At 48.9% G+C, this 230,686-nt stretch carries 203 protein-coding genes, 6 tRNA genes, 10 pseudogenes and 1 riboswitch (2 of these 220 only partly in view); of the genes and pseudogenes, 117 read left to right on the forward strand and 102 right to left on the reverse strand.

Features of this window, described 5'->3' with window-relative positions:
• Positions 1 to 386: the final stretch of a DUF3626 domain-containing protein gene (locus DB847_RS11655; RefSeq protein WP_108650834.1), read on the forward strand. 451 nt of this gene lie to the left of the window's left edge; only the last 386 of its 837 coding nucleotides appear in the window; the start codon falls outside the window, past its left edge; the stop codon is at positions 384 to 386.
• Between the two features lie 103 nt (positions 387 to 489).
• Here DB847_RS11655 and DB847_RS26660 read toward each other — a convergent pair whose 3' ends face one another.
• Entirely contained in the window at positions 490 to 756 is a 267-nt protein-coding gene (locus tag DB847_RS26660) for a YdeI/OmpD-associated family protein (protein WP_407644447.1), read from the reverse strand.
• A gap of 297 nt (positions 757 to 1,053) precedes the next feature.
• Here DB847_RS26660 and DB847_RS11665 point away from each other — a divergent pair, with 297 nt between their 5' ends.
• From DB847_RS11665 to DB847_RS11675, 3 genes are all read left to right on the forward strand, one after another.
• A complete protein-coding gene (locus DB847_RS11665) occupies positions 1,054 to 1,620 on the forward strand; it encodes a response regulator (RefSeq protein WP_159084560.1) in 567 nt (188 codons plus the stop codon).
• A gap of 951 nt (positions 1,621 to 2,571) precedes the next feature.
• Positions 2,572 to 3,000 (forward strand): hypothetical protein, encoded by a 429-nt coding sequence (locus DB847_RS11670; protein ID WP_108650836.1) that lies wholly within the window; start codon positions 2,572 to 2,574, stop codon positions 2,998 to 3,000.
• Entirely contained in the window at positions 2,972 to 3,439 is a 468-nt protein-coding gene (locus tag DB847_RS11675; protein ID WP_108650837.1) for a hypothetical protein, read from the forward strand. Before DB847_RS11670 ends, DB847_RS11675 begins: the two co-directional genes overlap by 29 nt.
• 241 nt (positions 3,440 to 3,680) lie before the next feature.
• Here the strand turns inward: DB847_RS11675 and DB847_RS11680 are convergent, their stop codons facing one another.
• The gene (locus tag DB847_RS11680; protein WP_159084561.1) at positions 3,681 to 4,130 is read right to left on the reverse strand and encodes a hypothetical protein; all 450 of its coding nucleotides are present in this window, start codon (positions 4,128 to 4,130) and stop codon (positions 3,681 to 3,683) included.
• Positions 4,131 to 4,285: 155 nt separating this feature from the next.
• Between DB847_RS11680 and DB847_RS11685 the strand changes: the two genes are divergently transcribed.
• Positions 4,286 to 5,455: an NAD(P)/FAD-dependent oxidoreductase gene (locus DB847_RS11685; protein ID WP_108650839.1), complete on the forward strand. Its 1,170-nt coding sequence runs from the start codon at positions 4,286 to 4,288 to the stop codon at positions 5,453 to 5,455.
• A 378-nt stretch (positions 5,456 to 5,833) separates the two neighbouring features.
• The gene (locus DB847_RS11690; RefSeq protein ID WP_108652963.1) at positions 5,834 to 7,138 is read left to right on the forward strand and encodes an ISNCY family transposase; all 1,305 of its coding nucleotides are present in this window, start codon (positions 5,834 to 5,836) and stop codon (positions 7,136 to 7,138) included.
• A gap of 170 nt (positions 7,139 to 7,308) precedes the next feature.
• Here DB847_RS11690 and DB847_RS11695 read toward each other — a convergent pair whose 3' ends face one another.
• The 3 genes from DB847_RS11695 to DB847_RS11705 all read right to left on the reverse strand — a co-directional run bounded on the left by DB847_RS11695 (position 7,309) and on the right by DB847_RS11705 (position 9,853).
• Positions 7,309 to 7,620: an AtuA-related protein gene (locus DB847_RS11695; RefSeq protein ID WP_108650840.1), complete on the reverse strand. Its 312-nt coding sequence runs from the start codon at positions 7,618 to 7,620 to the stop codon at positions 7,309 to 7,311.
• A gap of 2 nt (positions 7,621 to 7,622) precedes the next feature.
• A complete protein-coding gene (locus DB847_RS11700; RefSeq protein WP_108650841.1) occupies positions 7,623 to 8,966 on the reverse strand; it encodes an acyclic terpene utilization AtuA family protein in 1,344 nt (447 codons plus the stop codon).
• A gap of 269 nt (positions 8,967 to 9,235) precedes the next feature.
• Entirely contained in the window at positions 9,236 to 9,853 is a 618-nt protein-coding gene (locus DB847_RS11705; RefSeq protein WP_159084562.1) for an outer membrane protein, read from the reverse strand.
• Between the two features lie 814 nt (positions 9,854 to 10,667).
• On the opposite strand from DB847_RS11705, the gene DB847_RS11710 reads away from it, so the two are divergent.
• The gene (locus DB847_RS11710) at positions 10,668 to 11,594 is read left to right on the forward strand and encodes a LysR family transcriptional regulator (RefSeq protein WP_108650843.1); all 927 of its coding nucleotides are present in this window, start codon (positions 10,668 to 10,670) and stop codon (positions 11,592 to 11,594) included.
• Between the two features lie 496 nt (positions 11,595 to 12,090).
• On the opposite strand, the gene DB847_RS11715 is transcribed toward DB847_RS11710, so the two are convergent.
• The 3 genes from DB847_RS11715 to DB847_RS11725 form a co-directional block, all read right to left on the reverse strand.
• Complete coding sequence (locus DB847_RS11715; protein ID WP_108650844.1) at positions 12,091 to 12,594, reverse strand: hypothetical protein; 504 nt, start codon at positions 12,592 to 12,594, stop codon at positions 12,091 to 12,093.
• A gap of 36 nt (positions 12,595 to 12,630) precedes the next feature.
• Entirely contained in the window at positions 12,631 to 13,227 is a 597-nt protein-coding gene (locus tag DB847_RS24375) for a hypothetical protein (RefSeq protein WP_159084563.1), read from the reverse strand.
• A gap of 128 nt (positions 13,228 to 13,355) precedes the next feature.
• A complete protein-coding gene (locus DB847_RS11725; protein WP_108650846.1) occupies positions 13,356 to 14,138 on the reverse strand; it encodes a phage/plasmid replication protein, II/X family in 783 nt (260 codons plus the stop codon).
• A gap of 65 nt (positions 14,139 to 14,203) precedes the next feature.
• On the opposite strand from DB847_RS11725, the gene DB847_RS11730 reads away from it, so the two are divergent.
• The 5 genes from DB847_RS11730 to DB847_RS11745 all read left to right on the forward strand — a co-directional run bounded on the left by DB847_RS11730 (position 14,204) and on the right by DB847_RS11745 (position 17,773).
• Positions 14,204 to 14,461 (forward strand): hypothetical protein, encoded by a 258-nt coding sequence (locus tag DB847_RS11730; RefSeq protein ID WP_234418566.1) that lies wholly within the window; start codon positions 14,204 to 14,206, stop codon positions 14,459 to 14,461.
• 187 nt (positions 14,462 to 14,648) lie between these two features.
• Positions 14,649 to 14,939, forward strand: a complete 291-nt coding sequence (locus tag DB847_RS11735; RefSeq protein ID WP_159084565.1) for a hypothetical protein — start codon at positions 14,649 to 14,651, stop codon at positions 14,937 to 14,939.
• A gap of 444 nt (positions 14,940 to 15,383) precedes the next feature.
• The gene (locus DB847_RS24380; RefSeq protein WP_159084566.1) at positions 15,384 to 15,767 is read left to right on the forward strand and encodes a hypothetical protein; all 384 of its coding nucleotides are present in this window, start codon (positions 15,384 to 15,386) and stop codon (positions 15,765 to 15,767) included.
• 413 nt (positions 15,768 to 16,180) lie between these two features.
• Positions 16,181 to 16,702 carry an AAA family ATPase gene (locus DB847_RS11740; protein ID WP_108650851.1) on the forward strand — a complete coding sequence of 174 codons (522 nt, stop codon included), beginning with the start codon at positions 16,181 to 16,183 and terminating at the stop codon, positions 16,700 to 16,702.
• 420 nt (positions 16,703 to 17,122) lie between these two features.
• Positions 17,123 to 17,773: an HAD-IA family hydrolase gene (locus tag DB847_RS11745; RefSeq protein ID WP_108650852.1), complete on the forward strand. Its 651-nt coding sequence runs from the start codon at positions 17,123 to 17,125 to the stop codon at positions 17,771 to 17,773.
• 205 nt (positions 17,774 to 17,978) lie between these two features.
• Here the strand turns inward: DB847_RS11745 and DB847_RS11750 are convergent, their stop codons facing one another.
• A complete protein-coding gene (locus DB847_RS11750; RefSeq protein WP_108650853.1) occupies positions 17,979 to 18,167 on the reverse strand; it encodes a Lar family restriction alleviation protein in 189 nt (62 codons plus the stop codon).
• A gap of 515 nt (positions 18,168 to 18,682) precedes the next feature.
• Here DB847_RS11750 and DB847_RS11755 point away from each other — a divergent pair.
• From DB847_RS11755 to DB847_RS11790, 8 genes and pseudogenes are all read left to right on the forward strand, one after another.
• Positions 18,683 to 20,947: pseudogene (locus tag DB847_RS11755) on the forward strand (formate C-acetyltransferase).
• A complete protein-coding gene (locus tag DB847_RS11760) occupies positions 20,937 to 21,797 on the forward strand; it encodes a [formate-C-acetyltransferase]-activating enzyme (RefSeq protein ID WP_199911809.1) in 861 nt (286 codons plus the stop codon). The pseudogene DB847_RS11755 and the gene DB847_RS11760 overlap by 11 nt, the downstream one beginning before the upstream one ends.
• Positions 21,798 to 21,866: 69 nt before the next feature.
• Complete coding sequence (locus tag DB847_RS11765) at positions 21,867 to 22,463, forward strand: transaldolase family protein (RefSeq protein WP_199911810.1); 597 nt, start codon at positions 21,867 to 21,869, stop codon at positions 22,461 to 22,463.
• A 278-nt stretch (positions 22,464 to 22,741) separates the two neighbouring features.
• On the forward strand, positions 22,742 to 23,272 hold the full coding sequence (locus DB847_RS11770; RefSeq protein WP_108650855.1) for a substrate-binding periplasmic protein: 531 nt from the start codon (positions 22,742 to 22,744) through the stop codon (positions 23,270 to 23,272).
• Positions 23,260 to 23,514 carry a type 2 periplasmic-binding domain-containing protein gene (locus DB847_RS11775; protein ID WP_108650856.1) on the forward strand — a complete coding sequence of 85 codons (255 nt, stop codon included), beginning with the start codon at positions 23,260 to 23,262 and terminating at the stop codon, positions 23,512 to 23,514. The genes DB847_RS11770 and DB847_RS11775 overlap by 13 nt, the downstream gene beginning before the upstream one ends.
• A gap of 197 nt (positions 23,515 to 23,711) precedes the next feature.
• Positions 23,712 to 24,098: a hemerythrin domain-containing protein gene (locus tag DB847_RS11780; protein ID WP_108650857.1), complete on the forward strand. Its 387-nt coding sequence runs from the start codon at positions 23,712 to 23,714 to the stop codon at positions 24,096 to 24,098.
• Positions 24,099 to 24,287: 189 nt separating this feature from the next.
• Entirely contained in the window at positions 24,288 to 25,028 is a 741-nt protein-coding gene (locus DB847_RS11785; RefSeq protein WP_108650859.1) for a substrate-binding periplasmic protein, read from the forward strand.
• Positions 25,029 to 25,362: 334 nt separating this feature from the next.
• Positions 25,363 to 25,953 (forward strand): hypothetical protein, encoded by a 591-nt coding sequence (locus tag DB847_RS11790; RefSeq protein WP_159084567.1) that lies wholly within the window; start codon positions 25,363 to 25,365, stop codon positions 25,951 to 25,953.
• A 240-nt stretch (positions 25,954 to 26,193) separates the two neighbouring features.
• On the opposite strand, the gene DB847_RS11795 is transcribed toward DB847_RS11790, so the two are convergent.
• Positions 26,194 to 26,868: a UDP-3-O-(3-hydroxymyristoyl)glucosamine N-acyltransferase gene (locus DB847_RS11795; protein ID WP_234418567.1), complete on the reverse strand. Its 675-nt coding sequence runs from the start codon at positions 26,866 to 26,868 to the stop codon at positions 26,194 to 26,196.
• A gap of 68 nt (positions 26,869 to 26,936) precedes the next feature.
• Positions 26,937 to 27,191, reverse strand: coding sequence for an LpxD N-terminal domain-containing protein (locus DB847_RS24965; protein ID WP_199911811.1), 255 nt, complete (start codon positions 27,189 to 27,191; stop codon positions 26,937 to 26,939).
• 474 nt (positions 27,192 to 27,665) lie between these two features.
• Here DB847_RS24965 and DB847_RS11800 point away from each other — a divergent pair, with 474 nt between their 5' ends.
• Positions 27,666 to 28,577 carry a LysR family transcriptional regulator gene (locus DB847_RS11800; RefSeq protein ID WP_108650863.1) on the forward strand — a complete coding sequence of 304 codons (912 nt, stop codon included), beginning with the start codon at positions 27,666 to 27,668 and terminating at the stop codon, positions 28,575 to 28,577.
• 12 nt (positions 28,578 to 28,589) lie between these two features.
• Here the strand turns inward: DB847_RS11800 and DB847_RS11805 are convergent, their stop codons facing one another.
• Positions 28,590 to 29,471, reverse strand: a complete 882-nt coding sequence (locus DB847_RS11805) for a YjjW family glycine radical enzyme activase (protein WP_108650865.1) — start codon at positions 29,469 to 29,471, stop codon at positions 28,590 to 28,592.
• A gap of 36 nt (positions 29,472 to 29,507) precedes the next feature.
• A pseudogene (locus DB847_RS26380) lies at positions 29,508 to 30,997 on the reverse strand (YjjI family glycine radical enzyme).
• Between the two features lie 446 nt (positions 30,998 to 31,443).
• On the opposite strand from DB847_RS26380, the gene DB847_RS11815 reads away from it, so the two are divergent.
• Complete coding sequence (locus DB847_RS11815; protein WP_108650866.1) at positions 31,444 to 31,641, forward strand: hypothetical protein; 198 nt, start codon at positions 31,444 to 31,446, stop codon at positions 31,639 to 31,641.
• A gap of 113 nt (positions 31,642 to 31,754) precedes the next feature.
• Here the strand turns inward: DB847_RS11815 and DB847_RS11820 are convergent, their stop codons facing one another.
• Positions 31,755 to 32,117, reverse strand: coding sequence for an NUDIX domain-containing protein (locus tag DB847_RS11820; RefSeq protein WP_199911812.1), 363 nt, complete (start codon positions 32,115 to 32,117; stop codon positions 31,755 to 31,757).
• 85 nt (positions 32,118 to 32,202) lie between these two features.
• Here DB847_RS11820 and DB847_RS11825 point away from each other — a divergent pair, with 85 nt between their 5' ends.
• Positions 32,203 to 32,433, forward strand: a complete 231-nt coding sequence (locus DB847_RS11825; RefSeq protein WP_108650867.1) for a DUF2789 domain-containing protein — start codon at positions 32,203 to 32,205, stop codon at positions 32,431 to 32,433.
• Here DB847_RS11825 and DB847_RS11830 read toward each other — a convergent pair.
• From DB847_RS11830 to DB847_RS11845, 4 genes are all read right to left on the reverse strand, one after another.
• Complete coding sequence (locus DB847_RS11830; protein ID WP_108650869.1) at positions 32,430 to 33,182, reverse strand: nitroreductase family protein; 753 nt, start codon at positions 33,180 to 33,182, stop codon at positions 32,430 to 32,432. The genes DB847_RS11825 and DB847_RS11830 overlap by 4 nt on opposite strands.
• On the reverse strand, positions 33,065 to 33,889 hold the full coding sequence (locus tag DB847_RS11835) for a SagB/ThcOx family dehydrogenase (protein WP_108650871.1): 825 nt from the start codon (positions 33,887 to 33,889) through the stop codon (positions 33,065 to 33,067). Before DB847_RS11835 ends, DB847_RS11830 begins: the two co-directional genes overlap by 118 nt.
• A gap of 5 nt (positions 33,890 to 33,894) precedes the next feature.
• Entirely contained in the window at positions 33,895 to 34,143 is a 249-nt protein-coding gene (locus DB847_RS11840) for a hypothetical protein (protein WP_108650873.1), read from the reverse strand.
• Between the two features lie 99 nt (positions 34,144 to 34,242).
• Positions 34,243 to 35,010 carry a substrate-binding periplasmic protein gene (locus DB847_RS11845; RefSeq protein ID WP_108650874.1) on the reverse strand — a complete coding sequence of 256 codons (768 nt, stop codon included), beginning with the start codon at positions 35,008 to 35,010 and terminating at the stop codon, positions 34,243 to 34,245.
• A gap of 168 nt (positions 35,011 to 35,178) precedes the next feature.
• On the opposite strand from DB847_RS11845, the gene DB847_RS11850 reads away from it, so the two are divergent.
• From DB847_RS11850 to DB847_RS11880, 7 genes are all read left to right on the forward strand, one after another.
• A complete protein-coding gene (locus DB847_RS11850; protein WP_108650876.1) occupies positions 35,179 to 35,562 on the forward strand; it encodes a hypothetical protein in 384 nt (127 codons plus the stop codon).
• A gap of 255 nt (positions 35,563 to 35,817) precedes the next feature.
• Positions 35,818 to 36,678 (forward strand): flagellar motor stator protein MotA, encoded by an 861-nt coding sequence (motA, locus tag DB847_RS11855; RefSeq protein WP_234418570.1) that lies wholly within the window; start codon positions 35,818 to 35,820, stop codon positions 36,676 to 36,678.
• Entirely contained in the window at positions 36,675 to 37,472 is a 798-nt protein-coding gene (locus DB847_RS11860; protein WP_108650879.1) for an OmpA family protein, read from the forward strand. Before motA ends, DB847_RS11860 begins: the two co-directional genes overlap by 4 nt.
• Positions 37,473 to 37,753: 281 nt before the next feature.
• Positions 37,754 to 38,404 (forward strand): substrate-binding periplasmic protein, encoded by a 651-nt coding sequence (locus DB847_RS11865; RefSeq protein ID WP_159084569.1) that lies wholly within the window; start codon positions 37,754 to 37,756, stop codon positions 38,402 to 38,404.
• A 29-nt stretch (positions 38,405 to 38,433) separates the two neighbouring features.
• Positions 38,434 to 39,417 (forward strand): ABC transporter substrate-binding protein, encoded by a 984-nt coding sequence (locus tag DB847_RS11870; RefSeq protein ID WP_159084570.1) that lies wholly within the window; start codon positions 38,434 to 38,436, stop codon positions 39,415 to 39,417.
• A 96-nt stretch (positions 39,418 to 39,513) separates the two neighbouring features.
• On the forward strand, positions 39,514 to 39,960 hold the full coding sequence (gene parS / locus DB847_RS11875; protein WP_108650883.1) for a type II RES/Xre toxin-antitoxin system antitoxin: 447 nt from the start codon (positions 39,514 to 39,516) through the stop codon (positions 39,958 to 39,960).
• Positions 39,957 to 40,421 carry an RES family NAD+ phosphorylase gene (locus DB847_RS11880; RefSeq protein WP_108650885.1) on the forward strand — a complete coding sequence of 155 codons (465 nt, stop codon included), beginning with the start codon at positions 39,957 to 39,959 and terminating at the stop codon, positions 40,419 to 40,421. The genes parS and DB847_RS11880 overlap by 4 nt, the downstream gene beginning before the upstream one ends.
• A gap of 12 nt (positions 40,422 to 40,433) precedes the next feature.
• Here DB847_RS11880 and DB847_RS11885 read toward each other — a convergent pair whose 3' ends face one another.
• The 4 genes from DB847_RS11885 to DB847_RS11900 all read right to left on the reverse strand — a co-directional run bounded on the left by DB847_RS11885 (position 40,434) and on the right by DB847_RS11900 (position 43,659).
• On the reverse strand, positions 40,434 to 40,766 hold the full coding sequence (locus DB847_RS11885) for a DUF2158 domain-containing protein (protein WP_108650887.1): 333 nt from the start codon (positions 40,764 to 40,766) through the stop codon (positions 40,434 to 40,436).
• A gap of 372 nt (positions 40,767 to 41,138) precedes the next feature.
• The gene (locus tag DB847_RS11890; protein WP_108650889.1) at positions 41,139 to 41,984 is read right to left on the reverse strand and encodes a CVNH domain-containing protein; all 846 of its coding nucleotides are present in this window, start codon (positions 41,982 to 41,984) and stop codon (positions 41,139 to 41,141) included.
• A 621-nt stretch (positions 41,985 to 42,605) separates the two neighbouring features.
• Entirely contained in the window at positions 42,606 to 43,265 is a 660-nt protein-coding gene (locus DB847_RS11895; protein WP_159084571.1) for an RES family NAD+ phosphorylase, read from the reverse strand.
• Positions 43,266 to 43,281: 16 nt separating this feature from the next.
• Positions 43,282 to 43,659, reverse strand: coding sequence for an MbcA/ParS/Xre antitoxin family protein (locus tag DB847_RS11900; RefSeq protein ID WP_199911813.1), 378 nt, complete (start codon positions 43,657 to 43,659; stop codon positions 43,282 to 43,284).
• A 452-nt stretch (positions 43,660 to 44,111) separates the two neighbouring features.
• Between DB847_RS11900 and DB847_RS11905 the strand changes: the two genes are divergently transcribed.
• The 7 genes and pseudogenes from DB847_RS11905 to rsmF all read left to right on the forward strand — a co-directional run bounded on the left by DB847_RS11905 (position 44,112) and on the right by rsmF (position 51,055).
• A complete protein-coding gene (locus tag DB847_RS11905) occupies positions 44,112 to 44,396 on the forward strand; it encodes a hypothetical protein (RefSeq protein WP_108650892.1) in 285 nt (94 codons plus the stop codon).
• A gap of 363 nt (positions 44,397 to 44,759) precedes the next feature.
• Complete coding sequence (locus DB847_RS11910; RefSeq protein ID WP_108650894.1) at positions 44,760 to 46,724, forward strand: AAA family ATPase; 1,965 nt, start codon at positions 44,760 to 44,762, stop codon at positions 46,722 to 46,724.
• Between the two features lie 86 nt (positions 46,725 to 46,810).
• The gene (gene fabA, locus DB847_RS11915) at positions 46,811 to 47,353 is read left to right on the forward strand and encodes a bifunctional 3-hydroxydecanoyl-ACP dehydratase/trans-2-decenoyl-ACP isomerase (protein WP_108650895.1); all 543 of its coding nucleotides are present in this window, start codon (positions 46,811 to 46,813) and stop codon (positions 47,351 to 47,353) included.
• A 135-nt stretch (positions 47,354 to 47,488) separates the two neighbouring features.
• Positions 47,489 to 47,839, forward strand: a complete 351-nt coding sequence (locus DB847_RS11920; RefSeq protein ID WP_234418571.1) for a CidA/LrgA family protein — start codon at positions 47,489 to 47,491, stop codon at positions 47,837 to 47,839.
• Positions 47,836 to 48,521 (forward strand): annotated as a pseudogene (locus DB847_RS11925) (LrgB family protein). Before DB847_RS11920 ends, DB847_RS11925 begins: the two are co-directional and overlap by 4 nt.
• 129 nt (positions 48,522 to 48,650) lie before the next feature.
• Positions 48,651 to 49,532 carry a cytidine deaminase gene (cdd, locus tag DB847_RS11930; protein ID WP_108650900.1) on the forward strand — a complete coding sequence of 294 codons (882 nt, stop codon included), beginning with the start codon at positions 48,651 to 48,653 and terminating at the stop codon, positions 49,530 to 49,532.
• A gap of 95 nt (positions 49,533 to 49,627) precedes the next feature.
• Positions 49,628 to 51,055 carry a 16S rRNA (cytosine(1407)-C(5))-methyltransferase RsmF gene (gene rsmF / locus DB847_RS11935; protein WP_108650903.1) on the forward strand — a complete coding sequence of 476 codons (1,428 nt, stop codon included), beginning with the start codon at positions 49,628 to 49,630 and terminating at the stop codon, positions 51,053 to 51,055.
• A 164-nt stretch (positions 51,056 to 51,219) separates the two neighbouring features.
• Here the strand turns inward: rsmF and DB847_RS11940 are convergent, their stop codons facing one another.
• The 4 genes from DB847_RS11940 to DB847_RS11955 all read right to left on the reverse strand — a co-directional run bounded on the left by DB847_RS11940 (position 51,220) and on the right by DB847_RS11955 (position 53,727).
• Complete coding sequence (locus tag DB847_RS11940) at positions 51,220 to 51,489, reverse strand: hypothetical protein (protein WP_108650906.1); 270 nt, start codon at positions 51,487 to 51,489, stop codon at positions 51,220 to 51,222.
• 11 nt (positions 51,490 to 51,500) lie between these two features.
• Positions 51,501 to 52,328, reverse strand: coding sequence for a site-specific integrase (locus tag DB847_RS11945; RefSeq protein ID WP_234418572.1), 828 nt, complete (start codon positions 52,326 to 52,328; stop codon positions 51,501 to 51,503).
• 424 nt (positions 52,329 to 52,752) lie between these two features.
• Entirely contained in the window at positions 52,753 to 53,160 is a 408-nt protein-coding gene (locus DB847_RS11950) for a hypothetical protein (RefSeq protein WP_108650910.1), read from the reverse strand.
• Between the two features lie 84 nt (positions 53,161 to 53,244).
• Complete coding sequence (locus DB847_RS11955; RefSeq protein WP_108650912.1) at positions 53,245 to 53,727, reverse strand: hypothetical protein; 483 nt, start codon at positions 53,725 to 53,727, stop codon at positions 53,245 to 53,247.
• Positions 53,728 to 53,877: 150 nt separating this feature from the next.
• Here DB847_RS11955 and gloA point away from each other — a divergent pair, with 150 nt between their 5' ends.
• Positions 53,878 to 54,285: a lactoylglutathione lyase gene (gene gloA / locus DB847_RS11960; protein WP_108650915.1), complete on the forward strand. Its 408-nt coding sequence runs from the start codon at positions 53,878 to 53,880 to the stop codon at positions 54,283 to 54,285.
• Positions 54,286 to 54,368: 83 nt separating this feature from the next.
• Here gloA and DB847_RS11965 read toward each other — a convergent pair whose 3' ends face one another.
• Complete coding sequence (locus tag DB847_RS11965) at positions 54,369 to 55,250, reverse strand: flagellar protein MotY (RefSeq protein WP_234418573.1); 882 nt, start codon at positions 55,248 to 55,250, stop codon at positions 54,369 to 54,371.
• 135 nt (positions 55,251 to 55,385) lie between these two features.
• Here DB847_RS11965 and rnt point away from each other — a divergent pair, with 135 nt between their 5' ends.
• Positions 55,386 to 56,036 (forward strand): ribonuclease T, encoded by a 651-nt coding sequence (gene rnt, locus DB847_RS11970; protein ID WP_199911814.1) that lies wholly within the window; start codon positions 55,386 to 55,388, stop codon positions 56,034 to 56,036.
• A 166-nt stretch (positions 56,037 to 56,202) separates the two neighbouring features.
• On the opposite strand, the gene DB847_RS11975 is transcribed toward rnt, so the two are convergent.
• On the reverse strand, positions 56,203 to 56,535 hold the full coding sequence (locus DB847_RS11975; RefSeq protein WP_108650918.1) for a Grx4 family monothiol glutaredoxin: 333 nt from the start codon (positions 56,533 to 56,535) through the stop codon (positions 56,203 to 56,205).
• Positions 56,536 to 56,751: 216 nt separating this feature from the next.
• Between DB847_RS11975 and sodB the strand changes: the two genes are divergently transcribed.
• Positions 56,752 to 57,333, forward strand: a complete 582-nt coding sequence (gene sodB / locus DB847_RS11980) for a superoxide dismutase [Fe] (RefSeq protein WP_108650920.1) — start codon at positions 56,752 to 56,754, stop codon at positions 57,331 to 57,333.
• Between the two features lie 225 nt (positions 57,334 to 57,558).
• Here the strand turns inward: sodB and DB847_RS11985 are convergent, their stop codons facing one another.
• The 5 genes from DB847_RS11985 to DB847_RS12005 all read right to left on the reverse strand — a co-directional run bounded on the left by DB847_RS11985 (position 57,559) and on the right by DB847_RS12005 (position 62,198).
• Positions 57,559 to 58,956 carry an MATE family efflux transporter gene (locus DB847_RS11985; protein ID WP_108650922.1) on the reverse strand — a complete coding sequence of 466 codons (1,398 nt, stop codon included), beginning with the start codon at positions 58,954 to 58,956 and terminating at the stop codon, positions 57,559 to 57,561.
• A complete protein-coding gene (locus tag DB847_RS11990; RefSeq protein WP_108650923.1) occupies positions 58,946 to 59,488 on the reverse strand; it encodes a PadR family transcriptional regulator in 543 nt (180 codons plus the stop codon). Before DB847_RS11990 ends, DB847_RS11985 begins: the two co-directional genes overlap by 11 nt.
• Positions 59,489 to 59,819: 331 nt before the next feature.
• Positions 59,820 to 60,608: a substrate-binding periplasmic protein gene (locus DB847_RS11995; RefSeq protein WP_199911815.1), complete on the reverse strand. Its 789-nt coding sequence runs from the start codon at positions 60,606 to 60,608 to the stop codon at positions 59,820 to 59,822.
• Between the two features lie 39 nt (positions 60,609 to 60,647).
• A complete protein-coding gene (locus DB847_RS12000) occupies positions 60,648 to 61,406 on the reverse strand; it encodes a substrate-binding periplasmic protein (RefSeq protein WP_108650925.1) in 759 nt (252 codons plus the stop codon).
• A gap of 18 nt (positions 61,407 to 61,424) precedes the next feature.
• A complete protein-coding gene (locus DB847_RS12005; protein WP_159084572.1) occupies positions 61,425 to 62,198 on the reverse strand; it encodes a substrate-binding periplasmic protein in 774 nt (257 codons plus the stop codon).
• Between the two features lie 940 nt (positions 62,199 to 63,138).
• Between DB847_RS12005 and DB847_RS12010 the strand changes: the two genes are divergently transcribed.
• Complete coding sequence (locus tag DB847_RS12010) at positions 63,139 to 65,160, forward strand: alpha-glucosidase (protein ID WP_108650927.1); 2,022 nt, start codon at positions 63,139 to 63,141, stop codon at positions 65,158 to 65,160.
• Between the two features lie 126 nt (positions 65,161 to 65,286).
• A complete protein-coding gene (locus DB847_RS12015; protein WP_108650928.1) occupies positions 65,287 to 65,721 on the forward strand; it encodes a GNAT family N-acetyltransferase in 435 nt (144 codons plus the stop codon).
• Positions 65,722 to 65,951: 230 nt separating this feature from the next.
• Here DB847_RS12015 and rplT read toward each other — a convergent pair whose 3' ends face one another.
• From rplT to DB847_RS12040, 5 genes are all read right to left on the reverse strand, one after another.
• Positions 65,952 to 66,311: a 50S ribosomal protein L20 gene (rplT, locus tag DB847_RS12020; RefSeq protein ID WP_108650929.1), complete on the reverse strand. Its 360-nt coding sequence runs from the start codon at positions 66,309 to 66,311 to the stop codon at positions 65,952 to 65,954.
• An 18-nt stretch (positions 66,312 to 66,329) separates the two neighbouring features.
• Complete coding sequence (rpmI, locus tag DB847_RS12025) at positions 66,330 to 66,527, reverse strand: 50S ribosomal protein L35 (RefSeq protein ID WP_108650930.1); 198 nt, start codon at positions 66,525 to 66,527, stop codon at positions 66,330 to 66,332.
• Positions 66,528 to 66,615: 88 nt separating this feature from the next.
• The gene (gene infC / locus DB847_RS12030; RefSeq protein WP_456073093.1) at positions 66,616 to 67,161 is read right to left on the reverse strand and encodes a translation initiation factor IF-3; all 546 of its coding nucleotides are present in this window, start codon (positions 67,159 to 67,161) and stop codon (positions 66,616 to 66,618) included.
• Positions 67,162 to 69,090: a threonine--tRNA ligase gene (gene thrS, locus DB847_RS12035; protein WP_108650932.1), complete on the reverse strand. Its 1,929-nt coding sequence runs from the start codon at positions 69,088 to 69,090 to the stop codon at positions 67,162 to 67,164.
• A gap of 177 nt (positions 69,091 to 69,267) precedes the next feature.
• Positions 69,268 to 69,999 (reverse strand): TGS domain-containing protein, encoded by a 732-nt coding sequence (locus DB847_RS12040; RefSeq protein ID WP_108650933.1) that lies wholly within the window; start codon positions 69,997 to 69,999, stop codon positions 69,268 to 69,270.
• 707 nt (positions 70,000 to 70,706) lie between these two features.
• Between DB847_RS12040 and ltrA the strand changes: the two genes are divergently transcribed.
• The 4 genes from ltrA to DB847_RS12065 all read left to right on the forward strand — a co-directional run bounded on the left by ltrA (position 70,707) and on the right by DB847_RS12065 (position 73,435).
• Complete coding sequence (gene ltrA / locus DB847_RS12050) at positions 70,707 to 71,960, forward strand: group II intron reverse transcriptase/maturase (protein ID WP_108650934.1); 1,254 nt, start codon at positions 70,707 to 70,709, stop codon at positions 71,958 to 71,960.
• A 147-nt stretch (positions 71,961 to 72,107) separates the two neighbouring features.
• Positions 72,108 to 72,629, forward strand: coding sequence for a DUF4922 domain-containing protein (locus tag DB847_RS12055; protein ID WP_108650935.1), 522 nt, complete (start codon positions 72,108 to 72,110; stop codon positions 72,627 to 72,629).
• On the forward strand, positions 72,626 to 72,922 hold the full coding sequence (locus tag DB847_RS12060; protein WP_159084573.1) for an ATP adenylyltransferase family protein: 297 nt from the start codon (positions 72,626 to 72,628) through the stop codon (positions 72,920 to 72,922). Before DB847_RS12055 ends, DB847_RS12060 begins: the two co-directional genes overlap by 4 nt.
• A gap of 129 nt (positions 72,923 to 73,051) precedes the next feature.
• Positions 73,052 to 73,435 (forward strand): nuclear transport factor 2 family protein, encoded by a 384-nt coding sequence (locus DB847_RS12065; RefSeq protein WP_108650937.1) that lies wholly within the window; start codon positions 73,052 to 73,054, stop codon positions 73,433 to 73,435.
• A 432-nt stretch (positions 73,436 to 73,867) separates the two neighbouring features.
• Here DB847_RS12065 and DB847_RS12070 read toward each other — a convergent pair whose 3' ends face one another.
• Entirely contained in the window at positions 73,868 to 76,261 is a 2,394-nt protein-coding gene (locus tag DB847_RS12070; RefSeq protein WP_108650938.1) for a hypothetical protein, read from the reverse strand.
• Between the two features lie 789 nt (positions 76,262 to 77,050).
• Between DB847_RS12070 and DB847_RS12075 the strand changes: the two genes are divergently transcribed.
• A tRNA-Val gene (locus DB847_RS12075) sits at positions 77,051 to 77,127 on the forward strand.
• Between the two features lie 10 nt (positions 77,128 to 77,137).
• Positions 77,138 to 77,214, forward strand: a tRNA-Val gene (locus tag DB847_RS12080).
• 1,098 nt (positions 77,215 to 78,312) lie between these two features.
• Here the strand turns inward: DB847_RS12080 and DB847_RS12085 are convergent.
• Positions 78,313 to 79,131, reverse strand: a complete 819-nt coding sequence (locus DB847_RS12085; RefSeq protein WP_108650939.1) for a substrate-binding periplasmic protein — start codon at positions 79,129 to 79,131, stop codon at positions 78,313 to 78,315.
• A 115-nt stretch (positions 79,132 to 79,246) separates the two neighbouring features.
• A complete protein-coding gene (locus DB847_RS12090; RefSeq protein ID WP_199911816.1) occupies positions 79,247 to 79,864 on the reverse strand; it encodes a recombinase family protein in 618 nt (205 codons plus the stop codon).
• A 148-nt stretch (positions 79,865 to 80,012) separates the two neighbouring features.
• Here DB847_RS12090 and DB847_RS12095 point away from each other — a divergent pair, with 148 nt between their 5' ends.
• Together DB847_RS12095 and DB847_RS12100 are read left to right on the forward strand one after the other, a co-directional pair.
• Entirely contained in the window at positions 80,013 to 83,024 is a 3,012-nt protein-coding gene (locus DB847_RS12095; RefSeq protein WP_108650941.1) for a Tn3 family transposase, read from the forward strand.
• A 42-nt stretch (positions 83,025 to 83,066) separates the two neighbouring features.
• Positions 83,067 to 83,948, forward strand: coding sequence for a glycoside hydrolase family 18 protein (locus DB847_RS12100; RefSeq protein ID WP_108650942.1), 882 nt, complete (start codon positions 83,067 to 83,069; stop codon positions 83,946 to 83,948).
• A 64-nt stretch (positions 83,949 to 84,012) separates the two neighbouring features.
• Here DB847_RS12100 and DB847_RS12105 read toward each other — a convergent pair whose 3' ends face one another.
• Positions 84,013 to 85,653: a methyl-accepting chemotaxis protein gene (locus DB847_RS12105; protein WP_108650943.1), complete on the reverse strand. Its 1,641-nt coding sequence runs from the start codon at positions 85,651 to 85,653 to the stop codon at positions 84,013 to 84,015.
• Between the two features lie 135 nt (positions 85,654 to 85,788).
• Positions 85,789 to 86,646, reverse strand: a complete 858-nt coding sequence (locus DB847_RS12110) for an SIS domain-containing protein (RefSeq protein ID WP_159084575.1) — start codon at positions 86,644 to 86,646, stop codon at positions 85,789 to 85,791.
• Between the two features lie 157 nt (positions 86,647 to 86,803).
• On the opposite strand from DB847_RS12110, the gene murQ reads away from it, so the two are divergent.
• Both murQ and murP read left to right on the forward strand, forming a co-directional pair.
• On the forward strand, positions 86,804 to 87,700 hold the full coding sequence (gene murQ, locus DB847_RS12115; RefSeq protein ID WP_108650945.1) for an N-acetylmuramic acid 6-phosphate etherase: 897 nt from the start codon (positions 86,804 to 86,806) through the stop codon (positions 87,698 to 87,700).
• Positions 87,701 to 87,730: 30 nt separating this feature from the next.
• The gene (gene murP / locus DB847_RS12120) at positions 87,731 to 89,185 is read left to right on the forward strand and encodes a PTS N-acetylmuramic acid transporter subunit IIBC (RefSeq protein ID WP_108650946.1); all 1,455 of its coding nucleotides are present in this window, start codon (positions 87,731 to 87,733) and stop codon (positions 89,183 to 89,185) included.
• A gap of 59 nt (positions 89,186 to 89,244) precedes the next feature.
• On the opposite strand, the gene DB847_RS12125 is transcribed toward murP, so the two are convergent.
• The 3 genes and pseudogenes from DB847_RS12125 to DB847_RS12135 form a co-directional block, all read right to left on the reverse strand.
• On the reverse strand, positions 89,245 to 90,666 hold the full coding sequence (locus DB847_RS12125) for an anion permease (protein WP_108650947.1): 1,422 nt from the start codon (positions 90,664 to 90,666) through the stop codon (positions 89,245 to 89,247).
• 381 nt (positions 90,667 to 91,047) lie between these two features.
• Positions 91,048 to 91,980 carry an AEC family transporter gene (locus DB847_RS12130; RefSeq protein ID WP_108650948.1) on the reverse strand — a complete coding sequence of 311 codons (933 nt, stop codon included), beginning with the start codon at positions 91,978 to 91,980 and terminating at the stop codon, positions 91,048 to 91,050.
• Positions 91,981 to 92,060: 80 nt separating this feature from the next.
• Positions 92,061 to 93,747: pseudogene (locus tag DB847_RS12135) on the reverse strand (NAD-dependent malic enzyme).
• Between the two features lie 937 nt (positions 93,748 to 94,684).
• Here DB847_RS12135 and DB847_RS12140 point away from each other — a divergent pair.
• Positions 94,685 to 95,830 (forward strand): iron-containing alcohol dehydrogenase, encoded by a 1,146-nt coding sequence (locus DB847_RS12140; protein WP_108650949.1) that lies wholly within the window; start codon positions 94,685 to 94,687, stop codon positions 95,828 to 95,830.
• Between the two features lie 206 nt (positions 95,831 to 96,036).
• Here the strand turns inward: DB847_RS12140 and DB847_RS12145 are convergent, their stop codons facing one another.
• The 5 genes from DB847_RS12145 to apbC all read right to left on the reverse strand — a co-directional run bounded on the left by DB847_RS12145 (position 96,037) and on the right by apbC (position 100,845).
• The gene (locus DB847_RS12145; RefSeq protein ID WP_108650950.1) at positions 96,037 to 96,228 is read right to left on the reverse strand and encodes a hypothetical protein; all 192 of its coding nucleotides are present in this window, start codon (positions 96,226 to 96,228) and stop codon (positions 96,037 to 96,039) included.
• Between the two features lie 177 nt (positions 96,229 to 96,405).
• On the reverse strand, positions 96,406 to 98,358 hold the full coding sequence (locus DB847_RS12150; protein ID WP_108650951.1) for an AsmA family protein: 1,953 nt from the start codon (positions 98,356 to 98,358) through the stop codon (positions 96,406 to 96,408).
• Positions 98,359 to 98,380: 22 nt separating this feature from the next.
• Positions 98,381 to 98,962 carry a dCTP deaminase gene (dcd, locus tag DB847_RS12155; RefSeq protein ID WP_108650952.1) on the reverse strand — a complete coding sequence of 194 codons (582 nt, stop codon included), beginning with the start codon at positions 98,960 to 98,962 and terminating at the stop codon, positions 98,381 to 98,383.
• A gap of 51 nt (positions 98,963 to 99,013) precedes the next feature.
• The gene (gene udk / locus DB847_RS12160) at positions 99,014 to 99,658 is read right to left on the reverse strand and encodes a uridine kinase (RefSeq protein ID WP_108650953.1); all 645 of its coding nucleotides are present in this window, start codon (positions 99,656 to 99,658) and stop codon (positions 99,014 to 99,016) included.
• 95 nt (positions 99,659 to 99,753) lie between these two features.
• A complete protein-coding gene (gene apbC, locus DB847_RS12165; protein WP_234418378.1) occupies positions 99,754 to 100,845 on the reverse strand; it encodes an iron-sulfur cluster carrier protein ApbC in 1,092 nt (363 codons plus the stop codon).
• A gap of 166 nt (positions 100,846 to 101,011) precedes the next feature.
• Between apbC and metG the strand changes: the two genes are divergently transcribed.
• Positions 101,012 to 103,048: a methionine--tRNA ligase gene (gene metG / locus DB847_RS12170; protein WP_108650954.1), complete on the forward strand. Its 2,037-nt coding sequence runs from the start codon at positions 101,012 to 101,014 to the stop codon at positions 103,046 to 103,048.
• A gap of 844 nt (positions 103,049 to 103,892) precedes the next feature.
• Here the strand turns inward: metG and DB847_RS24385 are convergent.
• The 3 genes from DB847_RS24385 to DB847_RS12180 form a co-directional block, all read right to left on the reverse strand.
• Positions 103,893 to 104,039, reverse strand: coding sequence for a hypothetical protein (locus tag DB847_RS24385; protein WP_159084576.1), 147 nt, complete (start codon positions 104,037 to 104,039; stop codon positions 103,893 to 103,895).
• A 200-nt stretch (positions 104,040 to 104,239) separates the two neighbouring features.
• Positions 104,240 to 104,518 (reverse strand): hypothetical protein, encoded by a 279-nt coding sequence (locus DB847_RS12175; RefSeq protein ID WP_159084577.1) that lies wholly within the window; start codon positions 104,516 to 104,518, stop codon positions 104,240 to 104,242.
• Between the two features lie 90 nt (positions 104,519 to 104,608).
• The gene (locus tag DB847_RS12180; protein ID WP_108650956.1) at positions 104,609 to 104,806 is read right to left on the reverse strand and encodes a hypothetical protein; all 198 of its coding nucleotides are present in this window, start codon (positions 104,804 to 104,806) and stop codon (positions 104,609 to 104,611) included.
• Between the two features lie 180 nt (positions 104,807 to 104,986).
• On the opposite strand from DB847_RS12180, the pseudogene DB847_RS25590 reads away from it, so the two are divergent.
• From DB847_RS25590 to DB847_RS12195, 4 genes and pseudogenes are all read left to right on the forward strand, one after another.
• A pseudogene (locus DB847_RS25590) lies at positions 104,987 to 105,924 on the forward strand (LysR family transcriptional regulator).
• A 208-nt stretch (positions 105,925 to 106,132) separates the two neighbouring features.
• Positions 106,133 to 106,474 carry a Rossmann-fold NAD(P)-binding domain-containing protein gene (locus DB847_RS24980; RefSeq protein ID WP_199911547.1) on the forward strand — a complete coding sequence of 114 codons (342 nt, stop codon included), beginning with the start codon at positions 106,133 to 106,135 and terminating at the stop codon, positions 106,472 to 106,474.
• On the forward strand, positions 106,435 to 107,244 hold the full coding sequence (locus tag DB847_RS12190) for an NAD/NADP octopine/nopaline dehydrogenase family protein (protein WP_199911548.1): 810 nt from the start codon (positions 106,435 to 106,437) through the stop codon (positions 107,242 to 107,244). Before DB847_RS24980 ends, DB847_RS12190 begins: the two co-directional genes overlap by 40 nt.
• A 51-nt stretch (positions 107,245 to 107,295) precedes the next feature.
• Positions 107,296 to 108,698: pseudogene (locus tag DB847_RS12195) on the forward strand (YfcC family protein).
• A 185-nt stretch (positions 108,699 to 108,883) separates the two neighbouring features.
• Here DB847_RS12195 and DB847_RS12200 read toward each other — a convergent pair.
• On the reverse strand, positions 108,884 to 109,069 hold the full coding sequence (locus DB847_RS12200; protein WP_407644417.1) for an acylphosphatase: 186 nt from the start codon (positions 109,067 to 109,069) through the stop codon (positions 108,884 to 108,886).
• Positions 109,070 to 109,159: 90 nt separating this feature from the next.
• On the opposite strand from DB847_RS12200, the gene DB847_RS12205 reads away from it, so the two are divergent.
• The 12 genes from DB847_RS12205 (at position 109,160) to DB847_RS12255 (ending at position 118,809) form a co-directional block, all read left to right on the forward strand.
• Positions 109,160 to 110,353 carry a class I SAM-dependent methyltransferase gene (locus tag DB847_RS12205; protein ID WP_108650957.1) on the forward strand — a complete coding sequence of 398 codons (1,194 nt, stop codon included), beginning with the start codon at positions 109,160 to 109,162 and terminating at the stop codon, positions 110,351 to 110,353.
• A gap of 302 nt (positions 110,354 to 110,655) precedes the next feature.
• Positions 110,656 to 112,155: a V-type ATPase 116kDa subunit family protein gene (locus DB847_RS12210; RefSeq protein ID WP_108650958.1), complete on the forward strand. Its 1,500-nt coding sequence runs from the start codon at positions 110,656 to 110,658 to the stop codon at positions 112,153 to 112,155.
• 20 nt (positions 112,156 to 112,175) lie between these two features.
• Complete coding sequence (locus DB847_RS12215) at positions 112,176 to 112,529, forward strand: ATP synthase subunit C (protein ID WP_108650959.1); 354 nt, start codon at positions 112,176 to 112,178, stop codon at positions 112,527 to 112,529.
• Position 112,530: 1 nt separating this feature from the next.
• Positions 112,531 to 112,770 (forward strand): hypothetical protein, encoded by a 240-nt coding sequence (locus tag DB847_RS12220; RefSeq protein ID WP_108650960.1) that lies wholly within the window; start codon positions 112,531 to 112,533, stop codon positions 112,768 to 112,770.
• Positions 112,767 to 113,417, forward strand: coding sequence for a hypothetical protein (locus DB847_RS12225; RefSeq protein ID WP_108650961.1), 651 nt, complete (start codon positions 112,767 to 112,769; stop codon positions 113,415 to 113,417). Before DB847_RS12220 ends, DB847_RS12225 begins: the two co-directional genes overlap by 4 nt.
• The gene (locus DB847_RS12230) at positions 113,404 to 115,104 is read left to right on the forward strand and encodes a V-type ATP synthase subunit A (protein WP_199911549.1); all 1,701 of its coding nucleotides are present in this window, start codon (positions 113,404 to 113,406) and stop codon (positions 115,102 to 115,104) included. The genes DB847_RS12225 and DB847_RS12230 overlap by 14 nt, the downstream gene beginning before the upstream one ends.
• Positions 115,101 to 116,174 (forward strand): V-type ATP synthase subunit B, encoded by a 1,074-nt coding sequence (locus DB847_RS12235; protein WP_234418379.1) that lies wholly within the window; start codon positions 115,101 to 115,103, stop codon positions 116,172 to 116,174. The genes DB847_RS12230 and DB847_RS12235 overlap by 4 nt, the downstream gene beginning before the upstream one ends.
• A 50-nt stretch (positions 116,175 to 116,224) precedes the next feature.
• Positions 116,225 to 116,512: an ATP synthase beta subunit C-terminal domain-containing protein gene (locus DB847_RS25595; RefSeq protein WP_407644418.1), complete on the forward strand. Its 288-nt coding sequence runs from the start codon at positions 116,225 to 116,227 to the stop codon at positions 116,510 to 116,512.
• Between the two features lie 58 nt (positions 116,513 to 116,570).
• Positions 116,571 to 117,191, forward strand: coding sequence for a V-type ATP synthase subunit D (locus DB847_RS12240; protein ID WP_108650963.1), 621 nt, complete (start codon positions 116,571 to 116,573; stop codon positions 117,189 to 117,191).
• Positions 117,188 to 117,514, forward strand: coding sequence for a hypothetical protein (locus DB847_RS12245; RefSeq protein ID WP_108650964.1), 327 nt, complete (start codon positions 117,188 to 117,190; stop codon positions 117,512 to 117,514). Before DB847_RS12240 ends, DB847_RS12245 begins: the two co-directional genes overlap by 4 nt.
• Complete coding sequence (locus tag DB847_RS12250; RefSeq protein ID WP_108650965.1) at positions 117,511 to 117,969, forward strand: hypothetical protein; 459 nt, start codon at positions 117,511 to 117,513, stop codon at positions 117,967 to 117,969. Before DB847_RS12245 ends, DB847_RS12250 begins: the two co-directional genes overlap by 4 nt.
• A 156-nt stretch (positions 117,970 to 118,125) precedes the next feature.
• The gene (locus DB847_RS12255; protein ID WP_108650966.1) at positions 118,126 to 118,809 is read left to right on the forward strand and encodes a hypothetical protein; all 684 of its coding nucleotides are present in this window, start codon (positions 118,126 to 118,128) and stop codon (positions 118,807 to 118,809) included.
• A gap of 535 nt (positions 118,810 to 119,344) precedes the next feature.
• Here the strand turns inward: DB847_RS12255 and DB847_RS12265 are convergent.
• Positions 119,345 to 119,923: an NAD(P)H-dependent oxidoreductase gene (locus DB847_RS12265; RefSeq protein WP_108650968.1), complete on the reverse strand. Its 579-nt coding sequence runs from the start codon at positions 119,921 to 119,923 to the stop codon at positions 119,345 to 119,347.
• Between the two features lie 127 nt (positions 119,924 to 120,050).
• Here DB847_RS12265 and DB847_RS12270 point away from each other — a divergent pair, with 127 nt between their 5' ends.
• A complete protein-coding gene (locus DB847_RS12270; RefSeq protein WP_108650969.1) occupies positions 120,051 to 120,956 on the forward strand; it encodes a LysR family transcriptional regulator in 906 nt (301 codons plus the stop codon).
• 69 nt (positions 120,957 to 121,025) lie between these two features.
• On the opposite strand, the gene DB847_RS12275 is transcribed toward DB847_RS12270, so the two are convergent.
• The 3 genes from DB847_RS12275 to DB847_RS24990 all read right to left on the reverse strand — a co-directional run bounded on the left by DB847_RS12275 (position 121,026) and on the right by DB847_RS24990 (position 122,665).
• On the reverse strand, positions 121,026 to 121,640 hold the full coding sequence (locus tag DB847_RS12275) for a LysE family translocator (protein WP_108650970.1): 615 nt from the start codon (positions 121,638 to 121,640) through the stop codon (positions 121,026 to 121,028).
• An 84-nt stretch (positions 121,641 to 121,724) separates the two neighbouring features.
• On the reverse strand, positions 121,725 to 122,198 hold the full coding sequence (locus DB847_RS24985) for a LysR substrate-binding domain-containing protein (protein ID WP_199911550.1): 474 nt from the start codon (positions 122,196 to 122,198) through the stop codon (positions 121,725 to 121,727).
• A gap of 74 nt (positions 122,199 to 122,272) precedes the next feature.
• Positions 122,273 to 122,665: a LysR family transcriptional regulator gene (locus tag DB847_RS24990; protein WP_199911551.1), complete on the reverse strand. Its 393-nt coding sequence runs from the start codon at positions 122,663 to 122,665 to the stop codon at positions 122,273 to 122,275.
• A 173-nt stretch (positions 122,666 to 122,838) separates the two neighbouring features.
• Between DB847_RS24990 and DB847_RS12285 the strand changes: the two genes are divergently transcribed.
• Positions 122,839 to 123,834 (forward strand): asparaginase, encoded by a 996-nt coding sequence (locus DB847_RS12285; RefSeq protein ID WP_159084578.1) that lies wholly within the window; start codon positions 122,839 to 122,841, stop codon positions 123,832 to 123,834.
• A gap of 43 nt (positions 123,835 to 123,877) precedes the next feature.
• Here DB847_RS12285 and DB847_RS12290 read toward each other — a convergent pair whose 3' ends face one another.
• Positions 123,878 to 124,765 (reverse strand): AEC family transporter, encoded by an 888-nt coding sequence (locus DB847_RS12290; RefSeq protein ID WP_159084579.1) that lies wholly within the window; start codon positions 124,763 to 124,765, stop codon positions 123,878 to 123,880.
• Positions 124,766 to 124,929: 164 nt separating this feature from the next.
• Here DB847_RS12290 and DB847_RS12295 point away from each other — a divergent pair, with 164 nt between their 5' ends.
• Positions 124,930 to 125,838: a DNA replication terminus site-binding protein gene (locus DB847_RS12295; RefSeq protein WP_108650973.1), complete on the forward strand. Its 909-nt coding sequence runs from the start codon at positions 124,930 to 124,932 to the stop codon at positions 125,836 to 125,838.
• Between the two features lie 164 nt (positions 125,839 to 126,002).
• Positions 126,003 to 126,275 carry a hypothetical protein gene (locus DB847_RS12300; protein WP_108650974.1) on the forward strand — a complete coding sequence of 91 codons (273 nt, stop codon included), beginning with the start codon at positions 126,003 to 126,005 and terminating at the stop codon, positions 126,273 to 126,275.
• Positions 126,276 to 126,586: 311 nt separating this feature from the next.
• Here DB847_RS12300 and DB847_RS12305 read toward each other — a convergent pair whose 3' ends face one another.
• Both DB847_RS12305 and DB847_RS12310 read right to left on the reverse strand, forming a co-directional pair.
• Positions 126,587 to 128,275, reverse strand: a complete 1,689-nt coding sequence (locus tag DB847_RS12305; RefSeq protein ID WP_234418381.1) for a glycoside hydrolase family 19 protein — start codon at positions 128,273 to 128,275, stop codon at positions 126,587 to 126,589.
• Between the two features lie 783 nt (positions 128,276 to 129,058).
• Positions 129,059 to 129,856, reverse strand: coding sequence for an inositol monophosphatase family protein (locus tag DB847_RS12310; RefSeq protein ID WP_159084580.1), 798 nt, complete (start codon positions 129,854 to 129,856; stop codon positions 129,059 to 129,061).
• A gap of 330 nt (positions 129,857 to 130,186) precedes the next feature.
• On the opposite strand from DB847_RS12310, the gene DB847_RS12315 reads away from it, so the two are divergent.
• The 4 genes and pseudogenes from DB847_RS12315 to DB847_RS12330 all read left to right on the forward strand — a co-directional run bounded on the left by DB847_RS12315 (position 130,187) and on the right by DB847_RS12330 (position 134,382).
• Complete coding sequence (locus tag DB847_RS12315) at positions 130,187 to 130,843, forward strand: potassium channel family protein (protein WP_108650976.1); 657 nt, start codon at positions 130,187 to 130,189, stop codon at positions 130,841 to 130,843.
• Positions 130,844 to 130,859: 16 nt separating this feature from the next.
• Positions 130,860 to 132,251, forward strand: coding sequence for a TrkH family potassium uptake protein (locus tag DB847_RS12320; protein WP_108650977.1), 1,392 nt, complete (start codon positions 130,860 to 130,862; stop codon positions 132,249 to 132,251).
• A gap of 216 nt (positions 132,252 to 132,467) precedes the next feature.
• The gene (locus tag DB847_RS12325; RefSeq protein WP_199911552.1) at positions 132,468 to 133,181 is read left to right on the forward strand and encodes a response regulator; all 714 of its coding nucleotides are present in this window, start codon (positions 132,468 to 132,470) and stop codon (positions 133,179 to 133,181) included.
• Positions 133,175 to 134,382, forward strand: a pseudogene (locus tag DB847_RS12330) (Bcr/CflA family multidrug efflux MFS transporter). Before DB847_RS12325 ends, DB847_RS12330 begins: the two are co-directional and overlap by 7 nt.
• A gap of 215 nt (positions 134,383 to 134,597) precedes the next feature.
• Here DB847_RS12330 and DB847_RS12335 read toward each other — a convergent pair.
• The 9 genes from DB847_RS12335 to DB847_RS12375 all read right to left on the reverse strand — a co-directional run bounded on the left by DB847_RS12335 (position 134,598) and on the right by DB847_RS12375 (position 145,517).
• On the reverse strand, positions 134,598 to 134,789 hold the full coding sequence (locus DB847_RS12335; protein ID WP_108650979.1) for a hypothetical protein: 192 nt from the start codon (positions 134,787 to 134,789) through the stop codon (positions 134,598 to 134,600).
• 558 nt (positions 134,790 to 135,347) lie between these two features.
• Positions 135,348 to 137,531: a putative bifunctional diguanylate cyclase/phosphodiesterase gene (locus DB847_RS12340; RefSeq protein WP_108650980.1), complete on the reverse strand. Its 2,184-nt coding sequence runs from the start codon at positions 137,529 to 137,531 to the stop codon at positions 135,348 to 135,350.
• On the reverse strand, positions 137,512 to 138,048 hold the full coding sequence (locus DB847_RS12345; RefSeq protein WP_108650981.1) for an Hpt domain-containing protein: 537 nt from the start codon (positions 138,046 to 138,048) through the stop codon (positions 137,512 to 137,514). The genes DB847_RS12340 and DB847_RS12345 overlap by 20 nt, the downstream gene beginning before the upstream one ends.
• Positions 138,045 to 138,305, reverse strand: coding sequence for a response regulator (locus DB847_RS12350; protein WP_159084581.1), 261 nt, complete (start codon positions 138,303 to 138,305; stop codon positions 138,045 to 138,047). Before DB847_RS12350 ends, DB847_RS12345 begins: the two co-directional genes overlap by 4 nt.
• On the reverse strand, positions 138,200 to 139,138 hold the full coding sequence (locus DB847_RS12355) for an ATP-binding protein (protein WP_234418382.1): 939 nt from the start codon (positions 139,136 to 139,138) through the stop codon (positions 138,200 to 138,202). The genes DB847_RS12350 and DB847_RS12355 overlap by 106 nt, the downstream gene beginning before the upstream one ends.
• A gap of 32 nt (positions 139,139 to 139,170) precedes the next feature.
• Entirely contained in the window at positions 139,171 to 141,057 is a 1,887-nt protein-coding gene (locus DB847_RS12360) for a histidine kinase dimerization/phospho-acceptor domain-containing protein (protein WP_108650984.1), read from the reverse strand.
• 32 nt (positions 141,058 to 141,089) lie between these two features.
• On the reverse strand, positions 141,090 to 142,079 hold the full coding sequence (locus tag DB847_RS12365) for an ABC transporter substrate-binding protein (protein ID WP_108650985.1): 990 nt from the start codon (positions 142,077 to 142,079) through the stop codon (positions 141,090 to 141,092).
• A gap of 60 nt (positions 142,080 to 142,139) precedes the next feature.
• Positions 142,140 to 143,075, reverse strand: coding sequence for an AEC family transporter (locus DB847_RS12370; protein ID WP_108650986.1), 936 nt, complete (start codon positions 143,073 to 143,075; stop codon positions 142,140 to 142,142).
• A gap of 178 nt (positions 143,076 to 143,253) precedes the next feature.
• Positions 143,254 to 143,341, reverse strand: a riboswitch (cyclic di-GMP riboswitch).
• A gap of 601 nt (positions 143,342 to 143,942) precedes the next feature.
• The gene (locus DB847_RS12375; protein ID WP_108650987.1) at positions 143,943 to 145,517 is read right to left on the reverse strand and encodes an SgrR family transcriptional regulator; all 1,575 of its coding nucleotides are present in this window, start codon (positions 145,515 to 145,517) and stop codon (positions 143,943 to 143,945) included.
• A 115-nt stretch (positions 145,518 to 145,632) separates the two neighbouring features.
• On the opposite strand from DB847_RS12375, the gene sgrT reads away from it, so the two are divergent.
• The gene (sgrT, locus tag DB847_RS24390; protein WP_159084582.1) at positions 145,633 to 145,785 is read left to right on the forward strand and encodes a glucose uptake inhibitor SgrT; all 153 of its coding nucleotides are present in this window, start codon (positions 145,633 to 145,635) and stop codon (positions 145,783 to 145,785) included.
• A gap of 10 nt (positions 145,786 to 145,795) precedes the next feature.
• On the forward strand, positions 145,796 to 146,188 hold the full coding sequence (locus tag DB847_RS12380; protein WP_108650988.1) for a VOC family protein: 393 nt from the start codon (positions 145,796 to 145,798) through the stop codon (positions 146,186 to 146,188).
• Between the two features lie 164 nt (positions 146,189 to 146,352).
• On the opposite strand, the gene DB847_RS12385 is transcribed toward DB847_RS12380, so the two are convergent.
• The 3 genes from DB847_RS12385 to DB847_RS12395 form a co-directional block, all read right to left on the reverse strand.
• Positions 146,353 to 153,450 carry an inverse autotransporter beta domain-containing protein gene (locus DB847_RS12385; RefSeq protein ID WP_159084583.1) on the reverse strand — a complete coding sequence of 2,366 codons (7,098 nt, stop codon included), beginning with the start codon at positions 153,448 to 153,450 and terminating at the stop codon, positions 146,353 to 146,355.
• Positions 153,451 to 153,661: 211 nt separating this feature from the next.
• On the reverse strand, positions 153,662 to 154,279 hold the full coding sequence (locus tag DB847_RS12390) for a response regulator (protein ID WP_108650990.1): 618 nt from the start codon (positions 154,277 to 154,279) through the stop codon (positions 153,662 to 153,664).
• Positions 154,280 to 154,576: 297 nt separating this feature from the next.
• On the reverse strand, positions 154,577 to 156,844 hold the full coding sequence (locus DB847_RS12395) for an ATP-binding protein (RefSeq protein ID WP_159084584.1): 2,268 nt from the start codon (positions 156,842 to 156,844) through the stop codon (positions 154,577 to 154,579).
• Between the two features lie 1,009 nt (positions 156,845 to 157,853).
• Between DB847_RS12395 and DB847_RS12400 the strand changes: the two genes are divergently transcribed.
• Positions 157,854 to 158,201 (forward strand): hypothetical protein, encoded by a 348-nt coding sequence (locus DB847_RS12400; RefSeq protein WP_159084585.1) that lies wholly within the window; start codon positions 157,854 to 157,856, stop codon positions 158,199 to 158,201.
• A gap of 291 nt (positions 158,202 to 158,492) precedes the next feature.
• On the opposite strand, the gene DB847_RS12405 is transcribed toward DB847_RS12400, so the two are convergent.
• Positions 158,493 to 159,722 (reverse strand): amino acid permease, encoded by a 1,230-nt coding sequence (locus DB847_RS12405; RefSeq protein ID WP_108650993.1) that lies wholly within the window; start codon positions 159,720 to 159,722, stop codon positions 158,493 to 158,495.
• A 283-nt stretch (positions 159,723 to 160,005) separates the two neighbouring features.
• Between DB847_RS12405 and DB847_RS12410 the strand changes: the two genes are divergently transcribed.
• On the forward strand, positions 160,006 to 160,776 hold the full coding sequence (locus DB847_RS12410; protein ID WP_199911553.1) for a substrate-binding periplasmic protein: 771 nt from the start codon (positions 160,006 to 160,008) through the stop codon (positions 160,774 to 160,776).
• 11 nt (positions 160,777 to 160,787) lie between these two features.
• Here the strand turns inward: DB847_RS12410 and DB847_RS12415 are convergent, their stop codons facing one another.
• Positions 160,788 to 161,978 carry an amino acid aminotransferase gene (locus tag DB847_RS12415; protein WP_108650994.1) on the reverse strand — a complete coding sequence of 397 codons (1,191 nt, stop codon included), beginning with the start codon at positions 161,976 to 161,978 and terminating at the stop codon, positions 160,788 to 160,790.
• Between the two features lie 279 nt (positions 161,979 to 162,257).
• On the opposite strand from DB847_RS12415, the gene sbcB reads away from it, so the two are divergent.
• A complete protein-coding gene (sbcB, locus tag DB847_RS12420; RefSeq protein WP_108650995.1) occupies positions 162,258 to 163,688 on the forward strand; it encodes an exodeoxyribonuclease I in 1,431 nt (476 codons plus the stop codon).
• 88 nt (positions 163,689 to 163,776) lie between these two features.
• On the opposite strand, the gene rmf is transcribed toward sbcB, so the two are convergent.
• The 5 genes and pseudogenes from rmf to DB847_RS12445 all read right to left on the reverse strand — a co-directional run bounded on the left by rmf (position 163,777) and on the right by DB847_RS12445 (position 170,967).
• Positions 163,777 to 163,953 carry a ribosome modulation factor gene (gene rmf / locus DB847_RS12425; protein ID WP_108650996.1) on the reverse strand — a complete coding sequence of 59 codons (177 nt, stop codon included), beginning with the start codon at positions 163,951 to 163,953 and terminating at the stop codon, positions 163,777 to 163,779.
• A gap of 150 nt (positions 163,954 to 164,103) precedes the next feature.
• Positions 164,104 to 165,861 carry a DUF3466 family protein gene (locus tag DB847_RS12430; protein WP_159084586.1) on the reverse strand — a complete coding sequence of 586 codons (1,758 nt, stop codon included), beginning with the start codon at positions 165,859 to 165,861 and terminating at the stop codon, positions 164,104 to 164,106.
• An 8-nt stretch (positions 165,862 to 165,869) separates the two neighbouring features.
• Positions 165,870 to 167,794: pseudogene (gene uup / locus DB847_RS12435) on the reverse strand (ATP-binding cassette ATPase Uup).
• Between the two features lies 1 nt (position 167,795).
• Positions 167,796 to 169,899, reverse strand: a pseudogene (gene rlmKL, locus DB847_RS12440) (bifunctional 23S rRNA (guanine(2069)-N(7))-methyltransferase RlmK/23S rRNA (guanine(2445)-N(2))-methyltransferase RlmL).
• 243 nt (positions 169,900 to 170,142) lie between these two features.
• Entirely contained in the window at positions 170,143 to 170,967 is an 825-nt protein-coding gene (locus DB847_RS12445) for an outer membrane protein OmpK (protein WP_108650998.1), read from the reverse strand.
• Positions 170,968 to 171,727: 760 nt separating this feature from the next.
• Between DB847_RS12445 and DB847_RS12455 the strand changes: the two genes are divergently transcribed.
• The 7 genes from DB847_RS12455 (at position 171,728) to DB847_RS12485 (ending at position 175,246) form a co-directional block, all read left to right on the forward strand.
• Complete coding sequence (locus DB847_RS12455) at positions 171,728 to 172,087, forward strand: hypothetical protein (RefSeq protein WP_108651000.1); 360 nt, start codon at positions 171,728 to 171,730, stop codon at positions 172,085 to 172,087.
• Positions 172,088 to 172,289: 202 nt separating this feature from the next.
• Positions 172,290 to 172,366: transfer RNA gene (locus tag DB847_RS12460), tRNA-Met, on the forward strand.
• Between the two features lie 65 nt (positions 172,367 to 172,431).
• Positions 172,432 to 172,508 (forward strand) — tRNA-Met (locus DB847_RS12465).
• A gap of 61 nt (positions 172,509 to 172,569) precedes the next feature.
• Positions 172,570 to 172,646 (forward strand) — tRNA-Met (locus DB847_RS12470).
• Positions 172,647 to 172,708: 62 nt separating this feature from the next.
• Positions 172,709 to 172,785: transfer RNA gene (locus tag DB847_RS12475), tRNA-Met, on the forward strand.
• Positions 172,786 to 173,717: 932 nt separating this feature from the next.
• Positions 173,718 to 174,953: a GGDEF domain-containing protein gene (locus DB847_RS12480; protein ID WP_108651001.1), complete on the forward strand. Its 1,236-nt coding sequence runs from the start codon at positions 173,718 to 173,720 to the stop codon at positions 174,951 to 174,953.
• Positions 174,950 to 175,246: a DUF1496 domain-containing protein gene (locus DB847_RS12485; protein ID WP_108651002.1), complete on the forward strand. Its 297-nt coding sequence runs from the start codon at positions 174,950 to 174,952 to the stop codon at positions 175,244 to 175,246. Before DB847_RS12480 ends, DB847_RS12485 begins: the two co-directional genes overlap by 4 nt.
• Positions 175,247 to 175,336: 90 nt before the next feature.
• On the opposite strand, the gene DB847_RS12490 is transcribed toward DB847_RS12485, so the two are convergent.
• Complete coding sequence (locus DB847_RS12490) at positions 175,337 to 175,987, reverse strand: MarC family protein (protein WP_108651003.1); 651 nt, start codon at positions 175,985 to 175,987, stop codon at positions 175,337 to 175,339.
• A 415-nt stretch (positions 175,988 to 176,402) separates the two neighbouring features.
• On the reverse strand, positions 176,403 to 177,176 hold the full coding sequence (locus DB847_RS12495) for a methyltransferase domain-containing protein (protein WP_108651004.1): 774 nt from the start codon (positions 177,174 to 177,176) through the stop codon (positions 176,403 to 176,405).
• Between the two features lie 82 nt (positions 177,177 to 177,258).
• Between DB847_RS12495 and elyC the strand changes: the two genes are divergently transcribed.
• The 5 genes from elyC to DB847_RS12520 all read left to right on the forward strand — a co-directional run bounded on the left by elyC (position 177,259) and on the right by DB847_RS12520 (position 181,829).
• The gene (elyC, locus tag DB847_RS12500; RefSeq protein ID WP_108651005.1) at positions 177,259 to 178,065 is read left to right on the forward strand and encodes an envelope biogenesis factor ElyC; all 807 of its coding nucleotides are present in this window, start codon (positions 177,259 to 177,261) and stop codon (positions 178,063 to 178,065) included.
• Between the two features lie 58 nt (positions 178,066 to 178,123).
• The gene (tpiA, locus tag DB847_RS12505; protein WP_108651006.1) at positions 178,124 to 178,876 is read left to right on the forward strand and encodes a triose-phosphate isomerase; all 753 of its coding nucleotides are present in this window, start codon (positions 178,124 to 178,126) and stop codon (positions 178,874 to 178,876) included.
• A 347-nt stretch (positions 178,877 to 179,223) separates the two neighbouring features.
• Entirely contained in the window at positions 179,224 to 180,186 is a 963-nt protein-coding gene (gene pfkA / locus DB847_RS12510; protein ID WP_108651007.1) for a 6-phosphofructokinase, read from the forward strand.
• A gap of 127 nt (positions 180,187 to 180,313) precedes the next feature.
• The gene (locus DB847_RS12515; RefSeq protein WP_108651008.1) at positions 180,314 to 181,030 is read left to right on the forward strand and encodes a sulfite exporter TauE/SafE family protein; all 717 of its coding nucleotides are present in this window, start codon (positions 180,314 to 180,316) and stop codon (positions 181,028 to 181,030) included.
• Between the two features lie 97 nt (positions 181,031 to 181,127).
• Positions 181,128 to 181,829 carry a glutamine amidotransferase-related protein gene (locus tag DB847_RS12520; protein ID WP_108651009.1) on the forward strand — a complete coding sequence of 234 codons (702 nt, stop codon included), beginning with the start codon at positions 181,128 to 181,130 and terminating at the stop codon, positions 181,827 to 181,829.
• A gap of 734 nt (positions 181,830 to 182,563) precedes the next feature.
• Here the strand turns inward: DB847_RS12520 and uvrB are convergent.
• From uvrB to DB847_RS12535, 3 genes and pseudogenes are all read right to left on the reverse strand, one after another.
• Positions 182,564 to 184,569, reverse strand: a pseudogene (gene uvrB, locus DB847_RS12525) (excinuclease ABC subunit UvrB).
• A gap of 113 nt (positions 184,570 to 184,682) precedes the next feature.
• Positions 184,683 to 185,486 carry a sulfite exporter TauE/SafE family protein gene (locus tag DB847_RS12530; RefSeq protein ID WP_159084587.1) on the reverse strand — a complete coding sequence of 268 codons (804 nt, stop codon included), beginning with the start codon at positions 185,484 to 185,486 and terminating at the stop codon, positions 184,683 to 184,685.
• Positions 185,487 to 185,777: 291 nt separating this feature from the next.
• The gene (locus DB847_RS12535; protein ID WP_159084588.1) at positions 185,778 to 185,981 is read right to left on the reverse strand and encodes a hypothetical protein; all 204 of its coding nucleotides are present in this window, start codon (positions 185,979 to 185,981) and stop codon (positions 185,778 to 185,780) included.
• Positions 185,982 to 186,446: 465 nt separating this feature from the next.
• Here DB847_RS12535 and DB847_RS12540 point away from each other — a divergent pair, with 465 nt between their 5' ends.
• The 5 genes from DB847_RS12540 to DB847_RS12555 all read left to right on the forward strand — a co-directional run bounded on the left by DB847_RS12540 (position 186,447) and on the right by DB847_RS12555 (position 192,185).
• Entirely contained in the window at positions 186,447 to 187,196 is a 750-nt protein-coding gene (locus DB847_RS12540) for a hypothetical protein (RefSeq protein WP_159084589.1), read from the forward strand.
• 54 nt (positions 187,197 to 187,250) lie between these two features.
• On the forward strand, positions 187,251 to 187,880 hold the full coding sequence (locus DB847_RS24395) for a hypothetical protein (protein ID WP_159084590.1): 630 nt from the start codon (positions 187,251 to 187,253) through the stop codon (positions 187,878 to 187,880).
• A gap of 497 nt (positions 187,881 to 188,377) precedes the next feature.
• Positions 188,378 to 189,433: a TcfC E-set like domain-containing protein gene (locus tag DB847_RS12545; protein WP_159084591.1), complete on the forward strand. Its 1,056-nt coding sequence runs from the start codon at positions 188,378 to 188,380 to the stop codon at positions 189,431 to 189,433.
• Complete coding sequence (locus tag DB847_RS12550; RefSeq protein ID WP_108651014.1) at positions 189,427 to 190,779, forward strand: CS1-pili formation C-terminal domain-containing protein; 1,353 nt, start codon at positions 189,427 to 189,429, stop codon at positions 190,777 to 190,779. Before DB847_RS12545 ends, DB847_RS12550 begins: the two co-directional genes overlap by 7 nt.
• On the forward strand, positions 190,776 to 192,185 hold the full coding sequence (locus DB847_RS12555; RefSeq protein ID WP_108651015.1) for a hypothetical protein: 1,410 nt from the start codon (positions 190,776 to 190,778) through the stop codon (positions 192,183 to 192,185). Before DB847_RS12550 ends, DB847_RS12555 begins: the two co-directional genes overlap by 4 nt.
• Before the next feature lie 156 nt (positions 192,186 to 192,341).
• On the opposite strand, the gene mrdA is transcribed toward DB847_RS12555, so the two are convergent.
• The 3 genes from mrdA to DB847_RS12570 all read right to left on the reverse strand — a co-directional run bounded on the left by mrdA (position 192,342) and on the right by DB847_RS12570 (position 195,952).
• Positions 192,342 to 194,231, reverse strand: a complete 1,890-nt coding sequence (gene mrdA / locus DB847_RS12560; RefSeq protein WP_108651016.1) for a penicillin-binding protein 2 — start codon at positions 194,229 to 194,231, stop codon at positions 192,342 to 192,344.
• A gap of 66 nt (positions 194,232 to 194,297) precedes the next feature.
• Positions 194,298 to 195,224, reverse strand: coding sequence for an SH3 domain-containing C40 family peptidase (locus DB847_RS12565; protein WP_108651017.1), 927 nt, complete (start codon positions 195,222 to 195,224; stop codon positions 194,298 to 194,300).
• A gap of 410 nt (positions 195,225 to 195,634) precedes the next feature.
• Positions 195,635 to 195,952 carry a DUF496 family protein gene (locus DB847_RS12570; RefSeq protein ID WP_199911554.1) on the reverse strand — a complete coding sequence of 106 codons (318 nt, stop codon included), beginning with the start codon at positions 195,950 to 195,952 and terminating at the stop codon, positions 195,635 to 195,637.
• A 239-nt stretch (positions 195,953 to 196,191) separates the two neighbouring features.
• Here DB847_RS12570 and DB847_RS12575 point away from each other — a divergent pair, with 239 nt between their 5' ends.
• The gene (locus DB847_RS12575; protein ID WP_108651018.1) at positions 196,192 to 196,422 is read left to right on the forward strand and encodes a DUF3820 family protein; all 231 of its coding nucleotides are present in this window, start codon (positions 196,192 to 196,194) and stop codon (positions 196,420 to 196,422) included.
• A 13-nt stretch (positions 196,423 to 196,435) separates the two neighbouring features.
• A complete protein-coding gene (locus tag DB847_RS12580; RefSeq protein ID WP_108651019.1) occupies positions 196,436 to 197,098 on the forward strand; it encodes an SDR family NAD(P)-dependent oxidoreductase in 663 nt (220 codons plus the stop codon).
• Here DB847_RS12580 and DB847_RS12585 read toward each other — a convergent pair.
• The gene (locus DB847_RS12585) at positions 197,095 to 198,516 is read right to left on the reverse strand and encodes a glycoside hydrolase family 32 protein (protein ID WP_108651020.1); all 1,422 of its coding nucleotides are present in this window, start codon (positions 198,514 to 198,516) and stop codon (positions 197,095 to 197,097) included. The genes DB847_RS12580 and DB847_RS12585 overlap by 4 nt on opposite strands.
• 208 nt (positions 198,517 to 198,724) lie before the next feature.
• On the opposite strand from DB847_RS12585, the gene DB847_RS12590 reads away from it, so the two are divergent.
• The 3 genes from DB847_RS12590 to DB847_RS12600 all read left to right on the forward strand — a co-directional run bounded on the left by DB847_RS12590 (position 198,725) and on the right by DB847_RS12600 (position 201,188).
• Positions 198,725 to 200,080: a metal-dependent hydrolase family protein gene (locus tag DB847_RS12590; protein ID WP_199911555.1), complete on the forward strand. Its 1,356-nt coding sequence runs from the start codon at positions 198,725 to 198,727 to the stop codon at positions 200,078 to 200,080.
• A gap of 62 nt (positions 200,081 to 200,142) precedes the next feature.
• Positions 200,143 to 200,748, forward strand: coding sequence for a MarC family protein (locus DB847_RS12595; RefSeq protein WP_108651021.1), 606 nt, complete (start codon positions 200,143 to 200,145; stop codon positions 200,746 to 200,748).
• A gap of 116 nt (positions 200,749 to 200,864) precedes the next feature.
• Positions 200,865 to 201,188 carry a MarR family winged helix-turn-helix transcriptional regulator gene (locus DB847_RS12600; protein ID WP_159084592.1) on the forward strand — a complete coding sequence of 108 codons (324 nt, stop codon included), beginning with the start codon at positions 200,865 to 200,867 and terminating at the stop codon, positions 201,186 to 201,188.
• A 62-nt stretch (positions 201,189 to 201,250) separates the two neighbouring features.
• Here the strand turns inward: DB847_RS12600 and DB847_RS12605 are convergent, their stop codons facing one another.
• From DB847_RS12605 to nhaC, 5 genes are all read right to left on the reverse strand, one after another.
• Positions 201,251 to 202,852 (reverse strand): ATP-binding cassette domain-containing protein, encoded by a 1,602-nt coding sequence (locus DB847_RS12605; protein ID WP_108651023.1) that lies wholly within the window; start codon positions 202,850 to 202,852, stop codon positions 201,251 to 201,253.
• Positions 202,853 to 203,204: 352 nt separating this feature from the next.
• A complete protein-coding gene (locus DB847_RS12610) occupies positions 203,205 to 203,708 on the reverse strand; it encodes a GNAT family N-acetyltransferase (protein WP_199911556.1) in 504 nt (167 codons plus the stop codon).
• Between the two features lie 39 nt (positions 203,709 to 203,747).
• The gene (locus DB847_RS12615; protein ID WP_108651025.1) at positions 203,748 to 204,341 is read right to left on the reverse strand and encodes a LysE family translocator; all 594 of its coding nucleotides are present in this window, start codon (positions 204,339 to 204,341) and stop codon (positions 203,748 to 203,750) included.
• 112 nt (positions 204,342 to 204,453) lie between these two features.
• Positions 204,454 to 205,125 (reverse strand): hypothetical protein, encoded by a 672-nt coding sequence (locus tag DB847_RS12620; protein ID WP_108651026.1) that lies wholly within the window; start codon positions 205,123 to 205,125, stop codon positions 204,454 to 204,456.
• Positions 205,126 to 205,412: 287 nt separating this feature from the next.
• On the reverse strand, positions 205,413 to 206,858 hold the full coding sequence (nhaC, locus tag DB847_RS12625; RefSeq protein WP_108651027.1) for a Na+/H+ antiporter NhaC: 1,446 nt from the start codon (positions 206,856 to 206,858) through the stop codon (positions 205,413 to 205,415).
• A gap of 215 nt (positions 206,859 to 207,073) precedes the next feature.
• Here nhaC and DB847_RS12630 point away from each other — a divergent pair, with 215 nt between their 5' ends.
• The 4 genes from DB847_RS12630 to DB847_RS12650 all read left to right on the forward strand — a co-directional run bounded on the left by DB847_RS12630 (position 207,074) and on the right by DB847_RS12650 (position 211,609).
• A complete protein-coding gene (locus DB847_RS12630) occupies positions 207,074 to 207,841 on the forward strand; it encodes a substrate-binding periplasmic protein (RefSeq protein ID WP_108651028.1) in 768 nt (255 codons plus the stop codon).
• Between the two features lie 488 nt (positions 207,842 to 208,329).
• Positions 208,330 to 209,388 (forward strand): FUSC family protein, encoded by a 1,059-nt coding sequence (locus DB847_RS12635; protein ID WP_108651029.1) that lies wholly within the window; start codon positions 208,330 to 208,332, stop codon positions 209,386 to 209,388.
• A 320-nt stretch (positions 209,389 to 209,708) separates the two neighbouring features.
• A complete protein-coding gene (locus DB847_RS12645) occupies positions 209,709 to 210,242 on the forward strand; it encodes a YbaK/EbsC family protein (protein WP_108651031.1) in 534 nt (177 codons plus the stop codon).
• A gap of 623 nt (positions 210,243 to 210,865) precedes the next feature.
• Positions 210,866 to 211,609, forward strand: coding sequence for a helix-turn-helix transcriptional regulator (locus DB847_RS12650; RefSeq protein ID WP_159084593.1), 744 nt, complete (start codon positions 210,866 to 210,868; stop codon positions 211,607 to 211,609).
• Positions 211,610 to 211,740: 131 nt separating this feature from the next.
• On the opposite strand, the gene DB847_RS12655 is transcribed toward DB847_RS12650, so the two are convergent.
• Positions 211,741 to 212,382 (reverse strand): DUF1349 domain-containing protein, encoded by a 642-nt coding sequence (locus DB847_RS12655; RefSeq protein ID WP_108651033.1) that lies wholly within the window; start codon positions 212,380 to 212,382, stop codon positions 211,741 to 211,743.
• Positions 212,383 to 214,185: 1,803 nt separating this feature from the next.
• Here DB847_RS12655 and istA point away from each other — a divergent pair.
• The 7 genes from istA (at position 214,186) to DB847_RS12695 (ending at position 222,060) form a co-directional block, all read left to right on the forward strand.
• The gene (gene istA, locus DB847_RS12665; RefSeq protein ID WP_108649425.1) at positions 214,186 to 215,733 is read left to right on the forward strand and encodes an IS21 family transposase; all 1,548 of its coding nucleotides are present in this window, start codon (positions 214,186 to 214,188) and stop codon (positions 215,731 to 215,733) included.
• Between the two features lie 9 nt (positions 215,734 to 215,742).
• Positions 215,743 to 216,498: an IS21-like element helper ATPase IstB gene (gene istB / locus DB847_RS12670; protein WP_108649424.1), complete on the forward strand. Its 756-nt coding sequence runs from the start codon at positions 215,743 to 215,745 to the stop codon at positions 216,496 to 216,498.
• A 742-nt stretch (positions 216,499 to 217,240) separates the two neighbouring features.
• Positions 217,241 to 218,497 (forward strand): class-III pyridoxal-phosphate-dependent aminotransferase, encoded by a 1,257-nt coding sequence (locus tag DB847_RS12675; RefSeq protein WP_108651035.1) that lies wholly within the window; start codon positions 217,241 to 217,243, stop codon positions 218,495 to 218,497.
• On the forward strand, positions 218,497 to 219,558 hold the full coding sequence (locus DB847_RS12680) for a zinc-dependent alcohol dehydrogenase (protein WP_108651036.1): 1,062 nt from the start codon (positions 218,497 to 218,499) through the stop codon (positions 219,556 to 219,558). The genes DB847_RS12675 and DB847_RS12680 overlap by 1 nt, the downstream gene beginning before the upstream one ends.
• Positions 219,559 to 219,569: 11 nt before the next feature.
• Positions 219,570 to 220,202 (forward strand): HAD family hydrolase, encoded by a 633-nt coding sequence (locus tag DB847_RS12685; protein WP_234418383.1) that lies wholly within the window; start codon positions 219,570 to 219,572, stop codon positions 220,200 to 220,202.
• Positions 220,203 to 220,253: 51 nt separating this feature from the next.
• On the forward strand, positions 220,254 to 221,414 hold the full coding sequence (locus DB847_RS12690) for an MFS transporter (protein ID WP_234418384.1): 1,161 nt from the start codon (positions 220,254 to 220,256) through the stop codon (positions 221,412 to 221,414).
• Between the two features lie 67 nt (positions 221,415 to 221,481).
• Positions 221,482 to 222,060, forward strand: a complete 579-nt coding sequence (locus tag DB847_RS12695) for a DUF1349 domain-containing protein (RefSeq protein ID WP_108651038.1) — start codon at positions 221,482 to 221,484, stop codon at positions 222,058 to 222,060.
• Between the two features lie 58 nt (positions 222,061 to 222,118).
• Here DB847_RS12695 and DB847_RS12700 read toward each other — a convergent pair whose 3' ends face one another.
• From DB847_RS12700 to DB847_RS12710, 3 genes are all read right to left on the reverse strand, one after another.
• Positions 222,119 to 222,499 (reverse strand): YgiW/YdeI family stress tolerance OB fold protein, encoded by a 381-nt coding sequence (locus tag DB847_RS12700; RefSeq protein ID WP_108651039.1) that lies wholly within the window; start codon positions 222,497 to 222,499, stop codon positions 222,119 to 222,121.
• Between the two features lie 108 nt (positions 222,500 to 222,607).
• Entirely contained in the window at positions 222,608 to 222,961 is a 354-nt protein-coding gene (locus DB847_RS12705) for a NirD/YgiW/YdeI family stress tolerance protein (RefSeq protein WP_108651040.1), read from the reverse strand.
• A 162-nt stretch (positions 222,962 to 223,123) separates the two neighbouring features.
• Positions 223,124 to 224,530 carry an ATP-binding protein gene (locus DB847_RS12710; RefSeq protein WP_108651041.1) on the reverse strand — a complete coding sequence of 469 codons (1,407 nt, stop codon included), beginning with the start codon at positions 224,528 to 224,530 and terminating at the stop codon, positions 223,124 to 223,126.
• A 209-nt stretch (positions 224,531 to 224,739) separates the two neighbouring features.
• Here DB847_RS12710 and DB847_RS12715 point away from each other — a divergent pair, with 209 nt between their 5' ends.
• Positions 224,740 to 225,549: a substrate-binding periplasmic protein gene (locus tag DB847_RS12715; RefSeq protein WP_108651042.1), complete on the forward strand. Its 810-nt coding sequence runs from the start codon at positions 224,740 to 224,742 to the stop codon at positions 225,547 to 225,549.
• Between the two features lie 377 nt (positions 225,550 to 225,926).
• Here DB847_RS12715 and DB847_RS12720 read toward each other — a convergent pair whose 3' ends face one another.
• The 3 genes in view from DB847_RS12720 to DB847_RS12730 are tightly spaced (at most 2 nt apart) and all read right to left on the reverse strand, a layout consistent with a single transcriptional unit that may run on beyond the window.
• Positions 225,927 to 226,370 (reverse strand): DUF7919 family protein, encoded by a 444-nt coding sequence (locus DB847_RS12720; RefSeq protein ID WP_108651043.1) that lies wholly within the window; start codon positions 226,368 to 226,370, stop codon positions 225,927 to 225,929.
• A 2-nt stretch (positions 226,371 to 226,372) separates the two neighbouring features.
• Positions 226,373 to 226,969, reverse strand: coding sequence for a putative adhesin (locus DB847_RS12725; RefSeq protein WP_108651044.1), 597 nt, complete (start codon positions 226,967 to 226,969; stop codon positions 226,373 to 226,375).
• 2 nt (positions 226,970 to 226,971) lie between these two features.
• On the reverse strand, positions 226,972 to 230,686 hold the 3' portion of the coding sequence (locus tag DB847_RS12730; RefSeq protein WP_108651045.1) for a DUF6531 domain-containing protein. 503 nt of this gene lie beyond the right edge of the window; the window shows 3,715 of its 4,218 coding nt (coding positions 504-4,218); its start codon lies off the right edge, out of view; its stop codon occupies positions 226,972 to 226,974.

The following is a 230,686-nucleotide window of genomic DNA, read 5'->3' on the forward strand; positions in this document are numbered from 1 at the left end:
ATCTAATGGATAAAGCATGTTCATCTAATAATGATCTACTCGATGATTATATAGAAGCTCATATACATGGGGTGATATCGCTAGATGACGACATAGAGTGTTTGGTATTGGACCCTATTTACCGCTCTAGCTTGGTTGAGGAGCAAGCGCATAAATTAGGTGTGCCTATTAAATGGCATAGGGGTTACGAGCTTAGTATTCAAGAGATGAGCCTTTATCCAGATTATAGAGGCCAACAGTATATTGAGTTAGCTAAAGGGTTATCGCAAAACGATAAAATTAATGCTAAATTGCTGGGGTTGGCTGTAACTGAGCAAGGCCACAATGAGCAAGATATCAAAAAAATATGGCACTACTTAGCTAGATTCGGGTACTTATCAGTATGAGCAGAGATTGGAATATCTGGTTTAAGGGGAGGGAGTTGCTTTGGGGACCTACCCGGCGAAGGGTGACATTGTTTAGACATTTCATGTTTTTAGAACATTCACTTCACTTTGCCGAGGATGGGTGGTCCATATTCATGTAAACACCTCCCTTCTCAAGCTCATTTAGCATCTGGTTAAGCCTTTTCAGCTTTGTCTCTTGCCGTTTAGCCTGAGAAATCCACCCAAGATAGTCATTTTGTTGATATGCAGGTCTGTGCCTGTACTCTTCCATGAGCCCTCGTTCTAGCAAGGCATTTTCTATCCAATTGGGCATAGGGTGCCGGTTGCGTCTTAGCTTGGAAAAATCTACGTTCATTTTTGAATTCACCATGTGCGATGATTTTAATAAGCCTTACACTGCATTTTTATATTATCAAGCTGAAATTATTTTTATGGTCGTCAAGCCATGCAAGCGTCCAACGATAGCTCAAACCATGTGACATTCTATACTCAGCCACCCCTGTGACTCTCTTACAAAACATCTTGCGCGGATGGCCGCTCCCATGACCTAATTCGAGTATAGGCAAGGCCAGCTCTACGGACCCATAAGGATATACTATATATTAATACATAGCTTTTATGGGGGAGCAGATGCATGCTAAGGACTAACCTTCCATACAGGATTCTGGTGGTTGATGATGAGCCTTGTGTACTGAGCTCCTTACGAATTTTACTCCGCTCTCTTGAGTGTGAAGTATTGACCGCCAACAGCGGTGAGGAGGCGCTCGATATCTTTCGGAATCAAAGTGTTGATTTTATCATGAGCGATCACCGCATGCCGGGGATGACGGGGGTTGAATTTCTCCGAGAGGTCCATAAACTCTCTCCGCAGACGCGACGATTTATTATGACAGCTTACGCCGATTTTGAAAGTGTCATTAGCGGATTCAATGACGGTATCATCGAGAAGCTGATCAGCAAACCATGGGAGAATAATCAATTAATTCAGCTGATCGAAAACTGCATCCAACAATCACGTAATCGCCCAAATGCTAACAAATCTCCCTTGCTTAGAAATGCATTTAAGAAATATAGTTCTAACGAATTTCATCAGCATTACTACTATGTAAAATCACTGTGTCGTATCGATTGGGAGCTTCCGATTTGGCTTTGGTCAGAGTTATATTGGGAGCGATATGAAATCGAAAACACTCTCCAAGAGTACGATATGCCATTAACCCTGAGCCCATATTAATATGGACTTTTCGGAAATAACAATGTTTCAAGCATATTGAAATTTACGGTTGTGGAGAAAAACAGGAATATCCTGTTTAGAGGGGTAGGGATTAGTTTGGGGCCGTACCCGGAATATCGGTGAGGATAAAAAGACAGAATAGAAAAGGTTATGGACCTGAACCCTTCAAATGATGTACAGGAGCATTATCGAAATAGCTATAATAAGTAGCGCTCCAACAATAGCACCGATCACAGAACAACGACGACACCACTTGTCTTCACCATTCCCGTTACCCATAACATCACTCCGCTATAATTTGTGTAAATTATAGCTAATTTGGGGCGTAACCGGCTTAATTTGAGAGCTATCTCAGTGGAGGAAGGAACGTTCGGTTTTTTATGACTTTTTCTCTGCATCCAGCCACCCCAGTGACTCTTTTTGCAGAGATCATGCGCTGAAGACAAGGTTGTCGACATGCGAGCCAGCTATATTCGCTACTCTCTGCGTATCACTTGAAGGGGCGTTATCTCTCACAGCCTGTTCAGAGAACCTTTCCGATCTGGCAGTATCCATTGAGGGTTCTGCTCCTGTTACTCCTAAAACTAACCGGTCATCACAGGTCAATCATCTCAAAAAGAAAAGATCTACCATGTAACGGATAACGGATAACGGATAGAGCACAGGAGAGCCTTGGCTAACAGTTGTGTTGAATTGTCGCTCTTAAACCTTTTTGCGAGATAGCTATCGGTTAGGCGATTAAGCTCTAGCCATAGAGGGTTTCATCTGGTACCGTAATTTACTTTCAAAAATAAGTTACAAATATCACTTTTACACCTTGCACCTAAGGTGGTAGTAAGTGGGAGGGTAGATATAGGAAAGTCACAAAAGGCCTGACTTAACAAAACATAGGTTTGTATTTTTATGAATCATTTTGTTTAGTCGGAATCATCATGGATGGAGGGAGGATAGATGATAAAATATACAGCCCCGTTGCTTTTTCTATTTTTTAGCTTAAATTCATACGCAGGATACACCTTAAAAGTTCTTTGCCGCACTTATGATCCTGATACGGGTACACTAATTAATACCCCATGTAATACAGGGACAAATCCAAACTCAGATATCAAGAAAATTAAGGTCCATCAGACCTGTCGTTACATTTTCGACATTTACAAGCATACAGATACATACCTAACACCTGTAGTTGGTAGATCTGGTGCGTATGACTCAGCCAATAAGTGCCCTAACCACTACACGTTCAAGAGTAATGAAGTCACGATTACACTAGAAAATGGGAAGGTGATAAATCTTGGCGAAGAAAAGAAAAGGCAGGAAATCGTAGGGCTACATTATGAAAATGGAGGTTGGAATGTCACAAAGACTGCTGAAATTAGCTAGCTTTGGTCTTGCTGCTTTATGTATTTTTTCATCTACAAAAGCATCTGCAACTGTAGATGCCAGGACAATCACTTTAAATTGTGGTGTTATTTACCATAAGGAAAAATCCTATCAATTTTTTCCATGCTCCCGTTCAGAAAGTGATGCGGTGTTCACCGGCGGCTATATTCGACAGACATGTAATAATTCTGAGGGCAATGTAACCCACGCCCAGGTTGATTTTGTTCCAACGCAAGCAAACCATCAAGTACTGATCATGCCACGCTGCCACTCTGGCGGATGGACCAAAAATGAGGTGGTGCTAACGATGGCTGACGGAAAGAATGTCAGCCTTGGCACAGAAGACTGGAATGAGCAATCGGTGACGATTATTTGGAGATCTCTTCAGCATAAATGGCTCCTCGGAGATATAGCTAATTCAAATCCTGCTACGTTTTAAATCAGGGCTAGATGGCGTGTGGAACACATGCCATTTTAGAAGCTGGTTCATGCAGGTGTTGTTTTACTTGAAGGAGTAGGGGGTTGGGTTGGGGACATACCCGGCGGAGTGCAGGATTTGGCAAAGGCAGAGGCTTCGCTCTGTATTATATCTATATTAATGGATATACCACTTATTGTGGGCACTTATAAAATAGTACTGTTCAAAGTCCTTTGTTTTGCGTAGTTTACTTAGCCCCTGATTAAATACATCTATTAATTCTTGCTAGAACTAGCCCTAGTCGTTTGTTTTCAACAGTAGCTCCCTGATCTATCTTATCCAGCTTATCAAAAGCTTTAAAGGGTAGGGGATCACCACAGTATTTTGCGTCAATCGTTCCGTCAGGATAGTCATAAACCAAGATATGTTTGCCGATGAGGGCTTCTGTTTTTGGGTTGGGGTCAACCAAGTAGCGCACCTTGTCATATTGAAAAGTAAGCGCTTTGGATAGCTTACGTTTTACCTGCCAGGAAAAGATATCATCTAGTTCTGAAGAACTTTCTCTGAGTGGTTGGTGTAGATCCTTGCTGTACTTGGCAGGCTTAGCAAACCGGCGGTTATGCTCAGATAAGAAGGTTGGTACCCAATCATTGGCTTCCTCGATATTGTTGATTCCTGCTAGTCGCATCTCTTTGATTAACCGATCCTGCATGGTTCGATTGGTTCGCCTATCGCGACCTTTAGAATGTCACAGGGTTCTCCAAGATAGAAAAGTCTCATGATTGATGTAAGTCAAAAATTTGGATCATATCGCATATCTAAAGCATACTGACATCCTTCCATTAAAATTGTGATGAGAGGTTTATCATGAGCAAGAGATTACTGATAGTTGGTGGAGGGTTCGCAGGTGTCGCCGCAGCTATGGCAGCGGCCCGTTATCGGCATTTACTGGGATGCCAGAGTGATCTAGAAATTCAACTAATAAACCCATCTTCAGCGCATGGGATCCGTGTTCGTTATTATGAAAAAAATCTTGCAGAAACCCAAGTAGATTTACTCCGAGTACTAGAGCCACTGAATATAACCCTCATTGTATCGGAAGTTACAAATATTGATCCTCACGTTGGACAAGTTACCCTTGATACAGGCCAGTTAAAAAGTTTTGATTCTTTGGTATTAGCAAGTGGGAGTCAGCTTGTACTACCCGAATTACCTGGTTTAAAGCAGCTGGGTTTTAATGTTGATAGTTATCCTGAGGCCTGTAGGCTTCGTGAGAAACTAGAAGCCTTTGGGGAAAAGGCAAACGTAGTGATCGTAGGTGCTGGATTTACTGGTTTAGAGCTAGCTTGCGAGCTAGCCATTGACTACCCAGAGGCATCAATCACATTAATTGATCGAGGAAATGTTGGATCTGCACTAGGCGATAACCCCAGGAGTTATATAGAAGAACGACTGAAAAAATTAAAAATACGATGCGTTAGTCAGCAGCAATTGACAGGCGTACATCAAGATATTGTTGTACTGAAAGGGGATATTAAAATTCCATGTAACACTTTGATATGGTGCGGAGGAGTGCGAGCGAACCCTTTAACTTCCTGTTTTAATGCCAAAAAAAACAATCAAGGTAGGTTGATCCTTAATAAAGTTCTAAGCATTCCTGGATACACCAACTGCTTTGCTGCCGGGGATGTTGGAGTGGCAAAAGTTGACGGGAATCACGATTCACTCATGACTTGTCAACATGGCAGACCACAAGGTCGAATTGCTGGTCATAATGCAGTGGCCTTTCTGTATAAGAAAAATATGTTGGATTATCAGCAACCAGATTATGTGAATATTCTTGATTTGGGAGGAGAGGATGCTCTTTATATGGAAGGGTGGAAGCGTACAGTTGTAAGGCAGGGTGAAAGTGCCAAAAAAACAAAGAAAGAAATAAACTGTCAGAGAATTTACCCTCCATTAAATGGCAATATTTCAGAGCTTTTTGATGCTGGAACTCCGGTTATACAAACACAACCAAGCAAATATGATGACTAAAAATATGGAGCTATTTTCATGGTAATGCTGCAATAGTTGTAAGTTTTGCGACACGATCCTGACCCCAGTAATAACAAGGGCTCCAAGTGTCGCATAAGTAACCGACATTTGTACTTTGATTTTAGGCGACACTTTAAAATTGCACTAATAATGGAACGCCAGATAAAGCATTTTATGTTAAATAAGGATTATTGTTAAATTCATCAGAGAAGAAGGTAGGATAATATCATATTTAACATAATATACATTATGCGAAATTGGACTATTAAGGCATTTTTCAAATGTCCGCTATAATGTAGATAGAAATGTCCGGTTTTCAAGCTGTCACCGGCCTCGATAAACTAACGGATCAGGATGGTGACACGGATGCTGCTAACCATGAGTGATAGAGAATTAAATCGTTTAGATGTGATCCGGGATGTCAGCGAGCGCAAGATGCGGCAGACCGATGCAGCGGAGCTGTTAAACCTATGCGTTCGACAAGTTCGGCGGCTTATGAATCGATTTCGTGAGCATGGTCCTGAGGGCTTGATAAATCGCAATCGAGGCCGCCCTGGCAACCATCGGTTAAGTGACTCTCTGCGGATCACTGCACTGGATATAATCCGGGAACGTTACGCCGATTTTGGGCCCACACTCGCCACTGAAAAGCTCTCAGAGATTCATGGAATTGAGGTTTCTAAAGAGACAATACGGCAATGGATGATTGCTGATGGCCTTTGGAAGCCCTATAAGCAGCGCTCTCCAAGAGTTTACCAACCTCGCTATCGTCGAGATTGCCTGGGTGAATTGATCCAAATAGACGGCTCTGATCATGACTGGTTTGAAGGTCGCAGCCCTAAGTGCTGTTTGCTCGTTTTTGTAGATGATGCAACAAGTAAGTTAATGCAGATCCACTTCTGTGATACCGAATCGACCTTCTCCTATATGAACGCGACTCGTAAATATCTTCAAGATCATGGTAAGCCGGTCTCCTTTTACAGTGATAAATACAGCGTTTTCCGGGTCAATAAACGTGATGCACTGCATACAGAGATGATGACCCAGTTTGGCCGAGCCCTTCATGATCTCAACATTGATCTGATCTGTGCCAACAGCTCACAAGCCAAAGGCCGGGTTGAGCGAGCGAATCGTACCCTGCAGGATCGGCTGATCAAGGAGATGCGACTTGCTGGGATCAATACCATCGAGGAAGCCAATGCCTGGCTGCCAGTATTTATGGCTGATTACAATCGACGCTTTGCTAAGCCAGCCAAGTACAGCAAGGATCTTCACCGGCCACTCAGAGAGGAGCCTGCTGAGCTCGATGATATCTTTTCCTGGCAAGAAAAGCGCAAGCTGTCCAAGGCACTCACTTTCCAGTACGACAAGGTGCGCTACATCGTCGATCCGACTCCCAAAACCGAGGCGCTGATCGGCAAAAACATCCTGATCTACGACTATCCGGACGGTACCATTGATGCCAAATACTGTGGCGATTCCCTGCCCTTTAAAGCCTTTGATAAGCTGGACAAGGTGGATCAAGGTGCCATTGTCGAAAACAAACGCCTGGGATCAGTTCTGGCATTTGCCCAGGAGGAACAGGAGAGGTTAGAGACCGAAGGTAAGAGGGAAAGAAGCGGACATGCCCCTAAACGTCGAGAACAGCAGAGAGCCAGGAAGATTAATCCAGTAATCCACTGACTCGACATTTGTGGCAGGAGGTTAGCTCCCCTGCCCTCGTATAATGGTTGCTATCTGACGAAAGCGGTCATCCTATTAATATTAAGGCAATATCAGTATGTGACAGAAGCGAATATCTCTTTGACTTTATGACAGTATTAATATGCAGCATGAATAAGTTCGCAAAATGACTATGGCAACTTATTTAATGATAACTCTAATAATGATGAGCTCAGGCTTTTACCATGAATGTCTAAATTCAATGAGCGAGTCACCCCTCCAGCAAGTGCATCATGTAGAACAAATTTTAACGCCCCCATTTTGGGAAGCTCATAGCGCTCAACTTTACCTTTAACAATATCGTAAAAGTGGTTTTTAACTCGGTCTGCAGTTATATATTTCTTTATATATTCATAGTCTTCTAGATTATATGCAATAACTGAAATATCTGAAATATTTCCTTTATCACCTGTGCGTGAATGTGCGATCTGGTGTAATTTCATATTTAGGCCTCATGATAATTAATTTCGGTTTTAACTTCTGAGCGTTTTACGAGAGTAGATCGGATAGCAACGACTTCATTGGCTATTTTTGTTGCACCACCACCACCGGCAGGGCCATTCAGCCACAAAGCTGATACTTCATGCCCAATTTTTCTAGCATCCCTGAGGGATTTTGTTCGTGCAGCAACACGAATACGTATTTCCGCTGGCTCAGGAGCCTGCTCTACAGAAGCACCGCGGAGAGTTGAGTTGACACCAATAATTTCGAAGCGTATTTCTTCTGTCTCTAGCTTTGAATCCTTCAACCGCTGCCGTACCATATCGAGAGCCAACTCTCCACGGGCTAACGCATTAGGGCCACAATATGATATTTGTCCTTCACCAATATAGCTGTCTACATAGCCTACTGATACTTTATAGCTATCGGTTTTGGCTGTACCGCTTGCCCCAATGACACGTACACGATCAAGTCCCTCCTCGATAAACTCGACTTGAGAGAAATCTGCAACACAATCTGCGGTAATGTATAGTGCTGGATCGTGAATTTCATAAAGAGCCTGCTCAATACAAGTTTTGCGGCATACCTGCCCACCTGTACCAGGAATTTTGGTAACAACAAAGCTACCATCATCTTCAACTTCTGCGATAGGAAACCCTATATTAGCGGGATCTGGAACATCTTTAACACCAGGATCAATGAAATATCCTCCAGAAACTTGAGATGAACACTCAAGCAAGTGCCCAACTAAAACACCTTTACCAAGCATCGCCCAATCATTAGTCTTCCAGTTGAACTCATATATTAAAGGTGCAAGAAAGAGTGATGGATCTGCAATTCGACCTGTGATGACAATATCAGCACCTTCTCGTAGAGCTTCAACAACGGGCTCAGAACCAATGTATGCATTAGCTGATACTATTTGTTTAGTTATATTAGAAATAGAGTTGTCAAGCTCAAGAATCATATCATCGTTATTCTGGACTAATTGAGTTACATCATCACCGGTAACGACTGCCACTTTTAACCCTTTAATGTTTAACCTCTGTGCAATCTCTATAATTTTTTTTCCTGCAGCAGGAGGATTTGCAGCACCCATGCTTGTAATAATCTTAATGCCACGCCTAGAGCAGGCTGGAAGAACAGCCTCAAAACGATCTTCCAAATACTCGTTATAACCCTGCAATGGATCATGTAGCTTTTCCAATTGAGCAAGAGCAACTGTTCTTTCGGATAAACACTCGAAAACTAAGTAATTAATATCTCCACGCTCAGCCAAGTCTTTAGCTGGTAGAATTCGATCATCTGAAAAACCCGCCCCAGAGCCAATTTTTACTACTTTTTTCATGAAACACTCCTAATCTTGGAATATAGATGCCATTTTATTGCCAATTCATTTCAGTGATAAGCTATTTATTTTTAGCATGCTAAGTGATTAATATATAATTTACACTGTGACAAGCAGCTATAGGCGATGTGATAAATTATTTAGCATGAGTCTACTTCATACTTGGATAGGAAGGCCTTTTCCACAATCAACTATTTGTGAATTCTGGCAGCCAAAATTCACGATTGGTGAACCTATTTTGGCTGCATATCTTAACTCAAAAATCAGGGTTAAAAAGAGTAATTAACACCAAGCGTCATCATATTTACCGAGGCAACCTTATTGTAATCATCTTTACTTGAGTCTTCCGTATGGAACTGAGAAGGCTTGTCACCAAAAATGTAGCTATATGCAAAATCAATACTCCAACGTGAATTGAGTCGATAACCAACGCCTAACCCTATTTTTGGTAAAATTTTATTTCTACTTTCGTTAAACGAAGAGTTCCCAGTTGTTTCCTGGTGCACATATGCTACACCACCTTTACCAAAAACACTCCAGCTGGATGAAAGATCATATTTCAACACTCCCATTAAATCAATATTATGACCATCATAACTAAGAGATTCGCCATTCTCTGAGTAATGATTTTTTGGGTATTGATAGTAGCCTAACTCAGCCCCATAATTAAATTTCCCTCTTCCCCAAAGATAACCTGAATTGACTCCAATCGCAGCACTATGGTGACTGTTATTCCCTTTCAAAAAATTAATATTAGGAGTAAGCATGCCTCCAGTTCCGATGTTCACTCCAACATAAGGATGTCCCTGAGCAAAGGCGCTTCCACCAAACAAAAAAGAACCACTAAAAAGAATAACTCCAGCAATCGAAACTACTTTTTTTTTCATAATTAACCTCATAGCTATTGATAAATGTACAAAGTGCTAACTCTTCAAAGTTTCAAAAACATTCCGATAGTAAATATTCGGCTCTGTGTTAATTCTAATATTCATAAGACGCTAGTCACTTTACTCAGTTTATCTGCATAGCATAACCAGAAAGATCACATTTGTATTATGATTAATGCGTATTTATTTATAACTTTTTGGTATAGAACGCCCTAGCACATCACCTCAGAGCATTTGACCTATGTTGCTCAACGATCGCTTCATGGGTGTCTGAAATATCATTTAATCCTGTTGCCAGCATGGATGCTGGCGTCGAGCATACACGGAAGTATTCACTGCATGACCTCAACAGGCAGCGACAAACCAATTGAAACGTTCTAGGCTCCATAATTAACACTTGCATTTCATTTTTATTGATAATAATTTTAAATATTGACATCTTGGTCGTCGATTGATTTGATTCTAATCGAGCCATGTCTTCAAGCGGCAAGCTCTAAAAGTAAGATCCTCTCCCACTTTCTTTGTAATGGCCTTTGGTATCTTATTTCAAAGTGATAGCTGACCGTGATGTAAGTTGCATAGGCTAGGTGCCTTCAACTTCGACGAGTAATGATGTCATGACGTAAATTACGTTGAGAATATCCTCCCTATGTAGAATAGTATTTATCGGGAATTATCTATTGCACCAAATACACTGTAGGTGCTACATTTCAACCATGAGTACTCTAATACCATGCAAATATCTATTGAAAAAAGGACTCATAAAGCTCTTGTCGAAAATGCTTGAATTAAAAACCCTTATGAGTGAATTTATATGCGATTAACACTGAATCAACTCCGTGCATTCCTGAATCTTGTTGAGGGGGGTAGCTTCATTGAAGGAGCCCGCCGGCAATCTATTTCACAACCAGCATTAAGCAGGCTTATCCGACAGATGGAAGTAGAAATAGGAGCCAGATTATTCGACCGAGATACTCGAAATACATCTCTGACTCCCATAGGGCGGGAATTAGAAGTTATTACACGAAGATTGATAACACATATTGACGAAGAGTTCGATCGAATCAGTCACTTAAGTAACGGTAATTCAGGTACAATTCATATAGCGGCCTTGCCAACTATGTCGTCTTACTTTCTACCATCAACCATTGCTTCCTACGGGAATGCTCATCCGGGTATCAAGATTATTGTAAATGAAGCGGCTGCAGAGCAGGTTATCACTTCAGTATTATCAGGTGCGGCTGATTTTGGACTAATTGCTGGTCCCCTGTTGGATGAACGCTTTACATGGCATGAGCTGTTTTGCGATAGGTTTGGTCTAGTGTGCCGAAATGACAATCAAATTTTAGAGAATGATGAGTGTATCTGGTCAATCTTTGAGAATTCCCCTTTCATTTCTATGGCTAAAGGTACAAGCGTTCGGAAGATAACAGACTTAACATTTAAGGCCACCAGAATTAAGGCTTCTACAAGAACTCAGTGCTCTCAGTTGGGGTCAGTAGGTCAATTAATTAGTGAGGGAGTTGGCATTACTGCTCTTCCCGAGTTGAGCATGCCATTTATAGGTAAAAGAAATTTGGCGTGGCGTTTACTTTCCTCTCCAATTATTGATCGAAAACTTGGGATTATCACTCGAGCTCACATCACACACTCCAAAGCCACCCAAAAGTTCATTAAGCAGCTTATTAAAAATGCTCAACAGAAAAGGACTGAGTCTGAAGGTGACTGGATTTCAGTCTAGGAAGGATAATTCAATATGGTCATTTGTTAATGTATCTTCTAAGAATGCCATAATAATTCGAGACATAAATAATCATTAGAACGGTTATGCAATTTTAATGTCTGCTCCTAGGAAGTTTTATTTCATAAGTAGTCGTATATTTAGACATTTAATACACTCTAAAGCAATACCTGATTTCAGCATAAATTGATCCCAGCTTCCATTCTTAGCGATGCTCACTGAGACGACACAGCGATGTCAGATATCACTCGAAAGCGATACCAAGTATTACTCAAAGCTGTGTTCGTTAAGGCGACAAAGCGATGCCTGGAGTGCCTAACATCGGTGTAGCAGATCCTACTCTTGAATCTGCTACATTGTAGCGTTATCAATTCTCGCCGGGTACGGCCCCAAAACACCACCCTACCCTTTATGTGTTTCCTCAACAAGCCAGACATTTCTACTCAGCCAAACAACCAGACTTATCTAAATGGTTGCAACATAGACTTATATGATGCTAGCTGTTAGTGTTCTCGCTTGATTTAATTCCAAAGCAAAGAGCAATCCCTTTGTTTTCATTGGCTTTTTCAGTAATTAGCATTTGAGTACCATTACTTCTGATGTTGAAAACTTTTTCGACACCTGCATTCATAAGAACATAATCCTCATCTGCTAGAGAGCTAAGCCCAACTGGTTGTGGCTTATGACTCCATGAAAACGTGATATCAGTTAAATCAGCAGAACGCCATGTATCAGCTCCAGGATATTTGATCGTATTTAGGTCAGAACAAATTTCTGAAAGCTGTTGTTTATCTATAAATGGATATATGTGGCTTGGACTATCACCTATTTTTTTCCAACCATAGTTGTACTGGGAAACACTGTCGTAATTATTAGCCAGAAACAAAAATGTAAAATAACTTGGTGGTTCAATAACTTCTGAGTTGCTAGCAGTCGAGTTTTTAGATACAACCGCAAGTATAATAAAAAATAACATACTGAATATTTTTCTGTCTGTCATAATTTCACTTCCTATTTTATTATAATATAGTTAACTCTATGATCGTCTATGAGTATTTTTTGTAATAAATGCACCTAGAGCATCAGAGTAATCATGATAATGCCATTGAATACTCATCTCTCCTAAAATTTCATTTAAGTAATAAGATTTATTCCCATAAAACGCATCCATACATGATTCAATCATTATTGCTTGGGAAGTATCATAACATTGACTTAGCCATTTAGTATATTTAACACCGTAAGCCCACCCGTCATCATTAAATTCTGGTGCAGAGCTACCATATTCGCTTTCGCTAAACTTTACTCCCTCATATTTTGAGCTAATAGTTTCCCCTGTTGCTGGGATGCTCAACTCACAATTAATTTCATATTTACCAGCTTCGCCTGGCATAAGACTTTCTAGTGAAAATCTTTTTACATGAGAGGGCAATGTTGTATCAGTAGTGGGGTTGTAAGGACTGTACTCATTTAATCCTTGCTTTGATTTGCATGATACAGAAAATCCTAACTCTCTATTATCCGGTTCTGTTAAAAAATCAAGAGAGCTGGAAAATACATTACCAGAAAATAGCGAAGCTCCAATAATAAATATCGGAGCACTAGTGTTAATTAATCCCTTCTTTAAAATCATATTATCAACCTTCCTATATAAATAATGAGCCTCATACGAATCCGTTAAGGCGCCATTAAGGTTAATAAATGAACACAATTTGTCAACCAAAAACTATCAAAACTTCGCGCATATACAAAAAACGGTCATCAGGATGGACGAGCCACAATGTTAGAAACACTGTTTCTCCGGTCCACGGCGTAGCGAGGCGCTTGCATGGCCAGATCTTTTGAGGGCTCCATGCCCAGCTTGGCCCGCTGGTCGTTCGGAATATCGCGCTTGGCTTTCTTTTGCAGTTCGTCGATCTGGTTCATCACCTCGAAAAACTTGAGATAGACCTTGAGCTGCTTATGACGGCCAACCTGATTGCCTTTTACCGCTTTATTGAAGTTCACGGTCGTTTCGTGATCTCCAGAGTTGGATCGACGCATGTGACCGTGGGAGATATTTTTCAGATGGGTGATCACCTGCTTGGCGATCTCATCATTGGAAACCTTGGCGTGGTAGGTACAATCAATCCAGTCAACCTGCACACTTTCAAAATCCAGCATCGAGCAAAATTCGGGACGTGCGTTCAGCAACACCTGAATCAGCTCCATCGCACACAGACTAATATCGGTCGGTCCGTAAACATTGTGGAACTGGAGGAGCTTGGCCGGTGATGCCTTGAGGATCACATGGGGTGGCACCTTGTCATTGCCCTGATAGATCTTCACTGCCAGCGAACCAAACGAAGATGGCAGCGCTTCGAACGGGTGACGCAGGTCGTGAATCTCCTGATCACCATCAACACTGAACACCACATTTTTGCTCTCGATCTTCATGCCGTTTAATCCGCATTGCTCCAGCTCTAAAAATTGCCGTCCGGATTGTTCGCTATTCAACAAGCACTCATCCAAGAACGGAACATGCAGCTTGAGAAGGTCAATCATACTGGGCTCAAAGGGTGCTTGAAAGAGAGAACTTGAGTGTACGGTCGTTGGCAAAGATGACCAATATGTCACCCAAGACGATCTATCAGATCACCTCGGACAACGCTGAACCTCGGTTATCAACGATTAAACCCCTGATTGTTCAGTTAGGCTGCACGGCTGATGAGATCATTTTTGACGACGACGAACTGAAACTCCCGACAGAGTTGCAGATGATCCTGAAAAACATCACGCAATTGCCGGATGAGAAGCAGGAGATCGTCAAAGAGATGCTCAAAGGCTGGGTGACCTACCAGCTCACGCAAGAGATGAACAAGAAGTAACCTTGCAGGGTTTCAATCAGAGCCGAAACGGGTCAAAATGACACAAAAGTACACTATTAAAGTATGTGTACTTCGAAAACCGGTCACCAAAATTGCCGGTGAGGAGGGAGCAGGTCCCCTGCTCCTGACGAGCTGGCCAACAAGCGAAGCGCGTTAGCAAAAACAGGGGCGTAATGAGCTGGGATATTTGCCGCAGAGCTTTTTTATCGACAAAAGAAGAACGGAGAATCAGAAGCTATTAGCTATGGATATCAACGCTGATATTTTTCATGGTCAGATTGTTCAGTTTGAGCATGGGTATAACCCTCAAACAGGTGAGATCACTCATCTTCTTGATACCGCCAGCAGGCGAGGAGATAAAACCGCAGTCCAACACCTGGGGCTTGGAATTGGCGATAGAGTTCAATTCAGGAGAAATCAAATTTGGGGAGTTAAAGCCGAAAGCTCCACCCAGCAAGTTGTGCCGAGTGAAGCTTAAACAATCAATGTTATAAAGGCTGCCAGCCAATTCCAGCTAGATAATTCAATGCCTCAAACATTTCGTACAGAGTCTCAAAAGAAATCGTGAGTGCCAGTACTGATAGAGCTGAAAAAGATGACGTATTCATATTCGCCTCCCGTAAGCTCTCCGCTTACTTTATTAGATTTTTTTTGCTCATTTATCAGTGCCCACAGCGAACTTCGAACAAAGTGATTGTACGTTTTTTGAACAGAAATGGGTATTGATGCAGATCAAAGAGACAAACGAAACCCAAGAGAAGAGGCTAATTTCGATAGTAAAAGATACAAAGCCTTTTCCTGTAACTATGAGGTGGTAGGGCTTTGACCCTTGAGCCAAGCCTGTAAGATCTGGCAGCTTACATGACGGTGACGTATAATTTACAATTACGTTACATTTATGCCTGCCATTAGGTTCAATAACATGAAGAAATATGCTGCACTCGTAATGCTTTCTCCACTACTAGCTGAAGCAAATACAGGAGCCACGGTAGTATTAAATAATCAACATGAAGTTCAATGTAATCAGAATGGATGGACTGGCAGTGAATTTTACCGAACAGCTTGGACTGGTTATTGCTCTAAAGTCTCAGCAAAAATAAAGAATACTGTACAAACACTTGATGGTATAAGTTGTCAAGCAGGGGAGATTCCAGAGGACGCTGTAGGTGAAACATATGCAACATATGCAATAGTTAATAATAAATTAGTCTCTTTAGGGTGTCAGACTCAATATCGAGTTAAAATTAACGTGCATAATTGCTTTTTTAGTCCTATACAATGCCAGTTACCATATGATTATAAATAATTGAACATTAAATTCCGCATAATGCTAATTATGTTACGGGGAGCTTCCCTCCCCCTGACGACTGCCTCATGCTTCGGCATCACGTAAGGGAGAGCCGCTCCCGGTCGGTGCTGCGCATGATACCGACCGGCACCCTCAACATAATTGTGTGTACATTATGCAACATTGTGTTGTTCGCTCAAAACGTAGCTGCACAGCGCCGAAGTTCTGGTCAACATAGGCCTGGGCCGCCACGGTAATATCAAACTCCAGAGTCCACCAACCCTGCTAGCGCTGGGAGTGTCTGGACGAACTGTTCCGAATATTGGCTCTCCTACCTTTGCGTAATGGTTTCTATGTGACAGAAACAATAAATCAGTGTGTGATATGATTCATCCTGAGGTCGACGGTATTGTTAATTGGTAGGTGCATATATGGATAACATGGGTGTTCTGATATTTTTTTGTGGGAAAATGGGCTCAGGAAAGTCTACTTTAGCAAAGACGTTGGCATCAGAAAGGAACGCTGTACTTTTATCTGAAGATGAGTGGTTATCTTCTCTATACCCCAACCAAATAACCACGCTTTCTGATTACTTGAAATTATCTGATTTAATCAAGCCTCTTATTTATGAACTTGTACAAAATATCCTGAAAACGGGTTCTAATGTCGTTATGGATTTCCCCGCTAACACGATATCTCAACGGGAATGGTTTAATAGGTTATGTAGTGAGATTGGATCTGAGCATGAGATGTTTTATTTAAATGTCAGCAACAAAGTATGCTTAGATAGGTTGCATAAGCGAAGAACTGAACAGCCCGAACGGGCTAAATATGACAATGAGGGTGTATTCAATCAGGTTACCCAATATTTTGAGTCTCCGAGTCCTAATGAGGAAATGAATATCGTAGAATTCTCGAGACCTCTCCCTCAGGGTGATATTGATGTTCGCTAAGGCAGCAAAGCGCTTTTTGGACTGGTGAGTCTATTCGGGAAAATCTGATCTGGATTCTGCTATAACGCAGTGTTATCAACTTTTGCCGGGTACGGCCCCAAACCAACCCCTACCCTTAAGCCAGACATTTCAACATCCCTGGATCATGTTGCATATGAGACTCGGCTCCCAAATGTAGTATTTTGTGTTCTCAAAACTGCGAACATCAGAATGAGGAATACCACGAGTTCGATCAATTAAAGCTAGAGTATTCTGTAAGTCCCCTCGCCCTTTAATGATCCACCCTGTTAAGCAGTAAGAATCTTAATGCTGAATATGAGATCCATGATATAGACAAAAAGAGATCCACATGCCATCCTGATTTACTAAGATAAATATCACCTGTTGATCATTAAAAAAAGCTGTAGTCGAGGAGTGATTTTGAGAAGTTTAATAAAGTGCCAGGGATTCATATTTGATGTTGATGCCACATTAGTCGATACGACAACCGTAATAAATAATATATGGAAATCCTGGGCCACCAAGAAGAACATTGGCTTTGAGCTCGTTTATCCACATATTCATGGTAGAAAAGTAAATGAAACCTTAAAGGCGATTGACCCGAGATATGAAAATATTTGTGAAGAGACAGAGATTAAAATCATTGCTAGAGAACAGATGAGCTCAGCTCGCGCTATCGATGGAGCTCTGGATTTTGTAAGTAGCATTCCGCTCTCAAAGTGGGCTATTGCAACAAGTGGCCCTAGAGCGATCGCAACAACCAGCTTAAAAGCCTCGGGATTTCCTGCCCCATCTAATATGATTTGTGGCGAAGACGTTTGCAAAGGCAAGCCGGATCCCGAACCATTTACACGAGCAGCAGATCTTTTGGGAGTTAGCCCTAAGGAGTGCGTTGCATTTGAAGATTCTCCCGCTGGCGTAAAGTCTGCCAAATCAGCAGGTTGCTTTACTATTGCACTAAAAACAAGCCATGAAACCGATGCACTTGCTGAGGCAGACCTGCTGGTTGATACCTTTGAAAATATATCAATTCATAAAGAGTCCGATGGGTTTATATTGACGGAAATATAACGGAGTAGCGGGACTAAGACTATATTTCAGAGGCTATGTGCTAAACATGGTGGTAAGCCTGCTCCGGGGCAAGCTGGTAATCGAGCGGATGGCTCCAATTGACTTACAATCGTAGTTTGCGTGTGGCCTTTTGCTTGAGTCAGACCAGCATAGACAGTCCAGCTAACTCAAATCAGAGTTAGCAATGGCTGGACGAGATATCGGCTTAGCGGTTTTCTGCTTGCTTAGGGACAGTGACATCCTCACGGCTGTTCCACATCTCGATCGGATCTTCTTCTGTCATTGCTGGCGTACCTATATGGCAAAAAGCACATCGAACCTTGAGTGAGTCATGCCCACCCTCAATGACTTCGGCATCTCCACCACAGAATGGACAGGGCTTGAGTTCATCCATAGTTAGCTCCGGGAATTGACTTTCTCAACCTCAATTTAAGATGCAAAAGGACGGTCGTCAACCAGATGTAACCAGTTAAATATATCGCGGCTAAGATCTAAACTTTCGACCTTTCAACCCAGGTAATGAGAACTGTCATTATTCTACCCGGGCTATTAGTTTCGTGACTCAAAGCCCATTGCTGAGGATATAGGTTTGCCCGGAGTTTTAGTGATCGGTTATGTTGCGTCCTGGCTCAACTCAAAGGATCGAACTGTGCTTCAGTTTTAATTGAGACAATACATAAAGGGCACGCCAGGGAACAGGGCTAAAACCTTCCACGGTTATTTCATCTTTCAAGCTGCAAGCACCCAGCTCGTATGAGTCGAGAGCTCCCAGGCGTCCCCTCCTCCGTTATCACAAGGCACTTTTGAAGACCAGCCACTTAGTCATCCCCGATTACAGATAAACAAAAGGACAATTATTCACAGGAGTCCAATATGAGTACCCCAAGAATTGAGCGTTTGAAAAATGCCATGTTTGAATCGCAGCGACAGATCTCTTTAGAGCGTGCGCAGCTTTATCTTGAGAGCCACAAACACACTGAACATGAACCAAAGCTCATTCGCCGCGCCAAAGCAACGGCTCATATTCTTGATAAGGTCCAGATCTCTATTCGCGCAGATGAGCTGATTGCTGGTAACCGAACTCTGTAACCCCGGGCCGGGATCGCATCCCCTGAGATGGATCCATACTGGATAGATAAAGAGCTCGATAGCTTTGAATCCCGGGCCCAGGATAAATTTTATATCTCGCAACAAGATAAAGATCTGTATCGGACCAAACTTTTGCCCTATTGGTCCGGGCGCTCGATGAAAGACTTCATCAAGGAGCAGTTCCCCGACAATGTCCGGGAGGCAGTGGCGCAGAAAATTTTCAGCATAAACCAGACTGATAAGGGACAGGGTCATATCATCATCGACTTTCAGCGCCTGCTGGAGCATGGCTTAGCCAGCTTACTTGATGAGATGCACACCTTGAGTCATGCACAACCACAAAATAGCTTTTACCAGGCGGTGGCGATCCTGCTATCCGCCTCGATTCGCCATATTCAACGTTATGCCCGGCTAGCCGCCCGGGATGCGGATAAGGAGCAAGACCCTCAAAGGCGCCGGGAGCTAGAGACGATAGCAACAATCTCGGAAAAAGTGGCGACCGATAAGCCCGAAAGCTTCTACGAAGCCTGCCAGCTGTTTTGGTATATGAATATCATTTTGCAGTATGAGTCGAATGCCAGCTCACTCTCTCTTGGGCGTTTTGATCAATACATGCTTCCGTTTTATCAACGCTCTGTTGAACAGGGTGAGTCGGTCCAGTTCTTGCGCGAACTGCTGGAAAGTTTATGGATCAAAACCAATGATATAGTGCTGCTACGCTCATCGGGCAGTGCCAAGTTTTTTGCAGGGTTCCCGACGGGATACACCATACTACTTGGTGGCCTGAGTGAAACCGGTCAAAGTGCGGTCAACCCACTTTCAACCCTGTGTTTGGACGCTTATCAGAGTGTTCAGCTGCCCCAGCCAAACCTTGGGGTACGGGTGAATGAGTTTATCGACCGGGCTTTTCTGATGAAAACCGCCGAGACCATACGGCTTGGAACCGGGATCCCACAGATCTTTAACGACGAGGTGGTGGTGCCCGCGTTTTTAAACCGTGGAGTCGCACTAGAGGATGCGCGTGACTATGCGGTGGTCGGCTGCGTCGAGCTCTCCATCCCGGGAAAAACTTATGGCCTGCATGATATTGCCATGTTTAACCTGCTCAAGGTGATGGAGCTGGTCATGCAGCGACACGCTGACACTGCCGATATCAGCTTTGATGATCTGCTCGAATCTATCCGCCGCGATATTCGCCACTACATCCAGCTGATGGTTGAGGGCTCTAACATCTGTGATATCGGTCACCGGGATTGGGCGCCGGTCCCCCTGCTCTCCTCCTTTGTCAGTGACTGTGTCAAACAGGGTAAAGATATCACCTATGGAGGAAGTCGCTATAACTTCTCCGGAGTACAGGGGATCGGTATTGCGAATTTGTCGGATTCTCTTTACGCACTGAAGCAATATGTATTTGAGGAGCAAAGGTGCAGCTTCAAAGAGTTTGTCACCACCCTGAGCCGTAACTTTCAGGTAGAGGATGGTGAGAAGATTCGCACCCGCCTGATCAACAAGTATCAAAAATATGGTAATGACAGCGACGCGGTGGATCGACTCGGATCTGAGCTACTTCGATTTTTCTGTAAAGAGGTCGAACGCTATCAAAACCCTCGAGGTGGCGGGTTTACACCAGGTTCATATACGGTATCAGCACATGTGCCGCTTGGAGCCGTGGTCGGTGCAACTGCAGATGGCCGGCTGGCCGGTGAACAACTGGCGGATGGGGGTTTGTCCCCCATGCTGGGGAAGGATCAACTCGGGCCAACCGCGATACTTAAATCCGTGAGCAAGCTAGATAACTATTTGCTGTCAAATGGCAGCCTGCTGAATGTGAAGTTCACCCCGGCCACACTGCAGGGGCAGCAGGGCCTGAGTAAGTTAGCAGATTTTATTCGTGGCTTCATGAAGCTCAAGCTACAACATATCCAGTTCAACGTATTGAATGCGCAAACCCTGAAAAAAGCTCAGTTAAACCCCCAGGATTATACCGGGCTGGTGGTTCGTGTCGCAGGATACAGTGCCTTTTTTGTTGAGCTATCCAAAGAGATCCAGGATGACATTATTCGAAGAACCGCTCATGAACTGTGAAAACCTGACGGCACGGGAACAAAGGGTACTCATAGGGCGGATCTTTAATATTCAACGCTACTCTCTGCACGATGGCACAGGGATCCGCACCCTGGTGTTTTTTAAGGGGTGTCCACTTCGGTGCCCCTGGTGTGCAAATCCTGAATCCCGCTCGAACCGCATTCAATATGTTCGTAAACCTCAAAAGTGTATCCACTGCGATGAGTGTGCGATGGATAGCCAGGAGTGCCCTAGTGGAGCCTGGGAGCAGGTTGGAACTGAGATGACAGTAGAGGATGTGATGGCCGAGATCGCCAAAGATGACATCTTTTTTGATGCCTCAAATGGCGGAGTCACCCTCTCGGGAGGTGAAGTGCTTAGCCAGCCCCATTTTGCGATTGCGCTGCTGACACAACTAAAAATGCTCGGCTATCGAACCACCATCGAAACCTCGGGGCATGGCAACAAAAAGCAGCTTCTGCAAATGGGTCAGTTGTGTGACGAGGTATTGTTTGATTTCAAAATCATGGACTCACACAAGGCAAAACAGCATCTCGGCCTTAACCTTGAGAGGGTCCTGAGCAATTTCACAGAGCTTGTGCAGCAGGGATGCAAGGTGATCCCGCGTTTACCCCTTATCCCGGGGTTTACCCTCGATATCATTAACCTGGAACAGATCCTGAGATTCCTGGGGCAGTTTGATATTCAAGAGATCCACTTACTGCCCTTTCATCAATATGGGGCAAACAAGTACCAGAACCAGGGCATGGAGTATCAACTCAAAGATCTTCGGGTGCCGAGCCCGTCAGAAATCCAGGGGATCCGCCAGCATATCGAAGCGAGCGACTATCGCCTAGCCGTCGGAGGCTAACACAACCCAGAGCAGGATTTGCCAAGTTCAGGCGATTTAAGCATTCACAAAACATTAAGGAAAATCACAATGATCTACATGCTAGACACCGCAGACTTAAACGCGATCACCCAGGCAGTTGACTTGTATCCAATCGCCGGGGTCACAACGAACCCATCGATCATTGCCAAGGAGAACCGTCCCTTTAAGGCGATCCTGCTGGATATTCGGGAGGTCATCGGTCGTGAGCGGATGCTTCATGCCCAGGTGATGGGTAAAGATGCCCGGACTATGTTAAAAGAGGCCCAGGCGTTACGGGAGCTGGACCCGCAAATTATCGTGAAGGTTCCTGTGACGACCCAGGGGCTCAAGGCGATGAAGCTTATCCATGCCCAGGGGATCCGGATCACGGCCACCGCGATTTTAACCCCACAGCAGGCATTGATGGCAGCGGTTGCCGGCGCAGAGTTTTTAGCACCTTATGTGAACCGGTTGGACAACATCTGTGGTGATGGCACGGCTGTGGCCGCCGACATGGTACAACTTATTGAGAACTATCAACTCGATGCGAAGGTGCTGGCGGCTTCGTTTAAGAATATACAGCAGGTTCATAAAGTCGCTTTGGCGGGCGTTCAGTCTGTGACCATTGCTCCCGATCTCATGGAGCAGCTGCTTGTCCACCCCTGACAGACTCAGGTGTGGCAGGCTTTGTCTCTGACTGGGAGAGCATCTATGGTGAAGGCTCAACCCTGTTGGATGTTATCTAGGTTGAGCCCTCCTGACTCGCCCCGGGGCTCAACTATCATTGAAAACAGGGCGGGCAACCCGGATCTGACCTCCCCCTTTGCTCTCAAGATTCTGTTTAAGCAAGAGAGCAAACAGCTCGCCTTCAAGTCGGTATGCAGTTTGCGAAATATTAGGCATCCCCACATACTCAGGTTGTCTGAGCCTGCAAGGATGTAGAGATGCCCCGCTATTACTTTTTCCTGGTGTTATGCATCTGCATATCTGGGCCCGCAATCGCAAGCACCACTTCGAGTCAACCCTTTACACTGCGGATCATTACCGAAGAGTGGGCTCCCTATAACTACATGGAGAAAGGTGTACTTAAGGGCTTTTCTGTTGAGATCGTCCGGGCTGTCATGAAGCAGCTTGGAGAGGAGCATAAAATCGAGTTACTGCCGGGCGCCAGAGGTGAGCGATTACTCGATTATGAGCCAAACGTAATGAACTTCTCTTTGTTTCGCACCAGGGAGCGCGAGCCTCGCTATAAGTGGATCGGCCCCATCTCAGAGGAGTCGATCTATTTTTATAAGCTGGCCGACAATCATAAAACATACGGAGATATCCAACAGATTAAGAAGATTGCTATCGCCTCCCCCACAAGGGGCTGGTTTTTTCTCGGCTTGAGCAACTCGGATTCAGCCACCTGCGTAAAGCGGTTGACTGGGAGCAGCGATTTAAACTGCTGTTGGCCGCAAAGGTGGAGCTTTTAGTCAGCTACACTCCCCTGGGAACCCGTTACTATTTCGAAAAGCTCGATATCCCACAAGGCAGAGTGATTCAAACCGACATTCGTTTACTCCAGTTTCCTCTGTATATCGCCTGCTCAAAGCAGATCCCGGATCGGGTGATCAATCGTTGGCAGCAGGCACTCGATGCCGTGAAATCCTCAGGAGAGTATCAAAAAATTTATCAGAAATATCTTAATCCAAAGCGAACTCCAGCCTCCCTCTAAAAACTCAACAATGCTGCTGTAGCGGCTCACTGTAGAGTATGGATTTCCTGATTCAGGTGGGAGTTGCAAGGTTTGACAGTGCGGATGCTCAGGGGCACACCTAAACTTAAGCATACCCGTGAGCTCTGTGGAGACCTTAACCACAAAGGTTGTGGGATAGAGAGTGGCGGGATTCTCCATAAGCACGGGGCCTTGCGATGGACTTGCAGAAATTACAGATAGAGTGGGATGAGTCTATGGAGACGGGAGTCAATCTCGTCGATCAGCAGCATCGACAGATCATCGAGTCACTCAATACAATCCTAACCTCCGAGCACAGAGTTGAGTTTCAGGAGTATCAAAAGCTGCTGAAGCGCTTTTCTATTACCCTGATGTCACACCATGAGGATGAAGAGCGGATCATAAACTCAATTGACCCTGAAAATCTCGACGCACACAAAAGAAAGCATCAAATCCTCCTCAAGGATATCATTGCACATATTCAATGCATCAGGCATGCGGAGTCGGCATTTTCATTCTTTGATTTGAGAAACGATGTTTTGAAACACCTGCAGCAGGATATCGATTTTTTCAAATCTCAGTGAACCCCGTTATTTTGATACCCAATCAGAAGCGGCCTCCCCCGAGGTGAGGCTTTCAACAGCAACTCAGATTGGCTCAACCAGAATATCATCACCTTAGTAGAACAAAGCTCCTCTCCCGCAATTGCGACTGCTGTTTCCAGCGGTACTATACTGAACAGCAGGACGGGAAAAGTATGATAGGGAGAGGTTATGCGTAACCATCTGATTTTTATTGCAATTATGATCGCCTCTACTCCTGTGATTGGTAAATCACTTGAGCTTGTGTCACTTGAGTATCCTCCCTATATTTTTCAGGAAAAAGGGAAAGTCAAAGGGATAGCGGTTGATCTTGTTTTAGAAGCATTGAAGAGATCTGGCCACAGTGCAACCATAAAGATTCATCCCTGGGTTCGCTCACTTAAGCAGGTGGAATCAGGCAGTGCAGATGCAATTTTCACCATCTATAAGAATCCGGACAGAGAAAAATTCGCTGACTTCTCAAATGAGGTGCTAATACCTCAAACGGTATCTTTTTTTTCAAAAAAAGATTCAAACTTTAAATATAATGGTAACCTTGAATCCGTTTCTAAATATAAGATAGGGGTTGTTAGAGGAGTAAGCTATGGCAAGATTTTTGACGATGCAGTCAAAAGTGGTCAGTTAAAATCCATAGATGAGAGTAATAATGCGAATGCAAACTTTAAGAAGCTCTTAAAGGGTCGATTTGATCTTTTGGTGAGTAACAAATATGGAGCTCTTTTCATCTCTAAAAAAACCAACAGCTCAAATCTTATAAAAGAGATAAGTCCACCGCTACAAACTGTTCCAAGCTATATTGCCTTCTCAAAGAAAAGGGGGCTATCTCATATCAGAGATGAGTTCGACTCAGCCTTGCGTAGCATGAAGAGTGATGGAAAATATAAAGAGATTATAGACAGCTACACCAAATAATCGAGGATTAAACTGCCTTCATGCCCGGCTTGCAAGCCCCTGTGTTTCGAACGGGGGCCTGCCTCCAAATGACTTGTCTGGGCGCTCAGAGATCTCAGAGCAGCAAGCCATGTGATACGGTTATCAGCTAGCTGTATAATTGCCGCACACCGCAAGGGTCCGTGTGTTCGCTAATGCTCCCCTCCCTGCCGTTCAACCGGACACAAGGCGTACTCACCCGGCAAACCCTGAACCATTTTAGCTGTTAGGCACTGGAAGATGTGCGATGCTCCCCCGACTTTCGCTGCGTTTTTATACTAGAGTTTAACTATCGGTAGATAGTGAGGTGGATGCTATGGATAGCGTTACCTACTTGAATATTATTTTATGCATAGCAGTTATAGTCATGACCGGGACAGTCATATCATTTAACTTTGTCAAAACTGAGCTCAAGTCCATCAGAGAGGAGTCCGCCTTAAGTGAGCAGATATCCAACTATCTTGAGTACATAAAGGTGCTTCAGTTCATGATCAAGAAGAGATGGAAATCTATCTCGGTCATATCCGAGAAAAACCTTGAGAATGACTCTATGGTATTTATTAATCAATTTCTGTTTGATGATTACCATGAAGTAAAGTTGATGAAGCTATCCACAGAGATCACCTATTTGTGTGGATTATTCAGAGATCTCTTCGATGCTACCAAGCTATATACTGATTTTCATAAGCGAAGAGTTGCACGAGGCGGGAATAACCTGAAAGATGAAAACTGGTTAAATTTTTCGGTATCTTTAATTCAGGCTCATGATAAAAAATTGAAGTTCTGCTATGAGTTTTGCTCTTTTATCATCCGTAGTGAGGTTGATCTTTTTGAGGATGGCAATGAGGATTTATTAAAGTTCATTGATTTTTATGAGACATTGAAGAGAAATGGAACATTAAAGTAGCCAATAGAAATCAGCCGTGGGCTCGACTTTAATGATTACAGGTTGTTGATATTAATGTTCTTGTCGGCTGGGAAAAACCAAGCGATATATCCCATAGTTCCTTGGTTTAATATATCTTCTCTTTGATACCTTCCGTAAATCGATAAGTAACAACCATCATTTTTTAAATTTCCCAACCGATATCTTTGATCCGATTACTCATCACTACTCTCTATATTCATTGTGTTAATTTGCTGGTGCCTAGCAATTTTTGTATAGTATATTTATATGCCGATGCATATCTTCAAGATTAAGGATCAGTCCCTGAGTCATAAGGCTATCTTGATGCTCCTGAGCCGGAATGCCGGATCTATAATCACCGGGGTGAGTAATCGGACTCATAACCATAGCCATTTTCGAAATATTCACATGATCACAAATATCAATATGCCCATTGAGGGTTGAACCATCATCAACATTACAATGGGAGCCCAGACTTAAACTGCCAGCCATACCAACGCCATTAGAGACCGCAGTGTTGTTTCCAATCTGAACATTATGAGCGATCTGGCACTGATTACCAATGATCACATCGTGAGCCACTTTTGTATCTTCAATTGCTCCTCGATCAATTGTCGTACAGGAGCCTATTCTTACTCTATCACCGATGTTAACACTTCCGGATTGGATTATTTTGATCCATTCACCACGCTCATTAGCATTGCCAAATCCGTCGGTTCCAATGACAGTTCCTGAATTAACCATCGCACACTCACCAATGATTACATCATGATAAACGGTAACATTAGAATCAAGAACTGTATGTGAGCCTATACTTGAACCTGAACCAATATAACAACCGGGGCCGATTGATACATTATCAGAGATAGTTACTCCTGACTCAATCACAACATGGGCAGCAATGGTAACATTCAAGCCTAATGTTGAAGTATGATCTATGATGGCAGTTTCATGAACAGAGCATCCGCTTCCTAAGCTTTTATTTAAAATCTTAGAGAATGGTAAGGATTAGGAACCACAATCGCATTTGTATTGCAATAGCTTAAATCATCCGGCCTTAGTAAGACTGCTGATGCTTCAGTATTCGATAAATAATGATAGTGTTTTTTATGAGAGATAAAAGATAAAAATCCACTTTTAGCATTATTTAAACCGGCTGTGTCATTAATTCCCACATTGCCATCACCATAAAACTGAGCACCTAGTTCACTTGATAACTCGGACAGTGTCATTTTCATGAGGCGTCATCACCATAAACAGCTCCGATAAAAACAATAGTAGAGTTATAATTATATCGACAGCTAAATATAATTTTTCTCGGGGTTATCAATAAATCCATTCTGATGCTCCGTATATTAATATCATCATTTCCTGATGAAGTTGTTAATCCTTGCACCTAGAACAAGTCTCAACGATCTTTATTAAGCATCTTAGGTCGCTATAATGAAGGAATGGATTGCAAGTGAAAACCACGACTTCAATCACCCCACACTACGCTAAGCTGCTGTGATAATCCACTACTCATTGGTTTTTATGATGGGGATCAGTTATTTCTTGAAGGCCCTTTAGGCTTGGCTAATCGGAGTCAATGGGTCTAAATCTGACTAAAAAAAACTATTTCTTAACGACAAATGCTTACGTAAGCAGATGAGTGGTTTAGCAGGTAGTAATTAAACGCTATACTGGCCGGACAGCAATAATAGAGCGCATTGATGGACTATAGTCAACTCTCCCGGATCAGCCTCAAGCACCTGACCACACTACACCTGATGTTAAGCACCCACAGTGTCACCAAAACAGCCGAGCAGCTTTTCCTGAGCCCATCGACGGTGAGCAAGACCCTGAACCAGCTTAGGGATCTATTGAAAGACGAGCTCTTCTACCGGGATGGCTCCCGGCTGATCCCAACTCCTTTTGCCCTCAAAGCGGGCCAATCCATCCACCCTATCCTGTCGAGTATGAATGGTTTGCTCCACCAACAAGCCTTTGATCCTATAAGCTACACTGGAGTATTTCGTCTCTCGATGCGTGAGAGTACCTTTGAGATTTTCGCGCCACTCATAGGTGAGATCATCTCTTCCAGAGCGCCTCATGCCAGGATGATGATCTATGGGAAGGATCAGTTCGGAATCGAGGCACTGGTGAGCGGTCAGACCGATTTTGTACTTCTGCCACACGATCTCAGCCAGCCACCGACTCGCCATCAGGATCTGATCTGGGAGTCGATTATCGATGATGAGATGGTCTGCCTGATGAGTGCGGATCACCCACTTGCGGCTAGCCCACTGACCATCGAAGCCTATCTGGAGTACAGCCATATAGGCATTTTGGACAAAGAGCTTCAGCAACCCTATTTTGAGCAGATCCTGGCCCAGCAATATCAACCCAGGCAGACGGTATTAAGTGTGGCTGATTTTGGCCAGGCCGCACTGCTTTGCCAACACAGCGAGCTTCTTTTTACCTGCTCAAAACTTTGGGCGATGAAGGCTCAGCAGGCCCGTGGACTGATGGTGAAGGAGCTGCCTTTTGACTATGGAAAGGTTGCCTATAGCCTGGTTTGGAATAAGCCTATGCTCAATGATCAGGCGATGAAGTGGTTCTATGAACAGCTAAGAGATTCCTGAGAGCTCCCTCTCTCAGGAAAAGAGACTAGGCCTGATGATCTCACGACCGAGCACCGCCTCTAAACGTTGGCTGAAAACGTCTGCCTGCTCCCGGGTACACTCAGCCCAGTGGCTGGCCTCCCCTACCACACCATGCCGGCGGAACCCGTTGACCCGAATGGCGATCCGCTCTGGTAACTCTCTTAGATAACTCCCCAGGGCTTCCACCTCCTGCAACAGGTCGGTTTTGCCCGGGATATAGAGCAAACGGACCTCATGGAGCTTTTGGGTCCTGGCAAGAAGCTTTATGCTTTGAAACACCCTGTGATTACCGCGTCCAACCAGCCAGCGGTGAGTCTGCTCCTGCCAGGCTTTGAGATCGATCATGGCACCATCAAGCTCAGGCATCAGCCGCTGCCAGCCTTGTACCGACAAACTGCCATTACTGTCTACAAAGCAGGTTAAGTGGGATAGCTCGGGGGCGATTTTGATCGCCCTGAAAAGCGCCCGGATAAAGGGAAGCTGCAGGGTCGCCTCACCACCTGAGAGGGTAATACCACTGATAAAAAAGCGATTATCCCGGATAATCTCCAGGATCTGCGAGACGGTGTAATGGGTGATCTTTGGGTTTGAGTGGTGGTCACAGGCTTCTAAACAGCGATCGCATTGGGTACAGAGAGCGGGGTCCCAGACGATCTTGCCTTCGGGGCTTTGGATCAACGCATCGCTCGGACAAACCTTCAGGCAGTCCCCACAGTGATTACAGGGATTGATGGTGTGGGGGTTATGACAATTGAGGCAATTGTAGTTACACCCCTGTAAAAAGATCACCAAACGGTTGCCGGGCCCGTCGACACAGGAGAAGGTCAGAATACGACTGACCTTCGCCTCCTCAGAGAAATTCACCTCACTCATGAGAGCCCTGATATACCGGGGTCATTTCATGACTGATCACTCTGGGCTTGCGCTCCAGAATACCGGTTTTTCTGGCCGCTTCTGCCCCAGAAAGGTGGTATTACTGCGTGAACCTTCAGCGTCATAGCGAGCAATATCGGAGAGCTTGATCATGTAACCGGTCACCCTGATCAGATCGTTTGAGTCAACATTGGCGGTAAACTCCCTGAATCCGGCCTGAAGCGCTCCCCGGCACAGGTTGTACATGGCTTCCGGATTAGACTTCACCGTCTCATCGATGGTGAGGATGTCGCTGATCCCTGAGATGTAGTACTGGTGGTGCTGCGCCGTGGTGTTAACATAGCTCACCGGATCTGGCTCGGTCCCGTAAGGGATCCGAACCCCCGGGGTGACGCCTTCATCCAGACTTATTCCCCCCTGAGCATGTAACAGGGCTTTCCCATTCAGGCCATATTTGACTTCGCCGGATTCAACAATTTCGGCTAGGGCCTGAGAGATCTTATGCCCTAGTTGATTGGCATCGTCATCACGGCCATAACGACCCTGGCGCTCTTCTTGTGCCATCAACAGATTAACCGCCTCGGCCATCCCGTAAATGCCAAACATGGGAGCAAAGCGCGATTCATCAATGAGCCCTCAGCAGTCAAAAAACCTTTGAAGAAATTGGATTTTTCATGCAAAAACTCACTGCGGCGATCCATCAGCTCAAACATCAGCTTGCTGTATTCCACCAGAGCCTCTTTGAGGAACTCTTTGCTGGAGGAGGATTTTTTCGCCACCTCAGCCAGGTTCATCCTGACCAGGGTATTTGAGCCACCAGCCAGTGGCAGCGAGTTATAGCAACTGACGATCCCAAACTGCCCGTCACCATAGGCTTTGGCATGCATCGGATAATTGGCGATATGCGGCTTGCTGCATTCACAGATATTTGCCGTTGCAACCCGCAGCAGATCGTCAGGAGTAACCGCCGGGTCATACATAAAGGTCAGGTTTGGTGCGATCTGCTTAAGCTCTGCATCCACCCTGAGGATGGTGCGGCAGATAATATTGTCCGTAGGCCCTATATTCACATGCATGAAGGCATCAGGCAGAGTCCGATCCAGCATGATCCAAAACAGTTTGAGCTTTTGATAAATCTGCTGTTCGGTCAGCTCAGCGACATAAGGAAGCAGGAGTTCATCGAGTTGCCCAAGATAGACAGGAATCGAGGTCACCGAGGGTACATGGTGATAGATGATGGTCAGAAGGTTCAGGGCCTCATCAAAATTCTGAGCCGGGCTGAGCTCCAGATAGGCCGATCCCTGGCGTAAAAATTTAGCGTAATCTGGCAGAACATACCTGGGCTTAAAGGGCGCGTGCCCTTCAAACATATCGCATAGGATACCTTCGTCCATCGCCTGCTTAACGGCAGGTGAGATCTCTGGATAAGGTAAGCTGGCTTCGGCCTCCAGGGCAAGAAGTTGTGATTTTTGTTTTGTCGAAAGATTGGCATCTGTAATGATCTGCAAGAATCGCTGTTCGCTCATGGGAAAAACCTTTTTATCTGTGTGCGTATAATTTACTGCATCCTGGCACTTTCTAATATTGAAAAATTAACAAAGAGTGATTTCCATTATGGAAATGGGTAACCCCTAGCCTGCGAAGCTAAAAACCTTAAGTGGCGCCCCCTTGAACAGATGAATTGAGCAGACAAACCGACTTTTAGCGGGTGCCTGGACAATGACTAAAAGCAACAGGCTATATTGAGACGAGCGATATTCGACACTAAGCAACAAGCCATCACCTGGTGTTTAGAGCAATTGGAGAATTCAGAGAGTGCAGATTAAAGCCGATGGCTTCTGTGGCTACATTGCTTCCTGAACTGTCGGCTTTTGGAGACAGCTGGGCCCCAAAAAAATACGTCACCAAATGACGCACCACTCCTTTATCCTGCTTACCATCCTGATAGTTAGCTTTAATTGAAGGAAACGCTATGAATCTTCTGGAGCAGCAGATAACAGATCTCGAAGCCCGTCTTTCGGTATTGATTGCCCGCCAAAACTACTGGATGTTTCGCAGTGACAGTCACTATCAAAAAGCGCGATCTCAAACCAAATCGGTTCGTAGTGAATTGCAGCTACTCAAGGATGAACGAAACCCATTTTCTACGCTCATCTGGGAAGGTGCATGAGCCCTGCTAGAGCGGCTGGATCTGCAGCCCAAGATGCGTCGCCTTTGGCTCAGGTTCGGCCAGTTTGTCCCACAGAAGGGGGATCAAGCCTGGAGGATAGGTCACAAGATCCCTCAGCTGATCCCGGGGATCCAGGCCGCCTCCTGAATAAAATGTTCATCGCCGCCTAATCCTCGCAAATTATGCACCGAAAGCTCACCTTGCCAGGCTTGGATCCAGTAGATGAGACCAAGGTGAAAGGTGTCTCGCTTGAGCTCATGGTATTCATGTAAAAACAGCAAGGGGCCAATTGCATCGACCTGAAGACCTGTTTCTTCAAAAACTTCACGCTTCAGAGCCCCTAGACTTCCCCCGTCACGCTCCTCAAGTCCTCCTCCGGGAGGAACCCAAAACTCTTCACCATCCATCTGATGCCTGACCAGTAACAAGTTTTCGTCCTGCACAAGAATGCCAGCAGCTCTGATCCTATGCTCCATCTAATTCTTCCCCTTAGTAAAAAATAGTCCCCGGCTCTTATGATGCGACTATGGTTATAATGAACCCCACTTGGATGACCCCCTTATGCAAGCCCCAATTCACACCTTAAGCGCCCTGTTTGATCAACTGGGGCTGGATAGCTCAGATCCGGCCATTGATACCTTTATCAAAGAGCATCGCCCGCTGCCTTCAGGCATCGAACTCCATAAGGCCGGGTTCTGGAGTAGTGCTCAAGCTGACTTTTTGGCCCAGGGGAAAAATGAGGATGCCGACTGGGCAGAGATCATCGATCAACTGGATGCCCGGCTGCGCTAGTCACCCGCTTCCGTACTGTCTAAAAAATAGTATGCCGGGTATGTTTGCAGGCGTGGATCATCAAGTCCCCTACCGAGGGTAAAATGATAAAGACTCTGATAGCCAAACCCTTCCAGGCCAAACACCTGATGGACAGGATCGTCAAAAAAGCAGCCGATCCCCGTCCCCTGCAGCCCTCTAAGCTCGGCTTCAAGATAGAGCTGCTGACCAATCAGGCCACACTCCCAAAAAAGCTTCCGGTAGTACCATGCCCCCTCATGGTGGATCGGCGCTTCAAATTCAGCCAACATGGCACAGCTGAATACTCCCTGGCTGGCAATTGGCTGATCGCAACTCAGCCGCCTTGCCAGCTCCCGGAGATCCGCCTCCTGCAGGCAATAAAGATCGAGCTCGAGGGGACAATCATCAATTGGCCGCCATAAAAAACTCTGATCCATGACTTTTTGAAGCTCAGATAATTTATCTTTATTCCTTACAAGCAGGTAAAGCCCGGGAGTTAGTCCTTCCACCCGATGGATAAAAAGGCCAAGCTGAACCCTGTTAAGCTCAGATGCCAGGTTAAATAACCTGGGGTTATACTCGGGCATGAGCTGGCAAAGTACCTTAAAGAACTCAGCTTGATCCATGTGGGTCATCCCATCCATAGCAACAGCGCTGCGCCTTTGACGAACCAGTTCTCTGGCTCTGCGAAACGGGAAATCTTCGGGGTCATAGGTGTCTTTGCCGTTTTCTTTAAAGGATTCGCGCATTGAGAGATCCTCTGAGATGGTGGCTTAAGGCATGCTTTGGCAATCCTGTCTATCCATGGCCAGGGGTGATGTTCACAACTGAGACGATTGGCCTTCCCCATCCATGTTTGATGAATGATGGGGCTCTCATCCGGGAGTTTATTCAGTCCAGAGTCAAATACGGGATCAGGAGCCGGGGTTATCATCAGTAACAGCTCGGAAAATTCACGCTCCTGGGGAGTCTCAAAGTCCTGCTCCCTCTCGAGACCTGCCAACTCACTGATAAGCCTTGAAGATGCGCCCTCTAACTGCCTCACTCGCCAACCCAACATCAGGGCTGAGATGGTTATAGCCGCAACCGCGTGGCCGATATCAAGCTGACAATAACGAAAGGCCCGTTCTCCATATTTCCAGGACTCGCGCCAATGGATTGAGCTCAAAGCGACGAAGAAAACCGGCTCATCCTGAACATCCTTGCCCCCTAATATCCCAACCAGCTTTTTCCAATCCCCAGCTTCAAGGTGACAGCGGCGCTCCAGCTGGTGTAGCAGGGACTGATAATGATAAACCCCACCCGTTTCCGATAGGTTAGTGATTCCGGGAGCAATGAGATAGGCCTCGGTAGGATGCAGATTTCCGCTTGAGGGGTTTACTCTCAATGACCAGCGATTTCCCTGAGATTCTTTCCAGGAAGACAGGGCCAGGGAATAGTAGAAAAGAGCGGACACACTCTCTAAGCACAGGGCATAGCCCTTGGAATACCTGAAAAAACCTCGCCATAAAGTGGGGTTTTGGCCTCTGAAGGAAACTCCAAGCTGATCCCGGGAGCTCCCTCAAAGAGTCGAAATGGATTGGGTTGTGTCGCCCAATCCATATAACCGAGAGAGTTGGCATAACGATCAAACTGGTGCTTGGTACGCTGATGGTAAGCAAATACCTGCTGGATCGGATCCTGAGGCTCCATATTCCGGGAATCGGTCATCTCGTCTCTTCCCTGTTATCACAAAGGTTGGTTAGCCAGAGTTCAATCTGGATACGATGGTTTTTGCCAGGTTTGTAGCCTTTTAAGGCACAGGGTTCTTTAGCGCCCTCTCAGAGAATAAAAACATTTTTGGCTCTTCTTTTTGATCCCATCCCCCTTATTAAGTTCCTGCAGACCAGCCTCAAATACCTTGGCAAGTCTTGGGTTCTCAGGGTTGACCCGGTTAAAAATAAGGTGGAGTGAGAACACATCGAAAGGCTCCGGTGAGTGGGCAACCCGCATCATCTCATCGATCAGGCTTGTTCTAAGCAGATAATAACCAACGCAAAGATTACTTGGAAACAGATCGATCTCGCCTGCCAGTAGCTTTCTGAAGTTTTCCAGATCGGTCCCCTCTTCCTGGAAGGTGACGGATCGCTCCCTGCGCAATGCATCAACCTCTCTCCCATAGCTATAGCCTCGTGTCACCCCTATGGTTAATTGTTTCATTGAACCCAGATCATCCCAGTTAAAGGGGCTCTTAGGGTTGGATTTGAGGTAGAACCAGTGGTTGCTGGCATAGGAGATGGGTGAACTATAGATAAACTCTTTCGCCCGCTCGTCGGTATAAATCCAGCTCACTGATGCATCATAGCGTCCATCCTTTGCAAAACGGTAAGCATCACTCCAGTTGGACTGATAATAGTATTCAACCCGTACCTGCTGTTTACTAAATGCGTCACTGACAATTTCTGAGGTTATTCCATAACCGATGAGATGTTTCGAGTTCCAGGGAGGCCACTCACTGCTACTGATGCGGATCGTTTCTGCGAAGCTGAGCATACTGCAGATCAGGACGAGCGATGCAACTATGATGCTACTTTTCATGAACCCTCCCTTGCTCTTACTGTAAGCTTAGCCGTCGCCACCAAACCTTATGAATGAATTGTCCCGAAACGAAATTGAGATCCGGCTCAGAATTCCTTGTTATTCCGGTGGGATTTTCTTGTATTCGGCCCCGTTGCCGACTATTTTGACCTAAAGGAAAGTCACCGCATGGACGCCCGGCAATATGAGGTGCCCATGGTAAAACTGATCCTATACCCGCTTATTGTGATTGCTGCTATGACTGCAGCGACCCTTGGTTACCTCTACCACCAGCATAACCTCTATCCCAGGTTCACCCTCTCCTCCACCCAAACCGGCGCCGCGATCGCCTGCCGCATGCCATCCGCCCTGCACCAGGTCTATGAAAGCAAAGACAGGTACTATTCCGATCGTTATTTCGAAACCGGCGAGTGCAAACTATTAAGATCCAAAGACAAGCTCATCCTATTGGCCCGGGAGAATGATTTCGGAAGAGAGGTTGTCAAGGTGCGAACCCATAAGGATGAGAGTCTGTGGTTTTATCAGAGCTTTTTACCTCCCGAGCTTCAGTGATACACTCACTCCGCAATCCCAGGTGAGGATTCAATCGAGACATAAAATTTCAGTAATCTCTCATCACCCTTTCAAAATCAGTCCTTTGCCTTAGAGGGTGTTATTTAACATAGATTACAAGGTGTTACGTGAGTTCGTTTTTTGATAATTCAGTCACTTTTCGATAGCTCGTTTTTTTAGTGTTGACTCTTTTTTGTGCGCATTTAGGATGGCCGCCTCAACAACGAACAGCGGTAATCCCAGATGGCGAAATTAATGAAGAGTTTTGGTTTTATCTGTATCTTTGCCTGTGTGTTAGGCGGGTTCAGTATCGAAGATGGCTTATTCTCCGTTTTGTTTCAGCCCACTGAACTGCTGATCATTTTAGGTGCGGCCATCGGTTATCTGGTGATCTCCAATCCTCCCTATGTTCTTAAGAATCTTGGGATCTATCTGTATCGTTCCCTGATCCGCAGTGCTTACTCTAAGTCCAGCTACCTGGACCTCCAATTGCTGCTGTATAAGCTATTTCAACTGGTGCGTAAGCAGGGTGTATTGCGCCTGGAAGATCATATCGAGGATCCTGAGCGCAGCTCTATCTTCAGGGAGCATCCATGGATCCTCAAAGATCAGGTACTGTGCAACTATATCTGTGATAGTTTTCGGATCATGCTGCAAAACCAGATCGCCTCGGGAGATCTCAACGCCAAGCTCCAGGATGAGATGGAAACCATTGAAATGGATCTCTACCGCTACCCTCTGGCACTGCATAAAATTGCCGACGCTCTGCCTGGCTTTGGCATCTTGGCGGCCGTGATGGGGATCATCCTCGCCATGGGTCATATCAATGGGGATATCACTACCATTGGTCTGTCTGTTGCTTCAGCCCTGTCTGGTACTTTTATCGGGATCCTGTTCAGCTATGGCTTCTTTGCCCCCCTGGCCAACCTTGTCCAGGAAGAGAGCAACCGAGACATGATGGCCCTAGGCGTGGTCAAGGGTAGTATTCTTGCTTACCAAAGCAAGGTGCCAACCGTATTGGTGGTCGATGCGGGTCGTCGCAACCTGTTCGGCGAAATGAAGCCAAGCTTTAACGAGATGAATCGTCTGTTCAAAAGAGAGGCCCGGGCAGCATGATTAAACGTAAATCCTTTGCCAGATACCAGCAGCCCGGCGGCGCCTGGAAAGTTGCATTTGCAGATTTTACCCTGTCACTGCTCTGCTTATTTATGGTTCTGTGGATCACCAACATCTCAACACCTCAGCAGCGAGCCGCCATTGCCCAAAAGTTTGCAGGTCACGGCCAGTCGATGCCATTAGTTCAGGAGGAGAGCGGTCTTTCTCCGGTCCAGGCAAGAGGCAAAATTAATCACAATGAGCCACAGCCGGTCAGTCAGCTACAGCTGCTACTGACTAAATTTGAGAAAATTAAAAACCAGCTTCCCCTGGGGAAAAATGCTCAGCTCAAATTGCTGCCACAGGGGATGAAGGTGATTTTTAAGGATACCCCGGGACATAGCATGTTTAACTCAGGTAGTGCGCAAATGAATCCTGGTTATGAGATTCTGGTTGAAAAGCTGGCCGACCTTGTCCGGGATATCCCAAACAAGATGATGATTTCGGGCCATACGGATACCTATAAATACCAGCACGGCAACACTAACAACTGGATACTTTCGGTTAAACGAGCGCTGGATGTAAAAGAGATCCTCTATGGAAATGGGATTGACGATAAGCGTTTTTTACAGGTCAGTGGCTTTTCGGATAAGGCTCCACTTGATTCGGACGACCCATATAGCCAGCGAAATCGCCGGGTTGAGATCATGATTTTGACTCAGCAGGGCCAACACAAGCTGATGAAGCTATTTGATGAAAAAGATGGCGTTGAGACTCAGGGACAGATTCCAGCCGCAAGCAAGGGAACAGCGTAATTGATGACCCGGAGGTTGCTCCGGGTACCTTCTTCTGATCGGAGTCCCCTTGATCAGAGTAGCGGCTGACACAAGCATCCGGAAAAACCATCTCTGCTAAAATTACAGTTATCTTCCTTGATGGAAAGGATGACCATGGCTCCTGCTGCGAAGTTTTACTCTGTCCTGCTTACTATCTGCTGTCTTCTTATCTCTTCGTCTGCTTTATCAGGGATCCAAAAGGTGTCGGCGGCCGTAGGTGAGTGGCCCCCTACGTCAGTTGCAAAGATCAAATTCATGGGGTGCTGGTAGACATTGTACGTGCGGCTTACCATGAGGTTGGAGTTGAAGTAGAGTTTAAGTGTTTTCCCTGGGCCCGGGCGATGCAGCAGACCCAGGATGGAAGCATAGATATCACCTTCCCCTGGTCGAGAAATAAAGAGCGCGAAAAATTATTTCTCTACTCCTCAACTGTCATGTTAGGACAACATGTGCTGTTCCACCTTAAGAGCAGGAGCTTTCCTGAGCTCAATCAAAAAATTACCCTGGAGGGGCTCTCCCGGTATAAGGTGGGTGGAACCATAGGCTATTACTATGGGCCTATGATGAAGCAGTATGATGAACAGTTTGGGATCGAACGTGCGGTCTCTGATAAAAACAACCTGAAAAAGCTGGTCCGCGGTCGGATCGATCTCTTCATTGCCGAGTTTATGGTGGGTTATTACCTGATCTCGCAGCTACCCGATCATACCAGCGCCCTGCTCACCAATATCCCGGTCGCTTTGACCAGCCGAACCCTGCATCTTCTGGTGGGAAAGAAGGGAAAAAATCCAGATCAGGTGCTCTCCCTGTTTGAAAAAGGCCTCAAAGCGATCCGCGAAAATGGTACAGAGAAAAAGATCCTGGAAGAGAATGTATTGCCTGGCATGGCTCTGCCCCGGGTAGCAAAATGATAGCTTCATTTCACTTAAAGGTGTCCCCCATGATTCGTCCTTTAGCACTCATACTCTGCCTGCTATTCAGTCACATCAGTTTATCTAAAACAATATTTATCATTGAGAGCTATCATAGTGATTATCCCTGGGACATCAGCTATATGGAGGGGATCCGCCAGGAGCTGGGAGCTGACTACCGTTTGGAACGATTTCATATGAACACCAAACGGCTTCCTGAGTCTCAGTATCAACAGCAAGCTGACAGGGCCTGGGCCCGTTACCAGGAGCTGCAACCGGATCTGGTGATCCTGGCCGATGATAATGCCCTCAAGTACCTGTTCAGACGATTATCAAGCGTCCAGACTCCCGTGGTGTTTCTTGGGATCAATGGCAACCCTAACCCCATAGTATTGACCGCACCCAATCGAAATTTCACAGGTATTCTGGAGCGGCCGCTCTTCAAGCATTCAGCCGTTGCTTTGAAGGCTCTTTTAAAGCCTCGGCCCAAAAAATTGTTGATCCTGTTTGATGGGGGGCTGACCTCAAAAGTTGCGGTGTCACGGATCTTTGCCAAAAAATCCAAAGTTGAGGTATCGGGGATCAGCCTTGAACTTCGATTGATCCGGGACTTTGCCTCCTGGAAGAAGATCGTCGAGCACTCAAAGTCTGATGGCTATGATGCGATCATCATCGGCTTGTATCAGACCCTTGTTAATAGTCAGGGGCAACATGTTCCGGCACAACAGGTGATTCACTGGACCTCCAAGCATACCCCCCTGCCTCTTTTTAGTTACTGGAGATTCTCTGTTGGGCCTCAAAAAACCGCCGGGGGGCTGGTCCTTTCCGGAAAGGATCAGGGGCGCCAGGCGGGCATAGTAACAAGGCAGATCCTCGAACAGGGTGTACAACCCAAAGACGTCCCTCCCTACCCGGCAGAACGGGGTCAATATATATTCAGCCGCAGCCAGATGAAACAGTGGAATATTCGGGTACCAGATAAATTGCAGTCGCAAATTGAGTGGGTTGATTGAGTCAGAGCCCTACACCAAATCGACACAGCCTCTGCAGTTGAGATATCTTGCCAAGTGGCATACTATGTAAGTGTCAAATGGCAAGAGGTATGACAGATGCAAAAACGCACCTTTATTCCCAGTAAAGCGGTTATCCCACGGCTGTGGCGTGACGTCGGCCTTCCTGCCGGTCACGGGCTGAAGCTGGTGATGACCATCAATGACGGGCTGTCCTGTGATGTTCTGGATCGATTAAGTGAGGCCGTTGGGGAGCCTAAAGAAGCCATCTACAAGATGACCCAACTGAGCAAAAGAACCCTGGCCCGCCGCCTGGAGCAGGGAGTGCTCAAGCCCGATGAGAGCGATCGTGTGGTGCGCTTTATCCGGGTTTTTGATCGGGCCACTGAACTATTTAACGGCGATCGGGCCCTGGCGATGAACTGGCTCAAAGAACCCGCACGAGCCCTGGGTGGTAAAACTCCGGTTGAACTGATGACCAGCGAGTCTGGTGCAATCGAGGTTTTTGATCTCATCGGACGCATTGAGCATGGTGTGTTCTCGTGAAGGGCTACCGAATCGTTAAATCTGAATACCTCTCCAGTGCCTGGAGTGGTTACGGCGCCGAGCTGTACGGTGGCCGCTGGAACAGTAAGGGACATAAGGCGGTTTACTGCGCGACCTCGATCTCACTGGCGATGCTGGAGATCCTGGTGCATATCAACAGTGAGGCGTTGCTCAACGATTATGTCCTGCTTGAGATAGAGCTTACCGAAGATGATGTGATGGGACTGCACAGCAGTGATCTGCCGACAAGCTGGAATGCCGAGCCCGCCACAGAGGAGACCCAGGAGCTCGGCGATGAATGGTTACAAAGTCAGTTGTCAGTCGCCCTGCTGGTTCCCTCGGTGGTAGTTCCCCAGGAGATGAACCTGTTACTCAACCCTCTGCACCCAGAGTTTACCGGGATTATTCAAAAAGCCGCTCGCCTGCCGGTTCTGTTTGATCGCCGGTTAAAGGGAAATTAGCCAAGGCCTGGATTAAAAATTCAGGCAACCTGGCGGCTGATCTTCTATCCGGGTCAGTTGCCGGGTCACAAAGTAATCCCGACAAACCTGGCCTGTGCTGTCCAGCCAGGCACACTCAACATAGGCATTGCGTGATGAGAGCGCAGGAGAGCTTCTCAAGTCCTCGACAATAACCATGATGGGCCCGCCCTGCTTCAAGCGAACCTGTACCCCCTGCCCGAGCGATTGTGAGTCCTGGTCTGAAACCGCGAAGTGGCACAACCAGGAGGGTAATGGCCAGTCGCGGCGCATCCATGCCTTGATCTGATAGTATTCCAGTGGCTGTGATGCCTTTAAGCTGCTCATAGTACGTCCTCAGCAACATGACAGTAATAACCCTACATAAAGCATGCCATCTGGTGTATCTGAGCCTCTTTATCTCTATATAAATTGATCTCTTCCAGGATTGCGGGGCACCAGCCAGGAGGCAATGGCCGTTCCCTGCATTTTGCGATTCAAGGAATCCATCGAAAATAGTGCACCCAAGAAAGCCGGGGTGCTCATAGTCGAGGATATCGAGCTGACGAAAATACCAAAACTGCACCTGGTCGATTGATGCAAGATAGAGATGCACACCCTCGTGAGACTTGTCCTCTGCGAAGAGGGAGCGCCAAGACTTTGAGAATCGCGAGGAAGCCCATAGAGCAAACAGGAGATCAGCCAAATAGCCATGCCTTTTTACCTACACTCAAGATGGCCGTTGTTGTTCTCAACTTGGTCATTTGCTGGACAGGTTGAGTAATCCAGGGATGTTCCGTGCTTAACACCATCCGCATCTTGGCACCAGGCTGACATCAAATAGTGGTCAGTGACCTTGATATCACTACAGGTATTGGCGTAAGAGCCCTTAATCTGCATATCAGAGCAGGTTAGAGACCCATCCCTGTTAACCACTGCGCCGCTCACACCGCAATGGTTATCAACTGTGATAGATGACTGTATGTAGATATAGTATGGGTAGAATTCAATAGGGGCCTTACATGAAGCTTTAAGGAGTCCGGTGGATGAATCATAGGACTTATTAACGCATGAGTTGGCATAAGATCCGGTCGGTTTCTCCAGGTTTTTGTTGAAGTTGATCGTCATTGAAGACACATGATCTTTCAGCTCTGGGTTATTGAACCGGAAGTAGAACGGGCCTTTGGGCTGGTATATTGATGCAATTAGTCTATTCCTTGTCGCCCCCAGATGAAGGGTCCCCATATCAGCACCATTGTCTGTGCTTGTTATTTTAAATTCAGCACCGTCATCCTGGTTGTATGAGGTGCATGAAGAACCATCTTGAGACCAGAAGGTGAGATATTCTGACTCATGGGCAGCCACATCAAAACTCTGAGCGTAACCACCAGTACTGAAGCCCTGCATCTGATATGCATGAAGGAATTGAAAGTGCATCCCGTAGTCGGTGTTGTTGTGAATCGTAACGTTGGAGGAAAACTCACCGTTAACGCATGATGCGTGTGCCATAGATATGGAGGATAGGAGAGCCGCAGCGATAGCTGCGTGTTTCATTTTAGGTTTCATTTTTACATCCTGTTTTTACGGGAGGATTCATAAGGACTCTAAAGCAGATTGGTCGATCTCCACTGAGCCATAAGTTCCTGCTCCAGCGGCGCTTCTATTTTGGGAAGGATGCCTCCGGCTCCATGTAAATCTGGTACTGCATCCCAAGAAACATCAAAAAGACCGCTCGATACTCAGTCTAAAACCCTCATCAAATGCAAAAACACACAGTCTCCTCACTGACAGCTCGGTCGCCATGTGTTGCAAGCGGATTTATACAGCACTTATCAACTGAATGCTTTTAGAAGAAGCTAATCCTTTGATATCCTGGAAAAAAGTTACCATCGTCACCTCGACCTGGCGAATCGTGTCCTGGGTGAGATGCTACCATTGGTTTACAGCGCATTGGATGATGAGCCTCAAGCCCCTTTGAGGTGACCTACGCATCCTTGGCAAAAGAGCGTTTCCTATCGCTGTGAGGGCTGCGGCGGCCGCCTGGGCCTGAGGAGTTGTGGGTTGGCCTGAAAAAGTCCTGTTCATTGTTGCTCATCACTAATTTAGAGCAAGCAAACTGCGTGATTTGCGTCGTGAGCAGGACATTTTCAGAAGACAATAGGTTCAAAATTGAAACGTCAGCAAAGCCTAATACACAAACTGCATCTTAAATGATCCGCAGAATTGTTGATGCTCCCCATTCCAGATGAACCTAAGGTAGCCATCCTCGGTGAGGGGACCACAGACATCCTGGCGAAGCAGGGCTATTCCCCGCCCTATGGGATTGGCAGTGGTCCTAAAATAGATCCCATTGCCCTGACTTTTTACGATCTGCCTGGCAAAATCGAGCTGTGTTGCTGGTGAGCACTGATCTTGATCCAGGCTTTTCTCAAAGTCGACCAGAGGCTTGAGGGGCGTCATCCACTCGATTTTTGCCGTAAGCTCCAGATCCACCTGCACCGTCTCTGCCAGCAGAGGTGTCAACTCACGCATCAGTTCTCCCGCTGCGGTTTTGACACTGTCATAGGCATAAAACACCCCGAAACTGCCATCGCTAAATTGCGAGGCTCTGGGACAACTAAATGCCCGAAGAAGAGATTCTGCGACCAGAGTCCCTGCCCAGTGCGATTTGGGACCAGATCTGCGCTCATCCCTGTGATGTCGGGCAAGGGGACAGGTCAGCTGCTCAATCTGTGAGGCCAGAAGCCGCTCCTCGGGATCATGGGATGAGCAATTTTGGGTTGAGATTTCAGGCCAGTGGCATAAACGAAGATGAAACCACTGAGATAAGTTGAGTTGAGTTTTCATCGATTGAACTTGCATATCATCCAAGCCACCGGTCCAGGTAGCGACGCACTGCTGCTATGTCCAGCAGGCTTCCGCCCAGCATTAATTCAATGGCTGTTTTTCCGTGAAAAGGTGCCAGCTGATTTGGCTGGTGGACCCAGTTTCTGGCGAGTTCGACAGAGCCAAACAGAGCCTTGAGGTTTTTCTCTATTCCCATCAGGTAGGAGATCCGCTCGATCAAATCGCGACCCAGGCTGACTTCAGGGAGCTTTTTGTACTTAAAATAAGTTGAATCCGGCAGGGAGCCTAACAGGATCTGCTGCTGCTCGCGACTCAGTTGCCACAGTTCAGCGAGCCGAAAAAAGCCTTGCAGGGCCATCTGCCCCGTCTGTTTACAGTGAAACTGGATAGACATTAAACACCACCTACAATCATCGACTACAATTGTGGAGTATTGTATCCATATGAAACATATATAGATAGAGTCATAACATTACTACCGAGCGGGTATAAGCCGTGACTCTCGATATAGACTAGTACATCATTTCAGAGCATTTGACCTATGTTGTTTAACGATCCCTTCACGGGTGTCTGAAATATCATTTAGGCCCGTTGCCAGCATGGATGCTGGCGTCGAGCATACACGGAAGTATTCACTGCGTTGCCTCAAATGATATTCAGGCAGCGACAAACCAATTGAAACGATCTACTAGTGAAGCTAGGCGTTATTATCTTTACCGCTTATGCTGATGATCTTGTTTGACGCACAGAAGAAAACCCTGTCGGGGAAGCCCGATTGCGCCTTACTAAAGCGCATTTATCCGCTATGCTAGTCTCTATGTTTAATTAGCCTGAAAGGAAATAACTATGGTGACGAGAAAGAGTCGGTGGCTGGCAGTGGCGACCATGGGTATAGCTGCAGCTTTTCTGCAAGCTTGCTCAGGAAGTGCAACCGAAAACAAGGCTGAAGTCGGGTCGCAGCAAGCACTGCCACCGGCCTACCTTTCAGTCTCTCAGTGGCAACAGTGTACCTCAGAGAAAGATATGGGTAGCTGGAAGTCGGTTTGCTTGCCCCAAACTAAACCGGCAAACTGCCCGGCTAAATCTTGGGATACTTTGCAACAGGACAAGAAGATGCCCGGTTGTCAGTAAGTGGCAAGCTCGAGCCTGCCCCCGGGGTTTAGGCTCTGCTGACGATTCAGAACTTCATATTGAAAGGGATTGCCCTTGGCCAACCGATATAAACCGCGACACGATCGGCCATACGATCGGCCATACGATCGGCCATACGATCGGCCATACGATCGGCCATGGCTAGATGGTCTACGGCTAACGGCCCTGATAGCCCACGCCGTCGATGAGCAGATTGAGTTTTTCAGGATACCCAACGGCGTTCCCTCTCTTGCTTTTTAATAGACTGCGCCCTATTGGGCATAGCCTGTGAGCTCGGCTACTGTACTCCTTATCGGGCCTCTGTATAATCGACAAAGAAACTCATTTAGGGACAGTCAATAAGTGGTAGAACTAAAAGCAAACGTACTCAAACCAGATTACTCTCAAGATTTCCCGGCCATTGAGCGCTTAACAGATGTCGAAGCCCGTAATTTCGTCGATCTTCAGCCCCGGGCTCAATCCGCGTTTGAGGCCTTTACCCTGCTCAGCGGACAAACGGAATTTTTTCTGCTCAACGGGTTTACCGGTGTCGATTATGAGCGTGCCTGCCGCGATCTGATCCAGCGTTATGATGATCACAGTAAGCACCTGTATGATGTGTGCTACGCCGAAAACCTGATCAATCCATTCAAACCGATCTGGCTTCACCTGATGCCGGGAACCGGGATCAAGTTCTGTGAACAGATCAGTGAGTTGATCCACTATATGCAGCATCACCTGGATGCTGAGCACCTGGTCACCAAGATCCTTAAAAAACAAAATGGTGATGAGAAGGTTGCAGATTATCTCGAGCAGCTCTCCGCTCACGTGGCACAAAATAAAGAGTTTCAGCATCCGGTTTTGATCAACCTGCTGATCCACCATGATACCGGGCAGCGCCCCGTGCTGTTTGCCCGGGATCTCAGCTGGGAGAAACTATTCGGCTCGGTCAACTACCAGACCGAACAGGGCTCCGTGTTCAGCCATCACCACCTGCTGGAGCCGGGCCTGGTACGCCAGGCTAATGGTGGCTACCTGGTTCTTCCCATCGATGAACTGCTTGATCAACCCCACCTCTGGTTCAAGCTGCGCAATGCGATTGCCGAAGGCTACCTGGATTGGAACTACTACCAGGAGAGCAAACAGCTGACCCCTCTCTATCAGCCGGAAGCCACCCCGCTCAACATCAGCGTCATCCTGGTGGGTGATCGGGTATCGGCCGCCGAAATCAGCATGCTGGATCGTGAAGTGGTGGATATTGTCAGCCTGCGTGCCGATCTGATCCATGAGCTTGATACCAACCAATACCTGGGCGAGTTTATCGGCTACCTGGAGGGGTTACGGCAAAAGTTTAACCTGGCGGATTTTGATCGGGGTGCGATTAAGGCTCTGTGCCGCTATGCCTCACGACTGTGCGAGCATCAATCCTTCGTGTCCCTGGCAGAGGCACCGATCGCCTCACTGATGAAGCTTGCCAGCGCCCGACAGCCTGAACTCATCACCGCCGAGGATATCAGCCGGGTATTAAAAGAGCAGGATTACCGTCTCAACTACCTGGTCGAGCACTCAGACCGAGCGATCATCGATGGTCAGATCCTGCTCCAGACCTCCGGGCAGGTGGTTGGCCAGATCAATGGACTCTCTGTCATCGAGATCCTCGGCCACCCCTATAACTTTGGTGAACCGGTCCGGCTGACAGCAACCGTGCACCTTGGTGAAGGTGAGCTTTCTGATATCGAGCGTAAGGCGGAGTTAGCCGGGCAGATCCATGCCAAGGCGATGATGATTATCCACGGCTACCTCTCAAACATCTTTGGCAGCGAAAATCCCTCGCCCCTATCGGGCAATCTGGTTTTCGAGCAGTCCTATCATGAGATCGACGGAGACAGTGCCTCCCTGACCGGTCTGTGCGCCGTCCTCTCCGCCCTCTCCCACGTCCCCATTTATCAGCACTTTGCGGTGACCGGTGCAGTTGACCAGTTTGGCAATGTTCAGCCGGTCGGAGGCGTGAACGAGAAGATAGAGGGCTTCTTCCGGGTGTGTAAAATTCATGGGCTCAATGGCAAGCAGGGCGTGATCCTCCCCCATACCAATACCATGCAGCTCAACCTGGCAGATGAAGTGATAGAAGCGGTTGAGCAAGGCAAATTCCACCTCTATCCGGTGGAGCATGTTGAAGAGGCGATCGAACTTCTCACCGGAATGTCTGCCGGTGACAGCTCGCAGCCCAATACCCTGTTCGGCAAGATCCGCCAGCGTCTCGATGAGCTAAACTTCAGCGAGAATCGCTCGGTCTCCATCTTAAAACGAATATTTTCACGAACTTAGTGGGTTAGGGGTTGATTAGCGAACAGGTGTTCGCTAAATTATGCCAAAAATTCTAGTGACCTAATCAATATAAAGGACAGTGACGCGTGTCTGAACAGAACAAATCTCTTAAAGAGCTGGGAAGAAACTCATTTGAAAAGCAGGATCTGCTGGATTGCAGCCAGGGCATCCTGTTTGGTGAAGGCAATAGTCAGCTTCCGGCTCCAAACATGCTGATGATGGATCGTATCGCACACATCAGTGATGAAGGTGGAGAGTTTGGCAAAGGCGAGATCATTGCAGAGCTGGATATCACCCCGGAACTGTGGTTTTTCGACTGCCACTTCCCTGGTGACCCGGTAATGCCAGGCTGCCTGGGACTGGATGCCATGTGGCAGCTGGTTGGATTCTTCCTCGGCTGGGAAGGTGGTCCGGGCAAAGGGCGTGCTCTGGGTGTTGGTGAGGTGAAGTTCACCGGTCAGATCCTGCCTACTGCCAAGAAGGTAACCTATAAGATCAAGATGAAGCGAGTGATCCGCCGCAAGCTCTACATGGGCGTTGCTGATGGCTCCGTTGAGGTTGACGGCAAAGAGATCTATGTTGCTAAAGATCTGAAAGTCGGTCTGTTCCAGGACACTTCAACTTTCTAAACCCTTTTTATTCAATGGGTTAAATAAAGGCGCCACTTGCTGGCGCTTTTTTATATCCAGCAGACCGACTCAACTATGGTTTTTTATACTGCCACTGGTATAATAGCTATACCTTTACCACTAATGGTGACTCTCATGCGTCAATTTTTGATCATCATTCGTGATTTGCTCGTATTATTTGCCTGCCTGGAAGTGGGCGAGCTCATCGCCCATCAGCTGCCATTTCCCTTTCCCGGAAGTATCATCGGCATGCTGCTACTCTTTGTACTGCTGAGCCTGCAGCTGGTGAAGCTGCACTGGGTTGAAGCTGGGGCTGGCCTGCTGCTACGCCACATGTCAGTACTATTCATTCCGGTCGCTGTTGGAGTGATGGCTTATTCTGCCCTGTTACAACAAGCACTTATTTACATCGTTTTAAGCGCCTTAAGTGGTGTCGTCCTGATCCTACTGGTGGTGGGACATCTTTATCAGAGGCTCAACCAATGATCTATGCTGCACTTCCCCTGACTCTGATCCTGTATATCCTGGTACGACACCTCTACCGAAAGTACCCTCACCCCCTGATCAATCCACTGCTGATCCCGACCCTGATTCTGATCGCACTGATCGCCTATTTTAAGCTCCCCCTGGCAGACTATCAGAAGGGTAGCTGGCCGATCTCGGCCCTGCTTAACCCTGCCGTCGTTGCCCTGGCCCTCCCCCTTTACCAGCAGTTGCAGCAGATCCGCAAGAAACTAAAATTGATCGCCATCTGCACCCTCAGCGGGGTATTTATCTCTGTGGTCATTGCACTGATCCTGGGCCTGTTACTGGGAGCTCATAAAGAGATGATCGCCTCGCTGATCACGCGCTCGATCACCACCCCAATCGCGATGCCGGTCAGCCAGACCATGGGGGGATCCCGGCGATCGCCGCAGCCGTAGTGGTGATGGTAGGGATCCTTGGAGGTGTCATCGGCTACCCCCTGCTTAAGCTGTTCCGGGTGACCGACCCCGAGGCTCAGGGACTGGCGATGGGTGCCTGCTCCCATGCGATTGGAACCGTTGCTTCTGCGGAGCGTGGGATCGCTCAGGGCGCTTTTTCATCCCTGGCCATGGTAGTCTGTGGTGTGGTGACCGCAATCGTTGCGCCGATTCTGTTTGGCCTGTTTACCCTCATTACAGGCTAAATCCTGAGCAAGCCCGCACTTTTTCCCACAAAAAGCCTGATTTATGCAAAGAGAGTGTGATCCTTCTCATTCTCTTTCGCTGCCACTCTCATTACAATATGCCCCCGTAAAATAAAACAGGAGAGCGCTATGCATACTCGTTTGCAGCAGGCGTTACAACAACTTCCTGAAAATCTGCAGTCCGCTGTGCAGCCTATGTTGCAAGATGGATTTAATGCTACTTTCTCAGCAGCTCAGGTGGCAGAGCTCAAACAATCGACCGGATTGGATGATCCCCAGCTGCAGCTTGCCCTTTTGCCCCTCGCTGCGGCGTTTGCCGTTGTTCCTATCTCAAACTTTCAGGTCGGCGCGATCGCCCGTGGTAAAACAGGTTCCCTTTACCTGGGTGCCAACTTCGAGTTCTCGGGGAATGGCCTGTTCCATTCGATCCACGCAGAGCAATCAGCGATCTCAAACGCCTGGTCTCACAATGAAACCGGCCTGAGAGATGTGACGGTCACGGCCACACCTTGTGGCCATTGCCGACAGTTTATGAATGAACTGACGACGGCTCAAACCATGGAGATCCTGCTGCCTGATGATCAGAGTAAGCTTCAGGCATTTCTGCCCCACTCCTTCGGCCCGGCCGATCTGGGGATGACCGATGGTCTGATGACACCGATGAATCATCACCTGGCGATCGACTCTGAAGACCCGTTAGCAAAAGCTGCTCTTGAGGAAGCAAACAGAAGCTATGCCCCCTACACCAAGGGCTTTGCGGCGATCGCTCTGGAGTTTGCCGATGGCTCTGTCTACTGTGGTCGCTACGCTGAGAATGCAGCCTTTAACCCGAGTCTGCCACCAATGCAGATGGCGTGTAACCTGGCAAATCTCCACCATGCCGATCTCTCAACCATCAAGCGTGCCCTGCTGGTGGAAAATGAGAGAGGGATGATTAGCCAGCAAGACTCGGCTCAATCTGCCCTTTCAGCCCTGAGCTCTTTGTCCCTGGAAGTCATCAAGGCTTCATGACTCTGATAACAGGGCCGCGCATATAGCGGTCCTGTATCGGTTTTATGGTAGAATCCCTGGCTTAGTACGGTTTTCATATCGATAGGTCTGATACATTGGGTTCCACCATTCAATTTCCAGAGAATTTTACAACCGAGCTCCAGGCTGTCATGCCGGAGGGGCTTGATTTTAATGATTTTATTGAATCCTGCCAGCGCCCGTTGCGTCGCAGCATCCGCATCAACACCCTTAAAACAGATGTCGCGAGTTTTCTGACTCATGCCAAAAACAAGGGTTGGCAACTAACCCCTATCCCCTGGTGCCGAGAGGGTTTCTGGATTGAGAGGGATGAGCAGGATACCATGCCTCTGGGCAATACCTCTGAGTACTTAAGTGGTCTGTTTTACATCCAGGAAGCAAGCTCCATGCTCCCGGTATCGGCCCTGACCCTGGATCCGGCCCCCAACATGGAGCGTGTGCTGGATGCCGCCGCGGCGCCCGGCTCTAAGACGACCCAGCTCGCCGCCGTGATGAATAACCAGGGGCTGCTGGTGGCAAACGAATTTTCGGCCAGCCGCATCAAGGGGCTCTACTCGAATGTGCAGCGCTGTGGTGTCACCAATGTTGCCCTGACCCACTTTGATGCATCTGTGTTTGGTGGCTGGCTCCCCGAAGCCTTTGATGCCATTTTGCTTGATGCCCCCTGCTCCGGTGAGGGGACCATACGTAAAGATCCGGATGCATTGAAAAACTGGAGCCTTGAGCACCTCGATGAGATCGCCTCGATTCAAAAAAAACTGATCGATAGTGCCTTCCGCGCCCTCAAGGCAGGTGGTGTGATGATCTATTCCACCTGCACCCTGAATCACAGGGAGAACCAACAGGTCTGCCAATACCTCAAAGATAAATATCCTGAGGCCGTTGAGTTTGAGTCCCTGACCCATCTGTTTGACGATGCGCAAAGGGCTGCGACCCCCGAGGGCTACCTGCATGTCTGGCCGCAGATATTTGATAGTGAAGGGTTCTTCATCGCCAGGATCCGCAAAACGACAAATGTGATCTCTCACGATCTGCCGGTCAAGCGCTTGGGTAAGTTCCCCTTTAGCCCCCTGCCAAAAAAAGAGCTGGAGCCACTGCAAAGCTATCTTAAGTCTCAGTTCGGGATAGAGATGGATAAGGCAGGCTGGTATCAGCGGGATCAGGAGATCTGGCGCTTTCCGGTTGCCATCGAGCCGCTGATCGGAGAGATCCGCTTTGACCGGATCGGCATCAAGGTCGCCGAGAAGTTTAAGAAGGGTTACCGCCTGACCCATGAGTGGGCGATGGCATTTGGTGATCGGGCCGAGAGATCTGTGGTTGAGCTCCCCCGGGAGTTAGCGGTTGAGTACTGCATGGGCCGGGATGTGCGACCACAGCTGGATCCGGGGAAAGCGGAAGTGCTGGTCACCTACCAGGGGGCAACCCTGGGACTGGCCAAATGGGTTGGCAACCGCCTAAAGAACCAGCTACCCCGGGAGCTGGTTCGCGACCAGAACCTGTTTTAGCCTCAAGCCCTGCCCAGGCTGGCATTTGAGTGAGTTTCAGCTACGCTTTAGGCATAGGATACTTAGCGCACGGCTCACTATGAGCCATTCCCCTAGGCCAGGTACATCGGAATTAGTACCTGGCTTTTTTTGCCCAAAATTTGCGCTCAGCTGTTTTCGACCCGCTAACCAAGAGATTCTTCCTGCTCCTCACTCATGACCTCTTGCTGGCTCTCGCTCAGATTTGAGTTAAGCTCTTGCTGATAGAGAAGCTCAATCCCCTGCTCAATCAAAGAGGCCTGGCTGTCCTCAAGGTGCTCTGCCAACAATCGTAATTTTTGTTGGTATTCGAGGCCGATCCAGCACTGCAAACGAAACGCCCTGTCTTTTTTACGCTCAACATGGAGCCGTTGGCGCTCGGCATCGCTTTTGGGAGATAAATTCTGGTTAGTCATGGTTGCTCCGGTTAATCAAATAATCCGGATGCGGCATGGTTTTCAAATTTTTCTTTCTCATCAAAATACTCTTTGAGGGTACGAATATCCTTATGTCGGGAGACCTCGGTGATCTTATTGAGCGGCTTGCCCGCCAAAACAGATGAGGTGATAAAACCGCGGCGCAAACTGTGTCCTGAGAAATCACCGTCCGGGAAAATCTCCCGGCAGTGCTGCTTGATGATCCGATTGATCCCCTGCTCTCCAAGCCTTGCCTTGCTCAGGGTCTGCCAGCGACTGGCGCGGCGAAACAGTGGCCCCTTGAAGATCCTGGCCTGTTGCAGATAATTTCTGATTGCCATTACCGGGCAGAAACTACCACCGGCGATGATCGCGATTTCACTAGCTACCAGCTGGTGTTTGCTGGGTTTGATCCGCATGCGGATCCCGCGACTCTCAAATGCCAGATCCTCAATATCCAATCGGGAGGCCTCAGAGCGACGCAAGGCCCCATAGAACATCAGGATCAGCAGTGCATAATCGCGCATTCCGATACTCGAACTCAGATCGATTTGACTGAGCACCTGCCTGAGTTTTTGGCTGGTCAGGGCATCCTTTTTCAGTACCGAGGTGTCGCCAAGGCGCACAATACCGCGCATCATCTCTTTAACTTCCGGATGCTCCGTCGGCAGCGGAAACACTCCCTTTTTTTTAAGAGCATGGCGGATCCCGGCCAAGCGGCGAACTAAAGTGCTGGGCTTGCGTGGAGTACCATCTGTCAGCTCACCTAACTCCTTCTCACGATCAACCCATTTCCAATGGGATAAGTTACCCGTAGCCTGATCTGCAATAAAATTCATAACTACTTCATGAGTAACAGTTAATGGGGAGCATTTTTTAATATTACACCACTCTAAAAATATCCTAACGTCGCTTCTATATGCATCTAGAGTTGAGTCTGACTTTGATGCTCTCAGGAAAAATTGAGCCTGATCTGATAGCTGAGGTTCAAAAAAATGATCAATACCATGAATTTCTTTTTTACTTGGAGCAGAGGGACTCATAAGAAAATTTCGACTCAATTGGAACATATTCTTATATTACAACATTTAATATCGATAATGAATATTATCGGTATTAAATAAGGAGAAGTTTTTGAGTTATTTTTGCAATTCACTTGCAGATGGAATAACAAATTTATAAATGAGAAAAACTGGGAATCGTTATCCCTCCCCCTCTCAACGTGAGAGATAACGATTGTTGATCATGTTTTATTGAGGGTGATTACTCCGGAGAATTCAAAAAATCTGAGGCCAGTTGCTCAGCTTCCCGGATATCCTCGGTAAAGATAAATTTCGCATTCATCTGCTCAGAGAGCTTCTTAACCATCCCGGCAAACATCTCATGAATTTTGGAGTTGATGACATAGATAGAGACCAGGCATTGGTGCTCCTGCCCCCAGCGGATCAGCTCTGCGAGCAACGCTCCACACTCTACCCCTGCCAACTCGAAGCAACGGATATCATTGACTCTTACCCAGGGCTTGTGAGATATGGGTATCACCTTCTCTTTGAACTCCTCGAAAAAAAGCTCCGTTTGTTCCAAATTCCATTGCCCTTCACAGATACACCATACCTGCTGATCGATGATCCGGATCTCGTGTTCCCCGTGATTTTTAAAGGAGCTTGTCATCAGATGCCTCTCATTAAAGGGAGCTATTTATCAGGTTAATCATTGCTTTCTATCCTGTCCAATACAAAACGTTACAAGGTAACGCTATTCTCTTTGCCACTGTTTTGTTCTGAGGATATCTTCGAGGTAAAGATCGATCGTTTCAGACAAGGAGCAGCCCTCAAGTTCCGCAAGCAGAGACAGGGTGATATATGAAGGGCGTTTGAGAGTGATCTGAACATCATCACGACAACTGGTTTTTCTTGCCCTGGCGACCCGCAGGGAGGTTTTTAGTTTTCGCCACTGCTCAGAGTTAAGGTGCTTTTCACACCAGAGCGTCAGCTGCTCCGCCGCCAGGGGCCGCAATCGATTATATTCACTACGCCACTGCTCGGATCCCATTTCCAGATCTTTACTCAGAGCCGGCCCCCGAAAAGCCTGCTCTTTGAATAAGGGCGCAAGCTCCTCTTCGAATAGCCCGCGAGCTCCCCAGAATTTTTCAGCCCGCTCTCCCCTCTGAGTTCTGTCCAGATAGAGCTTGGCCTGAAAATAGTCATCACCGCCGATACGAAATTTGGGCTTAGCCATCTCTTCCCTTGAATGCGTTACATTGTAACCTTTAATATATCAGAATAATCCGGGGTCATATGAGTAGTTTTTTTAGCGCTATCATCTTTAGTCCTCAGGTATTTTTTGATAGCTTAGCAAGCACAACTTTATGAAAGACCTGAGAACATCATGAGAATATTGCACACCATGCTACGCGTTGGCGATCTGGACAGATCCATTCATTTCTATACCGAGCTTCTCGGCATGAAGCTGCTTCGAAAAAATGATAATGAATCCTATCGATACACTCTTGCCTTTGTCGGTTATGGAGATGAATCATCTGAAGCTGTCCTGGAGCTCACCTATAACTGGGATCAGGACAAGTACGATCTGGGGACGGCCTACGGACACATAGCAATAGAGTCTGAAGATATTTACCAACAGTGTGAGCAGATCAAGGAGGCCGGAGGCAAGATAACCCGCGAGCCCGGGCCGGTACTTGGCGGCAGCACAGTGATCGCATTTGTCGAAGATCCCGACGGCTATAAGATTGAGCTCATTGCCAAAAAAGATGCGGCGCAGGGATTGGGTAGCTAGAACCTTTGTCAGATAAGCCCCTCATCATCTCGATGGATCAAAAAAGGCCACAGTGGTGGCCTTTTGGATTTAAATTTGCCTGGTTAGATCAGGGTATCGGCCTCGATTGAGATCACAACACGACGGTTCTTCGCCCGATCCAGCACATTATCATTGGGGGCGATGTGATGCTTCTCACCATACCCATGCACCTTGATCTTACTGGCATCCACCCCATTGTTTACAAAAAAGTTTTTGACCGACTCGGCACGCTTTTTAGAAAGTTTAAGGTTAAGGTGCCGACCGCCGTAGCTGTCACTATAGCCACTGACCAGCATCACCCGAATATTCGGCGCAGCCTGAAGGTAATCACCGATCATCTGTAGTCGTTGTGCCGAATGTGGAGTGAGCTGGGCGCTATTTTTTCGATAATTGAGCACAGTAAATTGAATGTCTTTGAAAGAATAAGGAAGGAGCCTCGACACACAATCTAAAAATGCATTGTACTTAGTGTGAAAGCGCACCGAAGACAGCGAAACTTCGCTCCACTGCTCCGAGCGATACCAGTCACGGAATACAAACGAGGGATAGAGACCCGAATCCAGCGCTTCAAGCATCTGCCAGGAGGCCTCTCCGGAGACAGAGCCATCGAACTGCCGGTAGAAATTGATGGTTGCAAAGCGCTCTCCCGGGTCGCCCGGACGCCAACTGGGCGGCGAGGCTCTGAGAAGGGCCGTTTGACTTTGGGGGTGTTGACGTTTACCGACTAGTTTGAAGGAGAGATTTATCTTTTTGTTCGCCTCGCTGACAAATACCCCCTTGCCCCAGCGCGGGATCGGATGCTCCAGCTGGCAACGAAGCGCGGTATCTGAACTCAGACGCCATTGCGAATTCTCTATGGGAGCGCTGTACTGACGGTATTGGGCCCCGGCACTACAGGATAACAACACTCCCGCAGCAAAGGCTGCAACAGGGATCGGTTTCAAAACGGCTCTCCGGTGACGGACGTATCACACTCTAGATCGGCTGCCATCAATGTAACTTTAGCCTGAATTGAGGATTTTAGCTTGTCTTCAATTTCTGAGATAATGCTCGCTTCGACAGCCTTTAATGAAGAGTTTATGAATCAGACAATAGAGCCAAGCCATCTCCTCAAGGAACGCTTTCGTGGTTATTTTCCCGTGGTTATCGATGTTGAAACAGCAGGTTTTAACGCATCGACCGATGCGCTGCTGGAGATCGCCGCGACAACGCTGAAGATGGATGAGTCTGGCCGACTGATGATAGATGAAACCGTTCATCATCACGTGGCCCCTTTTGAGGGAGCCAACCTGGAAAAATCAGCCCTTGAGTTTACCGGTATCGACCCCTATAACCCCCTGCGCGGCGCTGTAACCGAGAAAGAAGCTCTGAGTGGGATCTATAAGGTAGTCAGGAAAAAATTAAAACTTAGTGGCTGCCATCGGGCGGTGATGGTCGCCCACAATGCATCCTTTGATCATGGCTTTGTGATGGCGGCCTCTCAACGAGCCGGGATAAAACGAAACCCCTTCCACCCTTTTGCAACCTTTGATACGGCGGCCCTGTCAGGTTTAGCCTTAGGGCAAACCGTGCTGGCGAAAGCATGCCGGACCGCGGCCATCGAGTTTGATAATAAAGAGGCGCACTCTGCACTCTATGATACGGAAAAAACCGCCGAGCTCTTTTGCTGGATCGTCAATCGCTGGAAATCTTTGGGGGGCTGGCCCGTCGTAGCCGACCACCAGGAATAACCATTCCCCAGAAAAAAGCCCTCGATAACGAGGGCTTTTATTTAGGTTCAGTTAACGTTCCAAATATTGAATCATCAAACATCAAACATCAAACATCAAACATCAAACATCAAACATCAACAGAGCCTGGCTCCCTTAACTGGTAGCTGCTAACGGCTCTGGAGCATTAACTCTCCTGAGGATGCTTCTGAGCAGTTTCGTTGAGCAGGGTCTGCAGCTCACCCTGTTGGAACATCTCAATAATGATGTCACAGCCACCGACCAGCTCCCCTTCAACCCATAACTGGGGGAAGGTTGGCCATTCGGCATATTTTGGTAGTTCGGCCCGGATATCAGGATGCTGAAGAATATCAACATAAGCGAAAGGATGGTTACAGGACATGATCGCCTGAACGGCCTGGGCAGAGAATCCACAGCTTGGAAACTTGGGCGAACCTTTCATATACAGGATGACAGGGTTTTCGCCGATCTGTTGTTTAATCTTTTCGATAGTATCCATTGATTTCCTCACCGCAGCAGTATCATAGCTTAGGTTGTATAGATTGATTAAAATTGATCCAGATCATTGCCTGAATCGGAAAAATATTGTAACGCAGTTTGGGTTCTTGATACAATGCCACGGCACGTTAACACGACTCTAATAATCTACAACTGTTTGTTGTCTCAAGAAAGGGATAAATCCCTCTTTTGAGCGATTCGTACATGGAGAATAGTAATGGCGTTTGAACTTCCTGCACTGCCTTATGAAAAAACCGCTCTGGAACCACATATCTCGGCAGAAACCCTTGAATATCATCACGGTAAGCATCACAACACCTATGTGGTTAAACTCAACGGCCTGATCGAAGGCACCGAGTTTGCGGCTAAGTCTCTGGAAGAGATCGTAAAAAGCTCCAGCGGTGGCATCTTTAACAATGCCGCTCAAGTCTGGAATCACACCTTTTACTGGAACTGCCTGGCACCGAATGCTGGTGGTGAGCCTACAGGCGCCGTTGCTGATGCGATCGCGACTGCTTTTGGTTCTTTTGCAGACTTCAAGGCCAAGTTCACTGACTCCGCTGTCAATAACTTCGGCTCCGGCTGGACCTGGCTGGTGAAAAAAGCCGACGGTTCACTGGCGATCGTCAATACCAGCAATGCGGCAACCCCGCTAACCGATGGTGACACCCCACTGCTGACCGTCGATGTCTGGGAGCACGCCTACTACATCGATTATCGTAATGTTCGCCCGAACTACATGGATGGCTTCTGGGCGCTGGTCAACTGGGATTTCGTTGCGAAAAACCTGGCTGGCTAACCTCTGAATCTTTTGCGAGATACCAAAACACCTTCCCAATGGAAGGTGTTTTTTTATATGCCCAGAATAAGATTTTGTTAACTATTTCTGACATAGAGAACTCTTGTTTGAGCTTAACGCGCTCGGGGGATAAAAAAGGAGGTCGTGTTTCACATCTGTTGTTGATGTCTGATTTCACGTCTCACCAACAGGGTGTGTATCCGTCCATGGAACCCCTGTGACCAGTTAGCTCGTTATCTCTGATATCATCGGTTTCGAAGAGCTACCTGAGCCTGACAAGCGATGCCAACAACGCACCACTAACAGTAGCGTTGCGATGACAAATCCAAGCGCAAAGCCGATGCGTAACCCAACCGGGCCCTCATGGAGTCTGAAGGCAACCAGGTAGGCCATCGGCAGCGAAAAGCCCCACAGGCAGAACACCCCAATCCACATCGGAGCCTTGGAGTCATGCAGTCCCCGAAGCGCACCGGATAACAGGTTGCGCATGCCATCGATCAGCATGGCCACAGCCGCGACGGCAAATAACAGAACTGCCAGCGAGACTACGGCGGCGTTGCCCGGCTGGTGAACATCGATATAGATACCGATAAACAGATGCGGCTCATAGAGAAACAGTGCGATCACTATGGCAAAAAAACTCAGCAGCAGGATAAACCCAGCCTTGATGTAGTTTCGGATCAGCGGGTAATCTCCAGCGCCATAGGCTTCACTGATCACAACAGAGATCGCCTGAGACAGTCCAAGGGTGATCATCACCGCCAGCATGGTGTATTGGGAAACGATCTGGGTGGCAGCCAGGGCAGTGACCCCGAACAACCCCATCATGTAGGTTGAGACCGTCATCGCCCCCAGCTCGCCGCCAAACTGGATCCCGATAGGCAGTCCAATCACCAACAGTTTTTTACAATGCTCCCAGCTCGGGGCAAAGGGAGCCTTGAAGATCCCAAAGCCGCGCATCGAAGGTGAGTAGTGGATATAGAGCAACATGATGATGCAGTAAAGGATCTGCACCACCAGGGTTGCTGCAGAGATCCCGGCCAGCTTCATCGGCTCCCCTCCTCCGTAGCCCAGAATCAAAGGATAAAAGAGGATGATGATCAGTGGCAGGCGAACTGCAGATGCGATCAGGGTAATTTGTGGTCTGCCAATTCCGATAAAAAACTGTGAGATCACCAGGCCAAACAGAGTCGGAATTAAAGATAGTGCTGCATAATGAAGATAACCACGGGCCCTATCGATCAGAACCTGTGATTGACCAAAGAGCTGGAGGATCGTGTCGCCATGGTAGATCAACAGGGCGCAGGGAATTCCCAGCCCCAGTGCGACCCAAAAGCCATTTTTGACCCAGGTTCCAACCTGGTCATTACTATGCTTCTGCCCCCTGCTATGTCCCACCAGGATCCCGACAGAATATAGCGTGGTGCTGGAAACCGTCATGATGGTAATGAAGGTTGCAACCCCCAGCGAGCCTGCTGCGAGTTCCACTTTACCATAGCGGGCAACCAGCAACATTCCAACAAAGTTAGCCGCCATGTTAAGCAGTGCCATACCTATGATAGGCAATGCAAAACGGCCCAGTTTACCTGTGCTGGCCATTAAGTTGTGGTTATCAGCCGCCATTGAGCAACTCCAGAGCTTCGTCAATCCATTTGAGTTGGGCCTGGGTAAAATGGACCCCGGCCTTGAGAGTGAGATAGCGGCTTAGCCGTTCGCCTTTAAGCTCGCTCGCTTCAAGCTCTTGTTGACAACGTCGCTGAGTGCGAAGCCGTTGCTGCACCCGCAGCCGAAATACCTGAAGATGTTCTACTGTGACACTGGGATCGACATTAAAACCAAAGAAGACTTTGAGCATCAGCTCATTTCTGGGATTAAAAATAACCGGCTCCTCCAGCAACCATTCATGTAGCTGCTCACGGCCCGCGTCAGTGATCTGATATATTTTTTTGAGCCTGGAGCCCTGGGTTTTACGCTCCTCGCAACTCACCATTCCTTCACTGAGAAGCCGCTTAAGCTCTGGATAGATAGAGCTATCACTCTCATGCCAGAAATACTCTGTGGTGTTTTCCATGGTTTTCTTGATGTCATAACCGCTGGCGGCTCCCCGGCTGAGAGTTCCCAGGATTGCGTAGCGAGTGCGTTTCTCTTTTGCCATGCTGAGGGTCTGTGGATGATAGATAAGACATCATAAACATATATCATAATGATGTATATAGATGATAGTAAGATGGGATCAGGTTGGATAATCATCGAGAGAGGTAATTTTTGGCGGATCTTAGTTACGGGCTATCCTGCTCTGGGAGAGGTGGCTTCCGTTCTGTTGAGCGAGAGGTATGGATACTATGAGATCAGGGATGATAGTCGATGCGTTGAATCTTAATGGGTAGGTCCACCCGGTGCCCACACTCACTTCTGGCAAGAGCTCCGGCATGTAATTCGCTATTTAATACACAATCTCAATCAATATTTACGTGAGCAGTGCCGACTTAACGACGAGGTGAATCCGCTGCCTTCTCCCCCGGGTCTTCGGTAAAGCCGAAGCGCTGGAGGATCTTTTCGTAGCTGCCATCGCGGATCATCATGCCCAGGCCCCGGTTAAAGTCATCAATAAACTGCTCTGAGCGTGGTAGATCTTTTCCAGCCATAAGATAAAGGGGCTTGCGCCCGAGCAGAGGCTTGATGAATATGAACTTCTGATCGATGGCTTGACGCATCCGGTTTCTCTCATAGTTAAACACCCCATGGGCCATCACCACCATATCCACACGCTTCTTGAAAAGCTTCCTGACATTGAGGATCTGGTTGGTAGCCTCCTCTTTATGAAGAAATGTGGCTTTGTCGAACGCTTCACTGTTTGCCCAGCCCCGGCTAACGCCTATGGTGTAGGGCTTTAGATCTTCCAGACTACGAAAATGGGTGACCCCCAGAGATTTGAGGGCGATCAGACCCACTTTTATCTCATAAAAGGGATGGCTATAAATAAAACGTTTTGCTCGCTCTTCGCTATAATATGCGCCCATGACTACATCCGATGTTCCGATCTCTCCCTCCTGCATAGCTCTCTTCCATGGAATAAAGCGGATGCTGGTCTTATGGCCCACCCTTGAGTAAGCTTCTCGAACTAAGGCTGTGATCACTCCATCCTCATCCAGCTCTTCGCTATAATAGGGGGCCCAGTTGGTGGTCACCATGGAGATGGTTCTGGCCTCACACAAGCCGGATATCAGCACTGCAGAGAGTAGCAAGCAGTTCAGCTTAGGGTGAAACAAATCCATACAGGGCTCCTTTTCATAGCTTATTGGTCACATCTCTTTTCATTGCTTTACCGCAAAGCCAAAACGCTCCAGGATCTTCTGATAACGACCATCTTTGATGATTCTCTTCAAACCCAGGTTAAAATCATCGATCAACTCTTGTGAATGATTAAGACGCCGGGATGACATCATAAATAGCTGTTTTTTATCCAGGAGAGGCTGAATAAAAACGGTCGGCTGCTTAAATTTTTTAGCCATCCGGTTTCTCTCATAGTTAAACACCCCATGGGCCATCACCACCATATCGACTCTTTTTCTAAAAAGCTTCCTGACATTGAGGATCTGGTTAGTGGCCTCCTCTTTTTTGAGATACCGGGCATCATCAAAAGACTCACTGTTGGCCCAGCCCCGCCCGATACCTATAGTATAGGGCTTGAGATCTTCGAGGTTTTCATAGTGTGTAACTCCCAGCGACTTAAGAGCAATTAGCCCCAGCCTGATCTCGTAAAAGGGCTCACTGTAGATAAACCTTGTGGCACGCTCGGCGGTATAGTAAGCACCCATCAGGAGATCTGCCCGCCCCATTTCTGCCTCCTGCAGAGCACGCATCCAGGGAACGAAGCGAAATCTGGCCTGATGTCCGCTGACCTCAAGTGCCGTCCTCACCAATTCGGAAATGACACCGTCATTCGCCAGCTCACTGCCATAATAGGGGGCCCAATCCGAAGACACGATCTGCAACTCTCTGGCGGAGCTATCATGGATGCTCCATGTTCCCAGCATTAGGCAGAATAATAAATTAAGAGCACTTTTTTTCATTTTATAGTCCCGGCTTGACTAACGTTTGCGCCCTTCGCTTTCAACTAACTTGGAGGTGAAGCCAAAACGTTCCAGGATCTTCTGATAGCTACCATCGCGCATCATCTGGCCTAACCCCTTGTTAAAGTCATCAATCAGCTGCTGAGATTGAGGGTTACTCTTTGAAGCGATCAGATAAAGCGGCTTTCGATCCAGTAGTGGCTCGACGAACACTGTAGGCTCGATCATCTTTTTGGGCATCTTGCTTTTCTCGTAATTAAATACCCCGTGAGACATCACAATCATATCGACCCTATGTTTAAACAGCTTTCGCACGTTGAGGATCTGATTAGAAGCGACCTCTTTTTGTAAATAAGCAGCACGATCAAAGAGCTCGCTGTTTGCAAACCCTCTGTTGACCCCAATGGTATACTTCGTAAGATCTTCAAGTTTACGGTAATGGGTGACTCCCAAAGACCTCAGTGCGATTAATCCGACTTTAATCTCATAAAAGGGATGACTGTAGATAAAGATCTTATCGCGCTCCCGTGTATAGTAGGCACCCATCAAAATATCTGAGACCCCGGCTTCAGCCTCTTTAACCGCACGCTTCCAGGGAACATAACGGACCTCAGATTTTCGACCGGATTTCTCGAAAGCTGTTTTTACCAAGACAGTGATCACTCCCCCTTCATCGAGTTCAGAGCCAAAGTAGGGAGCCCAGTCCGTGGTCACCATGCTGACGGTTTTTACCGGGGAGGTGAAAGCGCTGAAGGTAAAAAGGCAAAATATCAATGCCAAGACCCAAGACATCCTGTGGCAATCCATGTGCAGAAACCTAAGCGGATAGCGTTGATCTTAAGTGTTGCTCAGATCCGGTTTTTTTCCCAATCTCAATGATTGTGACTCCCCCGATCTTACGGATTAAGTAATAATCGGAACGGGGCGGATCTGAATCTCAGCAGAGCCTAACTCGGCCACCCGATACGGGCTCGCAGGAAAAATCAAATCGCAGCATCATCTTCAGCTGGATGCCATTGAAGTCATCCATCAGGGATCCAGGGAGATCCAGATCTTTACCTGCAGCTATACAGCTCTTTACTCACTAAGGCGGCGTTGAGATCTGAGGCCCACTGATGAGTCACTCATTAAGTAGCACAGTGACGCTCTTAGCATGGGAAAAGCCCGTCGCACAAAACACTCTGCTTCTTATTCTTCGACGGAACGCTGACACGATCCAGCGAATGGTTTTTATTCACCCTGCCCTCCGGATTAAACATGAATCGCTTCAGCAAGACACTGATACTCTTTCGCAGCGCTGCGATTATCTATTTATTTAATCCGCCGATATAGATGAGAGCTAAAGTTCTATTCATGGATAAAGAGAACTCCCAACACCTTGAGATCTCGCCTATCCTCGCCTATCGGTTGAACTCTGAGATCCTACACACTTTTGCTAAGAGGTAATGAGTGTCATAACCGACGACTGGCACCCTTTCAAACTGTTTTTAAAGGAATTATATGGGTGTTCGCTACATATTTGGTTTTGTACTCCTCCTTCAACGGATACAAAGAATACAGATACGAATGCAATGCCAAGTCACCGCCTTAGCCTAAGCTGGCACTCCCGGCCTGCAACTTATTTAAGAAATAGAGTGAGCCGAGTCTAAGTTTTCAAATAACTCCCTGTTAGCCTCATTAATCGTAACGCTATTATCAATCGTCCCACTAAAGATGATATGGAGCTAAGCAGATGAAGATTGAATACTCCCAGGACTCACTCTCGATCACCCATCAAGGAGAGACTCTTTTTTCCCATCAGACTGACTTCCCCGCTTTTTACCTGGGTCGGGGCAAGGAGAAGATAGAGATCTATCGGGGCAACTTTGATATTGATGATTATATTGAATCGCGCATTGAGCTCTCATCCATACATCAGATTGACCATAATGTGTTCCAGTTCTCTCAAGCTCCCACTACACCACCCCTACTCCAGGTTAGCTTTTTAGAAGAGGGCGACAGGTTAACCCTGCAAATTACCCCACTTGATACCAGTTACAACCGCTTCTGGGGACGCCTCCCTGCACAAAAACAAGAGCATGTATGGGGATGCGGTGAACAGATGTCCTATTTCGATCTGCGAGGGCGCCACTATCCATTATGGACCTCCGAGCCTGGAGTGGGCCGTCACCCTGATAGTGAAATAAAATGGAAAGCGGATGTGATGGGCAAAGCGGGTGGCGATTATTATCACACCAATTACCCACAGCCAACCTTCATCTCATCGCGCAAATACAGTTGTCATGTTGAGACCACAGCCTATGCAGATTTCGATTTTCGCAATGAGGCATTTCACGAACTACAGGTCTGGGAGATCCCCAGCGAGATCCAGCTACAAACAGCCGACACTTATCTGGGGATCATCGAAAAGCTATCTGAAAAGTTTGGCCGCCAACCCAGACTGCCGGAGTGGATTTATAAGGGAGCGATCCTGGGCCTTAAAGGAGGAGAAGTAAACACCTTCTCCCGGTTGGAGAACGCGCTGGCTCACGGCGTCGAGGTCTCAGGCCTGTGGAGTGAAGATTGGTGTGGCCTGCGTGTCACCTCCTTTGGCAAGCGATTGTTCTGGGACTGGGACTGGAAACAGCACCAGGAGCGTTACCCGAATCTGCCGGCAAAAATCAGGGAGCTGGAAGATAAGGGGATCGCCTTCATGGCCTATGTTAACCCCTACCTGTGTAACGATGGATCTTTGTTCCCCATCGCCGAGGAGATGGGCTATATGGCTCGGGATAAGGATGGCAATGTGGCCCTGGTCGATTTTGGTGAGTTTGATTGTGGTTGTATCGATTTCACCAACCCGGAGGCGATGACCTGGTTCCGTGATACCGTACTTCGCCAAAACATGCTGGATATGGGGATCAAGGGATGGATGGCCGACTTTGGTGAATACCTTCCCACTGAAAATATCTATCTGCATAATGAGGCCGATGCCAAGGTGATGCATAACGCCTGGCCAACCCTATGGGCTCAGTGTAATGCCGAAGCCTTGGAGCTCAATGGCCAAACCTCCGATGCCATCTTCTTTATGCGTGCTGGCTATACCGGAGTTCAGCAATATTGCCCGCTGCTGTGGGCGGGCGATCAGTGTGTTGACTTTAGCCGCCATGATGGCCTGATCTCTGTGGTCTCCGGCGCTCTGTCTTCAGGAATGCTCGGCAATGCCTACCACCACTCAGATATCGGTGGCTACACCTCCCTGTTCGGCAATCGCCGCACCAAGGAGCTGTTTGACCGCTGGGTTGAGATGGCAGCCTTCACCCCGGTGATGCGCACCCATGAAGGTAACCGGCCGGACGAAAACTTCCAGTTTGATCATGATGCAGATACCCTTGCTCACTTCGGACGGATGACCCGCATCTACCGCCACCTCAATCCCTACCTGAAAACCCTGGTCAATGAAGCAGCTGAGAAGGGTTATCCGGTTCAACGTGCGCTGGTGCTGCACTTTGAGAACGATCCAGAGACTTACACCATGCAGGATCAGTACATGTATGGTCCGGATCTGCTGGTGGCTCCGGTACATCAGGAGGGGGTAATCGAGTGGACCAGCTACCTGCCCGCAGGCGAGCAGTGGACCCACCTGTGGAGTGGTCAAACCTTTAGCGGTGGCCAGCGTGTTACCGTGCCCGCACCTATCGGAGAGCCGCCGGTATTTTACCGGGCCCACAGCCACTGGAAAAAGCTCTTTTCTGAAATATCCGCTATAAAGTAACAATTTAGAAATTTATCTGTAAACTGAACGAATACTAGCTGGCAAACGATGCCAGCTAGCATTCGTTGCGATTTATACGGCTCAAATCTGCGTGGGATAGACAACCAATACAATGTGAGGTAGCTGGTGGATATAAAAGTAACAACCGAGCCAACTCTGGCTGACATTCAGGATATTAATAACGGACTGCGCGAGCATAATGCTCCCTATTTGGGGGATGTTTTCAGAACAGAGATCGCCTGCTTCGCATACAAAGCAAACGGCGAGAAGTCGGGGGGAATTTACGGGGAAATTTTAGGTCACTGGCTGTTTATCAAAAAACTCTGGGTCGACAAGAGCGATAAAACCAGGGGACTGGGTACAAAGCTTCTCAACCAGGCAGAGTCCTACGCGATCGAAAAAGGCTGTCACTCCTGTCTTCTGGATACATTTAGTTTCCAGGCCAGACCATTTTACGAGAAAAATGGTTATACGGTTCAGATGACTCTGGAAAATCATCCGATCTCTGGGGAGCGTTACTACCTGACTAAACCGCTGCAAGCCAAAGAGATCCAGCCTTAAACCAAATCATTGGTGGAGCATTCAGCTCGACTCATTCGCCCTGGGCTTGGCAGTGTTCTGATCTTGAATCATTCGCCTGTAACTATTCCTCTGAGCGGTCAATCTTTGGTACAAAAAGCTAGCTCATATCAAGAGTGGGCTATGCAGGGTAATGACTCCTTCTCCAGCTATGGTTTCAGGCATAAAAAAAGGGACCCGAAGGTCCCCTTTTTCACTATAACCGACTTAAATTAAGCGGCCAGAGCTTCTTTTGCTTTAGCAGCCAGGGCTGTGAAAGCATTTTGGTCGTGAACAGCGATATCAGCTAGGATCTTACGATCGATCTCGATAGAAGCCTTCTTCAGACCGTCGATGAAACGGCTGTAGGACAGACCGTTCTGACGAGATGCAGCGTTGATACGCGCAATCCACAGTTGACGGAACTGACGCTTCTTCTGACGACGGTCACGATAAGCGTATTGACCCGCTTTAGTTACTGCCTGAACCGCTACGCGATAAACGCGTGAGCGAGCACCATAGTAACCTTTAGCTTGATTCAGTACTTTCTTGTGACGAGCACGAGCTGTCACACCACGTTTTACTCTTGGCATTTCTCACACTCTCCTAATTTAAGCGTATGGCAACATATCTTTGATCTGAGCTACATCTGAACTTGCGACCATGGACTTGGCACGCAGGTGCAGCTTACGCTTAGAGCTTTTCTTAGTAAGAATGTGACGCAGGTGAGATTGCTTACGCTTGAATCCACCTGATGCAGTCTTTTTAAAACGCTTTGCAGCGCCTTTGTTTGACTTAATCTTCGGCATTTTTAACTCCGCATTGTTAAATACAACTAAAACACAGGGCGAATCGCCGGCTAACCGAGGCTAGCCGGTAATTACTTGCAAAGCCCTGTTATTTCTTCTTCGGGGCAAGCACCATGATCGCCTGGCGACCCTCAACCTTCGGGAAAGACTCTACCTGGGCCAGTTCGGTCAGGTCATCTTTGATCCGGTTAAGCAGAGCGATACCAAGATCCTGGTGGGCCATTTCACGACCACGAAAACGCAGTGTTACTTTGGCCTTATTGCCTTCTTCAATAAAGCGAGTCAGGTTGCGTAGTTTTACCTGATAATCGCCTTCATCAGTTCCAGGCCGGAACTTAACTTCCTTTACCTGGATCTGCTTTTGCTTTTTGCGCTGCTCTTTATCAGCTTTACTCTTTTCATAGAGATATTTGCCGTAGTCCATGATACGACAAACCGGTGGCGTCGCATTAGGGCTAATTTCGACCAGGTCTACATTATGCTCTGCAGCCTGACCTAAAGCATCCTGGATAGAGACAATTCCAATCGGCTCACCATCAAGCCCGACCAGACGTACCTCTTTTTCCCTAATATCTTCGTTGAGTCGATTACGGGGTGCCGTTGGCTTACCCCCTCTCTTTCCACCTTTTATAATTTATTCCTCCAGTTTATTTGGACTACGGGTCGCAATTTCTTCTTTGATCATCTGGGCAACCTTTTCGATACTGAATTTGCCCAGGTCAACGCCCTTGCGCGTTCGAACTGCTACCTCTCCGGCTTCGACCTCTTTGTCGCCGCAGACCAGCATATAAGGGACCCGTTTCAAGGTATGCTCGCGGATTTTAAAGCCTATCTTCTCATTTCTCAAGTCCGAAACGACACGAATTCCCTCTTTTGTCAGTGCCTGAGTGACTTGTTGCACATATTCTGACTGATTATCAGTGATATTCATCACCACAGCCTGAACCGGCGCCAGCCAGGTTGGGAAGAATCCGGCATACTCTTCGATGAGAATTCCCAGGAACCGCTCCAGAGAGCCCAGAATAGCACGGTGGATCATCACAGGAATGTGACGCTCGTTGTCTTCGCCAACAAAAGAAGCACTCAGCCGCTCCGGTAGCGAGAAGTCGAGCTGGATGGTACCACACTGCCATGCACGATTCAGACAGTCATGCAGGGTAAATTCAATCTTAGGACCGTAGAAGGCGCCCTCACCCGGCAGGATCTCGAACTCGATGTCACGAGAACGCAGCGACTGCTTGAGTGCCTCTTCCGCCTTATCCCAGATCGCATCGTCACCGATCCGCTTCTCGGGACGGGTGGAGAGCTTCACCTCGATATTATTAAAGCCAAAGGTGCTATACAGGTCATAGACCATATCGATACAGGAGGAGACCTCATCCTGTACCTGATCTTCGGTACAGAAGATATGGGCATCATCCTGGGTGAAACCACGAACCCGCATCAGGCCATGCAGGGCGCCGGAAGGCTCACAACGGTGACAGCAACCAAACTCTGCCATCCGCAGCGGCAGATCACGATAAGATTTCAGGCCCTGGTTGAAGATCTGCACGTGACCCGGGCAATTCATCGGCTTGATCGCATATTCACGGTTCTCGGTTGAGGTGGTGAACATGTTTTCCGCATACTTATCCCAGTGACCGGAGCGTTCCCACAGGACACGGTCCATCATCATCGGACCTTTCACTTCCTGATAATCATATTCGGTCAGCTTTTCACGGACAAACTTCTCCAGCTCCAGGAAAATTTTCCAGCCATCATTGTGCCAGAACACCATTCCCGGCGCTTCCTCCTGGAGATGATACAGATCCAGCTGCTTACCGATTTTACGGTGATCACGCTTAGCCGCCTCTTCCAGGTGCTTGAGGTGTCCTTTCAGCTGCTTTTTATCCGCCCAGGCGGTACCATAGATCCGCTGCAACATCTTATTCTGAGAGTCACCACGCCAGTAAGCGCCTGACACTTTAAGGATCTTAAAGTGGTGGCAGAACCGCATGTTAGGGACATGGGGGCCACGGCACATATCGACATACTCTTCATGATGATACAGAGCCGGGGTTTCATGGCGGCCGATATTTTCATCGAGGATCGCTGTTTTATAGGGTTCTTCGCGCTCCTCAAACACATCATGCGCTTCCTGCCAGCTCACGGTTTTCTTGATGACATCATAGTTGCTCTTGGCAAGCTCCATCATCCGCTTTTCCAGCAGATCCAGATCTTCCTGGGTCAGGGACCTGTCCAGGTCGATGTCATAGTAAAAGCCATTTTCGATCACAGGACCGATCGCCATCTCAGTCTCTGGCCATAGCTGCTTGATCGCGTGACCCAGCAGGTGTGCGCAGGAGTGGCGGATAATCTCCAGACCCTCATCATTTTTTGGGGTAATGATCGACAAGTTAACATCGCTGTCGATCTTGTCGGTCGCATCGACCAGGATCCCATCAACCCGGCCGGCAAGACAAGACTTGGCCAGGCCCGGGCCGATATCAGCAGCGACTTCGAGAACGGAAACTGGATGAGGGAAATGGCGAGTTGAGCCATCAGGAAGTGTAATGATTGGCATATTTATATCCTTTTACAGTGGTGGCCCCTACCAAAGGCCACATGCATCTTTTACATAATGTTTGATGATTGATTCAACGGCCCCGTTCCAGCGAACAGAACTGGTGCGCCTGAGATGACTCTGGTCATCTCATAGCAGGGTCCGTTTGAGCGCCACAGACTAGCATAACCGAGAGAATTAAGATAGTTCAGCGGCCACCGAAGATTGAGAGAGATAATCCTGAAGTTGATTATCATTCGACCAGGCTGCCGCATGAATTCGCTGCAGACGATGGTTCTGCGGATCATCGCGCCAGTGGCTCTGTTCTGAGTAAAGAAGTTTGAAATGACGACAGAATTTCAGACTCGGGGCATGAGGGCCCCACCCCATATCGACATAGTTCTGATGAAAATAGAGTGTGGGATGCTCACTGCGTGGAATACTCTCATCCAGCATCGCAATCTTGAAAGGTTCCTCAAGCCCCTCAAACTGATCATGGGCCTGACGCCAGCTGACCTGGCGAGTGCTGATCGGGTAATCACTCTCGACCAGCTGAGCCATCTTTTGCTCAAGCTGTTGCAACATCTCTTGATTCATCGGCTGTGGCAGATCGATGTCGTAGTAGAAACCCGATGCGGTGATCTGATAATCGGCAATCTTACACTGTGGCCAGAGCTGTTTGGCCGCATGTCCCAACAGGTGTGATGTGGTATGGCGAATAATCGAAAGGCCATCGGGATGCAGCGGAGTCACCAGGGATAACTCAACATCGCTATCGATGTGAGTATTGATATCCAGCAGTGTCTCAGAGACACGACCGGCCAGACAGGTTTCAACCAGGTTGGGTTCAAGCTGCTCGGCAATATCAATAACAGTCATTGGGTGGGTAAAATTATGTTCTGAGCCATCGGCCAGGGTGATGATCGGCATATTAAACTCCCTCTATCGCCCCGAATTGCTCCGGGGATTTTTATGCTGAAGACGAACCCTAGTATATAGGTTGAAGTCTCTACAATTGTTTGGGCTCCCTTGTTCAGGAACGGTACGGGTTCGCTAAGAGTAAACAGGTATGATGGCATAAGTGTGTCGCAGACACACATACAATTTGATAAGGATATGATCTTGTATGTAAAAGCTCATGGGGAGATGGTGGTAGACCCACCGAAGTCTGCTGTCGGAAGTCGGCCTCAAACCGCTTCAAGCTGCTTGGATTAAGAGTCCCGGTAGTGAGCGTTGAAGAAAAGGTCTCCAAGAGAGATCAGGTATGGTGCAGGGAGACGAGTAACCCCGAACCCATGTCGAGGCGTCGTAATCATATAGACGGTATCAAAACCGGAGGTCTTATGCTCCTCCGGGATAAGCCTGCAAGTGTACTCCGAATGCTGTGCTGGCGGTACCCGGCGTTGAGTGGGCGTGAACCTGCACTGGGCTTTCCATGGGAACTGCGAGAACCAGTCACTACGATGAGAAGGGAGAAATGCAAATAACTAAATTTATGAGCATAAGAGTACCGATGCGTAGTACTGGGGCGGAGCTGCTCGTAGTAGTGAGGAAGCGCTTGTAATGAGCGTGGAGCAAAGGGGCAGCATCAAACAGCTGATGGTCAACTCTCAACTACCGGACGGTAGGAGGAAGACTTGAGCGCAGCAAAACCATTTTCCATTTCAAAACAGCAAGTCATGCGTGCCTTCGAGTTGGTCAAGGCCAACAAAGGAGCCGCTGGCATAGATAATCAGTCTATTGAGTGTTTTGAAAAAGACTTAAAATCCAATCTTTACAAACTGTGGAACCGTATGTCCTCGGGAAGTTACTTCCCCCCTGCGGTTAAAGCCGTAGCTATCCCAAAGAAATCCGGAGGAGAGCGACTGCTGGGTATCCCTACAGTAAGTGACCGTATCGCACAGATGGTGGTCAAACTTGAGCTTGAACCTTGTATTGAGCCCTACTTTTTAGATGATTCCTATGGCTACAGACCAAATAAATCGGCACTGGATGCAGTGGGGATTACTCGGAAGAGGTGCTGGGAATACGACTGGTTGCTTGAGTTTGATATCAAAGGGCTATTTGACAACATCTCGCATGAGCTGATGATGAGAGCCGTCGAAAAGCATACTGAGTCTACGTGGGTGAGACTGTATGTCCGGCGCTGGTTAACGGCTCAGATGCAAATGCCGGATAATAGCCTGGTACATCGTAATCAGGGGACACCACAGGGTGGTGTCATTAGCCCCCTGCTGGCCAATCTATTTCTGCACTATGTGTTTGATAAATGGCTACAAAAACACTACTCTCACCTAAAATGGTGCCGCTTTGCGGATGATGGGCTTGTCCATTGCAACAGCAAAGTCGAAGCAGAAATGATGTTAAATATACTGACCGAGAGATTCCGTGAGTGTGGACTTGAGCTACACCCTGTAAAGACAAAAATTGTCTATTGCAAGGATGGATCTCGCCAAGGACAGCATGAGCATACAGCGTTCGATTTCCTTGGGTACACTTTCCGATGCCGAAAAAGCATTAACAGGTGGACCAAGCAGGTATTCAGTGGATTCGGACCGGCCATCAGCAAGCAGTCAACTCTATCCATCGGGGAAAAGCTCAGGAAGTTAAGGTTCAGAACAAGAACTGACTTGGAGCTTAAGGATCTAGCAAAGCTTCTGAACCCCATGATCCAAGGTTGGCTCATGTACTATGGGAAGTACTATCGTAGTGCGATGTATGCAGTGTGTCGCCTCATAAACAACGGGCTGATCACATGGGCAAGAAGGAAATATAAGTCTTTATCTCATCGCTCCAGGACGAGAGCTTCTGAACTCATGAAGAGAATAGCGAAGCAATCCCCTGGCTTGTTCGCCCATTGGCGAGCTGGAATGGTTGGTGCGTTTGTTTGATGGGAGCGGTATGAGTCGAGAGGTTCACGTACCGTTCTGCGAGAGGCTGCTGGGGAGGTTCCGGCGGTCTACTCACCCTTATAGTTCTTAAATTCTCAATCTACACTCGTTATACTTCTGCTAGTCGTTGCTGCAGATGGAACTCCTATGTCAATCATTGAGCAAGCCCGAACCGTCGCCCGCAAAGCCCTTGCGCAGGGTGCTCTTCAAAGCTTTCGGACCCAGAGTCGGGTCCTCGAACAACAAAACATCCCCTTTATTGTGCGGATTGCAGACAGCCTGAATCATAAGCCCAAGGCTCCCAGTCGTACCCCGGTGATCCGAAATCCTTTTCTCCCCTATGAGCAGTCGCTGTTTGTGTGTGAGCTGGGGAGTAAGCATGTCTGCCTGCTAAACAAATTCAACGTCATTGATGATCACCTGCTGATCATCACCAAAGAGTATCAGCCCCAGTCCTGCTGGCTGGAGCTCGATGACTTCTCGGCGTTAACTCCCCTGCTTCAGGAGTTCGATGGCCTTGGTTTTTATAACGGCGGTACCACTGCCGGTGCCAGCCAACATCATAAACATCTTCAATATATCCCGAGACAAGCCCTTGCCGAGGGGAAAGACCTCCCCTGGAGTCACTTTATCTTAAGTCCACTCCCCCGTTTCATTGTGGCCTGGTGAGGTTGAATGATGAGGAGTATCACGGAGAGAGCCTCTATCGAGCCTACCTCGAAGCCCTTGAGCAGTGCCAGCTTCCCTCTCCGACTCCGGGCGATGAAGCACCGCCCTATAACCTGTTATTTACTCGTAGCTGGCTGCTGGTGATCCCAAGAGAGCATGAGGGCTGTGATTCGATCTCGGTCAACAGCCTGGGATTTGCAGGATCACTCTTTGTGAAAAATGAACAGCAATTTAAGCGTCTTGAGGAGCTTGGTCCCATGAGCCTTCTCAATGCGGTTGCCAGAAAGAAATAACCAAACGGCTCACTTTTCATCAAAGATACCGGGAGCAGTGGAATATCTTAAGGTAGCTAGTGATGCTTGAGCGCAGTGAGCCACGCCCCCGGTGAACTTGAAACGATACGAATTAGGGAGCATAAAGCGATGCAACAGGATCTCGAAAAGAATAAGCAACACGCCATCGAATTTTACGAGATGGCTTATCTGGGTAACCCGACCCGGGCCGTAGAGCTCTATGTTGGTGATCAGTATATCCAGCACAACCCCCTGGTCGGAGATGGGAAGCAGCCTTTCATTGAGTATTTTGAGAAGATGGCTGCCGAGTACCCGCAAAAAACCATCGAATTTGTTCGTGCCGTGGCCCAGGACGATCTGGTGGCCCTGCATACCCATCAGAGATGGCCGGGTGGGGATCAGTATGTAACCATGGATTTCTTTCGCTTTGATGAGCAGGGCAAAATAGTTGAACACTGGGATTCGATTCAACAGATCCCCGCTCAATCAAAAAATAATAACTCCATGTATTAAGCTCTGTTGACGACTCCTATTTTGAACCTGCGGCCCTGAAGCTATAGGTCCAAACCTTAAACATCAATAGATCCTGAACCTTGCTAGCGCTATTTCGGATTAATCAGGGTCATTATGTTTAGCTCAACTAAAAGAATTTCAGGCTTTGCTAAGCTGACCTTCTGCAGCAAAGGGCGTGGTTGCATCGCAACAAGCGAGAAGCAGGGACGCCGAACTGGTAAGGGTTATCATGGATGATAATCGGTATTGCGAGTCAGCATTCAAAGTCAAAGCTGCTTTCATGAGATGAAGCGGTTTATCTGGAAAACGCTCTGGCGCTACAGGTACCCTGCAATGCGGTGAATTGTGTATCGGCATACATCTATTAGTGGGGGAACTTGAAGCCGCCGGGAGATCGAAGAACGCGGAAGATCTCCCGACTTCATCATGACTTTAGTAATTTTTGCCTACAAAATCACTCATGACCTCCCATACGTGATCGGAAACCTGGCTGCTATAGGCGGGATCCGTGCCAAAGCTGTTATTCCAACCAATATAGCCAGGTTCGGAGACTGCGCTGTTGATTTTCCCTGCCGGCCCTGCGTTCTTACTGGTCACATTGTTCCCCTCCAGGGCAAAAACAGAGTAACCCACATCATAAGCCCTGCTTGCCTTGTAGGGGGCGAAGTTCCCCTGCAGATAATCACCAAGGGTGGTGTTTTCCAATTTTCCCTGTTTCATCCGGCTAGGGGTTGCCGACACCATGATGCACTGTGACAGAGGAACGCCCTGGCCGCAGGAGCTTAACGTCTGCATTTTGACCGGCTTACCATCCTGGGTTCCAATCTGGTTTTGGATAAGCTTCCCCTTGGCATCGACCATCACCAGTCCCCCCTTCAGCGCACTAAGCTTGGGATTCCATAACTCAATCCGCCGCCACTGGGTTGCACTGGCTCCTAAGGGAAGGGCCAGCTGATGCTTACCATTAAAGAACTGTGCGGCCCGGGCGCTCGATAACCTGTGATATGCGCCCTGCCAACGACGGTTATTTTCAGACATTGAATCGTTCGCGGACAGATTACACCAGGATTGTGGACTAATGATCCCATCGCTCACTTTAACCGTATCGCAGGTTTTGTCTGCTTGTTGCGCCTGCGTGATTTGATCGGCCTCGGGTTTCTTTATGGTGTTGAGGATCCCGGTTTGCTGCATAGACAGAGCCCCTGGCAATAAACTGGTTTGTTGCTTTCCGTTCTGAGCCCGATACTGTCCAACATCATAGGTGCTGATGTTGGCAACTCCCATGGGACCAAAGGCAGCATCGAGCCGAGCGTTAAACATATCGGCAAAGCCGTAAACACTCAGCCACTTGCCCTGGTATGCCAGGTGATCCGCAAGCATTTTGTCGAGCTGGGCATCACCGGGCGCGTTGGGACCGCCCTCAGGATCCAGCGCCATCCCTGCGACATAACTGCTGGAGTCAACAGGCTTCATCAGTTGATCCACCAGCGTCTCTTTTTGCTGACGATTCAGCGTCGGCGCTATTGCTCTGAGGATCCCCGCATAGTGGTAAGATGGCGTCAGGGTCACATTGGCTTTGGCAAACTCGGGACCAATCACCTCAATTTGGGAGCTGATATCATTCATCTCAAGTCTGATGCCTGTCGCATCCGAAGGCGTCTTGAGGGTTGGATCCGTTTCATAAAATGCGGTGCGGATCGGATCATTATCCATATACTGCTCATTGATGGTGCGCAGATCCTCTGCATAGTCTGAGATCTCGGTTTTCCAGGATGGATATTTCACACTCTCCCCGGAGTAAACATAGATAGAGGGATAATTACCAATCACATTGGTTTGCGCCACCTGCCCCGCATGCCAGGCAGCCAGGGTTGGATTTTGTGAATTCACATTCATGTAAAAGGTCTGATATGCCGTCTGCTTGCCCCCAGTCACCGAGGTCGCCCGCACATTGAACTGGTAGATACCGGGTGCCAGAGCGCGGATTGCCACTAACTTCCCGCCCTCAATCGAAAAATCCTGATCGGCAGGCGCAACTTTACCCAGAGCAGAGATATGCGCGATATTATAGGCCGGTTTTTTGTTGCCACTGATCACCTGGGATGCATCAAACGCATACTGAACACTCCCTGCGGGCGCATGGGTAAAGTATCGGCTCAGATCGACAATCGGCGTGCTCTGCCCTGAAAAGTCCCCGGGAGTCGCACTAATTTCAAAATAGTAAGGGATGGCACTGGTAGCATTTGCTTCAAGATCGGCTTCACGTGAGCCGATCAGCTCATCGATTGTTTTACTGCGTAATCCATCATAGATGTGCAGGGGAACCCTGACGGAATGCCCATCCGATCCGACGAGATCCAGGGTGACCACCTTGGTGTGCCCATCCTTAGCCAGCGGAGCCTTGATCTGCTTAAATTGAGCCTGGGTAAAATTGTGCGTGATCACAACCAGGTTTTTATCGGGGATCAGGTACAAGTTCCCCGCTACCACTGGGTCGCTGACCCTAATCTCCTGCGGCTTATTAACATAACTGCCCGCCATCAGTATCGGCTGAGCCTGATCGATCGCACCCGCTTTAAGATAGTTCTGCCCCACATTGATCTGCCGATAAAAATTATTAACGATCGGCGGAGTCGGTGGTACAGGAGGCGTTTTCTTCACAAAGCTACACTGGGTTTTACTGGCGCCTGTTGTGAGTGTGAAGCTTCCCGGACTCACCAGAAAGTCGTTAAAATCACCATATTTGTTGGTCTTGGCTGATCCCAAACACGCTTGATCTGTTCCCACATATAATTTGAGCTTTTGCCCCGGATGGGCGATGGTCACATCGATAGCCCTGCTCTGCCCCTTAAGGATCCGGATATTCCCCGACTATCTAAGCTCGGAGAGTGACCAATGGTTGGTGGTATCATCAGGGTAACATCCGCATCCCTGGCACTATTATTAATGGTTAACTTAAATTGGCTTGATTCGGCATGCGCAGCCATAGCGCAACACAGTGAAAGCAGGCTTAATGAAGTCATTAAGACCCCGGCCTTAGATAAACGCTGCATCATGAGTCTCCATAGAGTATTTTAATGCGCCCCAGAGGGGAGAAAAGAGATTAAAGCCTAACAGGAGAGATCTATTAATTCAGCAAAACAGTTATGAAAAAATTATTAACACAACAGTTTCTGACGCAGAGTATATCTTATTTTCCGAGAACGAAACCTTTAATGGTTTTTTGGTTAAAAATATTTCGTTTACGTTTTGTGCTAATAAAAAACCATGTTATGTGACCGCATTATTTCTAGCAGTCCTGGTGATAGGTTGTAATCGAAAGGTGCAAGCTGCATCTAGGTGACTCCAAGCATGCCAGGTAGCTCCAGAGCATGTCACTCATTCTTTAGCAAAGAACTTCCCATCATCCAAAGCTAAGCTCATCAAGCAAGGGGGACTCCCTGGATTACCGGATCGAAGAAAGAGCAACTTACCGCTCCAACTGGCTAAACCATCAACAAGCTGAACTAAAACCAGACAAAGTGCTCTGGGTTTAACCAATCAGTTGAAAAATATCATATTTGGCTTGCATCCCACCTGAGCTATCGCTACTATCTGCCTCGCTTCCAAGGCAATGCGTTCTTAGCTCAGTTGGTTAGAGCACCACCTTGACATGGTGGGGGTCGGTGGTTCGAGTCCACTAGAACGCACCACTTTCTTAGTGCGTCCGTAGCTCAGTTGGTTAGAGCACCACCTTGACATGGTGGGGGTCGGTAGTTCGAGTCTACTCGGACGCACCAATTCTTTTTCTGTCTTTAGTTGCCTATGGGTCTAATCCAATATCGGCCGAGTGGCCATCATCCGTTACTCATCTCAAGAGTAATGCTAAATAGCTGACCCTATTACTGAGCTGTTGATGTGTGGTCGCAGACACGCCATGAATCCATCCATGGAAGCTCCACCACATCGGCTATCATCCCTGATAGCCTTTCCCAGTTCGGCATCCATACCTCTCGTTCAATGGCTTAAAACCATTTCACCCCTGACGCAGAGGGCCTGCTTATTCACCATTCAATAGCTGTCCCAAGTGATTACCATTTGGAACCGTTATTTAGTCATTTGACTAAACCAGGACTAAAACGTCAATTAAAGACCAACAGATAACAAGAATTAACTTAGTTATAGCCTTTTTATTCTTCAGCTATATCAATGATCCGCAATTTCATTATGCTAATTTTGATCCGGGCATCCCCGGTGGATTGAATAAAACGGATTGGTAGGATTTTAGTCACAGGGACATAAAGGAAAATATTGTGAAGCATGGAATAATAACCGCATTAATAATCACGGGGATCTCAGGATCCGCACTTGCCACCACGAGTAGCCATAGCTTGTCACAGGTACCCACTCAGCAGCTGGTGCTGGATGTCAGTGGCTTACCACAGGCAAACCCGATCCGGGTCCAGTTCAAGAACCTCGACTCAAAACATGAAATTGAACAGCTTGTTAGCGATGGAAGCAATAGCCTGTCACTTCCCAGTGGCCGCTACCAGATTTTGCTTAAGGCCAGTCCACAGGGATACAGATACACCCTTACCAATCAAGTGTTCTCGGTTTCCCCCCACCAGGGTGCTACTCTGACACTGCACTTTTCAAAGCCCAAAGAGACCTACCAACTATTGTTCTCTCCCTATAAGGATGTCTCCGTCAATGCATCCTGGGTCAACAGCACAACCACGGGGATAGGCACCTTGGTGAACGGTTACTCTCAGCCCCTGACTGAAGCCCTCCCCCCGGATGTAAAAACCGTGACCTGGGGTCTATCCCAACAAAGGTACGTGAAGTCCCACAGGCTTCTTGCCAGGAGAGCTCAAGAGTCTTCCCCTGTTTCTCTATGGTTACCGAAGCTCAGCTCCTGTGCTTTTAGGATCCCAGAGCTCAGGCCCAGGGTAGAAAGAGGGCATGTCATCAATAGGGCGCATATTATACTTGCTCAAAATCTTATGTAATTCGCCCGACTTATAGAGCGATAGCAGCGCAGTATTAAATTTTACAACCATCTCGGGGGAGTTGTATTTTTTAGAAAATCCAATGTAATACATCAGACTCTTGTGAGTACCAGCATAGCGGATATTATCCAACCCAAGCTTTTTGATAAGATAAAATCCAACATCTTTATTTGAATACACCGCCTGAATTTTTCCTCGAGATAGTTTCTTGAACTGCCTCTCATCATCATTGGTAACAGAAACAGCAAGCTCTTTGATGTTTCTCTTTATCTTTAGTAAGGATTTTTCGGTGTTCGATGGGCCATAAACCCCAACGCGATACCCTTTGATATCTGACTCCTTCTTGAAATTTAGGGGGTTATCACTGCGAACAAATATCCCATATTCTGTTCTCAATATAGGAGGTGAAAAATAGAGTGTTTCACTACGTCCCTTATTCCAGCCTATCGGGAAAAGCCCATCAATCCGGCCATTGTCAACTTCCCATTGTGCTCTTAGCCAAGATTTTAGAAAAATGGGACAAACTGAGTTGAGCTTTGCACAAGTAGCTTCAATTGACTCAGAGAATGGACCCAGCACTGTTCCTTTATCCCCATAACTGAAAGGTGCAAAATCTTGGGTCACAAAACTTAGTTCTGCTCGTGCGTTTGAGATAAAGGCAGTAGCAACTATTGTCAAAGCGGCAGCGTATATATTAACTCTATTCATCTGAGCCTCCCCCGAAGCTCATACTATCCTCTTTTAAGGTTAGCTCTTTGCTGCCTTTGTGTATTGGAGTCTACCCCAGCAAAGGAATCAAATTCACCATAGGATTTAGCTACGGTTAGGTGCTGCCAGCGTGCTCAGCGCGTAACTGTTTGATACGGTCAGTTGGAAAATATCGGTAGAAGGCAGTTCGACCAATTTTAAGCTGATCGATGACGTCACTGATGAAGGGGTAGTTTTCGGTGTCTTTGAGCATGGCCTCAGCATGTTTGATGGTTTGGTCATTCATCGCCTTTGGCCGCCCGCCGCGACGACCACGCTTGGCCGCAGCTTTTAGGCCCGCCCTGGTGTTTTCGACAATCAACTCTCGTTGGAACTCATCAAAAGCGGCCGTCATGTGGAAAAATAACCTTCCTTCTGGCGTGCTGGTATCAATATGTTGAGTCAAAACTTTCAAGGCGATTCCGCGCTCTCCAATATCTGTGGCTGTCTTGATTACCTGAGTCAGAGAGCGTGCCAGCCGGGACAACTTCCAAACAACCAGCGTGTCACCTTCACGTAGATATTCCAGAGCCGCTTTTAGTTGAGGTCGATCCCGGTGAGAACCGGAGGCCTTTTCTGTGTAAATCTTCTCACAGCCTGCTGCTCGCAGTGCATCCATCTGCAATGTGGGATTTTGATCCATTGTTGAAACTCGAGCATATCCGATGAGCATAACATTTGTTCTTAAAATCAATTTTCCTCACCTTACTGGAACGCGTGTTTCGGAACAAGGTAAACGAGTATAATTGGCGAGCCTTATGGTAATTACCTGTTACGTCATTGATGTGTTCCTAAAATGATGGTTTTCAGAACAAAAGAATAGGAGTTCGGTTGTGCCGCGAATGCAGATCCTTTCAACGTCTGAGCTGGAGGCTTTTGATCGACCTCCTATATTGAATTACCGCGAACGAAAGCGATCTTTCGACTTGCCAAAATCATTGATGGATATTGTGACTGAACTTCGTATACCCACTAGCCAGGTTGGATTCCTGTTAATGTGTGGATACTTCAAGGCAACGAAAAGATTCTACAGTCCTCAGGATTTTCATGCACCTGACATTGAGGCGGCAGCAAAGCTGATGGGGTTGTCAGATTTGGATTTTTCACCAGATGCTTACCCCAAGCAAACCCGAGCCCGTCATCGTAGGCTTATTTTGGATTTCTATGGCTTCATGCCATTCGATCGAAAAGCTGAAGAGGCTGTAGCAGCAGAGATCGCGACGATGGCCCGAACACACCTTAAGCCGCGTTTGATTTTTGACCGGTGCATTGATTACCTGATCCAACGCCGGGTTCAGCTCCCTAGAGCAGGGGTTCTACTTGAATTGATCCGCGCAGGGTTGCAGGCTCGAAAGATGGAACTGATTGAGCTCATGGATACGCACCTCACTGATGAGGCCCGCGCCCTGATGGATGACCTTTTTACAACAGCAAATAACCAGAATCGGTATCGACTGACCTTATTGAAGAAGCTATCGCAATCGACAAAACCTACGAAGATTAAGGAAGCGATCACCGATTATAAAACGCTCTCTACGCTGTATGGTCAAATTGAAGAAACTCTGACGGCTCTCAACCTGGGTGTTGCCGGTATCCGTTATTATGCGGGAAGCGTACTCCGATCAGAGATGTTTCAGATCCGGCGACGAACAGAAAGTGATCGCTACATTCATGCCGCTGCGTTCGTCGGCCATCAATTTTATCGAACACAGGATAATCTGATCGATCTCTGGCTCAGTGTCATGGCATCTTTTCAGGCAAAAGCGACCAGGGAGCACAATGAGCTCCTTATCAAAGGCCATAAAAAACAGCAGGATCAGCTCAGCGCTGTTGTTAACGATCTGGACTCTTCAGTATTCAGCCTCTTACGCGATATCCGTAGGGTAACGGAGACCGGTGATTTATCCGACGCACAGAAGGTAAGCACCATCCGCTCTTTGCTCGACAAGGAAAAACCTAGCGAATTCAAGCGGTTGAAGGATGAGCTCGCCGAAACTGGAAAAGATGGAAGCTGGTTTGATGTGATAGAGACCCAGTCATTGAGATTGCAAAATCGCCTCAGTCCCATCTTACGCGTGATCAAATTTGACCGAAACGAGGGCGCCATCAGTCTCATTAATGCCATTGATTACTTTCAAAACCGTGATGGCTCAATTGCCACTGGTGCTCCGGTGGGCTTTCTTAATGCTGACGAGCAAGTAGCCCTCACACGCGCTGATGGAACGTTCCGCCCCTCGCTCTACAAAGTATTTCTGTTCCAACATGTGACAGCAGCCATCAAGTCTGGCCACCTCAATCTCTCTCAGTCCTACAAATATCGCCCCATGGACGCCTACCTGATCTCCTCTGAACGATGGGAACAGGATAAGCAGGATTTGCTGGCACGAGCTGGCTTGAGCGGATTCACGGATCCGGCTCCCGTATTAGCTACACTCAGAGATGCATTAGCGCGGCAATATCAGTGCACGAACGGCAACGCCGCCGTCAATCCGCATTTGAAAGTGCGCAGCGACGATGTTTTCCATGTATCGACTCCAGCTGTTGAATCGGATGATACCAGCTCGACTAGCGATTTATTTCCTCAACGGCACGATGTTCCGTTAGCACAGGTATTGGAGACCATTAACAATCACTGCGGCATGCTCGGGCAATTCGAACACTGGCGACAAACTCATATCCGCGATGCTTCTGCTTCCCGCCCTGCACTTCTAGCTGGCATCATGGGACTTGGCTGCGGCATTGGCGTCCGAAAAATGGCTCGGATCTCATCACAAGTCACCGAAAGCGAACTGGAATACGCAGTCAACTGGCGCTTCTCCCTCGACAATATCCGTGCAGCTAATGACACTGTGGTTAAGGCTATGGATGAAATGAAATTGCCGAATATCTACCGTCAGGATACTGAGATGCTTCACACCGCTAGCGACGGTCAAAAATTCGAGGTTCGTGGCGAAAGTCTGGCTGCAAGCCGATCTTTCAAATACTTTGGACAGGGCCAAGGTGTCTCAGCTTACACATTTGTCGATGAACGTCACTTCCTCTGGCACTCCCTGATGATTAGTGCGGCTGATCGTGAAAGCGCCTACGTGATTGATGGACTCATGTGCAATGACGTAGTCAAAAGCGACATCCACTCCACAGACAGCCATGGCTATACAGAAGCTATCTTCGGCCTCACTCATCTACTGGGATTCTCATTCGCCCCGCGGATCAAAGGAGTAGGTAAGCAAACCCTCTACATATTCAAGCCTCGCGATCGAAGTGAAGAGCAAGGTTGGGTTATCAAACCGGACAAGACTATCAATGAGAGACTGATCCTTGATAACTGGGACTTTCTGTTGCGTCTCGTCACTACAATCAAGCTCAAGGAAAACACCGCGTCTGATATCTTCCGTCGCCTTAATTCTTACTCTCGCCAGCACGCACTTTACCAAACAATCAAAGCTTTTGGGCAGATCATCAAATCTCTGTTCATTCTACGCTATGTTGATGACCTTGAGTTGCGTCAGGCCATCGAAAGACAGTTAAACAAAGTTGAACTCGCCAACCGCTTTACCCGTGCCGTCGCTGTTGGCAATCCCCGTGAGTTTTCCCAGGAAGAGAAAGATGAGCAGGAAATCGCTGAAGCTTGTAATCGACTCATTAAAAACAGCATCATCTGCTGGAACTATCTTTACCTCACCCGCCAACTCGAGAAGGCACCGGATACCGAGACTAGAGAAAACCTAATCCGATCGATAGCAGCACATGCACCTATGGCTTGGGCTCATATCAACATGCTTGGCGAATACGATTTTTCCGACGAAAAGCTTCGAGACACCCTTGGAATTCTCCCCCTGATATCCGTTGCGTAAGTTACCTACTTCATCAGGAGGAGCTAAACCTGAAGAAAATCATTGGAATTAGGCAGTTATCCGAAAACCTGTGGGACCTCACGTTCCTTTGTTGGGACGGACCCGACCTGGGCATTTGCTTCGGGAAGTTGCAGTGCAGAAAAATGGGGCTGGATTGATCCACAGCAGAGTCAATACTCCAATTTTGTCTCCTACAATATTCAGCAGTTTCAACAGCATGATCTAGAGTACATCATCTCAACCGGTGGTCTGAATGCCCCCTTTATTTGTGATTCAGCCGGTCATCTGCAGCAATTTCTCAGTCGTTATGACTCTCCCAATTTCGCGGGTTTAGATTTCGATATTGAAAAAGGCTACGACCAAAACAGCTTGCATCAGTTAATGCAGGCCGCCGCTCAGACCCAAAAAAACTGGGCACAACAGGGAAAAACGCTGCGAGTGAGTTTGACCCTTGCAAGCTCTGGAAAGCCCGGATACTCGGTCAATGAGATGGGAGATACGGCGATCAAAGAGGCCCAGGCGGCGGGACTTAATTTTGTGGTCAACCTGATGACGATGGACTTTGGAAACTCCCGGTGTGTGTTGGGCGATTCAGGTCAGTGCGATATGGCACAATCCTCGATAGCCGCCGCCCGGGAGCTTAATTCAAAATATGCGATCCCACTGAGCCGGATCGCCCTAACCCCTATGATCGGGCAAAATGATACCCAGGGCGAAATAACGAGCACTCAAGATATCCAGACCATCACCCAATGGGCCAAAACACACGAACTGGCAGGGTTACACTTCTGGTCCTTTGACCGGGATACTCCCTCAGCTGCCACGACATCAGCTCCCTTTGCAATACCTACGGGCAGTGGGACCAATGAGCCTGCTCTGGGTTATACCCAGGCATTTTTAAGCGCGCTTGAGGCAAATCAATAGCTCCTCTATAAACCTAAAAAAAGCCCCTCTTCAGGAGGGCTTGTTACTATCCTTCAACGCAGGGTCAGAACTTAAACCGTCCCACCAGCTCGGTTAACTGTTCACCGACATCCCGGAGATCTCCTGCGGCCTGCTCGGTTTGGGTATTCTGTTCAACCGTTTCATTAGAAAGATCCGCGATATTAGTGACATTACGATTGATCTCATTGGCTGCCAGACTCTGCTCTTCGGCTGCACTGGCGATCTGGGTGTTCATATCATTGATTGAGGTGATCCCCTCATTGATCTGACCGAGGGCTTCACCCGCCAGTTGCGCCTGCTCCGCGGAAGCGACCGAATGCTGCTGAGTTCGCTCCATCGCCGCAGATACATTTTTCGCCATCTGCTGCAGCTTCTCGATCATCTCCTGGATCTCGTTGGTGCTGGACTGGGTTCGGGTGGCCAGGGTACGCACCTCATCGGCAACCACCGCAAAACCACGGCCCTGCTCACCGGCTCGTGCCGCCTCGATCGCAGCATTCAATGCCAGCAGGTTGGTCTGTTCGGCAATTCCGCGGATCACATCCAGGACCGAACCGATCTGCTGAGTTTCCTGCTCAAGACGCTCTGATACACCCACGGTTTCCGTCAACTCATCGGCCAGATTACCAATCAACTGGATGGTCTGATCCACAACCGCCATTCCGTTCACCGCTTGCTCACTGGTTTCATTGGCAGCCTGAGCCGCACCCTGAGCGTTATTCGCAACCTCCTGGGTGGTACTGCTCATCTCGTTCATTGCGGTTGCGACGCCATCGGTCTCCTGATTTTGCTGAGCCGCGATGGTGCTATTTTTACCCACGATCTCGGAAAGTAGCTGAGATTCACTCACCGTCTTCTGGCTCGCGGCATGAATATCTGAGATCATGCTTTGCAGCTTCTCAACAAACCGATTAAAGGCATGAGACAGGGTCGAGATCTCATCGGTACCAGATTCATCAAGGCGACGAGTCAGATCGCCCTCACCTTCTGAGATATCGTTCAGGGCCTTGATGGTTCCGTGCAGGGGTAGCCCGATACTGCGGATAATGACTGCAGAGATCAGTCCCAGAATCACCAGCAGGATCACGATATCAAATACTATGGTCCACACCAGGCTCATAAATTGCGCCTGCACATCTTCAACATAGATACCGGTTCCGATAAACCAGTCCCAGGGCTTAAACTGCTTCACAAATGAGACCTTGAGCACGGGCTCTGATGCTCCGGACTTGGTCCAGTAGTAATCAAGCTCACCACCGGCAGAAGAAGATTGACCAGCCTTCACTATCTCTTTATACAGATACTTGCCCTTCTTATCCTGCAGATCCCCAACATAGGTCCCCTCAATGGCGGGCTTGATCGGGTGCATCACAGAGCGAGGCTCGCTATCGTTCAGCCAGAAATAGCCATTTTTCCCGTAGCGCAGAACCCGGATCGCTTCTTTGGCTGCATTCTGAGCGTCCTCTTTGGACATCTCACCCTTTTGGCTCAGGGAGCTAAAGTGCTCCATCACCTTATAGGCCGATTCCACCAGCTCCTGAGTTTTAGCGCGTTTCTCATTGAGTAGTGACTCGTGGTACACAGACAAAAAGTAGCTTGAAATCACGATCACACCGATTGCCACAATCACAATATTTGCGTATAGCCGCTGAGCAATGGTGAGTTTGCGTAGTAGCTCTATCATCCCTTAGCCTCACATCATCCACTTCCCTACAACTAATAGTAGGTGACAATTGCAACCTAGGGTGAAAAATATGGCTAATGCTGCTGATTATGCTAAGGAAACTGCCCCGAGAACCTTTCGCTCAGGGCAGAAGAGTTAAAGCTCGAGCTCATTGAGCAGTTGCTGACTCTGGCGGATCAGATCGGAGGCATATTCAAAATCCCGCTGGATCACTCCCATAAACAGCAGATCGGTCAGGGCCAGCTGCGCGGTTCGTGAAGAGATGGAGGAGCTACGAAATGAGCTTTCATCGGCAACAGAAAAAAGGATCCGCGTGGCGTATTGGCGAAGCGGGTTTGGCTGGCACCGGGTGATCAACAGCAAGGGGATCCGCCTTTTTCGCGCCTGCTCTGCCAGCTGGCATAACTGGCGCTGCTCCCCCCGATAGGAGATCACCAGCAACAGATCCTGATGATCCATATGAGGTAAGGCGGCAAAGGCAGCATGCAGGTCCTGATGACAGGTAGCCCGCTGACCAATTTTTGAAAGTTTTTGGGACAGATCCTCCGCCACATGCCAGGAGGCCCCGATCCCACTTAGCAGAATAGAGCGACTCTCCACCAGCATATCGACAGCCAGCTCCACATCATCGGAACGGTTGAGCTGATGAGTCAGCTTAAGAGCCATCATCTTCTCATGCATCAACTTATCCGCGATGACTGCCAGGCTATCACCCCGGGCAATATCATTATGCACATAGGAGGGATCCCCCCAACTCTGCTGAGCCTCTCCCTGCCCCTTACTCAGATCAAGGCGAAAATCGGTAAACCCCCGATATCCGACCTTCTGACAAAACTTCACGATAGCGGACTGGCTCACCTTAACCCGCTGAGCCAGCTCTACCGACGAAAGCTTACACACCAGCTCGGATGACTGCACAATGAAGTGCGCAATTCTCTGTTCGTTGTCACTCAGGCTATCCATGAGCTGCTTTATCTTGGTCAAACAGGGCATAAGGTTCCTCACTGCTGCGGATAAGAATCGATGGCTACCCATTCCTTTTGTGAGTTGGCTCATAAAAGCTCAAACGGGGTTGCCATAGAATAAATAATTCCACACAATGCATCAACTAGGAATATTTTATTCGCAAGCAAGGGCGGGCATCAACAACATGGATCTCAGTCAACTTATTTCTGAAACACGTAATCCTCAGACACTCAACATCGACCAGATGACAACCCTGGAGATGGTGAACTGTTTTAACCGCGAAGATCATAAGGTTCCACAGGCCATTGAAAAGGTCCTGCCGCAAATAGCTGAGGCGATCGAACGGATCACTGATGCTTTCAGACAGGGAGGACGCCTTATCTATTGCGGAGCGGGCACCAGTGGAAGATTGGGGATCCTGGATGCTTCTGAGTGTCCCCCCACCTATGGCACACCCCATGAGATGGTCATCGGTCTGATTGCCGGAGGAAAAGAGGCGATGTTTCGGGCCGTGGAGGGCGCCGAAGATCGGCCCGAGTTGGGGGCAGAAGACTTAGCTGAAATAAAGACAAATGCAAAGGATGTGGTGGTCGGGATAGCCGCCTCCGGGCGGACTCCCTATGTGATGGGCGCCCTTAAATACGCCAACCAGGTCGGGGCGACCAGCATCGCCCTGAGCTGTAACCCGGGGGGAGCCATCAACACCCAGGCTCAGCTTGCTATCACCCCGGTTGTTGGCCCCGAGGCTCTGACCGGCTCAACCCGTATGAAGGCCGGCACCGCCCAAAAACTGATCCTGAACATGCTGACCACAGGCGCGATGATCAAGCTAGGCAAGGCATACAGCAACCTGATGGTGGATGTGCAGGCAACCAATGAAAAGCTCGTTGAGCGGCAGAAGCGAATCGTGATGGAGGCAACCGATTGTAGCCCCTCACAAGCCAGGGACGCCCTGGAGCAAAGTCAGTACCACTGCAAGACCGCAATCGTCATGTTGCTGATGCATCTCGATGCAGATCAGGCCCGGCAGGCGCTGAGCAAGAACCGGGGCTATATACGAGCGACCCTCAACCAGGGTTAAATCTAACGATTCTGGATCCAGGAGGGTCAGATGGCAAAAATAACGTCGCATATGATTGACCGTATTCTCCAGTCCCTTGGCGGGCCACAAAATATTGCCCGCTGTGGGCACTGCATGACCCGCCTTAGATTGCAGCTTCATGAGGATTCAAAGGCCGATCGCCAGGCACTAAAACAGATCCAAGGGGTACTGGGCCTGGTTGAAAGTGACGATCAGCTGCAGATCATCCTTGGCCCGGGTAAAGCCCAAACCGCGGCACAGATGATCAACCAGGGCCTTGCCAGCGGGGATCAGCCCCAAGCTCCAGCGTCCCCCGACACAGAATCGCTCAAAGAGATAGCAGCAGATAATAAGCAGAAGCTTAAGGGGAAGCAAAACCGCGGCATCCATCATTTCATGACCCGGTTTGCCACTATATTTACCCCTCTGATCCCAGGCTTTATCGCCGCAGGTTTACTCCTGGGAATAGCAACCCTGATTGAGCAATCTCTGATCGCGGGTCACCCGCACCCCAGTCAGAGCCTGCTGGATCTGGTGAACTATCTGAAAGTTTTTAGCAAGGGACTCTTTAGTTTCCTGAGTATTCTTATCGGTTATAACGCACAAAAGGCCTTTGGAGGCTCGGGGGTGAATGGGGCTATCATCGCCTCTTTGTTTGTGTTGGGCTACGATCCCTCCGCCAGCTCCGGGATCTACTCGGGTATGCATGATTTTTTTGGCCTGGGAATCGATCCGCGCGGCAGTATCATCGGCGTTCTTATCGCCTCTATCCTCGGCGCCCGGGTTGAGCAGATCATTCGCCAAAAGATCCCCGACAATCTGGATATGATCCTGACCTCACTGCTAACTCTGCTGGTGATGGGCGCGGTGACCTTTGTGATCATCATGCCCGTCGGCGGTGTCCTGTTTAAAGGGATGTCCTGGCTGTTTATCCATCTTAACGGCAATCCCCTGGGGAGTGCCTTGCTGGCAGGGCTATTTCTGATCGCCGTGATGTTCGGGATCCACCAGGGGTTTGTTCCCGTCTACTTCGCCCTGATGAAGGCCCAGGGGTTTAATTCACTGTTCCCAATTCTTGCGATGGCCGGTGGTGGACAGGTGGGCGCAGCCTTGGCGCTCTACCTACGGGCCGAAAAAGGCTCACTGCTGCGAACCCAGATCCGCGGAGCGATCATTCCTGGCTTTCTGGGGATCGGTGAACCCCTGATCTATGGGGTGACCCTGCCGAGAATGAAACCCTTTGTGACCGCCTGTATCGGGGGTGCCATGGGTGGCTTCTTTGTGGGGTTGGTGGCCTGGTTTGGACTGCCGATTGGCCTGAACACCATCTTTGGGCCCTCAGGGATTGTCGCTTTACCCCTGATGACATCCCACAGCGGGATCTTTGCCGGAATGCTGGTCTATGCCGCCGGGTTACTGGTTTCTTATCTGGGAGGTTTTTTTGTGACCCTGATGTTTGGTTGCAAGGATGTCGATCTCAGTTAAAGAGCATCATGTGTAAAAAGGGGCTGACCGCCCCTTCAGATTTGTTCGAAACCAGCCTATTACCAAAGGCCCAGGACTCGCCACCAGCTGCCGCCAATTACCAGCCAGATCAGGATATTCACCAGGGCACACAGCAAGCCAAGTCCCCACCAATGTTTCATCGCAACATGATTTGAGCCAAAGAGTACAGGCGCAGGTCCGCTGCCATAATGAGTCAAACTCCCCATCAAATTGCTGAAAAATGCAAGAACCAGGGCCGCCAGCATCGGCGGTGTCCCGACCGCAATCGACACACTGAGAAATGCCCCATACATGGCCGCCACATGAGCTGTGCTACTGGCAAACAGATAGTGAGAAAAGAGATACACCAGCGCCAGGATCAAAAAGGCGAGCTCCCAGTTCAAACCGTTGACCGATCCGGAGATGCTGTGGGTAAACCAGCCGATCAGTCCCAGCTTATTGAGATAATCAGCCATCATCACCAGCGCAGAAAACCAGATCAGGGTAGTCCAGGCCCCTTTTTCCTGAATGATATCTGTCCAGCTCAGGGTGCCACACAGCATCAGAATCGCAAGACCGGTCAGGGCTGCCGTTGTCGAATGAATACCAAGAGTCGAACCACCGATCCACAATACCAACAGCAGAACAAAGACACCAAGCATCACCCACTCCTGAGTCGAGACGCTTCCCATCTCTTTGAGTTTATCGTGAGCAATCTGTGCCGCCTGAGGCGTCGCGCGAATCTGCGGCGGGTAAAGCTTATACAGCAGCAGGGGAAGAGTGAGTAAAGAGACGATCCCCGGAACCGCCGCCGCGATCGCCCAACTCCCCCAGCTGATCTGGATCTGTTGATCCGATGCAAGTTTAACCGCCAGTGGGTTCGCCGCCATCGCTGTCATGAACATGGCGCTGGTGATCATGTTCACCTGATAGGCACTCTTGATTAAAAAAGCCCCCAACTTTCGCTCAGTCCCCTGCTCGGGATCGCTGCCGTAAGCTTTTGCCACCGAGGCAAGCAGAGGGTAGATGATCCCTCCACAGCGCGCTGTATTTGAAGGGATCGCCGGTGCCAGGATCAGATCTGCCAGTGATATCCCGTAACAAAGCCCCAGTGAGCTCTTACCCAACCGGGCCATCAACAGATAAGCGATGCGCCGCCCCAGTCCTGTTTTAATAAAGCCCCTGGAGATAAAAAATGCACTCACGATGAGCCAGATCGTCGAATTGGAAAATCCACTGAGGGACTGGGATATACTCAAAGTTCCGGTCAGGGCCGTCATGGTGATCCCAACAATCGCAACGCCGCCCAAAGGGAGCGGCTTGATGATCAAGCCAAGGATGGTTGCCACGAAAATCGCCAGAAGTTGCCAGGCGTGACCTGAGACTCCCGAAGGAGTGGGGATAAACCAGATGATCACCCCAACCAGCAGGGTGATCGCAAGTGATTTGAGATTAGTCTCGGGTCTTGTCTTATTCTCCATAGCGGCTACTCCCCTGTATGACGACCTTACTTTGACCTTGCCATCCCGGGCCGCACACAATCCCGGACGATTGGCGTTTGTAGGTGGATGATCGGCTGTGACCGAGCTGCCATCTCCTGACACTCAGGCCCAGGTTCTGTTGATGATCATGGCGTCGGATCCTGATCTTCTGATGAAAATATACCCGGAATTGATAAACAATAGTCCGCAAAAATCGCGAGCTCTGTCCCATTTCTCATATGAATCCACAATGATTCCCGTTTATGAAGTCACAGGGAAGCGAGCTCAGGGACAGGGATTTATATCAAGGAGGTCACAGCAGAATTAAGGGGGGTCAGGAGTGAGTATAGAAGCCGCCCATCATGGGCGGCAACAGAGTATTTAGCCAAGGAGGCGATTACAGATGGGTTGAGAGGACGGTAAACAGCACCAAAGTAAAGATAGAGACCACACTGCCCCCAGGATCATGCTGACGGCTTCATCCTGGTAGGTGTTGTATTTCTCGGTGAACATACCAACAATCACAGCACTGGGCATGGCGACCAGGATCACTATCTCCTGGGCCTGGAGCCCGTGCAGCGAAAAAATAACCACAAAGGCGATTGCTATCACCGGCTGCACCAGTAACTTTAAGATGATCCCGCTCACCGAGCCCTGGCTAAACCTGAATTTAAACTTGGTCATCATCAGCCCCAGTGCAAACAGGGCAATCGGTGAGGTCGCTGAACCAATGAGGCTGAAACCATTGCTCACAAATTGAGGCAATTCTATATGCAGTGCCGAAAAAATGATCCCAATGATCGGCGCAAACACCAGAGGCTTTTTGAGTACATTGATGAGCTGCCCGCCAAAGGAGGTCTGGGCATGCTCTCCCTCAACCAGAGCGACGGTTATAGGGATCATAAACACCGAGGTGATCACATTCCCAATTGCGATCGCGATCAGGGAGTCTCCCCCCAGGGTCTGAGAAAGGTAAGGGATCCCCATGAACGCCATGTTTGGAAAAGAGATAGACAGAGCAATGATCCCTGAGGTTTTGCGATCTTTTTTCAGAACCCAAAGACAAAACAGCAGGATCAACAGGTAGAGCCCCATCAATCCAAAGAAAAAGGCTCCAAAAAAGCTCACATTCACCAGGTTATGAATGTCTGACTTTGCGGTAGAGACAAAAAGGGCAAACGGGAAGGTAATGAGCATCACGATTTTTGATAGCTCTGAAGACATATCACTCGAGATGATATTCCGTTTGCCTGAGATATATCCGATCAAAATAACAACAATGATAGAGAGTACACTAATAATATCAGCAACCATGTAGGGTCTCCGGGGATTCTTATTATAGTTGGTGTTGGCTGGCCACCGGGTGCAGGCGTTCTCCTGCACCCGGTTTATTTTTAGAAGTAGCTGCGGCGATACTGGCGGTAGTGCGGGGTCCAGAAACTCTCCTCAATCAATTGCTCCCAGATGGCATCGGGTCTTTGGTAGGCAAGACCCTGCTGCTGAGCCATCTTGGCAACCTCAAGGGCTATCTTTTTACTCACCCGCTGGATCTGTGATAGCGGAGGCAACAGTGACTGCCCGGTTTGCTGCGCCAGGGGCGATGCATCGGCAAGGGCCCGGCTAGCGGCCATCAGCATCTCATGAGTCACCCGGTTCGCTCCACTGACCAGAACACCCAGGCCTACCCCGGGGAAAATGTAGGAGTTGTTGCACTGGGCAATCTCAAAGCGCTTGCCATTGAGCTCAACCGGGTTGAAGGGGCTACCGGTTGCGACAATCGCCTGACCGGAAGTCCACTTCAGGATATCCTGGGGCGTCGCCTCAATCCGCGAGGTTGGGTTTGACAGCGGGAAAATAATCGGCTGCTGACAATAGCTATGCATGCTGCGGATCAGCTCTTCGCTGAAAAGACCCGCCTGACCGGACACCCCGATCAGAATATCCGGCTGTCCATGCTCAACCACCCGCTTGAGCGAGATCCCCTCACCCTGAGCGAGCCCCCATGATGATTTGAGATCCGGACTCTGGGCCAGCTTCTGCTGCGCCGGTGTCAGGCCCTGCATATCGCTAAGCAACAGGCCATAGCGATCCACCATGTAGACCCGCTCACGGGCCTGTGCCTCACTAAGTCCCTCGCAACACATCTGAGCAATGATCTGCTCGGCAATCCCACAACCGGCGGAGCCTCCCCCAAGAAAAGCGACTCGCATCTCTTGAAGCTGCCTTCCGGTGGCCCGGGTTGCTGCAAGCAGGGTACCCAGGGTCACGGTAGCTGTCCCCTGAATATCATCATTAAAGCAACAGAGCTCATCCTGATAGCGCTCTAACAGGGCTGGGCATGGGGCAGCGCAAAATCTTCAAACTGTAACAGCACCTCAGGCCAACGCTTTTTGATCGCCTGGATAAAGAGCTCAACAAAATCATCATAGCTCTGGCCATCAATTCGCTTATGGCGCCAGCCCATATACATGGGATCCTTTAACAGGGCTTCATTATTGGTCCCGCAATCGAGGACGATCGGCAGAGTATGCTCAGGGTTGATCCCACCACAAGCGGTGTAAAGGGAGAGTTTACCAATTGGGATCCCCATGCCGCCGATCCCCTGATCTCCCAACCCAGGATCCTTTCACCGTCGGTGACCACGATCACCTTTACCTCGTTGTGAGTCGCATTATCCAAAATATCATCAATTCGTTCACGGTCCGGATATGCGATAAACAGGCCCCGATGGCGGCGGTAAATATCCGAAAACTCCTGACAAGCCTGGCCCACTGTCGGTGTATAGATAAGCGGCATCATCTCAGTGAGGTGATCACCGATCAGCCGATAAAATAGTGTTTCATTCGTATCTTGCAGATTTCGAAGATAGATATGCCGACCCATATCATCCGCCGCCGCCAAATACTGCTGATAGGCACGCTCAACTTGCTCATCCAGGGTTTCGATTGCCTGAGGCAGGAGTCCCTCCAGGTTAAAAGCGATTCGCTCTTTCGGACTAAATGCCGTTCCCTTATTCAAAAGAGGCGTATCAAGCAATTTAGGTCCCGCATAAGGTACATAACTGGTCGCAACGGGTTTTATATGGCAGCAGTTTAAAATATCTGGATTATTTTCCTTGTGGACTCTGCTCTGCTCTGGCTCTGCGATCTGTTGATCTGAATTCATGACTAGGCTCTCCCTGGATTAATAGATACGTTCGGTCATCAACACAACCGGGGTTGTTGGCGTCAGACAAGTGGCTGTTATTGTCTCGCTCTCACCTCAGGGCGGCAATCGCCCCATAGGGGGACAAGAGCCCCAAATGAGCTATTTTTTCTATAACATCTCGCCTGGAGACCGTTTTTTAAACTAATGCTCAAAGTCTCTCACAACACAACTCATCGTTCGGATGAATAATCGCTTATAAAAAAGTCCGAAATTAACATTTCAGATACATTTAAGGAGCCTCAACGGGGTCATTTCGCCGCTGGTTTTATCTATTCAAGAGGTAGTTTCTATAAAAAATAACTCGACAAACAGCCGATGTTAACATGCCCGCAACATTCAGAGATACCCAAGGTCTGCCTTCAGGCTCACTATCGCATCGAAGGCAGGCCAATTCCCCCTGAGTCCCGGTGTAAGATGCTCTGCCATCAAGGATAAAAAGAATTTAACCGGCATCCGTATAGCCATGAATAAACACTAACAGATTCATCAATACTATTTTGAAGATACAGTTTTAAATTTATAACCATCATTATAATTATAGATTTAATGCGATTTATATAAAATACAGTCACAATCAATTAATAAAAGGTTAATGCATACAATATTTTGTATTATTCTTTTGAATTTAGTACAAACTATACAAAATAAAAAAACTATGTAAGAATCGGCATCTCAATAAATGAGTTAATAAAATAACATATTACGATAAGTTACAATTAGTAACCTTTGCTCCGGGTGAAACATCAACACCTTTAATAAATAGAAAATGACTTTCTATTTTGTTACTAACACAACAAGGATACATATCGTCATGGCTGATAATTTTATTGTTCCCGGCAAGATTTTTCATGGACTGGGTACCTTCAACAAGCTCGCCGAGCTCGATGGAACTAAGGCGCTTATCGTGACCGGTAAAGGCTCGATGAAAAAAGCCGGATTTGTCGACAAGGCTGTCGAACTGCTACACAGCGCCGGGATCAAGAGTGTGGTTTTTGATGGGGTCGAAGCCGATCCATCGATAGAAACCGTGATGGCCGGTTTCGATATGATGTGCAACGAGCAACCGGATCTCATCATCGGCCTCGGAGGTTGTTCAGCCATCGATGCTGCCAAGGCGATGTGGGTATTCTATGAATACCCCGAAACGAAATTTGAAGAGATCATTCCCCCTTTTACCATCAAGCCACTGCGTAACAAGGCGCGATTTGTTGCCATTCCCTCAACCAGTGGTACCGGCACCGAAGCCACCTGTGTCTCGGTGATAACGGATCGTGAAAAAGGCACTAAATACCCGCTGGTCTCCTATGAGCTGTGTCCAGATATCGCTATCGTCGATGCCGAACTGTGTCGCTCTATGCCCACCCATGTCACCGCGAACACGGGACTGGATGCCCTGACCCACGCTTTGGAAGCCTATGTGACACCTCTGGCCGATGCTTACACCGACTCTCTGGCTGAGCGTGCGGTGGTGGATATCTTTGAGAATCTGCCACTGGCATACCAAAATGGCGAAAACCTGGAAGCGCGTCAGAAGATGCACGATGCCTCCTGCCTGGCCGGAATGTCCTTTACCAATGCGCTGTTGGGAATTGTGCACTCGATGGCTCACCAGGTGGGCGGCATGTTTGGGGTCCCCCATGGCCGTGCCAACGCCATCCTGCTGCCAAGCGTGATCCGCTTTAATGCCCAGGTTTGTGAAGCAAAATATGCAAATCTCGCCAAGGTTCTCGGTGAATCAAGCAGTGAGCGTCTGGCCTGGCGCATCGAAGAGCTGCGCAACCAGGTTGGCGTAGAGAGCTGCTTTAAAGCCTATGGGGTGGATGAGTCAGCGTGGAAAGCTAAGGTGAAAACCATGGCACAAAACGCCCTCAATGATGCCTGTACCGGCTGTAACCCAAGAGCGCCATCGCTTGAGGAGTTGGAGCAACTACTGAATCTTTGCTACTACAGCCGTTAATAAAACCTCACTTAAAAAGCCGGATATGCATCCGGCTTTTTTCTTTCATCCTGTGGCACAAACAACGCGTAGCTACCCGGCTCTCCTCCTCTGAGGCAGGCTGACAAATGCAAGGCGCTTATTGAGATTAAGAGGTGAGTATCGTTAATAGGTAGAGGCTGAATAAACGGCACCTGAGTATCGGCACCGTTATAATTCGGTTTTGATTATGATTGCTGCGCCTGCTCAGAAAAAAGCTTGATCATCACCATCATCCGCAGCTGCTCCTCGGTGGGCTGGTAACCCTGCTCGGAAGATAGCTCAGGAATAGTACGCCCCTGCTGAATAAATTTTTCCCCCAGTTGGATCTGGGCCTGGTTGATCTTTTGCTTGATCTCATTGCTGATGATAACGGACATGCTCACTCCATTTAATACGCCTGATGAGGCCTGGCCACTCAATCAGGCCTGCCCACTAATAAACTGTGGTTATTTTACTCCGAACCATCCAAAGCTACCACTGCCAATTTACAAGATTCAAGGCATAAAAAAGCCGGAGCTAGCTCCGGCTTTTTTATGCTTGTATTTGATAGGGTTCTAGTTAAACAGCCCCTTGAGCAGATCACCGCCCAACTTATCCTTGAGCTTATCCTCTACCTTCTTCTTGAGCTGCTGGGTAGCCTGCTCTTTGAGAAGCTTATTGAGATCCAGCCCGGGCTTTGGTTGCTGCCAGCTGCCCTTCACGGTAACCGGGATGATGAGCCCTTTAAGATCTTTGATCGATTTACCATCCTGTCCCTTCAAGCTTCCCACCACCTTGGTGTCAAACACAAAGTCCATGCTCTCGGAGGAAAGATTGGTTTGACCACTCCCATCCACCCGGATCAGAGGCGAAGCCAGGGCCAGATCTGAGGTCTTCACCAAGCCATTGCGGATATTGAAATTTCCGCTCAGCGAGCTGAAGTCGGTTTTCTCAACCTGTTGATCGGCAGGCAGCTGCTGCCCCTTAAACGCCGCATAGGCCTTACGGATCATCGAGGGAATGTTGATCCCATACAGGGCCCCATCGCTAACATTCAGCGCCAGATTACCACTGAGGGTTTTACGGATGGCGCTGTCACTCAGTCCCACACCGCTCAGCTTACCGTTGAAGTTAGCGGTACCCGCCAGCAGCCCCTTACCTGTGGCATCCTTGAGCAGCGGCTGGATCAGCACCCCCTTAACCACGGGGGCAAAGCTAAAACTGGCCGGAGTATTTCTGGCATCCACCCGGGCCTCTAAATCGACGGCTCCCTTATAGAGATCGGCATGGGTCTTGTTGACGGATAGCACACCGTTTTTCACCACCAGTTGCAGCGCGATATTATCCATCTTGATGTTAGCGACCTTAAACTGATCCACCTTGAGCTTGCCATTGAGGTTAAACAGCTTGAGGAAGCTTAGATCAGGCTCTGCCTGAGCTGCCGGCACCTTGGATGAATTCGCAGGCTTTTTGCTGCTGGTCGAAGCTGGTTTAGCAGGAGTCTTTGCCGACGCAGCAGGTGTCGCCGCCGGGCCGGTCTGCTTCATCTCGGCCAGCAGCTTGTCCGCATCGATGGCACTGCTATGGAAGTTAAAACCTATGCTGGGCAGCTTGCCCTGCTTAAACGAGGCGTCTCCCTGGAGGGTAATATCGTCAACCATCAGCTTAATCGGCTTAAGAGTCGCCAGCCCCTGACTTACCTGGTAACTGGCATCGCCCTGTAGCTCAACCTTTTTATGCCCGGTTGGGATTGAAGGCCCCTTCGCATCCAGGGTAGTCTTCATATCCGTCATCGCAAAGCGATCGAAGTTCTTGGCCACCAGAACCTTCAGGCTGGAAGAGACCTTCGCCGACAGCTCCCCCTGACTTAGACTGGCCGAAAATGTCACCGGCACCGCACTGTCGGTGACAAAGCGCGCCATCTTGAGATTTACTCCCGAGAGCTCTGTCTTTTGCCCGGTTTGCTGATTATCGATGCTTAGCTTGGCATTTTGGATATTGATCCCGGCAACCTCAATTGAGAAGGGAGCTTTCTTTTCAACGCTGGCATCTGCCGCCGGCTTGGCTGGAGTCTTGGCTGCCTCGGCTGTTTGAGCCGGTTTTTCTGACTGAGCCGGGGTTTGGGTCTTGGCCGGGGGCTGAGTGAGATCCTGGAGGTTATTTTTACCATCTTTGAGGGTAATGAGATTAAAATGAGCCCCATTGAGAGTCAGCTCACCCACCTCAATTTTTTTGCTCAAAAGAGGCAGCAAGGCCACACTCATTGAGACCTGATCCACGGAGAGGGTATCTCCTCCGCCAAAACCGGCTGGATTCTTCAGCTCGGTACGACCCAGCGTAAAGCCAACGGTCGGAAATAGTGAAAACGACAACTTGCCATCGATCACCAACTGCCGACCCGTTTTGGCCTTCACCTGCTCCACCAGCATGGTTTTGACCTGATCAGGGTTGATAAAGCTCGAAAGAGCTACCCCCCCAATCACCAACAAGACAATGATGATAATGACCGCATAGAGTAGCTTTTTCATGTAACTCTTCCCTGGTTAACGATTAGTCCTGACTGATCCGGCTGGCAACTGCCCCTTGCTGCTCCTTGTACTTGGCGTTGACCCGCTTGTTATAGGGACGGGCCGCCGGAGCGCTCAGCAGTTCAAAGTTAAGGGCTCCAATCACCATCTTAGGACGCAGTGCCAAAGGCAGTTTTCCACTATTGTAAAATTCTAATACGATTTTCCCGGACCAGCCCGGATCAATCCGGTGGGCCGTCACGTGGACCATGAGCCCCAGACGCGCCAGAGAGGAGCGACCATCCAGCCAACCCACCACGTTATCCGGCAGGGTCACCGACTCATGGGTCACCGCCAGCGCCAGCTCGCCCGGATGCAGGAAGAATGCCTCACCATCCTCAATGATGATCTCATCACTCATCACCCGGTTGATCGCATCCGCCATCTGATCTGAATTGGCACTGAGATCGATATAGGGGGCGGTGTGATCCTTAAACACCCGGAATGCATTTCCCAGCAGGACATCCAGGCTGACACCACTGATCCGCTCAATCGCCGGTGCAGGCTCAACCTTGATCTTCCCCTCGGCTAAATACTGCTCAATGTGTGTATCACAAAGGCGCATGTTCTACTCCATATATAAAAAGAGGCGGGTAACACCTGCCTCCGGGAATGATTAACCCAGCACCATGTGCCGGATACGGGCCTTGATCATGTCGATCGCGATCCGGTTGCGACCGCCTCGGGGCACAATCACATCCGCGTACTGTTTCGAAGGCTCAATAAACTGCATGAACATGGGGCGTACCGTGGTTTGATACTGCTGGAGGACCGAATCCATGCTGCGTCCACGCTCCTGAACATCCCGACTCAGGCGGCGCAACAGACAGATATCAAGAGGTGTATCCATGAAGATGGTCGCGTCCATCAGGGCACGCAACCTGGGATCGGTAAGCAACAGGATCCCCTCAAGAATAATCACCTTCTTGGGTGTAAAGGCGGTAGTTTCATCCAGGCGGGTGTGCTCAGAATAGGAGTATTGAGGCACATTGACCCGCTCTCCCTTAAGCAGGGTGGTGAGATCCTGAGCCAGCAGATCATGATCCAGAGCGCTGGGGTGGTCATAGTTCGTCTTGACCCGCTCATCCATGGTCAGGTGACCTTGATCCCGGTAGTAACAATCCTCGGTGATAACGCCAATCTGCTCTTCACCGACCTCTTCCACCAGCTCCTCAAAAATAGTTTGCGCAATCAAACTCTTACCAGAAGCGGATGCACCAGCAATCCCGATAATGACACAAGAACGTTGGGTGTCAGACATCTTTTTTATTCCCCAATCTTTTTAACGATACAAAACCTTCCCATTATAAAGGGGTTCCAGGCCCAGATGCCAGATGTGAACCCCAAAATATTTGCCTAGAGCTGAGCTATCGAGATTTCGTTTGGGATCACCTCCCCTGTGAAGTAAAGCACGGCCGCTGTCTTACGCGCCAGCTCAAAATAGGGCTTGGTCAGCAGTGGATCTTTTTGATGGGCGACGCTTGGGGTACCGGCATCACCATCTTCACGCACAGTACGGTGCAGCGGAAGCTCTCCCAAAAGCTGGCTCTGGCACTCCTGGACCAGAGACTCCCCTCCCCCCGAGCCAAACAGAGCGTCGTGACGTCCGCATTGACTGCAGATGTAATAGCTCATATTTTCCACGACTCCCAGCACAGGGATATTCATTTTACGAAACATGGCGATCCCCTTACGGGCGTCGGCAAGAGCGATATCCTGGGGCGTGGTGATCACCACAGCCGCCGTGGTGGGCACCTGCTGCGCTAAAGTGAGCTGGATATCACCGGTTCCCGGCGGCATATCGATCACCAGGTAATCCAACTCGGGCCAGGCGGTATCATAAAGGAGCTGAGACAAGGCTTTACTCGCCATTGGCCCGCGCCAGATCGCCGCCTGTTCCTCGGGAACCATATAACCGATACTGTTTGAAACGATGCCAAAGGAGTCGATCGGCAGCATCATCTTCCCATCCGGACTGACCGGCTTTTGATCGCGGGTTCCCAGCATCAGCGGGATGGAGGGCCCATAGATATCCGCATCCAGCAACCCGACTCTGGCGCCCTCATGGGACAGAGCCAGCGCCAGGTTCACCGCCGTAGTGGATTTACCCACGCCTCCCTTTCCGGAAGAGACGGCGATGATATTGCGAACGTTACGAATGCCAGGTAACTCCATGGCGCGCTTGATGGTGGCAACATCCGTGGTGATTGCAAATTCGATCTCTGAGACGCCACTGAGCTCTCTTAGACTGTTGCCAAAATCCTGCATCAGTAACTGCAGGTAGCCCTGGCCGGCAAATGGCAAACGGATCTTCACCACCAGCTTGTCATCACTGAGATCAATTGCCTTTAAAAACCCCGCCTCTGTCAGCGAGCTTTCCCAGCCATCGGGCTTAAAATTAGACAGCTGCGCACGGATCTGTTGCTCCAGTCCCTCTAGATTATTCATTGAGATAGATTCCATCATTGATCAATGGTTGCCAGTTTACTCCCTCTCACTGAAATTCCAACCGGATCTATTTTGTGGGTTTCATTGGCCCTAACCCTAGGCAGAATGGGCAACATGAGGTACTATTTCTCCCATTTTCCTCCTAAGACTGGACACCTTTTAATCTATGGCAAACGATTCTCGTAATATCCTGGTGACTTGTGCGCTGCCTTACGCTAACGGCTCTATCCATCTCGGACATATGCTGGAGCATATCCAAGCCGATATCTGGGTCCGTTACCTGCGCATGCGCGGCCATAATGTGCATTTTATCTGTGCCGATGATGCCCATGGCACACCGATTATGCTCAAGGCTCAGCAGATGGGAATGACGCCAGAGCAGATGATTGAAGAGGTCTCCAAAGAGCACCAGTCTGATTTTTCACGCTTTAACATCAGCTTCGATCATTACTACTCGACTCACAGCGAAGAGAACCGTGAGCTGGCGGGTTATATCTATACCCAGCTCAAGCAGAACGGTTATATCCAAAGCCGCACCATCTCTCAGCTGTTTGATCCGCAAAAAGAGATGTTCCTGCCGGATCGTTTCGTGAAAGGGATCTGCCCACGCTGTAAGTCAGAAGATCAATATGGTGATAACTGTGATAACTGTGGTGCCACCTATAGCCCGACCGAGCTGATCAACCCCACCTCGGCAGTTTCCGGCGCTGAGCCTGTGATGAAGAAAACCGAGCACTTCTTCTTTGATCTGCCTCAGTTCGAGTCCATGCTCAAGGAGTGGGTCCACTCGGGCTCGGTCCAGGAAGAGATGGCCAATAAGCTCAGCGAATGGTTTGAAACCGGGCTGCAGCAATGGGACATCACCCGTGACGCCCCCTACTTCGGCTTTGAGATCCCGGATGCTCCCGGCAAGTACTTTTATGTGTGGCTGGATGCACCCATAGGTTACATGAGCGCCTTCAAAAACCTGTGTAGCAAGCGTCCCGAGCTTGATTTTGATCTGTTCTGGAAGAAAGAACAGGAAGCGAGCAGTGAGCTGTATCACTTCATCGGCAAGGATATTGTCTATTTCCACAGCCTGTTCTGGCCAGCCATGCTTGAGGGCTCAGGTTTCAGAAAGCCGAGCAATGTCTTCGTCCACGGCTATATCACGGTCAACGGCTCCAAGATGTCCAAATCCAAGGGCACCTTCATCAAGGCGGACACCTACCTCAACCACCTGGATCCCGAGTGCCTGCGCTATTACTATGCGGCCAAGCTCTCCAACCGCATCGATGATATCGATCTGAACCTGGAAGACTTTGTGCAGCGGGTCAACTCCGATGTGGTGAACAAGCTGGTGAACCTCGCCTCACGCAACGCAGGCTTCATCAGTAAGCGATTTGACGGCATGCTCGCCGAGAGCTGCGCCGAGCCTGAGCTGTATCAGCAGTTTGTCGAAGCTGGCGAGTCAATTGCGGCCCATTTCGAGGCACGCGAATTTGGTAAGGCGATCCGTGAGATCATGGCACTGGCCGATGAAGCAAACCGCTACATCGACGAGAAAGCCCCCTGGGTGGTTGCCAAGCAGGAGGGCCAGGAGCAGCAACTGCAAGCGATCTCTAGCGTTGGCCTGAACCTGTTCCGGGTACTGATGACCTATCTCAAGCCGGTGATGCCTGAGCTTGCGGCTCGCTCCGAGGCCTTCCTCAATTGTGAGCTGAGCTGGGATGCCCGGGTTAAGCCGCTGACTTCTCATCAAATCAGCCGCTTCAAGGCCCTGTTTACCCGCATTGACCCTTCCCACATTGAGAAGATGGTTGAAGCGTCCAAACATGAACTGGAGCAGGTTACCAAGCCTCAGCCCAGCGGCCCACTGGCCGAGGAGCCAATCGCCGATGAGATCGGCTATGATGACTTCATCAAGTTGGATCTGCGGGTTGCCCGGGTGATCAGCGCCGAAGGGATCCCTGAGGCGAAGAAGCTGCTGAAACTGCAGCTGGATCTGGGGGGCGAAACCCGCCAGGTGTTTGCGGGGATCAAGGCCGCCTATGAGCCGGAGCAACTGGTCGATAAACTGGTGGTGATGGTTGCTAACCTGGCGCCACGCAAGATGCGCTTTGGTGTCTCTGAAGGCATGGTATTGATGGCTGGCTCCGACGATAAGGAACTAAAGATCATCAGCCCGGAAACGGGTGCCAAGCCGGGACAACGGATTTTGTAATTAAAACGACCACCTCCTATGGAGGAGGTTTTCAATAGATAAGAGAAAGGGAGCAGTAGCTCCCTTTTTTGATCTCAACGGCTCTCGTCATCGATTAAAGCTTTGGGGATCCGGTAACACTTTCCCGAGTACTTATCGAAAACCTGAACCGTTTTGCACTCCCTGTCTTCGGCTGATTGCGGCGGAACCGCTCTTCCGCTATGAATATTCACCCGCTTACTTTTAAGCAACAGCAGGTCAAGCCTGCAATGCCCCTTGGCTTTGTCGCTACTCTTTCAGCTCTGAGCCACTTCATCCTTGTTACTCATTTGGACCTCACTTTAGTTCAAGTCAGGTTTACACTATTCAATAAGACTCGAAAGGAAAATGGGAATAAACCCTTATATTTAGAGCATTTACTCCATAAATGGAGCCAATGCTGTAATTAATCTCAGGCTTTACACGCTGACTCGCAATACCGATTATCATCCATGATAATCCTTACCAATTCGGCGTCCCTGCCTCTCGCTTGTTGCGATGCAACCACGCCCTTGGCCGCTCTACTGCAGCGTCCTTGCTGCAGAAGGTCAGCTTAGCAAAGCCTGAAATTCTTTTCGTTGAGCTGAACATAATGAACCGGATTAATCCGAAATAGCTCTAGCTCCATCAGGCAACAACCAACGATCACACAAGGCGATCGCTCTGGTGTAGGCTTTCAGAAAAATGAGGCAAGCTAATGCCTGCTTAGGCTCTTTAGGAAAAGCGACAATGACGTCGCGCAGGCCAGGAATATCATCGGGACTTACGTCTCACAGAACAAAACCGCTCTATGGGGAGCCCCGGGAATACTCTATATGCGCCAGGTTCATGTCTTAGGCAGCTTATCTTCCGGCAGGATCAGGGTGTAACGTTCATCCTCCTCAATCCGGATGATCTTACCCTCGGGGTAAAACTCAGCGGCATAACATTCGGCTTCCTCAACGCAGCCTCTTTGAAGGAGGATCTCAATCATCTTATCTGGGGGACTTCGACATACACCGTATAGGTTGGCATTTTTTGAAAGTAGTCCTGAAAATCTTTTTATTCATCATACCTGTAAAATCTGACAGGTGTCCAACCGGCACCCGGTCTCAGGGCTCATCCCCACTCAATAAATAAAATCCCAGGCTAAAAACTGACGCAGCTTACGATCCCTAAAGCCACCCACTGAGATCAGGAGCTTTCATCATCCATTTGCTGATAGATGTATTGGTAAAGCTGCCTGACCTGCTCACAAGAGAGATGAGTATGCACCCATGTATTGAACTCTTCGAAAGATTTACAGCCCTCCTTGAGGTTATAGAAACACTGCCTCTGTTTCTCGTAGCAAGTCTCGGTGTCGCTCTCATCCCACCAGGCTCCCCCGGGCTCAACCTTAGGGAGCAGGTAGTTTTTGGCGAGCGCAAGCTGTTTACAATCCAGCCGATATGGCATGCATTTGTATCTTTTCATCTGAGATCATCGTCATGAGGGCCACCTGTAAGTATAGCCCTCAACCACTTTACATAGAAAAAATAGCGTCATTATCGGCGGTAGAAATTATCATCCAGGATCCCTCCATGTGTCTCTTTCAACCTGAGATGGTGACTCCAGGCCAGGATCTTGCTGACTCATCTGCTGACTTGATTGACTCAATGTTTTTTCATCCGAGCGACCCGGCTCATAGAAAAATCCAAACAGCGCGATCGCTGCGATGATGATTACTCCTAATACAGTTTTTGCAAGTTCGGGGATTTTCATAGCTCCTCCCTGGGCATATGAGACTGTTATCCAAGGTAGCAGGTGGGACTCATAAGAAACATGGGTTAATCTACCCAGGCCTTTGCCCGGCCTGCTCGTTGATGACAGGGGGATAAGGATCACGGCGAAAAGGACTCAAACCGGTTATGCTTGTCCGAATTAAAGCAAACCACATATCCTATGAAATTTTCTCAGCTAAATGCCTTTAAGGTGATCGTTGAGTGCCAAACGATCACTGCCGCCGCTCACCAGCTTAACCTCAGTCAACCCGCGGTGAGCCGACTGCTTGTCAGCCTGGAGCAACATCTTGGCTTTCCCCTGTTTACCCGCCAGAAAAACCGCTTGCAGCTCAACCGGCAGGGAGAGGCATTCTACCTTGAGGCCTGCAAGGTGGTTGAAGCCATGACCGGCCTGGATGATGCGGTCGATTCTCTGCGCAGTAAGGGCTTTGGGGCGATCGATATCGCCGCCATGCCGCTCCTGTCTCACTCCTTTTTACCCAGGGTGATTTCACTGCTACTCAAAGAAAGCTCTCAGCTCAAGGTGGGCTTTAAGAGCTACCGCTCAGAAGAGGTTCTGCGCCGGGTGCAGAGTCAGAGTATCGATCTCGGCTTTGCGTTTAGCGATGCGGTGGTGGCAGGGGTCAAGACCCAGACCCTGAGCTCGGAGTGTGTGTGCCTGCTTCCCAAAAACCACCCCTGAGTGAGCTGGCTGAAATCGATATTCATCACCTGGCAAATCAGGTGGTCATACGCCATGAAAAAGACAGCACCCAGCAAAGACTCGATACCCTGCTACGCCGTTATGAGCTACGCATTAAAGAGCAGTTCGAGGTCTCTTTAGCCACCAGCGCAGGACAGTTGGTCCATGAGGGGTGTGGCATCGCCATTACCGATCCCTTTACCGCCCGCCAGTTTGAGAGGATGGGGGAAACCGTCATAAAGCCACTTTGTTTTTCACTCCCCTTCGAGTTCCAGATCATCTCTCCGGCATCTCGTCCGGCAAACCGCAATAGCCACAGACTTATCCAGCTGTTTATCCATCTGGCTCAGGAGATGGGAATTGCATTGACAATCTCTCCCATAAGAGAGATACCCGAGCACTCCAAAATAGCCTGAGACGGACAAAGCGAGCTAAATCACAAACTTTACCTGGATTCATCTCGCTGAGGTCATGAGGATAACTCATTACATATCAGCTAGTTATAAATAGAAAATAAGTTGACTATAACCTTTTTGCATACTGCCCGTCTGTTTATGCATTGGTCTCTCTCAGGCTATTCCCTCTAGGCTGGTTACCAGGTAACTCATAGAGGAAGAGCACATCATGAAACCACGTGTATCCGTGATCGGATCCGGTAATGCAGGACTGACCGCTGCCTACCATTTTTCACTCCAGGGAGCCGAAGTATGCCTGTATGGCGCCCCCGGATTTGATCAGCCGTTAACCGATATCGAAAACAATAATGGCATGATTGAGGCGGTCGCAAGCTACCAGGACACGAGCATGGCCTATGCCGGAGAGCAAAAAATTCATACCCTGTGCCGGGAGATTGAGCAAGCGGTTGATTTTTCAGATCTGCTGGTGCTTCCCGTCCCTCATTTGCCCAGGAGCCACTCTTTACCCAGATGCTTCCCCATCTTCACCAGGGGCAAACCATACTGCTGATGCCGGGAAACTATGGCTCTTTAGTGCTCAACCGGATCAAGCAACAGCAGGGATATCAGGCACTGGATATCACCTTTGTTGATGCGATCTCGATTCCATGGGCAACTCGTATCATAGGTCCGGCTCAGATCGCGATCCTCGGCATGAAGCAATACCTGCCGGTTGCCGCTTTTCCTGCCAGGCGAACTGAACAGGCCATCGGGCGCTGTAAAGGGATCATGCCTCTGCCGCTACGGCCCTTAGCTCATGTGATCGAAGCCGGGCTTGAAAACATTAACTTCGGGGGGCACCCACTGCTGACCACCCTGAATATGGGTCTTTTAGAGAACTTCAAGGGCGAGTTTAACTACTACCGGGATTGCTGCTCGACATCGACCGCAAAAGCTGCAGCCGTCATGGAGCAGGAACGGATACGGATCGGCAAGGCGCTGGGCATCGAGCTAACCAGTGAACTCGATGCCATGAACTCCCTGTATGGAATGAAGTGTGAGAGTGTCTACGAAGCGAACCGAACCTCGGTGACCCACGGCAAGCTCAACAGTGCTCCAAGCTCTGCCTCCAATCGTTACATCACAGAAGATGCGGCCTATCTGCTGGTGCCCTGCTTTGAATTTGCAAAGCTAACCGGGCTTGAGACTCCGCTCATCGAATCCTGTCTGCATATAGATAACGCCTACAACAGCACCAACTACTTCGAAAAGGGAAGAACCCTGCAAAAGATGGGGCTGTCTGAGATGTCCGTTGCCGAAGTTCTGAACTTTGTCGCCTGAATAATTCATCTGAGGGTGGCCCGGCCCCTCTCCTCTGCCCAAGGATGACTGATGAGCAAATTTAAGTTTCCCTCCGCCTACACCATATTAATGGGGCTAACCGTATTGATGGCAACCCTGACCTGGCTGATCCCGCGGGCCATTACCAGATGCAGGAAAATCACGAGCTCAATCGCATGGTTCCCGTGGTTGGCTCTTATCATAGAGTCCAGGCCAATCATCAGGGGCTGATCGATGTTCTGATGGCTCCGGTACAGGGATTTTATGATCCGGCCGACGACCACGCACGGGCCATCGGCGTCGCCCTGTTTGTGCTGGTGATCGGTGGATTTCTGGCTGTCGTGACCAAAACAGGAGCCATCGACGCTGGCATTCAATGCATCATGAAGCGCCTGGCTGGCCAAGAGCGCTGGATGATCCCGATCCTGATGGGGCTTTTTGCCCTTGGAGGAACCATTTATGGTATGGCGGAAGAGACCCTGCCATTTTATCCCCTGTTGATCCCCGTGATGATCGCTGCCGGTTATGACACCATAGTTGCGGTTGCCATCATCATGGTTGGAGCCGGTATCGGTTGTCTGGGCTCAACCATCAACCCCTTTGCAACAGTGATCGCATCCAATGCCGCCCAGGTGAATTTCATGGATGGGATCTGGCTTCGACTGCTGATCCTGATCCTGGGCTGGATCATCTGTGTCATCTATGTGATGCGCTACGCCGCAAGGGTCAAACAAGATCCGCAAACCTCGATTGTTGCCGGTCAAAAAGAGGCAAATGAGCGCCATTTTCTTCACCAGTCACTGCATGCAGAGCGCCTCACGGGTACCCATAAGCTGGTCCTTGGCATATTCGGACTCACATTTTGTATCATGATGTATGGGGTCTCGGCTCTGGGATGGTGGATGGCTGAGCTATCGACCCTGTTTATCGGGGCCACCATACTGGTGGGGCTGGTGGCCCGGATGAATGAGTCCGAACTTACCGGTAGCTTTGTGGATGGGGCCCGGGATCTACTGGGAGTAGCCCTCATCATAGCCATCGCTCGTGGCATTGTGGTGGTGATGGATAATGGCAACATTACCCATACGATCCTCCACTACGCCGAAGGCCTGCTCGCCCACCTGACACAGGTCGCTTTTATCAATGCTATCTACTGGATTGAGGCACTACTCTGCCTGGTGGTTCCCTCATCATCCGGGCTGGCGGTGCTCTCGATGCCGGTCATGGCTCCGCTGGCTGATTTTGCCGGAGTGAGTCGCGAGCTGGTGGTGACCGCCTTTCAATCGGCATCCGGTCTGCCAAACCTGGTGACTCCCACGTCCGGGGTGGTAATGGGTGCCCTGGCAATCGGTCGGATCAGCTATGGATCCTGGCTCAGATTTATCGGCCCCCTGCTCGGTATTTTGACCCTGATGGTGATGGGGCTATTGAGCCTGTCGGTCATTCTAAGCTAGTGCAGAGTTCTTGCCCCATTTTGCTCGATGCATCCCGGGGCGCATCGAGCTTATCAAGAGCCGTGATATTTCGTGGGTAGCAGGCAAACATAGCTCTCAGTAGGCTCTAAACTCTTCTGGAACCGTGCAATCTTCACACTCTTCAATGCTATAGGAATCAACCCTGGCGCTACGCGGCCCCTGTTTCAGCCACTCGGCCAGGCAGGCCACCTGAACCGGCTCCCCTGAGCCAGCACCTCAACGTCGCCATTGGGCAGATTCATCGCGTAACCAATAAGCCCCAGTTTTTTCGCCTCAAGCTGGGTTGAGTAACGAAATCCGACGCCCTGCACAATGCCCCCGACAACCACTTTCACGCAACGAATCGCCATCTTGTTCTCCTTTTTTATGGCTCCATTGAGTTTTAACCTCTCCCCCCATAGAATAGCGGCCCCAAAGCTCAGAAAAAAGCGTAACTAAATATGCAGACTCGCGTTATTCTCGAAGCCGGCCGTGAAAAATCACTGCTGCGCCGCCATCCCTGGATCTTCTCCCGTGCCATCGCCCGGGTCGAAGGCAGAGTTAAACCTGGCCAAACCGTTGAGGTACTCGATAGCAAGGGAAACTGGCTGGCGCGCGGCGCTTACTCTCCCGAGTCACAAATTCGGGTGCGGGTCTGGACCTTTAACCAGCAGCAACCGATTGATATCGCCTTTTTCAAAGGACGGCTGCAGCGAGCCCAGCAGGCACGCCAGGAGTTAATCGATGCCCAACAGCTGACCGGGTACCGGCTGATTGCTGCCGAATCCGATGGCCTGCCCGGGATCACCATCGACCGCTACGGCGACTTCCTGGTGTGTCAGCTCCTTTCCGCCGGCGCCGAATTTCAGAAAAAAGCGCTGCTCAACGCACTCAAATCCTGCTTTCCAGAGTGCAGCATCTATGAACGTTCCGATGTTGCGGTACGTCTCAAAGAGGGCCTCAAGGAGCAGAAAGGACTACTACATGGTGATGAGCCCCCCAAGCAGCTCACCATTGAAGAGAACCATGGGGTGAAGATCCTGATCGACATTGAAAATGGCCACAAGACAGGTTTCTACCTGGATCAGCGGGACAACCGGCAGATCGCCAGTCGCTATACCAAGGGTAAGCGGGTGCTGAACTGCTTCTGCTATACAGGTACCTTTGGCGTCTATGCCCTCAAGGGAGGGGCCAGCGAAGTGGTTAATGTTGATGTCTCTAAGGATGCACTGGCGATCGCCCAACAGAACGTTGAGATCAACGGGCTCGATCTCAGCAAGGCGCAATTTGTTCAAAAGGATGTATTTCAGCTACTGCGGGATTACCGGGATCGGGGTGAAAAATTTGACACCATCATTCTCGACCCACCCAAGTTTGTTGAGAACAAGCGCCAGCTGGATAAGGCCTGCCGCGGCTACAAGGATATCAACATGCTGGCTTGTCAGCTCCTGAATCCGGGCGGCACCCTGCTCACCTACTCCTGCTCAGGGCTGATGAGCTCCGATCTCTTCCAGAAGATAGTGGCCGATGCAGCCCTGGATGCCGGGCGTAACGCCCAGATCATCGAGCGCCTGTCTCAGGCAAGCGATCACCCGATCGCCACCAGCTATCCCGAAGGCTTCTACCTCAAGGGACTGGTGGTTCGGGTGTTTTAAATCCAGCCTTTTCGGCAGGGAGTGGATAAAAGATCCATTCCCTGCAATAACAAGCAACTCACTCCTGGCTTTGGGCAATTTAAAACTGCTTAGCCCCCGATGACTCGCGAGTGTATGACGAAGTAGCCCTCAGAACTATCCTCCCTTGATCCACTCAGATCATGATACCTGAGACTCACACAGAGCTCCTTAGTGTCAATTTCACAAGACTTTTGCGCTCAGTTACCGACTCATCAATACTTAATTTAACGAAGATCCTCTATCGCCCTGGGTGCTCAGGTTTAACCTGAGAAGGAAATGCCGTGTTTTTTCCTGAAGCGATGGCGCGCCTTGTTTGGGTTGTGCCAAGAGAGCAGCTTGCAAGTTGCCTTCAGCAGCTGGCTGAGACCGAAAGCTTTCAGCCGAACGACCAACAGAGCCTGGGCGATGTCGATGATCTGCACCTCTTAAGGCAGCTCAGACGAACACAGCAAATTGACTGTCGATTGCACCATGTTAAGCAAGCTCTTAAAAACCTTCCCGAAAAAACCTTGCTCAGCTACGAGATTGGTGTGCGCTCAGGTTCAGCGCCACTCCCACAGGGGGCCATCCCCATTGATAACGATCTGTTTTTGCAAGTTGGCCGGCAGCTATCCTCTCCTGAAGCAAGGCGACCCCCTTCTCCAGATACCCAAGCTCCAGCCCTTAACGATCATCAATTTGAGCTTCTTTTCTCAACGGAGCAGCAGATCGGATATACCAGAGACTGGGCAATCATTGATGGATGGATCCCAGCCAGGAGAATGCCTCAGTTTAATGAGATGCTGAAGCATCAAACCTTTGCGCTGATCCCGGCCGAGGAGACTGAGCTTCCCCTGAGCCAGGTTCCCAGCCTGTTTCATCGGCATAAAATCCTGGAGGGGTTTGGCTCCCTGATGAAACTCTATGGGATCACCGGCTATCGGGAACTTGATCCCACCCCCATCCTGGCCATCAGCTTTTCCCTGATGTTTGGGTTGATGTTTGCCGATCTCGGGCAGGGCTTACTGCTGTTCCTCCTTGGGCTGTGGTTATTCAACAGGGGAGCGAAGGATCAAAAGTGGCAATCATACAAGCTTGCCGGACTGTTACTCATGCCCATCGGTGTGTCGGCAGCCTTTTTCGGAACCCTGTTTGGAAGCCTGTTTGCCCATGAAGATTGGATTCCCGCCCTGATTTTTCACCCGATGCAACAGGTGGTTCACTTCCTGATCCTCAGTATTTTTGTCGGGATCTCTGTGCTCTGCCTTGGAATGGGGATCGGCATTCTCAACGCCTGGTTAAGTGGACGCTTCAGGAAACAACTCTGGGATAATTTTGGCCCCATCGGCCTGCTGTTTTATCTTGCCAGCATAGGATTATCACTGGGCTATTGGCTCCAGCAAACATCCATAATTTACTTCAGCCTTGCTTTGATGGGAGCCTGCTTAGCCTGTATCGCCATCCGCCACTTTCTTTTGCTCGTAGATGAACCCCTTGGGTTACGCCTGATGATCACTGTGATTGAAACCTATGATTTTGCAATCAAGTTTATCGTGCAGACCCTCTCCTTTATTCGTCTGGCGGCCTTTACCTTTTCTCATATCGCCCTGTCTATGGCCCTGCTGATGATTGTCGAGCTCCTCTCATCTAACCTCTTATTGGCCTCGCTTGCATTTGTGCTCGGCAATATTTTGATCGCCCTGATAGAGGGGATATTGGTCTGCATCCAGGTCACCCGCCTGCATTTTTCGAATTCTTTACTAAATTTTCATCAGGAGGAGGTATCCCTTTCAGGCCTCTGAAATTATCAGGAGATCCCTAAATGAGCACACCAATCATGGCCAATAAATGGTTTTTAGGGCTCTGCTCCACCCTAGGATCTTTCGGTCTTTTCATCATTGTATTGTGGTTTTTCCTCCCTGAGGCTGCGGCCCAAACAGTCACTGAGCCGGAAAAGACACTTCCCCATTGGGGCTTTTACTTAGCGGCAGCTCTATCCACAGGACTCTCCTGTATTGGGGCAGGGATTGCCGTTAGCCAGGTGGGTGCAGCAGCAATGGCGGCTATCTCCGAAAAACCCGAGCTATTCGGGCGGGGACTGGTCATCCTTGGCCTTGCCGAGGGGATCGCCATCTACGGCCTTGTCATCTCGATCATCATTATTACGGCCATATAACATGGAACTCAGGATACAGGGTAATGATCAGGAGCAATTGCTGTTTCAATTGCTCGGGATTACAAAAAGAAACGGGGATGAACCCTGTGGCTTACTGCTCGGGGTAAACGAGGCCACGCCAGATCCGAGTGACATAGAGCTGTATCTGAGATTACCCGATCTTGACCACCCATTGCGCGAGACGGAGCAACTAACCAAGGAGCTCGGTCGGGCCATTGGCCTTGCCGAGGTACACCTGTGAACTTTGACAAACAAGCCGATCCGGCTGATCCCTCAAATACCTTGCACAAACTCTATGATGAGTTAGATCAGAGGCTTTCGCAGCAACTTGCCGATATAGAAAAAAGTTACCAAGCCAGGGCCCGGCAGCTTAAACAGGAGAAGATGCGGAGCTATAAAAACCAGCTCACAAAGCTACAGCAAAGTCATGACGATGAGCTCAGGCAGCTTCAGCTAAAATCGACTCGAGAGTCCGAAGCACGGCAGCAACAAAGCCTCTGGCAGTGCCAGCAAGCCTGTATTGATGAAATTATTGCGATGACCCGGGATGTTCTGCTAAAACAAGCACCCGATCTCGAACAGCTCAAATCCTGGATCGAACAGGCCTCGTCACTGCAAACAAGGGATCCCAGCTGGGAGCTTAAGATCCCGCTCCAATGGGCGGAGCGGATCAACGCTGAAAGTTTTGGTTTAAAGCAGTGTCGTTTTGAGCATGTTCATCTTACGAAGATAAACACTTCCACAGGGCCCATGCTGGGAGGCGCAATTCTACAGAACCCAAAGATGCACATCGAAATAGATGGATCTTGGGATCATAGGTTACAGATTTTAACTTCGGAACTATGGCAACGGTGGCTTAAAGATGTCAGCCCGGATGATCAGGATTAGCGGCCCGGTTGTAGTATGTGACCATGCAGAAGAGTTCGCCATGGGGGACCATGTTGCTGTCGGAAATATCGGCCTGGTTGGAGAGGTGATCCGCCTGACGCCGACAGAGTGTTTTCTACAAGTCTACGAAGATACCACTGAGCTGGTCATCGGCGAGCCGGTGACCAGTAGGGGCTCCGCCCTGGCTGTTGAGCTTGGCCCCGGGCTGTTATCCTCTATCTATGATGGCATTCAGCGTCCCCTCCCCCTGCTGCAGAAGCAGCTTGGCCCCTCAATTCTAAAAGGCGCCACCGCTCCCGCCTTAGACCGAACCAAACTTTGGCCATTTGTCCCCTTGCAAACAAAAGGAGCCGAGCTCAGCGGAGGCACCATCATTGGTGAGGTGCAGGAGACGGAAACCATCTGCCATAAGATCATGCTGCCGCCAAATCTTAGTGGACAGCTAACCCAGATCGCTTGCAGCGGAGACTATAACCTCGAAGAGCCGATTGCCCGGATCCTAAGCAGCGACGGCCAGGAGCATCCTGTCTATCTTTATCAGCGCTGGCCGGTACGGATCAAACGGCCCATCCGGCAGCGTCTTCCACCGGATCAGCCCCTCATTACCGGTCAACGGGTCATAGATACCCTGCTGCCCATCGCCAAAGGAGGCACGGCCGCCATGCCGGGAGGCTTTGGTACCGGCAAGACGGTGACCCAGCATAACCTTGCCAAATGGTGTGATGCCGACATCATTGTCTACATTGGATGTGGTGAGCGAGGCAATGAAATCACCGGGGTCCTGGAGGATTTTCCTAAGCTTAAAGATCCCAGGAGTGGCCACCCTCTGATTGAGCGCACCGTCATGATAGCAAATACCTCAAACATGCCGGTGGCTGCCAGGGAGGCTTCCATCTATACCGGGATCACTATTGCGGAGTATTTTCGCGATCAGGGGCTCGACGTTGCACTGATGGCCGACTCAACCTCCCGCTGGGCCGAAGCGCTAAGAGAGATCTCAGGAAGGCTCGAAGAGATGCCCGCAGAAGAGGGGTTCCCGGCCTACCTGCCGAGCCGGACCGCCGAATTCTATGAACGGGCGGGACGGGTCCATACATTATCCAATCAAACGGGCTCTGTGACCGCAATCGGGGCTGTCTCTCCACCGGGAGGGGACTTTTCAGAGCCTGTAACCCTGCATACCCAGCGATTTGTGAAAGCCTACTGGATGCTGGATAAAAACCTGGCCTATGCCCGGCTGTTTCCGGCAATCCATCCTCTTGAATCATACTCAGAATATGAGGCAGATCTCATGGGATGGTGGAAGCATATCTCACCACAGTGGCATGAGGAGCGTGATGAGCTGCTCAGGCTCCTCACAGCTGCAGATGAACTCAAAGGAATCGTCAGGATCCTGGGTGAAGAGGGGATCTCAGATCACCAGCGTAAGATCCTGATCGCAGAGCGGGTGATTAAGGAAGGTTTCTTGCAACAATCCGCCTTTAGCCCCAGGGATCGCTTTTCATCGCCAGAAAAACAGGCCTATCTGCTCGGGGTGATCATTAAGACCCTGCATGAGCTGTTTGAAGACCCAACGCCAGCCCGGGAGATCTTCTCTAAGTTAAAGCTCGATGGACTGATCCGCCTTAAAGACGAAATTGGATCGGATGAGGCTCAAAAGATTCTTGGGTGGAGGGATACAGATTGAAAGACCCTGTCATCTACACCCAACTGGAACAGATTGAGGGCCCGCTGGTTGCCCTGGTTGCGGCCCTGCCCGGGATCGGTTTTGGCGAAGCCGTTCAACTGGTAGACAAGCAGGGGCGAACTCGCCATGGCAGAGTGGCCCTGCTCGATGGTGATAAGGTTACAATCGAAGTATTCCAGGGCACTATGGGGCTGGCTAAGAGCTCCGAAAAAATTCAGTTTATGGGACACCCCATCACCCTGCCCCTTGATCACTCCATTCTGGGTCGACGGCTTAATGGCATGGGAGAGCCCATTGATGGAGGGCCTCCATTAATCGGCAAGAGATTTGATATCAACGGCAGCCCCCTTAACCCGACCGCAAGAGCCTATCCCCAGGACTTCATCCAGACCGGCATCACCGCCATCGACGCCTTAAACTCCCTGGTTCGAGGGCAAAAATTACCCATCTTCTCCTCATCGGGGCTGCCCCATGATCAACTGGCGATCCAGATAGCTCAACAGGCTAAGATCCGTCCCGATCTGAGCGCAAGTTCAGATAAGCTTACCAACCAAGAGGAGCTGGTGGTCGTGTTTGCCGCCATCGGTGTCAAACACGATGTGGCGTTACGCTTTTCTGAAGCCATCTCAGGCCATACCGTCTCCTTTCTTAACCTGGCAGACGATCCTGTCATGGAGAGATTGCTCACTCCCAGAGTCGCACTAACCGCGGCAGAATACCTGGCATTCCACTGTGGCTTGCATGTACTGGTGATACTGACGGATATGACTGTTTATGGTGAGGCGTTGAGGGAAGTTGCAACCGCCCGCGGAGATATCCCTTCACGCAAGGGATACCCAAGTTACCTGTATAGTGATCTTGCCACCCTCTACGAGCGAGCCGGACGGATTAAAGGCAAGCCGGGTTCAATTACCCAGCTCCCCATTTTGACCATGCCCAACAATGACATCACTCACCCCATCGCGGATCTGACCGGTTATATCACCGAAGGGCAAATTGTACTCTCCCGGGATCTCTTTCATCAGCGCATCTATCCCCCATCAACCTGCCACCCTCCCTATCCCGACTGATGGCCGACGGTGTTGGTGAGGGGCGAACCCGAGATGACCATCACCCGCTGATGGAGCAACTTTACGCCGCTTATACTCGCGCCGAGGAGGTCCGAATGATGACTCGCATCGTGGGAGAAGAGGATCTCTCTGAGGCTGACCGAAGCTATCTTAACTTTGGTGAGCGCCTCGAGCGGTTTTTTATTTCTCAGGATGTGACTGAAGATCGAAGCATTGAGAAAAGTCTTGAGATCGGCTGGCAGATGTTAGGCAGCCTTTCCAAAGAGGAGTTAACCCGATTAAGTGCCGAGTTACTTGAGCGTTACGCAAGTCTCATGAATACAGAGCAGGATCCATAACCCGGTCCGGCGCAAAGGATCAACCGGGTGAGCTCAGAAGAGAACAGGAGAGAATAAGATGTCCTCTACCACGCGTCGCCACGCAACCAAGGCTGAGCTGGTCCACCTTAAGACAGAGCTCAAGGTTGCCCAGGATGGCCTGGCGCTTCTGGAAAGAAAGCGTGACATGCTCATCATGGAAGCGATTGAAAGGCTTAAGCAGGCTAAGTTTCAGAGGCAGGAGATCACCCAAAAGTGGCGGCAGCTTCAGGAGATATGGCAGGAAACGCTGGCACAGGAGCCAGTTCACAGGATCCGGCAACTGGCTGAGACAGTGCCCCCACTCGCACCCCTGAATAATATGAGCCAGCACTGGATGTCGATTGAGCTTGCACAACTTTCTCTTGAGAGGCCCCAGTTAGATCTGCTGGGCTCAATCCTCGAGGTGTCCGTTCGCCCCGAGCAGGTGAGAGGCCTATTGAGTAGCCTGATGCCTGAGCTGGTTCAGTTAATGGAGCAGGAAACCAACGTCCGCAAAATCACCCAATCCCTGAAACAATGCCACCGCCAGGTTAATGCGCTAAAACAGGTGATCATTCCAGAGCTCTCTCAGGCCAGAAATCAGATAGAGCAAAGGCTGGAAGAGAAAGACAGAGAAGCCATTTTTCAGGTTAAGCGATTAAAGGCACGGTTATCATGAAACAGAGCGAGCTAGAGCATTTTGTCACTCAATTAGCGCAAGCAGAGCAAGCCGCTGCGCAGACCATACAGCAAGCGGAGCTTAAGGCCGAGCAAAGATTAGAGGCGTTGCTACAGACACTCGAGCAGGAACATCAAGAGGCATTCAATGAGTTGCAACAAAAATTGCAGCAGGAAAAGCAATGTACTATTGAAGAACTTAAGCAGCAAGCTATACAACTTGAGCGGGAGACAAACACTCGCATTGAGAGGTTCAGGCAGGGTCACCAGGCACAACTCTCCTCACTGGTGGACTGGTTAGTCAAACGGATTATCGACGCATGAAACCCGCTCTTTGGACAAAGCTCAAGAGTGTCGGTCCTCCGCTCGATTTTGATAGTGAAATGCAGCGCTTTATTTTTTGGCTCCCGACCCATGTTCGCCCCTTTGCTCTCAGGGTGCGCCGCTGGCGAAAGCTCTACCTTCAGGCAGCCGATGTAAATACCCGGGTCAAGATCGAGCAGCAAGCACTGCTGGATCTTCGCCGCAGTTTATCCAGCATACCCGAGCGGGCCCTCATCTTTGCCTTTCTAAAAAAGGTGGAAGATGCTTATCATTTGAGCCTGGCGACTCGAAGAGATGCACTAACGGGCACGCTAATCAACACCAAGCTGGACGATGAGCTTATCGATTCTCTGGAGGTCTGGCTGGAGGCGTGCCGTGGGCATCGCGAAGTTCGTAGCTGGCTATTGCGAATGCTTCGGGCCTGGCGAGTCCAACGAAATCGGCCTGATAACTGATCCCCCCGGGTGAGCCAACCCCACTGCCCTCAAAAATAATCTCCTCCCCTGTGTTTCCCGATAAATGACAAAAAAGAGCAAAAAGCATGAATTGAAACGCTTTAGAGCCTAAACCACCTATAATTCGTGCTTTTGTTCAGGTTCAGGTTCAGGATCATGACATTAAAGTTCTTTGCATTGAGTTTACTCATCCTCACTCTTAACGGCTGCTCAGCGCTTAAGCAGATGGCCATTGACAGTACCTGCCAGGATACCGCGGCTTACCAGACAGGCCAGAACGATGCGACCAGGGGACAGCAGCCACAAACAAACTATGCCTCCATCTGTCCTGCTAATGCCAACCAGTATAATCAGCAATATCTTAAAGGCTATCGATCCCTGTTTTGCTCCAATGACAGGGCCTATGCTGCCGGGGTGAACGATGGAAAAAGTAACCAGGATATGCGAGTCAATTACGCCGCAGTGTGTTCCGCGAACCAGCGTAAAGCATTTAACCAGCAATACCGTCAGGGGTATAAGTTTGGGCTTGAGCAGTATTCACACAAGGTCAATATCAATATTGGCCAAACCCACTCTGACTCAGGCTCTCAGTACTCCTGCCTCGACTGTCGCGACTCATTTCAGCGGAACTGTGGTTATGACTGCATGAAAAACGATGCTGGGCACGTATTATGTGGCGCTTCGGCACAAGACAGATGCATCAGAGGCAAAGACGGGGATGTTGTCTGCGGCTCACAGTGCAGCCTGGACAGTTTTGGCGAGGCAAGCTGCCAAAGGCAAAGTTACTCCAAAGACAGTGAACGCAACGACTCATCAGGTTTCTCGATCAATTTTAACTAACCTCTCTTAAAGCTAAGCCAGCCTAATCCACCAGCATCCTGAATTTTTGTAAGGATAGGTTTCGGGGGATTTAGAGCTCTTTCGGACTAACCTGGGTCATCACTTCAGCCTGAGATAAAGAATTTCTGGCTTTGCTAAGCTGACCTTCTGCAGCATGGGCGGAGTGGCAATGCAACGTCGCGAGAAGCAGGGAGGCCGAACTGGAGAAAAGATTATCAGGGAAGATAATCGATGCAGTAGAGCACCAGGGGCGTCGCTGCGTCGTAACAACGCGAGAGGCAGGGGTGGAATTGCCCCAGGCAATGAAACGGGAGGCAGGATGCCGAGCTGGGGAGGATGCCCATGGACGGGCATCGCCGAGCTGGAAAAGATTATCATGGATGATAATCGGCACTGCGAGTCAGTTTGCAAAGCCAGAGATTAATCACAGTATTGACTCCATTTATGGAGAAAATGCTTTAGCCCGATAACTCCCGATGCTGAACCTGATTGCGTTCAGCGTCGAAGAGCTATCCTCTATATGGGTTCTAGCTCCCTAGCCAGCAGTGACTGGCTCCGAAACCAGCTTACGGATCGCCACGTCCAGGCGCTCGGTATGCTCCATCGCTCGCTCGGAGACTTCCTGCAGGCTGTTATAAACCCCCTCGATATAGACCATGCCGTGACTATAGATCGGCTGCTGATAGACCATACCCGTCAGATAAGCGGTCTGTTGTAACGGGAACAGCAGTTGCTCTACCGAGAAGTGGTTATACCCCAGAGGCTGGTAGGCATCTTTAGGCCCGCCAATTGTCAGCGAGAGCAATAAGTGTTTCCCCTTGAGCTTGTCCCCGTTACGCCCATAGGCAAAGTTGTAGCTGAAAACCTCATCAATCCAGGTTTTCATCAGGCCTGGCACCGAGTACCAATAGAAAGGAAACTGGAGTACCAGCACATCCGCACCAAGCAGTGACTGCTGCTCAGCCTGCACATCTATCTTGCCATCCGGATAGAGGCTGTCTAGCTCTCTCACTTCAGCCTCAGGGTAACGCTGTACAAGATTTTGTAAGATGAGTTTATTGGTGTTTGAGGATTTAAGATCCGGATGACCGGAGATAATCAATACTCTGCTCATGAAAGGCACCATCCATATCTGTTTGTGATAGGTATCCAGTCTAGTGGCGTTTACTCATAAAAATAAGAGGGATAGTCCCTAAATCACTGTTAGTATTTAACTAACAATATCAAACCCACGTGCCCAGATGTCAGCCAGTCAATTAAACCAGTTACGCGTCTTCATCGCCGTCGCTAAATCCGGCAGCATTAGGGGCGCGGCCCGCAAACTCGAGATTTCGGCCCCCTCGGTCAGCCAGGCGCTCAAACATCTTGAAAAGAGCCTCGAAGTTCAGCTACTGATCCGGACCACACGCAGCGTGACCTTAACCGATGCCGGAAGAATGCTTTTAGAACAGGTCGAAGGACCGATGAAAAGCATCACCACCGCTCTGGACAGCGTGAAGCAGCTACAGCAAGAGCCTGTCGGTAAGCTCAGGATCACCCTGCCCCGCTTTGTCTATCAAACGCTCCTCAAGCCGGTTTATGCCGAGTTTTGTCAACGTTACCCCAAAATTGAACTGGAGCTTTCTATCTCAGATGCAACCGTCCACCTGATCGATGAGGAATTTGATGCGGGGATCCGCTTTGGCCATCGTCTTGAGCCCGGGATGGTCGCCCGCAAGCTGACCGGACCACTGAAAAACATGCTGTTTGCCTCACCCGACTACATAGAATGTCACGGATTACCAACCACCCCGGTCGAGCTGCAGCAACACCCACTGATCCAGTACCGCTTCATCACCTCCAATCAAATAACGCCCATGGAGCTTATTGAAAACCGGGAGCAGATCAGAGTCGATATGCCGACCGCTCTCATCGTTAATGATACCGATGCGGTGATTGATGCGGCGCTGCAGGGAATGGGGATCGGCCGCCTTATCGAAACCGCAGTAGAACCCTATCTAAGAACCGGAGCACTCATTGCGCTGCTCCCGGAATACTGGATTGAATACCCCGGGCTCTACCTCTACTTTGCACAAAATAGTCAAAAGGCGCGGCGCCTGAGGGTTTTTATCGATTTTATCTGTGAACGGGCAAAGGAGATCGGCTGATCTCCAAAAGGTTTTGGTGTTCACCCCTGCCCAGGCCTACAGATTCAAAACTGGAAGTGTCAGGAGAGTCTAGACTGGCCACACAACCCGAAGAGCGACCAGGATCAGCACCAGGCCGCACAGGCGATCGATCCAAACGGCTTTGGCGCGTAATACCTCCAGCACCCTGGGATGTGACAGCAGCATAGCAATCAAGGTATACCATAAGCCATCCACCAGCAGGGGGGTGCCTATCACTATCGCATGATCATGACTCGCAGCCCCCGCAGCAACAAATTGGCTAAACAGTGCAAGGAAAAACAGAATAAGCTTAGGGTTGATGAGAGAGATCATCAGTCCATCCCGGGCGGCTCGACCCAAGGAGCAGTGACGGCCTGACTCCAGGTGCTCAGCGATCCCCCCCTTGGAGCGAAGTGCTCCGATCCCCAGCCAAATCAGGTAAGCAGCCCCAAGGTAGGAGATCGTATGAAACAGCCAGGGGGTATGATGCAGCAAAACCGCCAGACCAGATACCGTCAGCAACGCGTAAAAGCCCACCCCTAAGGCATGGGACCAGGCGGTCACCACGCCATGCAATCGCCCTCCCCCCAGGCTATGACGGGCAACCATCGCCAGACTCGCGCCTGGGGACATGGCGCCAAGTAAACAAACGACAAACAGGGAACCCCAAATTGTTAAGCTCATGATCACTCTCCTATCGAATCTGGCGTCAGCTTAACCCGACTAGGTTATGATTTGAAATCAATATAAATCATGACGGCTATGCATTCAGGTTATAGAGACCGAATAGATGGAATCACGAAAAATACCCAGCACATGCTCTCTTGCCCACAGATGTGCCGGATCCTGATCATAACGGGGGTGCCAGAGCATCCAGTATTGATGGATGGGAGTTGTTAGCGGCAGACTCCGATACTCGGTTTCAAACTGTTGCCCCATGTTCCGCGCAATATGCTCAGGCGTCACCAGCAGGTAATCGCTCCTGACGAGCACAGACAGAGCCGATGAGAAAAATGGTGTTTGGCACTGCACCCTGTAGTCGTACCCCTGCTCCCTTAACACCCTGGCGACGAAACTATCCTTGTCTCCCCCTCCGGTTATCCGAATATGGCCAAACCGGCTTAGATCGGCCAACTCCAATCTGGGTTTAGCGATCAGAGGATGACGCCTGGACATCACGCACACGGCGGTATCGCTCCCCAGATGTTCACCACTGAAACCGGCTGGAATCGTTTCCGCCATAGTGGTTACCAGATCGGCCTGAAGGGCTGCAGGTTCACTCAGTTGGGCCGGAGACCAAAGCTGATAGTTAAACTCTAGCAAGGGGCCTTGGCAGATAATGAGTGGACCACCTCGGGAAAAATATACTGTGCCACATAATCAGATGATGCCAGGGTCAGGGTTGCCTGCCATTGAGCGGGAGAGAATGTCTGTGGTGCAAGTAAGGTTTCGACATCTTTCATCAGGGTATTGAGCTGCTCTTTGAGCTGCTGCGCTCTTGGGGTCAAAACCAGCTGATTTCCTTCCCGGATCAGCAGGGGATCGGCAAACAACTCACGGAGCTGGGCCAGCTGACGGCTCACCGCCGACTGGGTGATATGCAGCTGGCTGGCCGTGCGGCTGACATGACACTCGATTAACAGGGTCTGCAGGGTCCGCAGCAGGTTCAAATTTACCTGTCCCAGTGTTGTGCTGCTGTCTGGGGTCATAGAGATGATACTCTTTGTCTAGCATGAAACCTCATCATACAGCATGCGGACCGCTTATCCCCATCCCGGTTTCCCTGAATCCTGATGATCGATCTGAGATGGCCTGCCCAACCACTGCGTGCTATGTTGCCCTAGCCAAAAACCTGAACCAGACAACACAAGGAGTGACTCTCATGGCCAAACTGCCGAATATCGTGATCCTGGGAACGGGAGGTACTATCGCAGGTGCAGCTCCCAGCACAGAACAAACGATTGGCTACCGATCCGGGCAACTCTCTGTCGGACAATTACTGCAAGATATTCCCGGTGCAGCTTCTATCGCCAATATACAGGGTGAACAGGTCTTTAATATCTGCAGCCGGGCGATGAACCCACAAAAATGGCTTGAGTTAGGAAAGAGAGTCCAGTCCTTGCTCAATCGCGACGATATTGATGGCATCGTCGTCACCCATGGTACAAATTCTCTTGAAGAGACGGCCTATTTTCTGCATTTGATGATTGATAGCAAAAAACCTATCGTGATCACCGGGGCGATGCGACCCGCGACAGCAATCAGCGCTGACGGTCCAATGAACCTGCTGCAGGCCATTGCAGTTTGTGCCTGTCCACAGTCCCGGGAGCGCGGGGTACTGGTGGTGATGAATGATAAAATCTTCAATGCCCGTGAAGTCACTAAACACAGTACCACCAATCTAGATACCATGATCGCTCCAGGTTACGGTCAATTGGGTACTGTGGATAGCGGCCTGGTTAGCTTTAACTGCTCATCGGATAAACTTCATACCTTTCGAAGCTGCTTTGACATCATGAGTATCAATGAGCTCCCCAAGGTAGATATTGTTTACAACTACGCCGGATGCGGAAAAGAGCCGGTACTCTCCTTCATCGACTCTGCCAAAGGGATCATCAGTGCAGGTTTTGGTGATGGCGCACTCTCCGAAGAGTTACTCGAGGGATTGATCTGTGCCAGGGCAGATAATATCCAGATCGTCCGCTCCTCAAGAACCGGCTCAGGGCTCGTTCTGAAAAACGGCGATGAGGATGATGATGGTAACCAGTTTATCGTTGCACATGATCTCAATCCTCAGAAAGCCCGGGTACTGCTGATGGTGGCGCTCACCAAAACCGATGACTGGCAACAAATCCAGCAGTATTTCTACCAATACTAACGGCCAGATCCGTTTGGGGCGATCGACCCATCGCCCCTATTCTCTACACCCAGTAAGTCAGTGCCAGCGGGATCACCAGGATAGTCAACAGAGTTGAAACCAGGATCACACTGGCAACGTTCGAGGAGTCATCCGGCCGGTAAATCGACACCCAAAGATATGTACTGGCGGCAACCGGCATCAGACACTCAAGGATAAACACGCCCCGAGCCACCCCGGTAAAATCAAACAGGGGCAGCAAACCCCAGGCCAGCACCAAAGCGATCAGCAGATGGTACAGGGCTAACCCCGAACCCAACACAAGATTCCCAAGGCGCATACTTGCCAGGCTATAACCCAGGGTCAATAACATCAGGGGGATCGCCAGGTTCCCCAGGATACTCAGGCTCTCGTGTAGTGGCTTGGGGAAGTGGGTCCTGGTCAACAACATGAGAATCGATAGGATCACCGAGTAGATGAGTGGATTGGTCACCAAGCTCTTGATGCTGAACTGCCCGGAGCTGACCCACTGGCCTATAGTAAAGTTAAACAGCATCACCACCACCACAAAAGCCAGTCCATAGATAAGCCCCTGGGGACCGTAGACCAGGGCACAGATCGGCAGACCTATATTCCCCACATTACTCAGGCTTAATGCAGACAGGTAGGTCCGGTTTGAAAGATGGGTCGCCTTTAAAAACAAGCTGGTTATCAGGGCTCCGCCAAGAACCACCGCCAGGGCGGCTCCCAACATTTTAAAAAAGATATCCAGCTCAACGGTTTTGCCGACCAGGTGAGACAGGATGAGTGCCGGATAGCCAATGTTCGCCATCAGGCTGGCGATCACCCGGGTGTCAAAGGGTTGCTTAAATTTACCCAGGGCAAAACCAACCAGGATACAGATCAGAATAGGCAAGATGATATTGACGATATGAAAAAATACCTGCTGCATAACGAGTCCATACTGCACGCAAATGAGAATCATCATAACAGCTAATCGCAACTAATTTGCTGATTAACTTTTTGTGTATAAGCTCAGAAATGATACAACAGGTTGGACAAACAGATTCAATCGGCTAACATTTAGGTATGATGGCATAATAACAAGGTGCAACCATGACCTCTCTCGCTCCGGAACAAACCTCACACCCGGTCGCCCGGTTACGTACAACCCTGGCAAAGATCCAGTCCTGTCTAGGGCAGCTTGAGACACTGATCCGCTCCCAGCCGGTAAAATGCTCTGTGTATCAGCTGCCGGATGTCGCCAGCGGAGATGAACATGAACCGATCGAGAGCATTGAGGTAGAGCCCCTTGAGGGTGAAGAGGCCTTGGATACGGCGCTTCACAGCTTTAACCACTTCTTTGCACGGGAGGGCTGCTCCACCAAGGCGACCTACCGGCTTCCCGGTTATATTCTGCTGCCCGCACATTGCCAGAGCGAGCTCTTTGAACTTATCGGCCAGATCAATTCCCTCAAAAGCGCCTTTAAAGATGAGGTTCTCAAGGCCGGGGATAAAAACCAGCGTTTTGAGCTGGTACACCAGGCACAGCCGGGGGCCATCACGCTGCAGATCTACCGGCACCTGGTACTCTTGGACTCACCGGTTCAGACCTTGGGCTTCACCTGGGCCAACAAGCAAAGTATCCGCAAGGTCAGCCAGCAACAGGTTCTGGAGATCTTAGAAAAGTCACAGAAGACCCCTCCTCCCCTGGTCGATGCCGAGCATTGGGCTCAGCAGGTTGCCCGGGAGATCCAGGATATCCATCGTCTCAGCCGGGCAGCTCAGCTGAGAATTCGCCGCCCGGTCAAGACCCATCCCATGCTCAACATCCGCTGGCTGGACCGCGAGCCACGCCAACAACAGGTGAAGGCCCACTCTCCTTTGCTGCTGTGTCAGGATAAGCTCCCCAAGATCCATCCCCTGGGCGACTTTCCTCCCGCAAAACAACGCCAGCGTAGCGATCGACAGATCAGCTCAACACCGTTAATTGAGCGGATCTATCTCTATGAATACCTGGGATAGCCGGGGGTTATTCATCTATGGCCACGGCAAAGTTACCCCAAAGGCAGCGCCTAAGATGAGCAACGGGTAAAACCACTGGCTCCGAGATACAGGGCTCAAAAGAGGCTTGCTTCTTGCTTAATGGCAGTGAGCTGTACAAATATTGACTCACCAGGAGCATGGTCATGGATGACAGGATCACCAACAAAACTAACTCGATTATAGCCCTGCTGGAAGAGGCGCATCCGGGCTCTCAATTCAAGGTCAGAGAAGATGTTGGTTATTTCTTTGATAGTGACTCTCCTTGCATCAGGCGGACTGTCGCTATCAGCGATCTGGCGATGGATAGACTTGAGATAGATTTTATCAAGTGCCACATCCTGAGCATTGTGCCGGATATGACGACTCAGACCCCGGAGCAAGATGAGTGTATCTGGCTATACAGCGACAGCGCATAGGCTAGAGTACCGTTCAGTTTACTTTTCATACAAGTAAACTGATCGCATGTTGCTCGATTAATATGCTATTCGCTGTTAATTGATTTTTTACGACACGCTGTGAACCCATCCATGGGTGCTCTGATACCGCATCCATGCGGCAAAAGGTCGAAAAAATCAACAAACAGCTCACTCTAAAAACAAATTGGGTGTGATTGAATTTTAAACTATATGGTGTTCCAGGTTCTGATGACGTTTAAATATTGGGCTTTAATGCTGCCATGCCCTGACCTAAAGCGGAACGCTCTGGCCAGGGCATGGCAGCAAAGCAATCACTCAATCACTTGAATATCCGGGAAATGGGCTTTCACACAGGCTGTATAATCGCCCTGCTTAAGTGCTGAGTATGGAGTCTGGTACCCCACCAACTGGCAGGCATAACTACCGCCGCTCGGAGTGTCGGCTGACCATCCCCAATCCTTTTCCCAGTAGATGTTGGTCGCACCGGCCCCCTCGGCGTCAAATTGCTTCATCCCGCGACACCCCAGGATCTCATCCTCGGCAATCGTGACTCCAAGATAACTGGCAAAACTTCGAAAATAGCTGATGCGGTTGACCGATTGCGCCACCTCTGTTGTACCACCGCACTCCACTCCCCCATTAATGATCTGGGTTGTCACACCAAACCCAGGGTACAGGCCATTTTGCTCATCCCGACTATTGGGCTGCCAGGTTCCATCAATGACATGCAGCATGGAGGGTTTGGGAGGCTGGGGGTAAGTAAAGAAAAAGACTGCTGAGGCTAAATTGAGCCAGGTATCAGCCACCATCTCTGGATGATCCAACAGAGTTCGGACCGTACCAAACATCGCTTCTGAGAAGGGACCATAGTTGTAGTTATAGCTCAGCTGCTTGGCACCACGGCCAAAGTAAGACTTGTACTCTCCATTATCAAAGGTACCGCAGGGCCAGGTTTGCCCCTGCCAGGTGGCTGGATTGCATTCACCGTTATAGCCCCCACGCATCTGTTCTGTCCACCCCATCTCCCGGGCATGGACCAGTCCCTGACGCCACTCGGGAACATCCCAGTGCTCGGTATGCCCACCGGTTTCCTGGGTAAAGTGTGCGAACATGGTTGCTAATGAACGACGACAGATCGCTTCTGAATCACGCCCATCCTCGTAGCTTGCACAAAATGCCGGAAACTTAGCCACAGCTTGCAAGAAATGACGATAGCTATACTCGGGTGAACGCTTGGCAAAGAGATAGTCCCAGTCTGCTTCGGAGACAATGGCTTCAACCCGCTTCACATTCTCAGGATTCTGACCGGAAAGAGCGGTCACGGCTTCAACCGTTTGATTATCCCGGGTTCGAATGGACTCCTTTACCTGAGATAACAAGGGATCACTGGTCAATTCAGCCTCCCTGGCATCAAGCTGAGCCTGAGTGACCTGATAACCATCTCCAGGATCGGATGGAACCTCAGGCTCGACAGGCTGATCCGGCACCTCGGGAGTCTCAGGATCAGGTTCGGCTATCTCATCTTCCGATACCAACTCCCAGGCACTATCCCATGCCGTTCCCGTCCCCGGAGCATAGGCCCACCCGGCACCAGAGCACCAGGGAACAGTCACTCCGGGCTTACAGCGATACAGCTGACCATTATTGAGTACTATATCTCCCCCTTGGTAAGAGCCCCCTTCCTGGTAGTTGCTGTATTGACCATCAGAGGGAACTGAAGGGGAATCTGGAGTATCAGCCGGCTCGTCAGGTTCGGCCGGAGGCGGGGTATCATCCGTTTGCCCGATGAGCTTCCAGGGCGTCTCCCAGGGCGCGGATACCTGATCGCCGGGAGATTGGCTCGGATTGGCCCACCACTTCGCCTGATAGATGGCCCCGTTAAAGCTCACTTGTGAGCCCGAAGGGTAATTTTTGCTCGGATCATACAGCTGTGCGGCGGCAACTTCACAAGTCATCAATGCAAGTGAAGTCGATAAAAGAAGTTTTTTCAGATGGGTCATAGTCTCTCGCTCCTTCGTTGCTTCTTGCCCGGCTCTAAACTCCTGTACACGTCACAGCAGGGTTGAAAAACACCCTCTGCGGATCATCGAGCCGCTGTTTATCCAAACTTGAGGAAATCCCTTATCCGTCCGGCATGAAGGGTTACTCACCTGTCAGCATATTGCATACCAGGTATGTCCCCCTTCAAACTCTCGTCATCTTATCCCGCTCAAGGGGTTGTGTTTAATGCCTGAACGAGCCCGTTCGCGGGCTTAATACACCCCAGCTGAGATCTGGTCAAATCGCAACCTGGGGTGAGTCGTATCGGCAACTTTTCGATCAATAGAGAAGAGCTTATGTAAAGAGACAGATAGTTTGTCAATCTGTCGAGGGAAGGAGTTGTGGAGGTTCGTCTCCAAAGCGTCAAAAAAATAAGCAAAGGGAGAGCACAAAGCACAAACAGACAGTTCCATGATATGAAGGTGACACTATCCATAGTGCTCCTCGTTTTGTGGCTGTAAAAGAAACCGCTCCGAGCTTTCCATATCCCCATCCGAGAATATGGATAAAAAGTATACAGGGATAGCTGCAGATATTGAGAGCACCATGTTACTAAACTGTGATCGAGATCCGGTTCAGTCCAGTACCATGGTGTATTGATAGCTCCGATCCGCCGAACTTGGGTGAGATCCCATCCGGAGCGATGGGATAGAACCCGGGCCGGATAAAAATTGATAGAGGAGCTTCATGTATAACAAAGGATCTTCCTTTAGCACCATAAACCAAACTTGGAGCCCCGCCATTTATTGAGGTTGCAGCACCTCTATCAGCTCAGCAAGTAGCTCAGGTGTTGCCGCCGTGATGAGGCTTCCTCCATGCAAAATATCATCACGCTTACCCTGAATATTTGCATAGACGCCTCCGGCCTCTTCAATACAGGGAATGAGAGCTGCGATATCCCAGGGCTTCATCAGGGTGTCAATTGCGCCGTGTAGCTTGCCACGAGCCACCAGCATATGCTGAAAGCAGTCCGTTGCGATCTGAAACTGTTTGCTGCGATGGATCACCTCGCTCAAACGATAAGGCACGGTCCCGTTATCTAAAAAGATATCTGAACCATGAACACCAGAAGCTGAAATCACAGCTTGCCCCAGACTTTGAATCTTCTGATCAACCCGAATCTGCCGCCTCTGATCCCCTTCCTGAAGCCAGCACCCCAGATCCTTGGCCCCATGAATGGTTTGCCCCAGCTGAGGAAAGTGCACCACCCCCATCACGGGATGTCCCTGCTCAAGATAGGAGATGAGGGTTCCAAACAGTGGGATCCCCAGGGCAAACAGCCGGGTTCCATCAATGGGATCGATGATCCAGCCATCTTCCAGTTCGTGGAGACTGCTGTTTCCAAGCTCCTCTCCCAGGATCGCATCGGCGGGAAACAGGGTATGAATGAACTCACGGATCTCTTTTTCTATCGCAACATCAGCCTCTGTCACCTGGGTGCCATCCTCCTTGAACCGAACAGTGGCATGATTAAAGTGCTCCTGACAGATCCGGGTCGCAATGTGGGTACACTCAAGCGCCGCCGCCAGTCGTTTATCCATCTTCAATTTTCCTCCGCCCAAACATCTCTTCATCCAGTGTGGCACTCCCTTGTGTATAACAGCAATGGCTAGGATTCAAAATAGTGAACCGCCCCTAAAACAGCATCGAAAATGCTGTCTGATGGACAGGTTCTGTCTCACTGAACCCAACATGAATGAATGTTCATTCATTGGCTATTTCCGCAACGCTCTTCAAAAATAATTGCCTTTACGGACAAAAAGAATACAATCTTTATGCTTTCTTTATTTCTCGCGTAAAAAAATAGATAGCATCTTTACAGTAAGCCACTTATCTTTGGCCCGTTGTCTTTTCCAACTAATGAAAAAGTTATGAGCAAACAATTTGCAGTGATCGGACTTGGACGTTTCGGCCGAGCCCTTTGTAAAGAACTGTTCGAGCAAGGTGAAGAGGTCCTCGCCATCGATGTCGATCCGGACAAGGTTCGTCTCGCCGGAGACTTCACGACCCATGGTGTCATCGCAGATACCACAGACGAAATTGCCGTGAAGGAGCTGGGGCTCCACCTGTATGACGCTGTTTTCGTTGCTATCGGAGATAACATCAACGCCAGCATTCTGACGACCCTGATCCTTAAAGATCAAAATGTCGAGCAGGTTTGGGTAAAAGCAAAAGATAAACACCACCAGCGGATCCTTGAAAAAATTGGCGCCGACTCTGTGGTGAACCCCGAGCGGGAGATGGGAATCCGTGTTGCCAAACAGCTGATGGCCAAGCAGGTGCTTGGGCATATCGAAGTTGAAGATGATTTTGCAATCTCGGAAGTACGCGTCTGCGAGCGCCTCGAAGGTTTGCAGATCAGCCGAATCCGGATGATCGATAAAGATCAGGTTCAGCTGCTCGGGATCAAACGCCAACAAGAGATCATTGTCGCTCCGACCCCTGATCAAACTCTCCAGCAAAACGATATTCTTTTCCTCGTCGGTCGTCATGCCAGCCTCGACCGCTGTGTTGAACAGCTGTGCTGACCATCTGAATTAAATCATGCGTATAAACTCGATCCCTCTGGTCAATGGCCAGAGGTTGAACCTGTCACCATCACAATGGGTGGTGAGCACATTTTTGTTGATCCTGCTTGCGGGAGCCAGCCTGCTCAGCACATCCTGGGCCGGTCATGGTGTCAGCTGGCTCGGTGCGCTGTTTACCGCAACCTCAGCGATCTGTGTGACCGGTCTTGCGACCCTGGATATCGGAACCCATTTCAATATCTTTGGCCAGGTGGTGATCATGATCCTGGTGCAGATCGGTGGACTCGGCCAGATGACGTTGGGGATGCTGCTGTTAATGACCCTGGGTAAACGTCTGGGCCTTCGCCAAAAGCTGCTGCTACAGGATGCCCTCAACCAGGATGAGCATGGCCAGATCTTTACCCTGGCGCGCCGGGTTGTTCAGTTTGCCCTGTTGTTCGAGGCGATAGGCCTGCTGCTGTTGTCGATTCGCTTTGTCCCCGAGATGGGTTTTAGCCATGGGGTTTATGTGGCCCTGTTTCATGTGATCTCTGCCTTCAACAACGCCGGATTCTCGCTGTTTCCGGATAATATGATCAGCTATAGCGATGATCCCGTGGTTCTCCTGACCATCAGTCTTCTGATCATCTTTGGTGGTCTTGGCTTTACCGTGCTGTTAGAGCTCACCCGGACCCGCCGCCTGAGCCGAATGTCCCTGCATAGTCAGTTGGTGATCAAGGGAACACTAATCCTGTTGATCCTGGGCACACTGGGGATCTGGCTTCTGGAGCATAATAACCGCCATACTCTGGGCGCTCTGCCAGCGGCCCAGCAGTGGCTGGGGGCTTTCTTCCAGTCTGTCAGTACCCGAACCGCTGGCTTTGAATCGATCGACATGGGACAGATCCACTCCTCAACCAGCTTGTTGATGATGGTTCTGATGTTTATCGGTGCCGGTGCAGCATCGACCGCTGGCGGGATCAAGGTAACCACCTTCATGGTGCTGCTGCTGGCGACCCGCAGCTTTTTGCGCCACCAGAACCGGGTGACCTTTGGTCGTAAAGAGATCTCCCAGGCAACCATCAATAAATCGGTGGCCGTGATCATGACCAGTCTCATCGTACTATGTGTCGGTGTTTTTGCCCTATCGATCACCGATCATGCTCCGCTGCAGGCCCTGATGTTTGAAGCCGTATCAGCCCTGGGGACCGTAGGCCTATCACTGGATCTCACCCCCACCCTGAGTCACGGTGGCCAGATGATCCTGATCATTTTGATGTTTATTGGCCGGCTCGGGCCCCTGACTCTGGCACTGACCCTCTCCAAGCCCAATGTGCAGCGTGTCCGTTACCCCGAGGGGAAGTGGTTACAGGTTAACTCATTCATTCAAAACCGCAGTCCCCGGGGCTGCGGGTTTTCCTCTGGATAGTTCTTGCGCTTGCATTGGACAACTTCTCGCCTCCCGCACCTCAATTTTCCTAAAAACAGGTAAAACGGTTGCCTCCAGCTCTGCTGGCGATACACTGGCATTAACTCTGAGCTCAGTTGATAGGCTCGTCAGCAATCATTCTGACCATCCGGCTATTAAATGCCGCCATCTGCTCACTGTCATCTCCTTTTCCACAGATCCTAAATGGGAGGCGCCTTGCCATCAAAAATATTACTGATCGATGATGAGAAGCCGATCTTAAGATTTCTCAATGTGCTGCTCAGCAGTCATGACTATCAGATTTTTGAGGCACAAACCGGCCAGGAGGGGTTGCGCCTTGCGGCAATCGAGCAGCCTGATCTGATCCTACTGGATATAGGGCTACCAGATATGGATGGCTTTACCCTGCTTGGCCACCTGAGGGAGTGGTCCTCCATTCCAGTCATGATTATCTCAGCTCGCCAGGGCGAGATGGAGAAAGTTAGGGCACTGGATCTCGGAGCCGATGATTATCTTACCAAGCCCTTTGGATCGTCAGAGCTACTGGCGCGGATCCGGGTGATCTTTCGGCGGCTCAAACAACAATACAACCGTCCGGAAGATCTGTCTGAGCAAGAGTTAAATATTGGTGAGATCCGGGTTGATCCGGTCGCCCGCCTGGTCCACCGTGGGGACAGCTTAATTCACCTGACCCCTATTGAGTACAAAATGCTGTTACTGCTGATGCGTAACGCCGGTAAGATACTCACCCACCGTCAGATCCTGGCTGAGATCTGGGGTGCCAACTATGTTGAGCACGCCCAGTATGTGCGCGTATATATGGGGCAGCTACGCCAGAAGATAGAATCCGATCCCGCTAATCCAGATTACATTTTTACCGAAACCGGCGTAGGTTACCGGTTTACCACCACTTTGGAGCCCCAATGTTAAAAACAACTAAACCCATCAATCAGCTGGTTCTGGTGATCATCATGGGGGCAATTGCCGGCCTGACCCCTTTTGCCATCGATATGTATCTGCCAAGTCTGCCATCGATCGCCAAAGAGCTTCGCATCAGTGTTGAAAGTGCACAGCTCACCATGAGCTCTTTTATGATAGGCTTTGCCATCGGGCAGCTTATCTATGGCCCTCTGGCCGATAGCTATGGGCGTAAGAAAACCGTTTTAGCAGGCCTTGGGCTGTTCATTGTCGCCAGCATCGGCTGCTCAATGACGCACTCCCTGCCTGCACTGATCAGCTTGCGCGCGCTGCAGGCTTTAGGGGGTGCTTCCGGCTCGGTTGTCATCAATGCCATCCTGCGCGATCTGTTCGACAAGGATGAGTTCTCCCGGATGATGTCGTTTGTGATCCTGGTGATGACACTCGCCCCCTGGTGGCTCCATTTGCCGGGGGCTACCTGCTGCTTGTCGGGAGCTGGCGGTTGATCTTCTGGGTTCAGGTGGCGTTGAGTGTCCTCATCCTGGCCGCCTTCCTGATCAATATTCCCGAAACTCTTCCCCGGGAGGAGCGCGCTCCCCTTGAGCTCAGGCAGATGTTTAGAAACTACCTGGAGGTGCTGTGTCATCGCCAGACCCTGGGCTATATTCTGGCAGGCTCTTTTGTAACGGCAGGCTTATTTGCATTTTTAAACTCCGCTTCACTGGTCTATATCGAGCACTTCCATATTAAGCCTCAGAACTTTGGCTTTTACTATGGGCTGAATGTGCTGCTGATGATGGCGATGACCTATTTCAACAGCAAAGTTGTGCGAGGGATCGGCACCGAGCGGTTACTGCAGTTTGGGATCTGGATCTCGACCCTTGCAGGCCTGGCGCTGCTATTTAACGTTTGGCGCGGCGGTGGACTTTGGAGCGTGGTGATCCCTGTGGTGATTTTCATCGGTCCTCTGGCGATGGTGGGTGCCAACTCGATGGCCGGGATCCTCACCCATTTTAATAAAAAAGCCGGAACCGCCTCCGCTTTGGCCGGGACCATGCGTTTTGGCTTGGGGGGGATCGCAGGAATGATTATCAACCTTCCCCAAAGCAACAGCCCGATGCCGATGGCGCTGACCATAGCCATCTGTGGCGTGCTAGCCTTTGCCAGCTACTATGGCCTGGTCTACCCCAATCTGCACCCGGCACGGCGTTAATAAAGAAGCCAGGCTCGCCATTGAGCCTGGCTGATACTTATCTAAACTCTGGCTCGAGTTCAGGGCAGATCTGGAATAGATAAAAGCCGGTCATCTCTCCAAATCTCTTTCCAGTAAAAACAACGCAACTGAGCCAGCCGGCATTTCAGATTAAAGACAGGGGGGAATCGGCATAACTCTCAGGGCACGGCTTAACAGACTTGACCCAACTCTGATTAAAACTTTACCGAGCTCTTGAGGACTGCATCTGGTATATGAAGAACCTCAGCTAATTTATCACACTCGACAAAGTAATCGGTTAGCTCAACTCCCGCATCTCGCAGGCAGCGACACATATCCTCAAAGATGACCAACCGGGACTGGTAGTCTTCCCGCTCGGCTAATCCTGACAACCATTGATAATCCATTTGAATCCTCTTATTGAAACAACCCGCCTCTGCATGACCCGGGCGCGAGTCATGCAGAGGCTAGTTATACCATTAAAAACCCGAATAAAATGTGAGTAGAAATACCTAAGCCCGCCGTTAATATGGTATTTTTTGAAGAGGATCACAGGATTAAACCGACATTAGCCTCTATTAGCGTTTCAGATCTGGTTCTGCTATTGGCAATTTTTTCAACCAGCAAAGCAGAAGATGCGTGGCCTAGTGCAGCTAAGCGTTATTATCCTTACCGCTTATGCTGATGATCTTGGTTTGCCCAACAGCTGCAAACCCTGTCGGGGGCGCCCGACGACGCCCTACTTTTGGATCGTCAAAAGTAGGCAAAATCTTACTTCGCGCGATGAGTCCCTCCATCGAGCTACGTGGTTCGCCATCCATGGCTCAAGGAGTTCATAGTACAGTTAAGTGGTCAAGATAATTCACTATGTACTACTAGTTGCTCTCCATGAGCATCTGATAACCTAGCTCGGTGGAAAATGCCTCTGCCCTTCGGGATGCGCCTTAAAAAGTCCTGCTCATTGTTCAATACCATTTTAAAAAACTCAGGGGACCTTTTTTCTTCAGTTTCTGTGTCTCCAGCAGCTCCGTCATTGCTTGGGCTTCAACCGGCACACTGTATAACTCTCCCTGGATCTCATCACAATGATGCTTAACAAGAAACTCGCGCTGCTGGGCAGTCTCTACCCCCTCTGCAATCACCTCCAGATTCAGGCTGTGAGCCATCCCCAGAATCGCTCGGATCACTGCGGCATCATCACTGTTGTCATTGACATGGGTCACAAAAGAGCGATCGATCTTCAGCCGATCAACCGGGAAGCAACGTAGATAATTCAGGCTTGAGTAGCCGGTTCCAAAATCATCGATCGCCAGCTGCACCCCCATATTCTTCAATGAGCCTAAAGTTTCGATTGCCTGCTGCGCATTCTCCATCAGCATACTCTCCGTCAGCTCAAGCTCCAAGCAGCTGGCATCGAGGCCAGTTTGCTGGAGGATCTGCTCCACCAACAGTTCAAGTTTCTGATCAACAAACTGACGAATCGACAGGTTCACTGCGACCCTGATCCCGGCAAAGCCCTGCTCAACCCAGGATTTCGCCTGACGACACGCTTCCCTGAGGGCCCACTCCCCGATAGGCGTGATGAGGCCACTCTCCTCGGCCACGGGAATAAACTCCACCGGAGAGATCCTTCCAAGCTCCTCATTATCCCACCGAAGCAGGGCCTCGACCCCGACTATACTGTTGTCTCTTAAACAGACTTGCGGCTGATAGTGAATGCTGAGCTCCTGCTTCTCTAACGCCCTTCGCAGGTTATTCTCAAGCCGCAGCCGCCGCCTCCCCAACTCATTCATGCTGTCATCAAAGAGTTCAAAGCGGTTCTTTCCCTTTTTCTTGGCATGATACATAGCGGTATCTGCATTCTTAAGCAGACTATCCACATCGGTTCCGTGATGGGGGCTCAGGGCAATGCCGATACTTGGGGTAATAAACACCTCATGCCCGGCAAGTGTCATCGGAGCTTGAAGAACATCCAGGATCCGCAGGGCCACCCGCTGAGCATCCTCAGCCTGGCGGATCTCGGTTAATAACAGGGTGAATTCATCTCCGCCAAACCTGGATATCTGATGTGAGTCGGGCAAAGATACCTGATCATGCACTCGCACACTGGCAACCAGCCGAGATGAAACCTCCTGGAGCAGCAGATCGCCGATATCATGCCCCAGGCTGTCGTTGATTCGCTTGAAGTTATCCAGATCAAGAAACAGCACCGCGAGTTGTGAAGGCTGGGATCTCCCCAATTCCAGGGCACTGTTCACCCTCTCACTAAAGATCAACCGATTGGCAAGGCCGGTCAGGCTGTCATAGTGAGCCAGCCGGTACGCTTCCTCTTCAGCCTTTTTCAACTGAGTAATATCGTGAACACTACCGATACTTTTGACGAGTTGGCCCTCACCGTCGAAATACACCTCGGCCTGATGCTGTACCGTCAGCTCCCGGCCCTGTTCGCCCAGCAACCTGTGACTAAAGCTTGAAGGCTGTTTGGATTGCTGAACCTCTTCATACCAATCCAGAACCCGCTCCCTCTCCTCTCTGGGAACACACCCCAGAAACGCCTGAAAAGAGGGCTCTACATCGCAGCGCCTCAGCCCCAGGATCCGGTACAACTGCTCAGACCAATAGGTTTGCCCGGATTTGAGATCCCACTCCCAGCTTCCCAGCTGCGCCAACTGCTGCGCCTTATCCAGGCGCGCCTCACTATGACGTAGCTCCTGTAAGATCGCACTGGTTCGGAGCATATCCTGAAACATAGTACTGGCCTGCAGCATATACTGGAGACGGTGATACAGGATCAACCAGTTAATCGGCTTGGCCGTAAAATCAGTTGCTCCCGCCTGATAACATTTTTCAATGGACTCAATGTCCTCGCTTCCGGTTACCATCAAGATCGGCACCGCTTTCCCTGCCGGGAGATCCCGGATCTGCCGACACGCCTCGATCCCATCCATATTGGGCATGTTGACATCCATCAATACAATGTCCGGCTGACTCTCCTGAAACAGCTTCAGGGCATCCAGGCCATCCTCTGCCTCTATGACAGAAAATCCCTTTCGCCCTAACCATTGCTCAGCCAAAAGCCGGGAGGTTGGATCATCGTCAACCACCAACACGCGAAATTGTTCCTGGTGTTCAGAGTGAAATGCTGTCATGAGTTGCATCAATCCTTGATTGCCTGATTAATTCATCGCTGAGTTCCCGATAATGAAGCTCAAGCTGCTCGAGCAGTTCCTGAGTATTGGATAGCTCACCCTTGTGACCCGCCATCTCAATTTCCTGACAGAGCCGTGACAGGATTAATCCCCCGACGTTGGCACTGCTTGATTTTAAGCTATGCGCAGCCTCCCGGATCTGGTTTGCACAGGCTTCGGCCACCCCTTGTCTGAGCTGCTCCAGATCGGTTGCAGATTTTGTAAGATAAGCCTCCACCAGGCGGCCAAAAAACCGGCCATCCTCATCCAGCCCCAGTAACTCCTGCAACTTGTCGGGATCCAGTGGGCTCAAAGACAGAGGAGCAAGGTTCGGGGCATGCTCCAGTTCAGTGACTTGTGGCTGCCGGGTATTCTCTGGCTGAGCATGATTGTCCGTCTCGCCTTCACTCCCCAGCCAGGACTTAAGAATCGCCTGCATCTGAGACTGGTTAAAAGGTTTTGAAAGATAATCGTTCATACCCGCGGCAAGGCAGCGTTCCCTGATCCCTCAAATACATTGCTGGTCAGCGCTATGATGGGGATCAGCTGTTCGTCCCCCCGGGCTCTCTCATTTTCCCGAATCGCCATCGTCGCCTGAAAGCCATCCATCAAGGGCATATGGCAATCCATCAGCACGAGATCAATCCCCCCCTGTGACACAGCATCAATGGCCTCCCGTCCACTACTGACAACGTCCACATCAAGCCCGAAACCCAGCAACTTCTCCTGAGCCACCAACTGATTGACCGGATTATCATCCACCAGCAGAATTCGTCCCCGAAAAGCTGGCACCGGTGACGATATGCAAGGAGAAACCGGTGACAAGTCATCCGAAGTAGCCCCCCAGGCTCCAGGACTGTTTGTAACGCCCGATAAAGCTCTGACTGGCGAACGGGTTTATGGACCAGGGTTGAAGAATCATACGTTGCTGCTCCCCCATAGCCAGGCTCACTATTCATCGGGACGAGGGTCACCATGGAGCCAGGTGTTGCCTGAGGGGAGCTCAGCCAGCGACTGCGCCAGTGTATTGGATCAACACTTTGTTGATCGACCACCACCAGCCTGAACCCTGGAAGCTTATCCCGGGAGGTTTCGAGTCGCACCAAGGCCTCGGTTGTACCAGATATATGAGTGACCTCAAGCCCCCAGTTATCAAGGTATTTTCCTAACAGCTGACGTCGGGTGTCGTTATTGTCGACAATCAGAGCCGTGGGTTTATCCTGAGTCTCTGGATCCAGTAATGGGGGATAGTTTCGCGAAGCACTGAGGGGAGGAAGCTTTGCCGTGACCCAAAAGGTTGAGCCCTTACCCGGCTGAGAAGTCAACCCGACCTCTCCCCCCATCATCTGCACCAACTCACGGGTGATGCTCAAACCCAGGCCCGTCCCGCCATACTGGCGGGTCGTCGCGCCATCTGCCTGGCTAAATGATTCAAATACCCGCTGCTGGGCCTGGGCGCTGATCCCGATACCAGTATCACGAACCTCAAAGCGAATTAAATCTGAGTCGGGCTCGCTCTGTTCAACCGAAACAGTGACGACCACCTCCCCCTGCTCGGTAAACTTCACCGCATTTCCCACAAGATTGGTCAGGATCTGCTTTAATCGGTGCGGATCCCCTGAACGGTGAGCGGCACATCATGATCAATATCGCAGATCACCGCCAGATCCTTTCTCTCGGCCCGGACCGCCAGCAGCTCTACCACATCCTCAACCAGCTCGTAGAGCTCAAATTCGATATGCTCCAGCTTGAGTTTATCCGCTTCAATCTTTGAAAAATCAAGAATATCATTCACCAGGGTGAGGAGATCCTGCCCCGAACGCTGAATGGTCTGAATGAATCGGTGCTGTTTCAAAGTCAGGGAGGTTTCCAGCACCAGTTCAGTGATCCCGATAACGCCATTAATTGGCGTTCGGATCTCGTGGCTCATTCGCGCCAAAAACTCACTCTTGGCTCCATTGGCAGCCTCGGCCTGATCTTTGGCCTCTCTGAGAGCCTGCTCATGGCGCCGCTGCACCGTGGTGTCATGCATCACCAGCATCGCGGCCTGTTTTCCCTGATATAAAATTCCATTGATCTCAACGGTAACGAAACAGGGTTCCTCCCCACGGGTGGCCAGTGCCAGCTCCAGTTTGTCAGATACCCACTGTTTGGTGAGACGCCGCTGCTGATAGAGCATTAACTTTTCACTCTGCTCTTCACTTAAAATACTAAACAGCTCAGCAACCCCCTGCTCCGTATGCTCCGGGTTAACAAGCTCGAGGTAGGCAGGGTTAAAATAAACAGTCTCCCGGCCTCTGAGGATCACAATGGCATCATTCGAGGTCTCGACCAGGGAGCGATATTTCTTTTCTGCGTCTCGAAGCGCAACCTGCCCCTGATGAATTTCAATCACCTGCCTGCGGTGATTACGTTGCAGCAGCAGGATCAGGATCAGCACCATCCCAATGATGGTTAATAGCAGAGCAAACATATTCACCCAGCGAGAGCCAATCGCTGTTTCGATTAACAGGGTAATATCCTGCTGGCTATGGGTCACCGCAACAGACCAGTGTTCACCATAGAGCTCTATCGGGGCAAAAGCGACATAGTAGGTATTCTGATCCCTGGTCTCCGCCCCACTCACTAAGTAGGAAAAAAGGGACGGCCGCTTCTCTTTCGCTGAAGGAGGACTCTCGCCGATGCGCTGAACCCCATCCAGAGCATGGGTATAGGTCACGACCCCGAGCTCTCCATTGCGCATTTTATCAATGAGCTCGGTAAACCCTCTGTGCTCCCGTGAGCTATGCCATTTCTCCAGTTCACTGATCTCTTTGCCAAGAAAGCGCGGGACTTCACTTCCCACTATGACTCCCCGCCCGGTCATGACCCAGGGAAAACCACTCTTACCATAGTGAGGAAAGTCGAAAAGATGCTGGTTCAGTTTTTTCAGGCTGACCGTAAAATACAGCAGCCCCGCAAACTTATTGGTAGGATGCATCCGAACCTTGCCCTGTACGGTATAGACAGGAATGGCAAACACCAGAAGATCGCTTGCGGAGCCATCACGCCGGATCACTTCAATGGAGCTGGCCCCGGTCATTCTGGCTTTGTCAAAGATCCCTTCCAGTTCATCCTGTGTCGGGTGAGGCGCCGATGAAGGGTAGCCCATCTCCAGAGCATTGTGGGAGTCGACCCGAAAGATCCCCTCAACCAGATCATTGTTCATCCGGTAAATCCGGATCATATTGAGCAGCAACTCGTTGCGCTGCATGAACTGAACCTTGGGCATCTGGGAAAGACTCAGAAGAGCATCGTCCAACTTGTCAAACTTGGAGTGGATCCGCTCAGAGAGGTGGATCGCTGAACTGAGTTGCTGTTGCTGAAACTCTTGAATCTTACTTTGGATAAAGGCCCGGTCATTTTGAATACTGATCTGCCCAATCACCAGACAGATGATTAGGGTTAGTATCACAATGACCAGGACTTGCACTTTAATTGACTTCATCACACCTCAGTGAGATCCAACAGCCATTCAACTTACTGGATCACTATGGTTGCCTTATCCAATACAAAGCTCGGAACATCGACCCCAAGTTTTCCGGCGACCTTTAGATTGAGAATAATATCCGGCTCTTCGATATACTCGAATCCAATCTCTCCGGGAGACTTTCCCTGACTGATAATGGGCGATGCCAGATTCGCCGCCTGCCTGCCGAGGTTATAGGTATCGGCATAAAGAGCCGCCAGGGCGCCATTTTCAACCCCCTGTTTATTCATAGAGACCAGCGGGATCCCATGCTTATCCGTCACCTCCAGTACGGTTTCCAGGTTACCGTAAACCAGGCGATTGGTGGGGATCACTATGATATCAACGTCCTCAGCCACCAGTTGCTGAGCCGCCTTGAGTAACTCGGTTTTCTCAATGACGGGAACCGAAACAAACTCAGCTCCCCCCTTACGGCTCGCCTCGCGCATAAAGGGCTCCTCTGCGAGATAGCCCGCCGGGTTGTTCCCATCAAATATCATCCCTACCTTTTTGATTTTAGGGAAAATAGTCTGGTAGAGGGCCAGCTGTTTCTTTGCATCAACATAGTAGCTAGTCCCCGTTATTGAGCCCCCGCTATTCTTTTTCTCAGAGCTTATGCCAAGGCTCGCCGGGTGGTTGATGACAGTTGCAATGACGGGTGTCTTTAACTGTTGCTCCTTGATCAGTTTGGTTCCTGCCGAAGAGAGCGAATAGATCACATCCAGCTCCATCTGATCCATGTTTTTAAGGTTTTTCTTGGCGAGATTAACATCCCGATAGGAGTGGATTTCGACGGCTTCGTAATTGATGCCATTGAGCTGTAAACCATCTTTGATCCCCTGCATCGCTTCGGTATAGATCTTACCGGGCTTCCAGATATGAAAACCGATACGATATACCTGACCTGGATCATCTGCTGGTTGTGATTTAGCCCAGGCCATAGGAGCCAGTAGTAGCATCACCAAGGCCCCTATCATCCATCGTCTTACAAAGTCAGTCATAATCACCTTCCTCTGTGTGGCACACAGTTTGCGAACTCATGTCTATTGGGCCACCTGCAGCTAGCCGCTAATAAAATAGTTAACGCCCCACAGCACGATAGGAATCGTACACAGGCCGATAAGCGTCGACGCAAAAACGGTTGGGGCTACAACCTCGGGTTGGCGATCATATTTTTGTGCCAACAGGTAAATACCAAGCGCCGCCGGCATTGAACCATTGACGATCAGAACCTTCATTGTCAGGAGATCCCCTGGCGAGGAACCGATCAAACCCGTTGAAAGCAAGCCAAATACCAACAGGCTGGCAATCGCGAGCCCACCCACAATCCTGAGTACCCCACCACTGATGGCGACCTTAAGATTACTGAGATCAATATTTTTCAGAGAGTAACCCAGCATCAAAACCAGGACCGGAAGCGCAGCACTTCCCATGAAGTGCACGCCTCGCAATGCAAACTCAGGCAGCTCAATATGGAACACCCACACCAGGGTTCCGGCAATTGAGGCATACAGAAACGGCATCTTGAAAATGGTCTTAAGGTTCATCTGCCTGCCAACCATATAGACTCCCAGACTATACATCAGGGAGGTATTCACAACCTGGAACAGTACTCCACGCAAAAAGCCGTCATAGCCAAATGCAAAGTAATCCAGTGACAATGCAAGGTTTCCTGCATTAATAAACATCACTGTCGGGTAGAGGATATTAAGATCTTTGCGTCGGGTGACCTTGAGATAGATAGCCACCAGACCCGCAGTCCCGAGAATAATCACCAGAGCACCCACCCCGGTGATCAGAAATTCCCGTCCCAAAAAAGGGGTATCCCACTTGTGGGCCAGAGCAGAAAAGATGAGCAGCGGCAAAGTGAAATACATGGTGATATCGGTCGCAAAACTCAGATCATAATCCGTCTTACGGCCGATGAGATAACCCATTGCCATGATGGCAAAAACCGGGATGATCGCGGGGAAAACACTATTGAGTAGAATATCCACAGGCACTCCTTTTGCTTATGTGGCGTTCAAAACCTTAGACTGCATCATGCACTCTGTGACATCAGCGCTTAACTGTAAGCTTTCTCGTCACTCAGAATTCATATTCAGATAAACGGCTCAGGGCTTTTTCAAGCTGGCGGCAGGAGCAAACTCAAGGAGGCGGACTCGCATTTGATTATCTGGCAGCCCCGCTGTCATGGAGAGTTAGCTCCGTAGACCGGTAGTTTTGCGCCCTTGCCTTTCGGCCAAGTTTGCCATTTACAGATAAACTCAACTTCACTGTTATAGGATATACCATATAGAGTGACAATTGAGACATACCATTAACATTTTTTTGTCGCACCCTGTGACTAACTAACTGATTATCATAGGCCAACAGCTATCGATGTCTCCTTTGCCGGCAGGTGATTGAGACACCTCCTCTTTATCAAAACTATGATCAGTTCGGCTAAATGCCTGCTATCTGTGACTCATAATCCATGCTTCACTGCTTGGGCGACCGGCCCTGTAATGAATTAAACTTATAGTAAACCCGATACCTGCAGGTCGCTCCAAAATGTCTGAATTCCCCGTGCAGGATGGACATCATTCACTCGACCAGGAGCGTCGATGTGGCCCCCCTCGCCGGTTTCATCTTGATATAGCTTACCGATACGACATCACTTTAGATCCCAAACCCGATCGCCGCACAGGATATGGTCGACGGGCCTCAGATCAACCCATCCCAGGATTAGCTAAAAGATTAATCCGCTGGTTGGTGGGGCTTTAGCCAGGCCGACTTAAAATCAAACCACCCCAGGCGATTGGGGATCATCCCCTGAACTTCACCACTATGATTCACCCCAAACCAATTATGGAAAATCGGGATCACGGGTCCAAGCTGTACCAATGCACTCCCAAGCTCACGACAGGGAAACAGGGCATCGGGAGTTTGCCGCCACAGAGTGATCTTATGCTCAAACTCAAGAAACTGCTCGGCAGACATGGCCCTCTCAAGCTGGCCGAATCCATAAAACCAAGGCAATATCGCATCTGCCCCCGGCTCCCCAGGCTCATCCCACTGATCCAGATATCTATGGTCTCAGGATGCTCTCCCAGAGCAATATCCTGAGAATCCAGAGGGACCCCTTTCACTGAAAAACCATCCGCCTCCAGGAGCTGAATAATCACACGAGCCATTTCATCAAACAGTGGGTGTTCCCGCTGCCAGGCAATCTGCAGTTGCCGCAAGTCCTCAGGGATTAACTCCTGTTCTCCCCCTGCAAGATGATTCCAGCCTGGTAACAGACCGTAGGCGGGTAGTATCCGGAATTTCTCAATGGCCTCTGCGGTAAAAGCCCCCAGGATGGCCGTTGCACTCAATCTGCGACGAAGATACTGGCACCAGAGAGGATCGGCCGCCAGGCCATCTTTGGTGTTGAGCAACAGATATTGGCACCCATCATCCATACGCATCTGCCCGAGTTTAGGAAACGGGGCATTGCAGTGCTGTGGTCCCAGGTGAAGGTAGCAAAACGGTAGTTCGGGTGTGATCCAGATATCGATCACATCAAGCAACGCCCGGTAACCAAAATAGAGTTCAAATGCCTCAAGTTTAAGCTGCTGGCCATCATTGATACTGACCCGATAAGGACCGGTTCCACAAGGCATAGCAAAATCTCCCAGCCCGAGCGCCTGATCTGCAGGCATGATAAAAGCCCGGGGTTGTGCCAGCAATTTGGGAAAATAGTGATCCTCAGCCTTGAGGTATATGTCTATGATCCGCTCTGCGGGAGATTCAATTCGCTCGATATGAGCAAACATCCTGGTTTTTTTCAAAGGCTGCAGGGAATGGATTACATCATCACTGTCCAGTATTTTTCCATGATGGAACCGAACCGAAGGCCTTAGATAGAATCGCCAGTGCCGTGGGCTCAACGCCTCCCAGAAATGAGCCAGATCCGGCTCAACTTCCCCTTTTTCCTCATTTAAGCATGTCAGGCCATTATAGATCTGTCTGGCCAGGTGTTGCTCCGAACGTCGCATCGGTTTTCGCGGATCCAGGCGACTCAAGGGCCGATAATAGGGTAAGCGCAGCACCTGCTTGCCATTTTCAACCTGAACCCCGGTCTGCTCACGAAGCAGTAAGGCTAGCTCATCGACACTATGCTCCAGCAGATCCATCGCACTCTCAAAGCGACCATCGGTGATCAGCGCTTTGGCTTGCTCCAACTGAAGGGAGCGGAAGCTGCGCCTGAATCTGAGGGTTGACTGCTTTCCCCTCCCGGATACCGGAACCCAGTCAATCCAGGCTAACTCATTCATTCTAGTTAAAATATTTCGACAATGCCGTTTGGTACAAAATAGGATTTCAGAGAGTTGATGCAGGGTTGTTTTGCTCTCTTTTCCCTGGAGGGCGTTATAGATTTTTTGAAACTGTCGAGTCAGCTGTTGGTCGCTCATAAAGAGGAAGTTCCAGAGATATTCCTTTCTGTTTTTATATCCCTATTTTAGCCACAAACTTGTTGTGAGGTGAAGTTACTTCCTCCTCCATCACTTTTCATCAAGGAGTAAAATCATGTTCGATTTCTACAGGCAATACCTCAAAAACATCGGAAGATCTCTGTGTACTCCCAAAGAGGTTACTCGTCAGCGTCTCGAGGTTTTAAACCGGGTATGCCAATGGAAGATACCCTATATGAATGAAAAAGATTACAAACAGTGGTGGTAAGGAGACAAGGATGAGAATTGACCATATTGGCCTTTGGGTGAACAACCTTGAGATGATGAGAGAGTTTTATCAAACCTGGTTTGCTGCCAAGGCGGGGCCACTGTACCACAACCCGGACAAGGGGTTTCGCTCCTACTTTCTGAGCTTTGAAACTCAGTCAGGCGATCATTGTCGACTAGAGCTCATGAGTCTTGAGTCAACAATGACTTCGAATCATTCTGAAAAGCTTGGGTGGGCCCATATCGCCTTTAGCCTTGGCTCCAGACAAAGAGTCGATAGCCTCAGCGATGAATTGGCCAGGGCTGGCTATCGGTTACTTGATGGCCCACGCACCACGGGAGATGGTTATTATGAGGCAAAGATAGAGGATCCTGAGGGCAACATCATTGAACTGACGAGATAAGATCCAATAGATCTTATTCACTGCAGGGTTAAGAAGTCGATCTGAAGCATAACTTTATATTGATATATTATACAATTATAGTTTTTGTTTGAAAAAAGATAATCAACTCACTCTTTTATTTATGAATGGGTGAGTTGATTAGTTACATGACAAATAATATTTATTTATGAATCTTCATAGATAAGTCTAATTGCATGGACACAAGTATCGTCACCTTTAACATCCATACCAACCACTCCATCCATTGCCCAGGATTTATTCTCTGTAGGATTATTGCTCCCACCAATATTTAAATCAACTCCTGGTCCTTTTAAAGATAGTTTGGCAATGCAGTAGCCTCCTGGCCATCCCCCCGAATGCTTCCAGGCTTCCAGGCTTGTCAATTCATTCATATTTTGCCCAGAAAGCCTATGTACACCGCCACCAGAAGGATTTCCAACATGATGCTTAGTATCACCCATGTAATCTATTATCCATCCGGATCTAAATGTAAAACTATTATCATCTGTGAAGTTAAGAGTGACTACAGGTGCTGAAGTGCGGGTGTTTCCAAACCATGATGACCTATGGTGAAATGTAATTACACCTCCACCACCTGTAGATGGATTAATGGAAACATTAGATCCTTTAGAGCTCATAGAAATTGCTATTTTATATGGATAGCCATAATAAGCCGTCACCGGAATATGATATTTTTCATCACCTGAATCATAGATTATTTTCCCTATGGTTGCTGATTTTCCATTTTTTGAAATCAAGACATGAATATCTGATGAGTTTATATTAGAAAGGATATTATTATGTTGATCTTTAAGCTCAAGCAAAATCATACCTGTTTTATCCGTTATCGAACCTTCACTCGTTGTGGTCAACTTATCATTCACCGTAACCATATAGGATGAATTTTTTGATGACACAGGCCCCGGCAGGAAAGTAACGGAACCATTCCCATTCAATCCTAGCCCCATGCTTCCATATTTTATATTTGAAGGAGAGACAGCTTCAGCCACTGTATCCGTCAAATATAGAGTATACGTCCCATCATTATGATTTATCCAGCTACCACTTTCTATAGCACTCCCGCCTAATTGCTGATTAAACTGGGATACGATTCCATTTGTTACCGGGTTTTTATACATATCTCTTAAAGTTACTCTTAAAACGGCCGCATCCACACCATTTGCTATATTTTTAGAGGGCACGGCCCAATCTATGGCATAGTCCGAATTTGACTGTACTGCGGGACCAGACTCAAAAACGACTGAAGATTCGTCATCTGAATTAGCTGTTATTGAATGAGTATCAAGAGAAACTTTGACCCTAACTTTTTCTGCCTTTTGATCTGTGAATCTAGCCACGAAATGTCCTACAGGCTGATCTTTACTTGAAAAAGTTACAGATGGTTTTTCTCCACTATAACCATCAAAATTAGCACTAATATCTCCTATACTAAATCCTCTGGTAGTTGGATTTCCATATGAGTCCTTAGCAATGAACGTAATTTGTGCGTTTTGATTGACTATTAATTCTGTGGGAGACACTTCATATCTAGAGCTACTTATATTAACGTTACCAGCAGTAAAAGTTAACACTTTAGGGCTACCCAAGACTCTAATGTGATTATATGTTGCGACCAAGGTAGCCGACTCAGCTTTGGTGTCATCGATTGTGACCTGCACCTTACCTCCCGTAACACCCTGCTTCTCTTTCATGCTTGCAGAGCCTGGTACTGTAAGGTTGAACTTGGTGGCATTTACCTGCGCTATGGTCGGGACTCCTATCAAAGGATTGCCATGAGCATCTTTCAGCTGAACCGTCGCCACGATCGGCTCCCCTGCCGCTACACTCCTGTTATCGACAGAAAGCACTGAAGATCCCGCATCAACATCTCCTGCATTGAAAGTCAGGGGCTGTGGGCTATTCACCACCTGGGCACCTTCATAGGTTGCCTCCAGAGTAGCCGACTCCGCCTTGGTGTCATCGATTGTCACCTGTACCTTACCACCCGTGACCCCCTGCTTCTCTTTCATGCTTGCAGAGCCAGGTACTGTAAAGGTGAACTTGGTGGCATCCACCTGCGCTATGGTCGGGACTCCTGTCAAAGGATTACCATGCGTATCTTTCAGCTGAACCGTCGCCACGATCGGATCCCCTGCCGCTACACTCCTGTTATCGACAGAAAGCACTGAAGATCCCGCATCAACATTGCCTGTATTGAAGATCAGATTTTGTGGGCTATTTACCACCTGGGCACCTTCATAGGTTGCCTCCAGAGTGACCGACTCCGCCTTAGCATCATCGATTGTGACCTGCACCTTACCACCCGTGACACCCTGCTTCTCTTTCATGCTTGCAGATCCTGGTACTGTAAAGTTGAACCTGGTGGCATCCACCTGCGCTGCGGTCGGGACTCCTTTCAAAGGATTGCCATGAGCATCTTTCAGCCGAACCGTCGCTACGATCGGATCCCCTGCCGCTACACTCCTGTTATCGACAGAAAGCACTGAAGATCCCGCATCAACATTGCCTGTATTGAAGATCAGATTTTGTGGGCTATTCACCACCTGGGCACCTTCATAGGTTGCCTCCAGAGTAACCGACTCCGCCTTGGTGTCATCGATTGTGACCTGCACCTTACCTCCCGTAACACCCTGCTTCTCTTTCATGCTTGCAGAGCCTGGTACTGTAAAGGTGAACTTGGTGGCATCCACCTGCGCTATGGTCGGGACTCCTTTCAAAGGATTACCATGCGTATCTTTCAGCTGTACCGTCGCCACAATCGGATCCCCTGCCGTTACACTCCTGTTATCGACAGAAAGCACTGAAGATCCCGCATCAACATTACCTGTAGTGAAGGTCAGGGGCTGTGGGCTATTTACCACCTGGACGCCTTCATAGGCTGCCTCAAGCATAACCGACTCCGCCTTGGTGTCAGCAATTGTGACCTTTACCTTACCACCTGTGATAGCCTGCTTCTCTTTCATGCTTGCAGAGCCTGGCACCCTGAGACTAAACTGCGTGGCATCTACCTGCGCTGTGGTCGGGACTCCTGTCAAAGGATTACCATGCGTATCTTTAAGCTGAACTGTCGCTATGATTAGTTCTCCTGCCAATACTGAATTATTACTGACTGCCAGTACTCCCTGATTTGGAACGCCCAAATTATAAGTTAGTTTTTGTGGGCTATTCATCACCTGGGCACCTTCATAGGTTGCCTCCAGAGTGACCGACTCCGCCTTGGTGTCATCGATTGTGACCTGCACCTTACCTCCCATAACACCCTGCTTCTCTTTCATGCTTGCAGAGCCTGGTACTGTAAAGTTGAACTTGGTGGCATCCACCTGCGCTATGGTCGGGACTCCTGTCAAAGGATTACCATGCGTATCTTTCAGCTGAACCGTCGCCACGATCGGATCCCCTGCCGCTACACTCCTGTTATCGACAGAAAGCACTGAAGATCCCGCATCAACATTGCCTGTATTGAAGATCAGATTTTGTGGGCTATTTACCACCTGGGCACCTTCATAGGTTGCCTCCAGAGTAACCGACTCCGCCTTGGCATCATCGATTGTCACTTGCACTTTACCTCCCATAACACCCTGCTTCTCTTTCATGCTTGCAGAGCCTGGTACTGTAAAGTTGAACTTGGTGGCATCTACCTGCGCTGCGGTCGGGACTCCTTTCAAAGGATTGCCATGAGCATCTTTCAGCCGAACCGTCGCTACGATCGGATCCCCTGCCGCTACGCGCGTGTTATCGACAGAAAGCACTGAAGATCCCGCATCAATATTGCCTGTAGTGAAGGTCAGGGGCTGTGGGCTATTCACCACCTGGGCACCTTCATAGGCTGCCGCCAGAGTGACCGACTCCACCTTCCTATCATCGATTGTGACCTGTACCTTACCACCCGTGACACCCTGCTTATCTCCCATTCTTGCAGAGCCTGGTACTGTAAAGTTGAACTTGGCGGCATCCACCTGCGCTGTGGTCGGGACTCCTGTCAAAGGATTACCATGAGCATCTTTCAGCTGTACCGTCGCCACAATCGGATCCCCTGCTGCTACACTCCTGTTATCGACAGAAAGCACTGAAGATCCCGCATCAACATTACCTGTAGTGAAGGTCAGGGGCTGTGGGCTATTTACCACCTGGACGCCTTCATAGGCTGCCTCAAGCATAACCGACTCCGCCTTGGTGTCAGCAATTGTGACCTTTACCTTACCACCTGTGATAGCCTGCTTCTCTTTCATGCTTGCAGAGCCTGGCACCCTGAGACTAAACTGCGTGGCATCCACCTGCGCTGTAGTCGGAACTCCTGTCAAAGGATTACCATGCGTATCTTTCAGCTGCACCGTCGCTACGATCGGCTCACCTGCCGCTACATGCGTGTTATCGACAGACAGCACTGAAGATCCCGCATCAACATTACCTGTAGTGAAGGTCAGGGGCTGTGGGCTATTCACCACCTGGGCACCTTCATAGGCTGCCTCAAGCATAACCGACTCTGCCTTGGCATCAGCAATTGTCACCTGCACCTTACCGCCGGTGACACCCTGCTTATCTTCCATGCTTGCAGAGCCTGGCACTCTGAACCTGAACTGGGTGGCATTCACCTGTGCCTTGGTTGGTATTCCAGTTAACGTGTTACCATGAGCATCTTTCAGCTGCACCGTAGCGACTATGGGCTCCCCGGTCTCCACCTTATTGACATCTACTGACAGCATTGAGCTCTTCGCTGAAGCTGGACCTGCTATGAAGTGAATAACATCTCCTGAATGATTCATAATTGGAGAATTATTGATCTCTATCTCTAGTTTATAGGCACCTGACTGCGTATTTGAAAAATTGGCATAGTAGATTCCTGGCTCCTGTAATGACTCGACAAGAGAAGCGGTGATTTTATTTGAACTAGATTTTTGCGGAATAGCAACTGCTACTAAGTTTTTCAAATACCCTGTTGATGGTTCTGAATCAATTGATTTTAAAGATATTCTAATCACATCATTACTTTTTCCATCTGCTATTGCATTATCTTGAGTGATCATATAGCTCGATCTAGTTACATCTGGCCTCGCATCATTTAAGTCAACGTGAACAACATCGCTCAATTCAGCACCTTTAGAGTCTACAACCCTATAATGAACATCATATGAGTTAAGCGGGCTCTCTGCACCAACCTTACCTTTAACAAGTGTATGATGTTCATCAGAAAAATCTACACCATAGACATTATTTACAAACTCATCACCACTTACTTCATACTTATAGGGTGGCTTACCCCCCGAAACTGATATCAAGGGTAATGATTCATCTACAGATGTATTTCTCACCCAGTGAAACGGACCATTGTTGATGATTTTTAATGTCGATGAATTTATTTTAGTTTGTGCGTGTGCAGTTGCGTTTGTAACCGTATCAGTCACTGAAATTGAAATATTTCTATCTATATCAATCTTTGAGCTGCGAGTTTTTTTTAGTGAGTTACTCAAAGGAAACAAATGAATCTCGTCTTTATCCTTTCCTATAATACATTTTCCATTCAACTTAGCATAACCGCCATATCCTTGTATCTCACATTTAAGGTTATCTTGCTCAGTTGGCAATGCTGATATCCCAAATTTTATAATTCTCTCACTATTTGGAACATGGTAATAAGAAGATTTTAACCCTATTATATGAATACCATTTTTAGGATTTGGAGTTATGTCAACAACCGTTCTTGCATTCAAATAACTACCGTCACTGGTTCTCGCTTGAATGTGCAACGGATAGCTATTTAATGAGGACACTCCCAAGTTTCTCTCACCTGATTTACTATATATATATAATGGAGCTTTAAATAAAGGCCTCTTTATATTATTTTTGTCTAGATACTTTGAACCTAACTCATCCCATTCATAGCTTTTTATCTTATCCTCGTATTGAACACTTAGTGGCAGTATCTCTGAACTACCGCCAGATATTTTTATTGTTGCAGGAAGCGATATTCTAGGCTCAATTTTTTTGGTATCCAGGACCACTCGGTAAGAGCGTGCAACCTTATCGAATAACTTATCCTTAAGGTGTGTCACAACTGGATTAAATTGAAATTCAAGCTGTTTTTTTAACGGAACACCAAACCGATAACTCAAAGAAAGGTTTGCAGTATCATTTGCTTCTCCACCCTGAATTTTCTCATGTTGAACAGACAGATGAACCAATGACATAGGTTGATAGTTTAACCCAACCCCCCAGTTTATTGGGTTCCGATAAAATTGCTCAGTCCCCATGGGATCCACCTGATCGCCATACCACTGCTCTATCTTAGAAGTCACTTGGATCTGAGGATAAAAAGGAAGCGCCTGTTTCAGTCGCAAATCCCAGCCATTGGCGGGTCTTTCCATCCGATCCTTGTAGTAATCGGACTCATGCCAGTCGGTAAGCCTACCATAGATATTTGTGCTGATATCGGACAGATCACTCTTGTACTCACCTCCAAGACTCATCCTCTGGTTGTGGCCAGACAGATCATTGTCCCAGAAGAGGTTCCCTCCCCACATATGAGTATTGTCATCAGAGATACTCCGGTATCCAACCCCTAAGTTAAGCGTGTTACGCTCTGACTGATGGTTATAGCCAGGTTGCATAAAAACGGCGCTTTTGTTCGTCTCTGGCATCCACAGCGGAATCATGGTAGATAAACTATATTTGCCATTTTGCAGGGATGAATAGCTGCTACCTATCTGCATATTTTTGAAAAGTGGGTGATTGATCCGATGAATTGCATCGACTCCCGTTTGGTATAAAGCATCTTGCGAACTTGAGATGAGTTGTTGCTTCGCATTTTCAGAGTCAAATTTAGGAACAGTCACCTCGGTACCAGAAACGGATAGCTGTGCTCTTTTCTTACTATGCTCAGCCCTACTTTCCGGTATCTTCCCAAAGGTTCTATGTGCCTGGAATAAAGCTATATCATTCCTTCTTTGCTTCTTGTTCCAGGCCTTCGCGACATCCTGAGCTTTTTTATCTTTGAGTGGCAGGAGTTTTCTATATGGCGCCTCAATCCCCATCAAAGATGAATCAAGGTTATTCTTGAAGTGATTTACAACTCTTGCCTTATGCTCGACATTACTCTTCGATGTCGAATCAAGTGATTCATGATGTTCCCTAGTTGAAACACTTCCAGATGACTCTCCCTGTGCAAGAGCAGTGATTGAAGATATCGAAAAACAAACAAGAATAATTAACACAGCATATTCAAAAAAATATTTTTTACTCATCATATACATCTCGTATAAGCATCAAGATATTACACTGCCATTTGATATCAATTATTAATCAAAAAAAAAGGAATAGATATGGGGAGATACCCCCATATCTATCCCTTTTTGGATGGTGCTACTATTAATTAATAGCTTTAACTATATAGGCAAGATAGAGAAAGCCCATTAAATGATAATATTTATCCACCATTCATAAGAACTGTATATTAAATTACTCCAGGCCTCTCTGATTTGCATAATTGATCACATCAGCCATATTACGAGCACCCAGCTTCTGCATAATATTTGACCTGTGGTTCTCAACGGTTTTTAGACTAATACAGAGCTCTTCTGAGATCTCTCGACTCTTATAACCTGATGCGATAAGTTTAACGATCTGCTTTTCTCTGACAGAGAGCTTACCCTTGCTAGGCTTCTCGTTATCAGGATTAGAAATAACTTCATAATTACAAAAATACCGCCCTCCAGCGATCACTGTACGGATCGCAGCAAGCAGCTCCTGCTCATCACTGTTCTTAGAAACAAATCCCGACGCACCGGCATCAATCACTTCATTAATAATATTCGTGTTATCCAAAGATGTTATGACAAGGATCTGGATATTCTCCCAGCGCCGCTTGATCTGATTGATTACATCGATGCCATGCATATCCGGAAGCATCAGATCCAAAATGATAATATCGACCCTATTATTTAAACAATAATTATATACGGACTTACCATCATGCAGCATATCCAGGACTTCAACATTAGAGTACCCGGACAATATCTTACTTAAAGCACCGGATATCAGTGGATGATCATCTACAATTAAAATCTTTTTATTCATGATGGTATTACTCCTTTTCCCTATTCTGAGAGTAACATCTCCCTAGTATAGAGAAATAACAACAAAGGAACCAGATAAAAGGCAGCCAGCGGTGGTGAAAGGGCTTAGTAAACTCACGTGACTAAGAGTGGGATTTACCGCTGACTGCCCGAACATCATAAAACACCTATACCTCAGTGCATATGGGGGGATACCCCCAGCATGTCTGCATGGATGCCAAAGGTATGATCCAGGTCATTGCATAACCTGGCATCGACTCATCAATGATAGGCGGCATATTCCATACCGCAAGCATACTTACTCTTCAGGCTTAAGATCCTGGATCAAGGCTTCAATCTCGCTGAGCGTCAAATCAATCTTTGCATCCCAGGAAAGCTCTCTATCATCAAGCACGCTGGATAGTTTAAAAAGCTCTTTCAACCCAGCGGTTCCGGCACAGCCTCTCAGAGCATGGATCGCCTCAAAAAACTCCTCTTTCTGCGACTTAAGATAAGCCTGACGAGCCTTGTTAAAATAGAGCCAAAGATCATCTTCAATAACTTCGGAGCCAATCAGACTTCGCTGTTTCGATTTTCTGGCTGACAAGTCGATCCCCCGCTGAATTTGGTAGTCAATCGCACGGTTAAGCACATCGTTAAGACTTTCACGCGATACAGGCTTCACCAGATAACCATCCATCCCTAAAGCCAATATGCTGCTGATCTCTTTCGTCTCTGCGTGTGCAGAGATTGCAATGATCATGGCCTCCGGATCTAAGATCTCACTAGACTCATCCTTCCAACTACGGTAGGTTTCGCGACCATCCATCTCAGGCATTCTCAGATCCAGCAGGACCAGATCAAAGATAGTGACTCTTCCCATCTCCAGGGCTTCAACACCACTTTTAGCCAGAAATACTTCATGGCCAAGCTGACTGAGCATCTGACCAATAAGGACCCGGTTTGTTTTTACATCATCCACAATAAGCACTTTCAACGACCAGGGTTGAAGCTCCTCCTTGGACGATACACTTTTTGTAGATACGTTTGACTCACATACCTGGTGAAGCCATTGGTATAATCGCCCGGGCAAATACCTCAGAGACTCATCAAGCTGAGCTTGCGCTGTTATTTTTAGCTCAAGCTCCCACATTGCAAGCTGAGGCTTCAGGCTGGGAGCAATCTCCACGGGCCTTTTCCGAAAATCTGATATCCTGTTGTCGGCGCCCTTTTCAACAGGCAGGCATAAGGTAAACTCACTGCCGATCCCCAGCCTGCTACTTACCTTGATCTCTCCACCCATGAGCCTGGCAAGCTCCCTTGATAGGGACAGGCCGATACCTGTGCCAACACTAAACTCGCTTACTTTTTCATAGTTATCAAAAACTCTGTCGATATCCTTCTCATCGATGCCGATCCCTGTATCTTTTACATCAAACAACAGCTGTCCCTGCTGGTAAGATACTTTGAGCTGGATCATGCCATGATCGGTATATTTCACAGCATTGCCGAGTAAATTCGTCAGTGTTTGGCGGATCCGTTGCTTATCTGCGATGATGGTAACAGGTGTCCCGGGATCAACCAGCGTCTGTAGATCAACTCCTTTGTCATGAGCCTGCTGACAAATGCTCAGCATACTCTCATCAATCATCTCAAAGAGATCAAATTCCTTTACAGAAATCAGGATCACTCCGGACTCGACTCTTGAGAGATCAAGAAGGTTATTCACTATATCCAACAGTGATTTTGCAGCCGATGATGCCGTTTCAATCAGTTTATTTTCCTCCTGACCCAGCCCTAAGTTTCTCAGAATATCCAGAGACAGCATCACTCCATTAAGGGGAGTTCGTATTTCATGGCTGATATTCGCAATGTGATCACTTTTTCTTTGGTTGGCTAATTCAGCATTTTGTTTAGCCTCAGATAACTCCTCTGTTCTTTGTTGAACCTTTAGTTCAAGATTCCTATATAAATCATCAAGCTGTGAAAGGAGTTGATTAAATTTATCTGAAAACTGCCCAAGCTCGTCGTAGCGCCCCATGGGCAGGCGAACAGAAAGATCCCCAGGCTCGATGCGATCAACCGCAGTTATGAATTTCTTCAGAGGCTGTGTCAGATCTCTTCTGATCTGATAGAAAATATAAGCCACCAGAGCAATCAAAAAAATAAAAAACAGCACCAGCATGTGTAACACGGGTGGAAGGGAGGCCAGGACTATCTCAGATACTGGATAAGCCATGACAATCTTGATAGGGCTATCATGAATCGACCGTTGTACCAGCATAAATTGGCCATAGCTGTAGGTGCCATCGGCCCTCTTGGCATCTTTTGTTTCAAGGTAGGCGATCGTTGCCTTGCCGAGTTTTTTATACGCATCCCCTAAACCCAGAAGGTGATCCCTCTTATAGAGAAGGAACTGATAATAGTTCACATCTCTATCACTTTCATACTCAGATAGATCAAACTCAACGGAAAATCCAATCAGGGTATTCCCTGATATTTTCTTTGCAATATCAACGACAAAAGCACCCTGGGTTTTGTTCTTAAAGTCTCCCCAGAGATATCCATTATCTGCTGATTTTCTCAATAATGACTTGACCTCACTTTCTCGTTTCTGTAACTCTTCCGGTGATTCATATTTTCTTGAAAAAAGATACAAGTGATTTTGCGAAGAATCATATACAAATGCATCCTGATAATAGTGACTATGAATAATTCCTGCATAGGGTATAACAGAAACTCTTGTGTGCTTAACAATAAGAGTTCTTTCATCATTTGCATGATTAACAATCACCCTCCACTTTTGAGAAAAATCACTCAGATTCAGGGTGATATCATTAATTTTATTTTTATCCTTGCTGGTAACAAGCTCTGCGATCCGCTGAAGATGCTTGATCGTATTTGACCTTATATCAAAATAGGCATGCAGCATGATAACCATAGAAAAAATGAATAGCAGTATAACAATAGCAACTATTATCTTTTTTATTAGCTCTTTAGAGAGTGACACTTTAACGGCTTGATTCATAAAAAAATCCATTTTTTGACTCTGGTTAGTATATGTCCACTGTCCTGCATTGTCACACCATGAGCAGGCTTCAAAGGGACTGCACACATCACTCTCAGCCTGTGACTCGGCTAGTAAGCAACCCTCCTTAAGGGCCTGAGCGTCGGTTGCTATGAGCCAGGCCCCAACCCCTTTGAGAAGGTCCTGGTTTTTTTGAAAAACGCTCTGGAGCAGAAGAGTCCGTTTGCTAAAAATCTACTGGCTCTAATATCTCCCCAGAAATTGATATCACACAAGGAAATGACTCAGGATCCAGTGGTAGTGTCTAGGCTTCATACAGTCATGCATCACTTGGACATTAACATAGTGAACGACAAGGGATTATCAAAGCCTACCTCTGTTTCAGCAGTCATGTCTGCTCACAGGGCTCATCATTCTCAATGCAGTGTTCTTTTTGGAGATAAACCCTTAGCCAACTGTTCAAATATTGCACTACACCTGTGTGTGGATGTTATGTCACAGAGCATAGGCTTCAGAGCACACTTTTCAGGAAAACAGACTCTTGATGGATGAGGTTGGAGAGAGAAAGATGAAAGAGATAAAATTCAGCATCCCACTACAACCTGACTCGGATGGTGATCTGATCGAGAGTATTCAGGGTTCATTTAAAAACTATCTCGATACGGTAGGCGACAATCGTTTAACAGACTGGATGCAGGGCTCATTAGCTAAAATTGACAGTCGTGCCATATCAAACAGGGGCGTTGAAGTTGAGGGAATGGATATTGATGATAATAATCAATGCTTCTTTGAAATAAAGTTTGAATGGTCTATTGATTCTACCCTTGATAGCAGCTGTACAGAAGGTGTCGAGGAAGGCTGTGTTTATTTCAGGGTCAATTCAGGGACTCTGGATTGCACCCTCCCCTGCACTTAAACTCGGGTATTCCCATCGTTTGCCCTGGTTCATCAAGGGGCTTAAAACTCAATATTGTCTTGCTCAATGAGATGCCTCAGTGGCTCACCATATCCACAGGGTACTGCTGGACGTTATGAATTCATCGAGAGAGCAAAACAAGAAGCCGAGCCGCTGTCAAACTAAGCGGCCAGAAAAAACATTTGTTCCCTCTGGCTTTCAGCCGATCCGGGAGCAGTCAGAGGATGAGTACCAAAGCTGCTCCTTGCTAATAACTCATTGATTATCAGACACAAATATCTCAAAACCTGCTCAGAAAACATAGGGCAGGAGATGAAGCCTGTCCATCGCCACCAAGCCTATCATGACCACACCAAACAGCAATAATAACCCGGTCATCAGCGGTCGATTGAACACACAGTGATACTCTGAATGCAACTCTTTGATTCTCACCAATTTATACGCCATCAGTGCCGGAAGGAATATCTCCAGTATCACGGCAAAGATAGTTGAGTACTCCAGCGCAAGGATAAATCCATTGGGATAGAGGATCGCAAAACCCAGCGGCGGGATAAAGGTCAAGAGTGCGGTTTGGAGCCGTCCCTTGTGAGAATCATCCCGCTTGCAACCATCGGCAAGAAAATCAAATAGTCCAAGAGATACCCCCAGGAATGAGGTGGTCATTGCGATATTTGAAAAAGCATTGATAAAACCATTTACGGTTTTGTCATGAACCAGGTAACCCAGGGAATCGATAAAGCCTCCCACCGAGCCCCCGGTGTCAGCAATTCTCTCAAAGCTATGGGAGCCACTGAGGGGGATGATCCCAAGGGTAACCATCAACCACAGGATGTAGATCACCAGGGGGATCAGTGATGCAATAATGATGATCTTGCGCAGTGCCTTCGCATCCTTATTGCAATAGCTCGTCACGCTTGGGATCACAAAGTGAAAACCGAATGCGTTAAGAAAAATAGGCAGTGCCGCCCAGATATAACGGCTTTGAGAGTCGCTACTCAAAAGCTTTGTGAAATCAACATAGGGCATCAATAAAAGGATGGTCACTATGATCAAGATACCCTTGACCGAGAGCAGTCCCCGGATCAGATAGTCGACGGCCCGCATGCTAAAAAACACAAAAAATCCAAACACCAGGGTAAAACTCAGTGCATTGACCCAGCCAGGCAACACTATGCCCAGCCCATTTTTAAGCAGCAGATTGAGCAGGGATGTACTCCCTGAGATGTAGGCTGCTGTTGTGGCATATAGCAGCAACAGATAAGCGATCCAGGACGCGATACTCCCCGGCAGACCAAGGGTACGTTTTGCCATGGTTCCGAAGCTGTTGTTGTGATCCTCAAAGGCGAGAGTTACCTCCAGAGTCAGTAATGAGGTACAAAGCATCACGGCCCAGATCCCGATGAGCGCCAGCATAGAAACCATAAAACCAGCCCCTGCCGCCAAAATCGGTAGCGCTAACATCCCGGCTCCTATTGCCGCACCAACCAAAATAAATACACTTCCAACATGCCTTCCCTGCATTACCACTCACCTTTTCACAACTCGCTCTTTCCAACAAAGAGCGCAATTTACTTCAGGCGGGTATTATACTGATCACCCTTAGAGCACACCTAGATCTGCATTCAACATTCTTCAATCGAGTCCTCAAAATTAGACTATTTTGTCTTCCATGAGAGGGACTTTCTCCTTTTTGCCATAGCCGCTGCTGGAAGCAAATGGGGATCAGGGCTATGGTTAAGCTGTGCCCCTTATCGTACGCAGGGGATCTTGTTTGTGATCATTTCAGTAAAAGGGAGGCTCACTCATGATGAGCAGGAGCTCAATCCTTATCTTTACTCTGCTCCTCACGATCAACATTGGACATAGCAAGACACTGGAGCTGGTGACCCTACAATATCCACCCTACGAGTTTCGTGAAGATGGTGAAGTTAAAGGGCTCGCCGTTGAGCTTGTTACCGAAGCCTTTAAAAGAATGAACCAACCGATACGGATTACCCTACTGCCCTGGGCCAGAGCATTACAAGAGGTGAAACTAGGAAGAGCAGATGGGATCTTTACCGCCTATAAAACACCGGAGCGAGAACTCTTTGCCGAATACTCCTTGGAAGTGCTGATCCCTCAGACCGTATCTCTCTTTGTGCGAGCGGACTCCAGGATTAGCTTCAATGGCGATCTCTATGCGCTCAAAAACCATAGCTTTGGGGTGGTTCGCAGCATCAGTTACGGCGCTCTGTTTGATGCCTTTATCAAAAGTCCGGATATTCCTCTGCTAGACATCAGCAATTCCGGGGAGCAAAACATGAAGAAACTGTTACGTGGGCGGTTTGATATTTTGGTCAGTAATAAATATGGTGCCTGGTATATCTTGCGAAAGATGAATAAACAGGACCAGGTCAAAGAGCTGATCCCACAAATCCAGAGCGTTCCCAGCTACATCGCCTTTTCCAGAAAAAATAACCTCTCCAGGATTCGTGAACGGTTTGATAATGCGCTCAGGTCGATGCAGCGCGATGGCAGCTATCAGCGGATTGTGGATGCCTACGGAAAACCCGCACCCACAACCCGTCATAAATAACTCAACTCAGATCAGAGCACCTGAGCTATCGCCTTACACAGAGTATCCACATTCCCGGGGTTAATCCCGGCTACACTGATCCGCCCTGAATCGACCATGTAGATCCCAAACTCCTCTTTGAGGCGAGTCACCTGCTGCAGGTTAAGCCCGGAGAAAGAGAACATACCGTTCTGCTGACAGATAAAACTGTAGTCTGCCGTTGCACCATGCTCACGAAGTTTCGCCACCATCAGTTCACGCATCTGATGAATTCGCTCACGCATCTCGGCCAACTCCTGCTCCCACTGCGTACGAAGCTTAGGATCATCCAGGATAACGCGCACAACCGCTGCACCATGGGCCGGTGGGTTGGAGTAGTTGCTACGAATGATCGACTTGACCTGTGAGAATGAACGCTCTGCTTCTTCACTGTCAGCCGCGATCAGGGTAAAGGCACCCACCCGCTCCTTATACAGGCTAAAGTTCTTAGAGCAGGAGCTTGCGATCAGGAGCTCATCGTGCAGCTTGGCAAAAATCCGCAGCCCCTGAGTGTCAGCCTCAAGGCCTGTTGAGAACCCCTGGTAGGCAAAATCAAACAAAGGCAACCATCCCCCCTGCTGACTCATCTCGGCTAACTCCTGCCACTGCTCCAGAGTTGGATCGATCCCGGTCGGGTTATGACAGCAGCCATGAAACAGCACCACATCTCCGGCCTTGACCGCCGCGAGAGACTCCTTCATCCCGGCAAAATCAAGATTATGCTGCTCGGCATCATAGTAGGTATAAAATTTAACTTCGAGGCCAGCCGCTTCGAAGATCTTGATATGATTCGCCCAGCTTGGACGACTGATCCAGATCCGCTTCGAGGGAAGCTGGCGGGCGATAAAGTCGGCGGCGACCTTAAGGGCTCCGGTGCCCCCCGGAGTTTGGGCGGTTCTGGCTCGCCCGGCCTGAAGAACTGATGAATCAGCACCTAACAGCAGCTCGCGGATCAGTCGACCATATTCAACATCCCCTTCAATTGGCAGGTAGCTTTTACTCTGCTCTCCTTCAACCAGGCGCTGCTCGGCGATCTTCACCGAAGGCAGAACCGGGGTTTTACCCTGATCATCCTTGAAAATCCCGGCCCCAAGGTTAATTTTATTTTCACGGGTATCACGGCGAAACGCCTCGGCTAGTCCCAGGATTGGATCCGCGGGTGCACTTTCTATAGTCTCAAACATGCTGTTCCTTCATATTATCCGGCCAAATAACGACTCCTAAACGCGATCAGCATTTGCTTCCCCGAAGATCGCTCACACACGCCGATGGGCCTGCGGATACCACAAGCTATAGTGGGGCTCGATATTAGGAGTCGTTACTTCGGCCTCAGGTTATCGGCTGAGTTTAAGTTATCAGCTACCCCCACAAGTTGCAACGCGCCAGATCAAGGCAGAGGTAGATGAAATCACTGCTTTTTTAAGATACCCTTTGTGCAATTTTGACGACTCAAAAGTAGCTGCATGCATTCTGCTCAGACTAACACCAGTTTCTACTGGCATGATTATGAAACCTTTGGCATAAACCCTGCGACGGACCGCCCGGCACAGTTTGCCGGGATTCGAACCGATAGTGAGCTCAATATCATAGGTGAGCCTCTTGAGCTCTACTGTAAAGTCCCGACCGATTACCTGCCCCAACCTCAGGCGTGTCTCATCACAGGGATCACCCCGCAAAAAGCCAATCGCCTCGGGCTCCCGGAAAGTGAGTTTATTCAGAGGATTCATCAGGAGTTTAGTCAGCCCGGCAGCTGCATCATAGGCTACAATAATATCCGCTTTGATGATGAGGTAACCCGCAACCTCTTATATCGCAATTTTTACGATCCCTATACCTATAGCTACCAAAAAGGTAATTCACGTTGGGATCTGCTGGATGTGGTCCGTGCCTGTTATGCATTGCGTCCCGATGGCATTGAGTGGCCCACCGATGAAGAGACTGGCGATCCTGTGTTTAAGCTGGAACGTTTGAGTGCCGCCAATGGCCTTGAACACGCCAACGCCCACGATGCTGTGTCTGATGTGATGGTGACCATTGAGTTTGCCCGCCTTATCCGCAAAGCTCAACCACGCCTGTTTGACTACCTATTTAAACAGCGGGGTAAAAAAGAGGTGAGTGAGCTCATGGATATGCAGAGCCTCAAACCCTTCGTGCATGTCTCGGGGATGATCCCGGCGGCTCAGGGCTGTGTCACCTGGATGTCAGCTGTGGGGCGTCACCCACTTCAGCAAAATGCGATTATCTGTGTCAATCTGGCTAAAGATATCACCCCACTCATCGAGCTCAATGTCGAAGAGCTAAAAGCGGCACTCTATACCCCGCGCCAGGACAGGGCCGAGGATCACCCTGAAGTTCCGGTCAAGCTTATTCATACCAATAAGTGCCCCGTGGTCGCCCCTGCCAGCACCCTGAGTGAGGAGCGTGCCGAGGAGTTAGGTATCAACCGGGCTCAATGTCGTACCAGCCTCAATCTCTTAAGAGATAATCTAACCCTGATCCGAACCAAGCTAACCGAGCTCTACGATGAGGGATACGAAACACCAGATCATCAGGATCCGGATCGAATGATCTACAGCGGTGGATTTTTCTCGGCCCAGGATAAACAGCAGTTTGCGATTATCCATCGCCTGACACCCGAAGCCCTGGCTGAACAGGCGTTTGAGTTTCAGGATCCACGTCTTAAGGAGATGCTGTTTCGCTATCGGGCCCGTAACTACCCTTACACCCTAAAGGAATCAGAGCTAGCGCGCTGGCAGTCTCATCGCCAGGATTATTTTGAGCAGCACAGCCAGCCTTTCATCCTGGAGCTGGAAAATCAACTGCAGCAATATACGGATGATGAGCACAAGAGCGGGGTCCTAAAAGCCCTTTATCACTACGCCGAGGGATTGTAAGAAACCAGTCCATAAAAAAACCGCCCCCGGCATCTGGCCGGGGGCGGTATTCAGGTTGATTCTTTGGTTTACTCTGGTTGCTGTTTTGTCACTTTACGAAGAGGCCGGTATTCCTGTCTTCCATCGCTTCACGCCAGCCACCTAGCCAATGGCCCCTGGCGTCTGTCCCCTGGTAAGGACAGTCATCTTTAGCACGACCACCCAGACCCGCCTGATAACCACGTGAATGGGCTCTTTCCAAACGATCTCGTTTTTGTCTCTTCATAGGCTCTCCCCTTACGGAATGCTTTAAGATGAAAAACGGAAGAATAAAAACTAATCTCCCGTCTTTATCTTTAATGAAGAAAAATGCTCTCGTCAATGGAAAAAACCGGCCAATTCGCCTTGACAAACATTAACAAGTTGAATCGACAGTCTATTTTTTCGCCTTCCCAAAACGACGCCATAGCGCCAGCGGCAGAAGCAGACCTAACATCCAGGAGAAGGAACCACCACCTTCATTCAGATCAGGGGAGCCAGCCGGGACATTTCTGACCACATAGGAACCACTTGGATCGCTCGTCATAGTGCGGGTTAGCTTGATCATCACCGTTGTATAATTTATATCATTCGCCCAGTCATCGTAGCTGTTATACTGCTTCGCTTCTGCCAGGATATTACCACTATCGTCGACGTCTGATGCATTGGTAATCCAGTAATACTTGCCATGTTGGCTACAATCACTGCTGCTGGTACAAATGAGATCATTAAGATACCAGCTCCCCCCGCTTTGAATGTTATACATAAAGGCGACGGGCTTACGACCACTGCCATTAATCACCTGAGTATTCACCGTCTCACGACTGTCCCGCCAACCCACGACTAAGCCATCCGGATTCACAGCATTTGCAACCAAGTCCTCGCCGCTGTTAATGCTGACAGGATTGTTATTTTGGCTAACCACTGCCGAAGATGAAACCTTGGCGGTGAACATCTGGGTTGGGAAGTTATTATTACTGCTTCCCTGATACTGGTTATTGCCTACCACATAGCGGCTACCTGAGACTTCACCCGTCACCCCAATAGCCCAGCTATTGCGTAGATTCGAGCTGCTACCTGTGTCATCAGTTGGGTCAGAACCAATCGGAATGGGCGATTTAGTAGAAGGACTTGTTGAGCTAAACACCCAGAAAGCGGCTTTGTTTCGCCCATCTAAAGCACCGTTATTATCATCACTGTCATTAGCTGAGCTTGCTATATAGCCTGCAGCGTAAACTAAACTACTGCCCGTATCGTAGTTAAAGCCGTTAATTGAAGCAGTTTTGATGATGTAAGAGCTACCAGCAGATGCCGTATCAGTTCCAATCAATGACTGGGTGACTGCTGAAGGGGTCGTATTATCGACAAGCCATAAGGCAGCCGCTGTGTTATAGCCAGGGCAATAACGCAAGTCTACGCTATCTGTAGAAGTCCCATAGCTATTGTTAAATTTACTTGTATCTCCAGAGTAGCAATTGGTATAGCTTGCAGACGCAGAAGTTGTACCATCGGGGTTGCCCCCGTAGTTGAAGGCGTAAGTACCACCAACCAAATATTTATTTGAGCCAAGGTTAACAAGTGCATTCGCCTGGCTATAGGGTGAATTCCCTCCAGGAGAAAAGGAAGCCATGAGAGCTGTCGAGTTAAACTCCGCTGAGCGATTTGATGGTCTGCTACTTGTATAACCAGCCGTTTGAGGCGAGGTTTCATCAGAATATGCCGTTACCAGAGCATTACCAGATGCCGCGGTTAGATTATCGCTTGTAAATGGATAGCGATATATATCTGATGCCCCGGTAATCCCCTGACGCCACACATAGGCATAAGCATTTGGCGTCACATTACTCGGTTCCCAACGTGCATCACAGACTCCACTATCCAGCCAACAGCCCCGTTCAAAACTGAAACGATCGCTAGAGTTAAACTGAGATGCCTGGCTTAAAAAATAGAGCCATGGATTGCTCGCGAAAAAAGTCCCCGAATATTTGCTTCCATCTGGGGAGATCGCCTGTGGGTAGGGCCCAAAATTAGCTCCGGAAGGCGCTGTAGCCGATATATCGGTAATCGTGTAGTAGATGGCTGCATTCGCATTACCTGCCGCAACCGCCAACGCCAGTGCCACCGACGTAGAAACCAATTTTTTTGCATGACGCATGCTGATCATCACTCCTGCATTTTCAACATTTCAAGCTCTTCCCAGCGAGCCAGTGCCTGTTCCAGCGCCTGCTCCGCACCCGTTAAGTCACTCAACGCCTGCTGAGTCACATCCGATGGCTGAGAGAAAAAGTCCGGTTGATTTACCTGCTCCTGTAACACCTCGACCTGTTGTTCGAGTGCATCCAGCTTAGCGGGTAACTCCTCCAGTTCCAGTTTTAATTTATAAGAAAGCTTTCCTTTCCCCGAGGACGCCTTGGGCTTGCTCTTCACCTCACTCTTAGAGGACTCGACACTCTTTGCCTTCTTTGCCTCAATGGCTTTAAACTGCTGCTGTTGGCGCAGCAGTGTCTCCTGCATATCTTGATAGCCACCGATATGCTCCTCGACTATGCCATGACCGGCAAAACGCCAGCAGCTGGTGACCGTGTTATCGATAAAATCACGATCGTGGCTGACCAACAGCAAGGTTCCGGGATACTCGGAAAGCTTCTCTTCTAAAAGTTCCAGGGTTTCGACATCCAAATCATTGGTCGGTTCATCCAAAATCAACAAATTACTCGATTTTAGAAACAAGCGCGCAAGAAGTAGTCGATTCTTCTCTCCTCCCGATAAAGCCTTCACCGGAGTGCGAGCCCGGGCCGGCTCAAACAAAAAGTCCTGCAAATAGCCAAGAATGTGCCGCTTACGCCCGCCATACTCTACCTCCTGACGTCCATCAGCCAGGTTGTCGGCGACACTCTTCTCGGGATCAAGCTGAGCACGGTATTGATCAAAATAGGCTACCTCTAGCTTGGTGCCGCAACGAATCGAGCCTCCCTCAGGCTCAAGCTCTCCCAACAGGATCTTAAGCAGAGTACTTTTACCGCAGCCGTTGGGGCCAACCAGGGCGATCTTATCACCACGTTGGACCTGAAGATCAAAACCCTTGATGAGATAATCATCCTCATACCTATGGCTGATCCCCTCGCCCTCAAACACTATCTTGCCCGAGCGCTCGCCGGTGGAGGCCTGCATCTTCACCCGCCCCTTGACCTCACGGCGCTCACCACGCTCGCGGCGCATCGCCTCCAGCGCCCTTACCCGACCTTCGTTACGGGTACGCCGTGCCTTGATCCCCTGACGGATCCAGGCTTCCTCCTGGGCAAGCTTTCGATCAAACTCGGCATTTTGCTCGGCCTCAACCCTGAGCGCTTCCTCCTTGAGCTCAAGATACTTGTCATAGCCGCAGGCAAAGGAGCTCAGCATCCCGCGATCCAGATCGATGATCCGGGTCGCCAGTTTGCGAATAAAGGCGCGATCATGGCTGATAAACACGATCGCCCCCTTAAAGTCGAGGAGAAACTGTTCAAGCCATGCGATGGTATCTATATCCAGGTGGTTGGTGGGTTCATCCAGCAGCAAGAGATCGGGATCACCAGCAAGAGCCCGGGCAAGGGCCACCTTGCGCAACCAGCCCCCGGAAAGAGAGCTTAAGCAAGCATCTTCATCCAGCTCCAGAGTCGAGAGCACCTGGTGGATGCGGGTTTCAAACTTCCAGCCCCCTGATGTTCAAGTTGCTCCTGTAAGCGAGTCAATACCTTGAGGTTTTTCTCTGAAGGGTCTTCAGCTATTTTCAAAGACTGCTCATGATACTGCTTGAGGAGCTCAGCATTGCGCCCCACTCCCGAGGCCACATAATCGAATACCCGCTCATCGCTGGAAGCAGGCGGATCCTGTTCCAGGCGAGCCACCTTGAGATCGCTCGGGTAGTTACAGATCCCATCATCCAAAGCCAGTTCACCGGTCAGAACCTTGAGCAGGGTCGATTTACCTGCACCATTGCGCCCAACCACACACAAACGCTCACCCGCTTCAATCTGCAAATTAACCTTGTCCAGCAAGGGGGTCATACCAAAGGCCAGCTGTCCATCCTGGATGGTATAGATCGCCATCTTATACAGACTCCTTATGGGTGATCAGCCAGCAGTTATGGATCTGTTTATTCCGCTCAAAATCACGGGGTTGAGATTGTTTGGTAATATTTTTCGCAGTCAATCCGAGCTCGCTCAGCCCATCCTGATCCATTTTGAAGTTACGCTTATTGTTGGAGAAAATCAGCGTCCCCTCCGGGCGCAACAACCGCGCTGCATTTTTTAGCAGTGCCAGATGATCGCGCTGCACGTCAAAGGTCTCATCCATCTTCTTGGAGTTAGAAAAGGTCGGTGGATCCAGGAAGATCAGATCAAACTGAGAGCTAGTCTCCTCCATCCACTTGAGACAATCGGCGCGCTGCACCCTGTGCTGACGGCCCACCAGACCGTTGAGCTTGAGGTTTCGCTCGGCCCACTCAAGGTAAGTCGTTGACATATCGACCGTAGTGGTACTGCGCGCGCCGCCAAGGCCCGCATGCACAGATGCAGTCCCGGTATAGGCAAAGAGATTCAGGAAATCTTTACCTTTGGCCATCTCACCAATCATTTTGCGGGTATTGCGATGATCCAGGAATAGTCCGGTATCCAGATAATCCTTCAGATTAACCAGCAGCTTGGCGTTGTACTCCTGCACCTCCATGTATTCACGGCGGGTGCTGCGCTTTTGATACTGCTCCTTGCCCTTCTGGCGCTGGCGTACCTTAAGCACCACTTTATCTGGATCGACTCCGGTGACCTCAATGGCAGCCACTACCAGATCGTTAAAGCGTTGCATCACCTTATGGGGTGAAATGGTGGAAGGCGCGGCATACTCCTGGATCACCAGCCAGTCCCATAACGGTCAACCGCAGCATTGTATTCGGGAAGATCCGCGTCATACAGGCGGTAGCACTGCTGCTGCTCCTGTTTAAGCCATTTCTGAAGACCCTTGATATTTTTTTTGAGCCGATTCGCAAAATCCGGTGCTACCGGCTGAACCTCTTTTTCTGCGGCTTCCGGGGCAATGCGGTAGTTTTTAAGCTCACACTCCAGTGGCCCGTTCATGAAGCGATAGCTTTTCTCGGCACGCAATCTGAGCATATTCAAGAGCTCTGGGCTACCACTGAAAAGAGAAACTCCCCAGCCACTAAACTGCTGCTTCAGATGTTGGCCAAGTTGAAGATGCATCAGCAGCAGACCCGGAACCTCACCCAGACGAGCACCATAAGGAGGGTTTGAGAGAATATACCCCGGCCCCTCGCAAGGTGGGACCATATCCGCGACATCACGCTTTTCTAATTGAATGAGATGACTCAGGCCCGCCCGCTCAATGTTGCGCTGCGCCTTATCCAATACCTTGGCATCACAGTCGTAGCCGTAAAAAATCGGGCCCTGTACATCGTTTTTGGCCTGATAGCTTTGCTTAGCCTCGTCGCGAATCGAACGCCACATCTCGCTCTGGTGACCGAGCCAGTCTTCAAAGCCAAACCTGGCACGGAACAAACCGACGGGAAGCTTGAGCTTACGATAGGCAGCCTCAATCAGCAGGGTTCCGGAACCACACATGGGATCCAGCATGGGTTCACCCAGCCAGGCGCTACGATCAATAATAGCTGCGGCCAGGTTCTCTTTAAGGGGAGCATCGCCACTTTCGAGGCGATAGCCGCGCATGTGCAGTGCAATACCGGAAAAATCAAGAGAGACAGTCACATGAGTGCGTTTAAGATGCACATTGATCCGGATATCCGGATTTTGCTTATCCACACTGGGGCGCTTATTGCAGCGCTCAAAGAAACGATCCACAATCCCATCTTTTACTCGCACCGCACCAAACTGGGTGTTACGAATCGAGCGATTCACCCCATTGAAATCGATGGCGATATAGGCGTTTTCGTCAAAATGCTCTTCCCAGGCAAACTCTTTAACCGCCTGATACAGATCCTGCTCAGTATCGATTTCAAACTCAGTGAGCCGCAGCAGCAGACGCGAGGTCAGCTGAGACCATAAACAGACCCTGTAGGCGATCTCAAGAGGGCTCTCAAACGAGACTCCACCCACAGTTTCACGGCACTCATTGGCCCCAGCTTGGACAACTCACTCAGTAATAAACTTTCAACCCCTTTGGGGCAGGTCGCAAAAAAGCGCATCTTTCAACTATCTAGCTCTGTGACAAAGGGCAGTATTATACCCGAAGCCAACTGCTGCGGCTACGCATAGCTGATAGAAGCAAGACTCTTTTGCAAACCGGAAATCGGTTGAAATTAAGACAATTGATAGATGTGAAGTGGGTCGACAAAGAAGTAGGTCGAATTAGCGAGCAAAGCGGAGTCCATCACGGACCCCGCTTTGTCTTAATTGATGGTTTGTTATCCTAATCTAGCGATCGCTAATCAGAATTTATAGCCAATGGTGTAGTACTGACCCCAGCCGGTTGCGTTGTCTTTAATGTTATAGACATTGTTGTAGTACTTAAAGTCGACCGCAACAAACCATTTGCCCATGTTGTAACTCATACCATTAAGGATGGCGAACGAGTAGTTGTTTGAGAAATCACTCTGGCCAAAGTCATAATCAAAGTAGCCGTGGAAGTCGAAGTAATTGCCATTTTTTTGCTCAGCAAACTTCTTGAACCAGTTACCGCCCACATAATATCCGTTCCAACCTTCAGCTGCAGGAGTAAACTGATCTTTTCTCACTTGGCGGAAACCGGTGTTGATCTTAAATACATCCATCCCAGGAACGTCCAGATTCACTCCCAGACCATAGTAATTGTTCCAAGTAGTCGATTGAGCATTAATCAATCCAAACAGGAACCACTCCTTGATGGGACCAACAGAGAGGTCTTTGCCGGTCAGCTTATCAATGGATAGACGAGGCAATAACTTCACAAATACGCTGTCTTGGCCATCATGAGCAGTCGATTTTGAATCATTCAGAATATCCAGCAGGTCCGCGTAACCATAGAAGTCCAGCGCACCACTCTGGCCGCCAAACTCCAGCTCACCATAGGTGTCTTTTCCTGAGCCAGGCTTGTTATTCTGGTTACGCATCAGCTTCAGGTTCATCCACTGATAATCATTGGCATGAATGTCTGTGGTGGCTTGTTGCTGCGCCTTAGCAGGCGCAGGTGCTTCGGTTTTGGTGGTGGTCGCAGCAGAAGCGGTTGCAGATGCCATAGCTGCAGTAAGCACAGAAAGAGCGAGAACTTTTTTCATATTATATTGTCCAACTTTGATCAGTTGTGGTGAATTCACGCAAATAGTAGTCAGCAGACTTTTTAATGACAAAATGAAAAAATCAATTTATTGCTACCGATCACACTTTTAATAAATAATCCTTCCATTATGTGATCGTTCAAAGATCCATGTTAATCCTTGGTGACTCAAAATTGGTTAACTTTAAAGCAACCCTTTATCAAAAAGATCACTTGGTTGCAGCTTTTTGTTGATAAAGGCCATGATTAATTGCAGAGCTGATTAAATATTAAACAGAGATTCCAAAATAACTGCCGCTTTGTTCCGCCACACGATCAATAAAGCTAATTCTCTTAAAACACGCTCGACTCCTATTGTTTATAGAGAGGGTTACAGGTATTTAAGCTCGGTTGCTGTTATTGGTTATATCTCAGATCCGTTGCTCATACAAAGGTGTCCTGATTTCAAGGTCACCAACCTTCTGTCGCAGGGATGCGCCAATAGAGATCCCATGGGTAAGTTGCTTTCGCAGCAACGCACGTGAAGCAGGAAGCTGAGCTGGGAAGCAATCTCATGGCAGAGATGCGGATTCACAGTGTCGGTGATGATTGAACCAGGCATCAACAACAGATGTCATACACAGCCCTTGCTTGATCACCTGCAGCTCGTCACCTTTTGCCCCATTGGCATACTTTGTCACAAACTTAGCCAGGGCTGACACAGTTTTGTTGCAACTTATCGCTTTAATGGCCAGCACTCAGAATCTAACAGAGTTGTCTGAATGAATTTTTTAAAAAAAACCGCCTTGATCGCAATGGTCGCCCTCTGTTTCAGCTCGTTCGCTGAAGCAGCAGACACCACTGCCACAATTGAACAACCCGTCGAAATAGTAAACCCGAGCACCACAGCCAAGGTCACTAATCTCCCCGTCGCCTCACAGGTCACATCACCCACAGATAATCAGGAGTGGCCCCTCATTCCCTTAGATATTGCCCTCATCACCCTGGGAGGAGTTGCACTTGCAAACCATGCCTCAGGAAGCGATAAACCAAAGGATAGTAATCAGCATCTGCTTGAAGAGGAGCTTGTAGAAGAAGAGATGCATTACCACTTCAATCAGCACGAGCCGGGATCTGCCTAAGACCCCCCTACCCATTAGGATTGGCCAGGGATGGTCATCCCCTACTCTCCGCCTCCCCTTAAAATCACCCTAAAAGTAGCTATTTTTGCCGAATATGCAGGCAAAGGGATTAAATAAGCAGCAAACAATCTTCAAATGGCAACGAAATCGATCACAAGGCTTGTAATGGCCAGGGGGGCTGCGTATAGTGCGCTCCATCGGTCGCGGGGTGGAGCAGTCTGGTAGCTCGTCGGGCTCATAACCCGAAGGTCGTCGGTTCAAATCCGGCCCCCGCAACCAACTTCTGAAAGCAAAGATGCAGATTTGATTTTGCTCTGGGCCAACAGAAAAATCATAAATACAGTCGCGGGATGGAGCAGTCTGGTAGCTCGTCGGGCTCATAACCCGAAGGTCGTTGGTTCAAATCCGGCTCCCGCAACCAATTTATGAGGCAAAGGTCAGACTCGCTCTGCCCTGTGCGAACAAAAAATCATAAAAACAGTCGCGGGATGGAGCAGTCTGGTAGCTCGTCGGGCTCATAACCCGAAGGTCGTTGGTTCAAATCCGGCTCCCGCAACCATTTTATGAAGCATAAGGTCAGACTCGCTCTGCCCTGTGCGAACAAAAAATCATAAATACAGTCGCGGGATGGAGCAGTCTGGTAGCTCGTCGGGCTCATAACCCGAAGGTCGTTGGTTCAAATCCGGCTCCCGCAACCAATTCTTCTATATCCCACAGAAAATTAATTCATCGGGCTCAGCTCCCTATAAACCACGCGAAGGTCGTTGGTTCAAATCCGGCTCCCGCAACCCATTCTTTTATATCCCACAGAAAATCAATACATCGGGCTCAGCTATCTATAAACCACGCGAAGGTTGTTGGTTCAAATCCACCTCCCGCAACCCATTCTTTTATATCCCACAGAAAATTAATTCATCGGGCTCAGCTCTTTATCACCCACGCGAAGCTTGTTGGCTCAGATCAGGCTCCCGCAACCAATTCTTTTACACCCCACTGCAAATCAATTCATCGGGCTCAGCTCTTTATCACCCACGCGAAGCTCGTTGGCTCAGATCAGGCTCCCGCAACCAATTCTTTTACACCCCACTGAAAAACAATTCATCGGGCTCAGCTCTTCATCACCCACGCGAAGGCCGTTAGTTCAAATCCAACTCCCGCAACCCATTCTTTTATACCCCACAGAAAATCAATTCATCGGGCTCAGCTCCCTATAAACCACGCGAAGGTTGTTGATTCAAATCCACCTCCCGCAACCAATTCTTTTACACTCCACTGAAAATCAATTCATCGGGCTCAGCTCCCTATAAACCATGCGAAGGTTGTTGATTCAAATCCACCTCCCGCAACCAATTCTTTTATATCCCACAGAAAATTAATTCATCGGGCTCAGCTCTCTATACACCATGTGCAGACCTTTGGCTAAAACTTGGTCTGTGACAACTCACCTCCTGCTCAATATCACAGCAGAGGGTACAAGCTTCCATTGAGTTCTCACCAGAAGCAACTTCGCCCTCCTGAAGCGATACGGATAACACTTTAAAAAAATATCTGATGACTCTCCTATAATTTATTGAAATAAGTACAATACTTATTGATAAATCATAGTGTTAGCTAAATAACGAGGTTATTTGTGGATCAACCAGCATGGTTAAAAAAGGAGCCCCGTAAGAAGGAGTCAACTTGGCTGTACCTGCTTTTTCTGCTGTTTGGCATAGTTGCCATTGCGATGCCCTTTGTGCAATCACACTATATTTACCCAAAATTTGTCGAGCAACTCCTGAGACACACCGAGAGCCAGGCTTACCACACAGCAACCCACATGAGCCGGGAGATCCTTACCGATAATCCAGAAGGTAAGCTTAAGCTAATTCCAAAAATCCAGACCTACCTCAGACATGCCGCCCAGGATTACAACCTGTGGAAGGTGAAAGTATTTTCCTCAAGTGGCGAAGTGCTCTATTCCTCGCATCAGCGGGATATTGGAACTTTTAACCGCCACGATTACTTTCATCAGAAAGTCGCCAAAGGCCAAAGTTATAGCAAGGTCGTGAAAAAAGAGTCCCCCAGCCTGGAGGGGGAACGAGTAACCAGTGATGTCATCGAAACCTATATCCCGATCATGCGCCAGGGGCAGTTTTTAGGAGCTTTCGAGCTCTACTACAATATCACCACCAGCAAGGCATCCCTGGATCAACTGGTTAAGCGCTCCAATAATCTCTTGTATATACTGTCGGGAATCATTCTGTTGATGATTATTCTGGTACTACTGGTAGTCCGTCACCGGCTAAGAGAAAGAAAGCTTTATGAGGAGACACTGCTGCAACTGGCGAGTAATGATGAGCTAACCCGGATCTATAACCGTCGCTACTTTACCAATTTTCTTGAGTGGGAGATCAAAAAATACCAGCGATACCAGCACCCCTCCTGTGTGATCCTGTTTGATCTTGACCATTTTAAGAGAGTGAATGACAGCTTTGGGCATCAGGCGGGAGATGAAGTACTGATTGCCGTTTGCCAAAACTGCAAAAAGTTACTTCGCCAAAGTGATATCCTGGCACGTTATGGTGGTGAAGAGTTTATGATCTACTTACCAGAAACCGATATAGAGCAGGCACTGCAAGCCGCAGAAAAGCTTCGACACAGCGTAGAAGAGATGCAAATTACCTATCAGGGACAAGCTATCGGGGTGACGATTAGTGTTGGTGTCGCCTCCCTGACCGATCTTAAGCCCTTAACGGTTGATACCCTGATCAGCGCCGCCGATACAGCCCTCTACGCAGCTAAGAATAGCGGTCGGAATCGGGTTATTTACAACCGACATGCCGCAAGCCATAGTTCAACATCCTCCCCGGGAGCCATATCATGAAAAAACTCTTAACCCCTCTCCTGCTGAGTGTAAGCCTTGTTACATGCAGCGCGGTGGCAAATCAGATCAAGCTTGAGGGTGATATCAGCTCATTGGTCAACCGACCCGATCTTAAGGATATGTGTCTTTATAAAGGGCAACCCTACTCTGTTGGCTCAGTGATCCAGGCCGGTGAAAGTGGAGTCCTGTTACAGTGTGGCTATAAGGTGAAAAAAACCAGTCCGGATACCATCGCCAGTGCCGGAGAGATCAAACCGGATCGCCCACAGTGGGTTATCCTGAAACAAAATTAAGGTATGAAGAGATGTTACGATAGGGAAAGCCTTAACCTATAAGGAGCGATTATATTCCCTGATCCTGGTTAAGGCTTTTTCACAAGATAATCAGGGAAGATTTGGAAACAGCATATATGCGCCATGGATCCCAACGATCAACATCTGCATCCCCATCACTGCCAGGATCAGCCCCATCATCCGACTGATGAGTTTAATCGCTCCCTTACCAATAAAGCGAACCACTTCGGTACTAAAGCGAAACACCAGCCAGGTGATAAAACAGGCCACGGCAAATGAGGCGATGGTACAGGTCACTCCCACGATCCCGGCATCTGCCGAATAGCTCATCGCCACGGCAATCGCCCCTGGGCCACCAATCACAGGCGTCGCCAGAGGAAAGAGCGCAATACTCAGCGCACTATTGAGACTCTCTTCGCTATCCTCATGGCTGGGCACAGCCACCGAATTGTCTTGGCCATTGAGCAACTGGAAACCACACATAATGATCAGCAGTCCACCTACGATACGAAATGCGGGCAAGGTGATACCAAATAGAGTAAAGATAAGGTTGCCTAATACACAAAACAGGGCAACTAACACAAAACCGATCACGATTGACTGGGTTGCGATCCTGTTTTTTAAAGGCCGCTGCAGGTGACCGGTCAATCCTAGAAAAATGGGAGCCGTTGCCAAAGGGTTGATCATCGCAAACAGGGCGACAAAGGCTGACAAGCTAAACGAGATGTAGTGTTCAATCATAAGGTTCCCTGGGCAAAATTAAGTATTTTCTTTCGAAAAACACCAAAAACCACAGGGAAAATACCACAGCCATTGTTATTTTTGAATCATTATGCGTTATTCAGGCATAAGCATGGCAATCATAATGGCACCACCCTTTCAGCAAGGGCGCACTAGAGCATTTTTGGTTTAATCCGGGTCGTTATTCGCGACGCTCAAGTTCAAGTGCTGCTTTGAGCTTTGTTAAGCTGACCTTCCGCAGCAAGGGCGGAGTTGCAATGCAAGGTAGCGAGAAGCAGGGAGGCTGAACTGGAAAAGATTATCAGGGAGGATAATCGCTGCAGTAGAGCAACATGGATGTGACTTGCGAGTCAGCGATCAAAGTCAAAGCTGCTTTCATGAAATGAACCGGTTTACTCGGAAAACGCTCTAGCTTCTAACTTTTTTTAGCCATAAAGTGCATATAGCGCCCTAGGGATGCGTATGGTTCCTCCCGACAATAGCGCAGCTCCATCTCAAACAGTGTCTCGGATTGCTCACGCCCAACCTCAGGGTGGCGCATATAATCGTAGATCACCCGAACCCCGGTCTTACCTGAGATCGTAAAGCCAGCTCCCTCAAGCCAGCTTGCAACATCCTGGGGACGTTGTGGATTATTCGGCGTAAGCTTTTGAGTCTTACGGGTCTTAAGGCCTCGTTCGATGTAGTCAAAGTGTCCCATCAGCAAGCTGTGATACAACAAACCATCCCGGTTATAGAACAGCAATGAAAGATCCCCTCCCTCTTTTACAAAAGGATAAAGATATTCGAGGGTTGTTTCGGGATCTGCGAGCCACTCAAGAACCGCATGGCACAGCACCAGATCAAAGGGCTGCTTCAGGTGTTCTCCAAGCTCCTGGATCCCGCAATGCAGCAGGGTGATCCGCTCGCACAGGCCCGCCGCTTCAATCTGCTGGCGAGCGAGATCCAGCATCTCTGCCGACAGATCACAGAGCACCACCTGATGACCCAAAGTCGCCAGCTTTTGTGAGAAATACCCAAAGCCGCCCCCAGCATCCAGAACACGAAGAGGGCGGGTTCTGGTAGCCTGGTTTAAAATTTTCTGAAGGTCTTGCCACACCACCCGGGTTCGGATCTCGCCTTTTACAGAGCCATAAATATTCTTGGAAAATTTGTGTGCAATTCCATCAAAACATTGATCTTTAGGCATTTTATTCAGAAGTACTTCATTAAGGGGGCCTATTCTGACATAATCACCTCCAGGATAAAAATCATGACCCCGATAGGCTCAAATGTTCTGGCTCAAAAAACTGATCGGCACCCTGCTGATGCCACTCCCTTTCGCCCTGTTTCTGATCTTGATTGGCTTGCTGTTTCTTTGGCTCAGGCGTAAGAAAACCCTGGGAGCCCTGTGTATCATCCTGGCCTTTGTGGAGCTCGCCCTGCTTGGAACTCAGCCGGTAAGTAACCTGCTGCTGCGCCCGCTGGAACAGCAATACCCGGCATTTGTGCAACAGGCCAATCCCCTGAGTTATATCCTGGTCCTCGGCGCAGGCCATGTCAGTGATCCCAATATTCCGGCATTGAGCCGCTCCTCGGATGCATCCAGGGCCCGGGTGATGGAAGCGGTTCAGATCTGGCGCAATAATCCGCAAGCAAAAATTATTTTATCGGGTGCCGCCTTTAGCGATCCGGTGAGCGAGGCAAAAATCAACGCCAACATGGCTCACTCACTCGGAGTTCCACGCAGCCAGCTTATTTTGTTTGAAAACAACAAAGATACCGCAGAAGAAGCGCTGCATATTGCGCCAATGATCCAGGGCCAACCGACCGCCCTGGTGACCTCCGCATCGCATATGCCAAGAGCGATCCAGATGTTTCATCATGCCGGAGTGAAGCCGATTCCTGCTCCGACCTGGTATCTGGCCAAACAAGCACCCTACCCGCTTCCCCTGTGGGATAAACTACCCGACGCACGCTTTTTATACCGCTCAAGAGTCGCCATTCATGAATGGATCGGAATTGTCTGGTTAGATATCACCCAACTGTTCCACAGGGGCAACAATCTGTTTCATTCGGTAACGACGGGATCTATTTGACCCAATCGCCTGGGCTCTTATAATGGGCCCAGTTTAGACCATTAACGAGGATAGTCACATGAGACAACCATTGGTTATGGGAAATTGGAAGCTAAACGGCACCAAGGCCTCTGTAGAAGCGCTGATCAAGGGACTGGTTGATCCCGCAGCAAATGCAAGTAATGTCACCGTTGCTGTTTGCCCTCCGGCAGTTTTTCTCGATCAGGTTGAACGTCTGACCCAGGGAACTGCAATCAAGTTTGGCTCTCAAGACGCCGATATTCATGAAAACGGTGCCTTCACCGGTGAAAACTCCCCTGTCACGCTCAAAGAGTTCGGCTGTACTTATGCCTTAGTTGGCCACAGTGAGCGCCGTACCCTGCATGCTGAAAGCGATCAGGTTATTGCTGAAAAATATGCGGCAGTACAAAAAGGTGGTCTGCTGCCTGTTCTGTGTATCGGTGAAACTCTGGAGCAGTTTGAAGCAGGTCAAACCAACCAGGTGGTTGAAACTCAGCTCAAAGCGGTTATCGATCGCAATGGCGTTGAGTCTCTGGCTGATGCCGTCATCGCCTACGAGCCTGTCTGGGCTATCGGCACCGGCAAGACCGCGACTCCTGAGATCGCTCAGAACGTTCACGCCCACATCCGTAACTATCTGAAAGGTTTCAACGCTGAGATCGCCGCTAAGGTTCAGATCCTCTATGGTGGCTCGGTGAAGGGAGCAAACGCCAAAGGCCTGTTCGGTATGGAAGATATCGACGGGGCCCTGGTTGGTGGTGCTTCCCTGCAGGCAGATGAGTTTGCCAGCATCATCGAAGGTGCGAAGTAATCTGCTGCCCATAAGTGCAAGCCATAATGGAGCCCCGCCGGGCTCCATTTTTTTTATAACTCAATGCAAATCGTGATTTTTTTGCTATGCTCTTCAACCGGAACCAGTGGACCGAATGCAGAAATAAGATAAAAAACAGCCAGAAGCAGCAACAGAGTCGGCACTGAAACAGTTTGTAACTGTCGCAACAGGTGAGTTCACTCGTAAAATACACACAAAATCTCACTGCGACATATACTCACAACTAGAACTCATTTTTTAGTCAGTGAAAGAATTTATGCTCTGGATGGAGATCGTGAGCAAACAGCTTTTTACAACTTATAAATCAAAACATTTAGAGGCACACTATGGTTAAGAAAATTGGAATCCTAACCAGTGGCGGTGACGCGCCAGGAATGAATGCAGCGGTTCGTTCCGTTGTTCGCACAGCTCTGCATAATGATCTGGAAGTTTACGGTGTCTATGAAGGCTACCAGGGTCTGCATGAGGATAATATCGTTAAACTCGGCCGCCACAGCGTCTCAGACGTGATCAATCGTGGTGGTACCTTCCTGGGCTCAGCCCGCTTTCCTGAATTCAAAGAAGAAAAGGTACGCCTAGAGGCGATCGATAACCTGAAGAAGCATGGCATTGATGCTCTGGTGGTGATCGGTGGTGATGGCTCCTACATGGGGGCGAAGAAACTGACCGAGATGGGTTACCCCTGTATCGGTCTGCCCGGAACCATAGATAATGACATCGCAGGCACCGACTACACCATCGGCTTCGACACTGCCCTGAACGTGGTGGTTGATGCGGCCGATCGCCTGCGCGATACCTCATCTTCCCATAACCGGATCTCAATCATTGAGATCATGGGTCGCTACTGTGGCGATCTTACCATGAGCGCTGCCGTAGCCTCTGGTGCCGAATATGTGGTGGTTCCAGAGCGCGGACTGGATAAAGAGAGCCTGATCCGCCAGATCGATAACGGGATCCACAAGGGCAAAAAGCACGTCATTATCGCCATCTGTGAGCACATCACCGATGTCAATGAACTGGCCAAAGAGATTGAATCGGCCACCGGCCGTGAAACCCGCTCAACCATCCTGGGGCATATCCAGCGAGGTGGAACTCCAACAGCCCGCGATCGGATCATGGCAAGCCGTATGGGTGCCTTTGCGGTTCAGCTCCTACTGGAGGGCCAGGGCGGTCGCTGCGTTGGCTTGCAACATAACAAGCTGGTTCACCATGACATTATCGATTGCCTGGAGAACATGAAGCGCCCCTTCAACGAAGAGCTCTATCAGCTCTCAACCGTACTGTTCTGATCCATAGGCCCGGCCTGGGCCGGGCCTATGCTCTGTTGACGTTTTCAGGCCAGGAAACGTCAACAGAGCCTATATTCCCCCAAGCATTTTCACTATACTGGGTCATCCCCCGTTGTGAGACTCGGATATGCCTGATCCACAGCTGCTGCTCATCGCCAGCCTCATCACTCTGCTCGGCGCCTTTATTCAAAGTGCCATCGGCTTTGGTATGGCAATCGTCGCCGCGCCTGTGCTCTTTTATCTTGATCCACAGTTGATCCCTGCCCCACTGATCTGTGCGGCCCTGGCCAGCTGTGCCCTGAATATCTGGCGATTTCGCCACGCCCTGTCGATGAAGGGGCTCTATTGTGCCATTGGCTGGAGAATTCCCGGGACGATCGTCGGGGGTCTACTGCTGACGGTAGTCTCACAACGCATGCTCGGCCTGATGATCGCCCTGATGATTGGCATTGGGGTGGCAATAAGCCTGCTGCGCCTTTCGGTCAAGGCCACCCCGCTTAACATGGGGATCGCCGGATTTCTCTCGGGTGTGATGGGAACCAGCACCTCGATTGGCGGCCCTCCTATGGCGCTGGTGATGCAATCGGAGCAAGCCAATGCCATTCGTGCCAATCTGGCCAGCTTCTTTTTTATCAGCTGTGTGCTGTCACTTCTGATGCTCAGTTATACCGGCCATTTCGATGGCAAACTTGCTCTGTGGGGACTGGCCTTGATCCCCCCAGCACTATTAGGCAACGCTCTCGCCTATCTGGTGGTAGAGCGGATCTCTCCCAAGCTTCTTCACTATGCCACCATAAGCCTGTGTAGTATTGCCATGATCAGCATCCTGGTCCAGAGTGCCTAAATATCCAGCTGTCAGCACACAAATAGTACTTCTCCTCTATACCTGATGCTTTAAGCCTGATACATATGAGAGGTGTCAAATCGCTAAGGAGGAGCCGATGCGTCTTGGGATCTTAGATTGTGATCATATTGATGATCGAGAGAGTAATTATGGGGATTACTACTCCGAACGCTTTATTAAATGCCTCAAGCCGCGCCTGGCTGGCTGGACTTATTCAAGCTACCGGGCGATTGACGGTGAGTTGCCCTCTAGCCTAAGCGAGTGTGATGCCTGGCTCCTAACCGGGAGTCGCTATGATGCCTATGGTGATATCCCCTGGATCAGTGCCCTGAGTCGTTTTGTCGAGGAGGCTATCAATGCTGGTCACAAGATGGTCGGTGTCTGCTTTGGCCACCAGCTACTGGCCCAGGCCCTCGGAGGCCGGGTTGCCCCTTCCGAGTGTGGCTGGCAACTGGGCGTCCAGCATTATCAATTGCTGGCAAGTCGCCCCTGGATGTCAGGCGATGTTGAAACCCTGACTCTGCCGGTGGCCCATCAGGATCAGGTACAAAAGCTGCCTCAGGAAGCCAGTCTCCTTGCCCAAGGCGAATGCTGCCCCCACTTTATCTATGAATATCGCAATCAGATCCTCGGGATCCAGGGACACCCGGAGTTTGATCCGGCCTATCTTGAGATCCTGCTTGATAAGCTTTCAGATAAACTCACCCCGGAGCAACGTGAGCGAGGCCTGGCTTCTCTGGCCAACCCAAGGCTTGATTGTGAAAGGGTGCTCGACTGGATAGCAAACTTCCTGCGTTAAGGTGCAGGCTAGAGCATTTTCCGGATAAATGGGTTCACTCTCCATACGAGCCGCTTCGACTTTGAATGCTGACACGCAAGTCACATCCATGTTGCTCTACTGCAGCATCCTTGCTGCAGAAGGTCAGCTTAACAAAGCTCAAAGCTGCGCTTGAATTTGATGGGACGAATAGCGACCCTGATTAAGTCAAAAATGCTCTAAGTGTCGTTTGATTCAGCCTGGATTTATAGCTCGATAGAGCTGAGTCAATTAGGAGCTGCTCACCCGCTATCCATGCTGTTGAACTTAAGGCTCGCAGCTTGGCTCATGATCAACAATTCTGATATGCGGCAAAAATATCTGGCCGCGTCCCTCCCCCGTCACTGAGAGCCGAGGCTAGTCGTTCAACGTTCTTTTTTCGAGACCGGATGTCGAGCTGCGTAGTTCTGTGGAGGAGTGAAGTTGCTCCCAGAGCAAGGTAACGCGAGATAGGGTGAAAGTACCCCCAGGGTAATAGAACGAGAAGCAGGATGCTGAACTGGGAGAGATGACCGAGGGTGGTCATCATCGAGCTGGAGAGGTTTATCAGGGTTGATAAATTCACAGTACGAGGCGAGTTTTTGATTACTTTTGGCGATACAAAAGTAATGTGCTGCCAACACGCCAGCGATTATTCAGCAAAGCTGAAAATCATAGCACTGAGATAAGAAGCTTAGGCTCTTTGACATAAGTTACGTCATCAGAGCCTAACAGTACTAGCTATTTCGGATCACCAGCTTCTGCAGCTGCTGCACCTGGTCACGCAGGGCCGCAGCCTGCTCAAACTCCAACAGCTTGGCATGTTCAAACATCTGCCGCTCCAGTTTATCGATTTCGGCCAGTAGTTTATTGGCAGGCATCTGCCGGTAACGTCCCATGGCGCTGGCACTCTCTTTTTTAGCGCGAGCCTCATCGCTGGAGTCGCCGACATCCATCACATCGGTGACCCGCTTGTTGAGCCCTTTGGGGGTGATTCCATGCTCGTCATTATAGGCTTGCTGCAATTCACGACGGCGATCCGTCTCATCCATCGATTGGCGCATCGAATCGGTCACACGGTCGGCATAGAGGATCACCTTACCATTGATGTTACGGGCCGCCCGGCCAATGGTCTGGATCAATGAGCGGGTCGAGCGCAAAAAGCCCTCCTTATCCGCATCAAAGATCCCCACCAGCGAAACCTCCGGCATATCCAAGCCTTCACGGAGCAGGTTGATCCCAACCAGTACATCAAAGTGACCCAGCCTGAGATCGCGAATGATCTCAACCCGCTCCACCGTCTCTATGTCTGAATGAAGATAACGCACCCTCACACCATGCTCGGCCAGATACTCGGTGAGATCTTCTGCCATTCTTTTGGTCAATGTGGTTACCAGTACCCGCTCATCACACTCCACCCGGATTCGGATCTCGGAGAGCAGATCGTCCACCTGGGTCGATGCCGGTCGAACCTCGATTTGAGGATCCAACAGCCCGGTAGGACGGATCAGCTGCTCAATGACCTCATCACCACTGAGCTCCATCTCATAGGGGCCCGGTGTCGCCGACACAAACACCGCCTGGGGCATCTGGGCCTCGAACTCTTCAAAGCGCATCGGCCGGTTATCCAGAGCCGAAGGCAGGCGAAAGCCGTATTCAACCAGGGTCTCTTTACGTGAGCGATCCCCCTTATACATGGCTCCCAGCTGAGGTACGGTCACATGGGATTCATCAATGATGAGAAGCCCATCATCGGGAAGGTAATCAAACAGGGTCGGTGGTGGCTCGCCGGGAGCCCGGCCAGAGAGATAGCGTGAGTAGTTCTCAATTCCGGAGCAATAACCAAGCTCCTGCATCATCTCAATATCATACTGGGTACGCTCCCGAAGACGTTGCTCCTCAACCAGCTTGTTGGCCGATAGAAGCTGCTGACGGCGCTCGGCAAGCTCCTCCTTAATTGACTCGATGGCATTTAAGATCGTGTCACGGGGGTCACATAGTGGGTCTTAGGGTAGATAGTAAAGCGGGCAATCTTCTGCTCCACCTTACCGGTCAGGGGATCAAACAGGCTGAGCTGCTCTATCTCATCGTCAAAAAGCTCAATCCGCACCGCTTCACGTTCCGATTCTGCCGGGAAGATATCAATCACCTCACCGCGTACCCTGAAGGTGCCCCGCTCAAAGGCGGTGTCATTTCGCTTGTATTGAAGCTCAGCCAGACGCCTGAGCATCTGCCGCTGCTCCAACGTATCCCCGACCCTCAGGTGCAGCATCATTTTCAGATAGGAGTCCGGATCCCCCAGACCATAAATCGCTGAGACCGAAGCCACGATCACCACATCACGGCGCTCCAGCAGCGCCTTAGTGGCGGACAAACGCATCTGCTCAATGTGATCATTCACCGAGGCATCTTTTTCAATAAAGGTGTCGCTGCTGGGGACGTAAGCTTCCGGCTGATAGTAGTCATAATAAGAGACAAAATATTCCACCGCATTGCGCGGAAAGAACTCTTTCATCTCACCGTAGAGCTGGGCCGCCAGTGTCTTATTGGGAGCCAGGATCATGGTCGGGCGCCCGAGATTGGCAATCACATTGGCCATGGTGAAGGTCTTTCCCGATCCCGTCACCCCCAACAGGGTTTGGTGGGCCAGGCCATTATCCATCCCCTCACACAAACGCGCGATCGCCCCGGGCTGATCGCCTGCCGGCTCAAACTGACTGGTTAACTCAAACTGCCGCTCCATCCTCACTCCAACTGCCCCACCCGAAACTTTTTATTGTGAATCGATTGAGCAGGGAGAGCAAGGTAAATCCCGGGAAACATCCCTGTTATCTTTGTCCACCGGTAAAGCTAAATTTACAACAGCTGGTTCACCATAATCGCAAGATTGGCTGCAATTACCAGCAGGAACAGGCTATAGGTATGCTTATCACTTATCTTATGGCTGAGGTTCACCCCGACTCGACTACCAAGAAACCCACCCACTGCAATCATCAAAACAGCGGGAACAAAAATATAGCCAAGGGCGTAATGCACCTGAGGCGCCAGAGTCTGCTCTACAAATACGTAATTTAACAGTGCAGTAAAAGCCGTTACCGCCGAAAGTATTGAAGCCTGAGCCGCTGATTGGCGCATGCTTATCCCATGAAACTTAAGGAAAGGATTCACAAACAATGCTGTCCCTCCACCACTCATAGAGCCAAAAAATCCTGCAACAAGCCCAAGTAAGTTGCCTGGTAACACATGAGGCAATCTGTGCCTATGCTCTTTGCCTCTACCCAGCTTACTGAGCACTGATTTTCCCAGCACCAGCAGGGTAAAACAGATAAAAAAACACTTCAGATAATAACCAGAGATATGGACCCCCAACCAGCTGCCCAGGACTCCACCCACAGCAACCCCAATCACCAACCGCCTGGTTGTCTGAAGCTGTAGATCACCACCGGAGGCTCTATTCCAGCTCGAGCTGATAGAGTTCAGCAATACCCCTCCCAGGCAGGTAGCAACCGCAAAATGCATCACGGCCCCTTGTGGAATAGTGAGCATAGGTAAGATAACAACCAACAAGGGGATCCCGACCATGGCTCCCCCAAGTCCAAGCAGCCCGGAAAAAAAGCCGCATAACAGGCCTGTGATAGCAAGCAAAATAAAAGGAACCAATATAAAACCTCTGATGACAAAAGTTTCTTGTGTTATACACCAATGGGTTCGGACTTAATGAGACCTGAGCTCAATGGCTAGCTGATTTAGATAAAGGTATCGGGAGGGATGTGTCTGGCTCCACCCAAATACCACAGGCTGCGCGCTCCTAGGAGGATACCTTCAGAAAAAACGTGTCGAAGGCGATGTGCCACGACATACTGCCTACGTCTGGGCCAGCAACTAAAGAGTCACCTCATAAATTACAGAAGTCAGAAAACAGCGACGCCAGCCTTAGAGGAAATAACTGATTTAAGGATGCTCGCTCACCTGCAAGGCTCTTGAAATTTTACTCCGCTCCTTCATATAACGTTTTCCTTCAAACCCTGCATCTTTTAAACACCGACACATATCTTCATAGATCATGATCCTGGATGCCGTATCGACCCGCTCTCCGAGCTTACTTAGCCAGGCATATTGATGAAATCCCATATCTTGCTCCTTTGTTCTGCTCATTTCTGAATCTCATTCCAAGTTAAATTTATCGATTGAGCCACAAAATTTTCACTTCAAACAAAGTAGCATCCTTAAAAAATAGATCTACAAACTCACAATTAAAATGATCCACTTCAAATAAAATGAGCACCGAGGCATCACCCGTTAAGTCACACCTCTCGTACTACTTCTCGTTCTCTGATGAATACATTTCAGAGTAGATTATTAATGCGATAACGATACATCCTGACACCCAGGGGAACAGCCCGTCGCTGTTTCCTAAATCCGAGCTTGATATTGAATGCCCCCACCGAGATTCGGTATATATGACATACATCACAAATAATGATCAAGTCTTGAGTTTCATCGGTAAATAACTAGCATTAACCGGCTCAAGTTAAGAGCAGCCGCTCTGACTTTATTCTTTTCATACAGCTCTACGGAGTAGCTCGACACATGACTCATAGATTCTTGGTGAGTGCTTTTATGCTCTCTCTTACAAGCTTGTGCCTGCCCGCTTATGCAAGTTCAGGGGGCGGATTAGATGTCATGGGCCTTAATGCCTACTGGCCCTATGGGAAAACCCTATTCGCCAAAGAAGTGGCGAATAATAGTGACAGAACTTTATTTTTAAAGGCCAAGCTCTACAGCGCAAACTTCACCAAGGCAAATGCCCGGGGCAAAGAGAAGGACACACCGTTAACCCTCAATGAGCAGGTGATGAGCATCTCCCTGCTTAACCCTGAACTGATCGTCCCTCCACATCAAAAAGGTTATTTTCGGATGGTGATGCCCTCAGGTTATATCAAATCGAATCAGGATAACTTTTATCGACTCTCTATAGAGAACGATGTTGCAGCCCAAAAATCCTTTGAAAAAAATCACGGAATAAAGCAAGCAACCCAACTTGGAATACAGGTTACCCTGGGTTATATGGTGGCACTGATCGTACCCGCCTCTCACCCCAACTATGGGCATGTTAGCTTTCAAAATAAAAACCATCACTTAACGGTCACTAATAATGATAACTCGGTAGTCCGGGTAGACTTTGCCGGAACCTGCTCTCAGGCGGAAAAAGGCTCGCATACACTCTGCCCGGCTAAGGGGTATTTCAGTGTCGAGCATCTCATCTACCCACACCAGTCGCTCGCTTATTCTACCCAACATATTCATCCGGAGGTTCGTGTTGTTGTCAAAGAGGGCAACAACCAACAACACCATAGCTTTAGTAGCTAAGGCTATGGATTTTCATACCAAAAAGTTAAATCGATAGATTAAGGAAATACTCTCATGCCTTTAGTATACAAAAACATTAAGAGATGCATCTCCCTAGCATCATTATTATTAATTGCGTTCTCTTCCTCAGCTGCGCATGCGACGACACCAACTCCCGCTACATCTTCAACATTATCTGCCAATTTTACGATTAATGTTCAAGATGCTAAGCCAAGTCAAGACCCGCTACAGATAAGCTTTGGTGCTAGCGGGGATACATTAGAACAATCTACAAATATTTCTGAAACATTGAACTCTGACAATACGGTTGTCGTAGCACCTCAACAACCTAATTTATATATTTTCATGCAGCATCCCGATAAATTAGCGAATGGTTCAGTGTCATTAACTTTTTCTGAGTCAGGTAATGAAACATTGCCTCTTAGCACAGGAGGAAATGCTGACCTTGAAACTAAAGCATCAATTAAATGCCCTACCGGGACCACTAATTTTGACCTGAACAACTCAACACATAGGAGCTCTACACAAACACTCAACTTATCTACAAGTGCAACTGACACAAAGCAAGCTTGCACACTTAAAATAACACCTATAGCGACCTTAGGTCCACACGACAGTCTTCAAGTTGGTCAAAATATCTTAGCGAGTTACAACATAGTAGCTAATGGTAGTTTTAATAACTAAAAATCGGCCACAGATCATATCTATCTGTGGCTAAATAAAATATTTGTTTATTAACTGTAGTTCAAGGTGTCTAAATGAATCGTCGATATACTGCCTGTTTGCTTACAACCGGTTGTTTTGCTATTGCTGGTATTGCTTGGCATACTCATATATTGACAGGATTAGATACCAATACAGGTTCAATCACTAAAAGCCATCCCGTTAATACCACCCAAGATCCCTTAATAATTCATGGCAGCAAAGAAAAAAATGCTCAGGCTAAGGATGAACTTGGAAAAGTATTGGATAGCTCTCCTCGTGCGAGCTATCTAAAGTATTCTCGAATAGTGCCAATAGCCATCCCAGCTACAAACCTAGCAGAAAGGCCGCCTCTGGTTTGCACGAATAGCGGCACTACCCCATCCTCAAAACCCGAGAAGGCTCCTGCCCAAAGGCCACCACAGCACCAGCATACTGAGGCCGTGGGAGCTAATGCTGCGCCCTCTTTGACACAACCTATGTCAGGTATCGATCTGAGCTTAGTTCCCGAGGACTTTGTTCAGCTCCTTGAGACCCAGGGCAGTCAAGCGGATATCTATTATGCAAATAATAAACTGGGCAGTAGCCATTTCAGACTCCTTGGTCCAAAGGTGTCATTTGATTCTATAGACCCGATTCTCAACAGCATGCAGCTCAAGCCATCAGTGATTCGCTACCTGACTCCGATCCTCAAACAAGGGATTTCTGTTGGTAAGCTGATTCGCACTCAGGATGGTCAGCCCCTGTTTAAGGTCAGTGAGTTTTCATTAACCACCATGCGCGCCAGTCTGTGGGCAAGCCCTCACGCCTTTAAAACAACCCGGCAGGATAATCACTATCTTGGAGTGTCAAGCAGTCACTCTCTTGCCAACAGTGTCAGTTATGACAGCCTGTTTGACTACACGTTAGATAACAGTAGCGAGCAAAGTTATTACCTGAACCTTAAGGATCAGGCCAGCTACAGCAATAATCTTTTTACCGCTTCAGGCTTTGTTAATAGCAATCAATCCAATACAGATAGCAGCATTGGAGATCTCTCACTCACCCATCAGCTAAAAAGTCAGCAGGCTCAGTTTGGATTCTTTAGTGGCCTGTCATTTAATGATTTAAGTGGAAATTTTTCTTCCGCTTATAATGGCTCAGGATTTATCGCGACTTTGCGAAACTCAACCGAATTGCGTAAAGATAATGAGCAACAGGCCGCTAGCCCGATCCTTATATTTCTAAGCACTCCCTCAACTATACAGGTTTATCGCGATCAGCAACTGATTTCAGTACAAAAATTTGGGATTGGCAATCATCAACTCGATACCCGTGATTTCCCGTCCGGGATCTATGACATCAAGTTAAAAATCTACCAGGGCGGCAGGCTGAGCCGGGTGCAACGGGCCACCGTCTATAAATCATTTGATACCAGCGCTTTTAATGATGCAGGCTATAACTATAGTGTTTCTGCCGGCCTGGTAAACCATCAATATGGCTCACTGAATAACATCGATCTCCCCTATTTTCAGGGGGCGTACAACACTTGCTAGGAGACAGTACCGAGTTTAGTGCATCCGGCTATGCGGTCGACAATCTGCTGGTACCGGATCTTAACCTCACCTTCATGCTGCCCTGGCAATCTAGGATTGATCTTAACTGGGCAATTGATAACGCAGGAGGCGATCAGACCGTAGCCAACTTTTCAACCCAGCCCTTTGACTGGTCAACTTCTTCATTGAGCCTCAGTCAGACCAGGCAATCAGATAATCAGCTATCAAGCTTTACCAGCTCAGGTACCAGCTATGGCGTTAACCAGGAGTTTAGTTTACCCGTGCAATTGGGTGATCTGCAGTTTAACTGGAGCCGGGATCAACAACATGATCAATCCTACGGTATTCAGTATATGGTTTCGCTCTACAACAACCATGGACTGGATATTGAATTAAATGCAGGCATTACCCGCCAAGAGCAGCATGACAATCAGCAAGATAATGATGACATGAACCTGACCAATAGTGATTACACCAACCGCTCGATTGGGTTAACTCTTAGCTACAACTTTGACTATAACCAACATGATATGCTGCAATTTAATACCTCGAATAATAGCGGCTCCTCACATTACCAAGGGCAGGATTGGCGCGCCTCCTGGCAGCATAACTTTGATGACAGCCCGATCAGCAGCGTCAATACCAGCTACCAGCACTATGCCAGCAGTAATTCAGATAGCCTGGATTCTAATATTCAGTTCCAGGGACAAATGCTCCAAGGTAACCTGGACCCAACTCACTATTTCAGTGATGCGGATGGTCAGTCACAAAACAGCGTCAATGGCTCACTGTCAGGTAGTCTGGTTACCACAACTCAGGGGAGCACCCTGACCCATCATGAGATGGGTCACAGCGATGCAGGTTTATTTATTCACCTTGATGCCCCTAAAGGTTCAAGTCTGCAGCTGCATGCAGGGAATGAGCAACAACTCATCTACCCCGGTAATAACTTTATTGCACTGTCTGCCTATCAGAGCTACCCGGTCTATGTCACGGATAATCCCGACAGCCCGATCAATGTGAAATTTGATGCACATCAGCTAAGCCGAAAAATCACACTCTACCCCGGAAATGTGATCCCGATGACTATCCATGCCTGGCAGTATGCCGAGGTCTATGGCGAGCTCTATTACCACAATAAACCACTGCCAAATGTTCAGATCAACAGCCAAATGGGGCACACCTTTAGTAACCAAACAGGACTCTTTATGTTAGCCATTCATAAAAACCAGCCACAACTGACCGCCAGCCTTGCAGGTGGAAAGCAGTGTCAGGTAATACTGCCGAAGCAACGCCTCAAGGGCCAACACGCCGCCTATTGGCTGGGTCAATTGGAGTGTGAATGATGAAATATATTTTGAAGATAATGTTGGTTATTATGATAATTAACACCAAATATGTATTTGCAATCACTAGACATCACAATCAAAGCCAATCTGATATAAACTTAGGAAATCTCTCAATAAATTGCACTATTAATACCGATGGATCAAATAACTGTAGCACTTCAGATGGAGAAAATATAGATTTTATTAATGCTAATAGTAATATCAATTGGAGTGGTCAATCAATATCAAACATACCATCTATAACAAACATTGCAAATCAAAAAAAGCTTTTAGTTGCTAGTTACCCATCTGACAAAGATCATAATAGTAAACAGTATCCGGGATTCTTCTTATATTTCGGCAATGACTATGGATATGGTAATAAAAAGTGGGACAGCAATATAACTTTTTCAGTGAGTAAGGCTCAGGGTCAAATTATAACTCTATCTTCAACAAACAGAAAAACTTTTAACATAAATATCGGTCTAAAAGGATTAGGGATATATCAAGATGCGTATGATAAAGGTAAACATGCTGTAGTTGCTTGCGGGTGGAATGGAGCAGATATGCAGCAGCATGAGGTATCTAATTCTGGTAATATAGGAACGATAGACACAACAAACCAGTATTATTTATTAACTGATAACACAACTAGCTCATCAACAATGACGGAAGAAATTAAAAATGATGAGATTATATCCAACCTAAACCCTTGTAATGCGTTGATTTATAGTCAAAGCATTTATCTACAAGCATCTTCTAGTTCTGAGAAGTTAAAACTATTACCATCCGGGACGTATACAAGCAATTATCCACTGTCATTTAGCAATGTGAAATATGTTGTTTCAAAGTTTGATAGTAGCCAGTTTAACTTAAAGTCCACAAACCCTTTAAAAATTTCAATACAGTCTATTACTATTAACATTCTTGCTAACCATTACCTTGACCAAGCTGGCATCAAGCTTATGACAGGAAATACAATTAACCGGAGTTTTAACTGGGACTACGCGAGCCACTCATTCGAAGGAGACCAGGGGGGAGCAACTGACTCCATCCAGGTCAAGATCAAGCCCGGGCAAAATAGCCAGGGGATTGATCAAGATATCGGCTTGACCTGGTCTTCCCTGAATGATTCATCGAAGACTCCTTTCTTTACTGATAAACAAGGCCAAAAATTTAATATACTGGCAACTATAACCGATGGAGGGACAACTCTACCTCTGAACCCAGGCTCAGCAAAACCTCTTAAGCCGATAAGGCTAACTGGCTGCACACAACTAGATGGCTCGGGGTATTGTGCAAACCCTTATGAGATTGACTTCTCCATTCCTGTGAGCTCTGGTACAACGCCAAAACCATCAGCTACACCATATAGGGCACACGGGGTTCTCAAAATCTGGGGAGATTTTAACCCAAATAAATAGTTCTAAGGGTTGATCATCAAACCAACCTTTGGCCCTCCCCTGGCATCCCGCCTGAAGTCAGCAAACTGACAGCTTCGATAACTTGTCGAATTGAATTGAGGCTAGCGATCACCCAGGCTTGCGCTACTGTATATCCCATCGGATTTTCACAGGCCATTAGCTCCCTCCATTGGTGGAATCGACCTTACTGGTATTCAGGGGCTCTGACATTGCGGTATCAAGCATCGCCCTGGCGATATTCGCCGCGGGAGAATGACCATCCCCGGCGTTCTCTATAATGCTGACCACCAAAAATTTAGGTTTTTTAAAAGGCGCAAAAGCAACAAACAGGGCATTATCCTTGTGCCGCTCCTGTGTCACCTTGTGTGCTTTGTGATCAGTTTTTCGGCTCACCAGCTGTGCCGTGCCGGATTTACCACCCGCCTGGTAAGCCAGGTGAGCAAAAGCACGGTGCCCTGTCCCTGTCTTCCCCTGGATTACCATATACATCCCTTTGAGGGGAACCTGCCAGTCTTTCCTGTCTTTTAATTTGAACGGTGCTAAAAAGTGAGAGGGATCTGATCGAAAGCCTTGTGCCGTCACTGTCCCCTTGAGGATTTGCGGCACTACCCGCTTGCCATGATCAATCAAGATGCTAAAGGCATGCGCTAACTGCATTGGGGTCGCCGACCAATACCCCTGGCCAATGCCTACAGAGATGGTATCCCCAAGATACCAGGGTTGATGATAGCGAGCTTGCTTCCACTGACTAGATGGCAGGTTTCCTGTACGCTCTTCATCTATATCCACCCCTGTATACTGGCCAAACCCAAAGAGATGCATATACTGATGAATTCGCTTGATCCCGGCAAGGTATGCCAGATGGTAGAAAAAAGTATCTGCTGATTGCTCAATCGCTTTATAGACTGTCATCCAACCGTGACCCCAGGGCTCCCAGTCATAAAATTTGCGCCGTGAGCCAGGAATTTGAAAATAACCCCGGCCAAAGTAGCGTGTTGCAGGGGTGATAAGAGCGGAATCCAGCCCCATGATAGTCATCAGGGGCTTAACCGTGGAGGCCGGAGCATACACCCCCTGGGTCGCCCGGTTAATTAGCGGATTATTCTTATTGTGGATCAGCGCGCTGTATTTCTTCTCACTAATCCCATCGACAAAGCTGTTGGGGTTATAACTCGGGCTGGAAGCCATCGCCAGGATCGCCCCGGTCTTAGGATCCATGACAATCACAGCGCCACGCCGTCCCCCAAGCTCCTCCTGGGCCTTTATCTGTAGTCTGAGGTCGATATTCAGATAGATATCATGACCAGGGGTTGAGGGCTTTCTACTGATGGTTCGCACCACTCTCCCCACATTATTGACCTCGACCTCCTGGTAACCCACATGACCATGCAGCAGTTTTTCATAATACTTCTCAATACCGAGTTTGCCGATATCCCGGTTTGCAGCATAGTTTGTCAGTTGCCCGGTTGCCTTAAGGTGCTCGCGGTCCGTATCATTTATTTTCGCGACATAGCCTAAAACATGGGTGAGCAGCCCACCATAAGGGTAGTAACGCTCAAGGCGACTTTGAATACTGGCCCCGGCATACTCAAACTGCCGAACACTGAATCGAGCGACCTGTTGCATGGTTAAGTCGTCAGCCAAAGTCGCGGATTTAAACCCTGGCTGGTTTTTCACTTGCGCAAAAAAATGCCGAGCCTCTTCATCACTCAGACCAAGTAAGTGTTGCAGCCGCTGAACCTCGGCATGCAGCAGTTTTGTCTTTTGCGGGTAGATCACCAGAGAATAGGCGGGCCGGTTTCCCGCAAGTAAGATACCGTTTCTGTCGTAGATTAAACCACGGGAAGGCGCTATCGGGATCAGGCGAATTCTATTTTCCCGGGAGCGGGTCCGGTAAAGGCGATAACAGCTGATCTGCAGGTGCGCCAGATTGGCAAACAAAAGCACAAACAAGGCGATGACCAAGAACAATATTGCCCTCAGCCTCCGGGTGAAAATATCGCTCTCAGTTTGATGATGAGCCAGGCTGATCCCAAGGGTCTTCATCCCCACAGCCTCCTGAAGAGCCCCGGGTATAGAAAAGGCGGGAGCCCATACTGCCGCTCCATGGATCTATGCATCCTGACGGGCCCGGGAGCGACTCACCTTTGCAAGTAAGGCGGGTTTCAGGCGACGCGCCTCCAGAAAGATATGGCTCCAGGTATAAGAGTCTAAATTGCTCAGCTGCACTGTCGGATCGCTATGCCCCGAATTATCAACAACCGTTGCATCAATAAATTCATGGTTGTGGTTTATGTAGCCAAGATACATACCCACATGAGAGATAATCCCCCGCTCCCCGAAAAACAGCAGATCGCCCGGTTTAAGATGATAACGACTCACCTTTTCAAAACCATTCCAGCTCGCCTGTGCTGAGGAATGGCGCGGTAAATTTAACCCCATCAGCCAGAACAGCTGCTTTACAAATCCAGAACAATCGAAACCAAAGCTTGAGCTCCCCGCCCAGAGATAGGGAACCCCTAAAAACTTATGGCTAACCTCCAACACCTGCCTCAGTGTCAAAGTTCGCTGCCCTGAGCGGGTATCGCCTTCTTGTATCCACCCCAACCGGCCATCAACCAAGCGAACCTCTTGCCAACCTCCCACCGGATGAGAACGCTGAACCCTGGGTAAGATCACTCCAAAAGGTAAGTCATACATAGGAGTATTTTGGCTAATATTTGGCTGACGATAGATAAGGTTATTTCGCTGAACAGTCATCAGCGAAGAGGAAGCACCAGATGCATAATGCTTATGCCAGCCAAAAACTTGTCCGTACACCCAGCCTTGGGTACCACTCCTGGTTTTTACCAGTGTCCAGGCATGGTCAAAGTGGATCACCTGAAGTGATTCACCATAAACCGCCTGGGACTCAACCCTCCCATCTCGCGACTGCTGTGAGTAGATATTGAGCAATGGGCGATTAACAAATCCACTGGCATAAACAAGTTGGGGACATAAAAACAGAAACAGGCAACAGAGGATAGTGGATCGATTCATTTTACTATTCACTTTCCTGAAGTGTGTATTCCATGCTTAAACCTACTCAGTGATCAATTCACAGACTGAATGCACAGGACTAACGAAATGGCTTTTTGAAGTATTAAGAAACTAATGGGTTTCAGTCACAAGCTGCCTCAAGTTTAAAGTCGTTTCCTAGTCGGCCTCTAGATAGTAATCACTGTTAAGTATCATAACCGCCTCTCAAAGTGAGCCATTATCTTGCTATTAGCTGAATAGAGGCTGATCCACCCTTGTAACTTTGGAGCAAGATTAAATTTGTCACCTCAGAGTGACCGAACTGGCGAACCTGAGTCAGAACAATTCCATACAAAAAGACCCGGTGCCAGGTATTCATCCTGGCACCGGGTCTTTAAAATCATTGTTTAGCAGCGCTTAGTAGCTACCGCTTATTTCTTTTCTGCACCTTCTGGAGTCGACAGCTGACGGATCAGCTTGGCGATCTCACGGCGCTCCTTGGAGATCTCGGCACTCTTGATGATGTGATCGTCAACACGGTCCTCATAGTCGGACTTCATGTTGGCGATGATCTGCAAAATTTCTGAATAACTCATATCTGGCTTGATATATTCCATCAGGTTATCCAGCAGATCGACACGCTTCTGGTTATCCCGGATCTTCTTATCGTTATCCTGGATCTCCCGCTTGAGCTTGTTCCTTTGTCTTGTATATTTCACGATTTCCAGTATCTCTTTTATCTCTTTCATGGGTATACCTCTTGTAAGTGAACCAGAGCTGGGAAGATTAAACCACATTCCCAGACAAGATGACACCCCGGCCAATCCCCCTGCAGGCCTTGCAATGACAGGGATCGTGAGATAATGCAGCAGAGTTACCCTTTGTTACCCGAGACTGGATTGACTCATCAGGATTTCTGTCACTCGATGCTGTATACCTGAGCTCCCCCCGAGGTTAGAATGGCTCTTTTCATCACTCAGGGCCCCCTGTGTTAGAACAAAAACATCTGATCAAATTAGCCACGATGAGAATGCCCTTTGGCAAATACCAGGGACGAATTTTGGTCGACCTTCCCGAAGAGTACCTGCTGTGGTTCGCTCGAAAAGGCTTTCCCGAAGGTGAACTCGGCCTGCTACTCTCTTTGTGTATGGAGCTTAAGATCGAAGGGCTCGATCGCCTGATCCACCCACTCAAACAGGGTGGCTCAAAACACACCTAAAGGAGGAGTCATCATGAATGTCGTGATACTGGGAGCTACCAAGGGACTTGGCCATGAAATCGTCAAATACTATCATGGCCAGGGTTGCCACACGATAGAGCTGGGTAGCTCGATCACCTACCTGCATCATCAGGGAAACCGGACCCTGATCCCCTGTGATCTGTCTGAGCCTGAAACGGTCAGGCAGGCGATCGAAACCCTGGATACCATGGTGATCGATCACTTTTTCTGGGTTTCGGGTACCATAATCACAGGAGAATTCAAATCCGGCTCATCCGAAGATTTACTTCGGATGATAGATATCAATTTGCGCAATGCCCTGCCATTAATTCATCGTGTTTGGGAGCGACTACAAGAACCAGGAAAAAAGGGAAAACTAGTCGTCATCTCCTCCAGTGCCGGCCTGAAAGCCAAAGCGAATGAAGCTGTCTATGTTGCCAGTAAATGGGCTCAGGTCGGTCTTGCCCGCAGCATTGCGCTGGAGAGCACAAACCCTGATTGTAAGCTAAGTCTTATCCTTCCTGGCGGGATGAAAACCGAATTTTGGAACAAGCAACCCCACCCGGATTACCAGAGTTTCCTCGACCCGGATAAGGTCGCCCAGAGGATTATCCAATTTATCGACTCTCAAGATAAAGGATATGCTGAACTTGAGATCCCACGCGGTAGTCTTTAGAAGATACTAAAGCTCTTGAGCGGCCAGTAGCTCAAACCCGGAGTGCCCTGCTGGACGATGAGTTCGGCAGGGTTTTCTCTGGCATAGAAACGACTGCTCATGACCGCCTCCCCCTGGTTGATAAAGATCTCCAGGGTTGAGTGATCAAAAAAGAGTTCTAACCGCTCCACATCTCCGAGCCAGCTACGGGTCTGCCAACGCTCATCCAGCCAATGCTTACGCTCCAACACCAGCCGCCCTTCCTGGTAATGGATACGCAGCTGCCCACGGATCTCCAAAAAGAAACGCCCCTGTGGACTAAGCTGGATCTCAGCCTGCTCAACCCAAAAATGATCGCCGGGCTGGGCCTGGCCCTGCCACGATTTTTGCTCATCACGTAGCTTCTGATACTCCACCAGCGGACGCTGATAGAGCTTGTCCCCCTTGGCAACCAACTCGCGCACCATGCTCATACAGTGAGCCCACCCGGCCTGGCAGGAAGGATGATCATGACTCTCTTCGAGCGGATTCGCCAGCCAGCCCAGCATCAGTCGACGCCCCTGTTCATCCTCACAGGTCTGGGGGGCGTAAAAATCAAACCCCCAATCCAGTTCATGAAAGCTACCATGGGTGTATTGAGCCTGTTCATAATCAAAATCACCGCAGAAGTACCCGGCCCTGGCATCCACATAGGCCTGATCCCCGGTCCCTTGACCACAGATCCCATGCGGGCAACACAGCAGAAAGTGCTGCTCTTCAAGCTCAAACAGCTCCGGACTCTCCCACATATACCCGAAATCACTGGGGACTCCCATTCCACAGCCCGCGATCGCTCCCAGCAACTCCCAACCTTTGAGATCTCCGGAGCGATACAGCAATACCTGCCCCTGGCGCTCCTGAGTCTGAGCTCCCAATAGCAGGTAGTATTTTCCAAGATGCAGCCAAACCTTGGGATCGCGCATCTGGGCGCCGTATCCCTCGGGCAATTCAACCACCAGCCCCTGCTTGTTCCAGACATGCCGATGATCCCGGATCGCCATGCATTGGTGGCTGATCTTCAAACCCTGCGGCAGGTTTACATTCCCGGTATAGATAAGGTGTAAATCTCCACCTTTCGCAATGACTGAACCCGATGTGCAACCGTCCCTGTCGTAAATCTCACCAGGAAGCAAAGGTGGAGGCTGGACATACCAGCGTAACAGATCGGGAGAGTTGATGTGTCCCCAGCAGCAACGTCCCTCCTCCTGAGAAAAGGGATCCCATTGATAAAAGAGCTGATAACGGCCCTGGTAGTAACAGAAACCACCGGGTGGATAGAGATAACCTATAGGGGCACTGAGGTGCCAGGCCGGCCTCCAGGGATCCCTGACTCCCCGAAGGATATGGCTGGTCAGAGCCGATTGAAGTCGCTGTTGGTAGGTGACATCTCTGTTACGCATTTATCCATCCTTAGATCAGGCGTTAGAGCATGGCCTCATACTATAGTGTATCTGCATCCGCCCGTAATACTTAACTGAGATTTTATCGTCCCCACCAGACATGAACAACCCACCCTTTGAGTTAAACGCCGACTCTCCGTGAAGCATTCTTATCCGGCATAGACCCTGGGAAGAACAAAAAAAACACTAGAAAGCATTGCTTTCTTTCTTGGGCGGCGATATAGTCCTTATCACTGATAAGCATCACCAGCTGTTTCAAATAACATTAATCGTTAAGCATAATGCCTGTTTTACAAAGGTTATGCCCCTTAACACCTGGATTAATACGATAGGAGTAGCAATGAGAACATTACTAGCAAATGCAAATATTTTTGATGGGAGACATGAAAAAATAGTTCGGGGTAACATCCTCATAGAAGATTCAAAGATTATCGAGATCACGAAAAAATATGATCCCATCTTTGAAAATACCAAGATCATTGATCTCAAGGGTCAATATGTGATGCCGGGTTTAATCGATGCCCATGTTCATGTCACCGCTAATCTGACTGATTTACACCAGGAGCATGAACATCAGGCCTGTATTTATGCCAAATGCTTTCAAACCATGAACCAAATGCTTCTTCGAGGATTTACTTCGGTACGCGATGCAGGAGGGGCTGATGCCGGAATACTGGATGTTATCGATAAAAAAATCATTGAAGCACCGAGATTATTTATCAGCGGGCGCGCCCTTAGCCAAACCGCAGGTCATGGTGATTTTCGGCATAAATCAGATTTGATGGAGCCTTGCGCCTGCAGTATCAAAAGTGGCTCCTCCATCTCCATGATCTGTGATGGCGTCCCAGCGGTCCGAAAAGCCGCGCGTGAGCAATTAAGACAAGGTGCAACTCAAATCAAGATCATGGCCAGCGGTGGTATCGCCTCCCCGACAGATAAGGTCACAAACCTTCAGTTCTCAGACGAAGAGATCAAGGCTATTGTCGAAGAAGCAACTCACTTTGGAACCTATGTGATGGCCCATGCCTATACCCCGGAAGCGATCATCCGCTGTGTAGAGCTCGGAGTGAAGACTATCGAACACGGTAATCTGCTCAATAATGAGGCCGCAAAAGCGATGCATCAACACCAAGCCTATGTAGTTCCTACCTTGGCTATCTATAATGCATTCAAACAACATGGAGCTGAAACCGGTACGCCGCAACATACTCTTGAAAAACTACAACAGGTACAACAACAAGCACTGGAGTCGATTCAAATAGCAAAAGATAATGGCGTTGATGTGGGATTTGGCACCGATCTATTGGGGGAGCTGAGCCAATATCAATCCAGTGAGTTTACACTCCGCTCCCAGGTTGAAAGACCATTTGAAACACTCCATTCAGCGACCTATATTAATGCCAAAATGATGGATATGGAGGGTCAACTAGGTGTTATATCCGAAGGCGCTTTTGCCGACCTCCTGATACTAAAAGAGAACCCACTTGAAAATATAAGCTTACTTGATGAGAAAGGCAGCAATATCTCTATGATCATCAAAAATGGTCGATTCATTAAAAAATAACTTTATATCTCATGGATAAAGACCATGCATGGATGCAATATAATTGATTCAGGCACTCAAAAATGATTTTATTAAATAGCTATTTACACTCACTACTAAAAATTTCAATCATAGTGAATCCAATCACTATGCTGGCCATATTCATTGCATATACGGGAGCTCTGGATAAAAAAGAGATTCAGCAGATCTCCTTAAAAACCTGTACTGCCGTGGGAGTCACCCTACTTATCACGACTTGGTTTGGAGTCAAATTATTTAGCTTTTTCGGTGTAAGTTTGCCATCACTGCAAATTGCAGGTGGACTTTCATTACTGATCTCCTGTCTTAAGTGTTTAAATGATAACTCAGAAAAAGCACTGGTAAATAATAGTAACATCGCAATTGTACCGCTTTGCATCCCAATAATTGCCGGGCCCGCAGCATTATCAGTTATCATGAGTTTGGTACATAACAGTTATGGAAATCATCCTGTTATAAATAACATAGCAATCAGCGGTGCATCTATAACGATTAGTTTAATTCTGGGGTTATTATTTTTCTATAGCAGTGAGATATCTACCCTGTTTGGTGAAATAGTCATAAACACAGTTCGAAGGATCTCCTATTTGATTCTCGCTTGCATAGGTGTTAACCTGCTCTCATCCGGAATATTATACTTTATTGGCTGATAAATAATTGGACATCTATGGTTGACTTTAGCTATCTGACCCGGTTGTGGCGTTCTAACTCCATGATATGGCAACAAAAATTAGAGCCCATCTGCTCAGAGTTCGGGATCACCTATGTGGATAGAACCATACTCGATGAGTTAAGCCTGAATGACTCGCTCACAAAAAAAGAGTTAGCGAAAAATCTGGGGACTATTCACCAAAATCTAACGCGCTCAATAAAAAGATTACAAGAGCAACAGCTAATCAGTTTCGCAACATCTGAAGTTGACATGAGGCAAACCCATATAAAAATAACCCACCAAGGCATGGATATTAATAACAAAATTAATCATTCCATTAATAAAATCTGGGCTGAGCTACTTAATAATATCGCACAACCCGATATACAGGCATTCACAAACGTACTAGAAGTATTACCAAAACAGGCAAGTCAATAGACCTGCCTGCTCTCCCTAACCTGCTCCCTCCTCTAGCCAAATCCAATTGTCTTTCCGGTGAGTCAGCCTGCAATTAGCCACGGCTTGAGAGAAACTCCGATCATGGCTTGCAAAAACAACGGCTCCTGAAAACTGGCAAAGACATTCTGCCAGCTTATCCCGGGCCGACATCTCAAGATGATTGGTCGGCTCATCCAGCAGTAAAATATCCGCCCCGCCAGCAGCAGTTCAATCAACCGACACTTCAAGCGTTGCCCTTCACTCAATTGATGATCGGCTTTGTCAGCCAGCCCTTTCTCCAGACCCAAACTCGCAAGTTGAGTCATCAACTGCTGCTCCAGCTGCCGGGTTGTTGGCTTGACACGCTGCCTCAGACTTCGAGCCTCTCCCATACCAAACTGTTGAGGCAGGTAACCCAGGGTTGCAGATTGTGCAGGTCTGACTGCCCCCGAATCTGCAGTGAGCTGCCCACTCAACAGGGCGAGTAGTGTTGATTTACCACTGGCATTTTTACCCTCCAGATAGAGGCGATCGCCCGGTTTAAGGATAAAAGAGAGATCCTTGATTAAAGGGGAAGCCCAATGGCTGAACCCGAGATGCTCCACCCTCAGCAACGAGCGACAACGGATCTCAGAGCGTGAGAGTAGCTGGAGTGTTCGTTGCTTCTCCTGCCAGGGCTTGCTGTTGGCCTGCTGCTCCTTTATCCGCTCGACCCTTCTGCCTAAAACCTTCGCCTGTCGGGCGACCCGCTCGGGATTTGCACTCCCCTTAACGGAGCCATCATCCCGCTTACACAGGCCGCCATTACTTTTCACGCTACGGCTTGCTTTAAAACGCTGCATCCGCTCACTTTGCTGCTGTTTCCGCCTGTGCTGTTGCTCCAGCCTTTGGGCCTGTTGTTTTCCCTGCTGCCATTGCTGACTCTGAGCTGCAAGCTCCTTTTGCTGACACTGCTGGTAATCACTAAAACATCCCTGGTAACTGATGAGTTTCCCCCTTACAAGATGCCAGGTACTAGTGCAACAGCGGTCCAGTAGATGCCGGTCATGGCTCACCATCAGATATGGGATAGTGCATTTTGCTAAAAAACGTTCCAACCAGGCAATCCCCTGAAGATCAAGGTGATTTCCCGGCTCATCTAACAGCAGGAGCCCGGGCTCACTGAGTAGCAGTGATCCAAGGGCTAAACGTGTTTGCTCGCCGCCACTTAGCACATCGCAGCTTTTTTCAAGGTGCAGCTCACAGAGCTCAAGCTTGTCTAAAATCCGCTGAGTCTTTGCTTCCAACTGATAGCCACCTAACTGCTGATATTGGTCGAACAGCTCCCAGTCAAAATTGGGATCACCTATATTCTTCAGCTGGGTGTTGATATGGTAAAGCTCCGGATACTCGCGCCATAAGATCCCGCGACCATCGAGATCCTGGGTCCGCTCAGGTTGCTGAGAGAGCCAGCCAACCTGTACAGGAGCTCCCCACAAGAGCTGCCCGGCGCAAGGCTTGACTGCGCCTCTTAACAAAGACAGCAGGGTCGATTTGCCGGCCCCGTTATCACCCACAACACCAATTCGGGCTTGGTTTGTGATCACGAAGCTGAGATCGGTAAATACGGGATTGATCGTTTGGGGATAGCTAAATTCTAATTGGTCTGCCTGGCAGATAAACATAATGCTTTACTCCGATAAATTTGGATTGAATAACCTGGGATAAAGGGTTCGGGGTAAAGATTGGATAGTTCATGATGCATCACTCCTAAGGTTTAAGATGTTTCTCAAACGGAGCCTGCACTCTAAAGGACGAAAGGCGCCGTCCGAGAAGCTGGGCATAAAAAAGCCCGGGATCAGATCCCGGGCTTATAAAGAAAAATAAAACGCTTATCGATCTGATCGCACTATTGCTTCCGGATACAGATCTTGATCATCGTTTTACTCTCCTCTCAAATAAGATGGCTAATCTAACATGCGAACCCGACATGAGCAACTACCTGGGTAGAAAGCGACTGCCGGATGCCTGGTATCATCAGGCAGGAACTTGCTGCTCGACCTCTTCTCGATACAGGGTCAGGCCTCGCGCCTGATAATTTTTCAAAGCTGCGGGGTGATCCAGGCTACAGGTGTGTACCCAGACCCGACTTGCTCCTTGCCATTGCCACGCGGACTCAATGGCATTGGAGAGCAAGGCCGCACCAAAGCCCATACCGATGCAATCAGAGACTAAGCCGAAATAAAGGATCTCGACGTCACCGCCATTACGATGAAGTTCATAATAGCCAGCGATCGCGCCCTGGTAGTAGGCAACCCAGGTTCGATGATCTGCACTTTCCACCAGCTCACGCCATTGATCATCCGACCAACTCAGTTTATCGGTCCAGGACCAGGGCTCGCCAACCAATTGGTATAAAAAACGGTTGAATTTAAACTGTGGCCTAACACACTCACGTATCTCTAGTTCAGGTAATACAGCTACGGGGCTGAGCTCCTGCGGATTATTCATCTGTAGGTAATAAATCGTGACCTCTTTCACATTCATCTTCCTGTGGTCATGGGTAAAAAAAACTCTTGATCAAAGAAGCAGCGCCAATCCGATCGAGAGTAGTAAGGCGATCGCAAATCCGATATTGATCCCGCGGCTGATCCCCGGGCGCTTCGAGAGGTTAGCCAGGCTGGAGCCCAGGATAAGCCATGCAAAATCACTGGATAGTGCAACCAATAATAAGATGCCGATCTTTGCCAGAAGATCCAGCTCAAGAGCTCCCACCACCAGGGTATAACCTGAAAAAAGCGCGGCCATCGCGGCATAGGCCTTGGGATTGGTCAAAGAGAGAAAGATACCCGACATCAGCCGGGGAGGATGACTCTCATCTGAAGATAAAGACAGAGGTGGCGCACTGGCAATTCGGTAAGCTAAAAACAACATATATAGCAGGCTTAATCCACCAATCACAGGAGCGACTCCCGGCAGAGCCAGCAGTAGGCTACTGAGCCCGGATGCGGTGATCAGCATGACTCCGAGAAGGCCCGCCACCAGCCCGGTCAGATATCCCAGTCCCCGGCGAAGCCCAAAAGCGGCTCCGGTCGCTCCCATGCTTAAGGTTGCAGGGCCAGGACTTGCGAGCAGGGCGCAGCCAACCAAGGTAAAACTTAATACCGAGTCCAAATACAACAACCTCCAGCCACTCCATGCCAATGGAGCCTATCATAGAGTGCCGGGCTCAGTTTGCCAATGCAAACGCTTACCAAAGCTCTGCTGAGCTGTTGCAGAGCGCTTTCTAAAATTTGTAACGACCCCTTGCTCCCTGACTCCAGCTCCCCGAGAAATCCCCTCCCTTAACTTCCTGCTCCTGCTCCTGCTCCTGCTCCTGCTCCTGCTCCTGCTCCTGCTCCTGCTCCTGCTTTTCCAGGATAGCGATGCATTCGGGACAGGCACCATGAGTCAGCTCGGGTAACTGGTTTTTCTCCAGAAGTTTTAGTTCACAAACAGCCTGCTCTATCTCCTCCCATCTTTGATCCTCTAGCTGGATTTTTTTACACCAGCTACAGATCCGCAAGGGTGGCTCACTTCCCCTGCAACACGGATCCAGTAACGAAACCGCAGGACGTTGCTCCAACCGCTCCACCCAACTCATCAGAGCCAATTTCCCATCCTCCTGTGGCAGGATTGAAAGCTGCATATAACGGCGGAGGGTGGGAGAATCACAACGAAATGGAATGGTGATAGGCCGGCTACTCAGGCGGACCCTGTCCAGAAGATCGTGATACAAAGTTCTGGCTTCTGCACCACAGATATAATCCCAGAGCCGCTTCCCTTTAAGGGTGGCCAGGGTCAGCTCAGCGGCTTCATTATCACGGGCAAATTCAAGCCAGGCTTGGTTGACCCCAGTGATCCGATTATCGGCATCCAGCCAGAGTACAAAACTTTGATCCTTCAACTTTTGCGCCATCAATTCTCCAGAGCTATCAATTGACTCTTCTTTACTGTGGCATATTTTCAGGATAAGAGGGAGCGTTTGATATCAGTGCTGATGCCTGACTTCAAACATCAGCGTCATGTGTAAATCCGAATCTCTTCCATCTGATTCTTTTCCAGTCCACTGCATATAACAAAAGGCCGGAGATGCTGAAACCAGCATCACTTAAAAACAAACAACCAATGACAGGGCAAGATTACAGAGGAGAAAGGAAGGTGAACGGGCCTAAAGGAGAGTGGCCCGCTCATTGATATCAATAATCAGCTGGCGCAGGCCTCTTTATCCAGAGCCGATGGCTCTTGCTCTCCCTGGGTTTTGGAGTCTGCAGGTGGCACCCTGTCGACAAAGATCCCTAAGGATGAGGTGATGATGGTAACCGCAATACAGACAAAACTCAGCCACATATAGGGCGCATAGGCCAAAGTCGCTACCCCAAGGATACTCGCCATATAGATACCATTGTCACTCCAGGGGACCATACCGGATGTCAGGGTCCCGCCAAACTCCGCATTACGCGAAAGGTTCTTGCGGGCATAGCCCAGACGGTCATAGTTCTTGGCACAAATTTTAGGGGTCAGGATCAGTGAGACATACATGGCGGAGCCAAAGAGGTTACTCAAAAAGGCGGTCCCCAGAGTCGAGATCGACAGGCTGGTAGGAGATTTCACCCGCTTTTCGAACAAGCCTGCCAGGGTCTGCAGCACCCCGACTTTGTCCAGCAAGCCACCAAAGCCCAGGCCAAAGACGATCACGGCAACGGAGCCCAGCATCGATTCGATCCCGCCCCGGTTAAGGATTGAGTCGATAAACCCAACACCTGAGTGAATGGTAGCCGGGGCCCAGGCCGCTCTCAAGGCAGCGATCGGATCCATGTGCTGCATCAGTATCGCCCAGATGATCCCCAGCAGGGAGCCAAAGCTTATCACGGGGAATGACGGCATCCCCATTGCCAGCAGCCCCAGTACAGCAATCACAGGGAGAAAGGAGAGAGGTGAGATCACGAACTGCTGCTGCATCGCCTCTGCAACCGCCCGCACCTGGCTCAGGTCAACATTGGCAACATAGGTAAGTCCGGTGACGGTAAAGAGTACCGCAGTGATAAGATAGCTTATCAAGGCGATAGGAAGCATCCCCTTGATGTGCTCAACGATCTCTACCCCGGCCATAGTTGAAGCAAGGATCACCGAGTCGGAAAGAGGAGACATCTTGTCGCCAAAGTAACAGCCCGAAAGCACAGCACCGGCAGTTAAAGGAGCCGGGATCCCCATCCCCTGGCCTATCCCCATCATCGCAATCCCCGCAGTGCCTGCAGCTCCCCAGGATGTTCCCGTTGCCAGGGCTGTCACAGAGCAGATCACCATAGTTGCCGGCAGAAAGACTCCGGGGTGGATCACCTGGAGACCATAAAAGATGATGGTTGGTACAATTCCGCCCACAATCCAGGTTCCCACCAGAGCGCCGACCGCCAGTAGGATCAAAACGGCTCCAAGGCCGTTTGCAATCCCGCCGATAGCCGCCTTCTCAAGGTTCTTATAGGCGTGCCCAAGTTTGACCCCAAGAATGATGACCACAAACCACCCCAAATAGAGGGCTAATTGAATGGGCAAATTGAGCTTAGAGGTAAATGAAAAAGCCAGAATCAGAAAAAAACCAAGCGCAAGTACCACTTGAATGATCGAAGGTTGTTTTACATTCCGCTTCTGCATTCATCCACCTTAGGTTGATAGGGTTATCGGAAAACAGCCCAGAAAACTAGCATGGAACTCTAAGGCTGGGCAACAAAAATTGACGCATTATCTCTCCAGTTCACCCCGAATTAACATGATTTCTCATCAAATTAACGATCGAGCTGGCAAAAGGACGACTTGCGATCCTCCTCTATACTCAAGGCAAGGCAAGTGCAAACCCTAAAACGGATAAAATGTATCACCGCGTTATAGGCTGCTGTTTATTCATCACACTCATCGGCTTCCTCCCCCGGGTTGAGGCCGGGCACTATGAGCTGGTCACCTTTGAGTTTCCGCCTCTGGAATATACAGGCAAGGATGGAAAGCTTCAGGGGGCTGCCGTCGAGATTATCACAGAGGCCTTTGAGAGCGCAGGTCACAGTGTCACGATCAGATCCTTTCCCTGGACTCGCTCATTGCGAATGGTAAAAAATGGTGAAGTAGACGCTATTTTTACCGCTTATAAAAACCCAGAGCGCGAGAAATTTCTGGATTATTCACAGCAGGTCCTGATCCCCCAGATCGTTGGCTTTTTTGCCAGAAAGGAGAGTCACCTGATCTTCAATGGCAATCTTGACCAACTCTCAACGGTTGAGATCGGAACGGTATCCACCATCAGCTATGGCCAGAAGTTCGACAAGGTTAAATCAAAACTCAAGCTACAGCGGGCCAATACCCTCCAGCGAAATTTTGAGCGCCTGATCCGAGGCAGGCTGGATCTGGTGATCAGTAATATCTATGTGGCTGACCATACCCTCAGGCAGATGGGGTTAAAAAATGAGGTCAAACCACTGTTTCCCAGGATTCAGAGCGTACCCAGTTATATAGCTTTCACCAAGAAAAAGCCGCTTGTTGAGCTGCGACAGCAAATTGATAACCAGTTGTTAAAAATGAAGCAAGGGGGGCGCTATCAGGCGATCATGGATAAATATGGTGGCCAAAAAGCTCCTCTGTCTCCCTGAGGAAGGACGCTGCACCACTCCATACCATGATTGCAACACTAGCTTAACGCAATGGAAGCATTCTTGTACTTAGCTTTCACCAACAAAACAGCCAGAATCCATAAATCACACCCATGTGCTTATGTCAAGCCCCAGATGGTGACTATCCAGGGCGGGTCACAAAAACTATAGTGGCAGCATGTTTTTTCGTTTAAGAGGTCTTTCTGGAGCTGGATCGAGTTCACAGTTCAGAAAATAAACCATGTACCACATTAATTGTTGCTGTAGCCATCCCTTATGTTCTGCGTTGAAAAAGTCTTCACTTGCCCCATGGGTTCAACCCGCTGATCTGACACTACGACCGCTAAGCTAAAAACACAGATTTTGCACCTTGTGAAACCCGATTTTGCAAGATACGCCGGTCACTGCAATTTCAGCTTCCAACTGATCCGATCTTTCTCATTGTTCAGAGATTGCAGCGAAGTCTTGCTCTTTGCCAAGAGGTTATTATGGCAAACCAAAAATACAATCTTGTCAGCTTAGTCAAAAAAGCCAGAATTAATCACAGTGATCTCCTATATCTGGTGATCGCACTGCTCCCAAGTATTGCTGAGTTCTATGTTCAGCAGCAGGAACGCTGGCTTCTTGCGGGGCTGGTTACAACCTCTATCTTTATCGTTCAGCGTCGATTGCGTTGGGGGCTGCTGCCCAGCCTTGGGCATGGACTACTCATTGCCTGTGGTTTTGCCCTCCTTTATTACAGCCAATGCAACCTGATCCTGTTTGCCCTGATCACCGCCCTGTTTGCAATGGCTCTGTGCTCTATCAGCCATTTTGGAAATAGTCTGCATGCCCTGAGCAGTTTTACCATACTGCCTGTCATCTATCTGGCGTGTGGTTTCTATCCGGCGCCTACTGAGCTACATCTGATCAACCATAACTTCCTGCAATTGGCGGCCACTTTTCCTCTGGCGATCGGCAGTGCCTTTATTCCACTGATCCTGCAATATATCTGCAGAGGCTTTGGCAAAAAAGCACTGATGGATATGGTGTGTGGCTACCATCACAGAGCAGATCCTCCCGAAACCCATATCCTTGTAACTGCGATTGGAGTATTTGTGGCTGTATTCATCGCAGCACTCTGGGTTAAGTGGCTACTGCCCGCCCATGGTGAATGGCTGATCTGGTCCGTTGTCAGTATTCACACTGGTGAGCGGGTTAGCATGCACTCCAAGGTCCGCCACCGTTTCCTGGGGGCAACCATAGGTCCAGGGCTTGGATACGCCATCATTCATTCGATCCCTAAATATCCCCTGTTTCATCATGTGGCTGTCTTGCTGATCCCTCTGACCCTGGTTGCCTTTGACTGTTACCCTCTGGCATTTACTCTGCGCAGCATGTTGCATACGGTCGATGGTATGAACCTTGGTCAAGATGATATATTGGCCCTTGCCCGCTCTCTCAACGTCCTGATCGGGAGCGGCTTTGGGATCCTGATCTGCTATTTGGCTGAGGTGGTCGTGGTACGCTATCTGCGTCAACATACATTTCGTAAGGTCACCGCCTGAGATGCCAGACCCAGCAACCAGGCTCTGTTGACGTTTCAGATTTGGTTCTGCAGTTGGCAATTTTTTCATCCAGCAAGGCAGAAGATGTGTGGTGTAGTTGCTCTACAAGAGCATCTGATAACGCTGCCGGGAGGGAAAATAGCCACTGCCCTTCGGGTGGCGCCTGAAAAAGCCCTGTTCATTGTTGCACATCACTCATTTAGAATAACTAAACCTCATGATTCGCGTCGCGAACAGAACATTTTCAGGGGCAACAGGTTCAAAATTGGAAATGTCAACAGAGCCTGGAGCAGCATTAAATTTCACACGGAGAGATAGAAGTGACAGAGCGCCAGCAACAGCTATTAGAGCAAACCATCGGGCTATTTAACCGGGCTGAAATCCCCTACTCCAGCTGGCAGCATCGGCCTATCCTCAATTTTGAAACCGATGCCGAGGTTGCAAAGGAGCTGGGTTGGACCGCTGAGCCGACCAAAAGTCTGTTTTTGAAATTTAAAGATGGTCGCCACTGCCTGCTCTTCACCCACAGGGATGCACGATTAAACAGTAAAGCGATAAAGCAACTGATGGGGAAGCGCCCATCCGTTTGTGGTGATCAGGAGATGCAACAACTACTGGGATGTACTCCGGGTGCGGTAGGCCCCTTTGCGCTCCCAGAGAGCATCCCGCTTATTCTCGATCCCCGGCTACTGCACTACCCAGAGCTGATGTTCACCCCGGGGCCACCGGAAATCACCTTTGCCTTCGCAACTTCAGGGCTGATCTCTCTGACTGAGGAGCTGCCTAACCCTGTGCTTTGGCTGGAGGAAAGCTGTGGTAAAACTCCTGTGACAGCGCAGCCGGTAGCATACTGACCCCAGACCGGTAGCTGAACTCATACCCCCTGGGTCATGGCGACTCGGAGCATCTGCTGCTCCCTCGGCATGGCCTCTGTCACAGCACCTCAAGCCGCTCAAAACAACCATTTTCTCATTTTCTGCAGCAAAGGCGAGACTGTTCACAGGCCGAGTGTCAACCGCGTAAGATTGACCCAGAGATCCACAACAGTGATTACACCATAATTTCGAATCGCCGAAATACAGATTCGTATAAATCCCTTTATTAGAAAATTAACCACCAGTAATAAAATCTAACTAACTTATCCCTGACGGATTATTTTGCACTGCCATCTATTTAAGCTATCAATTGAGTCCATAAATAAAATGAATACAGGCTGCCAGGTCAGAAATTGTCCGAACAGCTACAGACTCAGACTAGAGTCGTATTTGATCGACTCGCAATATAGGGAAATATAAACAGTAATAAACACAAGATATAGGCATATAGAAAAAATCAGCCACTCCTATATGCCAAGGCTCATTAGACAAATGCTGAGGATAATTCCAAACTTGCATAGCTCTACCCTTCAAATGATGGAACAATCACAGAACGAGCGTATCCAGTAATAATTTAATGCTTGCGACTAAGGATGTCCGACATGACCATGGATGAACTGCTGCATCTTTGCGCTAAAACAGACTCTCTCGATGAGCTCAATCACCTGTTCCGCCGTTACTATCGCCAGGCAGGGATCTATCATTTTGCGTTTACATATTATACCGGCATACCAAGCTCACGGAGAAAACTTAAATACGATTATGCAACGGATCCGATTAGACCTTGGCACCAACATTATCTTTTGAGCGAGTATTGCGACTTCGACCAAACTCTACAGGAGAGCAAAACAATCCAGACTCCAGTTCACTGGGATATCCTGACCCAGTTGAAAAACAGCTGCAGGCAAAAAGAGAAGAAAATCCGGGAGGAGTCCTATGATTTCGGGATCCGCCGGGGGATCAATATCCCATTGCACGGGGCTGAGGATGATTTTGCAAGCCTTACCCTCTATGAGCTTGAAACAACACAATGGATCAATTCACCCTCACTCTCTTTAAGTGAGCTCTTTATCAGCGCTTATCACTATTACTCTGAGATCAAAAAGCACCTTCATCGAAGTGGTTTCAAGTGCACCCCTACCCTCCTCACCGAGCGAGAGTGTATCTGTTTAGAGTTAACCCGCCAAAACAAGAGTGTCGATGCGATCTCAGTGTTGCTCAATATCAGTCAACGTACGGTTAACTTCCATCTGCAAAATGCAAATAAAAAGCTCGGGGTTAAGAATAAATATCTGGCGGTATATAAAGCAACAGAGCAAGGCCTTCTTCTCCCCGGCACTGTTTAACTCCGATCAGCGCGTCACCAGCTCTCATGCGATATTCAACAAACCAGGGGTCAATCTGCTATCCTTCTATCAAAAAAGAGCCTCTCTCACCGAGAAGCTCCCGAGATAAAGATAATGATACCCTATCCAATCTAGTTATTTTTTAGCCACTTGAGCCTTCTTGCATCGGGCAAGTGCTCAATCTTAAAGTCTTCGAACTTAGCTTTAAAACCATTTCCATCAGGACTTGCGGCCATCATGCCAACCATTGCATCTTTATGATCAGGGAAATACACGATATTACTTTGCTGATAGTTTTTACCATCCAGAGAGTAGAATATCTCCAGGGCATCTAATCGACGAATCACTTTAATCCATACGGATGTTGGTGCCTGGTGCAGGTTAATCACACTCCAACTTGAATGGCCATTCGTTACCACAGTGCTATAGTGGTAATTCCCATCCACATATTCGATGCCTGTTTTAACCCAGTGTTTCTCATCAATTCGAAACATCATCCCCATCTGATCAAAGCGTGTTTTGTAGTCTCCGGTAGTTTTTACACTCGCCTCAAACTCGCCACCGACTCTTGAGAAATAGAAAGGACCATCCGCGACGGTAAATCCATAGTGGGTTTTATTCCAATAATCAGTGTGTGGTGTCACATCCATAGTTAGTGTTCCATTGTTAATGGACCACTCTTTAGGGGCGTTAAACCAGGACATACCATGTAGATTTTGACTAAAACAATTAAAGGATAAGAAAGCAAAGAATATAAATGCGATGTATCTCATGTAAAACTACCTTGTAATTAACTATAGATGACTATTTCCATTTTTTAATATCCCTGTAAAGGGCGTTATTTAGAGTACATAGTTTAAAAATAAATTCAACCCTATGTAAATCACCCCATCCCCATGAGAACTAGTTTTGTAACATGATAGCTCCCCTATATAAATTGCTCACTTTTCTCAGAGCAGATGTTTTATCTGCTCGGAATATAACCAATATAATGAGGTGCTCTCAATTAACGTGACCGGCTTCACAAATAGAAATAATTAAACTATCAAAAAAATATCATTCGCTTATATATTAACTCTCACTAATAATACATTTGCATTTTTACAATAACATTCAACATGCGACACGACCTCTTTCGGACCACAGGGTTTACCACCTTACCATCAAAAATCAGTCAATGACCCAGTATGTCCTGCCGTTAGCGGTATCCATTAGATCCAGGCGATGGATGGCAAAGAAGATGCAGAACGGTTCAAGGAGAGTTCCCTGCGAGCCACATTCCAAATAGCCGCTCAGTTAGAAGAGCCCCCAAGCTGTATTCAGCCCTATGTCCCAGGGGTGAAATGGCTTTCTATACCATTTCACCTGGACACTCTCAGATATCCGGCCTTTCACGGCATTCACTCCCCCTGTGTCGCAGATAACAAACAGCCAGGGGCTCTCAGGGGAGCCGGTACAGAGACTTTTAGATAAAGGGGTTTATAGCAAGCCTTGTCGGCCATAGTGATAGGCATAGCAAGCTGCTATTTATGCTTCTTTACTTCATCAGTGGTGAGTCATCATGCCCTGTCCAGCCTGGGCAAAAGCCATTTTCGATTACCAAACAAAAACTCCGCCCAGGATTGCTTCAAACTGCCAGGTTCTACAACTCCCATGCCTTGATGCGGGGTACACAGGCCATAATAGCCCTGTTCGGTTCACTGTTAGTCCTCACAGTTACTGCACAAACCTCACCTTACAAACCTTAGCTCTTCAGCTACATCGGCCCAATTCCTTGTGAGTCACTGGTTCCGTCACACAAAGACACATTGGAGCACCTTTAAGTCGTTTTCCCCAGGCTCTGCTGGATGTTATCGCAGATAGAGTCATCCTCTTAAGGCAAAATCTGACTCAGATCTGGTTATATTTCTCGCAAAATTGATTCGGAAGTTCCTCTGCCACAAGAAAATTCACACTGAAAATTTATTTTCATGGCGATAATTCGAGCAAATAAGGTACGTTTTTTATTACCCACCACCATACCCCGTCTATTTATTACCCATGTAGCGTCAGTTATCTTCGCAGGCGTTTCACGCCCTACTCTGTTATAGATAGATAAGCTTTCATTTTTTTATTTTTTGTAGCTTTTTAGCACTAAAATGACGATTCATGGCGTAAGTAATCCCTCAGGAATAGCAAATTTTTACCCTGAGAACATCTCCTTTTCTAAACTTTATTCTTGAATAAACTAACGAAGTGATACAGTTTCTTACATTCAGCCATTTTCAGCCCCCCGGAAACAACACCGAATATATCCCCACATTAAAGCGATCCACCCGAATTCCGTTCATTTGTTAACCGATTGCGTTTTTTGGTCCATCGCGATCACCCAATAAGATCGATAGCGATCACTGAATAATATCGATCGCGATCGCTCAATAATATCGATGGCGATCACTTTTGAGTTTTATATTATTGGGTGATCGGCATGAATATTATGCAGTCCCGACCGAAATGTTATTCATTTCAACTCCCGTTTCGCAGGTGTTTTTTTAACCGGCTATGCTCTCTGTTTGACCTCGAGCGGAGAGCCAGCCATGCCAACGGTGCATATCACCATGCGAAAACTCAAAGAGATCCTCAGACTCAAGTACCAAGGCGGCCTGAGTCACCGCCAGATCGCAAGCAGCCTGTCTGTGTCTCCGTCGACTGTGTCCAATTACTGCAAAAGGGCCCAACAGATGGGGCTATGCCAATGGCCTCTGCCTGCTGAGTGGGATGAAGAGCGGCTGCGCCGTGAGTTCCTTGAGACCCGGATCACGGTTCGTCAGACACCTCCTCTGCCGGATTGGGCCGTGGCCCATCAGGAGCTCAGACGCAAAGGGATGACGCTACAACTCCTGTGGGAGGAGTATGCTGAGCGACATCCCAAGAACCACTACAGCTATAACCATTACTGCATGCGTTATCGTGAGTGGCGTAAATGCCAGTCTCCCTCAATGCGTCAGAGCCATAAAGCCGGTGAAAAACTGTTTGTTGATTACTGCGGTCCAACCGTGCCCATCGTGGATCCGAGGACTGGGGAGGAGCGTCGGGCTCAGATCTTTGTCGCTGTGATGGGTGCATCCAGCTACACCTACGCCGATGCAACCTTGAGTCAGGGGCTGGAAGACTGGGTGATGAGCCATAAACGGGCCTTCGAATTTCTGGGGGGAGTACCAGAGATGATCGTTCCGGATAATCTCAAAAGCGGAGTCAGTAGAGCGTGTCGCTACGAGCCAGATCTCAATCCTACCTATCAGCAGCTGGCTGCACACTATGGTGTTGCAGTGCTTCCTGCCCGTCCTTACAAGCCCAAAGATAAAGCCAAGGCTGAGGTGGGCGTGCAGATCGTTGAGCGCTGGATCCTGGCAAAACTGCGCCATGAGACCTTCTTCAGTCTGGCTCAGCTAAACCAGCGGATCGGGGCTCTGCTCACCGAGTTGAACAATCGCCCGTTCAAGAAGCTGCCGGGAAGCCGTAAATCACAGTTTGAATTGCTAGACAAACCGGTGCTCAAATCGCTGCCTCAAAACCCCTATCAGTTCACCCGGGTGAAGGCGGTTCGGGTTCATATCGACTATCACATCGAGCTCGACAAGCACTACTACTCGGTTCCCTATACCCTGCTCAAACGCAAGCTTGAAGCGCATATCTGCGACAACCTGGTACGGATCTATCATGGTGGTCGCTGTGTCGCGACACATCCACGCAGCTATCAGCAGGGAGGGCAAACCACCCACCCCGATCATATGCCGGTCGCACACCAAAAGCAGATGCAATGGACCCCGGGACGCTTTCTGAACTGGGCTCAGGAGATAGGCCCCTCCACGCTTGCGGTGATCAAACAGCTGCTCTACCGAAAGTCCCACCCGGAGCTTGGATATCGGGCCAGCCTTGGGATCCTCAACCTGGAAAAGCGATATGGACGCCCCCGCTTAGAAGCGGCCTGCCAGCGAGCAGACCGAACGGGCGTTTACTATCAGAAAGGGATCCGCTCCATCCTGGAAAAGGGGCTGGATGGCCAGCCACTGCCCGAAACTCAGCCGGATCGTCTGGCGGAGCTCACTCACCTCAATATCCGTGGCTCAGGCTACTATCACTAAGGATCAAAGATGACAGAACAACTCAAACAGCAACTTCGGGAGCTGAAACTAAGTGGTATCCGGGATGCCCTGGAAAGGCAACATCAGCAACCCGGGCACTACCAGGAACTCGGGTTCGAAGAGCGACTCAGCCTGCTGCTGGAGCAGGAGCTGACGGATCGGTCTCAGCGGCGGATCGAGCGCCTTATCAAGCAGGCCCGATTCCGGCTGCAGGCAAATCTGGAGCAACTGGATTATCGAAGTGATCGCGGCTTGCATAGAGCCCAGATCCGCTCACTGGCAGAGGGATACTGGCTTAGCCTGGGGCAGACTCTGATCCTGACCGGGGCGACCGGGTGCGGGAAAACCTATCTGGCCTGCGCCCTGGGCCATCACTTCTGTCTGCAGGGACTCGGGGTTCGCTACTTCCGGTTTAAAGAGCTGCTGGAGCAACTGCAGCTGGCTCAGGCTGATGGCAGCTATCGAAAGCTGATGGTTCAGTTGAGAAACACGCCGCTTCTGATCCTCGATGACTGGGGACTGGAGTCGCTGAATGCGCTTCAGCGTAGCGATCTACTGGAGTTAATCGATGCTCGCCATGGTCACGGAGCCACACTGATCGGCAGCCAGCTTCCGCTGGAGCACTGGCACACAATGATCGGTGAATCAACCCATGCGGATGCGATCCTGGATCGTCTGGTTCATGGAGCGATCCGTGTAGAATTATGCGGAGAATCGATGAGAAAAATCACCGCAGAGTTGACGGATGCCGATCACTCAGGGTAAAAAATAACCCAGTCTGTGAGACGGGATGTTGAGGTGATCGACATCATATTATTCGGTGATCGCCATCGCGATAATACGCACCGATTAACCCGATGGTCTTGTATAGATTTAATAGCATGGGTAGCTATTTATAACCGAGCTAAGCCCCAGAAGGGACAAGCATTTCAGATTATTACACCCGGCCATTTTTATCGTTTAACTTCTGATCAATTGCTGTTGCCCAGGTTTTATAAATGGTGAGATTACACAAATAAAATTCGACTATCCAAAGCCAGCGGAGCTAAAGCCAAAGAAGCTAAAGCTGTTCAGATTTTGTGCTATTTTTTGTAACAAAGTCCTACCTTAAAATAGGTAAAATGCGATATGTAAAGATTATCCGGCCATTAATTTTGTGACTTGCATCTCAAAAACGAGATCTTTATGATTCATCCCACTTACACAGCTGAGCCTGACTCAAACTCATTGAGCAGCAACAGAACTATTATCACATGTAGCAGATCCGTATATGGGCGATTTGCTACCGTGAGAAGAATTTTATTAATGAGATTTAAATATAACCCTGACCTTTAAGATTTTTCTCTCACATAGAGATCTTTGGTATAGCTTCATCTAAGCATTCACATGCTCAGTACAGGTTATGGTGTCTCATTATTTTGAATATTAGTAATCTTAATACACTAGCGTTTATAACTTGATAGTTATAAATATCTTTATTGTTTTTATTTTTGATTAGAGTAATATCATGAACAATGCAACTGATATGTTTGAGAATCTTATTGGGCAATATAAAGGTGATGGCCCCTATCTCCATGATGGTGAGCGCAAATTAATTGATGCAGCCTCTGGTACCTTTAACTTACCACTAGGCTATACCAACCAGAGAGTTGCCGATAAACTCAAGCAGCAGATCGATCGCTGTACTCATTTAAGTTCAGCCTATACAAAACCTATTTCGGATCATATCCTGACCCGCCTCAAGAAACACCTTCCTGAAAATATCGATCGTATCTGGCTACGTGATGTTTCCGGCTCCGGAGCCGTCGAGGGTGCAATTCGAATGGCCCAAAAATATACCGGTCGTTCTGGTGTAATCTCTTTATTTAAATCACATCATGGTCAATCTCTGGCAACTGCTAAGATCTCAGGTAATGCTTTCAGATTGCAAAACTTTACCAGCAGCATTGATGGTTCTATTAAGATCCCAACGCCTGCCAGTGAGCTGTGTAACAAAGAAAGCAGCGTTCAATCCATCAATAGCATCACCGATCTGGAAGATTTCATTAACTTTGGTTCCTGCGGCAATATCGCCTGTATCATTCTTGAGCCGGTCCTTGGAAATGGCGGAAACATCGTATTGCCGGTTGAATTCTATCGTCAGGTTCGCAAGATCTGTAGTAAATACGGCATTGTCGTGATTGCCGATGAGGTTCAGACCGGCTTTGGTCGTACCGGTACCTTCTTTGCCAGTACAGGTTATGCAAAGGCTCTTAAGCCCGACATCATCGTATTTGCCAAGGGTGCCGGCGGTCTTGGGATCCCAACCGGAGGGATCCTGATGAGAAGTGCTTTAGATTGTCTTGAGTCCTTTGAGCACTCCAGTACATCCGGAGCAAACCCCCTGTCTCTGACCGCACTCAATGAAACCATCTCGGTCATAGAAGAAGACAACCTTCTGCAGCATGTTCAGGATAATGAAATTCACCTCAAGAATGGCCTGCTTGCCCTGCAAGAGCAGCATGAGTTGGTGACCAATGTTCGCGGACTGGGGTATATGTTTGGCTTTGATGTCCCTAGCGCGCAGATAGCAGGCATGGCCATTGAGATTGCAGGCAAGCACGGACTAATCATTCGCGGCTCCCGCTATGGTAAAGGGCGCGCAATCAAGGTACGTCCACCACTGACCTGTACCAAGGCACACATTGACGAAATCATGAATAAACTGGAGCTCACCTTTGTTGAGCTGGCGAAGACTCTGGATACCCTGCAGGAGGTTGCGTAATGAAGGCTCTAAAATTTAATGATGTTTGGGATGTTCGCAATATCCAGGTTCCCGAGCTTGAATGTATCGATGCCGATGATGTGATCGTCGCCGTTGAGGTCTGTGGATTATGTGGCACCGATGTCGGGATCATCACGGGTGATTACCCGGTAGCTATCCAGGGAACGACCCTGGGTCACGAGTCTTCAGGGACTGTTGTTAAGGTCGGCCAGGCAGTGACTCGGTTCAAGGCTGGCGATCGCGTGGTGATCAACCCGACTTACTCCTGTGGCCAGTGCCGCATGTGCCAGACCGGTAATGAAAATCACTGTGAGCGTAAGAATGGCACCGAAGCCGGTGTCTCTTACGATGGAACATTTGCCGATCAATACCGGGCCAAAGAGAGCTCTCTGATCCACCTTGACGATCATGTAAGTTTTGAAGAGGGTGCCCTCACTGAGCCTTTGAGCTGCACCATCACAGGGGTTGATAAACTCAACATCACTCACACGAACATCCGTGCCTGTGTTATCGGAGCCGGCACCATGGGAATGCTCTACCTGTGGAGCCTTCATCTGCGCGGTGTTAAGGCCTTCATGGTTGAGAAAAATGAACACCGCTATCAGTTCTCTTTGAACGCACTGCCCGAGGGAACCCGGGTCTACCGCGACTTTAGCGAGGCGATGCGTGAAGAGTATGGTAGTGATGAGGAGAAGCTCGATCTGTGTGTGGATACCACAGGTTATCTGGCGGAAACCGTATTTGATCGCCTGGCTCCGGGTGGCAAGCTGCTCAACGTGGCACTTAAAGACTCCTATGCCAAGCTCGATATCCTGAAGATCGCCGATAAGAGCCTGTCGGTCATCGGCTCTATCGACTCGCTCAACAACAGTTTCGAGCGTGCCTATGCCACGATCCGCGACGGCCAGATCCCGGTCGGCAAGCTGGTGAGCCACACCTTTGAGTTTGAAGACTATGAGCAGGCATTCACCATGGTTGGCTGTAACATCCAGGGTAAAACCCAGCAACCAATTACCGAGCCGAACTGTAAAGTTCTGCTTAAGATTCCGGCGAACGCATAGGGAGCAGTATAGTGAAACATACCGTCATCTTTGATATCGATGGAGTCATAGTCGATAGTGAGCAGCTGCACTTTGATGTTCTCAAAGAGCTCGCACCTGAACAGACACAGGGCGTGGTTCCGGAAGATCTGATCGGACTGAGCCTGGAGGAAACCCTTACACAGATAGGAGTTCCGGTAGAAAAGCGCTCAGAGCTCACCGACTCCATTGTGGATGTTTATAAAAAGAGTCTGGCTCCCGAATACCTTCGTCCCGGCTCTAAGGCATTGATCGAAGCATTGATTGCCCAGCAGGTCCCCTTTGGCTTTGTTTCTACTGCGCCAAGAGATATCTGCCTGGCAAATATCGCCACACTTGAGCTGGATCTGGATCCTATCCTGATCTCTGGTGATGATGTCGAGCGCACCAAGCCCTACCCGGATCCCTACCTGGCGATGCTGGAGCGTCTCGGCGCAGATGGTGAAACCACCATAGTCATCGAAGACACAGATCTGGGGATCAAGGCCGCCACAACTGCGGGCATTCACAATGTCTTTGGCTGGCCTCACGCCCTCTCTGGCACCGAAAGCTATGAGCTTGCAACCCGGGTCATCAAAGATCTCAGTGAGATCCCTCACTTTGATGCGCTGAGCATCGCAGCTTAACCTCCTCTGGCGGGCAGTCAACCTGTCCGCCATCTATTTAGGAATCCATTCATGGAACTCACAGACACTCAAGCTTCCAGGGCGATTGGACGCTCAATTATGGCGACCCGGATCGCTTTTTTTGTAGCAGGATTTGCTTTGGCAAGCTGGGCGCCTCTCATCCCATTAGCAAAAGAGCGCCTCATGGTCGATAACGGCACCATGGGGATGATCCTGCTCGCCTTTGGGATCGGTTCATTTCTGATGATGCCGCTATCAGGATCCCTTGCTTCGCGCTACGGTTGCAAGCTGGTCTTTATTCTGGCGACCCTGGTTGCCCTGGTGATGTTACCCACCCTGGTGACTCTCGATACTCCCCTGGCATTAGCCATTGCCCTGTTTTTATTCGGAGCCGGGATTGGAGCCATGGATGTTGTGGTCAATATTCAGGCTGTCCTGGTTGAAAAGCAGGCGCAAAAGCCGATCATGTCGAGCTTTCATGCCCTGTTTAGTATCGGTGGGATCGCTGGAGCCGGGCTGGTGAGCCTGCTGCTGATCGGACACCTGACTCCTCTGATCACTGTCCTGTTGATCGTGGTGATCGTGGCAACCCTGTTGGCCCTGGCCTCGGGAGGATTGCTCAATTACAGTGAATCCGATGACTCCCCCCTGTTTGTGGTTCCGAGAGGAATCGTGATCCTGTTGGGAATCCTGTGTTTTGTGGCCTATATCATGGAAGGCTCCATGTTGGATTGGAGCGGTATCCTGCTGACCAGTCACAACATCATAGCCGCCAACCATGCTGGCTTTGGTTATACCATTTTTGCCTGTGCCATGACCATCGGCCGCTTGCTCGGTGACCGGATCATTGCCAAATTTGGACGCTTACGCGTATTTGTCTGTAGTAGTCTCATCGCCACCGCTGGATTTGCTGTGGTTGTGAGTGGCGCCCAGCTTACCAATATGCTCAGTGGCTTTTTCCTGATCGGCATCGGTTTGGCCAACATAGTTCCCATCCTGTTCACCGCATCCGGACAGCAAAAAGTGATGCCAAGTGCATTGGCCGTTGCCTCTGTCTCGACCATCGGTTATTCAGGGATCCTGATGGGCCCGGCACTGATTGGCGGTATCGCCCACCTGACATCACTCAAGGTTGCCTTTATCCTGGTTGCCCTGGTGTCCCTGAGTATTCCTCTGTGCAGCTCATTGCTACAACTGGGCCGCTCAGATTAACAGCATGATTGACTGCTGCGGTCTGAGCACATAGGCTTCAGCCGCAGCACTTCAGATAAGGAAAAAAATGGATATCACAGACTTTGAGTGGCTTAACCCACCACAGACATGGTCGGTGGAGAATAACAAGCTCACCGTTGAAACCGATCTGAATACCGACTTTTGGCGTGAAACTCACTACGGTTTCACCCGTCACAGTGGACACCTCTTCGGCTGTGAAGTTGAAGGTGATTTTACCTTTGAAGTTTGTGTTCAGGGTGAGTTCGAGGAACTCTATGATCAGGCGGGTCTGATGATCCATAGCGATGATCAAAATTGGTGTAAGGCGGGTCTTGAGTTCTCCGATGGCCAGCCCCTGATGAGCAGCGTGCTGACCCACCAGCAATCAGACTGGGCCACCGGACCATTTAACGGTGATCCGGGCCGATTCTGGATGCGGGCGACCGTTGAGAACAATGTTCTGCGCTTACAGTATTCCACAGATGGAAAGCACTGGCCGCTGCTGCGCCTTTGCCCCATTGCCCCGGCCTCAAAGCGACTGGTAGGTGCCATGTGCTGCACCCCTGAACGCGGTGGTCTGAAGATCGTATTCAGCGAATTTCGTTTGAGCAAACCTCTGGGTAAGGCGCTACACGATCTCAGCTAATGCACCCAATGCCCCAAAAAGCCGCCGATTCTGGCGGCTTTTTTAATAAAACAAAGGATCACTTGAGAAGTTGTACCTTATCGACTTCGACCTGAACTGAGTTCCAGTCTTTATCCACCTCACCACTCAGGCGCACCATGTCTTTGGGAGTGACCGTCTGGCCACGCCACTTATGGTGGTCGATCTCCACAATGATATTTCCTGTCTTATCCTCAAACAGATAATGCTCTTCATTGATCTGCTTGCTGATATGCCCTTCAAGGATCACATGATGATCATCGCGCATCTCTTTGGCACTGGCGACCGTTGCCATCATCTCGGATGGTCCCTTGAAACCTCCCTGGCTGTGATCTCCATCTGAAAAACCGCCCTGTGAAGCAGCAGAGGCTCCCGTTGACAGGCAAAGAGCGAGCAGCCCTATCATTGTTTTGTATCTCATATCCTTATCCCCATGCTTGATCCAACAAAGACACCCTAACAAAACAGATACTAGTGTCATCAAAAACTCATAGTGAGCCAACATCAAAATGCTATTGAGCGAGCTGGATCAAACTTTTGCCCGGGTTGATATAAATTCAAGAGATTCGGCCTGGATCTCTACCGATGACCAATTGATGATCTCCCGGCCTGTCAAGCGAATGGTTTCACTGGTCGTGATCCAGTGCCCTTTCCATAAACTCTTTGGGATATCCACCAGAAAGCGCCCATGATCTGCAGCAAATATATAGCGAGAATCGCCAAGCTGTTTTTGGATATGTCCCTGCAGGGTTATTGGCCGGCTCCAGGCCTGAATAAAGCTGGTATCCTGCTCCCTTGGCCCTTTAAAACCACCCGGAGATGACGCAATCGCGCAGAAAGATAAACCCGCCCCCAGCAGCAACATCCATGCTGTTCTTTTCATATTACTCCCTTAACAAAAATGACATCCTGTCAACAATCAGAGCTAATGACTTTCACTGAAAGGGAGTAAAACTGTCAAGGGAGAGGGTTAGGAATAAAATCCCAGGCGGGCCTTTTTTGCATGTTACGCCACTTTCTGACGCTTGCTGATAATTCTCTTTGCCTATCCCTGCTCCAGAGGCAGATGTAGACTAAAGCATGTTCCCTTGCCCGGCTCGCTGGAAACCTTAATCTCACCACCATGTGCCCGGATGATCCCATGACTGATAGATAGGCCAAGCCCTGTTCCCTCACCAACCTGCCTGGTGGTAAAGAAGGGAGTAAAGAGTTTATCCATCAATTCCGGCTCAATACCATGACCATTGTCCTTGATCTCAACCATCACTTCACCCTGGGTACTATGAGTGCGAACCTGGATCTCTCCGCCCTTATCAATCGCATGGGCGGCATTGAGCAAGAGGTTCAGGATCACCTGGGCCAACTGCCCACGGTGACCCATTATTTCAGGGATCGATTTAAACTCGGTTGTGATGGTGCCATGGGCTCGAAGCTCTCCCTCAGCAACCTTTAAAGTCGATTCGATCAGCTGATTGAGATCTATGGATTCATTAATCCCCTCGTCCTGATGGCAGAAGCTTTTTAATCCGTCGACGATATTCTTGACCCGCTCGACACCATCGAGAGACTCAGTCATCAGGGGTTCAAGATCCTCAAGTATGTATTGAATATCCTGTTGCTCAAGATCGCTAAGTTTATCTTCCAGCCACTGGGGACACTGCCCCTGAGCTCGGTCGTGGTAGCACCGACGAATGAAATCCGAGAGCAGATGATGGTAGTTACTAAGAGTATTGAGGTTACTCTTAATAAAACTCAGGGGATTGTTGATCTCATGGGCAACCCCGGCAGAGAGAACGCCCAGACTTGCCATCTTCTCCGATTCAATCAGCTGCTTCTGGGTTTTACGAGTGGTTTCCAGGGCTTGTTTTAACTCAGTAGTACGCTCTTCGACCCGCTTCTCCAGAGTCTGATTCATCTCTTGCAACTGCCGGTTCGCAACTTCAATGATCTTGATATCCCGATAATTCCGAAGCGCGGTGTAGACCGTCACCTGCAGCTTTTGCATATCCAGCTCAGTTTTATCCTTATAATCGTTAATATCATAGCCAACCACCGTCTGCAGCTCAGGAACCAGTCCCGCCTGACCGGTTCGAAGCACAATGCGGGTATCGTGATTGCCCAGGGTATCGCGAATATAACGCACCACATCCAACCCCTCGTGATCAGACTCCATGACCACATCCAGCAGAACCAGGGCGATATCATCATGCTCTTCCATCATTTGACGAGCTTGTGCCCCCGAGTAAGCATCCAACAACTCGACATCTTTCCCCAAAAACTGCCGCTTGCGGATCACCATCTGAGTCAAGGTGTGAATATCTTTTTCATCATCGACCACCAGAATTTTCCAGGGCGTTGTAGAGCCTCCCACATTCTGCTCGAGGGGGGAGTTGTCCTGAATCAGTACACCTGATTTATCTTGAGAAGCCTTCGAAATTTCGTTATCAACCATGAAGTGGCCTTATGCAGATCCTGGCTATATTGAGTCTCACACTAATCACAGCTCACTCCCTATAGAGAATCAAGGCAAAAGCCGTATTTTTAACGAGTTTCGAGACACTGCACCTGAGGGGAACATAGACAGATCCCTGGCCCATCCAGGTTGGACATCAAGGAACTGCTTTCTTAACCTTTTATAAGGACATTCAATGGTACTCATCCATGGCACTCAGAATGATTTGTGGCTTCATACTCTTCTTTTCAGGACTTGCTGTTTCTCAACAAGGCAGCCAGCCTCTTATTGTTGGGGTAAACGCCTGGCCTCCCTGGATCATTCAAAAGCCCACCGGAGACTGGCACGGTATTGCGATCGACACCCTCAGACTCATTGCCACCTGCTCAGAGATCCCCATGCAGATCAGAGACCTGCCTAACGCAAAACGGATGCGCCAGGAATGGGGTACTAAGATCAACGCTGAGGCTGCGGTCTCACCAAGCTGGCGACAGGATCAAAAGCAAAGCTCTGTTTATACTGAGTCTATTTTCAGCACCCAAGACATCATTCTTGCCAGAAAAGGGACTCTTTCACTTGGCAGATCCCCCAGTGACTTTTATGGTCAAACACTCGGGATCATCCGGGGTTACTTTTACCCTGAGGGTTTCAGTGATGCTATCAGTGAAAACAAGATCGCTGTGAGTGAATCCTCCCCAGACACTCTGCTCCCAAAACTTCTGCGAGGGCGAGTCAAAGGCATCTTCATTAATCGAGATGAGGCCAGCTACCTATTTAACACCATCGTTCTAAATCCTGCAGATGAATTTCACCCGGTATATCTATTCAAAGAAGTTCAGCTGCATATCAGGCTACATAAATCCAAACAGGATTTGCTTCCCCGCCTCAACCAGGCGATATCTCAACTCAAAGCCTCCGGAATAATTCATAATATAAAGCGGTACTACACCAGCCAAAGCAAGCAGCAAAGTTATCTGGAACTGAGCAAGTGCCCAATAACATTAGATAGTAGAGCATAGATAAATCAGCTCAATACAACCATTAGCTTCATCCAAAACAACAAGAGAACATTAGGGTTATATTAACATCTAACTATTAATTCAATAACTTGTGATTCTGATGTATTACAACATATAATAACAAGAAGCCTATCCCAAACAAATATAACTTTTCAACCTTGAGAAATCGAACCACCTTCTTAAATTTTCCTTTATTCTGTAAGCTTAGTTTCTGATTGAGTTTAAACTACTATCATGGGTGTCTTGTTATCCACTTCCCCATAATCTCCTGGTGTTTTTAGTTAATATATTATTATGGGTTCCTATTTAATTATTAGAACCAGAGATAAGGCACATTTATGTGCCTTATCTAGAATCGATGCACTTATATAGGAATACTAAGTTCTAATAAACAACCCTTTTATTTTACTCCATTTACTTTTCTTCTTCTCATAAACTGCATTAATAAACTCTTTAGGCGGTAGATAATTATGTTCTGATATATAGTGCCAGATCAGGTCTGGAGCAACATATTTTCTATCTTCAAACTGAAAGATTATAGTTGAGCTACCTAGTAGAATCCTCTCGCCACTTTTACTATGGACTGCATATTTTTCTATTCCACAGCCACTAAATGTCGCCTCTCGTATAGACTCCATTGTAGAATAGCAAATTTGACATGGTGTCATACTACGAAAGACCTCATATCTACTTGTTTTGCATAGGTCGAAAATAATATCAAGCAATCCAATAGGAGTACTTCCTGTTTGATAATCATTTTTATTGTCAAGCCAACCGACTAATAACTTATCATCAGATGGGGATAGTTCTGGATATTTCATAATTAAAGCTCGTCCCAAGCATCTTGCGATGGATTTGATGTTCTATTTTGATACTCTGATTTTTTAAATTCAGGATCAAGTTCAATTTTATTTCTTTCCACTTTTCCGTCTTCAGTTTTCTCTAACCGATAAAGACCATCTCTTCTTGCACTAATATTTGCATCTTTAGAAAACACGTTTTCACGACATGCCGACCAATGGCAGTCACCCATATCCTCTTTAACTAACTCTGATAAAGGTGTTGGATGAGTAACCTGCACTGGTTTACCTAATATAACTAATCCTTTTCCTTCTTTGAGTACAGGGTTTGGCCACTTCTCACCAGGGAAATATTTTTCAACATATAGGCCTTTAGTATTTCCCCCTGTTTCAATTAATTGGCCCAAGTCATCTGATATCCTTCCTCCATTGGGCACATAGAAATGCATTGTTGTTCCCTTAGGTCCAATAAAATCAGGCAATTCCATATCTGCACCATGACCACTATAAACAATATCAGAGTTGATACCCGCTTTATCAATTTCTCTAACCTGTGACTTCTCCGGATATTTAAATAACCTTGATAGCCAACCTTTTTTCTTATTTTCCTTACACTTCAACCCTAACGGATCGATCCAATTGACCGGGTTGACGCCGTAGAGGTAAGCATTGCTCCCCCCTCTAAACCCAGAGGGTCCTGGCTGAGATAGCGGCCAATCCTGGGATTGTAATAGCGATGGCGGTTGTAGTGAAGCCCCGTCTCGCTATCGAAGTACTGTCCCTGGAAGCGGATATTATTTTCGACATCCTCAACCTGCTTGCACACCACAGAGCCAAAGGCTTTGTACTGCACCGACCAGACGATATTGCCCTCCGCATCGGTGAGTTCGCGCGGGGTACCGAGATGATCCAGTTGATAGTGATAAGTCTTGCCATCCACTACCTGGGCCAACGGACGGAAGCTGCCGGGTTCATGCAGGTAAAGCTTGCGCTTTTCTCCGCAGCTCTCGGTGAGCAGTACATCGCCATCCCAGATATAACAAGTTTCACCCTGTGGAGTCAGTTTGGCGATGCGCCGCCCTAAAGGATCGTATTTATAGCAAGTCTGCTGACCATTGTTATCGACCCTGACCAGCTGCTGCTTGGTGTCATACTGATAGCGGGTGGTCCCCGAGGGACCTGACTCTTCGATAAGAGAGCCGTAATCGTTATAGCGATAACGTTTATCACCATAACAAAGCAGGCGGTTTTGCTTTAGCTCGGTATTTGCCGGATTGCTTTCACCCTCAGCCAGCAGATTACCCGCAGGATCGTAGACAAAGTTCTCGGCCACCGGTCCTGTTACCCGGGTCAGACGATCGGCCCTGTCATAGAAGAACTCACTAAACCCGTTGCGGCTATCTTTGATAGAACGCAGCGCCCCACTGGCATAATAACCGTACTCACGTCCCAGAACTTGCTGCTCACCACGCATCGCACGATGCGAAGCCAGCCGACTTTGCTGATCGTACTGATAGTGACTGGTCAGTGATCCTTGCTGGCGATGGGTTTCCCGCCCTAACTCATCATAGTTATGCTGGGAGACAAGCTTGCCGTTGAGGCGAGTCTCGTGAAGCATTCCTAACTGATAGCCATACTCGATACAGTCACCATCTGGTGTGATGGTCTGGGTGCGTTGCCCTAGGGCATCATAGTTATGGCTCAGGCTTTGCCCGTTTTGGCTCTCACGCAGCAAATTGCCACTTGGGCTATAGGAAAACTCCAGGGTGGCATCATGGTTCTGCGCCAGGGTGAGGTTGCCCTGTTGATCGTAAGCAAAGCGCTCAAACATGCCGTCCGGCAGCTGTTTTTGTTGCAGACGACCCAGCGGATCGCGCATGAAACGGGTGGTATCACGACGCAGGGCATGGTTACTGTGCTGCTGATGTGCCGCCAACAACTGACCTGCCGGAGAATAGTCATAACTCTGTATTCGCCCGTCAAAACATATCTCCTCGACCAGGCGCTCCTGAGCATCATAACTAAAGCGATACTCCTCTCCCTTCTCATTGGTCAGGGAGACAAGGTTACGCTCGGCATCGTAGCGGTAGTTGAGCTCAGAGCCATCGGGAGCGATGCGCCGGGTTATTTGCGCTAAGCCATCGGCGTATTCATAGGAGGTGGTGCGCCCTTCCCCATCTGTGATTGAGACCAGGCGATCGCAGGCATCCCACTTGAGTTGCTGCTGAGATCCATCGGCAGCCTGAATAATAACGGGCCGGCCCTTGGGATCGTAGGCGTAGCGCTGCGCCCGACCATCAGGGAACTCGATAGCGGTAACCCGCGCCTCTTCATCGTAGCGATACTTCTGCCAGCCACCGGCCAGGAGAGACTCGGCCACCAGATCGCCATGACGGTTCCATAGAAGGCGCTGCTCTGTGCCATCGGGAGCGGTGATGAGGGTTGGATAACCCAGCTCGTTATACTGATAACTGGTGGTGTTACCCTCGGGGTCAATCGTTTTCTCTAAAAGCCCCTGCGGGTTATAGAAGCGTTGCCAGCTGTTACCGGATGCATCGGTCAGTTCATTAGGATTACCCGCGGCATCAAATTGTAGATGGGAGGACTGTCCCAGTGGATTGATCTGCTCAACCAGACGATTTTCGTCATCGTAGCGGGAATAGGTGGTGTAGCCATCTGCGTTTGTATGCGCAACCTGATTGCCATTGCCATCATATTCAAAACGCTCTATCGCACCATCGGGGTGAATGGTTTGAATGACCTGGCCGCTATCATCGTGGATATCTGTAGTCGGCAGGCTCCGGCCATCGGTATAGGTAACTTTATTCTCTTCAGGGAACCAGCTAAAGCGATAGTCGTAATAGTCACTATCACCCCATACCCGCAGACAGCGAGCCTTCTGATCGTCCCTATCCCACTCAAACTGGTAGTTAAAGCCGCTCGCTAGAGTTCGTTTGCTAAAGAGATGATTGCTGTATTGATAGCTGTCTCCCAGGCCCAGCCGATCCCGCACCCTGATGAGATCCCCCGCCTCATCATAGTGATAGTGAACGACCGGAGGTAGAGACCTCCACTCAAGTTCACCATTACAAGCTCCCTCACGCAGCGGACTGACCGAGATCACCCGCCCATCATGCCATTCGAGGGCTAACCCGCGCCCCCAGCTTCCTCTAAGCTCAGTTAACCTTCCATCCTGGTAGTGATAACTCAGGTTATTACCAAAACTATCAACGATCGCCTGGGGTAACCAGCGCTCATCAACCAGGGTAAAGATCTGCTCACTGTCATCGGGAAGCCTGATTGCAATTGCTGCTTCATCACCCCACTCGAGGCGACGGGCACCGTAGTTTTCTCTGCTGTTTCGTGTTGGCTGCTGCCAGGGGATCGGGATCTCAATTTTTCGCCCTTCTGCATCAAAATAGTTAAGACGCCCCTCATGGACAGCTAATCGTTCGTTAAGCCTGCTCGACCAACCGAAGCCCAGCGGACCATCCATCTGCGAGCTGGCGGTTCGATAGGTACGTAACCAATTAAATTCAATCGGACCCGGCAGTTCATAATCCACCAGCCGCAGTAACTCCTCTCCAGAGAAGGTGCTGATCGGATCGTTGGCGCACTTAACTTTTGGCTCTTGAAGTGAAGGTTTACCGTTGGCATTTTCTGCAACTTTACCTATCTTGCGTTCATCTTTAGCCGCATGCTCAATACGAGCAGCCTCTTTCTTAAAAAGCTTGGCCTCTTTGGTTTTGGTCACCAGCTTTTCGGCAGGCTTAACGACCAAATCCCGTGCCAGATGTGAGTTGATGATGAGCTCAGCCACCTTTTTGAGGCGGGTAAAAAGCTTTTTCACCAGCGCCATAGGAACACCAAACAGAGGGCCGGATGCCATCTTTCCGGCCTTTTTCGCAGCCTCCATCGCCTTGGCTACACGGGCTCCATCCTCTGCGGCCAGCGCTGCGGTACTTGCCGCTCCTGCTCCATCGGTCAGGACATTGACAATCACATTGCCGATAAAGCCGCCGACAATCTCCGCCCCTTGCTGGACCTGATACACAGGGTACTTGGCCAACATCGCCCTAACCTTATCTCCGAAATAGGTCAGGAGCTTCATAAACCCGGAGTCATGATAGAGCCAGCAGGCCTGAACATAGCCACTGTGGATCTTATCCGGAATCGAGGAGACAAAATTATCCACATGCCGTACCTGCTCGGCGATCCAGTGGGGCCCCTCTTCAATGGTTTTACCCATCTTATGTAGCTGGACGGCGGCATCGTGGTAGATAGCCGCCGGACCTTTTTGCAACTCGTGGTAAGTTGCCTTGGCGATAGCTATATCC

It is taken from the genome of Dongshaea marina (assembly GCF_003072645.1).
Taxonomy (GTDB): Bacteria; Pseudomonadota; Gammaproteobacteria; order Enterobacterales; family Aeromonadaceae; genus Dongshaea; species Dongshaea marina.

Excerpts from the sequence above, each read along its gene's own strand:
- DB847_RS26660 (WP_407644447.1), bottom strand. The coding sequence starts at position 756 with ATGGTGAATTCAAAAATGAACGTAGATTTTTCCAAGCTAAGACGCAAC.
- DB847_RS11670 (WP_108650836.1), top strand. The coding sequence starts at position 2,572 with ATGATAAAATATACAGCCCCGTTGCTTTTTCTATTTTTTAGCTTAAAT.
- DB847_RS11675 (WP_108650837.1), top strand. The coding sequence starts at position 2,972 with ATGTCACAAAGACTGCTGAAATTAGCTAGCTTTGGTCTTGCTGCTTTA.
- DB847_RS11680 (WP_159084561.1), bottom strand. The coding sequence starts at position 4,130 with ATGCAGGATCGGTTAATCAAAGAGATGCGACTAGCAGGAATCAACAAT.
- DB847_RS11685 (WP_108650839.1), top strand. The coding sequence starts at position 4,286 with ATGAGCAAGAGATTACTGATAGTTGGTGGAGGGTTCGCAGGTGTCGCC.
- DB847_RS11690 (WP_108652963.1), top strand. The coding sequence starts at position 5,834 with ATGAGTGATAGAGAATTAAATCGTTTAGATGTGATCCGGGATGTCAGC.
- DB847_RS11695 (WP_108650840.1), bottom strand. The coding sequence starts at position 7,620 with ATGAAATTACACCAGATCGCACATTCACGCACAGGTGATAAAGGAAAT.
- DB847_RS11700 (WP_108650841.1), bottom strand. The coding sequence starts at position 8,966 with ATGAAAAAAGTAGTAAAAATTGGCTCTGGGGCGGGTTTTTCAGATGAT.
- DB847_RS11705 (WP_159084562.1), bottom strand. The coding sequence starts at position 9,853 with ATGAAAAAAAAAGTAGTTTCGATTGCTGGAGTTATTCTTTTTAGTGGT.
- DB847_RS11710 (WP_108650843.1), top strand. The coding sequence starts at position 10,668 with ATGCGATTAACACTGAATCAACTCCGTGCATTCCTGAATCTTGTTGAG.
- DB847_RS11715 (WP_108650844.1), bottom strand. The coding sequence starts at position 12,594 with ATGACAGACAGAAAAATATTCAGTATGTTATTTTTTATTATACTTGCG.
- DB847_RS24375 (WP_159084563.1), bottom strand. The coding sequence starts at position 13,227 with ATGATTTTAAAGAAGGGATTAATTAACACTAGTGCTCCGATATTTATT.
- DB847_RS11725 (WP_108650846.1), bottom strand. The coding sequence starts at position 14,138 with ATGATTGACCTTCTCAAGCTGCATGTTCCGTTCTTGGATGAGTGCTTG.
- DB847_RS11730 (WP_234418566.1), top strand. The coding sequence starts at position 14,204 with ATGTCACCCAAGACGATCTATCAGATCACCTCGGACAACGCTGAACCT.
- DB847_RS24380 (WP_159084566.1), top strand. The coding sequence starts at position 15,384 with ATGAAGAAATATGCTGCACTCGTAATGCTTTCTCCACTACTAGCTGAA.
- DB847_RS11740 (WP_108650851.1), top strand. The coding sequence starts at position 16,181 with ATGGATAACATGGGTGTTCTGATATTTTTTTGTGGGAAAATGGGCTCA.
- DB847_RS11750 (WP_108650853.1), bottom strand. The coding sequence starts at position 18,167 with ATGGATGAACTCAAGCCCTGTCCATTCTGTGGTGGAGATGCCGAAGTC.
- DB847_RS11760 (WP_199911809.1), top strand. The coding sequence starts at position 20,937 with ATGAACTGTGAAAACCTGACGGCACGGGAACAAAGGGTACTCATAGGG.
- DB847_RS11765 (WP_199911810.1), top strand. The coding sequence starts at position 21,867 with ATGATCTACATGCTAGACACCGCAGACTTAAACGCGATCACCCAGGCA.
- DB847_RS11770 (WP_108650855.1), top strand. The coding sequence starts at position 22,742 with ATGCCCCGCTATTACTTTTTCCTGGTGTTATGCATCTGCATATCTGGG.
- DB847_RS11780 (WP_108650857.1), top strand. The coding sequence starts at position 23,712 with ATGGACTTGCAGAAATTACAGATAGAGTGGGATGAGTCTATGGAGACG.
- DB847_RS11785 (WP_108650859.1), top strand. The coding sequence starts at position 24,288 with ATGCGTAACCATCTGATTTTTATTGCAATTATGATCGCCTCTACTCCT.
- DB847_RS11790 (WP_159084567.1), top strand. The coding sequence starts at position 25,363 with ATGGATAGCGTTACCTACTTGAATATTATTTTATGCATAGCAGTTATA.
- DB847_RS24965 (WP_199911811.1), bottom strand. The coding sequence starts at position 27,191 with ATGAAAATGACACTGTCCGAGTTATCAAGTGAACTAGGTGCTCAGTTT.
- DB847_RS11800 (WP_108650863.1), top strand. The coding sequence starts at position 27,666 with ATGGACTATAGTCAACTCTCCCGGATCAGCCTCAAGCACCTGACCACA.
- DB847_RS11805 (WP_108650865.1), bottom strand. The coding sequence starts at position 29,471 with ATGAGTGAGGTGAATTTCTCTGAGGAGGCGAAGGTCAGTCGTATTCTG.
- DB847_RS11815 (WP_108650866.1), top strand. The coding sequence starts at position 31,444 with ATGAATCTTCTGGAGCAGCAGATAACAGATCTCGAAGCCCGTCTTTCG.
- DB847_RS11820 (WP_199911812.1), bottom strand. The coding sequence starts at position 32,117 with ATGGAGCATAGGATCAGAGCTGCTGGCATTCTTGTGCAGGACGAAAAC.
- DB847_RS11825 (WP_108650867.1), top strand. The coding sequence starts at position 32,203 with ATGCAAGCCCCAATTCACACCTTAAGCGCCCTGTTTGATCAACTGGGG.
- DB847_RS11830 (WP_108650869.1), bottom strand. The coding sequence starts at position 33,182 with ATGCGCGAATCCTTTAAAGAAAACGGCAAAGACACCTATGACCCCGAA.
- DB847_RS11840 (WP_108650873.1), bottom strand. The coding sequence starts at position 34,143 with ATGACCGATTCCCGGAATATGGAGCCTCAGGATCCGATCCAGCAGGTA.
- DB847_RS11845 (WP_108650874.1), bottom strand. The coding sequence starts at position 35,010 with ATGAAAAGTAGCATCATAGTTGCATCGCTCGTCCTGATCTGCAGTATG.
- DB847_RS11850 (WP_108650876.1), top strand. The coding sequence starts at position 35,179 with ATGGACGCCCGGCAATATGAGGTGCCCATGGTAAAACTGATCCTATAC.
- motA (WP_234418570.1), top strand. The coding sequence starts at position 35,818 with ATGAAGAGTTTTGGTTTTATCTGTATCTTTGCCTGTGTGTTAGGCGGG.
- DB847_RS11860 (WP_108650879.1), top strand. The coding sequence starts at position 36,675 with ATGATTAAACGTAAATCCTTTGCCAGATACCAGCAGCCCGGCGGCGCC.
- DB847_RS11870 (WP_159084570.1), top strand. The coding sequence starts at position 38,434 with ATGATTCGTCCTTTAGCACTCATACTCTGCCTGCTATTCAGTCACATC.
- parS (WP_108650883.1), top strand. The coding sequence starts at position 39,514 with ATGCAAAAACGCACCTTTATTCCCAGTAAAGCGGTTATCCCACGGCTG.
- DB847_RS11885 (WP_108650887.1), bottom strand. The coding sequence starts at position 40,766 with ATGAGCAGCTTAAAGGCATCACAGCCACTGGAATACTATCAGATCAAG.
- DB847_RS11890 (WP_108650889.1), bottom strand. The coding sequence starts at position 41,984 with ATGAAACCTAAAATGAAACACGCAGCTATCGCTGCGGCTCTCCTATCC.
- DB847_RS11895 (WP_159084571.1), bottom strand. The coding sequence starts at position 43,265 with ATGAAAACTCAACTCAACTTATCTCAGTGGTTTCATCTTCGTTTATGC.
- DB847_RS11900 (WP_199911813.1), bottom strand. The coding sequence starts at position 43,659 with ATGTCTATCCAGTTTCACTGTAAACAGACGGGGCAGATGGCCCTGCAA.
- DB847_RS11905 (WP_108650892.1), top strand. The coding sequence starts at position 44,112 with ATGGTGACGAGAAAGAGTCGGTGGCTGGCAGTGGCGACCATGGGTATA.
- DB847_RS11920 (WP_234418571.1), top strand. The coding sequence starts at position 47,489 with ATGCGTCAATTTTTGATCATCATTCGTGATTTGCTCGTATTATTTGCC.
- cdd (WP_108650900.1), top strand. The coding sequence starts at position 48,651 with ATGCATACTCGTTTGCAGCAGGCGTTACAACAACTTCCTGAAAATCTG.
- DB847_RS11940 (WP_108650906.1), bottom strand. The coding sequence starts at position 51,489 with ATGACTAACCAGAATTTATCTCCCAAAAGCGATGCCGAGCGCCAACGG.
- DB847_RS11945 (WP_234418572.1), bottom strand. The coding sequence starts at position 52,328 with ATGAATTTTATTGCAGATCAGGCTACGGGTAACTTATCCCATTGGAAA.
- DB847_RS11950 (WP_108650910.1), bottom strand. The coding sequence starts at position 53,160 with ATGACAAGCTCCTTTAAAAATCACGGGGAACACGAGATCCGGATCATC.
- DB847_RS11955 (WP_108650912.1), bottom strand. The coding sequence starts at position 53,727 with ATGGCTAAGCCCAAATTTCGTATCGGCGGTGATGACTATTTTCAGGCC.
- gloA (WP_108650915.1), top strand. The coding sequence starts at position 53,878 with ATGAGAATATTGCACACCATGCTACGCGTTGGCGATCTGGACAGATCC.
- rnt (WP_199911814.1), top strand. The coding sequence starts at position 55,386 with ATGAATCAGACAATAGAGCCAAGCCATCTCCTCAAGGAACGCTTTCGT.
- DB847_RS11975 (WP_108650918.1), bottom strand. The coding sequence starts at position 56,535 with ATGGATACTATCGAAAAGATTAAACAACAGATCGGCGAAAACCCTGTC.
- sodB (WP_108650920.1), top strand. The coding sequence starts at position 56,752 with ATGGCGTTTGAACTTCCTGCACTGCCTTATGAAAAAACCGCTCTGGAA.
- DB847_RS11985 (WP_108650922.1), bottom strand. The coding sequence starts at position 58,956 with ATGGCGGCTGATAACCACAACTTAATGGCCAGCACAGGTAAACTGGGC.
- DB847_RS11990 (WP_108650923.1), bottom strand. The coding sequence starts at position 59,488 with ATGGCAAAAGAGAAACGCACTCGCTACGCAATCCTGGGAACTCTCAGC.
- DB847_RS11995 (WP_199911815.1), bottom strand. The coding sequence starts at position 60,608 with ATGGATTTGTTTCACCCTAAGCTGAACTGCTTGCTACTCTCTGCAGTG.
- DB847_RS12000 (WP_108650925.1), bottom strand. The coding sequence starts at position 61,406 with ATGAAAAAAAGTGCTCTTAATTTATTATTCTGCCTAATGCTGGGAACA.
- DB847_RS12005 (WP_159084572.1), bottom strand. The coding sequence starts at position 62,198 with ATGTCTTGGGTCTTGGCATTGATATTTTGCCTTTTTACCTTCAGCGCT.
- DB847_RS12010 (WP_108650927.1), top strand. The coding sequence starts at position 63,139 with ATGAAGATTGAATACTCCCAGGACTCACTCTCGATCACCCATCAAGGA.
- rplT (WP_108650929.1), bottom strand. The coding sequence starts at position 66,311 with ATGCCAAGAGTAAAACGTGGTGTGACAGCTCGTGCTCGTCACAAGAAA.
- rpmI (WP_108650930.1), bottom strand. The coding sequence starts at position 66,527 with ATGCCGAAGATTAAGTCAAACAAAGGCGCTGCAAAGCGTTTTAAAAAG.
- thrS (WP_108650932.1), bottom strand. The coding sequence starts at position 69,090 with ATGCCAATCATTACACTTCCTGATGGCTCAACTCGCCATTTCCCTCAT.
- DB847_RS12040 (WP_108650933.1), bottom strand. The coding sequence starts at position 69,999 with ATGCCGATCATCACCCTGGCCGATGGCTCAGAACATAATTTTACCCAC.
- DB847_RS12055 (WP_108650935.1), top strand. The coding sequence starts at position 72,108 with ATGTCAATCATTGAGCAAGCCCGAACCGTCGCCCGCAAAGCCCTTGCG.
- DB847_RS12065 (WP_108650937.1), top strand. The coding sequence starts at position 73,052 with ATGCAACAGGATCTCGAAAAGAATAAGCAACACGCCATCGAATTTTAC.
- DB847_RS12085 (WP_108650939.1), bottom strand. The coding sequence starts at position 79,131 with ATGAATAGAGTTAATATATACGCTGCCGCTTTGACAATAGTTGCTACT.
- DB847_RS12095 (WP_108650941.1), top strand. The coding sequence starts at position 80,013 with ATGCAGATCCTTTCAACGTCTGAGCTGGAGGCTTTTGATCGACCTCCT.
- DB847_RS12105 (WP_108650943.1), bottom strand. The coding sequence starts at position 85,653 with ATGATAGAGCTACTACGCAAACTCACCATTGCTCAGCGGCTATACGCA.
- DB847_RS12110 (WP_159084575.1), bottom strand. The coding sequence starts at position 86,646 with ATGCCCTGTTTGACCAAGATAAAGCAGCTCATGGATAGCCTGAGTGAC.
- murQ (WP_108650945.1), top strand. The coding sequence starts at position 86,804 with ATGGATCTCAGTCAACTTATTTCTGAAACACGTAATCCTCAGACACTC.
- murP (WP_108650946.1), top strand. The coding sequence starts at position 87,731 with ATGGCAAAAATAACGTCGCATATGATTGACCGTATTCTCCAGTCCCTT.
- DB847_RS12125 (WP_108650947.1), bottom strand. The coding sequence starts at position 90,666 with ATGGAGAATAAGACAAGACCCGAGACTAATCTCAAATCACTTGCGATC.
- DB847_RS12130 (WP_108650948.1), bottom strand. The coding sequence starts at position 91,980 with ATGGTTGCTGATATTATTAGTGTACTCTCTATCATTGTTGTTATTTTG.
- DB847_RS12140 (WP_108650949.1), top strand. The coding sequence starts at position 94,685 with ATGGCTGATAATTTTATTGTTCCCGGCAAGATTTTTCATGGACTGGGT.
- DB847_RS12145 (WP_108650950.1), bottom strand. The coding sequence starts at position 96,228 with ATGTCCGTTATCATCAGCAATGAGATCAAGCAAAAGATCAACCAGGCC.
- DB847_RS12150 (WP_108650951.1), bottom strand. The coding sequence starts at position 98,358 with ATGAAAAAGCTACTCTATGCGGTCATTATCATCATTGTCTTGTTGGTG.
- dcd (WP_108650952.1), bottom strand. The coding sequence starts at position 98,962 with ATGCGCCTTTGTGATACACACATTGAGCAGTATTTAGCCGAGGGGAAG.
- udk (WP_108650953.1), bottom strand. The coding sequence starts at position 99,658 with ATGTCTGACACCCAACGTTCTTGTGTCATTATCGGGATTGCTGGTGCA.
- apbC (WP_234418378.1), bottom strand. The coding sequence starts at position 100,845 with ATGAATAATCTAGAGGGACTGGAGCAACAGATCCGTGCGCAGCTGTCT.
- metG (WP_108650954.1), top strand. The coding sequence starts at position 101,012 with ATGGCAAACGATTCTCGTAATATCCTGGTGACTTGTGCGCTGCCTTAC.
- DB847_RS24385 (WP_159084576.1), bottom strand. The coding sequence starts at position 104,039 with ATGATTGAGATCCTCCTTCAAAGAGGCTGCGTTGAGGAAGCCGAATGT.
- DB847_RS12175 (WP_159084577.1), bottom strand. The coding sequence starts at position 104,518 with ATGAAAAGATACAAATGCATGCCATATCGGCTGGATTGTAAACAGCTT.
- DB847_RS12180 (WP_108650956.1), bottom strand. The coding sequence starts at position 104,806 with ATGAAAATCCCCGAACTTGCAAAAACTGTATTAGGAGTAATCATCATC.
- DB847_RS24980 (WP_199911547.1), top strand. The coding sequence starts at position 106,133 with ATGAAACCACGTGTATCCGTGATCGGATCCGGTAATGCAGGACTGACC.
- DB847_RS12190 (WP_199911548.1), top strand. The coding sequence starts at position 106,435 with ATGCTTCCCCATCTTCACCAGGGGCAAACCATACTGCTGATGCCGGGA.
- DB847_RS12200 (WP_407644417.1), bottom strand. The coding sequence starts at position 109,069 with ATGGCGATTCGTTGCGTGAAAGTGGTTGTCGGGGGCATTGTGCAGGGC.
- DB847_RS12205 (WP_108650957.1), top strand. The coding sequence starts at position 109,160 with ATGCAGACTCGCGTTATTCTCGAAGCCGGCCGTGAAAAATCACTGCTG.
- DB847_RS12215 (WP_108650959.1), top strand. The coding sequence starts at position 112,176 with ATGAGCACACCAATCATGGCCAATAAATGGTTTTTAGGGCTCTGCTCC.
- DB847_RS12220 (WP_108650960.1), top strand. The coding sequence starts at position 112,531 with ATGGAACTCAGGATACAGGGTAATGATCAGGAGCAATTGCTGTTTCAA.
- DB847_RS12230 (WP_199911549.1), top strand. The coding sequence starts at position 113,404 with ATGATCAGGATTAGCGGCCCGGTTGTAGTATGTGACCATGCAGAAGAG.
- DB847_RS25595 (WP_407644418.1), top strand. The coding sequence starts at position 116,225 with ATGGAGCAACTTTACGCCGCTTATACTCGCGCCGAGGAGGTCCGAATG.
- DB847_RS12240 (WP_108650963.1), top strand. The coding sequence starts at position 116,571 with ATGTCCTCTACCACGCGTCGCCACGCAACCAAGGCTGAGCTGGTCCAC.
- DB847_RS12245 (WP_108650964.1), top strand. The coding sequence starts at position 117,188 with ATGAAACAGAGCGAGCTAGAGCATTTTGTCACTCAATTAGCGCAAGCA.
- DB847_RS12250 (WP_108650965.1), top strand. The coding sequence starts at position 117,511 with ATGAAACCCGCTCTTTGGACAAAGCTCAAGAGTGTCGGTCCTCCGCTC.
- DB847_RS12255 (WP_108650966.1), top strand. The coding sequence starts at position 118,126 with ATGACATTAAAGTTCTTTGCATTGAGTTTACTCATCCTCACTCTTAAC.
- DB847_RS12265 (WP_108650968.1), bottom strand. The coding sequence starts at position 119,923 with ATGAGCAGAGTATTGATTATCTCCGGTCATCCGGATCTTAAATCCTCA.
- DB847_RS12270 (WP_108650969.1), top strand. The coding sequence starts at position 120,051 with ATGTCAGCCAGTCAATTAAACCAGTTACGCGTCTTCATCGCCGTCGCT.
- DB847_RS12275 (WP_108650970.1), bottom strand. The coding sequence starts at position 121,640 with ATGAGCTTAACAATTTGGGGTTCCCTGTTTGTCGTTTGTTTACTTGGC.
- DB847_RS24985 (WP_199911550.1), bottom strand. The coding sequence starts at position 122,198 with ATGGCGGAAACGATTCCAGCCGGTTTCAGTGGTGAACATCTGGGGAGC.
- DB847_RS24990 (WP_199911551.1), bottom strand. The coding sequence starts at position 122,665 with ATGACCCCAGACAGCAGCACAACACTGGGACAGGTAAATTTGAACCTG.
- DB847_RS12285 (WP_159084578.1), top strand. The coding sequence starts at position 122,839 with ATGGCCAAACTGCCGAATATCGTGATCCTGGGAACGGGAGGTACTATC.
- DB847_RS12290 (WP_159084579.1), bottom strand. The coding sequence starts at position 124,765 with ATGCAGCAGGTATTTTTTCATATCGTCAATATCATCTTGCCTATTCTG.
- DB847_RS12295 (WP_108650973.1), top strand. The coding sequence starts at position 124,930 with ATGACCTCTCTCGCTCCGGAACAAACCTCACACCCGGTCGCCCGGTTA.
- DB847_RS12300 (WP_108650974.1), top strand. The coding sequence starts at position 126,003 with ATGGATGACAGGATCACCAACAAAACTAACTCGATTATAGCCCTGCTG.
- DB847_RS12305 (WP_234418381.1), bottom strand. The coding sequence starts at position 128,275 with ATGACCCATCTGAAAAAACTTCTTTTATCGACTTCACTTGCATTGATG.
- DB847_RS12310 (WP_159084580.1), bottom strand. The coding sequence starts at position 129,856 with ATGGATAAACGACTGGCGGCGGCGCTTGAGTGTACCCACATTGCGACC.
- DB847_RS12315 (WP_108650976.1), top strand. The coding sequence starts at position 130,187 with ATGAGCAAACAATTTGCAGTGATCGGACTTGGACGTTTCGGCCGAGCC.
- DB847_RS12320 (WP_108650977.1), top strand. The coding sequence starts at position 130,860 with ATGCGTATAAACTCGATCCCTCTGGTCAATGGCCAGAGGTTGAACCTG.
- DB847_RS12335 (WP_108650979.1), bottom strand. The coding sequence starts at position 134,789 with ATGGATTATCAATGGTTGTCAGGATTAGCCGAGCGGGAAGACTACCAG.
- DB847_RS12340 (WP_108650980.1), bottom strand. The coding sequence starts at position 137,531 with ATGACAGCATTTCACTCTGAACACCAGGAACAATTTCGCGTGTTGGTG.
- DB847_RS12345 (WP_108650981.1), bottom strand. The coding sequence starts at position 138,048 with ATGAACGATTATCTTTCAAAACCTTTTAACCAGTCTCAGATGCAGGCG.
- DB847_RS12360 (WP_108650984.1), bottom strand. The coding sequence starts at position 141,057 with ATGAAGTCAATTAAAGTGCAAGTCCTGGTCATTGTGATACTAACCCTA.
- DB847_RS12365 (WP_108650985.1), bottom strand. The coding sequence starts at position 142,079 with ATGACTGACTTTGTAAGACGATGGATGATAGGGGCCTTGGTGATGCTA.
- DB847_RS12375 (WP_108650987.1), bottom strand. The coding sequence starts at position 145,517 with ATGAGCGACCAACAGCTGACTCGACAGTTTCAAAAAATCTATAACGCC.
- sgrT (WP_159084582.1), top strand. The coding sequence starts at position 145,633 with ATGTTCGATTTCTACAGGCAATACCTCAAAAACATCGGAAGATCTCTG.
- DB847_RS12380 (WP_108650988.1), top strand. The coding sequence starts at position 145,796 with ATGAGAATTGACCATATTGGCCTTTGGGTGAACAACCTTGAGATGATG.
- DB847_RS12385 (WP_159084583.1), bottom strand. The coding sequence starts at position 153,450 with ATGATGAGTAAAAAATATTTTTTTGAATATGCTGTGTTAATTATTCTT.
- DB847_RS12390 (WP_108650990.1), bottom strand. The coding sequence starts at position 154,279 with ATGAATAAAAAGATTTTAATTGTAGATGATCATCCACTGATATCCGGT.
- DB847_RS12400 (WP_159084585.1), top strand. The coding sequence starts at position 157,854 with ATGAAAGAGATAAAATTCAGCATCCCACTACAACCTGACTCGGATGGT.
- DB847_RS12405 (WP_108650993.1), bottom strand. The coding sequence starts at position 159,722 with ATGCAGGGAAGGCATGTTGGAAGTGTATTTATTTTGGTTGGTGCGGCA.
- DB847_RS12410 (WP_199911553.1), top strand. The coding sequence starts at position 160,006 with ATGATGAGCAGGAGCTCAATCCTTATCTTTACTCTGCTCCTCACGATC.
- DB847_RS12415 (WP_108650994.1), bottom strand. The coding sequence starts at position 161,978 with ATGTTTGAGACTATAGAAAGTGCACCCGCGGATCCAATCCTGGGACTA.
- sbcB (WP_108650995.1), top strand. The coding sequence starts at position 162,258 with ATGCATTCTGCTCAGACTAACACCAGTTTCTACTGGCATGATTATGAA.
- rmf (WP_108650996.1), bottom strand. The coding sequence starts at position 163,953 with ATGAAGAGACAAAAACGAGATCGTTTGGAAAGAGCCCATTCACGTGGT.
- DB847_RS12430 (WP_159084586.1), bottom strand. The coding sequence starts at position 165,861 with ATGCGTCATGCAAAAAAATTGGTTTCTACGTCGGTGGCACTGGCGTTG.
- DB847_RS12445 (WP_108650998.1), bottom strand. The coding sequence starts at position 170,967 with ATGAAAAAAGTTCTCGCTCTTTCTGTGCTTACTGCAGCTATGGCATCT.
- DB847_RS12455 (WP_108651000.1), top strand. The coding sequence starts at position 171,728 with ATGAATTTTTTAAAAAAAACCGCCTTGATCGCAATGGTCGCCCTCTGT.
- DB847_RS12485 (WP_108651002.1), top strand. The coding sequence starts at position 174,950 with ATGAAAAAACTCTTAACCCCTCTCCTGCTGAGTGTAAGCCTTGTTACA.
- DB847_RS12490 (WP_108651003.1), bottom strand. The coding sequence starts at position 175,987 with ATGATTGAACACTACATCTCGTTTAGCTTGTCAGCCTTTGTCGCCCTG.
- DB847_RS12495 (WP_108651004.1), bottom strand. The coding sequence starts at position 177,176 with ATGCCTAAAGATCAATGTTTTGATGGAATTGCACACAAATTTTCCAAG.
- elyC (WP_108651005.1), top strand. The coding sequence starts at position 177,259 with ATGTTCTGGCTCAAAAAACTGATCGGCACCCTGCTGATGCCACTCCCT.
- tpiA (WP_108651006.1), top strand. The coding sequence starts at position 178,124 with ATGAGACAACCATTGGTTATGGGAAATTGGAAGCTAAACGGCACCAAG.
- pfkA (WP_108651007.1), top strand. The coding sequence starts at position 179,224 with ATGGTTAAGAAAATTGGAATCCTAACCAGTGGCGGTGACGCGCCAGGA.
- DB847_RS12515 (WP_108651008.1), top strand. The coding sequence starts at position 180,314 with ATGCCTGATCCACAGCTGCTGCTCATCGCCAGCCTCATCACTCTGCTC.
- DB847_RS12520 (WP_108651009.1), top strand. The coding sequence starts at position 181,128 with ATGCGTCTTGGGATCTTAGATTGTGATCATATTGATGATCGAGAGAGT.
- DB847_RS12535 (WP_159084588.1), bottom strand. The coding sequence starts at position 185,981 with ATGAGCAGAACAAAGGAGCAAGATATGGGATTTCATCAATATGCCTGG.
- DB847_RS12540 (WP_159084589.1), top strand. The coding sequence starts at position 186,447 with ATGCTCTCTCTTACAAGCTTGTGCCTGCCCGCTTATGCAAGTTCAGGG.
- DB847_RS24395 (WP_159084590.1), top strand. The coding sequence starts at position 187,251 with ATGCCTTTAGTATACAAAAACATTAAGAGATGCATCTCCCTAGCATCA.
- DB847_RS12545 (WP_159084591.1), top strand. The coding sequence starts at position 188,378 with ATGTCAGGTATCGATCTGAGCTTAGTTCCCGAGGACTTTGTTCAGCTC.
- DB847_RS12555 (WP_108651015.1), top strand. The coding sequence starts at position 190,776 with ATGATGAAATATATTTTGAAGATAATGTTGGTTATTATGATAATTAAC.
- mrdA (WP_108651016.1), bottom strand. The coding sequence starts at position 194,231 with ATGAAGACCCTTGGGATCAGCCTGGCTCATCATCAAACTGAGAGCGAT.
- DB847_RS12565 (WP_108651017.1), bottom strand. The coding sequence starts at position 195,224 with ATGAATCGATCCACTATCCTCTGTTGCCTGTTTCTGTTTTTATGTCCC.
- DB847_RS12570 (WP_199911554.1), bottom strand. The coding sequence starts at position 195,952 with ATGAAAGAGATAAAAGAGATACTGGAAATCGTGAAATATACAAGACAA.
- DB847_RS12580 (WP_108651019.1), top strand. The coding sequence starts at position 196,436 with ATGAATGTCGTGATACTGGGAGCTACCAAGGGACTTGGCCATGAAATC.
- DB847_RS12585 (WP_108651020.1), bottom strand. The coding sequence starts at position 198,516 with ATGCGTAACAGAGATGTCACCTACCAACAGCGACTTCAATCGGCTCTG.
- DB847_RS12595 (WP_108651021.1), top strand. The coding sequence starts at position 200,143 with ATGATTTTATTAAATAGCTATTTACACTCACTACTAAAAATTTCAATC.
- DB847_RS12605 (WP_108651023.1), bottom strand. The coding sequence starts at position 202,852 with ATGTTTATCTGCCAGGCAGACCAATTAGAATTTAGCTATCCCCAAACG.
- DB847_RS12620 (WP_108651026.1), bottom strand. The coding sequence starts at position 205,125 with ATGGCGCAAAAGTTGAAGGATCAAAGTTTTGTACTCTGGCTGGATGCC.
- nhaC (WP_108651027.1), bottom strand. The coding sequence starts at position 206,858 with ATGCAGAAGCGGAATGTAAAACAACCTTCGATCATTCAAGTGGTACTT.
- DB847_RS12630 (WP_108651028.1), top strand. The coding sequence starts at position 207,074 with ATGTATCACCGCGTTATAGGCTGCTGTTTATTCATCACACTCATCGGC.
- DB847_RS12635 (WP_108651029.1), top strand. The coding sequence starts at position 208,330 with ATGGCAAACCAAAAATACAATCTTGTCAGCTTAGTCAAAAAAGCCAGA.
- DB847_RS12650 (WP_159084593.1), top strand. The coding sequence starts at position 210,866 with ATGACCATGGATGAACTGCTGCATCTTTGCGCTAAAACAGACTCTCTC.
- DB847_RS12655 (WP_108651033.1), bottom strand. The coding sequence starts at position 212,382 with ATGAGATACATCGCATTTATATTCTTTGCTTTCTTATCCTTTAATTGT.
- istA (WP_108649425.1), top strand. The coding sequence starts at position 214,186 with ATGCCAACGGTGCATATCACCATGCGAAAACTCAAAGAGATCCTCAGA.
- istB (WP_108649424.1), top strand. The coding sequence starts at position 215,743 with ATGACAGAACAACTCAAACAGCAACTTCGGGAGCTGAAACTAAGTGGT.
- DB847_RS12675 (WP_108651035.1), top strand. The coding sequence starts at position 217,241 with ATGAACAATGCAACTGATATGTTTGAGAATCTTATTGGGCAATATAAA.
- DB847_RS12680 (WP_108651036.1), top strand. The coding sequence starts at position 218,497 with ATGAAGGCTCTAAAATTTAATGATGTTTGGGATGTTCGCAATATCCAG.
- DB847_RS12690 (WP_234418384.1), top strand. The coding sequence starts at position 220,254 with ATGGAACTCACAGACACTCAAGCTTCCAGGGCGATTGGACGCTCAATT.
- DB847_RS12695 (WP_108651038.1), top strand. The coding sequence starts at position 221,482 with ATGGATATCACAGACTTTGAGTGGCTTAACCCACCACAGACATGGTCG.
- DB847_RS12700 (WP_108651039.1), bottom strand. The coding sequence starts at position 222,499 with ATGAGATACAAAACAATGATAGGGCTGCTCGCTCTTTGCCTGTCAACG.
- DB847_RS12705 (WP_108651040.1), bottom strand. The coding sequence starts at position 222,961 with ATGAAAAGAACAGCATGGATGTTGCTGCTGGGGGCGGGTTTATCTTTC.
- DB847_RS12710 (WP_108651041.1), bottom strand. The coding sequence starts at position 224,530 with ATGGTTGATAACGAAATTTCGAAGGCTTCTCAAGATAAATCAGGTGTA.
- DB847_RS12715 (WP_108651042.1), top strand. The coding sequence starts at position 224,740 with ATGGCACTCAGAATGATTTGTGGCTTCATACTCTTCTTTTCAGGACTT.
- DB847_RS12720 (WP_108651043.1), bottom strand. The coding sequence starts at position 226,370 with ATGAAATATCCAGAACTATCCCCATCTGATGATAAGTTATTAGTCGGT.